Origin of the sequence: Paracoccus sp. R12_2 (assembly GCF_017744015.1) — a bacterium.
Lineage (GTDB): Bacteria > Pseudomonadota > Alphaproteobacteria > Rhodobacterales > Rhodobacteraceae > Paracoccus.
The window spans coordinates 1-182318 of record NZ_JAGHRA010000008.1 but is presented as its reverse complement, the minus strand read 5'-3'; the positions used below and the strand labels follow the sequence as shown (position 1 = coordinate 182318).

The following is a 182318-nucleotide window of genomic DNA, read 5'->3' as shown; positions in this document are numbered from 1 at the left end:
GGTGCAGATCGTCGCGGCGTTCGTCCAGCTGTATCGCGAACATGCGAAATACCTGGACCGGGCCCATAAATGGGTCGCCAAGGTCGGGCTTGATTGGGTCATCGCCCAGGTTGTGGACGATCTGGATAACCGCAGGGCGCTGGTCGAACGGTTCGAGATCAGCCAGTCGGTCTATCGCCGCGATCCATGGGCCGATCATTCCACCCCATCCGAAACTCCGAAATGGTCGCCCCTGGCCGATCTGACCCTGGAGGCCGCCGAATGAGCCTGTTCGTCGATATCGCCGCGCTTGAGGATATTCCGCAGCAGGGCGCCCGCGTCATCAAGACCCCCGAAGGCTGCGTCGCGCTGTTTCGCACCGCCGATGATCGCGTCTTCGCGCTGGACGACCGTTGCCCGCACAAGGGCGGCCCGCTGTCCGAGGGCATCGTCCATGGCAGTTTCGTCACCTGCCCGCTGCATAACTGGGTCTTCGACATGACGACCGGGCTGGCGCAGGGCGCCGATGACGGCGCGGTCCGCACATGGCCCGTCCGGGTCGAGGCCGGACGCATCCTGATCACCACCGACCTTATCGCCCGCAGCCGGGCCGCCTGAGAGGAGCCGACATGAACAAGATCACCATCGACGAAACAACCCGCGACGACGTGACCGCGATGATCCTGCGCGCCAAGAAACGCACCGGGTTGGGCTGGGCGCAGATGGCCGAGGAAATCGGCATGTCCCCCGTCTGGCTGCATTCCGCGGCGACCGGGATGAACGCGTTTCCCGAAGCCAAGGCCCGTGCCTTCGCCGATCTTCTGGGCCTGCCGGACAGCGCGGTCGAGGTCCTGACCGAAAGCCCGCTGAAGGTCTGGGAACAGGCCGTGCCGACCGATCCCTGCATCTATCGCCTCTACGAGATCGTCGGCGTCTATGGGCCGACCATCAAGGCGCTGATCAACGAGGAATTCGGCAACGGCATCATGTCGGCGATCGATTTTTCAATGGATGTCGAACGCGAACCCAGCCCGAAAGGCGACCGCGTCCGGCTGACCATGTCGGGCAAGTATCTGGCCTATTCCAACTGGTGAGAACCGGAAACGCCGCAAAAAGAACAGGAAGGTAGAAGAATGTCATACGTCAATCCCCCCGATTTCGCCAAGAAGATGATCGACGCAGGCGAGGCCAAGGTCTTCATGTCCACCAAGGACACGTTGATCCGCGCCTATATGGCCGGCGCGATCCTGGCCCTGGCCGCTGCGTTCGCGGTGACCGTCACCGTCAATACCGGCAACCCGCTGATCGGTGCGCTGCTTTTCCCGGTCGGGTTCTGCATGCTGTACCTGATGGGCTTCGACCTGCTGACCGGTGTCTTCACGCTGGTTCCGCTGGCCCTGATCGACAAACGGCGCGGCGTCACGATGAAGGGAATGCTGCGCAACTGGGGCCTTGTGTTCTGCGGCAATTTCGCGGGCGCCTTCACGGTCGCGATCTTCATGGCGATCATCGTCACATTCGGCTGGTCCGAGGCGCCAAACGCGGTGGGCGAGAAGATCGGCCATATCGGTGAAGGCAGGACCGTCGGCTATGCGGCACACGGCGCCGCTGGGATGCTGACTCTGTTCGTCCGTGCGGTGATGTGCAACTGGATGGTCTCGACCGGGGTGGTCGCGGCGATGATGTCGACCAGCGTCTCGGGCAAGGTCATGGCAATGTGGATGCCGATCCTTGTCTTCTTCTACATGGGGTTCGAACACTCGATCGTGAACATGTTCCTGTTCCCGGCCGGTCTGCTTCTGGGCGGCAATTTCACGATCATGGATTACCTGATCTGGAACGAGATCCCGACTGTTGTCGGCAATCTGGTCGGCGGGCTGACCTTTGTCGGCGCGATGATCTATTCGACGCATCATCGCACCTCGCCGGAACTGGAGCGTTTTCCTGCCGGATCAGCCGAACCGGCGCCGGTTCCGGCCGAGTAACGGCCCAGACGGCATTCAGGCGGCCAGCGGGCCGCATTTCCACGACAAGAATGATTCGCGCGGCGGGGAAATTTCTCCGCCGCGCGCGCATTCATATTGATCTTAATGACGGGTTTTCGGCCCCGAAGGCCTCCGATGATCGGCCCAGATTAACCGAAAAACAGAGCAACATTAGAATTCGCGAAGAAACCGGCCCCTTTCTGACAGTCACGTTGGCACATGCGGGCGCGGCTGCTTCGATGGTCAGGCAAGGCAGGCAAGCCTGCGCAACAACAAGGAGCAAGACCATGCGTGACCTTAACGAACTGGAACTGGAACAAGTCTACGGTGCAGGCGGCAAGGGCCGTCGTCGGCGCAAGCGGCGCAAGGCGGCGCGTCGTCGCAACGGCAGCGACAGCGGTGCATCGCGCAGCAACAGCCGCAGCAACAGCAACAGCTGATGTGACGCAACCATCCCCGAAGCCGCCTGCGGCTTCGGGGCTTTCGTCGCGAGGTTCCATGCCGTTCGAATGCGCCGATCCGATCTCCGCCACGGGCATTTCCGCAGCCACGCGCGATGAGCTGTGGCTGCTGGGACAGCCGCCGCTGAACGACTATCTGGATGTCGTCCTGCGCCAGACCGACGATGCGGACCGTCGTCGCGCGGACATCATTGCCGAATGGCGCCGTGCCAACGATCACCTGGCCGGGCTGGAACAGAAAGAGGCCGGGCTGGCGGACCGGATCCGCTGCCGCAAGCTGCCCAAGCCCATGCGCCCGCTGGCCGAGGAACTGCAGCAGCAGGATATCTATCGCGAAACCTTCGATCGGGTGCCAACGACCATCGAGATGGTCGAGCTTGACCGGATCGTGGTCAGCCAGCGTCATGTGACGCTGCCCTTCGTTCAGGGACTTGCCGACGGCCTTGATCCCGCCCCCAAACCCGAGGACCTGTTCCGCTTCTGTCAGCCGCTGGATCGCCGGGATGCGGCGGTCGAGTGCCGCCGGCTGGGACGCGACCGGTACGCGTTCCTGTCGGATTCCACCGATCTGCGGTACCATGAAACGACGCTTCTGCGCCCCGATCAGGTCAGCGGAATGCGCCGCTGCGGCCCGGTTTCCGGCATCGTCGGGATCGTCGTCGGTCACGGATCGAATTTTCTCAGCGGCATCCGCTGGGGCAAGCGCATCGTTCTGCACAACGGCTATCACCGGGCCACCGCGCTGCGCATGGCGGGGATCACGCACGCGCCCGTCATCATCCAGACGGTGTCGCGGCGGGACGAATTGGAAACCGTCGCCGCAGCCTCGGTCATCGATGATCCGGCCTTCTATTACCGCGCGAACCGGCCACCGCTTCTGAAGGATTTCTTCGACCCCAAGACCAGCGTCGTACTGCCCGTTCGCCGCAAGCGAAAGATGATCGAGGTCAGCTTTTCGGTCACCGAACTAGACGTGGACGACCTGTAGATGGCCGAGCCGTCCCCCTTGCCCCTGTTTCGCCCCGAGGCGATGGCCGAGCAGCGGGACAGATGGCTGGGCTCGGTCCTGCTGGTGCCGCGGCTGTCCTACAGCGTTCTGACCCTGTTCGCCGCAATCATCGTGATCGGCATTCTGGCGTTGATCGCGTTCGGCGAATACACGCGCAAGGTCCGGCTTTCGGGCTGGCTGACCCCGCAGCAGGGGCTGTTGCAGGTCGCCGCTTCGCAGCCCGGCCTGCTGGCCCAGTTGCCCGTGCAAGAAGGCCAGCAGGTCGAACGCGGCGACGTTCTGGCGGTTCTGTCCAGCGAACGACGAAGCGGCGCAGGCGAATCCCGGCAAGAGGTTCTGCGGGCGCTGCGCGCGCGTCGCGACAGCCTTGCGGCCGAACGAGACAGCCACCGCGCGCTTTACGCGCGTCAATCCGAATCGCATCAGGCCAGGCTGGCGGTGATCGAGGCCGAGGCCGCCAGCCTTGACGCCGAATTCGCGATGCAGCGTGACCGGGTGGATCTGGCCGACGCGTCAGCCGCGCGGCTGCGCGACTTGCGCGACCGTGGGCTGGCGACCCAGGACGACCTGCAGCGGGCCGAGGAATCCGCCTTCGATCAGGCGCTGTCCCTGCAGGCGCTGGAACGGACGCGCGCGACGGTCAACCGGACCCGCGTGGAACTGACCGCCGAGATCGCCGAACACCCGCTGCGCGAGGGCCTGCAACTGGCCGAAATCGACCGCGCCATCGCCCAGATCGAACAGGAGCTGGCCGAAGCCGAAGCCGCCCGCGAAACCGTTCTGACCGCGCCCCGATCCGGCACCGTCACCGCGCTGCGGGCGACGGCCGGGGAAACCGTGGACAGCGCGACACCGCTGATGACGCTGATCCCGTCGGACACGATCCTGCAGGCGCAGATCTATGGCCCCAGCCGCGATATCGGATTTGTCGAACCCGGTCAGCGCGTGCTGATCCGCTATGATGCCTATCCGCACCAGAAATTCGGCCAGTATGACGCCAAGGTCCGCAGCGTGTCCCGCGCGACGGTAGGGCCGGGCGAGTTGGCCGAGGCCGCAGGCGCAACAGGGCCGCTGGCGGACTTGGGGGCGTCCGGGCAACCTGTCTATCGCATCACCGTCGATCTGGACGCCCAAAGCGCCACCGCCTATGGCCGCGACGCGCCCCTGCAACCGGGCATGACATTGCAGGCCGATATCCAGATCGAGACGCGGCGGCTGTGGCAGTGGATCCTTGAACCGCTGCATTCGCTGAGGGGGCGCGAACCGGCATGAACATGACCCAGGGGCTGCAATTCGGCTGGCGGCGCAAGCTGCCGATGATCCTTCAGACCGAGGCCGCAGAATGCGGCCTTGCCGCGCTGGCGATGGTCGCCGGCTTTCACCGGCGCGCGACGGACCCGGCCGAACTGCGCCGTCGTTTCGGTTTTTCGCTGAAAGGGGCAACGCTGAAGGATGTGATCGGGGTTGCCGATCACATCGGTCTGGCCAGCCGACCGCTGCGGCTGGAACTGGAAGAACTGCATCTGCTGCGTCTGCCCGCGATCCTGCACTGGGATCTGAACCATTTCGTCGTGCTGAAATCCGTCGGTCGCGGCGGTATCGTGATCCACGACCCCGCCGACGGGGTGCGGCGCCTGTCGATGGCCGACGCCTCGCGGCATTTCAGCGGTGTCGCGCTGGAACTGACCCCGACCGGCGGGTTCGAGCCGTCCGAGGCCCCGCCGCGGGTCCGCATCCGCGCGTTGCTGGGCCAGATCACCGGCCTCAGGCGGGCGCTGGGACATCTGCTGCTGCTGGCGCTGGCGATCGAGATCTTCGCGCTGATCGCACCGCTGTTTCTCAGCCTGACGATCGACAACGCCATCGTCTCGGCGGATCGCAGCCTTCTTGTGACGCTGGCCACCGCCTTCCTGCTGTTGTTGCTGTTGCAGACCGGCGTCACCGCGCTGCGCGGCTGGATGCTGATCACGCTTGGCGCCTCGTTGAAGGTCCAGGCGCGGACAAACCTGTTCAGCCACCTGCTGAATCTTCCGGCCAGCTATTTCGAGACGCGCCATGTGGCGGACGTGATGTCGCGTTTCGAATCGCAGGACACGATCCTGCAGACCCTCAGCCGCGATCTGGTGGTGGCGATCCTTGACGGTCTGATGTGCGTGCTGACGTTGATCCTGATGTTCGTCCTAGCCCCCACGCTGGGGCTGGTCGCGCTGGCCGGGGCGGCGCTTTACGGGCTGCTGAGATGGGCGTCCTATGCGCCGCTGCGGCAGGCCTCGGCCGAGGCGATCATATGGGAGGCGCGGCGCGACAGCCATTTCCTTGAAAGCCTGCGCGGCATGAAGACCATCAAGCTGATGGGCGGTCAGCAGGACCGGCGCGCGCGCTGGCTGAACCTGCTGGTCGAGACGGTCAACCGTCAGCTTGTCACGCAACGTCTGGACCTGCTGTTCAAGACCGCGAACATGGTCTTGCTGGGAACATTGGGGATCGGCATCGTCTATCTGGCGGCGCGGATGATCCTGTCGAACGAATTCTCGGTCGGCCTGCTGGTCGCGTTTCTGGCCTACAAGGATCTGTTCCTGCGCCGCGTCAGCGGGCTGATCGACACGCTGGTCGAATTGCGGATGCTGGGTCTTCACGCCGAACGCCTTGCCGATATCGCCCTGACCCGGCCCGAACCTCGCAGCGATCCGCGCCCGGCGGGCCCGGTGACCCCGATTGCGATGGAACTGCAGGACGTTTCGTTCCGCTACAGCCCCAATGATCCGTTGGTGGTCCGGAATGTCAGCCTGCGCATCCAGCCGGGCGAATGGGTGTCGCTGGCCGGGCCATCTGGGTGCGGCAAGACCACGCTGCTGAAGCTGATGGCCGGGCTGCTGGAGCCGACCGAGGGCAAGATCCTGATCGACGGCGCGCCGATGGCGCGATTGGGCCCCGACCGCTGGCGCGCGATGATCGGCGTGGTGATGCAGGACGATACGCTGTTCGCGGGCTCGATCGCCGACAACATCGCCTTCTTCGCAGCAAACCCCGATCAGGACCGGATCGAGGAATGCGCCGAACTGGCGGCCGTGCATCAGGATATCATCGACATGCCGATGGGATACGGCACGCTGATCGGCGACATGGGCACGGTCCTGTCGGGCGGGCAGAAGCAACGCATCCTGCTGGCGCGGGCGATCTATCGTGCGCCGGGTCTGCTGCTGCTGGATGAGGCGACCAGCCACCTGGACGTCGCCCGCGAAACGGCCGTCAATGCGGCCCTTGCCCGTCTGGCACCGACCCGTATCGTGGTCGCACACCGGCCCGAGACCATCCGCGCATCGGGCCGCGTCATCAGCTTTGCCCACGCGCAGATCCAGTCCGATCGCCTGCAGGAGGACATCCAGACCCATGACGATCCGGTTGAAGATCATCAGCTTTCAGGTTCTCGTGACGACGATGCTGCTCAGCGTGGCGGCGGTCACGTGGTATTATGTCGATAGGATCGACTATTACTTCGACCGCAATCGACTGGCGGGGGCGCAGTTGGACAGCGTGATCCGCATGTCCGCCGCCATGAATCGCTATTCCGAGAATGTCGCCGAACTGCTGTTGCTGGGTCGGACCGAACTGGATGATTTCGACGAGGCACGCGACAGCCTTGAAGACAGCCTCGACCGGCTGGAACTGCTGATCCGTGACGAGATCGGCATCATCTCGGTCCCTGCGGATCGCGCCGAGGAAGAGGCCGAACTGACCCGTGTCGAACAGATGCGGTCGCTGTACGAAGATATCGACCTGCGGACACAGCGCCTGCTGTTGCTGCGCGACCAAGGGCGGCTGGACGAGGCGATCCAGATCTTTCGCGAAGAGATCGAGGACAGTCTGGATACCACGCTGGAGGATCATATCGGCGCGGCCATCGCCGACGAAGAGGCCGAACTGCGCCGTTATCAAAGCCAGACGAACCGGCTGGAACGCGAACTGGAATGGATCATCAGCATCGTGACGGCGGCCGCGTTCATCGTATCCGCCATCGGCGCGCTGCTGCTGGCCCGATCGCTGACCCGGCCCATCGCGGCACTGGAATCGGCAACCCGCGAGATCGGCGACGGCAATCTGGCCTACCGGATGGAATATCGGGGACGCGACGAATTCGCCAGCCTCGCCGCCCAGGTCGACAACGCCGCCTCGCGGCTCGAGGCGCAGCGCGCCGCCTTGCTGGAGGTGCAGGCCGGGCTGGAAAACGAGGTATCGCGCCGCACCGTGGAACTTGAGGATGCCAATACCCGCCTTCAGAAGCTGGATCATATGCGGATGCTGTTTCTTGCCGATATCGGTCATGAACTGCGCACCCCGCTGACCGTGCTGCGCGGCGAGGCTGAAATCGCGTTGCGGGGCGGCAGCCGCACGGTCGAGGAACATCGCGACACGCTGGAACGGATCGTGCAGCTTTGCCAGCAGATGACCCGGCTGGTCGAGGATCTGCTGTTTCTGGCGCGCGCCGAGGTGGACGCGATCCGCTTCGACATGCAGCCGCTGGACCTGCACGACGTCCTGGAAATCGCACTGGCCGATGCGCAGGTTCTGGCCGAGGAAAACGGGGTCAGGATCAATACCACCATGGCACCGGGCAGCTGCAGGGCCGAAGGCGATGCCGGGCGTCTGTCGCAGGCCATGCTGATCGCGCTGGACAATGCGATCAAATACGCCGATCCCGGCGCGACGATCCAGGTATCGCTGGCCTGCGCGGACGGCATGGCAGTCTTTCGGGTCCAGAACCCCGGCCCCGAAATTCCGCAGGCCGAACTGCCCTTCGTCTTCAGCCGCTTTTATCGGGCGCGGCAGCCCGCACGATCCGGACAGGCCGGCACCGGACTTGGCCTGTCGATCGCGAAATGGATCGTCGAGGGCCATCGCGGCCGTATCGAGATTTCAAGCGCCGATCACCTGACCGAACTGCGCATCCATCTTCCCCTGCTGCACTGAGGTGCCCGATGGCCAAGATCCTGCTTGTCGAAGACGACCCCCGTATCGCCAGCTTCGTCACCCGCGGCCTGAAGGCCGAGGGACATACGCTGGATATCGCGGGAGATGGTCAAAGCGCCATGTCGATGATGCGCAAGGCCGAATATCCGCTGGTCATTCTTGACCGGATGCTGCCCGATTTCGACGGCGTCACGATCTGCCGGCAGATGCGCAGCGAGGCGATCCCCTCGCGCGTGCTGATGCTGACCGCCAAGGATGCGCTTGGCGACAAGATCGAGGGGCTGAACGCGGGCGCAGATGACTATCTGACCAAGCCCTTTGCCTTCGACGAACTGGTCGCGCGGGTCGAGGCGCTGCTGCGACGCGCCCCCGATATCCGCTTCGATCCGGTCCTTCAGGTCGCCGATCTGATGCTGGACCCGACGACGCGCCAGGTGACGCGCGCGGGACGCGCGATCGAGTTGACGGCAAAGGAATTCGGCCTGCTGCGATATCTGATGGAACATCCGGGCGCGGTGCTCAGCCGCACGCAGATCCTGAACAACAACTGGGGCTATGGCTTCGACCCCGGATCGAAGGTGGTCGATGTCTATATCCGCTACCTGCGGACCAAGATCGACGGCCCGGACGAGGCCCCCCTGATTCACACGGTGCGCGGTGCCGGCTATCGTCTTGGGCAGTAATCTACCCCGCATGCGGGCACCGAAAAGGGGCGGGATATCATCCCGCCCCGCGCCGCCCCGTGCAGGCACTTCACCAGATGAAATCGTCGGAATCCATCTGCGACAGCCTGTAATCCTCGATGAACAGTCGATGATTTCCGACGGCGATCACCACATCCGAACCGGACTGGCTGGCAGCCGCGCGGACATCCGAGAAACTGCCGAAGCGGCCAAAGGCGGATACGTCGATCTCGTCCTCGTCATTCTCGAAATCGGTGATCCGATCACGGCCGTGATTGAAGATGAACCGGTCACTGCCCTCGCCGCCGGCCATAAGGTCGTTGCCCATACCCCCATGCAGCACGTCGTCGCCCTCGCCGCCGATCAGGCTGTCATTGCCCCACTGACCAGCAATGCGGTCATTCCCCTCGCCGCCGAAAACCTTGTCATGCCCTCCACCGGCGCGAACCGTATCGTTGCCGGAGGCGGCGGACACCCGGTCCGATCCGCCGCCTGCCGAGACGTAGTCATTTCCTTCGCCCGCCAGAATGCGGTCGTTGCCCCAACCAGACGCGATGCTGTCATTGCCCGATGCCGCAACGACAGTGTCATTGCCGGGGCCGGACCAGATACGATCATTGCCCTCGCCGCCATCTATGGTGTCGCGACCGATACCACCTTTCAGGGCATCATCCCCGGACCGGCCATAGATCAGATCGTCAAGCCGCGTGCCGATGATGCGATTGTCGTCGTCGTTCCCACGAAATACAGGCATGTTCCCAAATCCTTGTGTTGTGTCTTGGCTGATGACCCCATCGCGATGGCAGGGCGCCATCGCCCGAAGCCTCGGACGTCCATCGATGAGCCGGCTCGGCGGATTGTCGTCAGCACCGGCCGGTCTCTGCGTGGTTTACGCGTGGCCGCCGCATCTATTCCGGGGGCCGCAGTCTTTTTTGCGAAACGTCCGCGGTCAGCGGCATGTGGCCGGCGGCATGACCAGACCGGCACCGAAGATCGGGTCACGTCCCTTCGCACCCAGATCACGCGCCCCCTCGAGAAGACGTTTGCGAAGCCGGCCATTGCCGATCGTCGGATCGGCCTGCAACATCAGCGCGGCCGCCGCAGTCACAAAGGGCGCGGCATAGGATGTTCCCGTCTTGGTGCGCGCCCCGCTGATCGAGGCTGCCGTCCAGACATCGACGCCCGGCGCGGCCAGATCGATATGCTCGCCGCGCGCCGCCCGTCGATAGACCTGACCGCGCCGGTCGATGGCTGTCACCGCGACGACGCGGGGATATGCTGCGGGATAGGCGGGGGGCGCGGCCGGACCGGTATTGCCGGCCGCCGCAATCAGCAGGATGCCTGCATCTTCCATCTGCGCCACCTGCGCCTTCAGCGCGGCGTTTGCCGGTCCCGCAAGCGAAAGATTGACGATCCGTACCCCCTGTTCAGCCAGCCGGTCCAGCGCGCGGATCAGCGAATAGGCGTCGCTGCGCTGATCCTTGCCCGCGCGATGAAACGCGTCGACGGCGACAAGTTCCGCGCCGGGCACAAGGCCGGGGGCGCGGCTGTCGGCGGCCCCGACCAGCAGGGCCGCGACCGCGGTCCCGTGCAACAGATCGGATTTCTTGCGGCCGTCCCTGTTTCGAAGCTGCTTGATCCGCGCGCCGGCCAGCGCATCGTGTTCGGCGTTCAGCCCGGTATCGACCATGCCCAGCCGCGGCAGCGGGCCACATCCGGGCATCGCAACGGGCCAGTTGATCATCTGCCGTGCAGGACAGTCGATCCCGCGGCATTCGTCGGCCTGCTCGGATCGATAGAAATGGTTGAAGTCGGACCCTTCCGCCGAGGCGACGTCGCGCACAGCCTGCAGGGCCTGGTTCATCGTCAGCGCCGCAGGCTTGCGCAACCGCGCAAGCAACGCGCCGCTGGACAATGTGCTGACCTCGATCGCCTCGAAATCCTGCGCCAGCAGCGCCGACAGCCCGTCGTCGCTCAGGCCGCGGGCCAGCACCTCGTTCTGGGCGCGCTGGGGCAGCGGCGCGGGTGGAGGGGCCGCACGGACCCGGCGCCGGACGCGCGGCCCGTCATCGTCATCGTCGTCGTCATCCGCGTCGCGGTCGTCGTCATCGTCGTCATCGGCAAATGCGGTGGCGATCAGCGACAGGGAACCGTCCCGTGCCTGCGGCTGAAACGCCAGCATCATCGCGAAGAGCAATAGGAAGATGACAGGTCTACGCATCAGAGCATCTCTTTTCTTCGGGGTTCCGTCGAATACGCCCGGCCACCGGACCGTATTCCCCATGCCGCAGCATTTTTCCCCACGGCGGAGGTTGCCATGAACCCGGCCTTTGGCGAAGCCCTGATCGAACGCCTGCCAGCCCTCAGACGCTATGCGCTGTCGCTGGCCCGCAGGTCCGATCAGGCCGACGATCTGCTGCAGATCACCGTCGAGCGCGCACTGACGGCCGCCGACAGCTATGACCCGGCCGCGCGGCTGGACCCCTGGCTGTTCCGGATCATGCGAAACGCCTTCATCGACACCACCCGCCGTCAGCGCACGCGGGGCACCGAAGTCGATGTCTTCGACACGCCCGAAGCCTTGCCGACCGACACGCAACCCGCGATCGAGGCCCGGCTGATGCTGCGCACGACCGCAGCGGCGATGACGGACCTGCCGCCCGATCAGCAGGAAGTCCTTATCCTCGTCTGCGTTCAGGAACTCAGCTATGCCGAGGCGGCCGAGGTGCTGGACATCCCAAGGGGCACCGTCATGAGCAGACTTTCCCGCGCAAGGCTGGCGCTGGCCGCAAGGCTGGGAATAAAATGACCGGCGCGGCGTAGTTCCGTCAAGGAGTGGTGGATGGCCAAGGACCCGCAGATGCAGATTACAGACGAGACACTGATGGCGCTGGCCGACAAGCAGTTGCCCGCCGACCGGGCCGACCGTGTTCGCGCGGCAGTTAACGCCGATCCGGCGTTGCAGGAACGCCTGCATCTTTTCACCGAAACGCGCCGCGTGCTGCAGCAAGAGGCGACAGCATCTTCGACGCGGGCCACGGATGATGCGTTGATCGCGCGTATCAGGCAGGCGACGGGCGCACAGCACACCGCGCCCGTTCCGCCGGTGCCCGCGAACGAAAACCGCCGTCCGCTGACGGCATTGGCGGCAGGTCTGGCGGCAGCGGTGATCGGATTGGGATTGTGGTGGCAGGCAGGTGGCCCAGGCATGGATCTGCCATCGGATCATCTGGCTGCGCTGACAAGCCTGCCATCGGGCGAGACGGGCAATCTGGGGAACGGACAGGACCTGACCATGATCGCGTCCTATCGCACCCGCACGGGCGAGCTCTGCCGCGAATACGAAACCCGCGCGGGCACCGACATGTCGATCCGGATCGCCTGCCGCACCGAGTCTGGCTGGCAAGCCCGCTATGCCGAGACGATCACCGCCTCGGATGGATATGTCCCGGCCTCGGGCGAGATCGCGTCACTGGATGCGTTTCTGGCCGATGCCGGGCTGGGTGCTCCGCTGACCCCTGAAGAAGAACGGAAGGCCTTGGAATAATCTCATCACCCTCCGCGTAAACAGGACGCGGTCGACAAGGACCGCGAACCGAAAAACGGAGGCGAAGATGAAGACCATCAGGATCCTGACGATTGCGGCGCTGACCGCCGGTATCGCCCTGCCAACCGCCAGCCATGCCGGCGACGACAATCTGGACCGGGTGCTGTTCCGCATTCTGGAAGGCAATATCGGCCATTCGGTGCTGCGCGATGGCTATGGCGGGCATCGCCATGTCGTCCGCGCAGACCGCGACGATGATGACGACGACGGCTTTCGCCGGGGCGGGCGGGCATTCCATCGCGACGACGATGATGATGACGACGGTGGCCGCGACCGCAACGATGATGACGACTGAGACGTCGGTTGATGCCGTGACATGCCGGTGCCACGAATGTGGCACCGGCATCTTTCGTTCGGGCGCCGGCCTAGCGCAGCCGACCGCGACGCAGCGCCATCAGGGACAATCGACGCCCCGCCTTCAGAACCGGATAGGCCAGCGCAGCACGGCGCGGCGATCGCATGATCGCACGCAGGATGCCGCCCTTGCGTGACAGGACCGACAGAAGCTGCATCGCCTCGGCGCCATGCAGCAGCCGTCCGCCATGGTCCACCACGATTCCTTCGTCCAGATCGAACCCCGCCGCGACGATGCCGCGCAGGCGCGGATCGTCCGACCTGGCATCGATCAGGTCGACCGTTCCGACCGCGTCCCGCAAATTCAGCATGCGCATATAGGCACTGCAGAAAGGGCAGTCGCCGTCATAATAGATCCTCAGCCCCTCGGTCATTCCGGCTCCTTCAGGCGGGTCGGTGGAATAACGCACCAGCTTGCCGCGTAATTCCAGTCACGAATGCAGAACCAGAAGGACGCGCCCATGACCGTCACGCCGACCCGAGGGATGATCGCGCATCTTGGCCGTGCCCGGCCCGCCTATTCCCTGGCGGTGTTTCGCATCGCCTTCGGCGCGCTGATGATGTGGGATTGCTGGCGCTTCATCCGCGACGACCGGATCTGGCGCTATTGGATCGCGCCCGATTTCCATTTCCACTATCCGGGGTTTGCCTGGATCCGCCCGCTGCCCGAGGCATGGCTGGAACTGGCATGGCTGGTCATGGGAACCGCCGCGCTGTTCGTGATGCTGGGCCTGTTCTATCGGCTGGCGATCATCGTCTTCACGCTGGTCTTCGCCTATTTCTTCCTGCTGGATGCGGCCGAGTATCTGAACCATTTCTACCTGGTTCTTCTATACGCGATGATCCTGTGCTGCGTGCCCGCGGCACGGGTGTGGTCGCTGGATGCCTGGTCGGCACCGCGCCGGGACCGGCGGGTTCCCTATCTGTCGGTCTTCATGCTGCGCGCGCAGACCGAAATCGTGCTGATCTATGCGGGAGTGGTCAAGCTGACGCCGGACTGGTTGCAGGGTCAGCCGCTGGGTCTGTGGTTGCGGGCGCGCACCGAAGGGATGTGGCTGGCGCCGATGTTCCAGATGGACTGGATCATTCTTGCCGCAAGCTGGGGTGTCATCGCGCTGCATGTCCTTGGCGCGCCCCTACTGCTGTGGCGGCGAACCCGACTGCCGGTCTTCCTGATCTATTGCGCGTTTCACGGTGCGAATGCGTGGTTCTTCAATATCGGGATCTTCCCCTGGCTGACCATCGCCGCCAGCACGATCTTCTTTTCCCCCGACTGGCCCGCCGTCCTGCTGCGCCGCGTGACCGGCGGGCAGCCGGACGATGCCGCCTCCGACCGTTCGGATCGGACGATTTCCCTGCCGCACATCGCGCTGATGGCCGCGGCGCTTTGGCTGGTGGTCCAGATCGTGCTGCCGGTCCGCGGCGCGGCCTTCAATTCCGAAATCCGGTGGAGCGGCGACGGCCAACGTTTTTCCTGGCGGATGCGGATCTATGACCGGCAGGCCGTCGGCAGTTTCGTCGTCACCGACCGTGCCACCGGCGACAGTTGGCGCGTCGATCCCGAATATTTCCTGACCTGGCGCCAGGCCGACAAGATGCTGGTCCGACCTGACCTGATCGATCAATTCGCGGACCATCTGGCCGATCTGTGGCGTCAGCAGGGCCACGATGTTTCGGTCAATGCCGAGATCTGCAAATCCCTGAATGGCCGCCCGTGCCAGGTCTTCATCGACCCGGCGGCCGACCTTGCGCAAACCGACTGGGCCCTGTTCGGCACCGATCCCTGGGTTCTGCCGCTGAAGATCCCGGCCTGGGGGCTGCGGTCACAGACCGATCCCGAATTCCAGACATTTGACCCTGCCGGGACGCACCGCTGACCGACCGTCTCTGCGGCATAAAATCCGTGGTCAGGTCACGGGCGCCTTGGCCAGCCCCTTGCCGAAAATCGGCCCGGTGGGCAAGTTCGTCGGCGATCCGCCTGCAGGTTCCAGGGTGATTTCGTAAAGCTGCCGTGGCGACGGCGTCGGCAGACCCTCGATGGTCAGCGTATCCGAACGTCCCGTCGAAAGCAGCCCCAGCGACACCGGTGGACCGTCGTCATCAGGCTTGGTCCAGACCTGCATCACCTGATTGGACGGCATGTCAGGCCGCTCCAGCAGCGTGATCCGGGTGGTGTTGTCACGACCGCCTTCGACCAGCGCGATCGCCTCGCCCCGGTCGTCCAGCAGCACGGCGACAACGACCGGTCCGGGTTGCGACAGCACCGACCAGCCCAGAACCACGGCCAGAAGCATCGCGGCGGCCAGACCCCCAAGCGCGGCACGGCGCCAACGGCCAACGGATTGCCGCAACGTGTCGAGGTCGATCAGGTTGTCCGGCGCGGTTTTCGCTTCGGCAACATGCTGCTCCGGCGCGTCCAGCCGCGCCTCGACCCGCGCCCAAAGCCCGTCCGGCAAGGACAGGACATCGGCCGTGTCATCCAGCGCCCCGAACCGCTGCCGCGCCTGTTCAAGCCGGGCGGCAATATCGGGGTCCTGGCGCGCCAGTTCATCGAGGCGCGCGATATCGGCGTCCCCGGCCAGGCCAAGGACGACCTCATCAATCAGCAGGTCAAGAGATCGGTCCGTCATGACAGACACTCCCTCAGCTTCAACAGACCCCGTCGTACCCATGACTTTACCGAACCCAGCGGCGCACCCAGATGTCCCGCAATCTCTCCGTGGCTGTAACCCAACACGTAGGACGACAGGATGGCGCGGCGCGTTCCGGGCTCCAACGACTGAAGGCATTGCCGCAGGTCAGATGTCGTCCCCAGCCTTTCGAAGGCCTCGTCCAGAATGGTCTGGTGCGTCGTCTCGTCCAGAACCTCGCCCAGTGTGCCCGGCGATACCGGGACTTCGCGATCTTCGCGGCGCAGCATCGTCAGGCAACGATTGCGAAGGATCGCATAGACCCAGCCCTTCGCACTGCCGCGGGTTTCGTCGAACTGATGGGCCTTTCGCCAGATCAGCACCAGACTTTCCTGCAGCGCGTCTTCGGCAAGATCTGCGCGACGCAACATGCGCCTTGCCACGCCCAGCATTCGCCCGCCTTCGGCCAGCATCAACTGTTGCAGCGCGGATTTGTCGCCGTCAGCACAGGCCTTCAGCAAGGATGCATGATCGGTCACGAAATGGCCTGCCTTCCCCGCCATGCTGATTACGTTCGTGACACGGCTAAGGCGCATCGGGCGATCTGTCAAACCCGTCTGGTCCGGGTGCGACCGCGCGACGCGACCCGCCCGAGATAACATTACCGCGAGTGGCTGGCGCGCAGTACCGCGCCGCGCCAGCCGAACACTCTTGAACAGTTACATTGCGGTCATGAACGTGATGTCGCGCAGTTCCGCGCCGTCGGAGTCCTGGATATCCCAGCTTTCCTGCACGCTGCCGTCCTCAAGCGACACGGTGTGCAGCTTTCCGCCCGCGGCAAGCCACGCCGTGTTCGCGCCCTCGGCGTCGGTCGCGATGTCGAAGGCATAGCTTCCTGCACCGTCGATCCCCAGCTTGCCGATGGCGGCCAGTGTCCCATCGTTCGGCGAGGTCTGCTGGATCAGCGCGACAATGGTGCTGTCGATGTCATACATCGCGGTCGATTCCGGCTTGCCGTGGGAATTGATATAGGCAGCAGCAACGATGGCCGGGGCTTCGCCCGCATGCATGTCCTCGGCTTCGAATTCCAGCGAGCCGTCAACCGTGACAGCGCCGCTTTCGATGTCCACCCGATGATTTGTGGTGCCCGACATGAAGCGCAGCTTGTCAGCCATGGGATTGAAATCCACGATCACCGGCGCATCGCCCTCGATCGGCAGTTCGGTATCCATGGTCGAGATCACCGTGGCCGCGCCCGTTTCCGGATCGATTTCGACGATCTCGAAAGCGTCGGTAACGCCGATCAACTGCCCGGTCGCAGGACGCAGATCGACGCCCAGAAGCTTGTCCACACCCTCGACATCCATCGTGGCTTTGACAGTCGCGGTCGCCGCATCGATATGATGCAGGGTCTTGTCGCCGGAAAGGCCGATGGCCATCGTGCCGGCCTTCATTTCTGCCATTGCGCCGGTTGCGGATACGGCGACGATCGCCGTTGCGGTCAGCAAAGGAATATTCTTGAACATGATATGTCCTTTCGAGGGCTTGGCCGCGGTCTTTCCGCAGCCTTCATGTCCTGAAGACTCGAAGAGGCGCGCGTTTGGATGCAGGACAGGATTTTATTTTTTCGAAGCGCCTTCTCAGGCAGCGATCGCGACTGTGGCAAACAGGCCGGCGCCCGGCTAGTATCGGCCAAGCCCTGCGCTTGCGCAGCCCGGCTTCCGCCGGCGGCAAGCATCATGTTCGACAGGCCGAGATGACAGATCATTCAAGCGTCAGCGTTGTCCCGCAGCAACCGCTGCATATCCTTTTCGTCGAGGACGACGCACGTCTCAGCGCGTTCCTGCAACGATACTTCACCGATCAGGGATTCGTCGCGCGGACCGCCTCTGACGGGACCGGAATGCAGCTAGCACTGGCCGAAAGGCGGTTCGACGTCGTCGTTCTGGATATCGGACTGCCCGGACGTGACGACGGCTATGCGCTGGCCCGCAAGCTTGGCCGCAGCAAGGACATGGGGATCATCTTCCTGTCCGCCCGGCAAGAGGCGCTGGACCGCATCGTGGCGCTGGAGATCGGGGCGGATGATTTTCTGGTCAAACCCTTCGAGCCACGCGAATTGCTGGCCCGGGTCCGGGCGGTGCTGCGACGTCTGCCGGACGAGCGTGCCCCCGCCGATGATGCGGACCGGGCCGCGCCCCCCGGCCGCAGCGTCACGTTCGACGGCTATGTTCTGGACCTGGGCGCGCGCACCCTGCAGCGCCCGGATGGGATCCCGATGCCGCTGACCACCCATGAGTTCAATCTGCTCAGTGCGCTGGCGCAGCGTCCCGGTCGCGCGCTGAGCCGCGATCAGCTTCTGGATCTGACGGCGGGCAGGGCTTGGTCGCCCTATGATCGGTCGATTGACATGATGATCGCCAAGCTGCGCCGCAAGATCGGCGATACGGGGCCGAACCCGCGCCGCATCCGCACCATTCGCGGCACCGGCTACATGTTCTCGCCCGAGCCCTGACCAGGCTTCAGGCACGGCAACTCGAGAATTGCGCGCGCCCCGCCGCCAGCGGCGTTGACCAGACGAAAATCACCGCCACCCATCAGCGCCATCTGCTGGATCATCGGCAGACCAAGTCCCGTGCCGTCGGGCTTGGTGGTGAACATCGGCTCCAGCGCGTGTTCCAGTGCATCGGGGCCAAGCCCCCTGCCGTCATCCTGCACCGTCAGCCGGGCATAGTCGCTGCCGCGCCAGACATGTTCCAGCACGATGGTGGCGGACCCGGTACCGCCGGTCGCGTCACGCGCGTTGATCAGAAGATTGACCACCGCGGTCTCCATCTGGCCGGGATTGACCGGCGCCAGCAGCGGCTGATCGGGCAAACCGACCGTCAGCGTCATTTCCGCACACAGGCTGCGGCGCAGCATGTCGGCAGGTCCCGAAACCAGGGACCGCAGATCGACGGGCGGGCCCGACACCGGCCGGGCACGGGCAAATCCCAGCAGCCGCGCGACCAGCGTCTCGGCGGTCTGCACGGCCTCAAGCGCGTCCTGCGCATAGGGTTTCAGAGCGTCCGCCTTGTGCAGCCTTTCGTCAAGCGCCAACAGGTTCGCCTGAATGACGGCCAGCATGTTGCGGAAATCATGGGACAGGCCGGCGGCAAGGCGCGAGGTCGTCTCAAGCTGCCGGATCTGGACAAGCTCGCGTTCGGCGCGCGCCTTTCCGCGACGCAGATCGGCAAGCTGGAAACAGCGGTCCAGCGATTGCATCAGCTCATCCAGAAAGAAGGGCTTGCGGAGATAGTCATATGCCCCCGCCTTCAGCGCCGCGACGGCGCTGTCCACCGAGGCATATGCGGTCATCAGCACCAGGATCAGTCCGGGCGCGGCACCCCGCATCCTGGCGGCCAGTTCGGTTCCGTCCTCTGGGCCGATCCGGATGTCCAGCAGCACGATCTCGATCTGGCCATCGGCCAGCGCGGCCATCGCCGCAGCACCGTCATGGGCGATCCGGCAAACGATCCCTTCAAGGGCCAGCGCCCTGGAGGTCGCGGTCGCGAAATCGGGATCGTCATCCACGATCAGGATATGCCTTGGGGCGGCGACGGAATTCATGGCTGTTCGACGATGCTCAGTCTCATGGATGTTCCGCCCGGTCCGGTGCGTTCGATCCAGGCGTCGCCACCATGCATCTGCGCGACCCGCCTGACCAGCGGCAGACCAAGGCCGACCCCCGCCGCCTTGGTCGTCACCAGCGGGTCAAAGGCCCGTGCGCTGATTTCGGGCGGCAGTCCCGCGCCATTGTCTTCGACCTCGATGATCGCGCGCCCGGGCTCGCGAAAGGCGCGCAGCACGATGGCGGTGCCACGCGTCTGGCCGGCCTCGCCCTCGGCTGCCTGCCAGGCATTCTCGATGAGGTTGCGGATCGCGAATTGCAGACGCGCGGGATCGCAGCGCAGCATCATGCCGGGCTGCACCTCAAGCGTGATCACCGCACGTTCGGGATGTTCCGCCACCAGCGCAGCAAGCCAGCCCTGCATCTCGACCGAGACGGTTTCGTGCGCCCCCTGTCGGGCGAAATCCAGGAGGATGTCGATGATCCTGCTGCAACGCCCGATATTGCGCCGGATGCGGGCGACATCCTCTTCCGCCTCGGCGCCAAGTCCGGGGCTGCGCGACAGCACCTCGACCGAGCTGGTGATCGTGCCAAGGGGGTTGCGCAACTCGTGGCTGATCATCGCGGCGACCTCGCCCACGGCCGCAAGACGCTGGCGGATCGCCAGTTCGCGCTGGGTCGAACCCAGACGCCGCAAGGCATCCAGCAGGTTTTCTTCGGTCAGGCGGCGCCGCTCGTTCGCCAGCACCGCCCAGAAGGCCAGCAGCGCCATCAGCGGCGCCGCGGCCAGGAAGAAGGAAACCGTCTGTTCGGGGCTGCGCAGCCAGACCGACATGTATCGTGCCGCCAGATACAGGCACCCCGCCAGCGCCATCAGCAGCAGGAACATGGCGACCACCTGCCAGATCCGAGGCCAAAGTCGCGGCGACACGCGATGCAGGCGGACCGCGCCATCCTCGGATTGCGACATCTCGGTCCCGGCCGGACGCGACCTTTTGCAGAAATCCCGACAATGCGGTTCAAGACTGCAGCACAGCGAACAGATCGGCCGTTCATAGAACGTGCAATAGGCCATGTCCGGTGTCGCATAGCTGTGGCTACAGATCGCGCAGGCATGTTGCTGGCCCGTCCCCAGATCGCTTGGCGGGCGCGCGATATAGCCCTTGCCGCGTCGGAACACCCCGATCGCCGTCGCCACGACCAGCGCGACCAGCGATGCGATCGGCGCCGACCAGGCCTGCAGCAGCGGCCCCCCGCCGCCCAGATACAACGCCAGCCCGGCCAGACCGCCGACGGCCATTCCACCGCAACCGACCGGATTCAGATCGGGCAGATAGGCACGCCGGAATTCCAGATGAGAGGGGCTTAGCCGAAGCGGTTTCAGGATCGCCAGATCCGCAAACAGCGCCCCCAGCCATGCCAGCGCCAGGTTGGCATAGATGGCCAGCACCGCCTCGAGCGTCGAAAAGACCCCCATCATCATCAGAGTCAGGCTGATCGCGACATGCATCAGCAGCCATACCAGACGGCCGGGATGATAGCGCATGACCCGCAGCAGGAAATTCGACTGCGCCAACGATCCCGCATAGGCGTTGGTCACATTGATCTTGATCTGCGCGACCAGCACATAGGCCGTCGCCACCAACAATGCCGTCTGCGGCCCGAACAGATATTCATAGGCGTGCCAGAACATGCTGATCGGCTCGACCGCGGCTTCGTTCGCCACGCCGTTCCCGATGGCCAGCCATGCCAGGAAGCTGCCCATCAGGATCTTGGTGCCGCCAACCAGGATCCAGCCCGGCCCGGCCAGGATCAGCGCACCCCACCAGCGCAGGCGCGTCGTCGTCTCGCGAGGCGGCAGAAAACGCAGGTAATCGACCTGCTCGCCAATCTGCAGGGTCAGCGCGCACAGCACCCCGACCGCCGCGCCAAGCGACAGCAGGCTCAGTTCCGGGCCGGGCGCGGCCAGCCAGCGCGATGCGGCATCGGGATCGGCCCACGCGATCGCCGCGAAAGGCAGCAGCGCCAGCACGATCCACGGCAACTGGGTGGCCACCTGAAAGCGGGATATAGCGGTCATGCCCCTGGACGCGACCGGCAGGACCACCAGGGCCGACAACAGGTATCCGACAGGCAGCGGCAGGCCGAAACAGACCAGAAGCGCCTGCGCGATGATCACGCCTTCCAGCGCAAAGAAGATGATCGTGTAGGTGGCATAGATCAGCGAGGTGATGATCGACCCGATATAGCCGAAGCCCGCGCCACGGGTCAGCAGGTCCAGATCCACGTTGGCGCGCGCGACGTGATAGGCGATGGGCAGGCTGGTGACGAAGATGAAGACCGACACCAGCAACACCGCGATCACGGTGGTCTGAACGCCCCAGGATATCGTCAGCGCAGCCCCGATCGCCTCAAGCGCCAGGAACGAGATCCCGCCCAGGGCTGTATGGGTGATCGTCGCGGGCGTCCAGCGGCGGTGGCTGGCCGGGGCATAGCGCAGCGCATAATCCTCGATGGTTTCGTCGGCGACCCAGGATTGATAGCTGCGCGGCGCGGGCTCCAGGCCGGGAAACCCGCCGCTGGATCGCGGCCCGCCGCCATCACCGCCCGTCGCGTTCGTGATCGTCATCTCCTGCCCCCGGATCGCCGCGCGGTTGACCCGCCCATTGCAGCAGGACCGATCATCGCCGCATGAGCCATGCGCGGCTGACCGAAAGACTAGCCGTGTTGTCGCGTCCTGTGAATTGTCGAAACCGTCAGAATCCGTGCAATCGATTGTAATTTCTTGATTACACAAAATTACAAAACTGATCCGTTCGGCATGTATGACGATTACATGAAGCGGGCAGGCTGATCCCGAGGATCGGCCGGCCACGCATGGCACCGGCCGCCCGAAACAGGGAGGATGAGATGCCAAAGACCGTATTCGAGGTGGATCTGAGCAAGGCGCCCGAAGAGGCCGCCATCAAGACACATAACCGTTGGCACCCGGACATTCCGATGGTCGAGACCTTCAAGACCGGAGAGGTGCTGCGTGTCGAATGCTATGACTGGACCGGCGGGCAGGTCGGCAACAATGAAAGTGCCAACGACATCCGGGATGTCGATCTGACGCGCGTCCACTATCTTTCCGGCCCCTTCGCGTTCGAGGGCGCCGAGCCGGGCGATCTGCTGGTCGTGGACATCCTGGACATCGGCGCCAAGGACGATTCCCGCTGGGGCTTCAACGCGCTGTTCGCCAAGGAGAATGGCGGCGGCTTCCTGACCGAGCATTACCCCGAAGCGGTCAAGTCCTGCTGGGATTTCGAAGGGATCTATGCCCGCTCGCGCCATGTCCCCGGCGTGCGCTATCCCGGCCTGATCCATCCCGGCCTGATCGGCTGCCTGCCCGACCACAAGCTGCTGGCCGAAGCGAACCGGCGCGAGGCGGCACTGATCGCCACCGACCCCGACCGCGTTCCGCCGCTGGCCTGCCCGCCAGACCCGTCGACCGCGCTGATGGGTCAGATGTCGGGCAGCACGGCCGAGGCCGCCGCGAAAGAGGCGTGGCGCACCGTGCCGCCCCGCGAACATGGCGGCAATTGCGACATCAAGAACCTGTCGCGTGGATCCAAGGTCTATTTCCCCGTCTATGTGAAGGGCGGCGGGCTTTCGATGGGCGACATCCATTTCAGCCAGGGCGACGGTGAAATCACCTTCTGCGGCGCCATCGAGATGGCTGGATGGATCGACATCAAGGTGGACATCATCAAGGATGGAATGTCGAAATACGGCGTCACCAACCCGATCTTCCGCCCCTCGCCCATCGACCCGCATTTCGACGACTACCTGATCTTCGAAGGCATCTCGGTCGATGAACATACCGGCGAGCAGTATTATCTGGATGCGCATGTGGCCTATCGCCGGGCCTGCCTGAACGCGATCGAGTATCTCAAGAAGTTCGGCTATTCGGGCGAACAGGCCTACATGATCCTGGGCACCGCCCCGGTCGAGGGACGCATCGCCGGGATCGTCGATATTCCCAACGCCTGCGCGACGCTGGCGATACCGACCGCGATCTTCGACTTCGACATCCGACCCAACGCAGACGGGCCGAAACGATCCGTCCCCGAAGTCTCGGTCGCGCGAACAAGCTGACAGCCCCCTTCGCCCCGTCCCTTTGGGGGCGGGGCCCCAACACGGAGCCATGCGTCATGTTGCTTGGATTTCTTCTGTTTTATGTGGGTGCGGTGCTGTTTCTCAACGGGCTATGGCTCATGGATCGCATCCAGGACCGCGAGATCGTGGTCATCAACATCGTCTCGGGTCTGGTCGCGGTGGGTGTCGTCATCCAGGGCGCGTTCGGCACGGATGCCGAGATCCAAAGCGTGCGCGCGGCTGCGCTGACGCTGATGTTTGCCACCACCTATCTGTGGGTGGCCTATAATCGCCTGGTCGCCGTGGACGGGCGCGGGCTGGGCTGGTTCAGCCTGTTCGTCGCCATCACCACCGTCCCCGTGTTCCTGCGCGGCATATCCGGAGCCCAGTCGATGACCGAGGTCTGGCTTGCCGGCAACTGGCTGATCTGGGGCGTGCTGTGGTTCATGTATTTCCTGCTGCTGGCGTTGGGACGACCGATCCTGCGACAAACCGCCTGGGTCACTTTGCTTGCCGGTATCGTCACCGGCTGGCTGCCCGGCTTCCTGCTTCTCGACGGACTGATGTAAGGAGATCCGCCATGCCGGTCTATGACTTTCAATGCCCCGATCACGGCGTCTTCACAGGCCTTGTCAGCTATGCAAACAGCCTGTCGGGTCTGGAATGCCCCTGCTGCGGCGCCGCCAGCCCGGTGCTGCCGGCCCTGCCGCAGATCAGCACCCTGTCCAGCGCCTTGCGCCGGGCCGAGAACCGCGCCGAGGCGACGTCCTGCGAACCGAAGGTCGTCAAGCGGTCGCATCTGCCAAGCTGCGGATGCAATCTTTGCAAGAAGGCCGCACCGCCGACCTCGCGCCGCTGGATGCTGGGGCAGTGCTAGGCCCGCGTCCGGTCGCATGGAGAGGATCGCGTGGCCGTCGCCGAATGTGTGAATTCTGCCTGCCATGCGCGCGACCGAAAACGGTTTCCGCAGCGCTGCAACAGATCTGCGGCATGCGACGGACCGCGTGTCTTGGGCGCCGCCCCGACGGGGCGGCGCTTGCGCGTCCGGCAGCAGCAGCCGCCGTTCGGCGACAAGGTTCAGACCGCTGCTGCCTCGCGCGCGGCCTTTCGGCGGGTCACGCGGGCCCGGATCGCATCGAGATCGGTCACCGGCGTCGCCGCGAAAAGCTGTTGCGTATAGGGGTGCGTCGGATTGGAAAAAATCTGATCGCGCGACGTCTGTTCGACGGCCTCGCCCTTTGAAATCACCATCACCTCGTCGGCGATATAGCGCACGACCGACAGATCGTGGCTGACGAACACGTAGGTCAGGCCCATCTCGTCCTGCAGATCTGCCAGCAGGTTCAGGACCTGCGCCTGGACCGACAGGTCCAGCGCCGAGACGGGTTCATCCAGCACCAGCAGTGACGGATTCAGCATCAGCGCCCGCGCGATCGCGATCCGCTGCCGCTGCCCGCCCGAGAACATGTGCGGATAGCGGTTGTAGTGTTCGGGCATCAGCCCGACCTTCTGCAACATCGCCTTGGCGCGGTCGCGGCGCTCTGCGGCGGGGGTGTCGGTGTTGATGATCAGCGGCTCGGTCAGCACGTCGCCGATCTTCTGGCGCGGGTTCAGGCTGCCATAGGGGTTCTGAAACACCATCTGAACCTTGGACCGCATTTCCGGGCCTGGCCGTTTCGCGGCGATGTCCACGGGATGTCCGTCGATCAGCAATTCACCGCCCGAAGGCGCGTCGATCAGCGCAACGATCCGCGCCAGCGTCGATTTGCCGGATCCGGATTCACCGACAATGGCCAGCGTCTTGCCCTTCTGGACACTGAAATCGATCCCCTTGACCGCGCGAACGGTCTTGGCGCGGCGCATCATGCTGCCCGGAACGTGATAGTCCTGAACGATGGCGCGTCCTTCGACGACAGGGGTCATCGCACGGCCTCCTCTTGGAAAAAGTCCGCCACGGTGGGCAGACGGTCGCCGGTCGCATGCTCGGGCAGTGCCGACAGCAGCGCGCGGGTATAGGTGCTTTGCGGATTCTCGAACAGGCTGAGAACGTCAGCCTCTTCCATCTTGCGACCCTTGTATTGCACCACGACGCGGTCGGCGGTTTCGGCCACGACGCCCATATCATGGGTGATCAGGATCAGGCCCATGCCGTAATCCTCTTGCAGGCTCATCAGCAGATCCAGGATCTGCTTCTGGATGGTCACGTCCAGCGCCGTCGTCGGCTCGTCCGCGATCAGCAATCGGGGGTTGCTGGCGATGGCGATGGCGATCATCACCCGCTGACACTGCCCGCCCGACATCTGGTGCGGATAGGATTTCAGCTTTTCTTCGGGCTCTGGAATGCCGACGGACCGGAACAGGTCCAGCGCGCGTTCGCGGGCTGCCTTGCCCGACAGGCCCAGATTGATGCGCAGCACCTCTTCGATCTGGAAGCCGACCGTGAAGGACGGGTTCAGCGAGGCGACGGGTTCCTGGAAGATCATCGTGATCTCGCGCCCGATCAGGCGGCGCCGCTGCGCTGTGGTCATGGCCAGCATGTCCTGGCCGTCATAGGTCATCTCGTCGGCGGTGACGGTGGCGGTGTCGGGCAGCAGCCCCATCACCGCCAGCATCGACACCGACTTGCCCGACCCGGATTCGCCCACGATGGCCAGAACCTCGCTGCGGTCCACGGACACGTCGATGCCGTCCACGGCGGTGAAGCTGCCGGTGGCCGTCGCGAACTTGACGGTCAGGTTTCGGATGGTCAGCAATGCCATGGCTCAGCTCCGCTTCAGTTTCGGATCAAGCGCGTCGCGAAGACCGTCGCCCATCATGTTGATCGCCAGAACCGAGACAAGGATCGCCAGACCGGGGAATGTCACGACCCACCATGCGCGCAGGATGAATTCGCGCGCCTCGGCCAGCATCGTGCCCCATTCCGGCGCGGGCGGCTGCGCGCCCATGCCCAGAAAGCCCAAGGCCGCCGAATCCAGCACCGCCGCCGAAAACGACAGCGTGGCCTGCACGATCAGCGGTGCAAGACAGTTGGGCAGGATGGTCTTGAACATCAACCGGATGTTTCCGGCACCGGCCACGCGGGCGGCGGTGACATATTCACGCCGCATCTCGCCCATCACGGCGGCGCGGGTCAGGCGCGCGAAATGCGGCTGATAGACGATGGCGATGGCGATCATCGCGTTGGTCAGACCCGGCCCAAGGACCGCGACCAGCACAAGCGCCAGCAACAGCGATGGGAAAGCCAGGATCACGTCCATCACCCGCATGATCAGCGCATCGACCCAGCCACGGAAGAAGCCCGCGATCAGACCGATGAAGATGCCACCGAACAGGGCGATCGAGACGACGACGATACCGATGAACAGCGAATACTGCGCCCCGAAGATCAGGCGCGACAGCATGTCCCTGCCCACAGCATCGGTTCCCAGCAGGAACTCGGCCCGACCGCCTTCCTGCCAGACGGGCGGCAACAGCAGTGCGTCCCGGTATTGGGCGGTTGGATCATGCGGTGCCAGAACAGACGCGAAGACAGCGGTCAGCACCAGCAGGATGAAGACGAACAGACCGGCGACGGCACCGCGGTTCTGGCGGAAATAGAACCAGAACTCGGTCAGCATCTGGCGGCGGATCGCGGCAGTCGAAAGTTCTGCGGTATTGCTCATGACGCGCGGATCCTCGGGTTGATAAGGCCATAGGTCAGATCGACCAGCAGGTTGACGATCATGACCATGCCCGCGATCAGCAGCAGACCGGATTGCACCACCGGATAGTCACGCCGCGAGATCGAATCGATCATCCATTTGCCGATGCCCGGCCAGCTGAAGATCGTCTCGGTCAGGATCGCGCCTGCCATCAGCACGCCGATCTGCAGACCGATGGTGGTCACCACCGGGATCATCGCGTTGCGCAGCGCGTGGACACCGATCACCCGGCGCGAGGGCATGCCCTTGGCCCGCGCGGTGCGGACATAGTCCTCGCCCATCACCTCCAGCATGGCCGACCGTGTCTGGCGTGCGATCACGGCCAGCGGAATCGTCGCCAGCACGACCGAAGGCAGGATCAGGTGACTGACCGCCGACATGAAGGCGCCCTCCTGTCCCGACAGCAGGCTGTCGATCAGCATGAAGCCGGTCACCTGCGGAAAGAAATACATCAGGCTGATCCGGCCCGAGACCGGCGTCCAGCCAAGAAAGCCGGAAAAGAAGATGATCAGCAGCAGGCCCCACCAGAAGATCGGCATCGAAAACCCGACCAGCGCGGTGGTCATCGAGACCTGATCGAACCAGCTGCCGCGCTTGATCGCGGCCAGGACGCCGACCGGAACGCCGACCAGCGTGGCGATCAGAATTGCGCATAGCCCCAGTTCCAGGGTCGCCGGAAACAACGCCATGAACTCGGTCAGGACCGGTTTCTTGGTGACCAGCGAGTTGCCTAAATCCCCGTGCAGCAAGCGCCAGAGAAAATCGAGATACTGCATCACCACCGGCTTGTCGAAGCCAAGCTGTGCGCTGAGTTCGGCGTGACGTTCGGGCGAGACGCCGCGTTCGCCGGCCATCAGCAGCACCGGATCGCCCGGCAGGATGCGGACGAAGCCGAAGGCGATGATGGTGATCCCCAGGAAGGTCGGGATCAGATACAGCAGTTTTGAGAGGAGGAAACGGACCATGTGCCTCTTTCCTTTGAGAACGCGCGGGTGTGTGGCCCGCGCGTTCGTCTGTCGACCAATGTAACGCGGGCGGGCTTATTCAGCCAGATCCACGTCCTCGAAGGTGAAATCGCCAAGCGGGCTCATCTTGAAGCCCGACACCTTGGTCGACATCGGCACATACTGGGTCGAATGCGCGATGGTCAGCCACGGGGCCTGTTCCTTGAAGATGACCTGCGCCTGTTCATACAGGTCGGTCCGTTCTGCCTGATCTGCGGTCACCTTGGCCTGCTGCAGCAGATCGGAGAATTCCTCATTGCACCAGAACGCGCGGTTCGCGCCGCCTTCCTTGGCGGAATCGCAGGACAGCAGAACCGACAGGAAGTTGTCCGGGTCGCCGTTGTCGCCGGTCCAGCCCAGGATCACCGCGCCGTCACGACCGGCCTCCATCGACTTGGCCAGATACTCGCCCCATTCGTAAGAGACGATATTCGCGCTGACGCCGACCTTGGACAGGTCTTCCTGCATCAACTCGGCCGTGCGGCGGGCGTTGGGCATGTAGGGACGCTGAACGGGCATCGCCCAGATGTTCATCGACAGATCGGTGACGCCCTCTTCCTCCAGCATGGCCTTGGCCGCCTCGGGATCGTAGGGATCGTCCTCGATGCTGTCGTTATAGGACCACATGGTAGGCGGGATCGGGTTCTTGGCGGGTTCGGCTGCGCCCTGGAACACCGCGTCGATGATGGCCTCCTTGTTGATGGCCATGTTCAGCGCCTTGCGGACCTTCGGATTGTCGAAGGGTTCGACCGTGGTGTTGTAGGCCAGATAGCCCACGTTCAGGCCGGGCTGTTCGTCCAGTTTCAGGCTGTCATCCGAACGGATCGATTCCAGGTCGGCCGGCGAAGGATAGGGCATCAGGTGGCATTCACCGGCCTTCAGCTTCTGCAGACGAACCGAGGAATCGGGCGTGATCGCGAAGACCAGATCGTCGATCATCGGTGCGTCGCCCCAGTAATCGGCGTTCTTCTGGTAACGGATGACCGCGTCCTTCTGGTAGGCGACGAACTTGAACGGACCGGTGCCGATCGGCAGGTTGTTCAGGTCTTCCTTGGCGCCCGCCTCTTCCAGCGTGTCGGCATATTCCTTGCTGACGATGGACGCGAAGGGCATGGCGATGTTGGCCAGGAACGGTGCTTCGGGCTGGTTCAGCGTGATCTTGACGGTGTACTCGTCGATCTTCTCGACCGACTTCACCAGGTTCGGCATGTCCATCGAGGTATAGTATTCGTAGGTGATGCCGGGGATATACTGGTGCCACGGATGGTCGGGGTCGCCCTGACGCTCGAACGAGAAGACCACGTCATCGGCGTTGAAATCGCGGGTCGGGGTGAAGCGGTCATTCGACTGCCATTTCACGCCCTCGCGCAGATGGAACGTGTATTCCGTGCCATCCTCGGACACGTCCCAGCTTTCTGCCAGGCCGGGCTCGACCTCGGTCGTGCCCTTCTTGAACTCGGTCAGGCGGTTATAGATCGGGTGGGCCGAGGCGTCGAAGGTCGTGCCTGCGGTATAGGGCGAGGGATCGAACCCCTCGGGCGAGGCTTCCGAGCAATAGACAAAGGTCTTTGCTTCGGCCACGGCGGTTGTCAAAGCCAGCGCCGAAACGGCCAGCAGGCTGCGGGACAGATATTTCATGCGAATGATCCTTTTCGCTCTCTGTTGAACTGATGACCGCGTTGCCACCCAAGGGGGAGATTCGCGGTGCGTATTGTTTAGGCATATACCCGAACGGGCAGGTTGTTCCACTAGCAACGAGTTACAGGGGCGATTCCCTGCCTGATCCGCAAGCGGGATGCAAGGTCAATGTTACTTACCCAAATGGACGCTCCATCGCCTCGGCCGGCGGGCTGAACCAGCGCGGGCCGTCTGCGGTCATGTGAACGATATCCTCCAGCCGGATCCCGCATTCGCCATAGACACACAGCATCGGTTCGATCGAAAACACCATGCCTGGCTTCAGCAGGGTCCGGTTGCCTTTGACGATCCACGGCTCTTCATGGATATCCAGACCAAGGCCGTGTCCCGTCCGATGCGGCAGGCCGGGCACCGCATGGCCGGGACCGAACCCCGCCGCGACGATCACCTTGCGGGCTGCCGCATCCACCGCTTCGCAGGGCACGTCGTTCCGCGCGGCGGCAAAGGCGGCGGCATGGGCCGCATGTTCGACCTGCCACAGGTGCCTTTGCCGCGCGGTGGGCGTGCCGAAGACATAGCTGCGCGTGATGTCGGACTGATAGCCGTCCATCTTCCCGCCCAGATCGACCAGCACCATGTCCCCTTCGCACAGCGTCTGCGGGTCCGGTACGCCGTGCGGATAGGCCGTCGCCGCACCGAACTGGACCGCATGGAACAGCGGTTTCATGCCGGACGCCCGATGCGCCGCGTCGATGAACTGGCCCACCTCGGTCGTCGTGATCCCGGCGCGCAACCCTGCATGAACGGCGCGCTGGACGTTCCAGCTGACATCCATGGCGGTCTGGATGATGGCGATTTCCCGAGGGGACTTGATCTGCCGCAGGCCGGCAATGATCTCGGTCGCGGAACTGACCTGGCCGTGCATCGCCGTGATCATGCGCGAGGCGAACCGGAACGGCATCGCCGGGTCCAGTCCAAGGCCGCTGCCCGGCAGGCTTTCAAGATGCAATGCGATCAGTGCGAAGGGATCTTCATCCTCTTCCCACATCAGCATCCTGCCGGGGATCTGCAGCATCGCCTGCAGCTTCGGCGCCTCGAAGACCGGCGTCAGATAGGCGGGGGGACCGTCGGCAGAAATCAGCGCGCCGTGGATACGTTCGGACTGCCCCAGGCGCAGCCCGGTGAAATAGGTCAGCGAACTGGACCCGTCCAGCCAGATCGCCGCAAGGCCCGCCGCCCGGATCGCCGCCTGCAGATCGGCGAGGCGCGCCTGAAGATCGGCGACCGTGACCGGCGTCGCGCAGACCGGACGAAAGGACAGCAGGGCTTTGTCCAGATCGGAATTCGGGGCGGTGGCGGCGGTTCTGTTCATGCGTTCTCCTGTCTGGATGGGCTACCTATTCACGCCCAACCACGCGGAACAAGCCCGGCGCGGCACGGGATCGTCGGTGCCTGCCAAGATCGGCGACCTGCAATTTTCGGAACGACCGGCACGGTGCCGCTCGATACCCCTTGGGTTGATCGCAACTTTTGCCGGTTCGCACCCCCACACCGGATCCAGTGCGTCAAATCCAGCCTACGCACCGCGCAGGCGCAAGATCGCCCATCCGCCGATACGGGCAGGCCAGTTTTCGCCTGCCCGATTCTCACTTTTAAATAACATATTGTTTTATCATATCAATATTATTCAGATGTACAGAACCAAGACTCATGGACAGCTTGAGCAACCCGGATCACTATCGACTCAGGTGGAATACGGCAAAGGCACTACACGCCATGCGTGCAGCTTTTTCGTGGCGTCGACCGACGCAGGATTATCCACCCAAAGTTGTTGAACAGGGAGGTTCAGATCATGCCAAGCGCAACTCAGGTCAATGAAGAATGGTGGGTCAACGACCAGACGCCGGACAATCCTTACGGCAAAAGCGAAGACTATGACGCGTTCCTCGACTATGTCGGCGCGCTGAATCGCAGCCTGACGCCGGAAATCGCGGCCGAGCCGCTGCGGATCAACGTCACCGAACTGAACGATCACCCGGACTACAAGGCCGCCGCGATCGGCGCGCTGTCGATGTGGTCTTCTGTCACCCCCCTTGAATTCGAGATCGTCGATGACACGCCCTTCGATTCCGAAACCGACTGGATGGAGGTCGTCAGCCCCGAGTTGGGCGAACCAAGCGACGGGTCTGCGTTTTCCAGCAACCGCTATGTCAGCATCGGCCAGCGGTTCCACGATACCGAACCAAACAAGACCGATATCGGCGGCTATGTCTTCGATTCCTTCGTGCATGAATTCGGCCATGAATTCGGCCTGAACCACCCCGGTCTTTACAATTACAGCGGCCCCGGCGGCGTGCAGATCAACTATCTGAACAACGCCACCTGGATCTATGACCGCCAGCAATACAGCGTCATGTCGTATTTCGACGGCATCGACGTGGGCGAGGACAGCCGCTGGTCGGCCGTAACCCCGCTGATGGCGGATATCGAGGCGGTGACCCGGCGCTTCTTCTCGACCGTGGATGAGGACGGGCAGCGAACCTACCAGACCATCAACCTGAACACCGGCGACAATGTCTATGGGTTCAACAGCACCGAATATGGTTACGAGCTGACCGCGTCGGGCATGCAGCACGATATCGGCTTCGTCATTCACGACACCGGCGGCGACGATACCATCGACTTTTCAGGCTCGACCGCCGGAACGATCCTCGACCTGCGCGCAGGCCAGTTTTCCAGCGTCAATGGACACAGCAACAATGTCTCGATCTTCGCCGGCCATAACGCCGACGAAACGGAATATTACATCGAGAAGGGGATCGGCAGCCGCCACGACGACATCCTGATCGGCAATGACGGCGACAACGTGCTGGATGGACGGGGCGGCGCGGATCGCATGGCCGGCAATGGCGGCGATGACGTCTATTTCGTCGATTCACTGGATGACATCGTGCGAGAAGAGGTCGACGGCGGCAACGATACGATCGTCGTCGTGACCGAAGGGCTGGATATCGGCGATGTGGCGAATGTCGAAAACATCATCTACGCGGGCGGCAGCGCCGTCGATCCCGGCCCCGACGATGACGAAGATCCGGCCGGCGATGGCGGCCCGCCCCTTGCCAGCATCCTGTTCGGCGAACAGGGCAACGACACGCTGGACGGCGGCGCCGGCGGCAACACGATCTTCGGCCTGGGTGGCGACGACCTGATCATCGGCGGGCGCGATTCACTTGCCAGCCGCGACATCAACAACACGATCCCGGTCGCAGATCTGGATGACCAGACCGAAAGCGATGACGGTGATGACGCGCTGTATGGCGGTCGCGGCAATGACACCATCGTCGGTGGCGCGGGTGACGACACTCTGGACGGCGGCGAAGGCGACGACATGCTGCGCGGTCAGGCAGGCGTCGATGTCTTCCGCGGCGGCGCCGGCAGCGACACGGTCGATTTCAGCCAGGAAAGCCCGTTCCAGTTGCTGGTCAACCTTGAAACCAACGTCGCCAGCGGGGGCACGGCCTCGGGCGACACCTTCTACAGCATCGAGAACCTGATCGGATCGGATGACAGGATCGACCGCTTCATCGGCACATCAGCGGCGAACCATTTCATCGGCCAAGGCGGCGGCGATTACTTCAACGGCCGGGACGGCAACGACATTCTGGATGGCGGCAATGACGGCGACATCCTGTATGGCGAAGGCGGCGACGATACCATCATCGGGGGTGCCGGGCAGGATTACCTGGATGGCGGCGACGGAACCGACACCGTCGTCTATGATGCCAGTCCAGCCGGCGTCCGGATCGACCTGGCCCAGGGCACTGCCAGCGGCGGCGATGCGGACGGACCCGTGCAGATCGTCGGACGCGGCACCGTCATCCGCCACGACATCCTTGCCGGGTTCGAGAACGCCATCGGCTCTTTCCATGACGATTACATCATCGGCAACGATCAGGCCAACGAACTGTCGGGCGGCCGCGGCGACGACACGCTGGCGGGAGGCGCCGGACAGGACACGCTGAACGGCGGCGCGGGACGCGACACGGCGGATTATGCGGGGGCCGACGACGGCGTTCGCGTCAATCTGGCCAGCGGCGGATCGGCCGGGGACAGCTTTGTCTCGATCGAAAATGTCTCGGGGTCCGGGTTCGACGACCGGCTGCGGGGGGACGGCGCTGCCAACATGCTGATCGGTCAGGGTGGTGACGACAACCTGCGCGGGGGCCGCGGCGATGACAGTCTGATCGGTGACTTTGCAGATCAGGGCGATCCCGTTCCGCAGCCCGGCATGGGCAGCGGATACGCGACGCTGGGACCGGATGCCGCGAACAACTCGATCGAAACGGCGTTCGATATTTCCGACAACTTCTCGCTGGCCGAGGATCCCGACATCTTCGATTCGACCACCGTGCTTCACACCACGGTCAATGCCACCGGCAACGGCGAAGGCGGATATTACAGCATCGACCTGGCGGTCGGGACGGTGATCAGCATCGATATCGACGGCATCGCCGACCCTGACGTTCATGACAGCTGGGTCAGGCTGCTGGACGCCGATGGCAACATCGTCGCCCAGAACGACGATGGCGGCGGCGATCCGGGATCGACCAGCAATCGCGATTCCAGCACCGTCTTCACCGTCGAGGAAACCGGAACCTACTATATCCTCGAAGGAAGCTGGTCGCCCGACGCACCGGGCGATGGCTGGTCTGAATCCGTGCCCGAAGGATCGACATACAAGCTGAACGTGTCGGTCGAATTTCCGCCGGCCCCGGTCCAACCCGGCGAGGCGGGTCAGGACACGCTGCGCGGCGGCGCCGGTTCCGACCTGCTGGATGGCGGGCTGGGGGCGGATGTCCTGTTCGGCGGCACGGGCGAGGACAGCTTCCGCTTCTCGACGGCGCTTGGCGATGGCAATATCGACCGGGTCAGGGACTTCGAGGTGGGCGACGACCTGATCGTGCTGGACGCGGATGCCTTCGACGGGATCGGTGTACGCGGCGCGCTGAGCTTCGGCGCGTTCCACAGCAGTTCAAGCGGCACCGCACAGGACGCTGACGACCGCATCGTCTATGACAGCGGAAACGGTGTTCTGTCCTACGACGCGGACGGGTCGGGACAGGAGGACGCAATCAGGTTCGCGCGCCTGACCCCCGACCTGGACCTTTCGGCCAGCGATTTCTATATCGTCTGATGGACCCCATGAACGGGGCGCTGTCCGGCGCCCCGTTCTGCCGTGTGGGGCCGCGGCCCGACGCCCCGGCACATGACCGACGCAAGAGGCATGACATGAAACAGTTTGCGACCCGCCGCTCGGTCCTGTTGGCCTTCGGCACTGCGACCTTTGCGGCGGCCGCTGCCGCCCGCGCCAGCGCCGCACGCGCGGACGACCTTGGCATTACGGTCGAATTCGAGGGCGGCAAGACCGTTCCGAAAGGCCAGCTTGTCGTGTATCTGGACCCGCCTGCCGGTCAGGACGAGGCCCGATCCATGGCTGCAGGAACAAGGATCGAAAGCGACGGCAAATCGCGAAAGATCACCCTTTCCCTGCCAGATCCGACCGGCGCAAGAGCGTCGTCACCTCGGCAGTTGGTGGCCCGGCTGGAACGGGCGGATGGCTGGTTGCTGGCGCGCGGCAGCGCACAGATCAAGGACGACACCCACGCGGTCGTCACGCTTCATACCGTGATGTACTAGGGCGCAGACGCCGCGCTTGCGGCGTCTGCCCAGCGGTCTGTCACGCCACCTGCGTCACGAACCTCGTCACCATATAGGCGTCGATCGCCTCTGACCCGCCCTCGGTGCCATAGCCGGAATCGCGGACCCCGCCGAAGGGCACCTCGGGCAGCGCCAGTCCGATATGGTTGATCGTCATCATGCCCGCCTCGACCTCATGAGCCAGACGGTGCATGGCTTCGGGCGAACGGGCAAAACCATACGAAGCCAGCCCGAAGGGCAAGCGGTTCGCTTCGGCAATGGCATCGCTCAGGTCCTCGAAGCGGTTCACGACGGCGACCGGGCCGAAAGGCTCCTCGTTCATGATCCGGGCCGAGACGGGCACATCCGCAAGAACCGTCGGCGCAAAGAAATTGCCGGTATTGCCGATCCTTTCGCCGCCGGTCACAAGCCGCGCACCCTGCGCGATCGCGTCACCGACCAGATCCTGCAGCGCGGCCACGCGGCGATCATTGGCCAGCGGCCCCATGCGAACGCCGTCATCAAGCCCGTTGCCGACCGGCGTCGCCGACATCGCCGCGCTGAACGCATCCAGGAACGGCTCGAATGCCCGTTCCTGCACCAGAAATCGCGTGGGCGAGATGCAGACCTGCCCGGCATTGCGCAGCTTGCTGGCCGCGGTGATCTTGGCGGCCTGCGCGATATCGGCATCCTCGCAGACGATCACCGGCGCATGGCCGCCCAGTTCCATCGTCGCGCGCTTCATGTGCTGCCCGGCAAGCGCCGCCAGATGCTTGCCGACCGGGGTCGAACCGGTGAAGCTGATCTTGCGGATCACCGGATGCGGGATCAGATACTCTGAAATCTCTGCCGGAACACCATAGACAAGATTGATGACACCTGCCGGAACGCCGGCATCGGCGAAGGCACGGATCAGTTCGGCCGGCGCTGCCGGAGTTTCCTCGGGCGCCTTCACGATGATCGAACAGCCCGCGGCCAGTGCGCCCGACAGCTTGCGGACGACCTGATTGATGGGAAAGTTCCACGGCGTGAAAGCTGCCACCGGACCGACCGGCAGCTTCAGCGCCATCTGCGTGACGCCCGCGGCGCGCGCTGGGATGATCTGGCCATAGGTGCGGCGACCTTCTTCGGCGAACCAGTCGATCACGTCGGCGGCCGCCATCGTCTCGCCCTTCGCCTCGGCCAGCGGTTTGCCCTGTTCGCGGGTCATGATGGCGGCGATGTCGTCTGCGCGCTCACGCAGCAACTCGGCCGCGCGCCGCATGATTCGATAGCGGTCGAAGACTCCGGTCGCGCTCCAGATTCTGAAACCACGATCTGCAGCGGCCAGTGCTTCGTCCAGATCCTCGCGGTCGGCATGGGCCAACTGACCGATCACCTCTCCGCTGGAGGGGTCAGTGACCGGGATCGTCCGGCCGCTTTCTCCTGCACGCCAGGTTCCGTCGATGAACAGCTTGGTATCGGGATAGGCGGTCATCTGTCTTCCTTCTGTGTTGTCTTGCGATCTCAACCGCGCGGCGCATAGCCAAGGGCGGTCGAGATGGCGCGCGCCGCGTCCATGACCAGCGGCGCGATCTCCTTAAGCTGCTTGCGCTTGATCCGCAAATCCGGGCCGGACATGCCGATCGCGCCGGCAAGGTCACCGGTCCGGTTCAGGATCGCGCAGGCACAGGCGGCGATGCCCTCGCGCCATTCGCCTTCGGGAACCATCGCGTGACCCTGTTCGCGCGTCAGGCGGATATCCTCGCGCAATTCGGCAATCGAGGTGCGCGTGGTGTCGGTATAACGTTCCATCCGCCCTTCGAAGCGGTCGATATAGTCATCGGGCATCTGCGCCAGCATCGCCTTGCCCGTGGCGACGGTATATGCCGGGGCGCGGGATCCGACGCTGGTATGCGCGCGGATGTGATGCGCGCTTTCGATCTTGTCCAGATAAACGACGTCCGACCCATCCAGGACCGACAGGTGAACGGTCTCGCCGGTCTGCTCGGCCAGACGGATCATCGCCGGACGGGCGATCTGCGTCAGGTCCATGCGGCGAATGACATGGCTGCCCAATTCCCAGATCCGCGTGGTCAGGGCATAGTGGCTTTGCGGTGGCACCTGCCGCACATAGCCTTGCGAAATCAGCGTGGCCAGAAGGCGGTGCACGTTGCTTTTGGTCAGTTCAAGCGTGTTGGCAAGGTCGGTGATGCCGCGCGGTTGATCGCTGTGCGCCAGTTCCTCGATCAGCCGCAGCCCCTTGATGAATGCCTTGTCCATGGCCCGGTCTGGTCTTTCCCTGCTTGCACGGGCCGTGATGGCCCGCGCGGATGTTGTTGGCGGGCCGGGCGGGCATTTGTACGCCCGGCCGCCGGATCATTGCGCCAGAAGCGTGTTCAACTGCTCTTGGCCGTATTCCTCGTTCGTCATCGTGCCCTGTTCCGACTCGCCCCCCCAGTAATCTGGGCTCCATTCGATCGCCTTGGCAAGGTTGTCGGGGTTGTTGGCCCAATACTTGCTGATTTCGGGATCGGCCGCCTCGTAGACCAACGGCGACGGCAACGCCACGGGATAGACCGAGGTCAGCTCTGCGGCGCGCTGCGAATCCAGCCGCCATGACAGCAGCTTCAGCGCGTTGTCGTAGTTGGGCGCGTCCTTCGGGATCGAGAAGAAGTCATAATAAACGAAGCCCTGGTTCCATTCGACCTCAAGCGGCGCCCCCTCTAGCGCCAGGATCGAGGACGATCCGGTATAGGCCATGCACATGTCCGCCTCGCCATCCAGCAGAAGTTGCGGGGCCTGCGCAGAGGTCGTCCACCATTTCGACACATGCGGCTTGATTTCTTCGATCTTGTTCAGAGCGCGTTCCACGTCGACAGGATACAGGTCTTCCTTCGCGACCCCGTCAGCCATCAGCGCCGCTTCCATCACGAAACGCGGCCATGCGGGCAGGCAGCGATTGCCGGGAAACGTCTCGACATCCCAGAAATCAGCCCAGCTTTCGGGCTGCTGTTCGGAATAGACATCGGTGTTGTAAACCATGCCGACGCCGATCACCTGCAGCGCGACGCCCTTTGGCCGCTTGAGGTTTTCCGGCATGCTGTCCAGCGTCTTCTTCGCTTCGTCCGACATCTTGTCGTAGTCGATATCGGCCAGACAGCAATCGCCCAGAAGCTTGGTTTCCTGGTCGAAGATGAAGGTCAGATCCCATTCCGTCTTGCCGGCTTCGACCTGCGCCTTGATCCGCGGACCGGAACGCGCCTCTTGCACGGTCACGACATCGATGCCGGTCTCGTCCTCGAAGCTGTCATACATGACCTCTTGCAGCGCATCGCCGTAGGCGCCACCGGGGTCCTGCATCACGACTTCGCCTTCGGCCAGCGCGGGGCCGGCGATCAGCGCGGCCATCGCCAGTGCCGATACCGTTCCCATCGTCTTCTTCATTCCAACCATGTCATCCTCCTCCATTGGATTTCTTGTCTTCACGTCAGGCGGCACGGCCCCGCGCAAGGACGGGCCTTGCTAGGATGATGCCGCCCACGACCAACAGCACCTCGAGCGTCGAAACGACCGCCAGCACCGGGTTCAGTTGATAGTTGATGTCCGCCCACAGCATCAGCGGCAGGGTCTTCATGCGCGGGCTGGACAGGAACAGCGACAGCACAAGTTCATCGAACGAATGCAGGAACGCGAAGAAGATCGCCGCGCCAAGCCCCGGCGCGATGGCCGGCAAGGTGACGGTGCGAAAGACGGTCAGCGGCGAGGCGCCATGAACGGCTGCCCCCTGTTCAAGCCGCCGATCCACCGCCTGCAACGATGCCGCGACGATCACGACCACGATGGGGATGCCGCCGATCGCGTGCGCCGCCGCCAGCCCAAGATAGGTGCCGGTCAACCCGACATTCAGGAACAGGCTGTACAGCGACAGGCCCAGCACCACCGGCGGCACGATCATCGGGCTGACCAGCAGCAGCATCAGGGCGGATTTGTAGCGGATATCGCTGCGCACGATCCCCATCGCCGCCGTGGCACCCAGGCTGACCGAGATGACGGCCGACAGGCACGCGATGGCAAGCGAGTTCCAGAACGCCGACATCCAGTTGCTGTCCGAGAAGAATTTCTCGTACCAGCGCATCGACCAGTCTGGCGGCGGGAAGGTCAGGTAGCTGGCCTTGCTGAAGGAAATGATCATCACCACGATGATCGGGATGACCAGCGTCGCGACGACGAAGCCGCCCATTCCGCGCACCGTCCAGTGCCCCCAGCCAGCCGGCAGGCGCCCCATGATGCGCAGGATCGGCCAGCCCAGAAGATCGGCGATCACCATGCCGGGGCCGCGCCGGCGCGCGCGCGCAGCAGGTTTGGGTGCAGGCGCGCGGCTTCTGGCGCCTGCATCCATCTTGCCGCCGCCCCAGATGAATTCGAAGCCCATGATGCGGCCTGCGATACCGACCACGATCAGGGTGATCACCAGCAGAACCACCGCCAGCGCCTGCAGGAATCCCTCGCCAGTGATGGAATCGGCTTGTTGGGTGATGTGCATGGCGAACATCTGGTCGCCCGGTCCGCCCAGAAGGGTCGGCGTGATGAAGAAGCCGATCCCGGCCACGAAGACCAACAGGAACCCCGCGCCGATACCCGGCAATGTCAGGGGCAGCAGCACCCGCCAGAACACTGCCAACGGACCCGCGCCCGATGCCAGCGCGGCTCGTGTCAGCCCCTGATCAAGCCGCGAGACCGAAGCATAGATCGTCAGCACCATCAGCGGCAGAAGCACCGCCGTCATGCCCAGAAGGACAGAGCCCCGGTTGAACAGCAACCCGATCGGGGTGTCGATCAGTCCCAGCATCTGCAACAGCTTGTTGATCGGACCGTTTCGGCCCAGCAACACCATCCACGCATAGGTGCGGATCAGGATGGCGATGAAGTAGGGCAGGATCACCGCCGTCGCGATCAGGATCTGCGTCAGACCGCGGGTGCGATGGATCAGCAGGGCCGTCGGATATCCCAACAGTACGCAAAGACAGGCGACGGTGAATGCGATCTGCATCGTCCGCAGCAGCGATTCCCAGTAAAGCGGGACCGAGAAGACCCGTTCGAAATAGGTCGACCATGTCGGGCCGGACATGCTGACCCGGAACAGGTCGATCAGCGGAAAGACATAGATCAGCGCCAGGAACACCACGGCGGGCACAAGCAGCAGCGCGGGATCTTTCAAACGCTGTGCCAGGGCTGCGCGGGCGGGCAACGGGGCGGCAGTCGGCGTCGCGTCGGTCATGACAGAACCCAGCCGTCTGCCGCGCCCCACCCGATCTGCAACTTCTGCCCCACCTGCGGCAGCGTGATCTCGGACGTGTCGGAACAGCGGATCAGAAGGGTCTGGCCGTCATCAAGCCGCACCTCGATCCGCAGCACCTCGCCCAAAAACAGGGCTGAAATGACGGTCGCCGGCATGCTGTGCGACGTCGGCTGATCGTGGATCCTGATCCTTTCGGGCCGGACGAGGACGGTGGCACGCCTTTCGTGTACCCCATCGCGCGAGGCCGCCTCGAAGACATGGCCACCGGGCGTGCGCAGGGTCAGAACCTTTCCCTTCCTCTCGATCACCTCGGCGTCGATCAGATTGCTTTCGCCGACGAACGAGGCGACGAACCTGCTTTGCGGTCTGCGATAGATTTCCACCGGGCGGTCAACCTGCACGATGTGTCCGGCATCCATGACGGCGATGCGGTCGGACATGGTCAATGCTTCGGATTGATCATGCGTGACGAACAGGATGGTGCTGCCGATGGTCTGATGAAGCTCGCGCAGTTCGATCTGGATCGATTCCCGCAAGCGCCGGTCCAACGCGCTCAGCGGTTCATCCATCAGGACAACCTTGGGCCGCATGACGATTGCGCGGGCGATCGCGACCCGTTGCTGCTGTCCGCCGGACATCTGGGACGGCAGCTTCTGCGCATGTTCCGACAGGCGCATCATCTCCAGCGTTTCCGCGACCCGGCGATCTGTCGTGGCCCGGTCCATCCTGGCCATGCGCAGCGGAAAACCGACATTCTGGGCGACCGTCATGTTTGGAAACAGCGCATAGCTTTGAAAGACCATGCCAAAGCCGCGCCGATGCGTCGGAACGTGCTGGATGGGACGGCCATCCACCAGAATATCGCCACCGTCGATATTCTGGAAACCTGCCAGCAGGTTCAGAAGCGTTGTCTTGCCGCTGCCCGACGGACCCAGCAAGGTCACAAACTCACCCGGCTCGATTTCCAGGCTGACGCGGTCTGCCGCGACAAACGCGCCATATTTCTTGACGACACTGCGCACCGAGATGCTGGACCCGATCGCCTGTTGCGCGGGCGTCGTCGAGACCGGCTGAACATCCGGCGATTCGGACCGCATCGCTCGCCGCGCCTGTATCTGCATCATCTTTCCTCCCATCGTTCCATATTATAGAACGCTATTCTGTTTTATTGTGTCGCGCTGCTGCCGTTTGTCAAGAAAAACCGCTGGCGATGTAGTAAAAGCGGCTCCAGAGCGGTTGCAGACAGGCGATTGACTTGATCTTAAGTCTGCGCCTAGTATCAATTACAGAACGTTGTTCCATAATTTGGAACGATCAAAGGGAGGGCTGCATGGCTGAACATCTGCGGGCGCTTGCAAGCCTTGTCCGGCCAGGCATGTCACTGGCGCTGCCGGTGGATTATGCCGGGGTTTCCATGGCCATGACGCGCCCGCTGATCCGGCAAGGCGCGGGCGATCTGCACCTTGTCTGCGTGCCGACCGGGGGATTGCAGGTCGATCAGCTGATCGGTGCCGGGCTGGTGCGCTGTGTCGAGACCAGCGCGGTGTCCCTGGGCGAAGCCGGGGGCGCACCACGCTTCAACGACGCGGTAAAGAAGGGCAGCATCCGGGTCATGGACGCGACCTGCCCGGCGATACATGCGGGCCTGCTGGCCGCCCAGAAAGGCGTGCCCTTCATGCCCATGCGTGGCCTGATCGGATCGGACATTCTGGCGCAAAGGGCTGATTGGCAGGTCATCGACAACCCGTTGGAGACAGGCGATTCCATCGCGATCATCCCGGCCATACGCCCTGACTTCGCGATCTTTCACGCGCCGATGGCGGACCGCGACGGCAATGTCTGGATCGGTCGCCGCCGCGAACTGGCCGCGATGGCCTATGCCGCGACGCAGACTTTGGTCACGGTTGAACGGATCGTCGATCGCAGCCTGCTGGCCGATGAAACCACCGCCGCAGGCACCCTGCCGGCCCTGTATGTCGACGCGGTCGCCAAAGCGCCGCGCGGTGCCTGGCCTTACGGATTATGGGGCGAATACGCGACGGATACCGATGAAATGGTCCGCTATGCCACTGCTGCGCGAACCCCGGAAGGGTTTGCCGACTACATGGCGCAAGAGGTCTGTGCATGACCGCCCTGCCCCGCGAAATCCTGATCTGCGCGATTGCAGGCCTGCTGCACGATGTCCGCCATGTCGCGGTCGGCGCATCATCGCCAATGCCCGCGGCGGGCGCGATGCTGCGGCGCGCGCTGGTCGAAGACCGGCGCAAGGTTCGGCTGTCGATCCTGGGGTCGGTCGAACACAACTTCTTCACCAACGGATCGGCCGAGCTGTTCGACAGCGCCGGACAAGGACGGCTGGATGCGTTCTTTCTGGGTGGCGGCCAGATCGATGGCATGGCGAATGTGAATCTGGTCGGTGTCGGCGCCTATCCCCGGATGTCCGTCCGCTGGCCGGGTTCGTTCGGATCGGCGTATCTTTATTTCACGGTGCCGCGCGTCATCCTGTTTCGCGAAGAACACAGCCCTCGCGTCCTGGTCGAAAAGGTCGATTTCATCAGTGCACCCGGCATCAGCGCGCCCGAAACCCACCGTCCTGGCGGGCCGGTCGCCCTGCTGACCAGCAAGGCCCTGTTCAGCTTTGACAGCCAGCGTCCGGGCTTTCGCCTCGAAAGCGTGCATCCCGGACATTCCCTGCCAGAGATCATCGAGGCGACCGGCTTCACGTTCGACCACGACGATACCCCGCCATTGACCCCGGAACCGGACGCGGCGACCTTGTCGCTGCTGCGCGGCCGGGTACTGGACGAGCTTTCCGAAACCTACCCCGCCTTCGCAGCGCAATGGCGTCGCGATCTGGCAGAGACGATCCCTCACGGAGCATCCGCATGACCACTTTCGGCTCACTGGCCAATCTCAAGGTAATCGATGCCAGTCGCGTGCTGGGCGGCCCCTATGCCGGGCAGGTCCTGGCGGACCATGGTGCGGATGTGATCAAGCTGGAACCACCCGCGGGCGATGAAACGCGCGGCTGGGGGCCGCCCTTCCTGGGCGACGCGGCAAGCTATTTTCAGGGATTGAACCGCAACAAGCGCGGCATTGCCGTGGACCTGTCGCAGGACAAGGGACGCGAATTGCTGCTGGCGCTGCTGGACGACGCCGATGTCCTGCTGGAGAATTTCAAGACCGGCACGATGGAGCGGTGGGGCCTGGGACAGGACGAATTGTCACGGCGATTTCCCCGATTGATCCATTGCCGGGTGTCGGGATTCGGCTCGGACGGCCCGATGGGCGGCTTGCCGGGCTATGATGCGGCCATTCAGGCCCTGTGCGGGATCATGAGCGTGAACGGCGAAAAGGATGGCCAGCCCCTGCGCGTCGGCGTGCCTGTGGTCGACATGGTCACGGGACTGAACGCGACGATCGGCATCCTGATGGCCCTGAATGAACGCGCGATCAGCGGCAAGGGCCAGTTCATTGAAACCAGCCTTTATGATTGCGGGGTGTCGCTGCTGCATCCGCATCTGCCGAACTATTACCTGTCGGGCAAGGTGGCACAGCCTTCGGGCAACGCGCATCCCAATATCTGCCCCTACGATACGTTCGAGACCGGGTCCGAGCCGATCTTTCTGGCGGTCGGAAACAACAGGCAGTTCACCACGCTTTGCAAGATGATCGGCAGGCCCGACCTGCCCGATGACCCCCGCTTCGCATCGAACAGCCAGCGCAACCAGCATCGCGATACGCTGAAGACCTTGCTGGAAACCGCGCTGGCCGATTTCGACGCGATCGAGCTGTCGGATCGCCTGATCAAGGCCGGGGTTCCCTGCGGTGCCGTGCGCAGCATCGACCAGGTGATCGACGATCCGCATACCCGGCATCGCGAGATGGTGGTCGATATCGGCGGATATCGCGGAACCGGCAGCCCGATCAAGTTGTCGCGCACGCCAGCCAGCTATCGCCGTGCGCCGCCATCCTTTGCCCAGCACAGCGCCGAAGTCATGGAGGAACGTGCCCTTGATCCCAAGGAATACCGCACGGTCCTGCCGGGCCTCGAAGACCAGCCCAACGCAAAGAGAAAAGCATGACTGACGCACTGACAATCGGCATCATCGGCGACGGCTTCATGCAGCCTGAATTTTTCGAGACGGCCTTGCGCGACACCCTGACCGGCCGCGATCTGACGATCCGCAGCATGCAGATCGATTGGCCGCTGCGATTGAAATCGACCAAACACGACCCGACCCTGCCAGTCGGCGAGTTTGTCGGCAGACCCGAGGAATATTTCGATTTTCTGCACGATCTCGACATCCTGATCACGCATCTTGCGCCGATCACGGCAGACAGCCTTGATCACGCGCCGCACCTGAAGACCATCGCCGTATCCCGCGGCGGACCTGTCAACATCGAGATGGCCGCCGCGAGGGAGCGCGGGATCACCGTCGTCAACACGCCCGGACGAAACGCGTCTGCCGTCGCCGAGTTCACGGTCGCATCGCTGCTGGCCGAGACGCGCAACATCATCCGGGGGCACCAGATCGTCGCCAGCGGCAAGTTCGGGCGCGAATTCTATCACTATGACAATACCGGCCCCGAACTGTGCGAATTGACCGTCGGGATCGTCGGATATGGCGATATCGGCACCCGCGTTGCCCGGTTGCTGCAGCCCTTCGGCTGCAGGATCCTGATCTACGACCCGTTCAAGGAACTGACCCAGGCCGAAATCGACGCCGGGTTCGAAAAGGCCGATCTGGACGATCTTGTGGCGCGATCCGATGTCGTGACGCTGCATCCGCGCGTGACGGCCGAGACCAAGGGCATGATGTCGCGCGAGCGCATCGCGATGATGAAGCCCGGTGGCTATATCGTGAATACCACGCGGGGGCAGGTTCTGGACTACGACGCGCTTTACGATGCGCTGGTCTCGGGCCAACTGAAGGGTGCGGCGCTGGACACGTTCGAACCCGAGCCGCCCCCCGCGGACTGGCCGCTGCTGAAACTGTCCAATGTCACCCTGTCGCCGCATATCGCGGGGGCCTCGCGCTATTCGGCGACCAAGGCCGCGACCATGATCGCCGGTGACATCAAACTGATCCTTGACGGCAAGCCGCCGCGATTTCCCTGCAAATGAGGTTGTCCAATGACCGATGACGAACGCGCGCTGCGCAGCGAACTGATCGAATCCTGCCGCAACATGAATCGGCTTGGAATCAACAAGGGGACCTCGGGCAATATCAGCGTCCGGCACGGCGACGGGTTCCTGATTTCGCCGACCGGGATTCCCTATGACAAGCTGCAGCCCGAACACGTGGTCGCGATGAACTGGGATGCCACCTATGAAGGCGAGGTGCAGCCGTCGTCCGAATGGCGTTTTCATCGCGACATCCTGCAGGCGCGGCCCGACCTGAATGCGGTGGTCCATACCCATTCGACCCATGCCACGGCCCTGTCCATTCTGGGGCGCGACATTCCGGCGATCCACTATGTCATCGCGGCGGCCGGCGGCAGCACGATCCGCTGCGCACCCTATGAGCTGTTCGGCACGCAGGAGCTGGCCGACCGCGTCGTCAGCGCGCTGCAGGGGCGCCGCGCCTGCCTGATGGCGCATCACGGCGTCATCGCAGGCCACGCCACCATCGCGCGCGCGCTGGCCCTGGCCGTCACCGTCGAGGAACTGGCAACGCAATACCTGCTGTGCCTTCCGATGGGCGAGCCGCCGATCCTGTCCGACGACCAGATCGCCGAGGTGCTGGTCAAGTTCAAGACATACGGTCAACAAAGCAGCGCGGCGCTGGAAGGGCTGCGGCAGGCATCCTGAACCATGAACGCGACGATCCTGTGTCTTGATTCCGGAACCACCTCGGTCAAGGCGGCGGCCTTCGACGGACAGGCCAACCTGCTGGCCAGTGCGGAACGGCCGAACGGCGCGCTGCACCGGGACGGTGTGCGGGTGGAACAGGACATGCAGATCACCCGGACCGAGGCGATGACGGTGCTGCGCGATTGCGCCACGCAGATCACCGGCCCAGTCACCGGGCTGATCCTGACCGGACAGGGCGACGGGCTGTGGCCGGTGGATCGCGATGGTGTGCCGGTCGGGCGCGCGATGACATGGCTGGACGGGCGGGCCCGCGACCTGGCCAGCAGCCTGGCACCGCAACTGGATCAGGTGCAGGCCGCGACCGGTTCCCGCCCGACCGCGGCATCGGCAAGCCTGCAACTGCTGTGGCTGCAGCGACACGACCCCGATCGTCATGTTCGGATCGCCAAGGCCTTGCGGCTGAAGGAATGGCTGTTCTTCAGCCTGACGGGCCAGATGATCGCCGAACCTACCGCCCTGCTGCCGGTCTGGGGAAACTGGCGCGATGGCAAGCTTGCACTTCAGGTTCAGGAACATCTGGGCTTGACCAGCGGGCTGGACCTGCTGCCGGAACTGGCGGCGTTGGGCGCGGCGCGGGCGGAATTGTCGGACCAGACCGCGCGCCTTGCCGGACTGCCCGGGGGCCTGCCGGTCCTGCTGGGACCGGGGGACGTGCAATCGACGCTGATCGGGTTGGGGCTTGGCACAAGGCCTGACGTGACCCGCGCCTCGATCTTCGGCACCAGCGCGATCCATGCCTGCCTGCTGGACGATCCGGACGCGATGCCACGGATGCCGACCGGTGCGATGATCCAGCAGTTCGCCGCCGGACCGGGATATCTGTGCTTTCATCCCTGCTTCAACGGAGCCTCGCTGCTGCGCCACCTGTCGCAGAAATTCACCGACCTGCCGGTGCCCGCAGGCCCCGAATATTCATCAGTGATCCTGCATCCCTTCCTGGAACCGGGGGGCGAACGGGCGCCGTGGACCGACCCGAACGCATCCGGCGCGATTTTCGGACTGAGCGCGGCGACCACGCCCGGCCAGATCGCCTGGGCCGGGCGCGAGGCGCTGGCCTTTGTCACCCATGCCAGCCACCAGATGATGGGTGCGCCCGCCGGGGTGCTGTCGCTGGGTGGGGGGCTGGCCGGCGACGGCCATTTTGCGCGGTTCCTGGCGACCCTGACCGGGTGCGAGATCCAGCGCAGCCCCGGCGCCCATGCTGGCCTGCGCGGCCTGGCCCTGATCGCGGCGCGCAACTTGCTGGGGGCCACCGACGCATCGCCCTGGATCGGCGCGGCCACGCAACGCGCCACCCCGCAACAGGGGGCAGTGGCGGCCTATGCCCAAAGGAAATATCGTCTGTTCTCGGACCTGATAGACTTGAACGCGCCATTCTGGTCGCGGATCTCGGATCTGGGCAACGATGCTGAAACCCTGATGGAGACCCCATGAACGGCGCCGATCTTCTGTGCGAAACCCTTCTGGCAAACGGCATCGACACCTGCTTTGCCAATCCGGGCACGTCCGAAATGCATTTCGTCGCCGCGCTGGACCGGCAGCCGCGGATGCGCTGTATCCTGGGGCTGTTCGAAGGCGTGGTGACCGGGGCGGCCGATGGATACGCGAGAATGGCGGACAAGCCTGCCGCGACGCTGCTGCATCTGGGACCCGGTCTGGCGAACGGGCTGGCGAACCTGCACAATGCCAGACGGGCACATACGCCCATGGTCAACATCGTCGGCGATCATGCGACCGGGCACCTGCAATACGATGCCCCGCTGACCAGCGATATCGACAGCCTCGCCCGTCCGATGTCCAACTGGGTAGGACGCGCGGACAGCGCCGACAGCGTCGCAGACCGCACCCGTGAAGCGATCGAGGCAGCACGGTCAGGCGCAGGCGGCATTGCCACGCTGATCCTGCACGCGGACGCGGCGTGGACACAAACCGCTTCTGCCGTGCCCCCGCACAACGTCGCCCCTGCCCTGCCCGCCCCCGACACGGCAGCGATCGCGAAAGCGGCCACGGCGCTGCGCAGCGGCCCGGCCACCACCGTCCTTGTGTCAGGTCGCGCGCTGCGTGCGCCGCACACCGAAATGCTGGACCGCATCGCCGCCAAGACCGGCGCGCGACTGATGGCGCAGCAGGCCAATGGCCGGATGCAGCGGGGTGCGGGCCGGGTCGCGCTTGACCGGGTTCCCTATGTCATCGACCAGGCGCTTGAGACATTTGCCGACACGCAGCGGCTGATCCTGATCGGTGCAAGGGCGCCGGTGGGTTTTTTCGCCTATCCGGGCAAGCCCGGCAGCATGCTGCCCGAGGACTGCGAGGTGATCACGCTGGCGGGTCCGCACGACGATATCCCTGCAGCGATCGAGGCTTTGGCAGACGCGATCGGTCCCGTCCCAGCCGCCCGCCTTGCGACGCGGCACAGCCCCGCGATGCCAACCGGGGCGCTGAACCCCGATGCCATCGCCGTCGCACTGGCCCACCTCATGCCCCCGAACGCGATCGTCTGCGATGAATCGGTGACTTCGGGTCGCGATTTCTTTCGCACGACCCATGGCGCCGCGCCGCATGACTTCCTGCAATTGACCGGCGGCGCGATCGGCGACGGGATCCCGATGGCGACGGGCGCAGCCGTGGCCTGTCCCGACCGCAAGGTGATCGGGCTGCAAGCCGACGGCAGCGGCATGTACACGCTGCAGGGCCTGTGGACCCAGGCCCGCGAACGGCTGGACGTCGTGACCATCGTTTTCGCCAATCGGCTGTACAAGATCCTGCACGGTGAACTGAAGAATGTCGGTGCCGGGACGGCGGGCGAGAATGCCCGCAGGATGCTGGATCTTGACGATCCGGCGCTGGATTGGGTGAGGCTTGCAAACGGGATGGGTGTCGAGGCCGCCCGCGCCGACACATGCGAGGCATTCCACGATCTTCTGCGCGCGGCGATGTCGCGCAAGGGACCGTTCCTGATCGAAGCCGTGCTGTAGAGGGCCTGACAGATGATCCGCCGTGTTCCGCATTGCAGCCATTGGGGCACCTACACGATCCTGGTCGAGGATGGCCGGATCGTCGGCGTCGAACCCTTCGCCGACGACCCCGCCCCCTCGCCCATCATCCACTCGGTCGCGGAATGGGCGAAACCCGACCGGCGTGTCCTGAGGCCGATGATCCGCGAAGGCTGGCTGCGGTCGGGCGGAGCCGGCGATGGCGCGGAACGCGGAAACGAACGCTTTGTCGCCGTGCCCTGGGACGAGGCGCTGGAGATGGTCGCATCCGAGATCGGTCGCGTCGCGGCTGCCCACGGCAATGCCTCGATCTTCGCCGGCAGCTATGGCTGGACATCCTGCGGTCGCGTCCACCACGCCTCGACGCTGCTCAAGCGGATGCTGAATCTTGTGGGTGGCTATACCGGTCATGTCGACACCTATTCCATCGCCGCCGGTCCGGTGATCCTGCGCCATACGCTTGGCGATGACCGCGCCTGTGGCGGGCAGGCCAACACCCTGGACAACATTGCGGCGCATTCCGAAACGCTTGTGGTCTTCGGCGCCATGTCGCCGCGCACCGCACAAAGCGAGGCGGGGGGCATCGGCGCCCATCATCTGGAAGATTATCTGCGCCAGATCGCCGACAGGGGCGTGCGCGTCGTCCATGTCTCGCCCTTGCGCGACGATCTGCCCGAATGGCTGAACGCCGAATGGTGGTCGATCCGACCCAACACCGATGCCGCGCTGATGCTGGGGCTTGCCGGTGAGATCGTGGCGCAAGGCAGACATGATGCCGGGTTTCTGGCGCGCTGCACCAGCGGATCGGACGAATTCCTGGCCTATCTGCGCGGCGACAGGGATGGCCTGCGCAAGGATGCGGCCTGGGCCTCGGGCGTGACCGGGCTGCCCATCCATGCGATCGGGGCGCTGGCCGCGCGGCTGGTTCAGACCCGCAGCATGCTGACCGTCAGTTGGGCGCTGCAACGCGCACATCACGGCGAACAGCCCTTCTGGGCGGCGCTGGGACTGGCGGCGGTGATCGGACAGATCGGCCTGCCCGGCGGCGGGGTCGGCTATGGCTATGGGTCGCTTGGTGGTGTCGGATCGCCCTTTGCGGTGGGCAAATCGCCGGGCATGTCGCAGGGCGTCAAGGCAATCGACAGTTTCATTCCGGTGGCACGGATCAGCGACATGCTGCTGAATCCCGGCGCAAGTTTCACCTATCAGGGCGAGACCCGGACCTATCCCGATGTGCGGCTGGTCTATTGGGCGGGGGGCAATCCGTTCCACCACCACCAGGATCTCAATCGTCTTGCGCAGGCATGGCAACGGCCGGAAACCATCGTCGTTCAGGACCCGATGTGGACCGCGACGGCACGCCGGGCGGATATCGTGCTGCCGGCCTCGACCTCGATCGAGCGCAACGATCTGGCGGGCAACAAGCGCAGCGACGTGATCGCGGCGATGCACAAGGCAATCGAGCCCCTGGGCCAGTCGCGTTCGGATTTCGACATCTTCAACGCCCTGTCGGAACGGATGGGTGTCGGTGCCGCCTTCAACGAGGGTCGTGACGAGATGGGCTGGGTCCGCCATCTTTATGACGAAAGCCGCGCCTATGCCCTGCGCGCGCACGGTTTCCTGATGCCGACATTCGACAGTTTCTGGGAACGCGGACACGCCGCCGTTCCGGTGCAGCGCGACCATGTCTATCTGGCCGCCTTCCGCGACGACCCCGACCGCAACCGGCTGGAAACGGAAAGCGGCCGCATCGTGCTGGGCAGTCGGACGCTGGCGCAGCTTGGGCACGCCGATTGCCCGCCCCATCCCGCATGGCTGTCGCCGGCCGAATGGCTGGGTGATGCCGGGGCGGACGAACTGCACCTGATCTCTCACCAGCCACGCGGACGTCTGCACAGTCAGCTTGAAAGCGGCTCTGCCAGCCTTGCGGATCGACGCGGTGGGCGCGAACAATTGCGCCTGAATCCCGGCGATGCGCAGGCGCGCGGAATTCTGGACGGCGACACGGTCCGCCTGTGGAACGCGCGCGGTGCCTGCCTGGCGACGGCATTGATCAGCGCCGACACCGCGCCGGGCGTGGCCGTTCTGCCCACCGGGGCCTGGTTCACGCCGACCGATGACGGCACCGAGATTTCCGGCAATCCCAATGTGCTGACGCTGGATATTCCCAGCTCTGCATTCGGTCAGGGCTGTGCCGCGCATACCTGCCTGATCCGTGTCGCGCCCCATGCCAGGGACAACCGCGATCCGATGCGAACCTATCAAGACGAACTTGCAGAAATGCTTTCCGAAACCGAGGAGACATCATGACCAACGCCCCCGTCAGCCGCTTTGCGGTGCCGTCGCTTGCAGACATGCCCGAGGATATCCGGGCCCGGATCGAGGCCGTTCAGGAAAAATCGGGCTTCGTGCCGAATGTCTTCCTGACGCTGTCGCACCGGCCCGACGAATTTCGCGCGTTCTTCGCCTATCACGATGCGCTGATGGATCGCCCCGGCAACCTGACCAAGGCCGAACGCGAGATGATCGTGGTCGCAACGTCCAACGCGAACGAATGTCAGTATTGCGTCGTGGCGCATGGCGCCATCCTGCGCATTCGGGCGAAAAATCCGCTGATCGCCGATCAGGTGGCGGTGAATTACCGCAAGGCCGACATCACGCCCCGGCAAAAGGCGATGCTGGATTTCGGCATGAAGGTCTCGGCCCGTGCGCAAGAGGTCGGCGATCAGGATTTCGCGGCGTTGCACGACCACGGCTTCGACGACGATGATATCTGGGACATCGCCGCGATCGCGGCCTTCTTCGGCATGTCGAACCGGCTGGCCAACGTCACCAGCATGCGCCCGAACGACGAATTCTACGCGATGGGGCGTTAAGATGGCCGTCGGATACAGGCAGATGCTGGACGAAGCGGACAAGATCGTGCAATCCGTTTCCGTCGATGAGGCGGCCAGGCTTCAGGACGATCCGCAGGTGGTCATGGTCGATATCCGCGACCCGCGCGAACTCGAACGCGAAGGCATGATCGCGGATGCGTTCCATGCGCCGCGGGGGATGCTGGAATTCTGGATCGACCCGGAAAGCCCCTATCACAAACCGCGCTTTGCAGAGGACAAGACCTATGTGTTCTATTGCGCATCGGGCTGGCGATCCCTGTTGGCGGCAAGGCTGGCCCAAGAGATGGGGTTGGACGCACGTTCGATGCGGGGCGGGTTCGGTGATTGGCGCAAGGCGGGACATGCCGTTGCAACGCGTCCCGCAAAGGGCTGATATCCGCATCCGTGGCCGGCAAGCGAAGGGGGACCGAATGACGATATATGACGAAGGCCTGGACCGGACAGCGGCGAATTTCCAGCCGATGACGCCGATCAGCTATCTGCGGCGCGCTGCCCTGACCTATCCCGACCATCCGGCGGTGATCCACGGCAATCAGCGCCAGACCTATGCGCAGCTCTGGTCGGATTGCTGCAAGCTTGCCTCGGCCCTGACGCGGCGCGGCATCGGGCGCGGCGACACGGTGTCGGTACTGCTGTCCAATACGCCGCCGATGATCAACGCCCATTTCGGCGTCCCGATGGCCGATGGCGCGGTCTTGCATTCGATCAATACGCGGTCCGACCCGGCCTCGATCGCGTTTCAGCTGGATCACGCGGAATCGCGTGTCCTGATCGTGGATCGCGAGTTTTCGGACGCCGCGAAGACGGCGCTGGCCAGCGCGAAGACAGCGCCGCTGGTCATCGATTTCGACGATCCCGAATATCCCGAGGACGCCCCCTACCCCAAGGGCGACCCGATCGGCAGCATGGATTATGCCGCGTTTCTGGCCGAGGGCGACCCGGATTTCGTTCCCGGAAAGCCGCAGGATGAATGGGATGCGATCGCCCTGAACTACACGTCGGGAACCACCGGCAACCCCAAGGGCGTCGTCTGTCATCATCGCGGTGCGGCCCTGATGTCGATGAACAGCGCGATTCACGCAGGTCTGGGCAAGCATCCGGTCTATCTGTGGACGCTGCCGATGTTCCATTGCAACGGCTGGTGCTTTCCCTGGGCGGTTCCGGTTCAGGCCGGCACCCAGGTCTGCCTGCGGTGGGTTCGGGCGCATGCCATCTATGACGCGATCGCCGATCACGGCGTCACGCATCTGTCCGGCGCCCCCATCGTGATGTCCACGCTGCTGAACGCCCCCGACGATCAGAAGCGCAGCTTCGCAGGGTCCGTCGCGTTCAACACCGCCGCAGCCCCGCCGCCCGAAACGGTTCTGCATGCGATGGCGGATGCGGGTTTCGACGTCACCCATGTCTATGGGCTGACCGAAACCTACGGGCCCGCCGTGGTGAACGAATGGAACGATAGCTGGAACGAGCTGCCGCCCAATGAACGTGCAGCCCGCAAGGCGCGGCAGGGCGTCCGGTATCTGTCGCTGGACGATCTTGCGGTCTTGGACCCCAAGACGATGCAACCTGTTCCGGCCGACGGCCAGACCTTGGGTGAGGTGATGTTCCGGGGCAATGCGGTGATGAAGGGATACCTCAAGAACCCAGCGGCCACGGCCGATGCCTTTGCCGGCGGCTGGTTCCATTCGGGCGATCTGGCGGTGATGCATCCCGACGGCTACATCCAGTTGAAGGACCGGTCGAAGGACATCATCATCTCGGGCGGCGAGAACATCTCGTCGATCGAGGTCGAGGAGCAGCTTTACCGCCATCCGGACGTGTCGATGTGCGCCGTGGTCGCCATGCCAAGCGAAAAATGGGGCGAGACGCCATGTGCGTTCGTCGAATTGCGCGATGGCCGCGATCCGTCCGAGGCTGATCTGATCGCGCATTGCCGCACCGGGCTGGCAGGATACAAATGTCCGTCACGGGTGGTCTTTGGTCCGCTGCCGAAGACCTCGACGGGCAAGATCCAGAAATTTGCCCTGCGATCCCAAGCCTCCGAGATGGGTCAGCAGAAGGGATAGGCGGGACCGGCCTGCCGCCGGTCCCGCATCTTCGTTACTGCGCGACGTCGATCACGACACGGCCACGTATCTTGCCGGCGACGATATCGGCGGCAAGACGGGGCAGATCCGACATCGGTTCGACACGTGCGATGCTGGCCAGATGCTGTTTGTCCAGATGCGCCGTCAAGGTCGCCCATGCACGGTCGCGCTTGTCCTTCGGCGCCATGACGCTGTCGATGCCAAGCAAGGCCACGCCGCGCAGGATATGCGGCATCACGGTCGCGGGCAGATCGAACCCGCCCGCCAACCCGCAGGCCGCCACCGCCCCGCCATAGCGTGTCTGCGCCAGCACGTTCGCCAGGGTGGTCGAACCGACCGCATCCACCGCCCCTGACCAGCGTTCCTTCTGCAACGGCCCGCCCTTCTCGGCCAGTTCGGCGCGATCGACGAAAGCCGAAGCGCCAAGCGAGGACAGATAATCATGCGTCTCGGGCCGGCCTGTCGCCGCGGTCACCCGGCAGCCCATCGCGGCCAGAAGGCTGATCGCGGTCGATCCGACACCGCCGGCGGCACCAGTAACCAGAATCTCGGCCCCCTGATCCTGCATCAGGCCCCAATCCTGAAGCGCATTGACACACAGCCCTGCGGTATACCCCGCGGTACCCACGGCCATTGCGTCCTTCAGGCTGAAACCTTCGGGCAGACGGGTCAGCCATTCAGGTTTCAGGCGCTGAAAACGGCCATAGCCGCCCCATTCGGTTTCCGACAGGCCCCAGCCATTGACGATCACCTGATCGCCCGGCTTCCAAAGGTCGGACCGGCTTTCCGCGACCGTGCCCGCGATGTCGATCCCGGCGACCATCGGCAGGCGCCGGGCGATCCGGCCCTTTCCCGTGACCGCCAGCCCGTCCTTGTAGTTCAACGTCGAATAGGCGACCTCGACCAGAACGTCATGGTCGGGCAATTCACCGATTGTAAGGTCACGGAACGCGGCCTTTGGCTTGCCGTCCTGATCCTCGATCATCAGGGCGCGGAACGTGTCTGTCATATTGTCTCTCCTCCGGGTTTCTCGGGCCTGCGATGCGCCAGCGCCTGATCCAGCACCGCACGCATCCCCTCGACATGGTGCTGCATCAGGGCAGCGGCGGTGTCCTCGTCGCGCTCGGCGATCGCCGCGCGGATCTTCTGGTGCGCGCCGATCGTGCGGCGCCGTTCGTGATGCCGATAGATCAACATGTTGGTGATCGGGATGAAGCTTTCGATCATCGCATGCATGATGAACTGCAGCGGGCCGTTGCCGGTGGCCTGAACGACAGCGCGATGGAACCGGACATCCGAGGCGCAGAAATCCTCGTCGTTCAGCGTCTCGTCCTGCTGCAGCGAAAGTTCCTGCGCCATCGCGTCCAGATCTTCGTCGGTCCTGTTCCGCGCCGCCAGACGGCAACACAGTGCCTCGGTCTGACCGCGCGCCGCCACGATCTCGTCGATCTCGAATCGTCCCATCCCGACCAGCAGCGTCGCCGCATCGGTTATGGTCCGTGCCGCCGCGTCCAGATCGGGCCGTGTCACGAAGGTGCCGCCTGCGGGACCACGGCGCGAACGGATCAGATTCTGCGCCGCCAGCACCTTCAGCGCCTCGCGCACGGTGGGACGCGAAATCCCGAACCGCCTGGCCAGTTCCTCTTCGGTCGGTAGGCGTTCATCGACCTGCAGCCGCCCTTCAAGGATGGCCGCACGGATCAGATCCGCGACCTGCTTGGCCAGGCTGCCGCGAACGATCTCGTCATAGTGCAGGGCCATCGCGTTCCTTCCCTCGGCTGCCGATCAGCCCAGCATGGCAAAACGCAAAAGGTTTGACAAATATAAAAATAGAGACAACCTGTGACCGTCAGAGGGGGAACACGCCATGCCAGACGACATCATGCCCTGCGACGCGGACCTGATCGCCCGCCTTTCCAGCATGCTGCCGCCTGCCGCGCTGCTGACAGGCGCGGCGATAGACCCGCGATATCAGGAAGATCGGCGCGCCCGCTTTTCCGCCCCGCCCCGGTTCGTGATCCGGCCTTCCTCGACGGCCGAGCTTTCGGCGGCGCTTGCGGCCTGCAATGATGCCCGTCAACGGCTGGTCATCCAGGGTGGCCGCACCGGGCTGTCGGGCGCCCACAGGATCCAGCCCGAAGAAGCGGTGCTGTCGCTGGAACGCATGACGGGGCTGGATGCGCCGGATCCCCAAAGCAGGACGATTGTCGCCGGGTCCGGCGTGCCGTTGCAACGGGTGCAGGATGCAGCCGACGGGGCGAACCTGATGTTCGGCGTGGATATCGGGTCGCGCGGGACTGCAACGGTCGGCGGGATCATCGCCACCAATGCAGGGGGAAACCGGGTGATCCGATATGGCATGACGCGCGCTCAGGTCGCCGGGTTGGAGGTCGTATTGGCCGACGGATCTGTCCTGTCGTGCATGCGCGGGCTGGAAAAGGACAATAGCGGCTATGACCTGAAGCAGTTGTTCGTAGGCAGCGAGGGCACGTTGGGGGTGGTGACAAGGGCGCTGCTGACCCTGCACGCCAAGCCACAATTCGAAACGAACGCGCTTCTGGTCATGCCATCGGTCGAGGCCGCGATGATCCTGCTGCGAGGTTTGCGGTCGAAATTGGGTGAAACCCTGTCCGCATTCGAGTTCATGACCGAAGACATCTATCATGGCGCGGCGGCAGCGGCGGGTGTCTCGGATCCTCTGGCAACAGCGGGTTCGATCTACGTGCTGGCGGAAATCCAGTCGCAGCAGGGTCAGGAAGCTGCGGCTGACCCCTTCATGGAATGCCTGTCAGACGCGATCGAGGACGGGCTGGTTCTGGATGCGGTGATCGCGAATTCCATGCGTGAGTTCCTGTCGCTGTGGGAAATCCGCGACAGCTGCGCCGATTACGTCCGCAGGCAGGACAACGTGGCCAGTGGCGATATCAGCGTGCCGGTCAGACGAATTCCGGACTTCCTGGATGAAAGCCGGCGACGCCTGTTGCAGATCGATCCCGCCAGCCGATTCCTGACATTCGGCCATCTGGCCGACGGCAACCTTCACTATGTCTTCTGCACGACCCGAAAGGAAGAAACGGTCGCGTGCCTGATGAACCTGGTCAGCAATTTCGGGGGAACGATCTCGGCCGAACATGGGATCGGGCTGGACAAGAAACACTGGCTGCCGCTGGCTCGCAGCGCGGCCGAGATCGACACGATGAAGCGTCTGAAGATCGCGCTGGACCCCAACAACATCCTGAATTCTGGCCGGGTTCTCGATCCCCTGAGCCCTGCCGGATCACCCCGATCCACAGCCAGGTGAACGCCATCCAAGTGCGGCACGCTGCTGCCGGGCGCAACCCAGACATGAATCGTGAATCGGCGCCGTGATCACTGCCGTCCAACGCTCGGGCCGTCACAAGTGCCGTGTCTTACCCGGCGGCCCGTCCCGCGTCCCTGATGCACCGACCAGACCCAGCCGACTGCGGAAGATAGTGCTGTATTGCCCTGCCCGCCCCGCGCGCATAGTCCTGCGCCAGCCTGTTCCAATCGATCCGCGCCGCGTGCGCCCAATCGACTGCCGGCGATGGGCTGCCGGGTGCAACCGGGGCTGCTGTCGCGGCATCATAGCGAATTTCGCGACATCCCTCGCGGAAATCCGACAAGGTCTGCGTCCAGCGTTCTTCGGGCCACGCAAGGCAAAGCCTGCCTGCGCCCGGATCGTATTCGGCGGTGAACAGCGTCCCGAACCCCTCGGCGTATCGATTCTGCCGCAACGGCGGCAGCAGGAAATCATCCAGCATTTCCGACGGTCGGATCGAAAGGCCAGCCAGATGTTCGTGGCGCTGGTGCGACCTCGTGAACGCAGCACGATCCGCAGGCTGGGTGCCATGCTGGTGGTTCGTCGCGATCGCACCGGGCATCACCTTTGCGCCGCCACCGGGCGACAGCTCGACACTGGCCGTCCGACCGCCAGCGTCTGCCAGCACGACATTATAGGCCATGTGGGACGGCACGCGGGCCAATACCGCAAGGGCCTGGCCCACGGTCTCGCAGGTTTCCAGAACATAGCGCAGGATTGTGGTGATGCCGAATCCACTGCCGGTCTGGGATCGGCCACCATAGGCCAGCGCCACGCAAAGCCCCGCCGCGTTGATCCCGTCAGACAGGCCCCAGATGAATTCGACCATTCCCATGACGGGCCGCCCGGTCCATTCGCTGCGCAGCAAAAGCCCTTCGTTCAGGTCGGGCGACAGGTCATAGTTCCGGACCAGGCGCGTCTCGACCCCGTCGGAAAGTGCCGCCAGAGAACATCCGCCAAGATAGCGCGGCGGGTTCCACGTTGCCAGGAACCGCGCCGCCCGGTCAGATCCGCCGGCAATCAGGACAAGGCGATCATAGACCGGCAGCAATTCCGGCATATGATGTTTCAACGCCGCCCGGCACTCGGCGCGCGAAGGACCGTCATCGCCGCCGCGGGCGACGAACCAGGCCTCGTATGCGGGCCAGGACCTGTCCCAGCGGGCACGCCATTTCGGCCCTGGCAATGCCTCGTTCACGGCATCGAAAGTCAGTGACATAGCGGTCATCTCAGGCTCCGTTCTCGGGCTGCTGAAGGAAGAATCGAACCATTTCGGCGCTGGCGTCAGGGCCAGCCGGATCGGTATAAGAACCGCCGACCTGTCCGCCCGACCAAGCATGGCCCAGCCCGCCGATCGTCCAGGATTCCAGCAACGCCACGCCGTCTGCGGTCTCGGTGATGTCGCGGGTGAACCGACGCCCGTTGCGCTGGCCTTCTTCCGTCCTTGCCAGCGTCTGCCGCGGACCCGCGCTGACAACGTCATCCGCAATCCGCCTACCGTTGGACAGATGAACGGTGTGATCGGCGTCGCCGTGAAAGACGATGGTGCGCGGGACACGATCCGCCGTGTGGCGGGGACGCATCTCGGGCGCGTTTCCGGCCATGGCCGCAAAGGCCGAGGACACATCCTTCGCGGCGCCGAATGGAAGGCCCGAATGCACCCCGATGGCCGCGAAGACATCGTCATAGGTCTGGCCCAGAATGACCGCCATCGCCGCCCCCGCCGACAAGCCCGCCACGTATGTCCGCCCCGCCGGCACGGAATGCTGCGCGGCCACGTGCGCCGCCATCCCTGCCAGGATCGCAGGCTCGCCCCGTCCGCGCCGCTGATCCCCCGGGCTGAACCAGTTCCAGCAGGATTGCGCGTTGTCGCCACGCGATTGCTGCGGATAGACGACGATGAGCCCATGCGTTTCGGCCAAGGCGTTCATTCCGGTTCCAGTCGCGAAATCGCGATGTGTCTGCGTGCATCCATGCAGCATCATCACGACACCGCTGGCACCATTTGTTGCACTGGCAGGCACATAGATCAGGTATTCGCGGCTGCCCGCATCGCAGGTGAACCGTTCATCGGTGAAACTGGCCCCGGGTACCAACGGTGCCGCCGCGGGGGCTGCGCCCGCATGCCGCAGCATCGCGTCGGGTAGGCCGGACATCACCGACCCGCCGACATCCTGCATCAGACCGTGCTGCGACAGGGTGCGGCGCACAAGATCGTTCGCCGACGCAAGGCGCGCGGCATCGATCGCCCGGTGCGGAGCACCGGCGAGAAGTCTTTTCATGTCATGTTTCCTTGTGAAATTCGCCTAGCGGATGCGATCCGCCAGGGCCGTCCTGACCTCGGCGCTGGCCTGCAACGCCCCCAGCACGGTGATCGAGCCGATGGCCGCGCGTGCCAGTTCGGGCGTCACGTCGGACGCGATGCGCGCCAGACCGACGACCTTGACGTGCAGCACTTCGCCAGCGTCGCGCAGCGCCTCAAGCTCGACCCGGCCATAGTCGTGCAGCCCCAGTTCCATCGTGTGCCGTTCGATCGAACGGGCGACGACCTCTCCGTGGCTGTCCAGCTGGTTGCGGATCGCGGTGCGAATGAAATCGCTGCGGTTGGAATAGAAGCCTTCCTGCACCAGAAGATCGATCCGGCCCAGATCGACAAAGCCCAGATTAAGGGTGACCTTTTCGCTTTCCGGCGTCTTGTCGCGAAGCTGTCTGATGTTGCTCATTACAATTCTCCATCCACATGGATGGTATATGGAGTATATTCGCCAACTGACAAGGCCGCGCAGACAGGACCATCATTTCTTTATCAGTCGCGCGTCCGGGCGATCCTCGACTTTCCCGTGCCAAGGGTTTTCCCCGTTCCGCCTGACGGCAGGTCAGCCGAACCTGTTGAGATTGATCCCGGCATCACCCAGCGTCTGTCGCAGGCTGCTGGCGAATGCGACCGCATCCGGACCGTCGCCATGAATGCACACCGTATCGATCCGGCAGGGTATCCGCTTGCCGTTCACGCTGTGGATCGACTGGTCGCGCAGCATGGCGATGATCCGGTCCGCGGCAGCAGTCGGATCGTGCAACACCGCGCCGGGCTTGCTGCGATCGACCAGGAACCCGTCATCCTCGTAGGCGCGGTCGGCAAAGATCTCGGCGGCGACGGTCGCGCCCAGATCGCGAGCGGCGGCCTCCATCGCGGTGCCTGCCAATGCCACGATGATCAGGTCCGGATCGACGCGCAACGCGGCGGCAAAGCAGGCCCGCGCCATGTCTGCGTCGCCGGACGCCATGTTCGACAGCGCACCGTGCAGTTTCAGATGCCTGATCCGTGCGCCCGATTGCGCCGCGACACCCCGCGCGGCACCAAGCTGATAGGCGATCATGTTCCCAAGCTCATCGCCCGACAGGCTGATGCGGCGGCGTCCGAACCCCTGAAGGTCGTGGAAACCGGGATGCGCGCCGATCCCCACCCCCGCCGCGACCGCCATTCGCATCGTCCTTGCCATCACGTCAGGATCGCCCGCATGAAACCCGCAGGCGATATTCGCCGAGGTCACAAGATCCAGCAGCGCACGATCGTTTCCCATGGACCAAGCACCATAGCTTTCGCCCATGTCGGCATTCAGGTCGATCTGCATCAGTCGTCTTCCAGTTCGCGGCCCGCGGTCACACCGCCGACCAGTTGATAGGACAGCAGATCCGCGATCATCGCTGGATCGCGGATCAGGTTGCGGCACCGTCCGGCTGCCTCGCGCAGCATGTCGGTCTGGTCCCGATACGAGTACGCTGCCTGTTCCAGTGTCAATCGTCGAAACCGCAATCTCGCGCCCGGCGCGGTCTGCGCCATGCGCGGCAGATCGGCGGGGATGATCTGACCGATTCGGGGATAGCCGCCCATCGTCTGACATTCCGACATCAGCACAAAGGGCAGCCCGTCGCCCGTCATCTGCAGATCGCCCGGCCCGATCATGTCGGAGGCCAGCCCCGCCGCATGATCCGTCGTGAACCGGGCATCGGCGTCAAGCTGAATCCCCTGGCGATTGCCGCGACCGCCGCGGATGAATTCGGTCGCGTAGAACGCATCAAGCACCTCGTCATCGAACAGCGCGGTCTGCGGACCATCCATGACGCGCAGCGCGCCGCCGTGAAACCGTGCCTCTGCCTCGATGATCCGGGACGGGGCTTCGGGCGCGGGATCTTCGCCACAGGGCAGCGTCTGGCCTGCAGTCAGCGCGGCACCGATGCCTATGGTCAGATGGGCGGCCCGGCTGCCCAGCCACGCAGGCGTCTGCAGCCCACCAGCTGGGGTCAGATATCCATGCACGCCAGCCTGCAGGGCGCCGATCCGCAGATCCTGTTCGGGCAGAACAAGATGGCTTGCGTGCCAGCGCAGCGGCGCGCCATCCAGCGTCGCGATCATCGGCGCACCGGTCAGCGCGATGCGCGTCGGAGCAGAGACCGAGAACTGCCCCCCCCCGGCGCCAGCCATCTCGATCGCGGCCAGAGGGGACTTGGCCCCCAGCAGGGCCGCTGCCTCGATCAGCGCCAGCCGGTCCATCGCGCCGCCACGCGAAAGCCCCTGCGCCAGATGACCCGGACGCCCCATGTCCTGGACCGTCAGGATGCCATCCGCCTTCCTGATCGTCAGGGTGGTCATTCCAGCGTCTCCAGCACGGCACCGCCCAGCCCATCCGCAGCACTGGACAGCGACCGCATCTCGTCACCGGACACGGGCCGATAACGGATCGCGTCACCGGCGCGCAACGGCATCGGCGGATTGCGGTCGGGCACGAAAGTCCGAAATCCGCTGCACGCCACCTGACGCCAGCCGGTCGCCGATTCCGCCCCGAACATCACGATCTGCCGCACGGCCACGACCACAGCGCCGGCAGGGACGCGCGGGTTGAGGTCGGCCATGCGTGGCAGGTTCCATGCCTCGGGCAGCAGTCCGATATAGGGCTGGCCCGGCGCGAACCCGATGGTCAGGACATGCAGATCGGCGTTGCACAGCTGATCGATCGCCTGTTGTTGCGACAACCCCAATCTATCGGCCACGTCGGCCAGATCAGGGCCGTGTTCACCCCCGAACGCCGCCGGGATCGTCCAGCGGCGCAGGGCATCGGGCGCATCGGGCGCGCGATCGGCAATGGCGCGCGCGCGGGAAGCCAGCGACCTTGCCAGATCGTCGCGATCGACACGCGCCGGATCAAAGCGCAGCAGAACCGATACAAGCGCAGGCGCGACCTCGACCGCGCCAGCGGGTGTGTCCGTTTCAAGCTGCCGGGCCATGACCTGCGCCGCAGCCATCGCCTGCGGGTCGGGCCGCAGCGCGAAGCGGATCAGAAATCCATCAACGCCAGCGGGCAGAACCTGCGGTGTGGATGCGACGGTCATTCGACCTCGGGCAGAACTTGGGTCGCGTATTCGTGGACGATCTGCCGTTCCGTGACCGCATCGCGCATCCGCATCCGGAACCGTGTCGCGGCGCGCACGCCGCCGATCGCACCGAATGTGCCGCACATCATCGCCACCGGCGCGCCTTGCGCCAGCCGATCCAGCCCCGCGCCGTCGATCAGATCCTGCAATGGCCGGATCGATGCAAGCGTCCCGGACTGGTAGGCCACCCAATCGCCGCCCTCGTGGATCCAGCTTTCAAGGATCAGATCCTCCAGCCGGTCGGCCACACTGTCCCAGTCCCACAGATCGGTCGCACAGGGTTTGGCGCAGACCTGCTTCGACATGGCGACGGAATGCGCCTCAAGCGCGCGGTCGGTATGATCGGAGCCCAGCCCCAGCCAGCGGCGGTCGCCGTACTGGATGATCATCGGTTCGACTTCGCCCGATGAGGCCGGGCCGACCGCCTGGATTTCGTCCGCCGTGGTCAGCAGCGACGCTGCCACGCGATAGAACAGCGGCGTGGCCGAGGGCGGTTTGACACCCAGCGCGGCCAGTTCGTCGATATGATGCTGGATGGCCTCCTGGTTGCGGCCGGTCCAGCCCGCGATGATCAGATTGGCGGGGGTCAGGTCCAGCACATTGCCGCTGACGGTGAATTGCATGAACTCGGTCCTTTCCTACAGAATCGAAGGCAGCCAAAGCGCCAGTCCCGGCAGGGCGATCAGCGCCGCGATCATGCAGATCATCACCAGCACATAGGGAATGGCACCCATGATCACATCGTTGATCGACCCGGATTTGCGCGCGCCCTGCACGACGAACAGGTTGAGGCCCACGGGCGGCGTGATCAGCGCCATCTCGATCAGCACGATCATCAGCACGCCGAACCAGACCTTGTCATACCCCAGACCCGCCATGATCGGCACGACGATCGGAATGGTCGCGACCATCAGTGACAGGGTTTCGATGAAGAAGCCCAGCACCAGATACAGCGCGATGACCAGCAGCAGCGTGCCGAAGGGCGACAGGCCGGATCCCTCGATCATCTCGGTCAGCTGCCGCCCCAGCCCGGCCGACGTCATCGCGAAATTCAGGAAGGATGCACCGGCCACGACAAGCATGATCATGGCAGAGATGCGGATCGTGCCATGCAATGCCTGGCCAAGGGCGCGCGAACCCAGGCCGTCGCCCAACAGGATCGCGATCAGCGCGGCCATCACCACGCCGATTGCGGCGCTTTCGGTCGGCGTGGCCCAGCCCGCATAGATCGAACCGATGACCACGGCGAACAGCAGCACGATCGGCACAAGCTGGATCAGGCTGCGCATCCGCTGACCCCAGCTGAATCCGCGCGTCTGACCGCCAAGATGCGGCCGCAGGGCGCAGATCGCCGCAGTCACTGCGATAAAGGCCAACGCCATCAGCAGCCCCGGGATCAGCCCGGCCGAAAACAGTCGCGGGATCGAGGTTTCGGTCAGGAACCCATAGACGATCAGGTTGATCGACGGCGGGATCAGGATGCCAAGCGTGCCACCCGCCGCGATGGCGCCCGAAAACAGCCGCGGATCATAGTTCAGCTTTTCGGCCTGCGGCATGGCGACGGTCGCGACCGTCGCGGCCGTCGCCACCGACGATCCCGACGTGGCCGAAAACATCGTCGCGGTGGCGATGTTCGCGTGAACCAGCCCACCCGGCAGCCAGGACAGCCATTTGTCCAGCGCCGCATAGGTCCGCGACGCGACGCCCCCCCGCACCAGGATTTCGCCCAGAAGGACGAACAGCGGTATGGCGATCAGCGTCGAGGAGTTCGAGGCCGACCAGATCACCTGACCCAGTCCGCGCAACAGCGGGAAGGCGGAATAGAACTCACCCACGCCGATGCCCAGAATGAACAGGACGATGCCCACCGGAATCGACAGGGCCATCAGGCCCAGAAGGGAAATCGCAACGGTCCAGATCATTCGTCCAACTCCGATCCCATGCCGATTGCCGCGTCGAATTCCTGACGGCGGCGCGCGGCAAGATGGAACACTCCGATCAGGCTGAGGGCCGTCGCGGTCAGTGCGAACCACAGCCAGCCCGAGAACCAGATCCCCTGCGGAATCCACAAGGGTGTCTCCAAGGGCGTGTTCGCGCGCGAGCCCCGCTCCAGCGTCTTTTGCAGCACTGGCCAGCAATGCCACGCGATCAGCAGCACGACACCGTTGGTGACGATCATCGCGAACAGATCCATCGCCGCCTGCGCCGGCGGCGCAAGTCGCTGGCGCAGCACGTCGATACGGACATGCGCCCGTTCCACCAGCGCACAGGCCAGCCCCCAGCTGGCAACAGCCGCCATGACATAGCCCGACACCTCGTCCGACCCGCCAAGCGACCCCAGGCTGAACTTGCGCAGGATCACATCGGCCAGGATGAAGACGACGGTCAGCAGAAGCGCGACCCCAAGGATCAGCGCGACGATGCGGTTGGCGCGTCCCAGCGCGTCATGCAGTCGATCGGTCATGGCGGCTTGTCCTGACCTACTTGATCGACACGCCGACGGCCTGGCCGACGGAATCGTTCCAGCGCGCGGCCCATTCGTCGCCCGCACGTTCGGCCCAGTCCGGCAGCACGTCGTCGGTCAGGATCTGCCGCGCGGCGGCGACGTCGTCATCGGACGGCTCGACCAGCGTCATCGACGCCGCCTCGCCCGAGGCGCACTCGCCCTGCCCCGTCAGGCAGGCGATGTCGTTTTCCAGGCCGCCCTTGGCGGCGTCCCAGGCCGGACCTTCCAGCCCATCGGCAACGGCGGATTTCAGCATCTGCTGCTGGTCCTGGGACAACCCGTCAAAGCGATCCGCGTTCATGGCGATCACGACCGAATCCCAGCCGCCAAGCGGCAGCGTCATCAGCGTGTCCGACACTTCCCACCATCCGGCGGAATATCCCGACCCCGCACCGGTCACCGCGCAGTCGATCACCCCGCGTTCCAGCGAACCGGGCACCTCGGAGAAGGCGATATTGATGCCCTCGGCACCCAGCGCCTCGAGAAATTTCGTGGTCATGCGGCCCGATCCACGGACCTTCTTGCCCTCAAGATCGGCCAGCGCCCCGACCTCGCCCTTGCAGAAGACGACTTGCGGCGGATAGGGCGCGATGCCCAGCACCTCGGCGCCAAAGCGATCCCGCATGATGTCGTCTACCATCGGGCGGGCGGCCTCGACCATCGCGCGGGCTTCGGCGGGCGTGGTGGCGACCAGCGGCACGTCCAGACCCTCAAGTTCCGGCGCATCGCCCACGGTATAGTCAGCGACGGTCGAGCCGACATCGAAGACGCCGTCGCCCAACATCCGATAGACATCCGAACCGGCGATGCCCATCTGGTCAAAGCTGGTCAGTTGCGCCGTGAATTCCCCGCCGGTCATCTCGGGCAGTTTTTCGGTCCAGAACGGGGTCTCGAAATCCTGATACAACGGCAGGTTCGACCAGCTTCCGACGACAGCCAGTTCTTCGGCCATCGCAGGCACGGGCAGCAGTGCACAGCTGGTCAGCAAGGCAAGGGTGGTGCGTTTCATCGTTTCTCTCCTGTTGATTCTTTATTGGTTTACGCCGGTCAGCCGCGCCTCTGCGCGACTGGCCGGGATGTCGGTGACCAGCATGTGGCCGGGTGCGTGCGTGATCGCAAGCGCCGGACGGGCCGAGACCATCGCCGCCTGCGGAGTGACGCCGCAGGCCCAGAAGACGGGAATATCGCCGGGCCTGATATCCGGCGCGTCGCCGTAGTCGGGGGCCATGACGTCGGCGATGCCGATCTGCGCGGGATCGCCCAGATGGATCGGCGCGCCATGGGCCAATGGCATCCGGGCGCAGATCTGCACGGCCTCGATCGCGTCCGCCGCGGGCATCGGACGCAGGCTGACCACGACCGGCCCGCCGAAACGGCCTGCCGGACGTGTCGCAAGGCTGGTGCGATACATCGGCACGTTTCGCCCCGCATCCTGATGCCGGACGGGGATGCCCGCACGGGTCAGCGCATCCTCGAAGCTGAAGGAACATCCCAGCGCGAATGACACCATGTCATCCTGCCACAGATCGGCGATCTGCGAAGGCTCATCGGTCAGTTCGCCGTGCCGCCAGACGCGATAGCGTGGCACATCGTGACGCAGGTCGATCCCCTCACCCAGTGAAGGCAGCGCCGGATCGCCCGGCGCACCCACCGCAAGCAGCGGGCACGGCCGCGGGTTCGACTGGCAGAAACGCAGAAAGTCGGCGGCTTCGGCGCCGGGAAGGATGACGATATTGGCCTGCAGCGCATCCCCGCCCATGCCCGCCGTCGGCCCCGCAAAGCCACCGCTGCGGATCTGTTCGCGCAGATCGCGCGGTGAGGGCACGGCGTTCGGGGTGCAGGGCATCGCCAGATCTCCTTGTCGTTCATACAAGGAAACTGCAAAATGTCATATCTAATCAACAGTTCATTAATAGCCAGTATTGATCTGATTTCGGCATCAATTGGACCCCGCCTCGATGGCGGCGCGGGTCAGTTCCCGGCCAATTTCGTCATTCCGTTCCGGCATGTAGCAGATGGCGAAGTCCAGATCCGGCAAGCGCGCCTCGGGCCGGGTCCTGATCTCTTCGATGCCGGCATGCGGCCATGCCCGGACGATGTCATGCGGAATGGTCCCGATGCCGAATCCCTGGCCGACAAGGTGCAGGACCGTGGCAAGCGAGGCCGATCCGTGAACGGCGACCGCCTGCCTGCGGCCAGGGGACAGAAGATCAAGCACCCGCCTGTGCGGCAGCGTCGTCTTGGGAAAGGACACGATGGGTTGCGCCGCCAGATCGTCGATCCCAGCCGGGCTTGGCAGCGAAAAATGCACCGGGGACGCGAACCATCCAAGCGTCACGGGCGGCAACGGTGTCATATGGATGCCGCGCGGCGCCTGATCGCGCATCATGATCGCCACATCCAGATCGTCGCCGGACAGCATCTGCGCCATCTGTTCCGAGGTATCGACCGATATCTCGAAACGCAGCTGCGGGTGCCGCGCGCGCAGATCGGTCAGCAGGCGGGGCAGGATCGTGTGGGTCATCGTCTCGGCAACGCCCAGCCTGACGACCCCCGCCATCACGCCCTGGGTCAGTTCACCAAGGATCCTGTCGCGTTGCGCCATCAGGATCTCTGCCTCTTCAACCAGACGCCGTCCGGCGGCAGTCAGCCGCACACCGCGTCCGTCACGTTCGAAGATCGTGATCCCCATGCGGCTTTCCAGGTGCCTGACCCGACGCGAAATAGCCGATTGCGCCAGCCCCGTCGCATCCGAGGCGGCCCTGAACCCACCATGGCGCACAATCGCGCGGATGATGTCGATATCCCGAAAACCGAACATTCCATCGACGTTGCGCATCAGCTTGCAACGGCGTCAAGCACGCCATGCCAACGGCCTTCCGCAACCGGCTGCCGAAGTTGCGTCGCGCGCGATGATGGAAAACCCTAGCCGCATCAGGGGTCACGCGGCCGTCACACAAGCAAAAAATTGAAAAACATATTGCCAGTGTGCATCCAAACCGCATTCCCGAGGCGTATCCATCCCCGGAGGACGTTTCGTCCGCCGGGATTCAGATGGAGGAACTAACATGTCGACCTATGAAATCTTTCGGCTCAGCCCACGGCGCCTTTACGGCACCGCCGCGGTAATCGCATTGCTCGCCTCGGCCGGAACGGCACGGGCCGATGCCACCCCCGAATGCAATACCGGCGCGGGCATGAACTCGGCCGAGTGCGGCGTCAACACCACTGCTGACGGTGATTTCTCGGTCGCGATCGGTGATCAGTCGGTCACTGATACGACCGCGGTCGATGGTGTAGCGATCGGCTCGGAGGCTTCGGTCACGGGTCCCTCCACGACGGCTGTCGGCGGTGAAACCGTTGCAACCGGCCCCGGCGCCTCTGCCATTGGTTGGCAGTCCATGGCCACCGCCGAACGCGCACAGGCCTTCGGGCATCTGGCGACAGCGCAGGGCGTGCGTTCGCTGGCCGTCGGTGAAAACGCCGATGCGCAAAGCGACCTGTCTACCGCCATCGGCAACGAAAGCATTGCGAACGGCACCGACGCGCTGGCCGTCGGCGACACCGCGGCAGCCAATGGCCCCTCGACAACGGCCATGGGCGGCGAATCCGTTGCCACCGGCCCCGGCGCCTCTGCCATCGGCTGGCAGTCCATGGCCACCGCCGAACGCGCACAGGCCTTCGGGCATCTGGCGACCGCGCAGGGCGTGCGTTCGCTGGCCGTCGGTGAAAACGCCGACGCGCAAAGCGACCTGTCAACCGCCATCGGCAATGAAAGCATCGCGAACGGCACCGACGCGCTGGCGCTTGGCGATACGGCGATGGCCAACGGCACCTCGACCACGGCAATCGGCGGCGAATCCGTTGCCATGGGTCCGGGCGCGACGGCACTGGGCTGGCAATCGGCGGCAACGGCCGAACGGGCACAGGCCTTCGGGCATCTGGCGCAGGCGACGGGTGTGCGGTCCACCGCAGTTGGCGAGGCGGCGGCTGCCGCGGGTGCGCGATCCATCGCAGTGGGCGATCAGGCCTCGGCGACAGGTGACAACTCGGTCGCCATCGGCGCCGGCGCAGAGGCGACCGGCGACAACCAGTTCGTGCTGGGCAACACAAGCAACACCTATCGCGCAGCCGGCATCGCCTCCGAAGCCAGCCTTGCGGCGCAGTCAGGTGCGGTCGGCGTGGTCACCTCGGACGCGCAGGGCAACCTTGCCGTCGATCGTTCGCTTGGCACTGCGATGGGATCTCTCAGCAATTCGATCCGGTCGAATTCCAGGCAGATCGAGGACAACAAGGAAGGTATCGCCATGGCGATGGCGCTGGATGCGCCCTATGTCCCCGAGGACCGGACCTTTGCGGTGTCGGCCGGGCTGGGCAGCTTCGAGGGCAGTCAGGCCATTGCAGCCTCGATGGGCTATCGCTTCAACGCCAATACCCAGTTTGACGCGGGCATCACCTACGGTATGGATCGTGACCAGATCGGTGGTCGAATTGGTGTGACATACGCGTGGTAAGACATATCGCAACGATACTTCTGGGGGCGCTGCTGCTTGCGGCGTCCCCTTTCATGGCCGGAAACGTCAATGCGCAGTCGCAGGCCGATGCGCCTCTGGTCGAGGAAAGCTACGCGACCGCCGTGGTCCGCGACGTCCTGACGGCGGTCAATCATGGCAACTGGACAGGCAACTACACGGTCCTGCGCGACTATGCGTCGCCGGATTTCGCGCTGACCAACGACCCGACGCGCCTTGCCGGGCTGTTCACGCAGTTGCGCGCGCAACGGCTGGATCTGCTGCCTGTGCTTGTCACAGATCCCGTTCTGCTGCGAACGGACCTGGCCGAACAACAGTCCCAGATGCGTCTGACCGGTTATTTCCCGCTGCAGCCGCAACATGTCAGCTTTGATCTGACCTTCGAGCGCGAGGGATCGCGCTGGCTGCTGCTGGCGATCTCGGTCGGGGCGTTCGATCCGATCGAGCCTGGCGAAGCCGAATAGCCCGGCCCGACCCTTCGCAGCACCCGTTGTTCCGGCATGACGTCATGACACGATCATCCGGCGAGGATCGGCGATCAGCGCCGCATGATGGCAAAGAAAGCGCGCGGCCTCGGCCCCGTTGATCACCCGATGATCATAGCTGAGGTCCAGCGGAACCATCGGCACAGGTCTGGGAACCCCGTCATTCCAGACCGTGATCGTTTCCGTCCGCGTGATGCCAAGGATCGCCAGTTCTGGCGGATTCACGATGGGTGTGAACCCCGTGCCGCCGATCCCGCCCAGATTAGAGATGGTCATCGACGCGCCCGCCATTTCGTCCGGGCCAATCTTGCGTGCCTGCGCGCGGCCGGCAAGATCGGATATCTCTGCGGCAATCGCCCACAGGCCCTTGCGGTCCGCATCGCGAATGACAGGCACCATCAGTCCGTGTTCGGTATCGACCGCGATCGCGATATGAACATAGTCCTTGATGAAAAGGAACTGGCCGTCCGCCGACAGCGAGGCGTTGAACCGGGGATACGCGCGCAGACAGCGGGCCAGCGCCGCCACATGGAACGCCAGTGGCGTCAGCTTGATCCCACGGGCAGCCGCCTCGGCCTTCCACTGTCGGCGAAGCGACTCGATCGCGGTCACATCGGCGCGATCATGATGGGTGACCTGCGGAATCAGCGCATTGGACGCGGCAAGATTTGCTGCGGCAATTCTGGAAAACCGGCTGGTCGGCTGTTCGCTGACCGGGCCATGGGCGGCGTGATCAACATCCCAATAGGCAGAACCCGAAGGGCTGCCCATTGTGGTCTGCCCGGCATCAAGATCCTCGCGCGCGATACTGGTCCGGCCAAGGTCACGACCAAGCCGATCCAGATCGATTCCCTTCTCGCGTGCCAGCGCCCGAACCGAGGGCGGTGCGATTACATCCGTCATCCTGTCACCTACCAGCTTGCCGAGATATATTGCGTTTCCATGAATTCCTGCATGCCCTCGTGCCCGCCTTCACGCCCCAGCCCGGATTGCTTCACGCCTCCGAACGGCGCGGCGGGATCGCTGACAAGCCCACGGTTCAGTCCGACCATGCCATAATCCAGACGCTCGCAGACCTGCATGGCGCGCCTGAAATCGCGCGAGAAGACATAGGCCACAAGGCCGTATTCCGTGTCATTGGCGCGCCGGATCACGTCGTCCTGATCGGTAAAGGTCTGAATCGCGGCGACCGGGCCGAATATCTCGTCATGGACGCAATCGGCGGCTTCGGGGACACCCGACAGAACCGTGGGAGGGTAGAAGAAGCCCCGCCCCTCGGGAACCGATCCGCCGCATTCGATCCGTGCGCCCTTGGCAACTGCATCCCGGACGAGTTCAGCCACCTTGTCCCGCGTCGCCGCGTTGACCAGCGGCCCGACATCGACGGATGGATCGCTGCCGTCGCCCAGCCGCAGCGCGGACATGCGTTCGGTCAGACGGCGGGTAAATTCTGCCGCGATGGACGTGTGGACATAGATCCGGTTCGCTGCGGTGCAGGCCTCGCCCAGGTTGCGCATCTTCGCCTGCATCGTGCCGTCGATCGCCTCGTCCATGTCGGCATCGTCGAAGATGATGCAGGGTGCGTTTCCGCCCAGCTCCATCGCCGGTTTCAGCACTTGGTCCGCCGCCGATTTCAGCAGCTTGCGTCCCACGCCGGTCGACCCGGTGAAGCTGACCACCCGCACGCGCGGGTCGTGCAGCATGTGATCGACCAGCGCCCCCGTCCGGCGCGACGGCAGGACATTGACCAGACCGGGCGGAACGCCGGCCTCGGCCAGCAGCGGCATCAGTGCCAGCATGGTCAGAGGTGTCTCGGACGCCGGCTTGATGATGACGCCGCACCCAGCCGCCAGCGCCGGTGCGATCTTGCGCGTCCCCATCGCGGCAGGATAGTTCCAGGGCGTCACAAGGACCGCCAGACCCGCAGGCTTATGCTGGACGATGATCCGTGCGCCGGACGACGGGGCTCGGGTGATCATCCCATCGGCGCGAACCGCCTCTTCCGCGAACCACCGGAAGAATTCGGCGGCATAGGTGGCCTCGCCCATCGCGTCGGCGCGGGCCTTGCCATTTTCCAGGGTGATGAGGCGCGCGAAATCGTCAAGCCGGGCGGTCATCAGCTCCCACGCCTTGCGAAGCACTTCTGAACGCTGCCGCGGGGTCCGCGCGGTCCATTCCGCCATCGCACGCTCAGCGGCATCCAAAGCGGCATCGGCGTCCGCGATATCTGCCGAAGCAACCGAGGCCAGAACCTCTTCGGTTGCCGGGTTGATGACGTCGAACCGGTCGCTGGACTTCCGCCAGTCGCCATCGATGTAAAGGTCGGTATGTTTCATTTCGGCGTTTCCAGATGTCAAAGCAGGTGGCGAAGCGGCTGTTCCAGCCGACCTGCAAATTCGGTGAGAAGGTTGATCGCGTCGTCTGCGTCAAGCTGGGCAGAACTGCATTCCAGAGTGATCGACAGACCGCATCCGGCTGCCGTAATGGTCACCACGGGAACCTCTGCCGCGCCCATCTCGACATGCCGCAGGCGGCTGTCGCGCAGATCTCGAAGCAACAGCGCAGGGCGATCGTCGCTGCGCACGACTTGCGACAGATCAGGCCCTGCGGGCACGGAATAGCTGCGCTGCACGCCCAGTCGCTGGATGGCAACCACCGTCGTCCCGGACACGGGCAGGCAGGCACCGGCAAGACCGGCGAGGATCGCGTCGGGATCGGCCAGCCCCTGCAGGTCACGCGCCCATGAAACGAACTCGGTCAGGCCTTCTTCATCCAGCTCGGCTGTCAGGCGCTGAGCGGCGACCGCGGGCCCCGACGCCGCAGCGGGCAACGGCAAGGCCGCCAGCCTGTCCAGATCCGCTGCGTGATAGGGCTGCGGATGGCCCGCATCGACCAGCCGCGCAAGGTCCAGGCCGCGCTCGACCGCCAGTCGCCGCGCCTTCGGAGAGGCAAGGATACGGCCATCCTGCCTTGGTTGCGCGGATGCACGCGCGGTGACGGCCGCCGGCGAAGACGGTTTTTCTTCCGCGGCCTTCTTGGGCGCTGGGGCGCTTGGGGTTTCGTCGCCACCAACCTGAAAGCTGCGCGAGACGGGATTGTCCGGCCGGTCGGCGCTGATGATGGCGACCGCCGATCCGACGGGAACCGTCTCGCCCGCCTCGGCCAGCGTCGCGGCAAGATATCCGGCGGCGCCTGCCGGCACCTCCATCGTGCTCTTGTCGGTTTCGACCTCGAACAGGACATCGTCCTCGGCAACCTGATCGCCGGGGGCCTTCTGCCAGTTGACCAGCAGACCGCTGTCCTGCGCCATGCCAAGCTGCGGCATGGTGACTTCCCTACCCTTGGGCAACGCCGCTGTGGCCGATGCGCCCTGCGTGGCATCGGATTTCGGTTCGGTTTCACCCGCAGGCTCATCCGCGCTGTCGGTGATGCGCGCAATGATCTGACCGACGGGCACATCCTCGCCCGCCTCGGCCCTGACGCCTGTCAGAAACCCGTCCGCCTGCGCCTCGACCTCCATCGTGGCCTTGTCGGTTTCCACCTCGAACAGCGCATCGCCCCTGGACACGGCATCGCCCGGTTTCTTCAGCCACGAGACGATCTTGCCTGCATCCTGGGCCATGCCCAGTTGGGGCATGGTGACGTCATGCGGCATGGATCATCTCCCCGGCGCACAGCTTGCGCGCGTTCGCGGCGACAGCTTCGGGCGTCGGAACGGTCAGATCCTCAAGCGCAGGCGAGAACGGCACGGGCACGTCCATAGCCCCCATGCGCAGGACAGGCGCATCAAGATGATAGAACGCCTTCTCATTCAGCCTGCTGGCGATCTCTGCGGTGACGCCATAACTTTGGTGGCCTTCGTCGATGACGATGGCACGGCTGGTCTTTCGCACGCTGTCCAGCAATGTCTGCTCGTCCAGCGGCACGATCGTGCGCGGGTCGATGACTTCGGCCTCGATCCCCTCATTCGCCAGAATTTCGGCGGCCTTTTCCGCCACCTGAACCATCGACGATGTTGCGATCAGGGTGATGTCGCGCCCCTCGCGCTTGATGTTCGCCTGACCGAACGGGATCAGATATTCCTGTTCGGGGACCGGCGCCTTGTCCTGATACATCAGCTTGTCTTCGAAGATCACGACGGGGTTATTGTCGCGGATCGCGGTCTTCATCAGCCCCTTGGCCTCGTAGGCGGACGACGGCATCGCGACCTTCAGACCCGGAATATGCGCCACAAGCGCCTGCAGCGATTGCGAGTGCTGGGCCGCCGACCGGCGCGTTGCACCCAGATTTGTGCGCAGCACAAGGGGCACGTTCAGCTTGCCGCCCGACATGTAGTGGGTCTTGGCCGCCTGGTTGCACAGCTGATCCATGATCAGGAAGATGAAATCGCCGAACATCAGATCGACGATCGGACGGGCGCCGGTCATCGCCGCGCCGACGGCAATTCCCATGAAGCCCGGCTCGGCTATGGGCGTATCGATGACACGGTCCGTTCCGAATTCCTCGACCAGCCCGGACAGCACCTTGAAGGGCGTGCCCGCCTCGGCCACGTCCTCGCCGATGATGAAGGTCGTCGGGTCGCGGCGCATTTCCTCGGCCAGGGCCTCGTTGACGGCTTGCGACAGGGTGATCTCTCTCATCGTCTCTTCTCCTCAGGCCGCATAGACATGCATGTCGACTTCGGACGTGTCGGGATAGGATGCGGCCTCGGCATAGGCGACAGCATCGGCGGCATCCTTTTCGATCTCGGCATTGATGGCCTCGATCTCGTCCTCGCTAGCGACGCCCTGATCGACCAGCCAGGTGCGGAAGCGAACGATCGGATCGCGATTTTCGCGCCAGTCCTTCTCTTCCGCCTTGGAACGGTAATATTCCCGGTTGATGTCGCCGACATGGTGGCCGTGATATCGATAGGTTTCCAGTTCGACGAAGAACGGCCCTTCACCCTTGCGACAGCGGGCCACCAGCTTTTGCGCCAGTTCGTTCACCGCCAGGACATCCTGGCCATCGACCTTGAACGCCTCGATCCCGAATGCCTCGGCCCGCGCGGTGATCGAGCCTGCGGCGATTTCCTCGGTCCTGGTGTATTCGGAATAGCCGTTGTTCTCGCAGGCATAGATGACCGGCAGTTTCCACAGCGCGGCCATGTTCATCACCTCGTACATCAGGCCCTGAGCCGTCGCGCCATCACCGAAGAAACAGACCGTCACGTCGTCGGAACCCTGCAGCCTGGCACGCAGCGCGGATCCGGTCGCGATGCCCATCGACCCGCCGACGATGGCGTTTGCGCCAAGATTGCCGTGGCTTTGATCGGCGATATGCATCGAACCGCCCTTTCCCCGGCAATAGCCTTCGGCCTTGCCCAGCAATTCGCAGAACATCTTCTTGAAGTCGGCACCCTTCGCCACGCAGTGCCCGTGGCCGCGATGGGTCGATGTGATGCGATCATCATCGGTCAACGCTTCGCAGATACCGACGGCCACGGCCTCTTCGCCCGAATACATATGTGTCAGGCCCGGCATCTTCGCCGACAGGTAAAGCTGGTTTGCATTGTCCTCGAAGGTGCGGATGCGGACCATCTGGCGATACATCCGCAAGTAATCCTCGGTGTTTGTCTTGGCGCTGGCCATCTGGACCTCCCATGAGGGGCGAGGGCGTCGCGCCCCCGCACCCTCTGTTGAAAACACGTCCCGGCCGGAAACGGCCGGGCAACGACGGTCAATACCGGTTGGCGATCGGCAGTTCTTCGGCCGGAAACAGCGAGATCACCTCGACGCCGGTATCGGTCACAACCACCTCTTCCTCTATCCGGGCCGCGGAATACCCGTCGGCCGCGGGGCAATAGGTTTCCAGCGCGAAGACCATGCCGGTCTGGATTTCCATCGGGTGATCCAGAGACACGGCGCGGCTGATGATCGGCCGTTCATGCAGCGCAAGCCCAAGCCCGTGACCGAATTGCAGGCCGAATGCCGCGTCCTCGTTCGGAAAGCCGAATTCCTCGGCCTTGGGCCAGACGGCTGCAACCTTGTCGGTGGTGACACCCGGCTTGATCATCGCGATCGAGGCGTCGATCCATTCGCGCGCCTTCACATAGGCGTCGCGCTGCGCGGGCGTCGCACGGCCGATGTTGAAGGTCCGGTAATAGCAGGTCCGGTACCCCTGATAGGATTGAAGGATGTCGAAGAACGCCTGATCGCCGGGCCGGAAATAGCGATCGGTGAAGTTGTGGGGATGCGGATTGCATCGTTCGCCGGAAATCGCGTTGATCGCCTCGACATCGTCCGAGCCCATTTCATAGAGCATCTTGTTGGACAGCGCGACGATGTCATTCTCGCGCACGCCGGGCTTAAGTTCCTCGTAGATCATGTGATATACGCCATCGACCATGCTGGCCGCCTGGGTCAGCAACTGGATCTCGTCCCAGTTCTTGATCTCGCGCGCCGCCAGCATGATCTGCTGACCGTCGACCACGTTGATCCCCTCTTCCCGCAGCGCGTGGAACATCGCCGTTTCGGCGTAATCCACGCCCACCGGCATGTCGGCCATGCCTGCATCGCGGATCAGGCCCGCGATCTGCCTGGCATATTTGCGCATCAGCCCGAATTCCGGAGGGATCGTGCCGCGCATGCCCACGACTCCGGCAAGGCAGTGGTCAGGCTCCAGCCAGTCGGAATATTTCTTGTGATGCATGGCTGCAGAGCCGAAATCCCACACATATGGGCTGTCGTCCCCGGTCAGCAGGCAGAAGCGACACATCTTGTCGCGTTCCCATTCGCCGATCTTCGTCGCGCTGACATATCGGATATTGTTGACGTCGAACAGCAACAGCGTACCGGCGTTGGACGCTTTCAGGGCCTGACGCGTGCGGGCAAGGCGATAGCGGCGCAACCGGTCATGGTCGATCCGGCGTTCGAAATCGACCGAGGTGTGCCCCCAGGCGGGCAGACGACCTTCCCACCGCCAGTTCGGTTCAAGGTCTTGCGGCGTCAGAAGATTGGGCATCAGGGCGCGGGACATGAAAAATCCTTTCATCGGGCAGGCCGACGCCCGCCCCGGTTTAGGGTCTGTCTGTGGATGGATGGCCGGCGCGCAAGCCGGCCTGACGGGTCACTGGATGCACCAGCCCCCGTCGATATGGATCATCTGGCCGGTCATGTAGTCGCTTTCGGGGCTGACCAGGAACGCGGCGGTGCCCTTCACATCATCTGGATAGGAGACGCGCTTGATCTGCAGGGCATCGCGGACGATGTCTTCGTAGGCCTGCCCTTCCTTGTCCTTGAACCCGATATCGACCAGATCCTTGTCAAGCTGTTCCCACAGTGGCGTCACCACGACGCCCGGCGCATAGCCGTTGACGGTGATGTTGTGTTCCGACAGCGCCACCGCGCCGCAATGGGTCAGTGCAAGGCAGCCGTATTTCGAGGTGCAGTAGACGGTCACGTCGACCAGCGGCTTTCGCGAGGCGATCGAACCCACATTGATCAGCTTGTAGGGATAGTCCTGCTTGCCCTGCCGGATCATCTGGCGCGCGGTTTCCTGCATGCCCAGCCACATCGCCCTGGTGTTCACGTTCATGATGAGGTCCCAGTTGTCCTCATCGATGTCCATGAAGAACCGCGGCTTGTTCAGTCCGGCATTGAACAGCCCGACATTGATCAGCCCGAATTCCTCGACCGTCGCCGCGACGGCGGCGGCATTGTCCTCGCGCTTGGTGACGTCCATGCGGACCGCGATCGCCTTGCCGTTACCGGCCTGATTGATCTGCTGCGCGATCTCTTGCGCCGCATCCAGATCCAGATCCCCAAGGCAGACATTCGCGCCCTGCTCGGCGAAGTGCTGGGCATTGGCGGCACCCATGCCGCGGCCGGCGCCGGTGATCAGAATATTCTTGCCCTTCAGGCGATTGGGGTCCATCGGATCCTCCCTAGGTAAGCGGTTTTCTCAGGATTTCCTCGGCGCGGGCCTGCGCGCGCGCCAGGGAGTCTGCGGGCGGCGCGATGCCCCGCAGCATGTCGTGCAGTTCGTGACCGCAGATGCGGATGATGTCGGAAATCTGCGGGATGGGCGGACGCGGCCAGAACTGCAGCTCGTCGCGCCACGACATCTGATCCACGGTTTCGAAAATCGCCGACAGGCCGTGCACTTCCGGATCGGCGCCCACCGAATAGCGGGGGGCGGTGCGGCTGCCATTCTGCGCATACAGTTTCTGCGCGGCGGGCGAGGTAAAGGCGATCAGCGCCTCGACGGCACCCGCAACGCGATCCTCGGCAAGATTTGTCGGCACCGCCAGGACGTACCCGCCCACGGGGGCGATCGGCGCCCCCTCGGGCCCGTGCGGATGCGGCAGGTAGCCTGTGTTGCCGTGTGCCGGGCAGGTTTCGTCCAGTTCGAAATACGGCGCAAGCAGCGTATAGCCATAGGCCATCGCAACCTTTCCGGACGCGAAGGGGCGGACGCGTTCATACCACGACATGGACAGGATATCGGGGGGCGAATAGTCCATCAGGCGGACAAGATATTCCGCCGCCGCCAGCGCGCGTTCGGAATCCAGCCGCGGCCTGAACTCTTGCCCTTCCAGATGGTCGGCATCGAAACCGCCCGCCGTCCGGGGCAGATCGATGATCGGCTGCCCGAACGCGGCACAGGTCATCATGAAGGTGTGGCCAAGTGCCGTGCCCCGCGCGGCGTTCCACGCGACACCATATTGGCCATTGCGCGAATCGTGGAAATGACGCGCGGCGGCGATCACGTCGTCCGTCGTCCGCGGCGGTTCCAGTCCGGCCTTGGCGAACATGTCCTTGCGATAGAACATCAGTTCCGGCGTGGTCTGGCTGGGCACGGCATAGGGCACCCCATCCCAGTGCGCCGCACGCCAGCCAGCCGTATGGAAGTCGCTGGGGTCAAGCCGCGCGACATCCATGATGCGATGCAGCGGCTGGATCAGCCCCTTCTTCACGAATTCGCCGACCCAGGGCAGATCCAGCGCGATCAGGTCATAGCGGCTCTTGCCGCGTTCTGCATTGCGCAGCGCCTCTTCGCGCAGCCTGTCGATCGAGAAGGCGCGCTGATGAATATCGACGCCGATGATCTGTTCGAACTGCCGCTTGAGATGATCCATGACCATGAAGGTCGGATCGCCATGGACAAGGATGCGCAGCCCGCCGGGCATCTTCAACGGCGATTGCAGCACATGCGGCGGCGGGATCATTGCCTTGCCCGGAACATAGGTGCCACCGAAGTAATAGTCCTCGTGGGCGCGGTCGGGCTGGCCGCCGGCAAACGTCGTGCTGCCGATCCGGTCAATACGATCCGCCAACTGGTTGAAGCGTTCCAGCAGTGCGGGGCTGGGATGCAGCGAGAAGCTTTTTCCCGATTTCGTGCGCGGTCGCTGTTCGATCAAACCCGCGGCTTGGATATCGTGCAGCTTTCGCACGGCGGTCGCATAGGGCACGCCCGCCGACGCCACGATGGATGACGCAGACACCAGCCGTCCCTCGATATGACAGCGCAGCAGGTGCAGCACCATGTTCAGATGCGGGTTCGGCGTATTCGGCTCTAACGCGGCTTCGATCTCTCCGCCGAGTTCGGCCAGGAACGCCACGATCCGCGACAGCTCGGCACCGGCAGGCTTGGATGCGCGCCGCTCGGACGTGGCCGTCCGGGCTTGTCCATATCGGATATTCTGGGCGAGTTCCTGTTGCATGGCGTCTTGCGGCGAAGCCTTTCCCTTGCTGGTTGTGTGCTTTGTCATCGTCGTGCCTTCCGTTTTGATCCGGTTTGATATTCGGTCGATACGTGGTTTTGATCCATTCTGGACATCAGATTATCCAGAATGAACAAGAATGCGTGTGCTAGTTGACCCTGAATGGCGCTGGATTGGGGCAGGTCGCGGCGGATGATTCCCCAAACGGAGCGCCGGGCGAGAGAGAAAGAAAATTCAGGGAGGAGATGAGGAATGAACCGCACCATCAAGGCGATGCTGGCCTGCAGCGCAGCGATGCTGGGCACGGCGGCCGCAGCCGAAACCATGACGATCGGAATCACGCAGAACAATGTCGGCGTGGACAGCTATCAGACGACCTACGAGAAGGCGTTCATCGAGGCCGCCGAGGCCAATCCGGATGTCGAGGCCGTCGTCCTGGACGCAGGCGGCGATGTCGCTCGCCAGATCGCCCAGATCGAGGATCTGATCCAGCAAGAAGTTGATGCGATCATCATCTGGCCGACCAACGGAGAGGCCGTCATCCCCGCCGTGCGCAAGGCCGAGCAGGCCGGGATTCCGGTCGTCATCACCAATTCGAACATCGCCGAGCAGGGCTTCGATTTCGTCAGTTCGTTCTCGGGTCCCGACAACATCACCCAGGGCGCACGCGCGGCCGAAATCATGTGCGACAAGTTCAAGGAGATGGGCACCGACACCGAGGCGCAGATCGTCCAGATCAGCGGCCAGCCGGGCTATACCACCGCCATCGAACGCGCCAAGGGCTTCGAGGATCGGCTGCCCGAGGTCTGTCCCGACGTGACCCTGCTGGAATCCCAGCCCGGCGACTGGAACCGCGAGAAATCCCAGCAGGTCATGGAAGCGTTCCTGGTCAAGTATGACGACATCGACGGGGTCTATGCCGGCGATGACAACATGGGCGTCGGCGCCCTGAACGCCGCAAAGGCCGCAGGTCGCGCGGGCGATATCATCTTCGTCGGCGCGACCAATTTCTCGGTCGGATACGAGGCGATGGAGGCCGGCGAATACTGGGGTTCCATCTACCAGTCGCCCGTCGACGACGCCAAGGCCGCGCTGCAAACAGCCATCGATATCCTGGGCGGAAAAGAGCTGCCGTTCCTGAACTACTTCGACACTCCGAAGATTACCCAGGACAACATGGCCGAGTTCGACAAGCCCGTCTTCTGATGTTCCTCGGGCATGTGCGGTGCCATGATCCATGGCACCGCACATGTTTTGACCGTCGCTGCGACCCTGCAGCGCCGGACGGCCGGTTCGCGCACCTGACGCAATCCAGAGGCGGGTCAATCCTGTCTGGCAAGACCAAGGGGACCGGTGGAACATTGCTGCGGCAGGGATGCCGAGAGACGATAACGGGAGGAGATAATGTCAGCGATGACACGACAAGGCGTGGCCAAGTTGCTTGCGCGACAGGGCATTCTGGTGGCGTTCGTCCTGTTCATGGTCATATTCGCCATAGCCAATCAGCGATTTCTGGCCATCGACAACATTTCCGGGGTGATCCGCTCGTCCGCGATCCTCGGTGTGATGGCGCTTGGCGTGACCTTTGTCGTCATCGGCGGCAATCTGGATCTGTCGGTCGGGTCCATGATGTCCTTTTCGACGATCGTCGTTCTGGATCTGCACGACAAGCTGGGCCCGACACTGGCGATCCCCGCCATGTTCGGGCTGACACTGCTGCTTGGCGCCTTCATCGGCGTCCTGGTCGGATATCTGAAACTGAATTCCCTGATCGTCACGCTTGGGATGCTGTCGGCGATCCATGGCCTGACGCTGACATGGTCGGGCGGAAAGAACATGGACATCGCCGACAAGGAAGCCACCTGGTTCAGCGTCTTCGGACAGGGCGACATTGCCGGAATCCCCGTCCCGATCCTGATCTTCGCACTGCTGGCCGGGGCGCTCAGCCTTACGCTTGGGCGAACGCCCTTCGGCCGCAAGGTCTATGCCGTGGGCGGCAACGGCGTCGCGGCGACGTTCTCGGGTGTGCCTCGCGCCCGGGTCGTCTTCTTCACCTACCTGATTTCCGCTTTCTGCGTGGCAACGGCAGGGCTGATCCAGGCCAGCCGCTCGCTTGGCAGCCAGAACACCGTGGGTCAGGGGATGGAACTTGAAGTCCTGGCCGCTGTCATCCTGGGCGGCGCCTCGCTTCTGGGCGGATCGGGCACAGTGTTCAAGACGGTGATCGGCGTTCTGATCCTGGGGTTCATCCAGAACGGGCTGCTGCTGGTAGGGCTGGAATTCTACGCCCAGTACATCGTGACCTGGATCATCATCATCCTGGCCGTCTGGCTGGACATCGCCGCCAAACGCGGCCGGCTGTGGTCGTCGATCGCCTGAGGAGGGGAACCATGACTAAGGAAAACCTAATCAAGCAGGGCGCGATCTGGGCATTCATCGCGGTCGAGTTGATCTTCTTCACGATGATGGGTGAGATGCTGTCCGTCACCAGCAAGTCGTTCATGGATTTCGAGAACATGCTGTTGTTGCTGAAACAGTCGGCACCGATCGGGATCATCGCGCTTGGCATGACGATCATCATGGTCAACGGCAATATCGACCTGTCCGTCGGCGCGACATTCGCCCTGTCAGCAGTGGTCCTGCTGGACAGTTTCTCTTGGCCGTTCATGGCCGCGATCGGCGACTGGGCGATCCTCCTTGCGTGGTTCTTCGCGCTGGCGACCGGCCTGATTCTGGGCGCGATCAACGGGCTGATCGTCTGGAAAACCGGCGTTGATGCCTTCATCGTCACGCTGGGGTCGATGCTGGGCTATCGCGGTCTGGTCTTCATGTATAACGGCGAACAGCCAACCAGCCACCTGAACTGGACGCTGGTCGATTTCGCCGAGGCGCAGTTTCTGGGCCTGCACACCGCGACATGGTTCCTGCTTCTGACGGCTTTGGGGTTGTGGCTGCTGATGACCAGAACCGTGCATGGCCGAAACGCCTATGCGATCGGCAACAATCGCGAGGCGGCGGTGAATGCAGGCATCCGTGTCGGTCCGCACTTCCTGATCAACTTCATGCTGATCGGGTTTCTGGCGGCCCTGTCGGCGGTGGTGTTCTATTCGGAAAGCGGCTCGGTGAACCCCAATGACGGGACGCTTTACGAATTATGGGCGATTACCGCCGTCGTGCTGGGCGGCACCAAGCTGACCGGCGGCTACGGCTCGATCGTGTCGACGCTTGGCGGGGTCATCGCGATCCAATTGCTGCGCAAGGGCCTGGGCCATATCGGCGCGGACACCGAAACGGTCAATCTGGTGATCGGCCTCATCCTCATCACAGTGCTGTTCCTTGACCGGCAACTGAACCGTCAGGGCAAAGAGGAACTGAAGACATGAACAACGATATCCCGATCCTGCGACTGGAAGGCATCGTGAAGACGTTTCCGGGCGTCCGCGCCCTGGACGGTGTCAGCTTCAACGTGTTGCCTGGCGAGGTTCATGCCCTGATGGGCGAGAACGGCGCCGGAAAATCGACGCTGATGAAGGTGCTGGGCGGCATTCACCAGCCCGACGAGGGCCGCATCCTGATCGCGGAAGAGCCGGTGGTGATGACGTCGCCGATTCAGGCCAAGGCCAAGGGGGTGGTCTTCATCCATCAGGAACTGAGCCTTGCGGACGAATTGAGCGTGGCCGAGAACATCTTCCTTGGCGAACTGCCACGCAAGACTTTCGGGCGGGTCGACTGGACCCGGCTGTATGCCGAAACGGATGCGATCCTGAAGACGCTGAATGTCGGCTTCAATGCCCGCACCCGCGTCGGCGACCTGTCGATCGCAAACCAGCAGATGGTAGAGATCGCGCGCGCCCTGACCGTCGATCCACGCGCCGTCATCTTCGATGAACCCACGGCGTCGCTGACGGACGCGGAAAAGGTGGTGCTGTTCGACGTGATCGCCGATCTGAAAACCCGAGGAGTCGGGATCATCTATATCTCGCACCGCATGGAAGAGATCTTCAAGATCACCGACCGCATCAGCGTCCTGCGTGACGGCGAATATCGCGGCACGCTGGTCACCGCCGAAACCGACGAGGACGAGGTCACCCAGGCGATGATCGGCCGCAGCCTGGATCTGACGCGCAGCCCGTTGCAGCACGAAATGGGCGACATCGCGCTGGAAGTGCGCGGCCTCGGATGCGGAGCATTGTATCAGGATATCAGCTTTACGGTCCGCAAGGGCGAGGTCGTCGGTTTCTACGGGCTGGTCGGTGCGGGGCGCACCGAGATCGCCGAAACCATCTTCGGCCTTCGCGCACCGTCCGCGGGCAAGATCCTGATGAACGGTCAGGAAGTCCGGATCGGATCACCGATCGAAGCGATCCGACTGGGCATCTCGCTGGTCCCCGAGGATCGAAAGGGGCAAGGCCTCGTTCTGGGCATGAGCTGCCGCGACAACATGACCCTGCCACAGGTGGACGACATGACCGCGGGGCCGTTTCTGGCCAACGGCGCAGAGGTGGCGATCTTCGATCAGTATCGGGACAAGCTGGACATCCGCACGCCGGGTTGGCGGCAACAGGTCGGCAATCTGTCGGGTGGAAACCAGCAGAAGATCGTGATCGGCAAATGGCTGTCGATGCATCCCGAAGTCCTGATCGTGGACGAACCGACGCGCGGCATCGATGTCGGCAGCAAGTCCGAGATCCACAACCTGATCCGCGATCTGGCCGCGCAGGGCTATGCCGTCATCGTCATCAGTTCCGAGATGCCCGAGGTTCTGCATGTCTCGGACCGGATCGTGGCCATGCATCACGGCCGGATCACGCGGGAATTCACCTCGGACGAGGTGACCGAGGACAGCCTGATCCAGGCGATTTCCGGCATCGCATCCGACAAGGTGGCGTGATGCGGATAGGTTTCGCCGGTCTGGGACGGATGGGCGCCTGCATGGTCCGGAATCTGGCGCTTGCAGGGCATGATCTGACGCTGTGGAACCGCTCGGCCGGCAAGGCGCGCGACCTGGCCCAAGCACTGGGATGCAGGACGGCCGCGACGCCTGCGGCCCTGGCCGCGGAGACCCAGATCGTGGTCACCATGTTGGCGGACGATGCCTCGTCGCATAAGGTTCATGCTGGTCAGGCGGGGCTGTTTTCAGGTCGCGGCGCGCAGATCTTCATTGAAATGGGCACGATGAGCCCATCGCATATTGCGGAACTGGTCGAAACCGCCCCGTCCAGCACGCTGGTGGTCGACGCGCCGGTGTCGGGCGCCACGCAGGCGGCGGCGGATGCACAGCTGCTGATCATGGCCGGCTGCACCGACGATCAGGCCAGGCCGCTGATGCCGGTTCTTAACGCAATGGGTCGTCACACGATCTGCCTGGGCAGTTCCGGCGCAGGCGCGGTGATGAAGCTTGCCGTGAATTCGCTGATCCACGGCATCAATCAAACGCTGGCCGAAGCCATGACCTTGGCCGAAGCGGCGGGTATCGCGCCTGCGACCGCCTTCGACGTGATCGAGAACAGTGCCGCCGCCGCGCCGATGCTGTCCTACAGACGGCCGCTGTATCTGGACGAGACCGCGCATGACGTCACCTTCACCGTTGCGCTGGCGCGCAAGGACATGGAGGTGACGGCCGCGCTGGCAGCCAGTCTTGGCACGTCGATGCCGCAGGGACAGGTGACGCTGGACATGCTGCGACGCGCAGAAACCAAGGGCTATGGCGCGCGCGACATGGCCGCGATTCTGGATTTCATCAGGAAGGAGCCGACATGAAGGCCGCACTTTTCGTGGGCGGATGGGAAGGCCACGCACCAACCGATTTCGCAGACTGGTACAAGACACTTCTGGAAGCGAACGGGTTCGAGGTGGTCGTCTTCGACACGCTGGAACCGCTGGAGCGTCCAGATGATCTGGCGGATCTGGACCTGATCACTCCAATCTGGTCATCCGCGCGATCCGGGCATCGCGAGGAATTCGGCAATATGACGAAGTCTCAAGAGGACGGTCTGCTGAAGCTGATCGCAGCAGGCTGCGGACTGGCGGGATGGCACGGTCATATGGGAGACGCATTTCGCGACCGACCAACCTATCATTTCCTGATCGGCGGTCAGTTCGTCGCCCACCCGCCCGGCTGGCCCGACAACCTGCAACCGGCCGAGGATTACATCGACTACGACGTGACCATCTGCCAGCCCGACCATCCTGTGGTGCAGGGAATCCGCAGTTTCCGCATCCGGTCCGAACAATATTACATGCTGACAGACCCGTCGAACAACGTGCTGGCGACCACGACCTTCTCGGGCGATCACCTGTGGTGGATCGAGGGAACGGTGATCCCGATCACATGGACCCGCCGCTGGGATCGCGGCCGGGTGTTCTACTGTTCCATCGGTCACGAACTGAACGACCTGAAACTGCCGCAGGTGACCGAGATAATCCGCCGTGGTGCGATCTGGGCGGCAGAAGGGAAAGAAGCCGCCCGTTCGGCCCTGACACCTGAGCGCGAGCAACGAACGGCAAGTTTCGCCTGACAGATACGCGACCGCAGACCATGTCGCCGCGTCGGTCGAATTGCCTCGTCTTCCGCAGTTCATGCGACGGGAAACGAGGCTGTCATGCCCGGAACGGCTGGACAGTTCCGATGGTCAGGGCATCGGACTTGCCATCGTCTCGGATACCCTGGACGCGGGAGAAACGATGAACATGATCAATGCGCGGACAGGTCTGAAAGTCACGGTGTCGATCCCGCGCGCAGATTGATCTCGGTGCGGGGATATTCCTTGGGCGACCACACCCCGCGTTCCGGAATGCACAGCAGGCTGGGATGGTCCTTGCAAGCTGCGTTTATTCGGTTGGTCGGTCGAGCAGCGTTCGCGCCAGAGAACTTCTTCTCAGGCTTTTGCCTGCAACAATGCGGCCATCGCCCTTTCGGTCACATCTTCAAGCTGATCGCTCATATCCAGACAGATCGCGCGCTCGTGCGGCAAGGGTGGCTGCAACGTGCTGATCTGCGAATCCAGCAGCGCGGGCGGCATGAAATGCTGCCGTTCCGACATGCGTTTGCGGATCAGGTCTGGCGGTGCCTCCAGCATGATCAGCCGCAGCGGGCCGATCCTTTCGCGCAGGAAATCACGGTAGCTGCGCTTGAGCGCGGAACAGGTGAACACGGTCGGCCGGGCCGCGCAGGACGCCTTGACCGCGGTCGACAGGGCCGAAAGCCATGGCATCCGCATCTCGTCGGTCAGGGCGCGGCCCGCGCTCATCGCGGCCTGGTTTTCAGCCGGATGATAGTCGTCCCCTTCGATGAACACGGCCCCGATCCGATCGGCCAGCGCGCGGGCGAATGTCGACTTGCCGACTCCGCTTGGCCCCATGACCATCACGCACAGCCCGGCGGGGACGGTCCTGGGTTCAGCGGCGCCCATCCTTGGTTTCTCCTCTGGTCTCGTTCAGCGCCCGGTAATGCCCGGAAACGCGATCAGCAGCGATACTGCCAATATCTGAAGCGCGATGAAGGGCAACAGGGACCGGAAGATCATTCCCAGCGAAATATCGGGCGGGGCGACCGATTTCAGGTAGAAGGCTGCGGGGCCGAATGGCGGCGACAGGAAGCTGACCTGCATGTTCATGCAGAACAGAACGCCGAACCAGACCGGGTCCATGCCCAGATCGGTGATGATCGGCACAAAGATCGGCATTGTCAGAAGCGCGATCCCGACCCAGTCGAGAAAGGCGCCCAGGATGAACAGGATGCCCATCATCACCAGCACGATCACCGTCGGATTGTCCGAAATTCCGGTGATGAGGTTCGACACGAAATCGACGCCGCCCATGAGGTTGTAGACGCCGACGATTGCAGTCGCGCCGATGCCGATCCAGACGATCATGCCGACCGTCGCCAGTGTCTGAATGGCCGCGTCTCTCAGCAGTGCATAGGTGAATTCGCCGCGCAGGATCGTGGACAGCACCACCCCGCCGACACCGATGGCCGAGGCCTCGGTCACCGATGCGATGCCGCCATAGATCGACCCCAGCACCATCACGACCACAAGGATCGGCAGCGCCAGCCCCTTCAGCAGCCGCATCTTTTCCTCGCGCGGGACCGGCGTCGGATCAACGTCCGGCACCGCACCCGGCGTCAGATAGGCGCGCGCCAGGATATAGGCACAATAGAACATGGCCAGCATGAAGCCCGGCAGGAACGACGCCGTGAACAGGTCGCCGATCGAGACGTTGGCCGTCAGCCCATAAATGATCAGCACGATCGACGGCGGAATCATGGTGCCCAGAGAGCCGCCGGCACAGACGACGCCGATGGCAAGGCTGCGATCGTAGCCAAGCCGCAGCATCTGTGGCAGCGCCAGCAGGCCCAGCAGCACGATCTCGCCGCCGATGATGCCCGACATGGCTGCAAGGATGACCGACACGAAGACCGTCTGGATGGCGACACTGCCCCGGACCCGCCCGGCGAACAGCTTCATGGCGTCGAACAGGTCGCGTGCGATCCCGGATCGGTCCAGGATCGCTGCCATCAGCACGAACATCGGAACCGATACGAACACGAAGTTCATCACGAAGGAATAGACCCGGCTGGTGATCAGCGGGATCGACATCGGGCCGAACCACCCCAGCGCGAAGATCAGCGCGACCAGCAGCGTCACGAAGGCAAGCGGCATCCCGGTCAGAAGCAGCACGACCAGCATGCCGAACATGACCGCCGTGCCCCATTCGATGCCCAGGGACTGCAGATTGAATCCAAGCTCGATCATCGTTGGTTATCCTTTGGCCCGGCGGGCGTAGTTCACGGCAAGGATCAGGAACTGCACGACCAGCAGGATCATGATCACGAAGATGAAGATCTTGATCAGTGCGGGTGTCGGCGGGCTCCAGGCGCTGCCGGTCGTTTCCAGGCGAATGTCGCCCGACGGCGCCCAGACGGCGCGCGTGACCATGTGCCATGCGGCATAGGCGAAGAAGCCCGAGGCGACCGCAGAGATCACGGAAATCACGATGTCGAAGATCCTGCGCGCGCCCGCGGGCAGGACGTCATAGATCAGCACGACCCGGATATGGCTGTTGCGGCTGGTGCAGTACAGCCCGCCAAAGGTGAACGCCAGGCCGCACAGGAAGACCGTCGTCTCATGCGCCCAGATCGTCGGGCTGTTCAGCAGATAGCGCATGAACACCTCGTACAGAAGCACGGCGGCCGAGATGACGATACCGGCGGCAAAGACATAGGAGATGCGATCCACCATTCGCCCCATCAGCCCGGATTCAGGCGGGATGTGGCTGGTGGGCGTGCCGATCGCGGCAATGTCGATCTGTTGATGATCTTCGGTCATGGGCGTTCCCCGGAATGAAAAGGCCGCCCCGCGAAATCGGGGCGGCCCTGAACAGGCTTATTCCAACATGCCCTTGTCGTTCAGATAGGCGATCAGGGTGTCATAGACCTGCTGCGCCATCGGCGATTGACCGGCAATCTTCTGCCATTCCTCGGTGCCCAGCTTACGGAACTTGGCTCGCTCTTCGTCGGACCAGTTGTGAACCGTGATGTTGGGATCGGCCTCGGCCTCTGCCAGCGCCTTTTCGTCGGCGTCACGGTTGCCTTGCAGCTGGGTCTGCTGGAATTCCTTTACCGTATCTTCCAGCAGCGTCTTCATATCGTCGGGCAGCGCGTCCCACTTCGCCTTGTTCATCGACACTTCGACCAGCGGCAGCGAATGGAAGCCGGGATAGACCGGATGCGGCGCGGTCTCGTTCAGGCCCTGTTGCTGGTTCACCGAGAAGACCGAATAATCGGCCGCATCAACGACGCCCTTGTCCAGCGACGTATAGACCTCGGATGACGGCAGGTTCACCGGCGAGGCACCGGCCGCCGCGAACACGTTGGCGATCGGCCCTTCGGGCGTGCGGACCTTGACGCCCTTCAGGTCGTCAACGCCCTCAAGCGGCACGCGCGACACGAAAGCCTCAAGCCCGGGCGTCGAGACGCCGATGAAGTGCAGGCCATAGCTGCCAAGCAGTTCCTGCATGATCTCCTTGCCGCCGCCATTCTCGACGAAATCGATCATCTGTTCGGGATCGGACCAGGCCCCGACCGGGTTCGAGATCAGGCCGAAAGCCGGGTCCTTCCCGGCCCAGTAGGAACTGTCGCAGATCTGACCGTCCAGGATACCTGCGGCGACGGCGTCCAGCGTTTCGTTGTATTCGACGACCGAGCCCACGGGCAGCATCTCGATCTGGATCTTGCCGTCCGACCGCTCGGCAACCAGCTCGGTCCAGCCTTTCTGGAACTCGTAGTTCGGGTTGCCAGCCGGATCCGACGACTGGAACTTGAAGCTGTATTCCTGGGCAGCGACACCGCTGGCCGTCAGGATAAGGGCCATCGTGGCCGCATGGATCAGTTTCATCTTAGTCCTCCCTGTACTTCAGATGTTTCTGGATTTGTCTGGCGTGGCGGATGGCCGCTGCACCCCATTCGGGCTAGGACGCCCGTCCTCTCGGACCCTCGTCGAGACCGAAGCTTATATCCAGCAGCGCCGGATCGATATTGCGTTCCAGCCGATCCAGCATGACCAGTCCGAATTCGACCAGCCGGTCCGACATGGTCCGCGCCAGCGCCACGTCGCCCGCAAGCACGGCGCGCATGATTGCCAGATGGTTCTCGACCGTTTCCTCCAGCCCCTGCTGTCCGCTGACCTTGCTGATGTCCAGAAAGCCCGCGCGCCGCCCCAGCGCCTTCAATGGACGCAGGCTGCGTTCCAGAAAACGTTCGCGCGAAGCCTCGATCATCAGCCGGTCGAAGGCCTTGTCCAGAACGTTGAACTGGTCCAGCGTGATCGTCGGCTGCTGCTCTTCAAGCCGGCGCATGATGTGATAAAGACGGGCGCGTTCGTTCCCCTCCATCTCCGATATGACTGCCGCGACCACGAAACGGTCCATGTCCCGGCGCAGATCGGCAAGCCTGCGTTCGCGCGTCAGATCGATCGGCGATACGCGCAGGCCGTTTCGCGGCTGCACATCCAGCAAAGTCTCGGCCGCAAGTCGCCTGACCGCCTGATGGACAGGTGTCCGGCCCAGCCCCGTCAACCCCTGCAGATCCTGCGTCCGCAACGTCGACCCGGGGGCAAGTCGCAGGGATACGAACAACTCCTCGATCCGCTCATAGGCGGCGCTGGTCAGGTCTCCCGATGGCGGCATCAGCGCGGCATCGGCACTGTCAGGGGCTTCCTGCCCCTTCAGTCGTTCCGATGTTTTGCCTTGAAGCCCCATCAAGTCTCTCCTATTGATGTTTCCTGATATTTCACAGCATATCTATAAAGTCAACGCGATTCGTTGGCGATCCGAGCGGAGGACACAGGGTGAAGATCACGGCGATAGAGACGCTGCGCACCGAGGAATTCTCGAATGTGCTGTGGGTCAGACTGCATACTGACGAAGGCAGCATCGGCCTGGGCGAGACATTCTACGGTGCCGAGGCGGTCGAGGCGCATATCCACAATACCCTGGCCGTGCGGCTGCTGGGCAAGGACCCGACCCGGATCGAGGCCCTGAACCGCGCGATGGTCGACCTGCCGATGGCGCAAAGTTCGACCGGGGTGGAATACCGCGCGGCCTCGGCCATCGACATCGCGCTGTGGGACCTGTTCGGCAAGATCACCGGCCAGCCTGTCCACAACCTGCTGGGCGGGCTGAACTGCGACCGGCTGCGGATCTACAACACCTGTGCCGGCTATGGCTATGTCCGCAGCAACAATATCCGCCCGGTCGACACCTGGAACCTTGGCAGCGCCGAAGGCCCCTACGAGGATCTGAACGCCTTCATGACCGATGCCGGCGCGCTGGCCGAGAACCTGCTGGAAAGCGGCATCACTGCGATGAAGATCTGGCCCTTCGATCCGCCGGCGCAGGAAAACCGCGGCATGTTCATCACCGCCGAACAGATGCGCACCGCGCTGGAGCCGTTCGAGAAGATCCGCAAGCGCGTCGGCGACAAGATGGATATCATGGTCGAGTTCCATTCGCTGTGGAACCTGCCCGCCGCCAAGCAGATCGCCCGCGCGTTGGAGCCCTATCAGCCCTTCTGGTACGAAGACCCGATCCGCATGAACAGCCCGCAGGCGTTGGAGGAGTATGCCGCCTCGACCGATGTCTGGGTCTGCGCCAGCGAGACGCTGGGATCGCGCTTTCCCTACAAGGACATGCTGGACCGGGGCGCGCTGCATGTCGCGATGGTCGATCTGTGCTGGACCGGCGGACTGACCGAGGGTCGCAAGATCGCCGCGCTGGCCGACACATATCACCGCCCCTTCGCGCCGCATGACTGCACCGGACCTGTCGGGTTCGTGGCCGCCATCCACGCCTCGTTCAGCCAGCCCAACACGCTGATCCAGGAATCTGTGCGCGCCTTCTATGACGGCTGGTATCGCGAACTGGTCACCGAATTGCCGGTGATCCGCGACGGCCACGCCCTGCCGATGCAGGGGCCGGGCCTGGGGACCGACCTGCTGCCTGCCGTCTTTGAACGCAGCGACCTGACCGTCCGCAAATCGGAGTTGAAAGCATGACCACAAGAAATCTGTTCGACCTGACCGGCCGCACCGCCCTTGTCACCGGCTCGACCCGCGGGCTGGGCCGCGCCATTGCCGAAGGCTTTGCCGCCGCAGGCGCCGCACTGGTCATCAATGGCCGCGACCCGGAAAAGACCGAGGCCGCCGCCCAAGAGATGCGCGATGCGGGCATGACCGTGCGCGCCGCAGCCTTTGACGTCACCGACGAAAAGGCCGTCGAAGCCGTGTTCCGCGATCTGGACGCCGAAGGGATCGAGATCGACGTTCTGGTGAACAATGCCGGCATCCAGCATCGTCAGCCGATGGTCGAACTGTCGCTGGCCGACTGGCAACGGGTGATCGACACCAACCTGACCAGCGCCTTCCTGCTGGGTCGCGAGGCGGCGAAACGGATGATCCCGCGCGGCCGCGGCAAGGTCATCAATATCGGGTCGCTGACCAGCGAACTGGCCCGCGCGACGGTCATTCCCTACACCGTCGCCAAGGGCGGAATCCGGCTGCTGACCAAGGGCATGGCCGCCGAATGGACACCGCACGGCATTCAGGCCAATGCCATCGGGCCGGGCTACATGCTGACCGAGATGAATGAGGCGCTGACCTCGAACCCCGATTTCGATGCCTGGGTCAAGGGTCGCACCCCGGCTGGCCGCTGGGGCCGCCCGGATGAACTGATCGGCACGGCGATCTATCTGGCCTCGGATGCCTCGAACTATGTCAGCGGTCAGTTGATCTTCGTCGACGGCGGGATGATCTCGGTCCTCTAGACCGCGCGGGTTCGGATGCCCTGCCTTCAGCATCCGAACCGCCGCAGGCCCGCGCCTGGATGGATCAGGAATCCAGGCGCATGCCTGCCATCTCGCGGGCCAGCGCGTCGCACATCAGGCGTTTCGCGGGATCGATAGAGCTTGTGGCCGACACGAAGATCCCGACGCGGATGTTCGCAAGCATCTCCTGGATCAGGGGAATGAAGCGCAGCTGGCCACTTTCGATGTCGTCGTAGAACCCGATCTTGGTATAAAGACCGATGCCGTGCCCGCTGAGGATCATCAGCTTCGCAAGCGACAGTGTGTTCGTGAAGATGTGGGTCGACAAGGGCGTGACCAGCGTCGTGATCGCGTGATCGATGATCGAATTGCCGCCCCGCGCGTCGATCGTGCGGACAAGCCTGTAGGTCGCGATATCTTCGATCGTCACACTGGTCCGGCCAGCCAGCGGGTGGTCGGGACGCAGAATGACGCCGAAGGGTGCCGACTTCTCGGACAGCAGCCGGACGCCCGGCTGATCCGAAAAGGTGAAGGCGACACCGACCTCGGCGGTGCCGCTGGCCACCGCATGTACCGCGTCCTCGGGCTGCGAGGTGGTCACCGAGATCGAGATGTCCGGATAAACCTTTCCGAATTCGTTCATCGCGCGCGGCAGGCAGCCCATCGTCATGGAATCGATGGTGTGGATGTTGATATGGCCCGTCCGCAGGTCACGCATGTCGTCGATCAGGATTTTCGTCCGTTCGAAATCATGCAGCACGGTGCGACAGTGTTCCAGAAGGATGGTGCCCACGGCCGTCAGCTCGACCCCCTCTGGCGTGCGGTCGAATATGGAAACACCCAGCCTTTGTTCGACGCTGATGATCTTGCGGTTGACGGATGTGGAAGACACGTTGAGCAGCTGCGCCGCCTTGCGGATCGACCGCTGTCGGGCAACCTCGTCGAAATACCTGAGAAAACTCGAATGCATGCGGCTGCCTGCCCAGGGACAAAAGGGGGGTGGTGCGTTTTCCGCACCACCGTTGGCAGAACTTTCTCCTACCTGCACCGCCCGCGCAACGGTAAAGTCATTTCAACAAGGTCGAAACAAGGGCCGCTTTCCCACCGACAGGAGAGACGCGAATGACGCAAGAGAAGATGACGCTTGACCGCCGCGGTCTGTTGAAAGGCATGACGGCCTTTGGGGCCGCCCTCGCCGGGACCCATATCGGTATCGAAAAAGCTTGGGCCGCCGATACCCATACCGTGAAGCTGCAGCTTGGCTGGCTGGCCGGGAACGGTATCCTGGGTGAACTGGCCGCCGACGCGAATGGATATTTCGCGGAAGAAGGGCTGTCACTGGAGGTCGTGGCCGGCGGTCCGAACGTGGATGGCGTGGCCTCGGTCGCGTCGGGCCGGGCACAGATCGGTTCGATCAGTTCCAGCCCGTCGCTGATGCTGGCAAGATCGCAGGGATTGCCCATCAAGTGCATCGCCGCCGGATATCAGCAGCATCCGTTCACCTATTTCTCGCTTGAGAAGAACCCGGTGCGCGAGCCGAAAGACCTGATCGGCAAGACCGTTGCGACCAACGGGACCGCCAGGATCCTGTTGCAGGCATTGCTGGCGGCCAATGACATTCCCGAAGATCAGGTCGAGGTGCTGGTGATGGGGGCCGACATGTCGCCCCTGCTGACCGGACAGGCCGATGTCGTGACAGGCTGGAAAACCAATGTCGGCGCGCTGTCGGTCCTGGGACCGGATCGGGTCGACATGAGCCTGTGGGACGCCGGGATCAGGCTTTATGCCAATCCCTATTACGTCAACGACAGTGCGCTGACCGATCAGCCGGACCAGGTTCGCGGCATGCTGCGGGCCATCGCGCGCGGCTGGGGCTGGGTGCATGACAACCCCCAGGAAGCGGTCGATATCCTTGTCGCGCGCTATCCCAATCTGGACCGTGAATCCGAATTGGCAGCCGTGGACGCCGTCGTCAAATACAGCTTCGACGAGAACACACGCCAGAACGGCTGGGGCACCATGACGCGCGAGAACTGGCAGGACCAGATCGGCATCTATGACCGACTGGGCCAGTTCGAAGGCGGGGCGCCGCAGGTCGACGACATCATGACGCTGTCGGTGCTGGATGAAATCGCCGCATCGCGGCCGGTCTACGGGTGATGGGCATGATGGAATCGAAAGCCACGCTGACAGGGCAGCCGATCGACGCGCTGCCCGCCGAAATCCCGGCCGCCGCGCTGAAGGCCGCCACGGTCCGCTTTGGCACCTACACCGCCATCGAAGAGCTTGACCTGCAGATCGAGGCCGGTGCCTTCTACACCATTCTCGGACCCTCCGGCTGCGGCAAGTCGACGATGCTGCGGCTGGTCTCGGACCTGATCCCTGCGGCGGGCGGCGATGTGTCGATATTCGGGAAGACGACCGAACAGGCGCGTCTGGCCCGCGAATTCGCCTTCGTCTTCCAGGATGCGGCGCTGCTGCCCTGGCGATCGGCGCTGAAGAATGTCGAATTGCCGCTAGAGATCGGACGCAAGCGGAATGTCGAGATCCCTGTCGGTCCGCGCAGCCCGCGGGAATTGCTGGAACTGGTCGGCCTGAAGGGGCGCGAAAACGCGCTGCCCCATGAATTGTCGGGCGGCATGCGTCAGCGCGTCGCGATCGCAAGGGCGCTGCTGTGCCAGCCGAAACTGTTGCTGATGGATGAGCCTTTCGGCGCGCTGGACGAGATGACGCGCGACCGGCTGAACCTTCAGTTGCTGGATATATGGCGCGAGACCGGCACGACCATCCTGTTCGTCACGCATTCGATTTCCGAGGCCGTATTCCTTGGGCAGAAGGTCATCATGCTGCGCGCCAATCCCGGCCGCCTGCGCGAGATCGTCGATATCGACCTGCCCGAACCGCGCCAGATGAAGCTGCGCGACACCCCCGAATTCAACCGCTACTGCGGCTATCTTCGCGAACTTCTGGAGACCTGCTGATGGCTGTCGCCGAGACAATCGACATCGTCGATCCCGAAATCCAGGCTCGCAATGCCGCCCGGAAACAGAAGCTGATGTCAGCGGTCGTGCCGCTGGCGACGGCGGCGGGTCTTGTCGCCTTGTGGCAACTGGGCGTGAAAGGGTTCGGGGTTCCGACCTATATCGCGCCTGCCCCCTCGGACGTCGCCGCGACCTTCGTCGAGAAATTCCCGCTGCTGATGCAGAATTTCTGGCCCACCTTCATCGAAAGCGTGGCCGGCTTCGCGGTCGGCAACCTGGCCGCGATCCTGATCGCCGTTGCCTTCGTTCATTCCCGCAATGTCGAACGCGCGTTCTTTCCCATCGCGGTCTTCGTGAACACGATCCCGATCCTGGCGATCGCCCCGATCCTGGTGCTGATCTTCGGACCGGGCATGACCGCGAAGGTCGTGATCGCGGCCCTGATCTGCTTCTTCCCGACACTGGTCAACATGGTGCGGGGCCTGCAATCGGTCAGCCCGCAGACGCTGGAACTGGCGCGGATCCTGTCGGCATCGAAATCCGAGGTGTTCTGGAAGATGCGCCTGCCATCGTCGCTGCCATTCCTGTTCTCGGCGCTGAAGATTTCGGCGACGACCTCGGTCATCGGCGCCATCGTCGGCGAATGGGTCGGCGCGGATCTGGGACTGGGGGCGCTGATCATCGATGCGACCTTCAACTTCAATTCGCCGCTGCTTTACGCGACCGTTCTGATGTCTTCGGGCCTGTCGGTCCTGATGTTCACGCTGGTCTCGCTGGCCGAACGCCGGATCGTTCGCTGGTAGCCTAAAGGCCTTCAAGAAAAAGAGAAATCGACGTCGCAGGCATGGACCCGCCGCGGCGTGACAGGAGGAGTTTGTCCAATGACCGAACGCAACAAGGATTTCATCGACAGCCGCGCAGAACAGGTTCCCGTCGTGTCGGACACCGATGTGGTGGTGATCGGGGCGGGACCCGCGGGCCTGTCGGCCGCCGTTTCGGCCGCACGGAACGGCGCGCGGGTGACGCTGGTCGAACGCTATCACCATCTGGGCGGCATGGCCTCGGGCGGGATGGTTCTGGTGCTGGACGACATGGTCAATGACGGCACCGAGATCGTCACGACCGGCATCGTCAGCGAATTCGTGGACCGGATGCAGCGTCAGGACGGTGCCGTCTTTCCGCCCCCCGAAGACTGCCTGACGAACTGGGAAATGTGGCAGAAATGGTCGCGCTGGGGATGCATCGACTTTCACAAACAGGGCATGCCGCAACCGATCATCCATGCCGTCGCCTTCGATCCAGATGCGTGGAAGCGCGTCAGCCTGGATCTGGTCCAGGAAGCAAAGATCGAGCTGCGCACACATAGCTGGTTCTCGGAGGCGCTGGTCGAGGGCAGCCGGGTCACGGGCGTGATCGTGCAGACCAAGCTGGGCCGACAGGCGATCCGGGCGCGTATGGTCATCGACGCATCGGGTGATCTGGACGTCGCGTCCTCTGCCGGGGCCTCGTTCGTCACGGGACAGTTCATCGTCACCACCGTCTTCCGGCTGATGGATGTCGATACCGCCAAGGCCGAGGCCTTCGAATACCAGAACCCCGAGGCATACAAGGCGCTGGACCGGCAGGCCCGCCGCGTCATCGGCGGGGCCTGGGGCATGTGGTGGCTGAAAACCCCGCTGCCGGGTGTTGTATGGTGCAACTGCCCGCACATGCCGGGCTATGACGGGATGTCGCCCGAACACATGGTCGAGGCCGAATTCGAAGGCCGCCGCCGCATGATGGCGCTGCTGGACTTTGCCCGCGCCAATCTGCCGGGCTTCGAGAACGCCAGGATGCTGGGGGCGGCCGAGCAGATGGGCATTCGTCAGACGCGGCTGCTGCAGGGTGAATACATCGTCACCAAGGACGACGTGAAGAAACGCCGCCATTTCGCGGACTCGGTCTGCCGGGGTCGCGACTACTACACGCCCTATCGTGCGCTGCTGCCAAAAGGCATCGACAACCTGATCGTCGCGGGCCGTCACTATTCGGTCGAAAGCGAGGCGCAAAAGCAATCGCGCGAGATTCCCCCCTGCATGGCCCAGGGCGAGGCTGCGGGCGTCGCCGTTGCCAAGGCGCTGCAGGCCGATTGCGCGCTGCGGGACGTCGATGTGACGGCGATCCAGAAACAGATGCGCGCGCAGGGCGCCGATCCCGGCGACGTGCCATCGGCCAACGCCCTGATCGAAGAAACCGCCGCAGCGTAAGGAGAAGACATCATGACCAAACAGGCACTTCCCCTCGAGGGCGTTCGCGTCCTTGACTTCACCCAGGTGATGATGGGCCCCTGCGCCACGCAGATGCTGGCCGATTTCGGTGCGGACGTGATCAAGATCGAACGCCCCGGCGAAGGCGATCTGTCGCGCAACTTCTTCGGCGAGCCAAGCGAAGAGGCGATGAACAACGCCGTCTTCGCCTCGCTGAACCGCAACAAGCGATCCGTCGAGATCAACACCAAGTCCCAGACGGGGCGCCAGATGATCTACGATCTGGTCGCGCAATCCGACGTGGTCGTGGACAATTTCCGCGCCGGGGTGATGAAGCGCCTGGGCTTTGATCATGACACGCTGAAGAAGATCAATCCGCGCATCATCTGCGCCTCGGGCACCGGCTTCGGCGAAGTTGGTCCCTATGCGCACAAGGGCGGGCAGGACGTGCTGGCGCAGGCGATGACCGGGGTCATGGAAAAGACCCAGGACCCCGCGGTTCCCAAGTCCATCTATCCGACAACCTTGTGCGACTATACGGCCGGAATGCACCTTGTTCAGGGCATTCTCGCGGCACTGCTGGCGCGCGAGAAGACCGGGCGCGGCCAGAAAGTCGGGGTCTCGCTGTATGATTCCATGATCGCCATGCAGATGCAGGAGGCAGCGCAATGGTCCAAACATCGCGAGGTGCTGAACTGGGCCGCCATGCCGCTGACCGGCGTCTTCGACACGACCGACGGCGCGGTTGTCGTGGTCGGCGCGTTCAAGCCGCATCCGCTGCGCGACATCTGTGCCGCGCTGCAGATCGAGGATCTGTCGCCCGATTACCCCAACCTGGCGGCGCAGCGCGCCAACAAGCCGTATCTGCAAGGTCGCTTTCGCGACGCCTTTGCCACCAACACCACCGCCCACTGGATCGAGCGGCTGGAACAGCAGGATCTGTTGTGCGCACCGGTCCGGTCGCTGGGTGAGGCCCTGGCTGATGACCAGACCGCTGCGAACGGGATGCTTGTCGATATCGACCATCCCATCCTGGGCCAGATCACGCTTGTCGGATCGCCCGTCCATCTCAGCGAGGCGCCGGTGATGGTGCGCCACACGCCGCCACGGCTGGGACAGCACACCGACGAGGTGATCCGCGAATTCGGCCTCGACGCCGTCGCGCGGAAGGAGGCGGTATGAGCGTTCGCTTCGACGTCACGGATCACGTCGCGCGGGTTACGATCGACCGTCCCGACCGTATGAACGCGGTCGATGCGGCGACCGAGGCCGAACTGAGCCGCATCTGGGCGCTGGTCGAGGCCAGCGACGACATCCGCTGCGTGGTCCTGACCGGCGCGGGCGACCGCGCCTTCAGCGCTGGCGCCGACATGAAGGCCGGCAACGGTCTCAGCGGGCTGGAATACTGGGCCGCGGCAAATCCCGACGGGTTCGGGGGCATCGCGCTGCGGCAAAGCCTGACCGTGCCGGTCATCGCGCGGGTCAACGGCCTGGCCCTGGGCGGCGGGTTCGAAATGGTGCTTGGTGCCGACATCGTGATCGCCTCCAGCACCGCGCGTTTTGGATTGCCCGAGGCCAAGGTCGGCCGCCTGCCGCTGGATGGCGGCATGGTCGCGCTGCAGCGGCTGATCCCGCGGAACATCGCGGCAGGGCTGATGATGACGGGGCGGATGCTGCCCGCCGACGAGGCTGCGCGCCTGGGGCTGGTCAACGCGGTCGTCCCGCCCGACCAGCTTGACGCCGAGGTGGATGCCTGGGTCGCCGACATCCTGTCCTGCGCGCCCCTTTCCGTGGCTGCGATCAAGGACACGATCCGTGCGACCGCCCATCTGGACCCGCACGAGGCACGTGACCTGCGTCGCCCGGCACTGATCGCCGCGCTGCAATCCGAGGATTCTCTGGAAGGCGTCGCGGCCTTCCGCGAAAAGCGCGCGCCCGTCTGGCGCGGCAGATAGCGGGGATGCCATGACGCTTGTGATCCAGGGCCAATGCATCGACGTCAAGGACGGGATCTGCACGACCTCGTGCCCGGTGGACTGCATCTACGAGGGTGAGCGAATGTTCTACATCCACCCGACGGAATGCATCGAATGCGGCATGTGCGAAAGCATCTGCCCGGTCGACGCGATCCGCTACGAGGATGAGTTGGACGCTGAAAACGCCATCTTCGCCCGGATCAACCGCGAGGTTTTCCAGACACCCACGGGCGAGGTCGAGGAACCGGGTGGATGGTCGCGTGACATGGCACCGCGCCGTGACCACCCGGACCTGCCTCCGCGGCCCAGCCTGGCCACCCAAGACAACTGAAGGGAAACATCATGCACGGAATTATCGCGGCGGTGCCGACACCGGTCACCGCGCAGGGCCGGCCGTCAAAGGCCGCGTTTCTGGAACACGCCCGATGGGCGCTTGCCAATGGCTGCGACGGCGTGAACATCCTGGGATCGACGGGCGAGGCCAATTCCTTCGACAGCGCGACCCGACGCGAGATCATGGCCATGGCCGCGAACGGGCTGGATCGCAGCCGCCTCATGGTAGGGACGGGCACCCCTTCGCTTGCCGAAACGATCGCGCTGACGCGGCACGCTGACGATCTGGGCTATCCCGTCGCGCTGGTTCTGCCGCCCTACTACTACACTCCGCCTTCGGACGAGGGATTGATCGCCTGGTATCTGGCGCTTGATGCGGCGCTGGCCGACCGGCCGATCCGCGTCTGGTTCTACAATTTTCCGCAGATGACCGGGTTCGTCATTTCTGCATCGGTGATTGAACACCTTCACGCCCTTGCCCCGCACCGGTTCGACGGAATCAAGGACAGTTCGGGCGATCTTGACTATTGCCGGCGTCTGGCGACCAGCCTGCGGAACCTACGGGTTTTTCCCAGCTCTGAAACCAGTCTGGCCGAAGGCCGCGCGGCCGGATTTGCGGGCTACATTTCGGCCACCGCCAACCTGACGGCTCCGATCTGCGCGCGCGTCTGGGCGGGCGAAACGCATCTTGCCGGGCATCTGGCTGATCTGCGCTCGGCGGTTTCCGCCCATCCGCTGATTCCCGCGGTCAAGCATCTGGTTGCCCGGCGCACGGGCAATTCCGACTGGCAGAACGTCCTGCCGCCCTTCACCCGCCTCGGATCGGCCGAGGCAAGAATTCTGGACCGCCTGACATCCGAAGTCCTTGCGGCCTGAGCGAAAACGGAGATTTCCATGAAAGACATCAGCGACATCCACGGCCACCTGATCGCAGGCGAATGGCAGCGGGGCGATGACAACCGCCCGAATGTGAACCCTTCGGATACACGCGACATCATCGGCCTCTATGCCTGTGCCGGACGCGACGAAGTGGATCGCGCCGTCGGCGCCGCCCGCGCGGCCTTTCAGACCTGGGCCTTCTCTGGCCCGCAAGCGCGTCACGACCTTCTGGACGCAGTCGGCACCGAGTTGTTGGCCCGCAAGGACGAGATCGGTCGCCTTCTTGCGCGCGAAGAGGGGAAAACCCTGCCCGAAGCCATCGGAGAGACCGCGCGCGCAGGGCAGGTCTTCAAGTTCTTCGCCGGCGAGGCCTTGCGGGTGACCGGCGATGCGCAACAATCCGTCCGGCCCGCAATAGATGTCGAGGTCAGCAGGGAACCGGTGGGGGTGATCGCCCTGATCACACCCTGGAACTTCCCCATCGCGATCCCCGCCTGGAAGATCGCGCCCGCGCTGGCCTATGGCAACTGCGTCGTCCTGAAACCGGCCGAGCTGACGCCGGGCTGTGCCCATGTCATTGCGCAGCTGCTGCACAAGCACGGCTGCCCGCCCGGCGTTTTCAGCATGGTGATGGGGCCGGGATCGGTGGTCGGCGACGCGCTGGTGTCGCATCCGGACGTCGATGCGGTGTCCTTCACCGGCTCAGCCGCGACCGGATCGCGGATCGCGGCGACCTGTGGCGGCCTGCGTCGCAAGGTGCAGTTGGAAATGGGCGGCAAGAACCCGATGGTCGTCATGGACGACGCCGACCTGACGACAGCCGTGCAGGCCTGTCTGAACGGCTCGTTCTTCTCGACCGGGCAGCGCTGCACCGCGTCTTCGCGACTGATCGTGCAGGCGGGCATCCACGACGCGTTCGTTCAGGAACTTGCCCGGCAGATGCGCGCGCTGCGGGTGGGCGACGCGCTGCAGGGCGACACGCAGATCGGGCCCGTTGTGGACGAACGTCAGCTGGCCTCGAATCTCGACTATGTCGAACTGGCGCGCAGCGAGGCATCCGAGGTGATCGGTGGCGAACGACTGGACCTGTCCGCGCCCGGCTTCTATCAGGCCCCTGCCCTGTTCCTTGGCACGAAGAACGACGCCCGCATCAACCGCGAGGAAATCTTCGGACCCTGTGCGACGGTGATCCGCGTCGATGATTTCGACGAGGCATTGGCCGTCGCGAACGACACCGATTTCGGGCTTTCCGCCGGGATCTGCACGAGTAGCCTCAAGCATGCCACGCAATTCCGCCGCAAGGTCGAGGCGGGAATGGTCATGGTCAACCTGCCGACCGCAGGTGTCGATTACCATGTGCCGTTCGGCGGCCGCAAAGGGTCATCCTTCGGCCCGCGCGAACAGGGGCGCTATGCCGCCGAGTTCTACACGGTGACGAAGACCACCTATCAAAGCGCCTGAGAGGGGGCCTGACCGGAACGGCGCGCCGCGACGTCGCGCGCCATCGCGAGGAAGGCGGTGAACCCCGCCGAGGGGTTCCGCCTTCCGGGATAATAAAGGCTGAAGCCCGGACGCGGCGGCGTCCAATCCTCCAGCAGGCGGATCAGCCGACCGGCTGCGATCTCGTCGATTACGTCCTGCTCGATGAAAAAGCCGATGCCCGCGTCGTCAAGAACCGCGGCGCGGGCAATCGCGGCCTCGTCCAGCGTCAGTCGTCCCTTGGCATCGATCTGCACGGTTTCACCGTCACGTTCGAAAGGCCACCGGAACAATGCACCATTCGGCAGCCGCACGCGAATGCATTCCTGCAACGGCAGATCGGCCGGGGTATGCGGCAGATGATGCGCGTCGATCCAATCCGGCGAGGCCACGACGGCGTATCGCTGAAGCCGGCCCACCGACAGGGCGATCATGTCGCGCGGCACCAGGTCGGCGGGGCGAATACCCAGGTCGAATCCCTCGGCCACGATGTCGACCAGCCGACCCTCGGTGACCAGATCGACCTGCATCTGGGGAAAGCGGCGCAGGAAGGCCAGCACGAGTGGCGCGATTTCCCGTCCTGCCTGGACCGAGGCGTTGATCCGCAGCAGACCCGAAGGTGTCCGGCGCTGCGACCGCGCGCCATCCATCGCACCCCGGATTTCTGTCACCGCCGGACCGATGCGTTCGACGAATTCGCGCCCGGCATCGGTCAACGACACGCTGCGCGTGGTTCGGTTGAACAGCCGCACGCCAAGGGTGGTCTCGAGCCGTCTGACAGTATGCGAAAGCGCCGTTGTCGAGATGCCCAGGTCGATCGCCGCCGCCCGGAAAGACCCGCGCCGCGCGATGGCCAGAACCGACTCGAGTCCTTTCAGTCCGCTCTCCATTATCCCGATCCTGTCATCGCTTGATGCCATTCTATCCTGATTACCAATGCGACCGTCCAGCCCCATATCTTGGTTCAGAACCAGAATCGGAAGGATTGTCTCATGCAACTGCCCCGCCCCATCCAGACCTATTTCACCGCGCGTGCGCCACAGGACCGCGACGCCCTTGCCGCCGCATTCGCCCCCGATGCCATCGTCCATGACGAAGGTGCCGACCATCATGGTCCGCAGGCGATCCGCGACTGGTGGCTTGCCGCCAAGGCGAAGTATCGCCACCACGCCGAGCCGCTGAGCGCGACCGAGACCGGCGGAAAGACCGTGGTCAAGGCAAACGTGACCGGCGATTTTCCGGGCAGCCCGGCCGTTCTGACCTTTACCTTCGGCCTGAACGGTGACCGCATTTCTGATCTGGAGATCGGCTGATGCCTGATTTCGTGACACTGAAGGGCAAGCGCGCGATGATCACCGGCGGCACGCAGGGCGCGGGCGCGGCCACCGTCGCGCTGTTCCGTGATCTGGGCGCGCAGGTCATGACGACGGCCCGCAAGCAGCCGGGCGATCTGACCGACGACATGTTCGTTGCCGCGGATCTGACCACGCCCGAAGGATGCGACGCCGTGGCTGCGGCCGTGCGGGCCCGGATGGGCGGCGTCGATATCATCGTTCATATGCTGGGCGGATCATCGGCACCCGGTGGCGGTTTCGCGGCACTGGGCGAGACGGAATGGCAGGCCGAACTGGCCCTGAACCTGCTTCCTGCGGTGCGGCTGGATCGGGCACTGCTGCCCGGCATGGTCGCGCAAGGCGCGGGGGTGGTGGTTCACGTCACATCGATCCAGCGCCTTCTGCCGCTGCCCGAGGCGACGACCGCCTATGCTGCCGCCAAGGCTGCGCTGTCGGTGTACAGCAAGAGCCTGTCGAAAGAGGTCTCTCCGAAAGGCGTGCGCGTGGTCCGCGTGGCGCCGGGATGGATCGAGACCGAGGCATCGGTCCGGCTCAGCGAACGCGTGGCCGCCGAGGCCGGCACCGATCTTGACGGGGGACGGCGGATCATCATGGACAGTCTGGGCGGCATCCCGATCGGCCGCCCGTCAATGCCCGCCGAGATTGCCAACCTGATCGCCTTCCTCGCCTCGGACCGCGCCGCGACGATCACCGGCACGGAATACGTCATCGACGGGGGAACGGTGCCGACCGCCTGACGCGGGATGGTGGAGATAGGGAAGTTGTGCAGGCTGCTGCGTCCCGTGACCACGTGCAGGGGCCGGACCGTACGATCCAAGGCTGCCCTCAGGCAGCAGCAAGGCCGAAAGGACATGTTGTGACTAGGCGGCGCATTCGAATGGACCTTTTCCCCGACGGGTTCTTTCCATCCTGCGCCGTTTCCGTCAAATCCGGTCTTGACGGCCAAGACTCATGCCGAGCAGGAATGACAGATGACATCCGATGACGATCCCCGGATCCTGCTTCTGGGGGCAGGGCATGCGAACCTGCTGGCGGTGCGTCTCTTGCGCGCGAAATTGCCGCGGGCCCGCATCACCGTGATCGACGCAGCGGCGCAGGCAAATTATTCGGGGATGTTCCCCGGATATGTCGCCGGTCACTATTCAATCGACGAGATGCGTGTGGACCTCACGCGTTTTTCACGATCGCACGGGATTTCGTTCGTTCAGGGCCGTATCTGCGGGATCGACCCGATCGCCCGGAAGGCAACCCTGCAGGACGGTACGCGGATGTCCTATGACCTTGCGGCTCTGGACGTGGGCAACCATGGCGCCATGCCAGAGATACCGGGATTTTCCGACCACGCCATTCCCATCAAGCCGCTTGACGGGTTCGGCGCGCGGCTGCGGCAAACGCCCGCGACGATCCCCGCAGCCATCATCGGCGGCGGCGTCGCGGGTGCCGAAATAGCCCTTGCCCTGCGCCATCGCGGGGCAAGCCAGGTCACGGTGATCGAGGCGGGATCCGTCGTCGCGCAGGCATTGGGGCTGCGTGCGCGCAGATATCTGGCGGCGGCGCTGCATGGATCTGGTATCCGCGTCGTGACAGAAGCCCGGATTGCGTCGGTCCAGGGCGACGCGGTCGTCCTGTCGAACGGCACACGCATCGCCTCTGGCCTGACAATCGGCATCGCGGGTGCACGCGCGCATGGCTGGATGGGCCTGACCCTTCCCGTGGACCGCGCGGGATTTGTCCGCGTGACCCCGACATTGCAGGTCGAGGGGCACGAGGCGCTGTTTGCCGTCGGTGACTGTGCCGCGATGATGCATGCACCGCGCCCCAAGGCGGGCGTCTTTGCCGTTCGTCAGGCGCCGGTTCTTGCCGCGAACCTTGTCGCCGCGGCATCCGGAAAGCCCATGCGCCGATATGACCCGCAGCAAGATTATCTCAAGATCATCTCGCTGGGGGGCCGAAACGCTTTGGCCGAATGGCGCGGGCTGACCCTTCGTGGGGCGTGGCTGTGGCGATGGAAGGACAGGATCGACCGGCGCTTCATGTCCGAACTTCAGAACTGATCGCAACGCGCCGCATCGGGAAGGATCTGGGCCAGCACCGGATAGTGGTCCGATGGCCATTGCCCGTCTGGCCGCGACCGGACCGCGACAGGCCGATCAGTCAGCCGAGTGGCGCAGTCATGCAAGATATGGTCGATCGCGCCAAACAGGTTCAGGCCGCGGTTGAAGTGAAAGCTTGACCCGCGAGCGGGCGTCAGGACCAGTCCCGCGTCCGTCAGGATGCGGGCGGTCCGGCTGCCCGCCAAGGCGTTCAGATCACCGGCCAGGATGACATGCTCTTGCGCCTTCAGCCATGGTGCGATGCGCGCGGCCACCAGTCTGGCCGATCGCAGGCGATTTCGCGCACTGCGGAAGTCGAAATGGACATTCACGACGCGCAGCCGCTTTCCCGTGCTGCGATCCTGAAACCAGGCCCAGGATGCAAAGGCCGGATAGGATCCGTTGAAGGTCCGCGAATAGATCACGTCGGGTGTGTCCGAGAAGAAGAACCACCCCTGATCAAGCAATTGCAGACGGTCCGTTCGATAGAAGATCGGTTGCGTCGATGGAAATCGCCGCCAGTCACCGCTGGCAGCGACCGAGAAATCCGGCATCGCGGCCTGCAGGTCGTCGCGGGCCAGGTTGACGGCACCGTCATCACCCTGGCGAAAGCTCTCCATTTCCTGAAATGCGATCAGGTCGGCGTCCAGGTCTTGCAGCACCTGTGCCATGGCCGCGCGGCGCCGATGCCAGCCCTCGACCGACCAGGGGCTGTCATGCCGGGCATCAAGAAGAATGTAATGTGTGTTCATCGTCACGATCCGAAGGGCGCCTTCAACGGGCTTCGGAGGTTCCTCGCCTCGTGCGTTCCATGCCATCAGCGCGACGACCAGCAGCGCAAGAAAGGCCGGAAATGCAAGGTATAGGCGCGGGCGCATGGCCCATCAGGCGCAGGAATTCCGTTCATGTCAATTCCGGGCCGACGATCCGCTGTCGTCAGCCCGGCGCACGAATGCCGAACCCGACGGCTGTCAGAGTTGCAGGACGGGTCATCCTGTTGTCCAGCGCGTTGCCGTTTGAGGAATCGCCGCGACAGCTACATCGTCACGATACCGTGGCTGGTGCAGCAATGCCACGCGCCGATACGATGACGGCATCGACATGCCAAGCAGGAGAGCCAACATGCAGCGTCGTTCATTTCTGGCCACGGCAGCGGCCATGTGTGCAATCGGCGGCGCATCTGTCGCCGACGCCCAGCAGGCCACGCGCATCGCCTTTGACAACGCATGGCGTGCAGTCAATTTTCCACGCCTTTCGCCAACCCGGTACGGGCTGGGGGGCGGAACCCTTTCGATTGCGGGGGATGCCAGTTCTTCGCTGATCTACCGGGCGGTGCCAGATGCGGCACGCGGCGCACGGACGGCCCAGTGGGACTGGAGCGTGACGCAAACCGTGCCGCCCACCGATCTGGCTCGCAAGGGCGGCGATGACAGAAACATCTCGGTTTATTTCGTGTTCATGCCGCGACAGGCGGCGGGCCGATTGTCACCGGACACGTCTCCGCAGCGACTGCTGTCCAATCGTTCGGCGCGCACACTGATATATGTCTGGGGCGGCAGTCATCGCGAACGCGCGATGATTGCCAGCCCCTATCTGCGCGGCCGCGGTTTCACGATCGCGCTGCGGCCTGCAGGCACCGGCACGGGTCGGGCGCAGGTCGATCTGGCCAGCGATCATGCCGCGGCATTCGGCACCGAACCCGAACTTCTGGTCGGGCTGGCGGTTTCGGCCGACAGCGATGACACGGACAGTCAGCTGCGCGCCAGTGTGTCGAACCTGATCCTCGGCTAGGTCAGCGCGACCACCGGCCCGCCCGCAGCGTCTGCATCCTGCCGGTCGTGGGTCACCAGCAATGCCGGAATGCGGCTGCGGCGGATCGTCGCCAGCACAAATTCCCGGATGTCGTGGCGACGCCCTGGATCAAGCGCTGAAAACGGTTCGTCCAGCAGCACTGCCTTGGGATCTGCCAGCAGGGTGCGCATCAACGCCGCCCGCGCGCGCTGCCCGCCCGACAGCGTGGCCGGGTCGCGCGCGCCCATCCCGTCCAGCCCGGCCTGCGCCAGCGCTTCTGCCACCGCCATGCGCCGCGCAAGACGGCCCCGGATGGCCGGCGACAGGCCGAACGCAAGGTTGTCGGCCACCGACAGATGCGGGAACAGAACCGCCTGCTGGAACATGACGCCGATGCCGCGCGCCTCGGCCGGCAGGTCCGTCACGTCGCGGCCGTCCAGAAAAACCCTCCCTGTCACGTGAAAACCCGGCGACAGATGACCTCCGATCGCGTCCAGAAGCGTCGATTTTCCCGCTCCGGACGGGCCTGTGACCGTGGCCACCTCGCCCGCGACGACGGTCAGATCCAACCCCGCGAACAGCGTCGCACCATCCGGTGCCCGCACCGACAATCTGCTCAGCTTCAGGCTCAACTTGCCTCTCCTTTCAGGGCGCGCCGGTTGCGGTGGATCACAGCGGGCAATATCAGGGCCGCCAGATAAACCAACCACGGCAGGCCCGCCTGCAGGGTCGCGTGAACTGCGGCCACCCGCCTGTCGGACCCGGAGGACAGGGCAACGGCCTCGGTGGTCAGGGTGGCAACCCTGCCGCCGCCCAGAAACATGGTCGGCAGGTATTGTGCGATCGATACCGCGAATCCCAAGGCCGCAGCCAGCATCAGCGGCGCCAGCAGCACAGGCAGCTTGACCCTCAGCAGCCTGCGCCACGGCCCTGCGCCAAGGGCTGCGGCGGTGCGCTGCATGCGCGGGTCCAGCGCGGCCCATGGCCCTGCAAGCGCGATCATCACATAGGGAAACACGAACAGGACATGCCCCCAGACGACCGCGATCATCGGCGCCATTTCCAGGCGCAGCAACAGGCCTGACAGCCCGATCAGCACCGAAAGTTGAGGCAGCAGCAGGGGCAACGCCACCGCTGCGCGCATCCAGCCGCGCAGGCCATGCCGGCCAGCCCGGTCGCCGCCCTCAAGCCAGCCGATCGCCAGGATCAGCGCGATCCCGCTTGACGCCAGCGCGATGAAGAAAGCCGTCTGCGCCGCGGACAGCCATCCCGCTCGACCCTGCCAGGCGGCCATCGACAATCGCTGGGGCCACGGATCGGGCCAGCGCCATGTGAACGTGACCGACCAAAGCGCCAGTACCGCAAGCGACAGCACCACAAGAAACAGCAACCCCGCCAGCAAGAGAGCGGGCACCGCCAGCCAGGCGTCAAGCCCGCGCAGCCGCACCCCCCGGCGCATCGCAGCCCGCGCGAAGATGCCGGCAACCGAAGCCCCCGCCCATAGCAGGCCCATGGCCATCGCGGTCAGACCCAATTGCAGCAGGGCGCCGGACGAGGCGGGCAGCATCGCGCGCAAATCTGGGTCGGCGAACAGACGCGCCACCATGACCGACAGCGTCGGCGGGTTCGACGGCCCCAGGATCAGTGCCGTGTCCACGACCGACATCGAAAAGGCCAGCACGGCCATCACCGGCAACCGGATCAGCGGCCACAGTTGCGGCACCAGTACCCACAGCCAGACCGCCGCACGTCCATATCCAAGGGCTCGTCCCGCGGCCATCTGCTCGCGCATCGCGATCTGTGTCGAGGCACCAAGCAGGATGACGATCAGGAACGGAACCTCTTTCAGGACCAGGCCCAGGATCAGCGCCAGCCCCCACGGGTCCCCCACGGTCGCCAGTTCAGGCGGGCGATCCCAGCCCAGCCCCACGGCCAGCCCCCGCGCGATCCAGCCCGATGGCGCGATCACGAAAGCAAGCCCGATGGCCAGCGCAGCATGCGGGGCAGCCAGCAGCGGTGCCAAAACGCGCCGCAGCCATGACACCCGATCCTGCAACGCCGCCACCGCGCCGAACGCCAGCCCCATGGAAATCATCGTCGCGGCCACCCCCGTCCACAACGACACCGCAACCGCGCGCCAGAGGCCCGGTTGTCCCAGCAGCGTGCGCCAGGCGTCAAGATCCGGTCCCCGCGCACCCAGCAAAGCCATGTGCCCGAAGCCCGCCAGCGCGCTGTGGACCACACCGATCATCACCGGCAAGATTACCGCAATGGCGATCGCCGCGCCGCTGATCCCGCGCAGAGAGATCACCGCGTATAGCGGTCTTGCCATGCTGCGGTCAGCCGCGTCATCCAATCGGGGTGCGGTTCCGCCAGAACGGCCCCCAGATCCGACAGCGCAGGCAACGCGGGCGCGGTCGGAAGGGCCGCGAACGCGGCCTGACCCGTGGCATCCAGCTTCGCCGGATCCAGAACCGAGAACGACCCCAAGACTTCGATATTCTGCATTCGTGCCTGCGTGGCGGGCGCCAGCAGGGCATCAGCCACGACCTTTGCCCCGGCCTTGTGCGCGGCGTTGACGGGAATTGCGACGAAGCTGACATTACCGATGCTGCCCGCCTGGGGCACATGCACGCGCACCGTTTCGGGCAACAGTCCATCAGCGATTGCCGCTGCGGCAGAGGCCGGATCGAAGGACATGGTCATGTCTATCTCTCCGTCATTCAGCAGCTGCTGCTGGATGCTTTCGTTTTCCGGGAAGGACCGCCCATCGCGCCACAGGTTCGGGCGCAGCGCATCGTACCAGTGCCACAAGGGCACGGTCGCCTTTGCAAAGCTGTCATCGGTGGGCGGGACAGACAGATCGGTATCGTCGGGTGCCAGCTCGATCAGCGCTTGTTTCAGGAAGGTCGCGCCCATGAAGTTGGCTGGGTCGGGATGGGTGATGCGGCCGGGATGCGCCGCGGCCCAATCCAGCCAGCCCGCCATGTCCGCGGGCGGCGCGGCAATGCGGGCACTGTCATAGTTGAAGACGAACTTCGCCAGTCGCCACGGGCTTTCCAGCCCCTCGACCGGGACCGTGAAATCGACGGTGTTGGCCGAGCCCTCGGACAGGTCCAGCCACTGCGCGTTGGGCAGATTCGCCACGAACGGGCCGTGCAGCAATCCCTGATCCTTCATGGCCAGGAAATTCGGCCCGTTCAGCCAGATCAGATCGACCGATCCGCCGGTCTTCTCACGCCCCGCGGCCCGTTCGGCCAGAACGCGCGCCACGGCGTCGGCGGTATCGGCAATCCGGACATGCTGCAGCGTCACCCCGTGCCGCTCCAGAACCTCGTCGCCCACCGACGCAATGAAATCATTGGTGCGCTGGTCCCCGCCCCAGGCATGGAAGAAGACGGTCTGGCCCCGAGCCTCGTCCAGCGTCTCTTCCCATGTCTGCGACAGGACGGGGGTCACGCTCAGCATCAGCGCGGCGGCGGTCAGGATGGGGTTCATCAAAGTCTCCGGTCCTATTGAAGTCAGTGGAAGGCGGTCCAGCCCTGATGCCAGCGCAGGATGGTGGTCACACCGCAGGCTGCGGCAAAGATCCACGCCAGCGTCGGGAAGGATGCGGGAAACAGGCACATGGCCAGAAACAGCATGATCGTTTCGAATCCCTCGGTCAGCCCGCCAAGATAATAGATGCCTTTCGTGCGAAAGCCTGTTGCCTGATCGCCGCGCTTGGCGGCGATCGCGGCGAAGGCCAGAAAGGATGATCCGGTGCCGACAAAGGCCGCGATCAGCACCGCGGCGGGCAACCCGTTCTCGGTCGGGTCGTGCAGCGCGAAGCCCACGGGGACCAGTGCGTAGAAGACGAAATCCAGCGCGATGTCCAGAAATGCGCCGCGGTCGGTCGGTCCATGGATGCGCGCCACGGCCCCGTCCAGCCCGTCCATGATCCGGTTGGCGGCAATCAGGGCAAGCGCGGCCGACCACCAGCCAAAGGCCAGCGCCGGTATCGCCAGCAGGCCGATCGCAAAACCCGCGACGCTGAGTGTATCGGCCGTGACGCCGCGCGCCGCCAGCAATACCGCAGGTGGGCGCAGGACGGCGTGTTGCAGGGGTTGCAGTCGCGCGTCGATCATCCGCGCCTCCAATCGTGGAACCGTTCGACGATTGTCAGCAGGCGGGGGTTCACATGCGCCCGTCGCCAGTTGCCGGCGACGGCCTTGTTCGCTTCGGCCCAGGTCGGATAGATGTGGATGGTGCCCAGCAACTTGTTCAGCCCCAGCCCGTGTTTCATGGCAAGGACAAACTCGGCGATCAGATCACCGGCATGATCCCCGACGATGGTGACCCCCAGGATACGATCCTTGTCCGGAGCGGTCAGAACCTTGACAAAACCATGCGCCGCACCGTCGGTGATCGCACGATCCAGTTCAGCCAGATCATAGCGCGTGACCTCGACAGGGATTCCCTTGTCCTTCGCCTCGGTCTCGGACAGTCCGACACGCGCCACTTCGGGGTCTGTGAATGTCGCCCATGGGATCACCCGGTAGTCGGCCTTGAACTTCCGGAAGGCGCCGAACAGCGCGTTGACGCTGGCGAACCAGGCCTGGTGCGACGCGGTATGCGTGAACTGGAACGGTCCCGCGACATCGCCTGCGGCCAGGATGTTGGGAAACCGCGTTTCAAGATAGTCATTCGTTTCGACCGTCCGGTCACTGATGATGCCCAGTTCTTCAAGACCGAACCCTTCCAGGCGCGCGCTGCGACCCACCGCCACGATGATCTGGTCGAAGGCAATGCGGCGGGCGGTGCCGTCATGCTCGACCTCGATCCACTTCTCGCCGGTCTCGTCCACGCCGCATGCCATGGCCTTGTGCCCGGTCAGCACCGACACCCCGTCGGCTTGGGTCGAGGCGGTGACCAGTGCCGAGGCGTCGGGGTCTTCGCGCATCATCAGCCGGGGGGCCATTTCGACCTGGGTCACGCCCGAGCCGATCCGCGCGAAAGCCTGTGCCAGTTCGCATCCGATGGGCCCGCCCCCCAGGACCACCAGACGACGCGGTGCATGGTCGTGGCCCTGAAGCCTTGTCCAAAGATCGTCCGAGGTCAGCGGGTCGACAAGTTCAAGGCCCGGCAGCGGCGGGATGAACGGGCGCGCGCCGGTTGCGATGATGATCGCGCGCGTGGTCAGACGCTGGCGGTTACCTGCCGCATCGGAAATCTCGACCGTCCACGGATCGATCAGGCGGGCATGGCCCTTTCGGACATCGACGCCCAGCCCTGTATAGCGTTCGACGCTGTCATGCGGGGCGATGTCGGCGATGATGCGCTGGATGCGATCCATCACCGACCGGAACGGAATGTCGGGGGCCATGTCGGTCAAGCCGTATTGCCCTGCCTGGCGCATCTGGTGCGCCAAGGTCGCGCTGCGGATCAGCGCCTTGGACGGCACGCAGCCATAGTTGAGGCAGTCGCCCCCCATTTCGCTGGCCTCGATCAATGTCACCTTCGCCTTTGTTGCCGCGCCGATATAGGCCGCGACAAGTCCTGCGGAGCCTGCGCCGATCACCACCAGATTGCGGTCGAACCGCTTGGGCCGCGTCCAGCCGGCATAGACGCGCCTGCGCTTCCACAGGCCCAGAACGGCACGGGCGATCCACGGAAACCCCGCCAGCAGGGCAAACGACGCCAGCAGCGGGGGCGAGACGATGCCGGACAGGCTGTCCAGGGCCGCGAGTTGCGTCCCGGCGTTCACATAGACCGCCGTGCCGGCAAGCATGCCAACCTGGCTGACCCAGAAGAATGTCCATGCGCGGATCGGCGTCAGCCCCATCAGCAGGTTCACCGCAAAGAACGGCACCACCGGGATCAGCCGCAGCGAGAACAGATAGAAGGCACCGTCGCGCGCCAGTCCGGCCTCGATCCCCTCGGCCCGCGCGCCCAACCGCGCCCGAACCCAGTCTCGCAGCAGATAGCGCGATGCCAGAAACGCAAGCGTCGCGCCGATAGCCGAGGCAAACGACACGATCAGCAGACCGGTCCAGAACCCGAAAAGCGCCCCTGCCGACAGCGTCAGCCAGACGGCAATCGGCAGGGACAGCGCGGTCACCGCGACATAGACCGCCAGAAACAGGGCTGCGACGACGAATGGACGGCTCTGCTGGACCTCTCGGATCGCGGCCAGACGGTCGCGCAAGGACTGCAGGTCGATGTCCTGACCGGAAATCAGCCACAGCGCAGCGACGATCAGCCCCGCGAGGGCAATCAGCAAGACGGGTTTCTTCACATCGATTCCTTCATGTCGTTCCGGGCCGGACCTTGGGCAGCGCTACCTATAAGGTCTGCAAACAGATCATGTTTGTTACAAGGCGACGCCGGAATCGGGTTCACGACCGCGTGATTCGTTTCGCAGCGCCATCACGGCCGTCACCGCAGCCGCGCCGACAGGCGACAACATCTCCGGCTTCTGGCCGGACCGCGCGCGCAGGACGATGCCGCGTGCCACGGCTGCGACCAACGATGCCGCAACAGAGGCGGGGCAGTCCCCTTCTCTCGGCCATCCATCCGCCTCAAGCCGAATGGTGATGCGCGCCTCCAGTGCGTCAAAGCGGCGGTCACGCTCCTCCTGGAACGTGGCGGTCGTAACCGCCGCGTCGGCCAGAACAGAAGATATCAGGCACCCCGGCGTTGCACTGTCGCCGCTGGCCAGATGCACGACCTGATCGAAGAACGCCGACAGGTCGTCGGCAAGCGATCCCCTTGGCCCCAGCGCCTCGACAACGGGGCGAAGTCGGGTATCTGAGTAGTGCGAAATCGTGGCCAGAAACAGCCCTTCCTTGTCACCAAACAGATGATAGAGGCTGGTTCGCGGCATGTTCATCTTGCGACATAGCAGGTCGATCGGTGCTTGATCATATCCACGTGCCCAGAACACGCGCATTGCTGCTTCCAGCGCGGCAGCGTCGTCGAACCCGCGCGGACGGCCACGCGGGCGGGAGGTAGAAGGAGTTGAGGGCATCGGCTTCTCGCTTTTCGAAACGTCAGTTCTGAATATCGGAAAAACCGGGGAAAAGGAAAGCAAGCCTCAGGCATTGGCCCATCGCTTGGCGATTGCATGCGCAAGCGCACGAAGATCGGTAGCCACCACATCCGGCTGCGGTACATCCGGAAGGATCAGCGGCGCGTTCACTCCATGAGTGACCAACGCCCCCTTTCCACCCAGGGCCTGCATCCCGATCGTGTCCCAGACATGACACGCCACGAGGCACAGATCGCGCGGCGGGATGACAAGCGCATCAGCGACCAGCTGATAGGTTTGCGGCGCGGGCTTGAAACGACCTGTTGGTTGGACGCTGAAGCTTGCCTCGAAATATCCGGCCAATCCCGCCCGATGCAGCGGCGACTGCCGTTCGGACGGAGGTGAGTTGGTCAGCGTCACCATACGGAACCCCTGCTGCTGCAGATAATTCAGCGCATAGGCGGCGTCCGGATGCGCGGGCATCGTGCCGATCGCCTGCCGCAAGGCATCGGCATGGGCATCGGTTATGATCATGCCCCGAATGTCGCCGGTCATGCGCAGGACTGCCCCGGCCAATGTGCCGAAATCGCTGCGAAGGCCGGAAATCGTCAGGGTTTGCGAGTAGAGGATCAGTTGCGCGAACCAGTCCCGCATGACCGTCGGGTCGCCAAATATCTTGTCGAAAAATGGACGCAGGTGATCCAGATCAAGAAGAGTCTCATTGACGTCGAACACCAGAATGGGGCGTGCGGGCATGGTCGTGATCCTTGGCTCGGGTCTTTTTGAAACTATTCGTTCTTAAATTCGTTCCCTGCCGACCAGACCGGAAAACCCGGCTCGCAGAAAGGAACAGGTTTCACCATGACCCACACGACCCCGATGCCCGCCACCGCAGCCCCCGCCATTGATGCCAAATTGGCGGATGGCGCCGCCTTTACCCTTCCCTCCGCGCCGGACGGAGGCATGAGAGTGGTCTTTTTCTATCGCGGGGTTCACTGCCCCATCTGCAAGACCCAGATCGAGGAGCTGGCGAGCAGCGAGGATGAATTGCGCGCCGCTGGATTGACGGTCGCGGCTGTATCAATGGACGATCGTGACCGTTTTGCCCGGCAGGTCAAGGAATGGGATCTGGGCGGACTTACCGTCGGCCATGCCCTGACCGAGGCGTCGGCGCGCGACTGGGGCCTGTATCTTTCGGACAAGGCCAAGGACGCCGAGCCGGACCGCTTTGCCGAACCCGGTATCGCCGTCCTGAAAGCAGATGACAGCATTTATGCGATGTTCCTGCAGAATACTCCGGTCGGGCGGCCACGCTTGGACGATCTGCTGCAGGGATTGGGCTTCGTCATGAAGAACGACTATCCGGTCCGCGGTACGGCATGAACCGGCAGGGCCGTCGGTCCGATGCGATCAGCGGCCCAGCATCCACGTCCCGTCCGGGTGAAAAGCGTGAAAGGCGAAGGCGAAGGGGATGTCATGCACCACGTCGCGCCCGGCGGCGTCCTGCACGCGGACGTTGCCCACCTCGCGCCCGGACGAGATTTCACTTCTGTCCAGCGCCGATGCCTGCCCCGCCTGCCAAGTCAGGACCACGCCGCCTTCCTCGATCCGGCCGGCGCGGGCCAGCCGCGTCAGCGGCCACGCTCGATCGCCCACCCGCACGACCCGCTCCAGCGGGGGAATGCCATGAGGCGGGTCTTCGCCAGAGTAGAGCATCGGCCGACCCGTATCGTATCTTGCATAGGGATTGCTGCCATAGGCCCGGCGCCAGTTCGGCTGATCCATTACCAAACCATCCGGATGAGCCTGCCGGAACGCGCGCCAGCTTATCATTACCGCAGGAAGCTGTCGCAGCCTTCGACCTTCCAACCGACCGACGATTGCAAGCCCCAGTGCCTGCTGCCACCAGCTTTCCGTTGCGCGGTCAAACATGATCATGTCCGAATGGCGCAGCAGCCCCGACACACCGAACGAAAGCACCTGTCCCTCAACGCGCGGATCGAAGACCATACCTGTGTTGCACAGCGGACAGAAGGTCACCAACACCGGCTGATTGCCGATCTCATCATTCACGATCTCGTGCCACATCAGATAGCGGATCGGATACGCGCGCACGGGCTGACCCGCCAGATGCACCGCCATGACCGGTTCCCGATCCGACAACCGGGTTTCCGAGGCCGCCGAATGGAAAGCGGGACGCGACAGGGCGGGAATGCCGTCCTTTGCCGGTCCTCCCGACACCACCTCGGACAGGTCAATTCCACTGCGCGAGAAATCGGTCTGCGGCCAAGCCTGTCTCAACGCGGTATCCTGAGCGTAGGCCGGCAATCCGACTGCAAACGCCAAGAGGATCAGCAATCGCCATAAGAATAAGTTATCGGCCGAAATCATGTATAGACGCTGTCTCAGCATGTTGCTGTTCCCCGCTGGTCTGTGGCTTCGGAACTCAGAGGTGCATGTCTCGATCCGGCACGACCACGTTACGGCGATCGCGCATTCGTGAAGGTTCATCCCCCGGAAGATCTGCGTAGCAAGAACCTTTGCACGCCGATCCTATTGCACCGAGACATGGCCCTGGCGTCATCCACCTTCAAAGTATGGAGGTTCTGACCGTTTCTGTGGACTGACTTGAACCGGCATAGCTGCCACGAGATCAGCGATGCGAATGCCGGAAGGGATGGTTGCAGCGAGAAAGCCCGACAACTTGAACCGCATTTAATTTCGACGTATCATGAAGTATGGATAACATTCAAACACTGACCGCGCTGTCAGCGCTTGCCCAAGACACGCGGCTGGACGTGTTCCGCCTTCTTGTAAAAGCCGGTCCCGAGGGTCTGGCCGCAGGCGAGATCGCGACAACTTTGGACATTCGGCCGAACACCCTGTCGAACAACCTCAACATCCTGTCCGCGGCGGGTCTGGTGCGATCCGCGCGCGAGGGGCGCTCGATCCGCTACTTCGCCCGGATGGAGACGATGCGAGCACTGCTGGCCTTCCTGCTGGAAGACTGCTGCGGTGGGCGGTCCGAACTGTGCCAGCCGGTTCTGGACCAGATCGCCTGTGAATGCTGACCTCAGCCGGACCAAAACGACCGAAAGCCGAACCACGATGAGTGACATGACACGACACCCGGCCAGTCCGTTGGGCGCCTTCGAACGCTGGTTGACCCTGTGGGTTGGGCTGGCCATGATCGCGGGGCTTGCCCTGGGCGTTCTGGCGCCGGGGTTGGTTCAGGCCGTCGCGATGGCCGAAGTGGCTTCGATCAACCTTGTCGTCGCCGTGCTGATCTGGGCGATGGTCTATCCGATGATGGTCAATGTCGACTTCGGCGCCGTGGCCGGTGTTGCGCGACAGCCCAAGGGCCTGCTGATCACCTTGACCGTCAACTGGCTGATCAAGCCCTTCACCATGGCGCTGCTGGCGGTCCTTTTCTTCGACCATGTGTTCGCCCCGTGGATCGCGCCCCAGGATGCACAACAATACATTGCCGGCCTGATTTTGCTAGGCGCAGCGCCCTGCACGGCCATGGTCTTCGTCTGGTCGCAGCTGACCCGCGGTGACGCGACCTACACGCTGGTGCAGGTCTCGGTGAACGACATCATCATGGTGGTTGCCTTCGCGCCCATCGTGGCGCTGCTTCTGGGCGTGACCGAGGTCGTGGTGCCGTGGCAGACGCTGGTGCTGGCGACCGTCCTCTATGTCGTGCTGCCGCTGGCGGCGGGGTTGCTGACGCGCCGCGCGCTTGGAAGCCCCGCCCGGATCAAGGTATTTTCGGCGCAGGTGAAACCCTGGTCCATGATCGGGCTGATCGCCACGGTGGCGATCCTGTTCGGACTGCAGGGGCAGACGATCCTTGATCGACCAGTCATCATCGCTCTGATCGCGGTGCCGATCCTGATCCAAAGCTACCTGATCTTCGCCATCGGCTACGGCGCGGCCTGGCTGATGCGCGTGCCGCACCGGATCGCGGCGCCCTGCGCGATGATCGGCACGTCGAATTTCTTCGAACTGGCGGTCGCCGTCGCCATCAGCCTTTTCGGGCTGAACTCGGGTGCGGCGTTGGCGACGGTGGTCGGCGTGCTGGTCGAGGTGCCGGTCATGCTGTCCCTGGTCGCCTTTGCCAACCGCACCCGCGCCCGTTTCCCGACGGAGACCACAAGATGACCGACGACCTGCCCGCGCTGGACCGCGGCCTGATGCCCGGCGGCCTCGTTCTGCCCGAAACGACGGAACCCGGCCATCCGCCGCGCATCCTGATCCTCTATGGCTCGCTGCGCGAACGCAGCTTCTCGCGCCTCGCGGCCGAGGAGGCGGGGCGGATCCTGACCCATCTTGGGGCCGAGGTGCGGTTTTTTCATCCTTCGGGCCTGCCCTTGGTCGATGACGGCACCGATGCTGGCCACCCCAAGGTGCGCGAACTGCGCGAGCTGGTCGCCTGGTCCGAAGGGATGCTCTGGTCCAGCCCCGAGCGGCACGGAGCGATGACCGGGTTGATGAAAACCCAGATCGACTGGATCCCCTTGTCCGACGGCGCGGTGCGCCCGACGCAGGGCAAGACCCTGGCCGTGATGCAGGTCTCGGGCGGGTCGCAAAGCTTCAATGCCGTCAACCAGATGCGCGTGCTGGGCCGCTGGATGCGGATGCTGACCATCCCCAACCAATCCTCGGTTCCGAAGGCTTTCCAGGAATTCGACGAGGCCGGGCGGATGCGCCCCTCTCCCCTGTATGACCGAATCGTGGACGTGATGGAGGAACTGATCCGCTTCACCCTGCTGACTCGCGGCAAGGCGGGCTGGCTGGCCGACCGTTATTCCGAACGCAAGGAAAGCGCGGCAGATCTTATCGCGCGGGTGAACCTGTCACAGGCGACCTGAGCGCGGCGGGGCGGTCATCACCGCGTCATGAAAACTTCACTGGACTGCATCATGATTTCCTTTATTCCGGAATTATGGAAACGAATCGTGCCGCCGAATCCTTTGCAACCCTCGGCCATCCCGGCCGCCTTGCCGTCTTTCGGCTGCTGATGCGCTTTGCCCCGCGCGGGGTGCGTCCGACCGAGATCGCGCAGGCCCTGGGGCTGAAACCGAACACGCTGTCCCATCACCTGTCGGACCTGACGGGCTGCGGGCTGGCACGGGTGCGACGCGACGGTCGGTTCCTGCTTTACTCGGTCGATCTGGACCGGACCGAGGCATTGCTTGGCTATCTGGCGCTGGATCTGGGACGGGCGCGGCCCGACCTGCTTGCGCCCATCACAAAGGAAAGACCCATGTCAGAGATATTCAATGTCCTGTTCATCTGCTCGGGCAATTCCGCCCGCTCGATCTTTGCCGAGGCGCTTTTGCGCGATCTGGGCGGCGCGCATTTTGCCGCCTATTCAGCGGGCACCCGCCCCGGCACCCAACTGAATCCCTTTGCGCTGGAGGTGTTGGAACGCAACGGCCACGACGTCAGCCGCATGCGGTCCAAGCACCTGTCCGAATTCCAGTCCGAGGACGCGCCGCGCATGGATTTCGTCTTTACCGTCTGCGACACGGCGGCGGCCGAGGAATGCCCGCCATGGCCCGGCCAGCCAATCACCGGCCATTGGGGCCTGCCCGACCCGGTCAAGGCCCAGGGGACCGACGCCGAAAAGGCACTGGTCTTTGCCCAGACCTATGGTGCGTTGCGCCGCCGGATCGAGGCCTTCGTGGCCCTGCCGATGGCCAGCCTTGACCGTATCTCGCTGCAGAATCGCGTCGATGCCATCGACACTGACGCCAAGGACTGACCCATGACGCGCATCGCCATCAACGGCCTCGGCCGCATCGGCAAGCTGGCGCTGCGGCGCCTGATCGACGAAGGCATGGGCGCACAGATCGTCCTGCTGAACGACCTGGCGGGGGATGCCGAACAGCATGCCCTGCTGATGGAGTTCGACAGCGTCCATGGCCGCTGGCCCGTCCCCGTCAGCGCCGATGGCGATGCACTGATCCTGGACGGGCACCGCATCCCGTTGATGCGCGCGCGCACGATCGAGGCACTGCCGCTGGAGGGCGTCGATCTGGTCATCGACGCCACCGGCACCTTCAAGACCGAGGCGAAGATCGCCCCCTATTTCGCCGCCGGTGTCCGCAAGGTCGTGGTCAGCGCCCCGGTCAAGGACGGGGGCGCGCTGAACCTGGTCTATGGCGTCAACCACGACCTTTACGATGGCAGCCAGCGCATCGTGACTGCGGCCAGTTGCACGACAAATTGCCTGGCTCCGGTGGTCAAGGTCATCCACGAAGCCCTGGGAATCCGCCACGGCTCGATCACGACGATCCATGATGTGACCAACACCCAGACCATCGTGGACCGCCCGGCCAAGGATATGCGCCGCGCCAGATCGGCACTTGCGAACCTGATCCCCACGACCACGGGCAGCGCGACCGCGATCACGCTGATCTATCCCGAGCTGAAGGGCCGCCTGAACGGCCACGCTATCCGGGTCCCCTTGTTGAATGCCTCGCTGACCGATTGCGTCTTCGAGGTGGCGCGCGAGACCACCTCGGACGAGGTGAACGCGCTGCTGCAAGCTGCCGCCGAAGGGCCTTTGGCGGGAATCCTCGGCTATGAGACGCGGCCCCTCGTCTCGACCGATTATGTCAACGATCCGCGCAGTGGAATCGTGGATGCGGGATCGACCATGGTCGTGAATGGCACGCAGGTGAAGATCTACGCCTGGTACGACAATGAATGGGGCTACGCTTGCCGCCTGGTCGACATCGCCCGCATGGTCGCGGAGCGGATGGCATGAATGGACTTCGCGCCTATGCCGCCGTAACCGCAGCCTACTGGGCCTTCATGCTGTCGGACGGCGCACTGCGCATGCTTGTCTTGCTGCATTTCAACGGACTCGGCTTCTCGCCGGTGCAGCTGGCCTATCTGTTCCTGCTCTACGAGGTCGCGGGGATCGTGACCAACCTGACGGCGGGATGGCTGGCCGCGCGCTTCGGGCTTGCCTCGACGCTGTACGCGGGGCTGGGCATCCAGATCGTGGCGCTGGCGGCGCTGGCGCAGCTGGACCCGGGCTGGACGGTGGGCGCGTCGGTGATGTTCGTCATGGCGGTGCAGGGCGCGTCGGGGGTCGCCAAGGACCTGGCCAAGATGTCGTCGAAATCGGCGGTGAAGGTGCTGGCACCGGCCGATGGCGGCCTTTTCCGCTGGGTCGCGACGCTGACCGGGTCCAAGAACGCGATCAAGGGCCTTGGCTTCTTTCTTGGCGCGGCGCTTTTGGCACTTGCGGGGTTTCAGGCGGCGGTCTGGGCGATGGCAGCCGTCCTGGCCGTCATTCTGCTGGCGGTCGCGCTGTTCCTGCCGCCGGGCCTGCCCGGTCGGATGAAGGGGGCGGACAGCTGGTCCGGCTGGCGTTCGACGGACCAGCGGGTGAACCGGCTGTCGCTGGCGCGCATGTTCCTTTTCGGCGCACGGGACGTGTGGTTCGTCGTAGGCATCCCGATCTATTTCCAGGCGGTCCTGTCGGATGGCACCGCCGAGGGTCGGCGCGAGGCCTTTTTCCTGGTTGGCGGCTTCATGGCCGTCTGGATCATTCTCTACGGTGCGGTGCAGGCAGCGGCGCCCCGCATCGTCGGCGGGTCGAACCGCCCCGAGGACGCGGTGACTCGCGATGCAATCCGGTGGGCCGGACGCCTGGTGCCGATCCCCTTCGCGCTGGCCCTGGCGGTGCTGGTCGCCGGCGATCCCGCGCCCTGGCTGACGGGGCTGCTGGTTCTTGGGCTTCTGGGCTTCGGCTATGTCTTCGCGATAAATTCCTCGGTCCATTCCTACCTGATACTGGCATTCGGTCAGGCCGAGCGGATCACGCGCGATGTGGGCTTCTACTACATGGCCAACGCGGCGGGACGCCTGATCGGCACGCTGCTGTCGGGGATCAGCTATCAGCTTGGCGGACTGCCCCTGTGTCTGTCCACCGCCGGGATCATGGCCGCGGCCAGTTGGTGGGCGATGACGCGGGTGAGCCATTCATCGGCAGAGTAGACAGCAACCAAGACGGTAACGTCGCCGCATTTCGCCACTCTGATGGAATGCGGGGGCTAACCAGAATGGACCCAAACCAGGCCTGTCGCCCGACGCTTCAAGGGCTTGGAACATCGCGACCGGCGCAGCCGCGCATCGCAACGCCCGGCGAAACATCACGATTTACAGGGGCGGACCGCATCAGCCCCTGCAATCTCTGCCATCACCGGCAGACAGACTGCAACCGCCGGGACGCCAGCCCGGTCAGATGGGTTGACGGCAGGATTGCAGGTTTCGGTTCACGCTGCGGTCCAGGAAGCTGATCTGCCGGTAATGTCGCGGCGGGTCCGCCCTGACATAGCGTTGCAGATCGTCTGACGCTGCCTCCAGAACCGTTCCGGAACAGCGACAATAGGCACGCGTTTCGTTCATGATCATGCCATCATCCAGCGCGCGGATGCAGATATCGGCCATGCTTTGGGCCGCTGCCGGAATGTCTTTCGCCGGATCTCGGACATAAAGACGGATGTTCTCGAACATCGTGCGAAGTTCCGGCCCGGTGCAGTTCAGATCATTCAGCAGGATCTGCGCATCGCCATCGGCCATCAGCATGATTTCATCGCGCCGCATCGCCTCTGCAACCGCCGGGCCAGGATCCGCAAGCGTCTGCAGCCCCTGCAGAAGATTTTGCAGTCCCTGCGCAACCATCTGATCCCGACTGCCGGTCAGCGCGTCAAGATCGGTGAACTGCCCCGCGATCAGGCGCGGAAGGTCAGAGGGAAGCGCAGCGGGGCAATAGGTGTTGAAGGTCCCGGTCAACTGCTGAAGATAGATCATCGTCGTATCGCGATCGGCCCGATATGGCACCATTCGGTCGCCGTTCAGAAACGCTGTCAGCAATGCATTGTTGCGCAACCCGGCCGGGCCCCCTTCGGACAGGGCGGGGTCGGCTTGCGGCACGGTGTGTTCGGCGGGCAGGCCGGCGACGGCCGCGGCCAGCAGATCACCTGCCTTCCTGTCATAGAGAGGCCAGAGACCTTGCGCCTCCGACACCTCAAGGCCAGAGATTTCCTGAAAGACCGGGCGAAGCCCGGCGATCTCGGCGACCCCGTCAAGCCGATCCCGAAGCATTTGCAACGCGTCCTGTTTCCTGCGCGCGGCCTGTTCGGCAAGTGCGTCCAGCCGACTTGCGATGGCGGGATAGACACGCAGATCGGCCGCCCCGGCGGCGGCGGCATCGTCGATGGTGCCTGCCACCTCGGCCGCGCGGGGTTGCAGCCGGTCGCGCCATGCGTCCCGCGTTTGCGCGGGCGCTGTCGCAAGGATCTGCTCGGCCCGTGACAGGGCCGCAAGGCCTGAGGGTTCCCGACCCTCGGCCAGGGCCGTCAGCCAGGCCTCGTTTTCCGATTGTTGGGCCTCGTCCTGGCGGGCCGCGATGCGATCCGCGACACGCGCCCGATCGCCTGCGGTCAGGTTCGACAAGGTTTCGCTTTCGGCGCGAAGGGCCTTGAGGGCCGGGCTCATGCGGTCATCGACGGGCAAAGCCGCGATCCGATCCAGCAGCGGCGCAAGCGCGGCGCTGTCCCGTTGCGCCAGCGAGACGGCGGCGCGGAACCGCTGCGCGTCGCTTGCGAAAACATCGCTGTTCCGGTCAAGGCCGAACGCGGCATTGATCACCTTCGAAAAGAACGGGAAATCCTGTCGAAGGTCACGACATTCATCCCTCAGGGGTGCCAACAGCGCCTGGCCCACCTGAGGAGAGGCGCGCAGGCGGTCATAGGGCAGACCCATGAAGGGCGTGAACTTGTCATCCGCAAAAAGCGCCGGCCAACTGGCGAAATCCTTGTCGTGAGACATATTGGCTTCGTCGGGCTGCAACTGTGCCGCCCATCTCCGCATGGACGTGCAAAGGGCGGCGGGCGGTGCCGCGCGAAGCTGGTCTTCACCCATGGCGACGAAGGCAACGTCTTGTTGACCGTCACCCGGCGTGACGGTCAAGGGCAAGGGCGTTTCGGCCAATGCCAGCGTGACCGGCTGGCAAAGATCGCCTGCGAACCGGACATGCAAGCCATCGTCCTGCCTGACCAACTGCGCGGGAACACCGAATTCGTGACCCTGTCGACGCACCACATTTTCCAGCAGGCGGGCCGCCAGCGTTCCGTCGGCCGCAGCCTCGATCTGCAGTTTCTGCCACGCGCCGGGAATGAAGCCTGTCACCTCGGCATAGCGGAACTCGGCCGCGCCGTCGCCCATCGACAGATCGGCCAAGTCAAGCTGCATGATCTGATCTTCGCCGTGACATTGGCCGATGCCAGTCCAGGTGCCGGCCAGCCCGGTCAGCGCACCCGTGTCGATCAGCCCCGCCGTGACCGGCGTGTCGTCCGTCTGTTCCAGAGAGACCGGCCCACATCCCTCGATCTCACCGGCCATCTTGCGCCCGTCCGGTGCGATCCGCAGCGTGACGGGCAACGCGCGATGCCCACTTGGCTGCTTGACCCAGCCAAGGGGATACAGGCGCACCTCGCCCGGACCGGTCGCCTTGACCTGAAATTCGATCTCGCCGTCAAAGCCGGGGGTGGGTCCAGCCTCGCGATAGCGCCAGCGGGCAAGCGGGAACCCGGCGGCCGGATGGCGGGCAAAGCCCAGGTCCAGCGTCATCTGCGCCCCGCATTGATATTCCCCCCGCCATGTTCCGCCAAAGCCGGATTCGGCCAGCTGCGCAACCTCGGCCAGCGCGGTCTGTGGCTCGGGCAGCGGCGCGCGCGCCAAGTGAAAATCGCTGCAACCATGCCGCAGCAGCGCGCCATTCTCGATCCGCAACCCGTCCTGAGACAGCGTAGCGCCCGAGATCTGAGCCATGCCATAGCGTTCGACCGGCTCTGATTCCGGGCTGTCGGGCGTGATCGCAACCGTACGGGAACGTTCGGTGTAGTTGACGATCAGCGGCCAGCGCCCCGTTCCGCCGGCGTTGTCACCATCTACCAACGTCACATCCATCGCGCCAAGGTAACTGCCGCCAGGACCAAGCCAGAGCCGGGCCGACACCTCGGCGGCACCATCGGGGCAGACATAGCCGCCCTGCCATTCTCCGGCCAGGCCGTATCGTTGGGCAAAGGCGATTTCCCTTTGCAATCCGGGCGCCCGGTCTTCTTTCCCCTTCCCTTCCGCCGCAAGCGACGCACGGGCAAGCAGCGGATCGCCAGCACCCTTGAGATGCAGACGAAATTCCGTCGCAGCCGGCACGCGCTGAAAACTCAGCGCCGAATCCGTCTGGCCTGAAATGTACCGAAATTCGTCATATCCGCCCTCTGGCGTATCGGGCGGTACCAGCGTGACCCAATATGTCTGGGCCGGATCCAGATCCGACACCGTGACGCCGAGACTGGTGTCAGCGGCGTCGGCCTCGGTCTGGATGCTCGGTTCGGCAGCCGCGGCGCCGGGAACAAGAAGTGCAACAGCGACGAAAAGAAGCGTGCGGAACATGATGCTTCCCGTATTTGATCGGGGCAAGTCTAACACGCGCTGGCGCCATCCATCCAGCATATCGTCGTGCAGATGCAACGAATGGTAAGGACGATGCGCTGCGATGCAGCACTCGGGCCTATTGCTACATCCAGTGAGCGCCGGAGGTCACGATGTGCGGAAGGATGCGACCAGCTAAGAATCCGGCTTGATCGCAATCTGCGGCGACAACAGTATCAGTCCGGTCAGAGCGCCATTTCCGCGCGCATGATAGAAGGTCCCACCGACATCGTTCTGTTGGCAGAGTGATTCCGAAGCGGTGTCAAATGCAAAAGCCACCTCGGCGTGATCACATTTAAGGACCGATAAGGAATAAAACCTTTTGGACGATTGTTTTCAGAAATATTGTCTTTTGCATCTGGATTCTAGAAGCCTCTCAGCCAGATATTCTGAACGCGCAGAAAATGGCGCATGCTTGCCATCGCTGTCACGCTACGGGCGCATTTTCACTCGGGCCACCACAGACATGCCGGGCACCAGGCGATCGGTAAGTTGCTGATCCGGGTCGATGGCGATCCGTACCGGCAGACGCTGCGCGATCTTGATGAAGTTCCCGGTTGCGTTCGAGCTGCCGAGCACACTGAATTCAGAGCCGGTCGCTGGTGAAAAGCCCTCGACATGCCCGCTCATCTGCGCGCCACCCAGGGCGTCCACCTCGACGCTGACCGGCTGACCCATATACATTCCGGCAATCTGGGTTTCCTTGAAGTTGGCGATGATCCATTTGCGGTCGGGCACCAACGCGGCCAGACGCGTGCCCGGCGTCACATACTGGCCGGCCCGTGCCGAAATCTCACCCAGCTTGCCGCCTGCCGGAGCGGTGATGCGGGTATGATCCAGGTTGATCCGAGCCAGATTGACGGCTGCCTGAGCCTCGGCGACCTCAGCCACGCGCGACTGGCGTTCGGCGGCGACCGAGTCCACGCTCTGGCGGGCGGTCTCGGCCTGTGCCCGGGCCTGCCGAAGCGTTGCCTGTGCCTGGTCGAACTGCAGCTGTCGGTTCTGGATGTCGCGCTCGGTGATGGCACCGCTGCTGCGCAGTTCCGTGGCCCGATCCAGCTCGGCTCGGGCCACTTTCAGTGCGGCCTGCGCAGATTCGACCCCCGCGTCTGCGGATTCGACGTCCGCGGCGGCGGAGAGGCGCTTTTGCCTGGCGCTCGCGAGTTGGGCACGGGCGGCTTCCAGATGCGCGTTTGCCTGAGCCAGCTGCTGGTTATACGTGGAATCGTCCAACCGGATCAGCAGATCGCCCTTGTCGACCCGGTCGAAGTCGCCCACGACGACCTCTGCGACTTCCCCTGCCACCTGCGGAGCGAGAAACGTCACCTTGCCGCGAACATAGGCGTCTTCCGTGATTTGCGCGGTCGGCTGGAAAGGCGGCAGACCCCAGGCATAAAGGACGCCCACGGTGCCCAGAATGCCAGTGGCTGCGGCGAGCAGGGTTGCGACATGACGGGTGAATTTCGAAAACATCCAATAACCTCTTCTCAAGCCGCCCGAGCCGTTGGTGCCTCAGGCGCAGGTGTCCGCGCGCCAGCCTCAGAGTCGGCATGTTCTGAAGCGACCTCGCAGCGACGTTGCCGCCAGGTCCTGATCGCTGCGTGGCCCAGAAGCAGAGCCAAGGCCGCGGTCGAAGCCGCGGCGATCATCAGAAATGCGTCGTTATAGGCCATGACAGAGGCCTGAGACTGGACCTCTGCAGCCAGCCGTGCAGCTGATTGAGCGGATAGAACCGCCGGGTCCATGATCTGCGCCGACAACGCTTTGCTCGTGCTTGCAAGACGCTCGGCCACCAGCTGATCGGTCGCAGGCAACGCCGCCGACAATTCCTGAACGTGAAGCTGCTGACGAACCTTCACATAGCTGGAAAAGATCGCGCCCCCGAAAATGCCGCCCAGCTTCTGAGTCGTCAGGAAGACGATCACGAATGTCAGAATGTAGTTCGGTCCCTTCGCAAGGGCTGACATCAGACCCGACAGCATCGCCGGCGGCAGAAACAGTGCCGAAGCCAGTCCGACCATCGCCTGCGACAGATACATGTCGGAGGGCATCGTCTGCGCGGTGGAACGCGCATCCATCAGGGAGCCCGCGATCAGAAGGGACAGGGCCACGGTGTGGAACTGGAACTCGCGACCCGGCTTCAGCAGAACCGCGCAGATCGTACCGCCCAGAAGGGTGGCCCCCATGACGACCAGCCAAAGGCCCTGCATCTGGGCGTTGAGAAGTCCCATCGACCGGAACAGGCCGGCCATGCCAGAGGTCTGTTCGCTCAGCACCAGCCTGAACAGCAGGATGGCGGCCGTGAAGTGCAGTATGGCGGGGCTGGCAAGCCAACGGATATCCAGAAGCGGCTGCTTGCGGTTAAGTTCGATGCAGGCGGCGACGGCAAAGGCCGCGACTCCGACGGCGATCAGCGCGCCCAGCCAAGCTTGTTCCGTCCACCAATAGACCGGGCCGGTCACCGCCGCCACGGCCAGACACCCGAAACTGATGGCGATGAAGAGAAAGGAAACCACATCGCCCGCCTCGATCTTCATCGGCGTCGGAGGGGTTCGCAGCGGCAGAAGATAGATCAGCCCAAGCCCGATCGTGGCAAGCGCGACTTCCATGCTCGTCAGCGCGTGCCATAGCCCGATATCAAGAAGATGCGGCGAGATCAGTCGGGTGACAGGCGACCCGATGAAGATGAAGGTCAGGGCCGCCGACAGACCGACATTCATCTTCCGATGCGGCGGCAGCGGTTCCAGCATGTAGAGAAAGGCCAGAGACGTCATGGGCGCGGCGGCGACGCCGGACAGGAACCGCACCGCGATGTTGGCGCCGAACCCCTCGGCCGAAAAGTTGAGCAAGGCAGCGATCACGAAGCCGACGATCGAAATTTCGGCGAACCGGCGAATCCCGAACTGGCCACGGATCTTTATCAGCGCCAGCGTCAATGAGACGTTGGGCGCCATGTAGGCTGCGGTCAGCCAGGCGGTCTCGGCCTGGGTCGTGGCGAAGACGCCCTGCAACTGTTGCGCGTTGGCCGAGATCACCGATTGCCCGAACCCCTGCGCGAGCGCGAGGACAACAGAGGTCGCGAAGTAACCGCACGCGCAGTGGTGGCATCGTCAGGCCATGTGGTTGCGCCCCGGCTGATTGAGCCCGGGAATCGGACCCTTCCGATGCCGGTCCCTCCCCAGCCACGCGGGCCGTCGGCACCGCCGGTTGCTGCGGGGACCGTTCTGCCGCGGTCCCGGAAGAGAGGTGTTCGCGATCCGTCATCGGCCCGCTTCCGCCACATTGGCAAGCATGCGGCAGAGAACCCGGTTCGTGACCTCAAGATCCTTCTCGGGGATTCCGGACAAGACGTCCGCCCGCAACTGCTCTGTCAGCATCAGGACGGCTGCGCACTGGTCCTGTGCGGCCGCGGTCAGGACAATATGACGCTGGCGGCGGTCGCCGGGCACGATCTCGCGGCGCACCATCCCCTGGGCTTCCATGCCATCGATCAGCCGCGCCATGGTAGGCCGCTCCACCTCCATCGCCTCGGCAAGATCGGCCTGCGTCAGCGGACCGCTTCGCGACAGGTGAAGCAGCAGGCGCGCCCGCGCCTCGGTCAGGCCATGCTCGCCAGAGCGGGCATCGAAAAGCGTGCGGACCTTTCGTGTCAGCGAACTGAGTGTACGGAAAAGATTTGCTTCGGGGCGTTCGGGATGGGACATCTGACAAAATAGCATGCTAATAGATAGCCATGCATCTAGGTGGGACACCGGAAGATTGCAAGGGGCCGATAGATCGTCTGAGGTCACCACCCGCTGGACAGGCATTGCTGGCGGCCTGAGAAATCGCCGAGGGTTTTCGTCGTTGCGAAGGTGGTCCATGCCGCTGCCGTCTCGCAGATCTGCGCCGCGCTCTCGTGGTTCGCGAACCAGCGCCGGAACAGGTTCACCATCAGGCGCCAATCCGAAAACGCGGTCTTCTGATCTCGATGAACGGGCGCGGGAACTGCTACGATACCGCGATCGCCGGGATCTTCTTCAAGTCCGTCAAGTCGGAACCGGTCTGGCGGGACGCATGGCAGACCAGCGCCAAGGCCGAAGAACCCTCGCCAGATACTCGACGGGCTCTATAGCCTCGTCAGGCGGCATTCATCGTTTCCAGCCTCGCCGGCCAATCCTTGAAGGGACGTAGCTTATTTCTTCGACATGCCCGGATCCTAGACGACCCGCCAGGCGGGCGACTGGCAGGGATGGTCCAGCAGGGCGGCCAACTCATCGTCCAGAAGCATCGCGGTAATCGAAACGCCAGCCATGTCGAGCGACGTATAGTAGTGACCGATCAGCGTCCGATGCACCGTGACACCGCGTGCACGAAGACGCTGCCTGAGACGGCGGTTGATGATATAAAGTTCCAGTTGTGGCGTACTGCCGAGCGAATTGACCAACAGTGCCACCCGATCCCCTTCCGCCGGAGCCATCTCTGTCAATATCCGGTCGACGATCAAATCCGTTGCGGCGTCGGCGCTGACAAGCCTGTCGCTGGCTATGCCGCGCTCTCCGTGGACGCCCACACCGACTTCCATTTCATCAGGGCCGATGCGGAAGCTGGGGCGGCGGGTCTCAAGCGAAGTTCCGGGTTCAAGCGCGATGCCCATGGTGTAGCAACGCTGCGTGGCTCGGTTGGCAAGTTCGGCGCAGCGGTCCAGTGGCAGCATCCTGTCGCACGCGGCACCGGCGATCTTGAAGACGAAGACGTTTCCGGCGACACCGCGCCGAGCTGCGCGAGTCTCGACCGGGGCCGAGGCGATATCGTCTGTTGTGATGATCGAGCGCACGGGAATTCCCTTGGCGGCCGCCAGATCGGCGGCCATTTCAAAGTTCATCACATCGCCCGAGAAGTTCCCGAAGATATGCAGCACGCCTGCGCCGCCATCGGCGGCCAGCGTGGCTGCAAGGATCGGGTCGGGTGGCGGAGCCGCGAAGATATTTCCGATCGCGACGGCATCGGCAAGGCCCGGCCCCACATAGCCAAGAAAGCCCGGCTCATGGCCCGATCCGCCACCGATGACCAACCCGACCTTGCCAGGTCGCGGGCCGATTGCGGCCTTCAAGGCGCGTGGCGCGCCATCAATCGGTGACAGCAACCCCTCGTGCGCCAGCACGGCGCCCGCGATAGCCTCATTGACTGCATCCTGTGGACGGTTGAGGAACTTCTTGACCCGTAACCGCTCGGGCAAGGCAGAGCCGGCCTTGTTCGTGCGCTTGGGGGCGCCGATGTCGCGACCCTCGGATGCAAGGACTGCGCGCGCCGTGTCTGCATCGGTCACCATGACGTTGACCAATTTGCCACGCAACGCCGCCAGAATGGCCTGCACCTTGTCCATCCCACCCGCGACACCGATCCGGCACGGGATCGTGCGAAGGCTGTCCAGATCGATGCCGATGGTGCGCGGCTCCAAGGGGCCAGCGACGGCCTCGCCAGAGGCCGAAATCAACCGTCCGGCGATGCTGCCGACTGCCGCATTTCCGTAGTCCTGCATGTCCACGGCGTCGAAGAAGCCGCTGGTGTGTATTGTGCTTTCCGGCCGAAGCGAGGAGATGCCCAATATGATGCGGTTCGCCTCGGACAGCACGCCCATCTGCTCGGCAATCACCGGTTCGCGCAATAGCAACTCGCGCATTTCCGGCGAGGACACGATGGCGGGGGCCGATATTGGGATGCATCGTGCGCCAAGTGCATCGGAAAGGGTGGTTGCGCAGGCCTCGGGCGTCCATGGAATCTTGGCGGTGGTGCCGCCAGTCGCCTGAACGACCCTCAGATCCTGAAGCCCGCTGGTTCGGATACTGTCGGCCAGTGACAGCATCGTCCTGCCCCAGGTGATCGCGATCGTATCGCCCGATTGCGCGGTTCGCGCCAACACCTGCGCCCCCGCATCCCCCAGCCTGTCGATCAGTGGCTTGCCCCGGCCGTCCGAGGGGATGACCAGGCAGTCCATCAGATCGAAATGTTCCTGAAGGGTCTGCGCGATGCTGAGGGCGCGAAAACGGTCCGGGTCAATCTCGATCGAAACGATGCCGCGTTCTCGCGCATCCGCCAGATAGGCATTCACCGAAGCGCGCGAAATACCCATCTGCGTCGCGATGTCGCCCTGTGTCATGCCGTCTTCATAGTAAAGCCAGGCAGCCCAGAGCAGTGGATCCTCGCCAAAGCGCAAGGGGCCGCGCGCGCCGCCCGCTCCGCGCGTTGTCGGTCCATTTTTCATTGCACCGACCGCCCGGCTTTCGCGGCAACCCACTGCGCCATGCTGTCCAACAGCGCAGCGGCCGAGGCGGCGCCCGGATCCAGATGGCCAAGACTGCGCGGTCCAAGGCGGGCGGCGCGCCCCTTTGCCGCCATCATGGCGCGAGTTGCCTCTGCGCCCTCGGCCGCCGCCTGAGCGGCCTTGGTCATCGTATCCAAGACATCCTGTCCCGCCATCAGACCGGCACGGGCGACATGGGCCGCAGGGGCCCATGCATCGAGCATGGTCTTGTCACCCGGCTTGCCCAGTCCACGTGCGGCGACCCCCTCCGAGATCGCGACAACGACCTCGGGCAGGCGAGCAAGCGGAATTTCAGTTTCCTGCCCAAGCAACTTGGCGGCGTGCAACAGCGCGCTGGCATAAAGGGGCCCGGTCGTCGCGCCGATCTCGTTCAGCAGGGCGCGGGCAGCCAGGACCATGCCGTCGGCAAGTCTCGGCGCGTCGGCTTCACCCTCCGACAGCGCCTTGGCTGCTGCTGCGAAACCAACAGACATGGCGACCCCGTGGTCCGCGTCGCCGATCTCGCCATCCAGTTCGGCAAGATAATCCTGCTCTGCCCCCATGCGCTCGGCCAGGACGCGAAACAGCAAGGTCAGATCGTTTCGGGTAAACATCTGCATGCCGTCCGTTATCCTCGGGAAGATGCGTTGATGCAATGCTGTGTCGCTGTGCGTCACTCCTCTGAAAGGCGCGCGGCCACACTGTCCGCCAGAGCATTGAGGATAAGGCAGCAGGAGGTCGCACCGGCATCGAGAACGCCACGCGAACGTTCGCCAAGGCGACTTGCCCTGCCAAGCCGCGCCACCAGGTCGATGGTGCTGTCCCGGCCTTCCTCGGCCGCCTCTTTCATTGCCTTCAGCGCGGGCGCGAAGCCTTCCGGAACTGTGGTCTCGAATGCCGCGATTGCAGGCACGAGGCAATCGATCAGGGTCTTGTCACCGATCTCGGCTGCTCCGGTCATCCTGACGCCCCGCAGCCCGGCCTGCAACATGACCGCAAACCCGTCGGCGTCGATGGCCTGCCGTTCGTTGATGGTCAGGGACATGTTGCGGAACATGAAGCCATAAAGCGGACCCATCGAGCCTCCGATCTCGGTCATCAGCACGTCCGATAGGACCAGAAGCGCCTGATCCAGCGACAGGTTCTGTCCGGAAATACGCTCGGCCGCGCGCCCAAACCCCTTGGCCATGTTGATGCCGTGATCGCCATCTCCGATCAGGCCGTCAATCTCGGACAGATAAGCCTTGTTTGCCACGATGACGGCTGCAATTTCCTCGACGATGGCGGACGCCGATCTCAGGCCCAAGCGCGGCTGGCCAGCAGCATCGGGGGCGCGTTCGATCGCGACCGCTGACTCGGCGGACCGGGCTTTGCGCTGCCTGGGTGTCGAACTGGGCGCAGGCGACGGAACGGACGATCCAGGCGATGTCAGGCCCGGCGAGGCGCATTCGACATCCAGGAGTTCTTTCAACTCGCTGTCCAGAGCCATCACCGTCAAGGTTGCCCCCACCATTTCAAGCGAAGTGAAATAGTTGCCGACAAAGGCCCGATACACCCTGAGCCCTGCAGCCTCGAGACCGGTTTCGATGCGGTCGTAAAGCACGTAAAGTTCGTTGACCGGTGTCGCCCCCAGGCCGGAAACCAGAACTGCGACCTCGGTCCCCTCGGCCAGATTCTGGTCGCCAAGGACGATACGCAGCATGTCATCCGCAACATCGTCGGCGCGTTTCAATGGCTCGACGCGGGTGCCGGGTTCGCCGTGATGGCCGATTCCCACTTCCATGGTGCCGGGCGCGATCTGGAAATTCGGATGCCCGACCGCCGGAAGCGTGCAGGGACCAAGGCCCAGACCGACCGAGCGACAGGAATCGATGGCTTTCTGGGCCGCCGCCTGAACCTCGGCAAGGTTGCCGCCAGCCGCTGCCCGGGCCGCGCCGATCTTCCACATGAAGATCTCGCCCGCCACGCCGCGCCGTTTGGCACGTTCGGCCGGGGGGGCCGAGCATACGTCGTCATTCGCAACGACCAGACCGACCTCGATATCGTCTGCGGCCACCATCTCGCGGGCCATCTTCACGTTCATGTTGTCCCCGGCATAATTGCCGTAAAGGACCGCGACGCCGGCACCGCCGTCGGCCGCGCGGATCGCATCCGCGAAAGCCTGCGCCGTGGGCGACGAGAACAGCTCGCCCACCGCGACAGCATCCACCATGTTGCGTCCGGCATAGCCGATGAACGCGGGCTCATGCCCCGAACCGCCGCCGGTCACGATTCCGACCCTGCCGTCCTGCGGGGCAAAGCGCGACAGTACCACACGCGGGTTCATCGGGTCCTTTCGCACCAGATCACCATGCGCCTTGACGAAACCCGCAACCGTCTCGTCGACGATGTCGTCCGGGTCGTTGAAAAACCGCTGCATGGCAAGTTGAGACCGGTCGTACGTGTTATCGTTATCCATCACTTCACCGTATACCCGCCGTCCACCAGAAGATCGGCGCCGTTGATCATCGCCGAAGCGTCCGAGGCCAGGAAAACTGCCGCCGCGGCAATCTCGTCGGGTTCGGCGAAACGACCGACGGGAATCTGCGCCTTCATGGCCTCGCCTTTTGGGCCCGCCCATGCCTTTCGGCCAAGATCGGTCAGCACGACCGTCGGCGAGATCGAATTGACGGTGATCCCATGCTTGCCCCATTCCAGCGCCAGCGTCTTGGTGACGCCGATGATGCCGAATTTTGCCGCGCAATAGGCGACATGGCCCTCGATGGCGACCGATCCGGCCTGGCTGGCGAGGTTGACGATCCTGCCGCCTTTGCCGGCGGCGATCATGACACGTCCCACGGCCTGGGCCATCGCAAAGCTGCCGGTCAGGTTGATGTCGAGAGTGCGCGTCCATGCTTCGGACGACAATTCCTCCGCCGGCGCCAGATCGACGATGCCTGCCGAGTTTACCAGGATGTCGATGGAACCCATTGTCTCGGCGGCGCCCGTGACGGCCGATGAGATGCTGTCGGGATCGGTCACATCGCAAGAAAAGACGCGCGCTTCGCCGGGCAACGTGTCGGCAATCTGCCGCGCCTTCCCTGTATTCAGGTCGAATAACGCCACGTGCGCGCCCTTGGCAGCGAATGCCTGTGCGATAGCCGCGCCGATCCCCGATGCAGCGCCAGTGACGATCGCAACCTTGCCCGCCAAAGAAAAATCCAATGAAACTGCCATAGCGGCCCTCTTTCCAACGCAGGATCATCCCTGCGACGAGGTTGACCCCGATACGGCAGGTTCAGATCCGAAAGAACGATCCTGTTTGCCCCCGGCGCAAGACAGCGCCGGGGACGGATTCCGATGGCCTTACTGGCGCGAGGCCAGCAGGTCGTCGACATTTTCAGAGGTCACCGGTGTCCAGGGCACATTGTACTCGCTGTCGGCGCCATCGTTCCAAGGCATGTCGGGATACTGCTGCCAGATTTCGGACATCGGCTCGTAGTCCGGGCGGACAGCCTTGATCGCCACGTCGATGGCACCCAGGGCCTGCGCCTCGCCATCCTGCAGGATGGAATCCATGTTGCCTTCCTTGACCGCGTTCAGCGCATCGGTCACGCCGTCCACACCCGCGATGGCGAAATCGCTCACGTCCATGCCGGCGGCGCGGATCGCCTCGATGGCACCAAGGGCCATCTCGTCGTTCTGGCCGATCACGCCCTTGATGTCGTTGCCATGCGAGGTCAGCCAGTTTTCCATCAGGCTCTGCGCCTCGGCACGCGACCAGTTGGCGGTCTGGCGTTCCAGGATCTTGACGTCTGGGCATTCGGCCAGGGCCTTTTCGTTGCCTTCGCCGCGCTGGATCTCGCCCGACTGCCCGATTGGACCCTCGATGATGACGACGTCACCTTCGCAATTCATCTTGTCCAGGACGGCCTTGGCCTCCAGATAGCCCGCCTCGACATCGTTCGACCCCACATAGGATGTCAGCTGGTCGCTGTTCACCCGCGCGTTCGACCCAACGACCGGAATGCCCGCATCGACCGCCAGCTGGACCGCAGTGGCACCTGCCTCGACATCCATCGGCGCAAAGACGATCGCGTCGAACCCTTGGGTGATCATCGTCTCGAACTGGTCCTGCTGGACCAGCGCGTCGTAGCGACCGTCGAAAATCGTCAGTTCGACCATGCCCGACTGGACAGCGGGATGCTTCTCGCCGGCGGCCGACCACAACTGCATGAATTCGGCATTCAGGCCATAGGCGGCCATGCCGATCTTGATCGGCTCGTCCTGCGCCTGGACGGCACCCGCCCCCAGGGCCAAGGCGAACACGCTGGCCGTCATCATCATCTTCGGTGTCATGTGGTTTCCTCCCTTTATGACATTCTCATCGGAACATGACGCCGCAGCGGCGTCAGTCCTCGGACTTGCGCGAACGGTCCAGCAGCACGGCGGCAACGATCAGCCCGCCCTTGATGACCTGCTGGTAGTAGGATTCGACCCCCATCAGGTCGAGCCCGTTATTCATCACGCCGATCAGCAACGCCCCGATCACGGTGCCGCTGACACGACCGATGCCGCCTGCCAGGCTGGTGCCGCCGATGACCACGGCGGCGATGGCGTCCAGTTCATAGGCGACGCCGGCCTGCGGCAGGGCCGAACCGGTCCGGGCCGCCAGGATCATTCCGGCGATCCCCGCCAGCGCCCCCGAAATGGCATAGACGGCGAAACGGATGCGACGGACCGGCAGACCCGACACCTTGGCCGCATGCGGATTGCCACCCACGGCATAGACATGGCGTCCAAAGCGCGTCCGGGTCAGGATGAAATGCGCCAGGACGAAGATCAGCCCGAACAGGATGATCGGCACGGGAATGCCCGCGATGTCGCCCGTCCCGATCCAGCGATAGCCGTCGGTCAGCGCCGGGACGGGCCGACCGCCCGAATAGATCAGCGTCAAACCCCGTGCCGCGGACAACATGCCAAGCGTCGCGACGAAGGCCGGCACTGAAAACCGCGCGACCACGGTTCCCGAGACCGCACCGACAGCCGTCCCCGTGGCAAGGCCGACCACGACCGCGATCAGCGGCATGTAGGGCGAGCCGGCGACGCCGGCCGTGCTTGTCGTGGCGAAGCTGGCCGACACGACCCCGACAAGCGCCACGACAGACCCGACCGAAAGATCTATCCCGCGCGTCAGGATGACGAAGGTCATGCCGATCGCCAGGATCCCGTTGATCGAGGTCTGGCGCAGCACGTTGATGATGTTGCGCTGGCTGAGGAAGTTCTCATTGACCACCGCCAGCATGATGCACAGCAGGATCAGCGCGATCAGGATGCCGTAACGCTGTACCAACGGGCCGATCCGGGATGATATGGTCCGCGACTGCTCGGTTCCTGCCCCGGCCGGCGTGGCGGCCTCGATCTGCTTTTCCACCTTGATCCTCCCTTTCGTGCATCTTGCGCCGCAGGACAGCCCCGATGGGGCGCGCCGCGGTTCAGGCCGCCAGATGCAGCAATCTCTCTGCGGACAGGTCCGCCCGCTGCAATTCACCGGCAACGCGCCCGTCGCGCATGACGACCGCGCGATCGGCCATGCCCAGCACCTCGTCCGTCTCGGACGAGATCATGATGACGGCGCCGCCGGCCCGCGTGAAATCCGACATCACGCGATAGATCTCGCGCTTGGCGCCCACATCGACGCCGCGCGTCGGCTCGTCCAGCAGCAGGATGCGCGGTTCGGTCAGGAACCACTTGCCCAGGACGACCTTCTGCTGGTTGCCCCCAGATAGACTGGAAACCGACAATTGGTCCGAGGCGGTCTTGATATTCAGCGTGTCGATCATGCGCTGCGCCGCATCGCGTTCGGCGCCTGCGCGCATCAGGGGACCGGTCGAGACCCGGTCCAGCGTCGCCAGGCACAGATTGTCGCGAACGTCCCCCGTCAGCACCAGCCCCGACTGCTTGCGGTCTTCCGTGACATAGGCCAGCCCCGCGCCGATCGCCTGGTGGGGCGTGTCGATCCGCGTGGGCTTGCCCTCGATCGCGATCTCACCGCCCGCAACGTCGGACAGGCCGAACAGGCGGTCGAAGATCTCGGTCCGACCAGATCCCATCAGACCATAGAGCGCCAGGATCTCGCCGCGCCTGACGGCGAAGTTCACGTCGCGGACGCCGTGATCGGCGCTCAGGTTGCGCACCGACAGCATTTCCTCGTGTCCCGGCACGTTTTCCTTGACGAATTCCTCGGTCAGGGGGCGGCCCACGACCAGCTGGATCAGGCGATCCTTGTCGATATCGGCCATCGCCCCAGCCTCGACGAAGGCACCGTCGCGGAACACCGTGTAGCTGTCGCAGATCGAGAAGATTTCGGACAAACGGTGGCTGACATAGATGACGCCCTTGCCGCGGGCCTTCAGCGTCTTGATGGCCGCGAACAGCTGATCGGCCTCGGCCTCGCCCAGGGCCGAGGTCGGCTCGTCCATGATGATGATCTCTGCGTCATAGCTCAGCGCCTTGGCGATCTCGACCAGCTGGATCTGTGCGACGGTCAGGTCCATCATCAGGCTTTCGGCGCGGATGCCGAAATGAAACCCGTCAAGCAATTCCTGCGCCATGCGATTCAACTCGCGAAAGCGAACGCGACCGAAAAGCCCCACCGGCTCGCGGCCAAGATAGATATTTTCGGCCACCGTCATCGCCGGAACAGGACTAAGTTCCTGTTCGATGATCGAAATGCCATTCGCCAACGCCTGGGAAGGGCTGTCGAAGGTGACCGGCCTGTCATTTCGCAGAAGTGTGCCCCCGTCGCGGAGATGAATCCCCATGAGGATCTTGAGGAACGTGGACTTGCCAGCGCCGTTGCCGCCGCACAATGCATGAACCGAACCGGCGTGCAGCGTGAATCTGCCGTCGCTCAGCGCGGGCACGCCACCAAACGATTTCCGAAAGCCTGTCGCTTCCAGCAGCGGCCTGTTCATGATTTCCCCCGGCATCGTCACACCCCCCACACGACAACTGTCAAGGCAGACCTGAATAATGATAGGGTTAGGGGCGATTCCAACAAATGTCAATTGCCATCCGTCATTTGTTGAAAATGTCAGATCGTAGCCCTGCCGAGGGGCGGTGGTCAGTACCGCCGGGGCATCCGCGAGGAACCTCTGGCCTATGAACGGGTCGAGGTGATCCGCGGCGCCAACTCGACCCTGTTCGGCATTGCAGATCCCGGCGGCTCGATCAATTTCGTGACCAAGCGTCCGCGCGCTGAACGTTTCTCGGAGGTCTTCGCAACCGCGGGATCGGATGACCGCAAGGAAATCGGATTCGATTTCGGCGACACGCTTAGCCCCGATTCGACCTTGTCATACCGGTTCACCGGCAAGCTGCAGGACAGCGACCGCGAATACGACTTCTCTCAGGACGACGAGAAATTCCTGATGGGCGGGCTGACATGGCAACCCGGCGACGTGACCTCGATCAGCCTGATCGCCGATTACCTGGAACGCGAGGCGACCCCCAATAGCGGCGGCTATCCGCGCTATGGCGACTATGACCGCAGCTTGTTTCTGGGCGAACCGGATTTCAACTATCTGAATGTCGAACGCAAATCGCTGAGCCTGATTGCCGAACATGATTTCGGAGGCGGCCTGACCCTGCGTTCGAACCTGCGCTACAGCGACACCGCCGACGACTACGGCTATGTCTATATCGCGGGCGATGACGGCACATTCCCGGTGCCGCGCGGATATCTGGCCTCGGATTCGCAAACGGATGAGGTCGTGGGCGACGTGATCCTGCAATACGACCGCAACCTTGGGCGGATCGACAGCAGCACGCTGGCGGGCGTCGAATATCGCGATGTTTCCACGGACCAATCATCGTTCTACGCGGCCGCCACCGGGATCGACCCGCACGATCCGGTCTATACTGGCGCGCCTGCGGATCTGGTGCGATATCAGGATCTGAAGCGCGACAGCACCAACAAGGCGGTTTTCGTACAGCAGAACCTGTCTTTCGACGACAGGTTCATCGCCACCCTTGGCGCCCGGCACGACCGCCTTGAGATCCGCGAAGACGACCGCATGACCGGCGTCTCGTCAGAGGATGATTTTTCCGAGACGTCCCTGCGCGGCGCGTTGACCTGGAAGGTCACGCCCGAGATCTCGACCTATATCAGCTATGCGGAATCGGTCGCTCCACCCGTCATCGGGGTCGAGCCCGAACGCGGTGAACGATACGAAATCGGCGCGTCGCGCCTTAACTTCTGGAAGGGAATGGGCACGTTCTGTGCTGTTGTCCGAGGTTGCCGATCGAAGCTGTCTTTCCGGCGGACAAGGAAACGGCGGATATCATGACGATGCTCGATGGCGGAAAATGAAGTCCGACATTCGATCCAGCGCAACGAAAGGCCCCACTGTTCCGCAGCAGCAACATCGCCCGGACAGATTGCTGCGAAGATTAAGAAGGCCGGTTCAGATAGGCTGCACCGCGGCGCGGCGGCCGTGCTGAACAGCCTCAAATGCACCGAGGGCCGATGACAACAATGCCCCCTTTACAGTTATGGCGGAGGACCGCCCCACATGATCAAATTCATATCGCCGACACCACCTTCGATCGGCCGACCTGGCCGTTTGAACGATGCGAAGCGCTGCATCACCAAGTTCACCTACTTTGTCCGAAATCGGCCAGACCACCAGGACCCAGATCCGATTCGCATTTCTTCACTGATACAGTTGCTAGCAGCACGTGCTCACTAACGGCTTCTCGTTCTTGACGTGACGCTCCGCCATGTTCCGGGCTTCGCGGCCCTTGAGCAAAGGTCGGGCTGGTTCGAATTCCAACCCTTCTGAAATGTCCTGCAGTTGCGGAAACAGTTCATGGAGTTCATCCAGAGCGGCCGGGCCGATGGATTTGAGCGCCTCCGGCCCCGGATAAAGGCTTTCCGTCAGAGCGTCTTCCGAATAGACGATTTCGTGTCTCTCGCAAAGGAAATGCACATAGATTACGTCGGTGAGATCGTCAGCGTTCTCCACGCCGTCATGCACCAGCAGCTGCTTAGCTGCCACCAGCACCTCATCCGCCCCGAACATCCGCTGCGCTATTTTCGAGCGCACAAGCACCCGGTGTTGTGGAGAGACGATCAAGTCGCGTGCAGGCGATTCATCCCCCAGCGCGCCCGCTCGAATGCGGATCGGTCGCAGATGCGGAGACATCGCCAGTTGCAGCCCATCAAGGCTACGCGAGCAGCTCCAACGAACAGGCTGATAGCCATGATCCAGCGTCCGGACCAGATCCCCGGCACGCAGATCCAATGCTCTCATCAGCCCGCGATCGGTCTCGATCAATGTATCTGCCGTGAAACAGGGAAGCGCTTCGTCAAAATTACTGGGAAGCATCGCGGTATAGTCCGTTCCGTCGTATGTTCCAAGATTAAGACTTGTCGCATGATTGGGCAGGAAACCGACCGAATCATAGGCATCCTGCAGGCTGGTGTCGGTCATACGCATGATGATCGTGCCATCAGCCAGTTGGAAAACGCGCAGGGTGACACCCGTTATGGTCCCGGACGAACTGTCGGGAAGGGTGTAGTCGATGGTTGAATTACTATACAGGCCGATTTCATTCAAAGCCTGGAACGACGTTCCACCATCGACGGAAATCCGATCGCCAGCGGGTGGTGCGCCGCCGCCATCATCAGTATCCGTATCTTCTATATTGTTATCGCCGTTGCCATCATCGAACACAATCGTACCGCGTTCGACATAGCTTATATCACTGCCGTCGGGCGCATGGCTGGTATTGCTCAACCCGCCTTCGATATCGCTGCCGCCGGCAGTCGGGATACCCGTGCTTGCACCCGTACCGACCCAGCCCCATGCGTCATACGTTGCCATGCTTCACCTTCCCTGTGCTGAGATCGCGAATTTCAACCTAAACAAGAAACCGACAATGCAAAAGTACCCATCTCGGATCCGAACGGCGTTACGGGATGATGCCGGAAGCTGGCGCCTGCCCCGACGTCCGGATCGCTGGCGCCGTTCGGCCACGGGGCCGGTTTTCGGCGCTGCAGAGGGCCAAACTTCTGGGCCGACGTGCAAGCAGGGGGCAATATTGGGGTCTGCCAGATATTTGGTGCAGCTGATTCTTGGCGACACGACATTTCGCCAATCTTCGCAGAAGCATGCGGATGGCATTTAGAGTAGATTGACGGGCGATCCTGCCCGCAGTCAGCTGGCCGTAATGTGTGCCGGGCGCTTCGTCGCCTTAACGTATCTGATAACAGCATGGACCCGGTCGGATACACAGAATTTCAGACACTCTCAGCAGCAACGCCGGATGTCGCCAAGGTCACACCGACACATGCAAATTTTTGCGCGACGGCAGTGTTCTTATCTGGCCGAGAAAGGACCCGGCGCGCTGCTGCACGAAAGCTTCGGTTCGTTCATCCAGCACAATACGCTGGAAGCAGCTGAGCCTAGATATCTCTAGATCCCGCGCTCCCTCACCCCGCCCCTGACGCAACAGCTGGAGGACGTCGTAACGACAAGAAGATCGTCGCCAGTGCCTGTGGCCCGGAATGGAAGAACGACGTCAACTGAAGACGACCTGTGCCACCGTGTTCTCGGCCAGACCTTCTTTCGCGAACTGAACACCCATGCCAGACTGCTTGATCCCACCGAAAGGCGCGTTAGGTTGCACCGCCCCGTGTTTGTTGATCCAGACGGAGCCACACTCCATCCGGTTGGCCACCGCACGGGCGGCTGCGTGGTCCGCGCTCCAGACCGATCCGCCGAGGCCGTTGGGATTGTCGTTCGCCGCAGCGACCGCCTCGCCCACATCCTTGTAGCGGATGATCGGCAAGGCCGGACCGAACTGCTCCTCGTCCACCAGGGCGTCGCCGTTGCTCAGACCCGCGATGATCGTGGGGCGGAAGAACAGCCCTTCGCCCGGCTCGCCGCCCAGCAGCACCTGCCCACGGCCTGCAGCGTCCGAGACCAGCCGCAAGACCTTGTCGAACTGCATCCGGTTCTGGATCGGTCCCAGTATGGACGACTCGTCCAAGCCGTTGCCCACCGGGATGGTGCGTGCGAAATCAACCAGAGCCTCGCAAACCTCGTCGTGAATGCAGTCATGGACATAAAGACGCTTCAGAGCAGCGCAGGTCTGCCCGTTGTTGATGAATGCGCCCCAGAAAAGGCCCTCGGCAATGGCGGCAGGCTCGGCGTCGGGCAAGACGATACCCGCATCGTTTCCGCCAAGTTCCAATGTCAGCCGCTTGAGAGTGTCGGCGGCGGTCCGCATGACCTGACGGCCGGTGGCTGACGAGCCGGTGAAGACGATCTTGTCGATGCCGGGGTGTCTGGTCATCGCGGCGCCAAGCTGGAATTCGATGTCATCACCGGTCACGATGTTCAACACGCCTTTGGGCAGGACGGTCTGCGCCAGATCAACCATCCGCAGTGTCGCAAGCGGGGTCATCGGCGAGGGTTTCAGCACCACGGTATTTCCGGCGCGCAGGGCGGGAACGACGTGCCAGATCGCGATCATGACCGGGAAGTTCCAGGGCGTGACCGAGCCGATGACGCCGACGGGCTTGCGGTGCAGTTCTACGCGGCCCGCAGGGTCGTCCTGCAGGACCTCGAGGGGCAGCGACAGGCCGGCGTTGTAGCCCGCCCAGGCCGCAGCGCCGCCCAGTTCCCACCGGGAGCCGAGGCCGTTCAACGGTTTGCCCTGTTCCAGCGTCAGTAGACGCGCCAGTTCCTCGGCGTTCGCGTCCAGCAGACCGGCGATGGCCTGACAAGCGGCCGCACGCTGCGCGTCGGGCATGGCGGCCCAAGCGGGCTGTGCTGCGCGGGCCGCGGCAACCGCGCGATCCAGGTCCGCGGCGGTGGCGTTCGGCGCCTCGCCTACGACCTCTCCCGTGGCGGGATTGAGGACCGAGAAATGCGCCGATGTCGCAGCCCGCAGGCCGACGGTGTTGGAATGGCTCATCATGTCTCCTCCCAGAGATGGATCAGCCCTGACGGGCCGTTGTCATGGCGCCGAATGGCGCTTCGCGGTCACTGATGTAGTTCATTAGGATGAGCGTCGATCTCGACCACAGCCTCAGGTTCATCTCGTCGCTGAGGCCGTCATGCAGTCGGCCCGCACCACCCGAGGAGGACCTGACGCGACGCGTCTGCACAGTCCTGACCTACCGCCAGCGCGCCTGCCAGAAGCCGGGAATGAGCAAATCCAGCAAGCTTCTGACGGCGGTCACGCACTAACCCGTGTGGCCAAAGCCCCTGATCAGGTTACGGCCAGGTAGTTCTTGACGAAGCGATCGGTGGTCACGTCCCACAGGACCGGCGTGCCCTTTTTGACGAACCAGCTGTCGCCCACGCCGAAGGTGGTTGTGGTGCCGGTGCTCTCATCGGTCAGGGTCGCGCTGCCTTCGACCACGACGGAATGTTCGTCAAACAGGTAGGTCATGCGGAATTTGCCCTTGGTGATGCCGAAATAGGCGCAGGAAACGCGGTTGTTCGGCGCGCCGTGCAGCATTGCGCCCATGCACTGCACATCGCCCTCGAGGACCTCAGCGCCGAGATTGGTCACGCTGCCCCAGCTTTCGAGTTCTGGCAGGGGCGTGTTGATCTTGGTCAGCATTTGCTTCTTCCTTGGTTGGTTCAGCGTCGGCCGTTGAAGTAGCCGGACAGTTGGTGCCAGCATTTGCCAGCGGTGGTGATCGCGGGACGGGCATTATCCGCCCCGACGATCGAGACATGCGGGATCCGCGCCATCAGGTCATAGCGCGCCGAACCCTCGCTCATCCCCTCGGCCAAAACCTTGCAGACGATATGGCTGGGCGTTACGCCAAAGCCGGAATACCCTTGCACGAAGAAGGCGTTCGGCCTTCCTGGCAGGGTTCCGATCTGCGGGAACAGGTTCGCCGAACAGGCCATCGGGCCGCCCCAGGCCATGTCGATCTTCACGTCCTTCAGATAGGGAAAGATCTTCAGCATCAGGTTTTGGTTCCAGCCCGCCAGGTCCTTCGGGATGTAGTCCAGCGCCCGCGTTGCCGAGCCGAAGAGCAGCCGGTTCTCGCGCGTGACGCGGAAATAGTCGATGACCGGGCGGATGTCGGAATAGGCGCCGCGGATCGGACTTATCCGCTCGATAATGTCGTCAGACAGGGCCTCGGTTGCGACCTGGAAGGCGAAGGTGTTGACGGTCTTCGAGGCGATGGCAGGCTCCAACCGGTCCAGGAACCCGTCGCAGGCCCATAGCAGCTTGCTCGCGGTCACCGTGCCTCCGTTCGTGCGCACGGTGATACGCGGGCCATATTCGACCGAAGTGGCGGGAGAGTTCTCGAAAATCCGCGCGCCGTACCCGGCAAGCGCCTTGGCTTCTCCTAGCAGCAGGTTAAGCGAATGGACATGCCCGCCGCCCATGTGCTTGATCGCGCCGGCATAGACATCCGTGCCGATGATCGTCTGCACATCCCGGCCTTCCAACAGCGCGATCTCTTCCCCGGGGTCAGCCGCGCGGAACTCGTCGAACCAGCCACGCAGGGTCTTCAGCTGGCGCTGGTTGTAGGCCAGATAGCCGTAGCCGCGCGAAAAGTCCGCATCAATCCCGTATTTTGCCACGCGGTCGCGGATGATCCCGGCGCCCATGTTGGCGATCTTGAACAGGGTCTCGAGGCCTTGCGGGCCGACATGTTTCTTCACCGCATCCAGATCGTGGCCGATTCCGGCCATGACCTGCCCGCCATTGCGGCCGGTGCCGCCATAGCCGAGATGGCGCGCTTCCAGAACCACGACATTCGTGATGCCGGCCTCGGCCAGTTCAAGGGCGGTGTTGATGCCGGAGAAGCCGCCGCCGATCACGACCACGTCGCAGTCGATGTCATCGGTCAGCCTGGGAAAAGACAGGTCGTACTTCCTTGTGGCGGTGTAGTAGTTCAGCGCGTCGAGTCGGCGCATCTGCAGGGGGTTGAGCATGCTCATGGATCAAGCCTCGGTGAGGGCGCCAAGCGCGGCGTAGAGGGCGGGGCGATGCGTGCGCAGATAGGCGGCATAGGTCGCACCCAGCAGGCCGACGGCCAGGACAAGCCACGGAAAGCTCCATATGATCGGGCTGTCGGTGCCCGCCAGAAGCGGCAGGTTGAAGATGACCAGCGCCAGGCCGGTTCCGAGCCCCAAGACCGAAAGGACGGGCGCTGCGACACGGGTCCAGGCGCCCAGACCCGCCGGGTTTCGCCGGAACCATGCGATGATCGCGATGCTCACCAGGATCTGCACCGAGAGGATGCCGATCACGGCGATCGCCGAGGTCCACGAGAAGACGACGGCATAGGGGTCAAGCCCCGACACCACCGCGGCTGCCAGAAGCGCCGCCGCGATGAGACTCTGGGCGCGTCCAGCAAGATGGGGTGAACCGTGGCGGTCGTGGACCGAGCCGAGGCTGCGGGGCAACAGCCCTTCTCGGCCAAGGGCGAAGAAGTAGCGATTGATCGTGTTGTGGAAGCTAAGCGCCGAGGCGAAGAGGCTGACGATCAGCAGGATCTCGATGGTGGTGACCGACCAGGGGCCCAGAACATCGGCGGCGGCGACAAAGAAGAACGTCTCCAGACCTTCCAGCGCCGCTGCCTGCGCGGTCTCGGGCCCGTAGTATTGCGTGATCGACCAGGTCGAAAAAGCATAGAAGCCCGCGATAAGCGCCACCGCGATGAAGGTCGCGCGGGGGATGGTCCGCTCGGGGCGTTTGGCTTCTTCGCTGAAAATGGCGGTGGCCTCGAAGCCCATGAACGAGCCCACCACGAAAACCAGCGCGGCACCCAGCCCCGGCACGAATACCGTTTGCGGCGCAAAGGAGGTCAGGGTGATGCCCTCGGGGCCTCCTCCACGCATCAGGATGCCGACGTCAAGCGCAAAGAGAATGGCGATCTCGGCCAGCATGCAGATGCCCAGGAGCCGGCCCGAAAAGGCGATGTTGCGCGCGCCGCAAAGCCAGATCAGCCCAATAATGGCCAGCGTCGGCAGCCACCACGGCATGTTGATGCCAAGCCCCGCCAAAGCGCCGGATACGAAGATGCCGAACAGCGCATACACGGCCAGCTGAATCATCTTGTAGGTGAGCAGCGCGACCAGCGCGGCGGCCACCCCGGCGGGGCGGCCAAGGCCCTTGGCGATATAGGTATAAAATCCGCCGGCCGAGCCTGCGGACCGGCTCATCGCGGTGAAACCGACCGAGAAGACCAGATACAGAAGCCCGGCCATCAGATAGACGCCCGGCACGCCGGCGCCGTTGCCGAAGGCGAAGGCTGCGGGCGAGGCGCCGACTACCGATGCAAGCGGGGCCGCGGCGGCGACGACGAAGAAGACGATATGGGGGGTGCCGATGGAGTTGCGGGCGAGCGCGGCAGATGGGGCCGCACCTCGGGCCTGTGATGCTGACATGTTCTTCTCCCTGAGGCGATGTTGATGCCGCTTCGTGCGGCTTTCATTTCATCTGAAACGAAATTTAGATTATGCTGCGGGTGATCCGAATTGCGGGAAGCGACAATGATTCGATATTTTGCGCCAACGGATGCCCGAGCGCGCGGCAGCGGCCCGCGCAGTCCGATGATCCGCGCTTCCAGCCTGCGGCCGATCCTGGCGGTGCTGGATCAGCATCAACCCCGGGCGGACCGGCTGCTGTCGCGCAACATGCTCACCCGTACGATGGTCGCGGACCCGTATTCCAAGATTCCGCTGAAGCGCTACGTCGCGTTCCTCGAGGCATCCGCCGAAGCCTGCAGCGATCCCTTTCTTTGCGCACGCGTCGGAACCGGCTTCCGGGCAGCGGATCTCGGCCCCGTCGGCCTCGTCTTCGGCGCCTCCGCCACCCTGCGCCGGGGCTTGGGGCGACTTGCCGCAATGCTCAGCGCTTGGCAGGACGGCACGTCAATCCAGGTGGAGGAGTATGACGGCCACCTCGTCTGGACCTACCGGCTGGAAGATCCCGCCCTCTGGCCGCGGCGACAGGACAACGAATATACCATCGCTGCAACGATCGCCCTGTCGCGTGACGCCTTTGGTGCACATGGTCGTCCTTTCGAGGCGCATCTTGAACATGCCCCTCCCGAGAACGCCGCGACTCTTGAACGCCTGCTGGGCGTGCGGGTCTGTTTCGGGGAAACCGGGAATCGGCTGTTCTTTGACCTCGCGGCCGCCGAAACGATGCTGAGGGTGGAGGATGCCGACCTCCTGCTGATCCTGTCGCGCCATCTCAAGGATCTTTCGGGTCGGCCTCAGGCCGCCGACCTGATGCAGCGCGTTCGCAGCCTGGTGCGCCTGCATCTTGGCCAACGGCCTGTGAACCTGACGCTGGTGGCAGACGAACTGAGCCTGTCGCCGCGCACCCTCCAGCGGCAGCTTGCTGCGCAAGGCACGACGCTTCGGGCGCTTCTTCTGGAGGCGCGGCTCGAGCTGGGGCGGACGCAATTGCGCGAAGGCAGAACAACCAATGCAGAGATCGCGCGGCAACTTGGCTATGCGGACAGCACCGCCCTCTGGCGGGCGTTCAAGAAGGCCACCGGAGCGGCCCCGTCGAAGCATCGCGACGACTGACCCCCGGGCTGTTCCTTGGTCGCCGAGGTCCACAAACCGCATGGTCGGGCGCGAGGTCGATTTGGACTCCGCTATGTTCCGATGAATCCATCATGGCATACGATAAGCCGCTGGCTTGGGAGCATCCACCGCATCAGTTCAATGCGACAGCTAACTCCACGGCCTGACCTTTCTTGGAGGCCGGAAACGTCAATGTCCCGTTCATTCTGTTCGCGGCCGCGACGGCGATCGCGAGGCCGAGGCCGCTGCCTTGGAAAGATGTTGCGCGGCCGCGGAAAAAGCGGTCGGTCACGCGGGCCAGGTCGTCCGGATCGATGCCTGGCCCTTCATCGGTCACCCGAAAGACCACCCGGCCTGACTCTTGTTGCGCGGCAAGACGGACAGTTCCGCTCTGCGGCGATGCGAGAACGGCGTTCTCGGCGATATTGCGAAGGGCGGCGAACAGAAGAAAGCGGTTGGTGAAAAGCCCCAGTCCGGCGGGAATGTCGCAGGACAGCTGCACCGCACGGGCTTCTATGGGCTGCCGCAGGGCCGTCGAAATCTCGGCGCAGAGCTCCGTCAGAACGACCTGTTCGGTCGGCGTCTCCTCGCCCTCGACGGTTGCCAGGTCAAGAAGCTGGCGCACCATTCGGTCGGTCCGGTCCACCGACAATTCGATCGCGGCCAGCGCCTTGCCGCGGGTCGCATCGTCTTTTGCCTGGCGCGCGATCTGTGCCTGCGTGCGCAGCCCCGCCAATGGCGTCTTCAACTCATGGGCGGCGAACGCGGTAAAGTCGCGCTCGGTCCTGCGCACGCGCTCAAGTTGCGAAAACAGGCTGTTCAGCGCGCGGCGTACAGGCCGGATTTCGCGCGGTGCCGGCCCGGTGGGCAGAGGGCTGAGATCGGACGGGCTTCGCGACCGGAGCGCCGCCTCAAGACCTTCCAGCGGGGCAAGTCCACGCCCGACGCTGACCCAGATCAGCGCGGCCAGCAGCGGCAGGATCACCAGGGCAGGCCATAGAAGTCCTGCCACGACGTCATGAACAAGGTTGTCGCGCATCGTCATGCGGTCCCCGACCATGACCGTGACGCCCAAATCATCATTGCGAACCGAATAGACGCGCCAGCTTTCGCCGTCGATCACAGAGGTGCTGAAACCGTCTTTCGCACCCAGTCGTGATTTCGGAGCGCCCGACGAGGCGCCGACCAGATCGCCCCGCAGGGACCAGATCTGGCAGGATAGCTGCCGCGAATAATCGCCGCTGCCCAGCAATGGGACCGTGGCGGGCCGGCGGGTGGCATCGCCAACCTCGATCCGGTGATCCGAGATCAGCGAACTGACCATGTTGGCGGATTCCGAAAGCCGCGCGTCCAGCACCTGTTCGACCTGGGACCGCGTCGATCCCTCGATCCAAAGGACGGCCGACAGCCAGACAAGGCCAGTCGCCAGGGCAAGGATCAGGAAAAGGCGAACCTTGATCGACATCAGGCGCCTGCTTCGTCCGCCAGACGATAGCCCAGCCCGCGAACGGTGCGGATGAAATCGCGCCCCAGCTTTGCCCGAAGATGGTGGATATGGACCTCGACCGTGTTGCTTTCGACCTCTTCCTGCCAGCCGTAAAGGCGTTCCTCCAGCTGAGATTTCGACAGGATATGGCCGGGATGTTCGATCAGCGCGTGAAGAATGGCGAATTCTCGGCGCGAGAAATGCAGTTGCCGGTCTTCCAGGCGACCGGTCTGCGCTGCCGGGTCCAGGCTGAGTCCGTTCCAGGCGATCAGACCGGCGGCGCGGCCTTCGTGACGGCGCAACATGGCGCGCAGCCGTGCGGCCAGTTCGTCAAGATCGAAGGGCTTGCCCAGGTAATCGTCGGCGCCCGCATCCAACCCCGAGACCCTGTCCCGCACCCGGTCGCGCGCGGTCAGCAGCAACACCGGGATCCGGTCGCCGCGGCCGCGCAGTTCGGCCAGAAGTTCCAGCCCGGACCCGTCAGGCAGCATGATGTCCAGCACCACCCCACCGAAACCGCCGGTCTGCAGCGCAACGCGGGCATCGTCCAGTGTCGTAACCGGATCGGTCGTGAATCCGGCCATGCCAAGGCCGACGCACAGGCCGTCCGACAGGACGGGGTCATCTTCAACGATCAGCAATCGCATCTTATCGGGCTTTTCCTTTTCCAGTCACGCTCACGCTTTCGTCGGTCGAACTTAAGCCCGGCTTAAGGAGGCGTCTTTAGCGGTTGTTCCATGATGACGAGATTGTTTCCCATTTTTCGCGCGGGGCTGCTGGCCTGTCTCGCTCTGGTCGGGCTTCTTGCCGCCGCGCAAGCAGCATCGCAGCCCTTGCAGCCTGAAGACGCCTTTGCGCTGAATGTCACCCCGTCTGATGATGGGTCGCAAACCCTGTCCTGGCAGATCGCCGATGGGTATTACCTTTATCGGGGAAAGTTCGTCGCAGAAACAGCGGACGGCGCGGCGATCCCCCTGGATTTGCCCAGGGGTGAACGCCACGACGATCCGTATTTCGGCCCCGAAGAGATCTTTCGCGACGATGTCGCGGCGACCCTACCCGCGCAGAACGGGCCGGTGACGCTGACCTGGCAGGGCTGCCAGCAGGACGGCATCTGCTACGCGCCGCAGATGGCGCGGCTGGGCACTGACGGCACGGTGACGCGACTATCCGCAGGCGGCGAGCCGTCCCCCGAGGGTGCCGCGAACGCTTTCAGCCAGGCCGACGATGCGGCATGGTCACCCGGCGGCGAGACGCAGGACAGTGGCCCAGCGCGGGGCGATCTGACACTGGCCCAGGACGACGGTCTGATCGAAGGACTTGCCCTGCGCGGCGGGAATGCCCTCGTGATCCTTGGATTTCTGGGTTTCGGGTTGTTGCTGGCCTTCACGCCCTGCGTCCTGCCGATGGTACCGATCGTCGTGGGCATGCTGGCAGGTCAAGGCGAACCTCTGACGGCGCGGCGCGGGCTGGTGCTGACCGGCGCCTATGTTCTGGCGATGGCATCGGCCTTTGGTGCGCTTGGCGTCGTCGCGGCATGGTCGGGCGCCAATCTGCAGGTGGCTTTGCAATCGCCATGGGCGATCGGGGTGGTGGCGATCCTGTTCGTCGCGCTGGCCCTGTCGATGTTCGGCCTTTACGAACTGCAGATGCCTTCAACATTGCAGCGCAGGCTGGGGCAGGTCGCCGGCCGGCGCGGATCGGTGGCGGGCGCGGCCGGTCTGGGATTTACCTCGGCGCTGATCGTGGGGCCTTGCGTGACCGCACCGCTGGCGGGCGCGCTGATCTATATCGCGCAGACGGGCGATGTCCTTCTGGGTGCGGTCGCGTTGTTCGCCCTGGGTCTGGGGCAGGGCCTGCCGCTGCTGGCGGTGGGGGCATTCGGCCCGCGGATCCTGCCGCGAAGCGGCATCTGGATGCAGCGCGTCAAGCAGGCCTTCGGCGTCATCTTCCTGGGATTCGCGGTCTGGCTGGCCGGGCGCGTTCTGCCCGGTCCCGCGATGCTGGCCCTGTGGGCCGCGCTGCTGGTTGCCACCGGAGTGTTTCTGGGGGCGCTGGACCGGTTGGACAGCGGATCGCCCTTTCGTGTCAGGTTGTCAGCCGCGCTGGGGATGATGCTGGCCTTCACTGGCATGGTGCAGGGCGTCGGCGCTGCGCTGGGTGCGGATGATCCGCTGCGTCCGCTGGCGCCGCTGGCCAGCCGGAATGGCCCGGTCAGCGAAGCCGCCGACCTCAGCTTTGCCCGCGTCACGACCAGCGATGAACTGGATCAGGCGCTGGCATCGGCCGAAGGAAAACCGGCGCTGGTCTATGTCACCGCCGATTGGTGTGTCACCTGTCGCAGCATCGAACGCGGGCCGCTGTCCGATCCGACCGTCAATGCGGCACTGGAAGATCTGGCACCGATCAAGATCGATGTCAGCGATTTCAACGCCGAGGCGCAGGCCCTGATGGGGCGGCTTGCAGCCGCTGGTCCGCCGACGATGGTGTTCCTGAACGCCGCCCGGTCCGAGGCGTCTGGCAGCCGCCTGATCGGCGAGGTGGGGTCCGAAGACATGCTGGCCTCGATCGGGAAGGTGCGCCAATGAATACCGTCTCGATCGGGCCGCTGGTCTTTGACGGCGCACGCCTTGCCGCGATCGCCGCAATCATTGTGTTCCTGCTGACGGCCGAGATCACGGCGCGGGTGCAGCGACGGCCGGGAACGGATGCCGCGCGATGGGCGGGCTACGCGCTGCTGGCCTGGATCGTCGGTGCGCGGTTCGGCTTTGTGCTGGGAAACTGGGACGAGTTCGCGTCCCACCCGCAGGACGTGCTGAAACTGTGGCAGGGCGGCTTTTCGCCCCGCGCTGGCTGGGTCGCCGGCATGGCAGTTTTCGCCGCGGCGTTGCTGCGTCAGCGACGCGCCGCTGTGATGCCGCTGATCGTCGGCGCGGTGCTTGCCTTTCTGACGCAACAGGCGATCGGCATCGCAGTGCCGCGCCCGCAGGTCGAACTGCCCGCAATGGATCTGATCGGCCTAGATGCCGGGACCGAACAACTGGCGGGCCGCGGCAAGCCCGTGGTCCTGAACCTCTGGGCGACATGGTGCCCGCCCTGCCGTCGCGAGATGCCGATGATGTTGGATCTGGCCTCGGGCAGCCCCGGCGTGGATTTCGTCTTCGCCAATCAGGGCGAACGCGCAGATCAGGTGATGGACTTCCTGCAGGGCGAGAACCTGCCTTTCGACGGCATGGTGCTGGACCCGCGCCAGCGGCTGATGGGTCGGCTGGACGCGATCGGCCTGCCATCGACGCTTGTCTTTGATGCCGGTGGCAACCTGGTCGCGGCGCAAACGGGCGAAGTGTCCCGCGCCGCGCTGAGCGAGATGATCGAGAAGGCCATGAAGGAATGACGATGACACTAAGAACAGCCGCCCTGGCAATCGCCGCGATCCTGTCGCTGACGGCCTGTGAGACGAACCAGAACCCCCGGCCGGATGTGCCAGAGGCCCCACAGCAACCCGCCGTCAGTTCCGCGACGGCGGCCAAGTATGGCGCACTGAACGACAATGGCCATCAGATCGACGCCGTGCCCATGCAGTATCTGTCCGAGGACAAGGCCCGTCAGCAGGTGGAATACTGGACCGATCAGAAGCCCGGCACGATCATTGTCGATCCCTATGCGCGTTACCTCTATCATGTGCAGCCGAACGACAAGGCGATGCGCTATGCCGTCGCCGTAGGTGCGGCGGGATACGGCTTCACCGGCGAGGCGCATATCCCTTATCAGCGCGACTGGCCCAGATGGATGCCGACCGACAACATGCTGGCCGACAATCCCGACCTCTATGGCCCCGTGGCCGATGGGGTCGAAGGCGGGCTGGACAACCCGCTGGGTGCGCGGGCGCTGTATCTGCACAATAATCGGGGCGACACCTATTACCGCATCCACGGCACGATGGACCCGTCCTCGATCGGTCAGGCAACCTCGGCCGGCTGCATTCGGCTGTTCAATCAGGACATCATCCATTTGGCCGATCAGACCGACAGCATGACCAAGGTCATCGTGTTAACGAAGGCTGAATCGGGCAAGGGCACGGTACCGCCCGGACAACCGCTGCCGGCGGCGGGGACCGCTGCGCCGACGGCGGCCACTCCGACCAACGCTGGCGCGCCCGTGTCGATCTCGGGGCCTGCAGCCACTGCGACTGCAACGCCCTCTTCATCCTGGACAGAAGGAGACAACGCATGAACATTCATCGACGCATGATGCTGGGCGCAGGTGCCGGCCTGGGGCTGCTTGGCCTTGCCGGCGGCGCCATGAGCCTGCGCGCGCGCGCGGATGAACTGACCGTGGACGACGTGCTGCACGATCCCGACGGTCCGGTTCTGGGTAATGCCGAGGGCGACGTGACCATCGTGGAATATTTCGACTATCAATGTCCGTTCTGCAAAAGGAACCATCCCACGCTGACCGATGTGGTGGCCGAGGACGGCAATATCCGCCTGGTGATGAAGGACTGGCCGATCTTCGGCGCACCGTCGGTCCATGCCAGCCAACTTGTCCTGGGCGCGACCGGGATGGGCGAGTATCACAAGGCGAATTCCGCCCTGATGGCGACCGAGGCCAAGCTGAGCAACGAGCAGATCGACAAGGTTCTGGGTGATGCCGGGATCGACGTCGCGGCGGCGCAGGACGCATATCGCGCGGACCGGGACAAGTGGGACGGGTTTCTGGCGCGCAACGCGGCACAGGCCGCGCAGTTGGGCCTGCGCGGTACGCCCGCCTTCATCATCGGTCGCACGATCTATCCCGGCGCACTGGACGCGGCGACCCTGCGCGGCGCGATTTCCCAAGCGCGCGAGGCGTCTTAAGCCGGGCTTAAGCATGACGTCGCATTCAAGCGAAGCGGGGGCCAACTTCCCCGCATCATGAGAAAAGGAGCAGTGAAATGAGCGACATCAACCGTCGCCGCGCCCTGGGGTTGGGCATTCTCGCCGCGGGCGGGCTGGCGATGCCCGGTCTGGTGCGGGCACAGACGACACCGCGTCACAATATCAGCAGTTTCACGATGCAACGGTGGCAGGATCATTTCGAGTCGCTTGGCAAGGGCGCCATCGTCGCCGACACCACATCGCGTGCCTTGCATTTTTGGAACGCCGACGACACGATCCACCGCACCTATCCGACCTCGGTTCCCATATCCGACGAACTGACCAAGCGCGGCTACACGGAAATCGTGCGCAAGAAAGTCGGCCCAAGCTGGACGCCCACCGCGTCGCAGATGGAGCGCTATCCCGACTGGAAGCCGGTGGGTCCAGGGCCCGACAATCCGTTGGGTACCCACGCGATGTATCTGGGCTGGCCCGCCTATCTGATTCACGGCACCCATGACACGCGCAAGATCGGGCGATTGTCTTCAGATGGCTGCATCGGCCTTTACAATGAGAAGATAGAAGAGCTTTTCGGCCTCTGTCCGGTCGGCACGCAGGTGCGTGTGATCTGACGCCGAATCGAGACCGGCAGGGTGCGTCTCGTTGCCACCCCGCCGGTCAGACCTGGAACGACCTGCTGCATGACCCGGCTGACCTTGATCCGGTTGAATGGCAGCCAGGGCTTCCTTGAACCGCATCGCGAATTAGGGACGCGAGGGGGCCGACCCTGCGGAGGATGGCTGGGTTTGCAGGGAATGCTGAACCACCCCTTCTGGCGACCACTTGCCATCCTTTGACGGGATGACCCGCCACGCCTTGCCCCGACCCTCATCGTCGAAACCACCGGCTACCGAATCGAAGTCATCGGATGGGCCGAGCCCCTTCTCGGCAAGACCATGCCGACGAAATCTTCCAACGGCATTCGGCCTACGATGGGAAGGCGTTTTCGCCGCCTTACCCTGAACGCCAAGTTGGAGAATCCCCCCATGCGGAGGATCGAATTAACGTTCGTGCGTGATGGTGGCCCACTGGATCAAGACACCCCCTATCGCTGCGCCTTCATCACCATGCAGGGTGTGCTGACGCGTTACGGCAAGGATCGGTGTGAGGTTGGCGTCACCGCGATCAAGGCTTTGCGTAGGTGGTTTGCAGACCGTGACCGCCCGAAGCGTAAGATGCTGGGGCGATTGCGCGTCGTCTAAGAAAACTTGGTCGACTCGGGGGAACCTTAAGGTTGGTTTAAGGTTTGTGCATCTAAAGCACGCAAATATTCATATGTAATGATTCGTTCTCAAGAACGGGAGGTTGGCGATGCCCGTCACGCTGGGGCTGCTGCTGGCGCTTAGCTTTGTTGTCTCTCTTTTGGCGCTGGCCTTTCTGATCTGGGCGATCGCCAACCGGCAGATCACCATCGACCAGCACGACGCGGAAACCGTGTTTGAAGCCGGTGAAGTCCGCGGCGATGCTGGTGAGGAAGCCCACCCACACAGGTTCGACCCTGTGCAGGCCGGCATCGACCAGATCTCGGCGAGGCCGGTGCTGGTCCTGATCGCTGCGGCGACCTTTTGGCTTGTGGCGGGTTCGGTCTTTGGACTGATCGCGTCATTAAAGCTTCACTGGCCGGACTGGCTGGATTTCGCAGCGCCATTGACCTTCGGAAGGATGCGAACGCTGCATCTGAACCTGGTGATCTACGGCTGGCTGTCGCAGGCGGGCGTTGCTTCGGTCATGTGGATCATCCCGCGCATCTTCCATACGCCCTCGCGTCGTCCGCAGCTGATTATATGGGGCGCGTTGCTATGGAACATCGGCGTCACCCTGGGAGCGGTGGCCATCGCACGCGGTTGGACCGACGGTGAGGAATGGCTGGAGATCCCGTGGCAGGTCGACATTTTTCTGGCCGCCGGAGGGGCCTGTTTCATCGCGCCGCTGATCCAGACAACGCGGGCTCGGCAGGTCCATCACATCTATGTCTCGGGCTGGTATTTCCTGGCTGCGATCCTGTGGTTCCCGGTGCTGTTCGTGGTCGCCAACCTGCCGCTTTATGGGGGTGCGCAGGAGGCGACGATCAACTGGTGGTTCGCGCACAACGTGCTGGGCCTCTGGCTGACGCCGCTTGGCGTGGGCGCGGCCTATTACTTCATTCCGAAGATCATCGGAAAGCCCATCTACAGCTATGCCGTGTCGTTGCTGGGATTCTGGGGGCTGGCGCTGTTCTACAGCCAGGTCGGAATTCATCACCTGATCGGAGGTCCGGTGCCGACGTGGTTGGTGACATTGTCGGTCGTGCATTCGGTGATGATGTTCATCCCCGTGATCGCGGTTGCGATCAACCAGCACGTCACCGTCGCGATGAACCTCTGGGCGCTGAGGGAATCCATTCCGCTGCGCTTCATCTCGTTCGGTGCCGTCATGTACACGCTGGCGTCCTTCCAGGGCTCGATCGAGGCGTTGAGGTCAGTCAACACGATCACCCATTTCACCCAATATACTGTCGGCCACGCCCATCTGGGGGCCTATGCCTTCGTGTCGCTGGTGATGTTCGGCGCGATCTACCAGATCCTGCCGCGCGCGACGGGTCGGGTCTTTCCGTGGCCTGGGTTGCTGAAGCTGCACTTCTGGCTGGTCGTGATCGGCTTCGCGATCTACTTCCTTGCGCTGTCGATTGGCGGTGTGCTGCAGGGACTGGCGATGTTGGATGCCACGCGACCGTTCCGCGACAGCGTCGAGGTCGTGCTGCCCTATCTTCAGGCCCGAAGCGTCGGCGGGACATTGATGACGCTCGGTCATCTGGTCTTCGCGCTGAACTTGCTGGGACTGGCCTTCATGACGCGGGATGAATCTGCATCGACGGTGGCTGCGGAATGAACCGGTATCTTCCTCTCTCGATTCTCGCCTTGGCCATTCTGGCATTTGCGACGCTGATGCTGGTCATCGCACCAGGCATCCAGATCGACGCCCGCAACGTTCCGGAAGGGCTGCGCAATTATACCCAGGCCGAGCAGAACGGCCGCGACGTCTATGTCGCAATGGGATGCGTCTATTGCCATAGCCAGCAACCCAGATCACCCGATCAGGCCCCCGATGGCGAACGTGGCTGGGGACGTCCATCCGTGGCATCGGATTATGCCTTCGATGCTCCGCATCAGTTGGGCACGATGCGGACCGGACCGGACCTGCTGAACGTCGGCGCGCGCCTGCCGTCCGAGGGCTGGCACCTGACCCATCTGTATCAACCTCGCGCCATTTTCGATTGGTCGATCATGCCCGCCTATCCATTTCTGTTCGAACGAAAGGACCGCGCCGCGCCCAGCGATACCGTTGTCACCTTGCCGCCCGCCTATGCGCCCGAAAGCGGCGTGATCGTTGCCCGCCGAGACGCGCTGGATCTGGTCGCGTACCTCCGGGCGCTGGACCGGACATATCCGTCGCCAACCGATGCCCTGCGGGATGATGGCTACGCAAGCGGCCCGGCCGCCGAGGATCCAAACGCCAGTGAGGGGGACAGCTGATGTTCGGCAGGAAGAGCAAGTCCGACCATCCTCGCCCCGATGAGAATTTCGAGCCCTACGAGGAATTCTCGGGCATTCCGATGCCGGTCTACTGGATTGCCATCGCACTGGCCGCGTGGGGGGCGTTCATGCTGTACGATACCGGCAAGGACGTGACCCTCGCCCAAGACGAGCGGGTTGAGGAACGCGCCGTGCAAATCTCGGCCGATCAGGGCGAGGGGGGCAATCTGTTCGTTGCCAACTGCTCGACCTGCCATCAGCCGGACGGTGAGGGGCTTCGCGGCGCGGTACCGCCCTTGGCCGGGTCCGAGGTCCTCGCTGCCGGTCCCGAAATCGTCGCCCGCATCCTGCTGCGCGGCATCGACGGGCCGATCCGGGTCGGCGGTGATGATTTCGACGGGCATATGCCCAGCTTCGCCAGCGCGCTGAACGACGATGAGATATCGCGCATCGCCAGCTACGTCACGCTGACATTCGGCGAAACCGATGCGAAACTTGATCCGAAGCGTGTCGCGGATCTGCGCCATGAGGTCGGCGACGCGGGCAGCTTTGCCGGAGGCGCGGAATTGGCCACGATCGTGACCTCGATGCCCCCGCAACCTCCCCATCCCGCGCCGACGGCGGCGGATGCGATGACGGCCACTGTGCAGGATCTGGTTTTTGCAGGCCGTGACGATGTCTGGGCCTGTGCCAGTTGCCACGGCGACCTGGGCCAAGGGGGCGAAAACACGCCGCGCCTTGCCGGACAGCCCGCCAAGTATCTGACCAAGCAGCTGAATGATTTCCGCGATGGCACCCGCGACAACGAATCGATGCAGATTGTCGCAGCCGGTCTGAGCGATGCCGAGACCGCGGCCTTGGGCGCGTATTTTGCCACGTTGCGTGCGACCAGCAACGCCAGCCCGAACCTGTCTGCGGATCTGGCACGGGGTGAGCGGCTGGCGCTGCAAGGCGACTGGTCGTTGGGCGTCCCAGCCTGCTTTACCTGCCATGGCTCGTCCGGGTTCGGCGTCGCCCCGGATTTTCCGGCGCTGGCGGCCCAGCATGCGCCCTACACGGCCAGCCAGTTGGCAGCCTGGGCCGGCGGGGGCAGGCAGAATTCGCCCTTGGGGTTGATGAGCCAAATCTCTCAGGCACTGTCCAGCCAGGATCGCCGAGCAGTGGCCGATTATCTGGCCTCGCTGCCGCCCGTGCCCGCTGGGCGCACGGCCAGCGCACAGGAAGGAACCTCGAATGCCGAATGATCCGAAGTCCCGCGAGAGCGACAGCAGCGGTGGCAAACACACGGCCCGCAATATCATCTTTGCCGCCGGCGGAGGCCTTGCGCTTGTGGCCCTTGGCTCGTTGGTTGTGGAACTGGGCCTTGCGCCGGCTTGGCTGACGGGCGAACCGGTGCAGAAGACGGCGATGGCACAGAAGCCACGCGACGATCTGTTCCATCCTCCTGACACGGCCAGCATCCCCGATGACGAATTCGGCGCCGCCGTGCAGCGCGGCATGGCGATCTTCACCAATACCGGCACGAATGCCTCGGATCATGTCGGCAACGGTCTGTCCTGTTCGAACTGCCATCTGGATTCGGGTCGGCAGCCGCTGTCGGCGCCGATGTGGGCCGCGTGGGTCGCCTATCCGAAATACCGCGGCAAGAACAAGCAGATCAATACGATGGAAGACAGGGTGATGGGCTGCTTTACCTATTCGATGAACGCCCAAGGCTCGCCTTCGGGCGGGCCACCTCCGCATGGCGATGACATCTATCGCGATCTGGAAAGCTATTTCTATTGGCTTGCGACTGGCGCGCCCACCAACGAGAAGTTGGATGGCAGCGGCTTCGGCAAGGTCGAAAAGCCAGAGCAGGGCTATGATCTGGCGCGCGGCGAGGCGGTCTTCGCCGAAGACTGCGTCGTCTGTCATGGGCCAGACGGACAGGGGCAGAAGGATCTGAACGGTCGCTATGTCTTTCCCCCGCTTTGGGGTGCGGACAGCTATAATTGGGGCGCGGGCATGGCGCGGATCGACACGGCGGCGGCATTCGTCAAGCACAACATGCCGCTGTCGCAACCGGGCAAGCTGACGGATCAGCAGGCTTGGGACGTGGCTGCCTTTCTGGACAGCCACGAACGTCCCAAGGATCCGCGCCAGAAAGGCAGCGTGGAAGAGACGCGCAAGGCCCACCATGACGGTGATGAAACGTTCTATGGCAAGACCGTCGATGGCAGGCTGATCGGGGTGGGCATGCAGGCATCGGCGGCGGCGAAAGCTCCGGAAGAAGACTGACCGGATGCGACGATTATTCGCCATCGAGGGTCTGGCCTGCGCCGGTTGCGCACGTGGACTGGAACGTCGTCTGTCTGTCCAGCCCGGCATCCGTCTGGCCAAGGTGCATTATCTGACCGCCTCGGCCCTGTTGGACTGGGATGAAACCGCGACAGGCCAACCCAGGATTGCCGGCCAGGTTGCCCGTGCCGGCTATCGCCTGATCGACCGTCACCGCCCCGAGGAACTGGAGACGATGCTGGACCGGCATCTCGGCCGGCTTGGGATCCGCCTTGCGGTGGCGGTCCTGTCAGGAATGTGGACGATGGCCCTGGCGCTGGTGCTGTACACCACACAGCTTGCGCCAGACACGGCGTGGTGGATCGCCGTGGCTTCGGGGGGCTTCGCGCTGCCGGTCCTGTGGGCCGGGCGGGGCATCCTGTGGATGGGATGGAAGTCGCTGCAGTTGGGTGAACCGACGATGGATCTTCTGGTGTCCTTGGGCGTCACTGGCGCTTTCATCCTGTCCGCCGTCCAGCTTCTGCAAGGCGACGTCGCGGTCTGGTTCGATGCGGCCACGATGCTTTTGACCCTTCTGCTTCTGGCCCGGCTTGTCGACACGATGATCCGGCGTTCGGCGCTCCGCGCCTTGAAGGCGATGCAGGATGCGGCACCCGAAATCGCGACGGTCGAGACCCTGGGCCAGCGGCGGCGCATGGCCGCGGATCAGGTTCCCATCGGATCGCGGATCATCGTCGATGCCGGCGAGGCGGCAACAGTAGATGGGGTGATCGAGACCGGCGTCAGCCTTGTGAATCGCGCAGTTCTGACTGGCGAAAGCAAGTCGGTCGCCGTTCGTCCCGGCGACCGGATCGAAGCAGGCTGCGTCAATCTGGACAGGCGGCTTATCGTACGCAGTGATCGTGAACCCGGCGACCGCGAGATTGACCGGCTAGGCGGTGCGATCGCGCTGGAGATCGCGCGCAACGGCGCCGAGGGAGGCATGGCCGAACACTGGGCGGGGCTTCTTGCGCGCGCGATCCCGGCGTTGGCAATAACGGCGACGATCGTCGCGATGCTGCGCGGGCTTGGAACCGAGCAGGCATTGATGACCGGCCTGACTGTGCTGGCGGGTTTGTGTCCTTGTGCGCTGGCGCTTGCCGTGCCGCTGACGAGACTGCGCATTTCGCAGCTTGCCGCAGGTTCGGGCCATCGGATACGCGAGCCGGAGGCCTTCGAAAAGCTGGCCCATGCGCGAACCGTCTTCCTCGACAAGACCGGCACACTGACGGCGGGCCGGCCGCGTATGATCGCCGCCGAGCCCGCCAGCGGCATTTGCCGGGACGGCCTTGTGGCAGCGGCCGCCTTTGCTGAAACGGGCCTGACCCATCCGCTGGCACGCGCAATCGTTGCGGTGACCGGCGAACGGGGGGCGGGCGGGCGCCGCGCGGATCGGCATGCCGAGGGATTGGATGACGCGGGCCGAACCGTGCGGGTCACAGGATCGGATGCCGACGATCGTCGCGGAACACGACTGACCGTCACCCGCGATGGCGCCGTGCTGGGTCATCTGATCGTCGCCGACGACCTTCTGCCCGACGCCGCCGCCGCGATGACGTCACTTTCGCGCATGGGCCTGTCCATCAGGATCGCCTCGGGTGATGCGGCAACGCCGACGCGGCAAGTGGCTGCGGCACTGGGTGTGCCGGACGAGAGCGTATTCTGGCAGCAAACGCCGCGACAGAAGGCAGAGTTGATCCGCAACGAGGGTGCGGGAACGGTGTTCGTCGGAGACGGCGTGAACGACGCTCCCGCATTGGCGGCCGGAGATTGTGGGATCGCGGTTGCGGGCGCGCATGCGGCAGCCAGGCAAACCGCCGATGTGGTGATCGGTGACGGTGGACTTGCGGCGCTGCCCCAATTGATCCGGTTGTCGCGGCGCGCCGCCAGAACCAGCCGTCAGAACCTGATCCTGGCGGTGATCTACAACGCCGCCCTGCTGCCGCTGCTGCTGACGGGCCACCTGACGCCGGACCTCGCGGCGCTGGCGATGGCCGCCAGTTCGCTTTCCGTCATGGCGAATGCGCTTCGCGTTGGTGCTCAGCAGCCGCGCGCGGACTCGGGCATCGTCTCTTGCAGCGCCTGACGACCGGCGATGAGACCGCTGCAGCAGCCGATCGCCACCTCGTCGACAGCACCTCGGAACCCGGACAAAGCCAGTGCGCGTGTCGCTTCAAAAGTGCGCAGGTGCTTTGCCGAAGAGGTATTCCTCTCCGGCAAAGCGTTCATCCCAGTTCATGAGTCCGCATTCATCGCCTTGGGCGCACCCGTGGCCATATCGGTGCCGGTGTAGGGCAGACCGGCCTGCTTCCATGCGCCGAAGCCGCCCTCCATATGCGCGAGTGGCGACAGTCCGGCTTTCAGGGCAATCTCGGCCATCTTTCCGGACCGGGCGCCCGAGCCGCAGTGTAGAACGATACGCTTGCCGTCCTGCGTGGGCAGCGCCTCGGGGCGAAAGAATGCCATGGGCATCAACAACGCGCCGTCTATATGCTCCATGATGTATTCGGGCGGCGTGCGCACATCGATCAAAACGATCTTCTGCGCGTCGAGCGCCGCCATGACTTCTTTCGGAGTCCAGTTTTCCACTTGTGCCATGATCAGAACCTGTTCGCTGGTATCTTGAAGTAGCTGTTTCCATCAGCCTCCGGTCCCGGCAGACGGCCGCCTCGAAGGTTGAATTGCAGTGCGTGAAGCATCCTGTCGGGCAGGTTAAGCGTCGCGTCGCGTGCCTTTCGCACCTTGACGTATTCTTCCTTTTCGACGCCGCCGCCGACATGCTTGTTCGAGGCTTTCTGCTCGGCCACCGTGCTTTCCCAGGCCGGGTCGTCGCGGCCTTGTGCCCCATAGTCGTGGCCGATGAAAATGCGGTAGTCGTCGGGCAACGCCAGGATCGCCATCAACGAGTCATAGAGCATGGCCGCCGATCCGCCGGGGAAGTCTGCGCGCGCGGTGCCGCTGTCGGGCTGCATGAACGTGTCATGCGCGAAGATCGCGTCCCCGACGACATATGTGATCGAGCCGAGGGTATGGCCTGGCGACAGCATCACCCGCGCCTCGAGATCGCCGATCTGGAACGTGTCGCCGTCGGCAAGGAGTCGGTCAAAATCGGCCTCCGGGTCGAACGCGTCCGGCGTGTTGTAGAAATCGCGCCAGAGGCCCGCGATATCCAGAACCTTCTGGCCGATGGCGTTCGGCGCGCCGGTCTTCTGCTTGAGATACGCCGCGGCCATCAGGTGGTCGGCATGAGGGTGCGTGTCGAGGATCCATTCGAGCGTCAGACCGTCGCGCTCAATCCAGTCTAGCGCCCAGTCGGCAGACTGGGTCGAGGTGCGGGCGCGGGCCGGGTTGAAGTCGAGAACCACGTCGATCAGCGCGCATTTCTTCGTTGCCGGGTCGATGCAGAGATATTGGCAACTTCCTGAAGCTTCGTCATAGAAACCGACGACCTCCGGGCTGCCGGGCCCACTGGATGAACTTTTCGAATATGGGATTGTCATGCAGTCCTTTCCTTTCCGGTCACTCTGCAACTTTGGCCGGGTCGGCCGGTTTGGCAAGCGCCTTCCAGGCGTCATGCTGGGACAAAAAGACGCGTCCGTTGAGCTGGTCGATGAAGTGCGTGGTCTTGAGGCGGCCCATGACCGGACCTTTCATTTCCAAGAGGTGCAGTCCGACCCCAGATCCGTGAGCTGGATTGATCGCCTCGAGGCTTTCGAAGGCCGAATAGCCGGTTTCGTTCACCGCCGAGCACATGAGGATCACGTGGCGCAAAGCGTCGCCGTCGACCACGCGGTGCTGGATCAGACCCTCGAAAAACCGGGCATTGCCTTGCGCGGGCCATGGGACTGCACACTCGAGTTCAGCCAGAAACCCTGCTTCGGGGGCCACAGCCCGCGTCAAGCACCGGACCAGGCGCGACGGCGCCTCAAGGCTGGCGTGGTATCCTGTCACCACACGCGTCACGATGTCGATCGCCAAGGTCATCCCGGGGACGGCCGTTGGAGTTGCGCTCGAAACCATCGACAAGGATGGCATCCGCTGGCGCGTGGTCGATCTGCACAACGTCCGGCGGTCGTTCTGCCTTGTTCTGCCCCATCACTGGCGACAAGCGCCGCCGCGCTGCCTTTGCAACATTGCGTGCTTTCATGACTTAACGGGAATTCATCGCTTCAAGCCGCCGCTGCGCTGTCCTGCGCGTCGGCGGCTGCACACCCTGCTCAGTACACGCGCTGCGAATTTCCGTGACAACTCGCGCCAAGCTTGGGTGTTCTCGCCGCGGGCAATGTCGATGTCACCGAGAACTGACCCAGCAGCAGTCGGTCAAGCCGAAGCCGCCCGGCAAGGAAAAACCCAAAGGGATAATCGCAAGCCGGGCGAACATATCTTGGACGGACTTCAGGCCAGCCACTCCATATAAGCCTGTGTGCCGCCGTTCCGGGCGGCGGCTGCGGCGGCCTTGGCATCGACCCCCACCGCAGCGGCCCCGTCGGACAGCACCGCGATCAGGATGTCGCGGACCAATTCCGGCTGCCCGTCCATCATGTTGCAGGGGTCCAGTTGGAAATAGCCCTTCTCGACCTCGTGACCACGCACGATCAGGGGTGGATCCTGACGACCGAAGATCTCGGCGAACTGCGCGGCACTGGCCCCGGCCTGCGCCGGATCGATCCAGACCTGAAGCCGTTCCAGCGGATTGTCGGTCGGATCGGGAATGCGGATCGGCGTCACGCCGGGCAGATCAGCGATGGCTGCCTGCCACATCTGCAACACGCGGGTCTCTTCGGCCCGGATGGCATCATGGTCGCGTTCCAGCCATTGCTGCATGGCCTCGATGGCGCCGGCGATGCTTTCCTTGCCGATCTTCATTCCGCGGCCGATGCCGATATTCTGTAGATAAGCGGCCCGGATCAGATCCTTGCGCCCCGCCACGATCCCCGAGGTCGGCCCGCCCATGAACTTGTGACCCGAATAGATCGCGATATCCGCGCCCTTGGCCAGAAAGCCCGTCAGGTCGTATTCCGAGGCCGCGTCCACGATCACCGGCACGCCTTTGGCATGGCAGATGGCCGCAAATGTTTCCAGCGGGATCATCCCGTAATCGACGACATGGTGCGATACGACGTAAAGGGCCGCGGCGCAGTCTTCCAGCGCAGCGTCCAGCTGATAATCCTTGGCCAGCGTTGATTGCCCGACGATGCGCGTCTGCCCGCCCGCCAGCGCGATGGCCTGGCTGACTGGCGCACCGTATTCGCACAGATGCCCCATCTGCACCGCGACGCCGTTCTTCGGCCCCGGATCGGCGGGCAAGGCCTCGGCCCGCGCGGGGTCCAGCCCGGTCATGCAGCCCGCCACCGACAGGGTGATCCCAGCACTGGCCGAGGCAGTGAGAAACCCCGCCTCGGCGCCAGTCAATTGCCTGATCATGTCGGACGCACGGGCCTGCATCTCGTGGATGCGGGCGAAACGCGGCATTGCCGCTGCGGTCGCCTCGGCCACCCGGCGCGTGGCGATGGATCCACCCAGCGAGGTCATGGTGCCCGATGTGTTGATCATCCGGCCATAGCCCTGCGCGTCGTGCCATGACCAGTCGATCGGGTATTCGGTATTCCTAAGCATGAAGGGGCCTTTCTGCGCTTGTGCAAGTTTCCATAATTGCGTAACCTGTATCGAAACAGTGGAACACATGATGCGTGATCAGACGACGCGGCGCAGCCGGACCAGCGGCATCGACCGGTCGCTTCAGATCCTCGATATCCTGACCGAACGCCATCACCCGATGAGCGCGTATGACCTGGCCAAGGCCACGGGTGCGCCGCCCTCGACCATTTACAAGCTGATCGACGAATTGACCGAACGGAACATGCTGTCGCGCAGTGCCAATGGTCGCGCGTGGCTGGGTCCGCGCCTGATGCGATACGGACTTGCCTATCGCGCCCGCGTCAACGCCTTCAACGAGGCAGAGCGGGCCATGTTCGCGCTGAACGAACAGGTTCTGGAAATGGTCCAGATCTGCGCGCGCGACGAAGGCATGATGCAGGTCGTGGCGATGGCCGAGGGGTCCGGGCCGTTCCGCGTCACCTCGGATGTTGGCACGCGGGTGCCGCTGAACTGGACCGCCTCGGGGCGGCTGCTGGTCGGTCATCTGCCCGATGCGGAGCGGTTGGCGGTCTTTACAGAATGTGCGCGCCCGTCGAATACGGGCCTGGCCGAGACAGATCCCGCGATTCTGGCCGACCTGTCGCGGCGCGATTTCATCGACGGGCTGTCCGTCCAGATCGACACGTCCGAGGATCAGGTCGCCTGCATAGCGGCCCCGGTGCGCGGGCAGGACGGCACCTGTCAGTTGACCCTGTCGGTGGTGATGCCCAAGCATCGTGTCCCCGACAAGTTCGACCTTGTGGCTCAGTCGGTGCGAGATGCCGCGCGTTCGGTTGAAATGGCGCTTGGGTTGCATCACCGCTGATCGGCCATCTCGAAGATCGCCTCGATCTCGACCGGGATGCGGTTGGGCAGCGATCCGACGCCAAAGGCCGACCGGGCATGGATACCGGCTTCGCCAAACACCTTGGCCAGAAGGTCCGAGGCACCGTCGATCACGAAAGGATGCCGTTCGAAATCGGCATCGGCGTTCACCATGCCCAACAGCTTGACCACGCCGCCCACCCGGTCCAGCGATCCCAGGGCGTCGCGCAGGGCGGTCAGAATGTTGATCGCGACCAGCTGCGCATGATCGCGGGCATCCTCGGGGCTGATCTCGGTGCCGACCTTGCCACGGATCAGGGTTCCATCGGACCGGACCGGCCCCTGCCCCGAAACATAGATCATTCCGCCCGAAATCCGGACATTGCGGAACGATCCGATCGGGCTGGGCGCGGCATCCGGCAGGGTGATACCCAGGCTGGCCAGCCGCGTCTCAGGTGTGTGCTGCGGCGACGTCATGTCCATAGAGTTTCTCGGTTCTCTTGCAATAGCTTTGATGATCGGGACCGACCGGATGCGCACCGGGTGACCCGGCGGCGCAGATCGGAGCGGCGTGTGGACAGCGCGTGCGGAAAACGCAGCCCGATGGCGGGTTCAGTTGGCTGGGGATGTCTCCCTGCAACGGCGTCCGGTCCCGCGCCGCGCGCGGATCGGGCAGCGGAATGGCCGAATTCAGTGCGCGAGTGTAGGGATGCGCCGGGGTCTTGTGGATCGCACCCGCCGGCCCGATTTCCATCAATCGGCCCAGATACAGGACCGCGACCTGATCGCAGAGATAGTTCACCACCGACAGGTCATGGGCGATGAACAGCATCGTCAGGTTTCGCTTTTCGCGCAGGTCCAGCAGCAGGTTCAGCACCTGCGCCTGGATCGACACGTCCAGCGCCGAGACGCTTTCATCCGCGACGATGAATTCCGGTTCCAGCGCCAGGGCACGGGCGATGCCGATCCGCTGCCGCTGACCACCCGAGAAGGCATGGGGATAGCGATCCATGTGATCGGCGCTGAGGCCAACCTCGTCCAGCAGCGCGGCCACCCGGTCGCGCCGTTCGGCGCGGTTGCCGATGCCATAGGCGCGCAACCCTTCGGCAATCAGGTCGCCTACCTTCAGGCGCGGATTCAGCGAGGACATCGGATCCTGGAAGATGATCTGCATCCGCCGCCGCATGTCGCGCATCTTCGCATTGGGCAACGAGGTGATGTCGGTTCCGTCAAAGCGGATCTGCCCACCCGATGGTTCGACCAGCCGCAGCAACGTCCGGCCAAGCGTGGTCTTGCCCGAACCGCTTTCGCCGACCAGCCCGGTAATCGAGCCGCGCGGAATATCGAAGCTGACATCATCGACGGCGTGGACAGTTCCCGACGGGGTGTGGAACCGCTTGGAAAGGTTCCGTATCTGGATCAATGCATGGCTCACGCGGGCACCGCCATGTCCAGGACACAGGCCGCCAGATGGCCGGGGGCCTTTTCCTTCAGCGCGACCGGATCGCGGCATTCGGGCCGCGCATGGGGACAGCGCGGCGCGAAGGCACAACCGGGCGGCAAATGTGTCAGCGGCGGCACGGTGCCGGGGATCGGCACCAGCCTTTCGCCCAGGGCTAGCCCCTCGCGCGGGATCGAGTTCAGCAGGCCCTGCGTATAGGGATGACGGGTATCGTCGAACAGGTCCATCACGCCCGCCTGTTCGACCACCGCGCCCGCGTACATCACGGCCACGTCATCGGCCATCTCCGCGACCACACCCATGTCATGCGTGATGAACAGGATCGACATGCCCAGATCCCTTTGCAGCCGTCGCATCAGATCCAGGATCTGAGCCTGGATCGTCACGTCCAACGCGGTCGTGGGCTCATCCGCGATCAGCAGCGCAGGGTTGCAAATCATCCCCATCGCGATCATGACCCGCTGCCGCATGCCGCCCGACAATTCGTGCGGATAGGCGTCCACGCGGGCCGCCGCGCCGGGGATCTCCACCAACTCCAGCATTTCGATCACCCGCTTGCGGCGCTGTGCGGCTGGCATGTTTTCGTGCAGGAACAGCATCTCGCCAATCTGGTCTCCGATCGTGAACAGCGGGTTCAACGACGACATCGGTTCCTGGAAGATCATCGAGATACCGGGACCACGCAGTCGCCGGAACCCCGCGGCGTCGAGTCCCGCCAGATCGGCCAACGATCCGTCGCGGCCACGAAAGTCCAGCCGCCCCGACCGGACCCGACCCGAGGGCGGCAGCAGCCCCATCAGCGCCAGCGACGTGACCGACTTGCCCGAGCCGCTTTCGCCCACAAGCGCCAGCGTGCGGCCACGTTCAAGGTTGAAGCTGACGTCGCGCAAGGCGGTCACGGCCGCAGGCCCGCGTCCGAAACTGACGCTGAGGCCCTTAACCGACAGGATCGTGTCGCTGGCATCGCTCATGGTGCTTTACCCCTCTGGCGGCAGACGCCGTGCGGCGGGTTGCGCGTCGCAGCCCAGCACGGTCATCCGTGGCTCGAACATCCGTTCCATGACCATGTGGTTGCCCTGACTGTCGATGGCGTCGATCTGGCTGTCCTCCAGGTCGAACACGGTGAAATCGGCGCGCATCCCCGGCGTCAGTCCGTCGCGTCCCGACAGGCCCAGAAATCCGCGCGGCGCCTGGGTCACGCCGCGGATGCATTCGTCAAAGGGCAGCCCCACGGCCAGCAGCTTGGCAATGGTCGTGGCCATGTCATAGACGGGCTTCGCCATCGAATGGGCGTGCAGGTCGGTCGAGATTGAGAACGGTCGCAACCCGTCGGCCATGGAATCCCGCGCGGTCTTGAAGTTGAACGACGCGCCACCATGCCCGATATCCATCAGGATTCCGCGTTCGGCCAGATCCTGCGCCATCTTGAAAAGGGCATCCGTATCGCGGATCGATCCTGCCGGCTTGCCGTTGAAGCAATGGGTGACGATGTCGCCCGGCGTCAGGATCTCGAACACCTCGTCGATAAGGGGCGGCGGCTCGCCGACATGGACCATCAGCGGCAAGCTGGTCATCTCGGCCACGCGTTTGGCAATCTTGGCGGGGGTGATGCCCCAGCTGCCGACGATCACGCCCGAGGCGCGGACCTTGATCCCGCAGATGACATCGCGATTGGCCTCGATCACGGCTAGCGTCCGGTCGATGTCGATCGACCGCCAATCGATCAGCTCGGGCACCCGGTTGCAGGCGACGAGGCCGATCGAACCGATGTTCAGGAACGCCTTGATCGTCTCGCTGGCAGGTTCGATGACGTATTCGCGCAGCCCGTGAAAGCTGGCCTCGCCCGCCGAACCGGCATCGGCCATCGCGGTGACGCCGGTCGGCCGCCCGGCCTCGGACGCGCGGATCGAGATGTCGGTGCCGCCATGCCAGACATGGACATGCAGATCGCACCAGCCGGGCGACAGATACGCGCCCTTCAGGTCCAGCACCTCGGCACCGTCCAGCGGGCCGGGGGCGACAAGACCATCATCGCCAACATGGATCTCGTCCGGGCTGGCGTCAAAGCCGGTGGCGCGGAAATTGGTCAGTTTCAATGCCAAATCAGGTCTCCTTGGCAAGTCTTGGGTCCAGCGCATCGCGCAGCCCGTCGCCCACGATCTGCAGCGAAAGGACCGACAGCGCGATGGCCGCGCCCGGAAAAAGGATCAGGAAGAAGGCGGTGTCGATATACTGCCGGCCCTCGTTCACCATGATGCCCCAGGTGGGCGTCCTGGGATCGACGCCGACGCCCAGGAAGGACAGTCCCGCCTCGGCCAGCATCGCATAGGCGAAGATGAAGGTAGCCTGCACCAGGATCGGCGACATGATGTTGCGCAGCACATGCGTGACCATGATGGTCGGCGTTCGGGTGCCAAGGGCACGGGCGGCCTCGACATAGGGCAATTCGCGGATCACCAGGGTCGAGGCACGCACGATCCGGGCGATCCGGGGCGCATAGACGACCGACAGCGCCAGGATCACGTTCATCATCGTGCCGCCGAAGATCGCCACCAGTGACAGGGCCAGCAGGATGTCGGGAAAGGCCATCATCGCATCGATCACACGCGACAGCGGCGTGTCCAGACGGCGAAAGAAGCCCGCGACAAGCCCGATCAGGATCCCGACCGCCGACGAGATGACCGCGACGCCAAGCCCGATGCCCAGCGAGGTCTGCCCCGCGACCAGCAGCCGGCCCAGCACGTCACGCCCGAAGGCATCCGCGCCCAGCCAGTATTCCGCGCCCGGCGGCGTCAGCCGCTTGCGCACCGACATGCCACCGATCTCGGTCAGGCCCAGCATCGGCAGCAGGAAACAGGCCGCGACGATCAGCACGAAGACGACCAGCGCCACCACGGCTGCCGGCCGCTGGAACAGCAGATTGCGAAACGAGGGCGGGGCCATGGCGGTGGATGCGGCAGCCATCAGTATTTCACCCTTTTGTCGACGACCAGATACAGCAGGTCGGTCAGCAGATTCACCAGGACGTAAAGTCCCGCGACCACGATCAGCGTGCCCTGAATCACCGGGTAATCGCGCCGCAGCACCGCGTTCACGACAAGGTTGCCCATGCCCGGCAGGTTGAACACGCGCTCGGTCACCACCGCACCGCTGACCAGCAGCGCGAAGGTCAGGCCCACGACGGTGATGATCGGGATGCCCGCGTTCTTCAGCGCATGACGCAGCACAACGCGCCGTTCGGTCATGCCCTTGGCGCGGGCGGTGCGCACGTAATCCTCGCCCAGGATGTCCAGCATCGAGGCGCGCGTGAACCGCAGGATCAGCGCCGAATTGGTGATGCCCAACGTGATCGAGGGCAGAACCAGATGCCACATCCGATCCGCGAACGAGGCCCCTGCCCCGCCATAACCCGAGGCAGGGAACCAACCCAGATCGGTCGCCAGATAACGTTGGAAGATCAGCCCGGTCAGGAAACTGGGGACCGAGGCCGCCAGCATCGCCGTCGTGATCGACCCCTGATCCAGCACGGATCCGCGCCGATAGGCCGCCCAGATACCGATGGGCGTCGCGATGACCAGCGCCACCAGCAACGAAAACAGCGCCAGGAACATCGTCGGCTCGGCTCGGGCGGCCAGAACCTGGGTCACTGGCTGGTTGAAGAACAGGGACTGACCCAGATCACCTTGCAGCGCGTTTCCGATGAAGGTGCCGTATTGCACGAAGATCGGCTGATCCAGGCCCAGCCTGACGCGCAGTGCCACGACCTCTTCGGGCGTGGCGTCGGGGCCCAGAAGCAGCGATGCGGGATCGCCCGGCGCAAGGCGCACCAGAATGAAGGCAAGCGTCAGCACCAGAAAGATGACGACGACCATGCCGATCACGCGGCGAAGAAGATAGCGGCTCATGGGGCGATCTCGCTTGCGGGCAATGGTTCAGGGCCGGGCTGTGCGGATTGGGGGGATACGGGCCGCGACCGTGGACGACGCGGCCCGCTGTGGCCGCTATTCTGCCAGGCTGGCATTCCAGAAGGCCGGCCAAGGCGACGGGTTCACCCCCGACAGCGCCGTCGCCTTGCCTTGCAGGGCGTTGAAATTGCCGATCTTGATCAGTCCCACATCGTCATAGATGACCTGCTGCAACTGCGCGAAGATCTCTTTGCGCTTTTCAGGATCGGTCTCGCTGGTGAACTGGTCAAGGATCTTGTTCTTTTCCGGATTGTCCCAGCCCTCGCGCGCGGTTGCAAAGAAGGACGAGGTCAGCGCCGGTTCCGGCAGGAAGGGCGAGTGGGTGATATAGACGTCCCACAGATCCGGATTGTCGCGGTTCTGCGCCAGCGTCGCCCAGTCGACCACATCCATCTGGACGGTAAAGCCCGCCATTTCCAGCGCCATCCGTGCGACTTCCGCCATCTGGTAATGGAATTCGTACTGGCGCGAAGTCAGGATGCGGAAGGGCGTGCCATCATAGCCCGCTTCCTTTAGGTATTCCGCCGCCTTTTCCTGATCATTGATGTTGTACTGGTCCAAGCCGGCCTCGTTGCGCCACGCCCATCCTTCGGGATACAGCGCACCATCGGTCTGGAAGAACTTCTCATCCCCGAAGGCCGCGAACATCATGTCGTCGAAAGGCAGCGCGGCCTGCACCGCCTTGCGGATGTTCAGATCCGTCATCATTCCCTTCTTGTGGTTGACCGCGAAGATCGGCCAGCCGAACGGCTCCAGCAGGACCGGGTCGGCAACGTCCGACGCTTCGATCCGGTCGTAGGCTTCGGTCGACAGGCTGTCGGCGTAATCGAACTGGCCCGACAACAGCCCCTCGACACGTGTGTTGGTGTCGGGAACCGGAACGAAGCGGATCTCGTCGGCGATCTGCTGGCGTTCGCCCGCAGCCTCGCCCGGTTGGGAATAGCCGTCAAAGCGGACCAGTTGCGTGTACTGGTCCGGGGCATGGGCTTCCAACTTATAGGGGCCGGTACCGACAGGCGTGTCGATCGTGTCGGCGATGATTTCCTCGGGATAGATCACCGCGGCCGAGTTCGAGAAGGCCAGCAGCGACAGCAGCGGCGAATAGGGCTGGTTCAGCGTGATGGTGATCTCGTTCGGGCCGCTGGCCTCGATGCTGTCGATCTTGTCGGCGATGCCTTGCCCACGGCTGGCGACCTCTTCCCACCGCTGCAAGGATGCCAGCACATCGGCGCTGTCCATCGACGAGCCGTCATGGAAGGTCACGCCTTCGCGCAGCGGGATCGTATAGGTCAGCCCATCCTCGCTGATCCGGGGCATGGCGGCGGCCAGCAACGGCACCACCTTCCATTCCTGATCGAATGTGAAGAGGGTTTCCATGAAATGCTGGGTCACGATGCTGACCACATCCTTGGTCGAGGCCATCGGATCGAACGTGTCGGGGTCGCCGACAATGGCGACCTCGATCGTTCCGGCAGCATTGGCCCCTGTCGCGGCCGACATGGCAAGCGCAGCCGAGGTGGCCAGACAGAATGCACGAAATGTCATGTGAAGCTCCCTGAATTCCATTATTATGTTATGATGTCCGTAGCAATGAGTAGAGAATCGCCCCACATTAAAGTCAATGCACATACATAATTATGGATTGCGCGGCGCGCACCGGCGCTTTGACGTTGTCGCGCATCGCTGACGACAGAGGATTCACTTCCTGAATCCATGCGTTTCCCCGGCCTGCACGAGCAAGCCACCTTCCGCCCGCGATCGCAGGACGAACTGGTCCAGCGGCAACGCGTCACTGCGCAAGCGGGGGATGCTACCGATCTGGGTGGACACGCATATGACCGGGTGCGCGCCGCTTGACGGGCGCCCTGGGCGTCCGGCGGTGTCTTCTGACACGGCCATACAATTGTGCGGGTTCCCTATCGCCACGCTGCCTGGCAACTGAACCTGCTTGTGGACAGCACCGGGTTCAAGCTCCTCGGCGATGGCGAATAGCAGGCGCGCAAGCATGGTAAACAGCGACTGCGACAACCCGGTGCTCCACGATCTGCTTGCTCAGATCCGACGGGCGCAAGAAAGGGCGCCTCTGAAAGGATACCTGCCCGGCGGCACGTGCCCGAAATGAGCCGCACGCGATGTCGGAACACAGGCCGAAGGCACCACAAGGCGGCATCTTCGGCGCGCACCGATGTTCCTGGGTCAGGCCGAGCTGGCGCAAGGCCTCGGCAAAACCGGCGCGCAAGGATGTGCTTCAGCCCTGATACGATCCGACCACCCGCGCCCAGACTGTCACGACCATGGCGTCACGAGGTATTTCTCACCCGTCTTCATCGAACTGTAGTCGGTAACGGCGTCCTTGGTCAGCATCTCGTCAAGATTGACGCGCTTCTTGTAATGACTGGCAAAGGTGGTGGTTAGGTTGTCCAGCACGCGCTTGCGCATTCGGGCGACAGTCTCGGACCCGGCGGCCTGGAGAAACGGGAACAGCAACCAGCCCGAGAGGGTCCAGCCGAAACCGTAACTCGGCGACAGCATCGTCATGCCAGTGTCCAGCCGTCCATAGATGAACATTCGCTTCGGCTGGTTCGAGCCATAGCGCGAGTATTCCGCCATCCGGCTTACGGCAACTTGTTCCATGGCCTGGAAGGCATGGTCGACCGATCTGCCGCCGCCGATTGGATCGAATCCGTAGAAGGCGCCCGTGTCCTCGATCGCGGACCGAAGCTGGCTCATGAAATCGTCGCTCGAAGAGTTGACGACATGCGTGGATCCAAGCTTCGCAAGCAGCTCGGCTTGGCTTGCCTTTCGAACGATATTGATCAGGCCGATGCCGTCCTCGTTGCAGATACGCGTCAGCATCTGGCCCAGATTCGAGGCCCCGACCGTATGAAGGATCGCCTCCTGCCCGTCCATCCTGGCGTTCTCGACGAAGCCTAACGCAGTCATCGGATTGACGAAGGCGCTGGCGCCAGCCTCGGCCGAATGATCGCCCAATGGCAGGCACGACGCCGCGTCGGCAATACAGTACTGGCTGTAGGCATTGCCCGGGACACAGGCGATACGCTGTCCCATCAACGCCTTGGCCGCGTCACTGTCACCGGCAGCGACAACCGTACCGGCGCCCTCGTTTCCGGCCGGCAACTTCAATCCGTGGCGCGATTTCGATCCGGCATTGTATGGCTCGGGCACGGTGGCGACGAACTTCCCCGGCGCATAGTTGGCCTTTTCCAGGTCGGCCGCGCCGGCGAGGATTGCGAGATCAGACGGGTTGATCGGCGCCGCCTCCATCTTCACGAGGACCTGATCGCCGGTCGGATCGGGAAAGCTGACCTCCTCGATCGCTACGGTCAGCGTTCCATCTGCGTCGAGCGTTGTGAACAGTTGCTTGCCGGTGGTTGCCATGGCGGACTCTCCAGGTTTCGGTGACGCTAGGACAGGTTATGGGCAGGTGCGGGAAGCGAGACCTCGGCCCAAATCACCTTTCGGCGTCATGTGAAACCTACACTGCCTCAGACTTCTGGACAGTGCCAGCTACGCTTCTTTCGAAAATCCGGTCTTAGGTAGCAAACGCACCACGATACCGACTGGATCAGGATCATGACATTTGTTCCAATGTCGGCATATCCTAACCATTAGTGATCCAGACCTGGCGTGGTTGTCGCGGTGCCCCAACAGCCAGATGCGCGCGTTCAACCGCATCATGGCACTAGTCCTTGCTTTGTCGGTCACTTGGGTGCTGGTGTAAGCCGCACCCTAGCTGTCCGCTTTTCCGTAGAATTGCCGGTCAGCATTGGACAAGAACGTCGGCCAAAGCACCTAAGTGTGCACTTGACCGGCCAAGCCGGGCACCGGTCGTTTGCACGCACGCGAGCGGTGGGCCACGCCTATGCGCAGCAGCCTGAGGAATGTCGGGCACTCCATATGGGACGGGGCAGGGCAGTCGGCCACATGGCGCATCATGGTGGCCAATGCGATCATCCGGCGCGCCTCGCTGTCCAACGCATTGGCGCGCTGATGCAGGTCCTCGCGCGGGATCTCGGGTGTCGCATTAGGGCCGAACATGTCGGAAATTTCGCCAAGCGACAGCCCGGCAGACTGCCCCATGTTGATCAAGGCCAACCGCTGGAGGACGTCAGGTTCATACTGGCGCCGAAGGCCATGTCGGCCCACCGGGGCAATCAGACGCAGCGTTTCGTAATATCGCAGGGTCGAGGCGGGGGCGCCACTTGCCTCCACGACCTCGGAAATATCAAGTAATTTCATTCTTGACCTCAAGCTGACTTGAAGTCGTAGCGTGCCTGCCTTCGACGGATCAAGCAAGAGGACAAGGCCCATGCTCCCCCCGATTACCCCCACCGAACCATCGGTCTGGCGTGATCCGCGCGCCATCGCCCTGATGATCGCCGCCTCGCTGACGGTGATGACGGCCGCAACCATCAGCCCCGCCCTGCCGGGGCTGGAACAGCAATTCCCCATATCCGAGACGAATGCCTTCCTGGTGCGGATGCTGGTCCCCGCGCCTTCGCTGGCAGTCGTTCTTCTTGCGCCGTTCTGTGGCGCCATGGCGGACCGGTCGGGCCGGCGGCGAATGTTGCTGGGCGGACTGATTCTGTTCATCCTTGCCGGAAGCGCCGGACTGGTTCTGCCCACGTTACCCCTGATCCTTGTCAGCAGGCTGGGTCTGGGTGTGGCGCTTGCCATGATCATGACGACCCAATCCGCATTGCTTGGCGATTACTTCTCGGGCCGGGCGCTGCAAAAGGTCTCCAGCGGGCAAGTCTCGGCGCGCAATTTTGGGGGGCTGGTCTTTATCCTTCTGGCGGGGCTTCTGGCGACGCTCGGCCCACGGCTGCCCTTCGCGATCTATGCCCTGCCCTTGCTGATCCTGCCCTTCTTCTGGCGGGTGATCGTCGAACCGCAACGCCATGTTCCGGCCATGGGGACCGCCGCCCTGCCCGGCACCGGGACATCGCAGCGCCGGGTGATCCTGCTGGCCTGCGGTCAGATGGCCGTCACGATGCTGTTCTTTGTCATACCGACCCAGTTGCCGTTTTTTCTGGCCGCCAGGGGCTACACCTCTCCGGCGATGACCGGGGCGGCATTGGGGACGCTGATGCTGGCAGGCGGCGTGATGGCTCTGCTTTATCCCCGACTTCGTGATCGCATTGGCAATAGCGGCAACTGGGCCTTTGGTTTTGGCCTGATGGCAGCGGGTTTCGCCGTGCTTGTTGCAATCCGGGCAGAACTTGCGGTGTATCTGGGTACCGCCGCAATTGGCGCGGGATATGCGCTGGCCATTCCGGGCTTTGTCGTGCTGTCGCTGGCCGCCACCCCGCCCGATCGCCGGGGCAGGACCGGGGCGTTGCTGACGGGATCGGTGTTTCTGGGTCAGTTCCTGTCGCCTGTTCTCAGCAGCCCTGCGCTCGCGCATTGGGGATGGCACAGCAGTGGGCTGGGGCTGGCGGTGGTTTTGACGACCGCTGCGGCCATCGCTGGCATCACCGCCATGGTGCCGCCCTTGCGTGCCCGGGGCTAACTGCGTCCGGATAGCTGCCCCCCGGGTTGCGCCTGCGCGGACGACATCCGTGACGACAAAGGATATCTTCTTTGCCGATCCAGAACCGACCAGTGTGTTTTCAAGGGCTTGGAAAAGCTCAAAAGGACAAATTCGGTGACTTTCGACAGTTTTGTCGATAACCAAGGCATTTGTCCTTTCGGGGCACGAAATGCTCCTTGGGTGCCGCCGCGCCCTGGCTCGGTTTGCCCGCCGCTAGAGGGCAAACACCTTATCTGCATCCGCCGCGCGAGTGCGCCACTGCATGAAAACCTGAAGGTTGGTTTCGAGCCATTCCTAGAGCTTGCTAGCTACCTGAACTGCTTACACGATTGCATTGTCTCACACGGAGCGCTTGTATGCATGCGTATTGACACCGATCTTCTCGCAATGATCGTGCTTGCGATAGTACTCTTTACACTCGGTATCGTTTTAGCCTTGTCTCTGTCAAAACGGCATCGCTTTCCCGCGCGCATCCTGGCCCCAGGATGCGCAATTCTTTTTCGCAAACAGGCGCTTCGGGCGCCCCTACCGCATTGATCGCACCGGCTTTCGACCGGCAATGGGAGTTTTCCACATGAATCGCCCCGACCCGGAGATTTTCACGGCCCCGGCAACGGCAGCCCCGGCCCGCCTGCCCTATACTGATCGCCATAAGAACTGCGGACACATGTCCCATCACCAGCAACCCGCAATCACCGCCGGAGGACGCCTCCGCGCGGACCGGAGACGCACGTCAGTTGACCACGCGGCGCGACATCAGGGCAACGGAGACGGCCGCGGCAAACAGCCGCGCCGCCGGGCCCGCTGGTGCCGGGCCCGCTGGTGCCGGGCCTGCTGGTGTCGGTGCTGCGGGCTGCGCCCAGGATCGGGAAGCGCTCATCGCCCTGGTGCGGGCGCTGGCCCGCGACGCGGCTCGCGCCGATCATGCCGGCCGCGGCAGGCTGCAAGACTGATCCGGAGGATTTATCATGGCTGAGGCCACGCTGCGCGCCGTCATCTACGCTCGCTATTCCACTGATCTGCAAAGCGCCTCGTCCATCGACGACCAGATCCGCCTCTGCCGCGAGCGCGCCATCCGCGAGGGCTGGGAGATTGTCGGCACCTACGAAGACGCCGCGACCTCGGGCGCCTCACTCATGCGACCCGGCGTCCAGCGCCTGCAGCAGGATGGCCGCGCGCGGCGCTTCGAGATCGTCCTTGCCGAGGCGCTGGATCGGCTGTCGCGCAACCAGGCCGATATCGCCAGCCTCTATCAGAACCTCGCCTTCAACGGCATCGCGATCGAGACCCTGGCCGAAGGCCGGGTCGACGAGATGCATATCGGCCTGAAGGGCACGATGAATGCGCTGTTCCTGAAGGATCTCGCTGCCAAGACCCGCCGCGGCCTGCGCGGTCGCGTCGAGGCCGGCAAATCCGGCGGTGGCAACGCCTACGGCTATACAGTCCTGCGCCATATGGGCGAGAACGGCGAGATAAAGCGCGGCGATCGTGAGATCAACGAACAGGAAGCCACCATCGTCCAGCGGATCTTTCGCGCCTATGCCGACGGCCTGTCGCCCAATCGCATCGCCGCCGCCCTCAATGACGAGGGCATTCCCGGCCCGCGCGGGCGGGCCTGGGACAAGTCGACGATCCACGGCAACCCCAGGCGCGGCACCGGCATTCTCAACAACGAGATCTATATCGGCCGACTGATCTGGAACCGGCAGAGTTTCGTGAAGGATCCCCGGACCGGCAAGCGTCAGGCGCGGCCGAACCCGGAGAGCACCTGGATCATCACCGAGGTGCCGGATCTCCGTCTCATCGACCAGGAACTCTGGGAACGGGTGAAGGCCCGCCAGCAGGGTCGCAAGATCACGCACACGGAGACGCAGGCCTGGCAGACGCGGAAGCCCAAGTTCCTGCTGACCGGGCTGGTCAAGTGCGGCTGCTGCGGCGGCGGGTTTTCGATGATCGCTCAGGACAGGCTCGGCTGCTCGAACTCGCGCAACAAGGGCAAGGGCTACTGCACCAATCGCACCGGCATTGCCCGACGCGAACTGGAGCGGCGCATACTCGCGCTGCTGACGGATCGCCTCATGGACCCGGGGGTAATCCCCCCCGATCTTAACGGGATGCGGAAGTAGAATTTTCTCGGCAGGATGACTGAGGAGATTCCGATGAAGAAGACACGATACACAGAAGCCCAGATCATGGGTGTGCTGCGCCAGATGGAG

General features: G+C 63.8%; 170 protein-coding genes and 2 pseudogenes. 83 read left to right on the top strand and 89 right to left on the bottom strand.

Annotated elements, in window-relative coordinates; translation table 11 throughout:
- The 10 genes and pseudogenes from J7359_RS11730 to J7359_RS11685 all read left to right on the top strand — a co-directional run.
- A pseudogene (locus tag J7359_RS11730) lies at positions 1–265 on the top strand (nitrite reductase large subunit); the annotation flags it as partial.
- The gene (nirD, locus tag J7359_RS11725; protein ID WP_209056831.1) at positions 262–597 is read left to right on the top strand and encodes a nitrite reductase small subunit NirD; all 336 of its coding nucleotides are present in this window, start codon (positions 262–264) and stop codon (positions 595–597) included. The pseudogene J7359_RS11730 and the gene nirD, both read left to right, overlap by 4 nt.
- A gap of 11 nt (positions 598–608) precedes the next feature.
- On the top strand, positions 609–1073 hold the full coding sequence (gene cynS / locus J7359_RS11720) for a cyanase (protein ID WP_209056830.1): 465 nt from the start codon (positions 609–611) through the stop codon (positions 1071–1073).
- A 39-nt stretch (positions 1074–1112) separates the two neighbouring features.
- Positions 1113–1964: a formate/nitrite transporter family protein gene (locus tag J7359_RS11715; RefSeq protein WP_209056829.1), complete on the top strand. Its 852-nt coding sequence runs from the start codon at positions 1113–1115 to the stop codon at positions 1962–1964.
- 50 nt (positions 1965–2014) lie between these two features.
- Positions 2015–2404: a hypothetical protein gene (locus J7359_RS11710; RefSeq protein WP_209056828.1), complete on the top strand. Its 390-nt coding sequence runs from the start codon at positions 2015–2017 to the stop codon at positions 2402–2404.
- A 58-nt stretch (positions 2405–2462) separates the two neighbouring features.
- A complete protein-coding gene (locus tag J7359_RS11705) occupies positions 2463–3413 on the top strand; it encodes a hypothetical protein (RefSeq protein WP_209056827.1) in 951 nt (316 codons plus the stop codon).
- A complete protein-coding gene (locus J7359_RS11700; protein WP_209056826.1) occupies positions 3414–4706 on the top strand; it encodes an HlyD family efflux transporter periplasmic adaptor subunit in 1293 nt (430 codons plus the stop codon).
- Positions 4703–6916 (top strand): peptidase domain-containing ABC transporter, encoded by a 2214-nt coding sequence (locus J7359_RS11695; protein WP_209056825.1) that lies wholly within the window; start codon positions 4703–4705, stop codon positions 6914–6916. The genes J7359_RS11700 and J7359_RS11695 overlap by 4 nt, the downstream gene beginning before the upstream one ends.
- On the top strand, positions 6825–8402 hold the full coding sequence (locus J7359_RS11690) for an ATP-binding protein (protein ID WP_209056824.1): 1578 nt from the start codon (positions 6825–6827) through the stop codon (positions 8400–8402). The genes J7359_RS11695 and J7359_RS11690 overlap by 92 nt, the downstream gene beginning before the upstream one ends.
- 8 nt (positions 8403–8410) lie before the next feature.
- Positions 8411–9085: a response regulator transcription factor gene (locus J7359_RS11685; protein WP_209056823.1), complete on the top strand. Its 675-nt coding sequence runs from the start codon at positions 8411–8413 to the stop codon at positions 9083–9085.
- Between the two features lie 70 nt (positions 9086–9155).
- Here J7359_RS11685 and J7359_RS11680 read toward each other — a convergent pair whose 3' ends face one another.
- Together J7359_RS11680 and J7359_RS11675 are read right to left on the bottom strand one after the other, a co-directional pair.
- Positions 9156–9839: a calcium-binding protein gene (locus J7359_RS11680; protein WP_209056822.1), complete on the bottom strand. Its 684-nt coding sequence runs from the start codon at positions 9837–9839 to the stop codon at positions 9156–9158.
- 195 nt (positions 9840–10034) lie between these two features.
- Entirely contained in the window at positions 10035–11306 is a 1272-nt protein-coding gene (locus J7359_RS11675; RefSeq protein ID WP_209056821.1) for a S8 family serine peptidase, read from the bottom strand.
- A 96-nt stretch (positions 11307–11402) separates the two neighbouring features.
- Here J7359_RS11675 and J7359_RS11670 point away from each other — a divergent pair, with 96 nt between their 5' ends.
- From J7359_RS11670 to J7359_RS11660, 3 genes are all read left to right on the top strand, one after another.
- Positions 11403–11894 (top strand): RNA polymerase sigma factor, encoded by a 492-nt coding sequence (locus tag J7359_RS11670; RefSeq protein ID WP_209056820.1) that lies wholly within the window; start codon positions 11403–11405, stop codon positions 11892–11894.
- A 33-nt stretch (positions 11895–11927) separates the two neighbouring features.
- Entirely contained in the window at positions 11928–12632 is a 705-nt protein-coding gene (locus J7359_RS11665) for a hypothetical protein (RefSeq protein ID WP_209056819.1), read from the top strand.
- Between the two features lie 67 nt (positions 12633–12699).
- Positions 12700–12987 carry a hypothetical protein gene (locus J7359_RS11660; protein ID WP_209056818.1) on the top strand — a complete coding sequence of 96 codons (288 nt, stop codon included), beginning with the start codon at positions 12700–12702 and terminating at the stop codon, positions 12985–12987.
- 70 nt (positions 12988–13057) lie between these two features.
- Here J7359_RS11660 and J7359_RS11655 read toward each other — a convergent pair whose 3' ends face one another.
- Positions 13058–13420: a DCC1-like thiol-disulfide oxidoreductase family protein gene (locus J7359_RS11655; RefSeq protein ID WP_209056817.1), complete on the bottom strand. Its 363-nt coding sequence runs from the start codon at positions 13418–13420 to the stop codon at positions 13058–13060.
- A gap of 63 nt (positions 13421–13483) precedes the next feature.
- Between J7359_RS11655 and J7359_RS11650 the strand changes: the two genes are divergently transcribed.
- Positions 13484–14923 carry an HTTM domain-containing protein gene (locus J7359_RS11650; protein WP_209056816.1) on the top strand — a complete coding sequence of 480 codons (1440 nt, stop codon included), beginning with the start codon at positions 13484–13486 and terminating at the stop codon, positions 14921–14923.
- 30 nt (positions 14924–14953) lie between these two features.
- On the opposite strand, the gene J7359_RS11645 is transcribed toward J7359_RS11650, so the two are convergent.
- The 3 genes from J7359_RS11645 to J7359_RS11635 form a co-directional block, all read right to left on the bottom strand.
- A complete protein-coding gene (locus J7359_RS11645; protein WP_209056815.1) occupies positions 14954–15676 on the bottom strand; it encodes an anti-sigma factor in 723 nt (240 codons plus the stop codon).
- Positions 15673–16239, bottom strand: a complete 567-nt coding sequence (locus J7359_RS11640; RefSeq protein WP_247740348.1) for a sigma-70 family RNA polymerase sigma factor — start codon at positions 16237–16239, stop codon at positions 15673–15675. The genes J7359_RS11645 and J7359_RS11640 overlap by 4 nt, the downstream gene beginning before the upstream one ends.
- A 156-nt stretch (positions 16240–16395) precedes the next feature.
- Positions 16396–17202 (bottom strand): DUF4394 domain-containing protein, encoded by an 807-nt coding sequence (locus J7359_RS11635; RefSeq protein ID WP_209056814.1) that lies wholly within the window; start codon positions 17200–17202, stop codon positions 16396–16398.
- A 230-nt stretch (positions 17203–17432) separates the two neighbouring features.
- Between J7359_RS11635 and J7359_RS11630 the strand changes: the two genes are divergently transcribed.
- On the top strand, positions 17433–18191 hold the full coding sequence (locus tag J7359_RS11630) for a response regulator (RefSeq protein WP_209056813.1): 759 nt from the start codon (positions 17433–17435) through the stop codon (positions 18189–18191).
- On the opposite strand, the gene J7359_RS11625 is transcribed toward J7359_RS11630, so the two are convergent.
- A complete protein-coding gene (locus tag J7359_RS11625) occupies positions 18167–19285 on the bottom strand; it encodes a response regulator (protein ID WP_209056812.1) in 1119 nt (372 codons plus the stop codon). The two genes, J7359_RS11630 and J7359_RS11625, sit on opposite strands and share 25 nt — an antisense overlap.
- Positions 19282–21915, bottom strand: coding sequence for an ATP-binding protein (locus J7359_RS11620; protein ID WP_209056811.1), 2634 nt, complete (start codon positions 21913–21915; stop codon positions 19282–19284). Before J7359_RS11620 ends, J7359_RS11625 begins: the two co-directional genes overlap by 4 nt.
- A 281-nt stretch (positions 21916–22196) precedes the next feature.
- Between J7359_RS11620 and fmdA the strand changes: the two genes are divergently transcribed.
- The 3 genes from fmdA to J7359_RS11605 are packed head-to-tail and all read left to right on the top strand — an operon-like array spanning position 22197 to position 24300.
- Positions 22197–23423, top strand: coding sequence for a formamidase (fmdA, locus tag J7359_RS11615; protein ID WP_209056810.1), 1227 nt, complete (start codon positions 22197–22199; stop codon positions 23421–23423).
- A 56-nt stretch (positions 23424–23479) separates the two neighbouring features.
- Positions 23480–23992 carry an AmiS/UreI family transporter gene (locus tag J7359_RS11610; RefSeq protein ID WP_209056809.1) on the top strand — a complete coding sequence of 171 codons (513 nt, stop codon included), beginning with the start codon at positions 23480–23482 and terminating at the stop codon, positions 23990–23992.
- Positions 23993–24003: 11 nt separating this feature from the next.
- A complete protein-coding gene (locus J7359_RS11605; RefSeq protein ID WP_209056808.1) occupies positions 24004–24300 on the top strand; it encodes a hypothetical protein in 297 nt (98 codons plus the stop codon).
- A gap of 200 nt (positions 24301–24500) precedes the next feature.
- On the opposite strand, the gene J7359_RS11600 is transcribed toward J7359_RS11605, so the two are convergent.
- The 6 genes from J7359_RS11600 to J7359_RS11575 form a co-directional block, all read right to left on the bottom strand.
- Positions 24501–25346, bottom strand: a complete 846-nt coding sequence (locus J7359_RS11600) for an ATP-binding cassette domain-containing protein (RefSeq protein WP_209056807.1) — start codon at positions 25344–25346, stop codon at positions 24501–24503.
- Positions 25343–26182 (bottom strand): ABC transporter ATP-binding protein, encoded by an 840-nt coding sequence (locus J7359_RS11595; RefSeq protein ID WP_209056806.1) that lies wholly within the window; start codon positions 26180–26182, stop codon positions 25343–25345. Before J7359_RS11595 ends, J7359_RS11600 begins: the two co-directional genes overlap by 4 nt.
- A 3-nt stretch (positions 26183–26185) precedes the next feature.
- The gene (locus J7359_RS11590) at positions 26186–27085 is read right to left on the bottom strand and encodes an ABC transporter permease subunit (protein WP_209056805.1); all 900 of its coding nucleotides are present in this window, start codon (positions 27083–27085) and stop codon (positions 26186–26188) included.
- Positions 27082–28089: an ABC transporter permease subunit gene (locus J7359_RS11585; protein WP_209056804.1), complete on the bottom strand. Its 1008-nt coding sequence runs from the start codon at positions 28087–28089 to the stop codon at positions 27082–27084. The genes J7359_RS11590 and J7359_RS11585 overlap by 4 nt, the downstream gene beginning before the upstream one ends.
- A gap of 75 nt (positions 28090–28164) precedes the next feature.
- The gene (locus tag J7359_RS11580; protein WP_209056803.1) at positions 28165–29766 is read right to left on the bottom strand and encodes an ABC transporter substrate-binding protein; all 1602 of its coding nucleotides are present in this window, start codon (positions 29764–29766) and stop codon (positions 28165–28167) included.
- A gap of 175 nt (positions 29767–29941) precedes the next feature.
- Positions 29942–31138, bottom strand: coding sequence for a Xaa-Pro peptidase family protein (locus J7359_RS11575; protein WP_209056802.1), 1197 nt, complete (start codon positions 31136–31138; stop codon positions 29942–29944).
- Positions 31139–31154: 16 nt separating this feature from the next.
- Here J7359_RS11575 and J7359_RS11570 point away from each other — a divergent pair, with 16 nt between their 5' ends.
- The 3 genes from J7359_RS11570 to J7359_RS11560 all read left to right on the top strand — a co-directional run bounded on the left by J7359_RS11570 (position 31155) and on the right by J7359_RS11560 (position 35463).
- Positions 31155–31601 carry a hypothetical protein gene (locus J7359_RS11570; protein WP_209056801.1) on the top strand — a complete coding sequence of 149 codons (447 nt, stop codon included), beginning with the start codon at positions 31155–31157 and terminating at the stop codon, positions 31599–31601.
- Between the two features lie 17 nt (positions 31602–31618).
- A complete protein-coding gene (locus tag J7359_RS11565) occupies positions 31619–34960 on the top strand; it encodes a M10 family metallopeptidase C-terminal domain-containing protein (RefSeq protein ID WP_209056800.1) in 3342 nt (1113 codons plus the stop codon).
- A gap of 95 nt (positions 34961–35055) precedes the next feature.
- Complete coding sequence (locus tag J7359_RS11560; RefSeq protein ID WP_209056799.1) at positions 35056–35463, top strand: hypothetical protein; 408 nt, start codon at positions 35056–35058, stop codon at positions 35461–35463.
- A 40-nt stretch (positions 35464–35503) separates the two neighbouring features.
- Here the strand turns inward: J7359_RS11560 and J7359_RS11555 are convergent, their stop codons facing one another.
- From J7359_RS11555 to J7359_RS11535, 5 genes are all read right to left on the bottom strand, one after another.
- Positions 35504–36940 (bottom strand): NAD-dependent succinate-semialdehyde dehydrogenase, encoded by a 1437-nt coding sequence (locus J7359_RS11555; protein WP_209056798.1) that lies wholly within the window; start codon positions 36938–36940, stop codon positions 35504–35506.
- Positions 36941–36969: 29 nt separating this feature from the next.
- Entirely contained in the window at positions 36970–37725 is a 756-nt protein-coding gene (locus J7359_RS11550) for an IclR family transcriptional regulator (RefSeq protein WP_209056797.1), read from the bottom strand.
- A 96-nt stretch (positions 37726–37821) separates the two neighbouring features.
- Positions 37822–38898, bottom strand: a complete 1077-nt coding sequence (locus J7359_RS11545) for an extracellular solute-binding protein (RefSeq protein WP_209056796.1) — start codon at positions 38896–38898, stop codon at positions 37822–37824.
- 34 nt (positions 38899–38932) lie between these two features.
- Positions 38933–40723: an ABC transporter permease subunit gene (locus J7359_RS11540; protein ID WP_209056795.1), complete on the bottom strand. Its 1791-nt coding sequence runs from the start codon at positions 40721–40723 to the stop codon at positions 38933–38935.
- Positions 40720–41868, bottom strand: a complete 1149-nt coding sequence (locus J7359_RS11535; RefSeq protein WP_209056794.1) for an ABC transporter ATP-binding protein — start codon at positions 41866–41868, stop codon at positions 40720–40722. Before J7359_RS11535 ends, J7359_RS11540 begins: the two co-directional genes overlap by 4 nt.
- 206 nt (positions 41869–42074) lie before the next feature.
- Here J7359_RS11535 and J7359_RS11530 point away from each other — a divergent pair, with 206 nt between their 5' ends.
- Genes J7359_RS11530 through J7359_RS11480 form a run of 11 tightly spaced genes read left to right on the top strand, consistent with a single transcriptional unit; the run spans position 42075 to position 54578 of the window.
- On the top strand, positions 42075–42872 hold the full coding sequence (locus J7359_RS11530; protein WP_209056793.1) for a CoA transferase: 798 nt from the start codon (positions 42075–42077) through the stop codon (positions 42870–42872).
- Positions 42869–43633 (top strand): CoA transferase, encoded by a 765-nt coding sequence (locus J7359_RS11525; protein WP_209056792.1) that lies wholly within the window; start codon positions 42869–42871, stop codon positions 43631–43633. Before J7359_RS11530 ends, J7359_RS11525 begins: the two co-directional genes overlap by 4 nt.
- Complete coding sequence (locus tag J7359_RS11520) at positions 43630–44829, top strand: CoA transferase (protein WP_209056791.1); 1200 nt, start codon at positions 43630–43632, stop codon at positions 44827–44829. The genes J7359_RS11525 and J7359_RS11520 overlap by 4 nt, the downstream gene beginning before the upstream one ends.
- Complete coding sequence (locus J7359_RS11515; protein WP_209056790.1) at positions 44826–45872, top strand: 2-hydroxyacid dehydrogenase; 1047 nt, start codon at positions 44826–44828, stop codon at positions 45870–45872. Before J7359_RS11520 ends, J7359_RS11515 begins: the two co-directional genes overlap by 4 nt.
- Positions 45873–45881: 9 nt before the next feature.
- The gene (locus J7359_RS11510; RefSeq protein ID WP_209056789.1) at positions 45882–46559 is read left to right on the top strand and encodes a class II aldolase/adducin family protein; all 678 of its coding nucleotides are present in this window, start codon (positions 45882–45884) and stop codon (positions 46557–46559) included.
- Positions 46560–46562: 3 nt separating this feature from the next.
- On the top strand, positions 46563–48056 hold the full coding sequence (locus J7359_RS11505; RefSeq protein WP_209056788.1) for an FGGY family carbohydrate kinase: 1494 nt from the start codon (positions 46563–46565) through the stop codon (positions 48054–48056).
- The gene (locus tag J7359_RS11500; RefSeq protein WP_209056787.1) at positions 48053–49597 is read left to right on the top strand and encodes an acetolactate synthase large subunit; all 1545 of its coding nucleotides are present in this window, start codon (positions 48053–48055) and stop codon (positions 49595–49597) included. The genes J7359_RS11505 and J7359_RS11500 overlap by 4 nt, the downstream gene beginning before the upstream one ends.
- Before the next feature lie 12 nt (positions 49598–49609).
- Positions 49610–51925, top strand: a complete 2316-nt coding sequence (locus tag J7359_RS11495; RefSeq protein ID WP_209056786.1) for a molybdopterin-dependent oxidoreductase — start codon at positions 49610–49612, stop codon at positions 51923–51925.
- Positions 51922–52491, top strand: coding sequence for a peroxidase-related enzyme (locus J7359_RS11490; protein ID WP_209056785.1), 570 nt, complete (start codon positions 51922–51924; stop codon positions 52489–52491). The genes J7359_RS11495 and J7359_RS11490 overlap by 4 nt, the downstream gene beginning before the upstream one ends.
- A 1-nt stretch (position 52492) precedes the next feature.
- A complete protein-coding gene (locus J7359_RS11485; protein ID WP_209056784.1) occupies positions 52493–52885 on the top strand; it encodes a rhodanese-like domain-containing protein in 393 nt (130 codons plus the stop codon).
- Positions 52886–52922: 37 nt separating this feature from the next.
- Positions 52923–54578 (top strand): acyl-CoA synthetase, encoded by a 1656-nt coding sequence (locus J7359_RS11480; protein WP_209056783.1) that lies wholly within the window; start codon positions 52923–52925, stop codon positions 54576–54578.
- 34 nt (positions 54579–54612) lie between these two features.
- Here the strand turns inward: J7359_RS11480 and J7359_RS11475 are convergent, their stop codons facing one another.
- Together J7359_RS11475 and J7359_RS11470 are read right to left on the bottom strand one after the other, a co-directional pair.
- Complete coding sequence (locus tag J7359_RS11475; RefSeq protein WP_209056782.1) at positions 54613–55608, bottom strand: MDR family oxidoreductase; 996 nt, start codon at positions 55606–55608, stop codon at positions 54613–54615.
- On the bottom strand, positions 55605–56360 hold the full coding sequence (locus J7359_RS11470; RefSeq protein ID WP_209056781.1) for a FadR/GntR family transcriptional regulator: 756 nt from the start codon (positions 56358–56360) through the stop codon (positions 55605–55607). The genes J7359_RS11475 and J7359_RS11470 overlap by 4 nt, the downstream gene beginning before the upstream one ends.
- A gap of 106 nt (positions 56361–56466) precedes the next feature.
- On the opposite strand from J7359_RS11470, the gene J7359_RS11465 reads away from it, so the two are divergent.
- Positions 56467–57900: an FAD-binding oxidoreductase gene (locus J7359_RS11465; protein ID WP_247740347.1), complete on the top strand. Its 1434-nt coding sequence runs from the start codon at positions 56467–56469 to the stop codon at positions 57898–57900.
- A 109-nt stretch (positions 57901–58009) separates the two neighbouring features.
- Here the strand turns inward: J7359_RS11465 and J7359_RS11460 are convergent, their stop codons facing one another.
- From J7359_RS11460 to J7359_RS11405, 12 genes are all read right to left on the bottom strand, one after another.
- Positions 58010–59167: a C45 family peptidase gene (locus tag J7359_RS11460; RefSeq protein ID WP_209056780.1), complete on the bottom strand. Its 1158-nt coding sequence runs from the start codon at positions 59165–59167 to the stop codon at positions 58010–58012.
- Between the two features lies 1 nt (position 59168).
- The gene (locus J7359_RS11455; RefSeq protein ID WP_209056779.1) at positions 59169–60221 is read right to left on the bottom strand and encodes a PHB depolymerase family esterase; all 1053 of its coding nucleotides are present in this window, start codon (positions 60219–60221) and stop codon (positions 59169–59171) included.
- A 24-nt stretch (positions 60222–60245) separates the two neighbouring features.
- Positions 60246–60662 (bottom strand): CopG family transcriptional regulator, encoded by a 417-nt coding sequence (locus J7359_RS11450; protein ID WP_209056778.1) that lies wholly within the window; start codon positions 60660–60662, stop codon positions 60246–60248.
- Between the two features lie 153 nt (positions 60663–60815).
- Positions 60816–61571: a 5-oxoprolinase subunit PxpA gene (locus J7359_RS11445; protein WP_209056777.1), complete on the bottom strand. Its 756-nt coding sequence runs from the start codon at positions 61569–61571 to the stop codon at positions 60816–60818.
- Complete coding sequence (locus J7359_RS11440; protein WP_209056776.1) at positions 61571–62590, bottom strand: biotin-dependent carboxyltransferase family protein; 1020 nt, start codon at positions 62588–62590, stop codon at positions 61571–61573. The genes J7359_RS11445 and J7359_RS11440 overlap by 1 nt, the downstream gene beginning before the upstream one ends.
- Positions 62587–63327, bottom strand: coding sequence for a carboxyltransferase domain-containing protein (locus tag J7359_RS11435; protein ID WP_209056775.1), 741 nt, complete (start codon positions 63325–63327; stop codon positions 62587–62589). The genes J7359_RS11440 and J7359_RS11435 overlap by 4 nt, the downstream gene beginning before the upstream one ends.
- Positions 63324–63992, bottom strand: coding sequence for a DUF2848 domain-containing protein (locus J7359_RS11430; RefSeq protein WP_209056774.1), 669 nt, complete (start codon positions 63990–63992; stop codon positions 63324–63326). Before J7359_RS11430 ends, J7359_RS11435 begins: the two co-directional genes overlap by 4 nt.
- A gap of 15 nt (positions 63993–64007) precedes the next feature.
- Positions 64008–65291, bottom strand: a complete 1284-nt coding sequence (locus J7359_RS11425; protein WP_209056773.1) for a TRAP transporter large permease — start codon at positions 65289–65291, stop codon at positions 64008–64010.
- Positions 65288–65833: a TRAP transporter small permease gene (locus tag J7359_RS11420; RefSeq protein ID WP_209056772.1), complete on the bottom strand. Its 546-nt coding sequence runs from the start codon at positions 65831–65833 to the stop codon at positions 65288–65290. The genes J7359_RS11425 and J7359_RS11420 overlap by 4 nt, the downstream gene beginning before the upstream one ends.
- Before the next feature lie 16 nt (positions 65834–65849).
- Positions 65850–66884 (bottom strand): TRAP transporter substrate-binding protein, encoded by a 1035-nt coding sequence (locus J7359_RS11415; protein WP_209056771.1) that lies wholly within the window; start codon positions 66882–66884, stop codon positions 65850–65852.
- 21 nt (positions 66885–66905) lie between these two features.
- Complete coding sequence (locus tag J7359_RS11410) at positions 66906–67721, bottom strand: putative hydro-lyase (protein ID WP_209056770.1); 816 nt, start codon at positions 67719–67721, stop codon at positions 66906–66908.
- Between the two features lie 93 nt (positions 67722–67814).
- The gene (locus tag J7359_RS11405) at positions 67815–68714 is read right to left on the bottom strand and encodes a LysR family transcriptional regulator (protein ID WP_209056769.1); all 900 of its coding nucleotides are present in this window, start codon (positions 68712–68714) and stop codon (positions 67815–67817) included.
- Positions 68715–68943: 229 nt separating this feature from the next.
- On the opposite strand from J7359_RS11405, the gene J7359_RS11400 reads away from it, so the two are divergent.
- Together J7359_RS11400 and J7359_RS11395 are read left to right on the top strand one after the other, a co-directional pair.
- Positions 68944–70389, top strand: a complete 1446-nt coding sequence (locus J7359_RS11400; RefSeq protein ID WP_209056768.1) for a YadA-like family protein — start codon at positions 68944–68946, stop codon at positions 70387–70389.
- A 53-nt stretch (positions 70390–70442) separates the two neighbouring features.
- Positions 70443–70871 carry a hypothetical protein gene (locus J7359_RS11395; RefSeq protein WP_209056767.1) on the top strand — a complete coding sequence of 143 codons (429 nt, stop codon included), beginning with the start codon at positions 70443–70445 and terminating at the stop codon, positions 70869–70871.
- Positions 70872–70913: 42 nt separating this feature from the next.
- Here J7359_RS11395 and J7359_RS11390 read toward each other — a convergent pair whose 3' ends face one another.
- From J7359_RS11390 to J7359_RS11355, 8 genes are all read right to left on the bottom strand, one after another.
- Entirely contained in the window at positions 70914–71795 is an 882-nt protein-coding gene (locus J7359_RS11390; protein ID WP_209056766.1) for a 2-oxo acid dehydrogenase subunit E2, read from the bottom strand.
- A gap of 8 nt (positions 71796–71803) precedes the next feature.
- On the bottom strand, positions 71804–73228 hold the full coding sequence (locus J7359_RS11385; protein WP_209056765.1) for an NAD-dependent succinate-semialdehyde dehydrogenase: 1425 nt from the start codon (positions 73226–73228) through the stop codon (positions 71804–71806).
- Positions 73229–73245: 17 nt separating this feature from the next.
- Complete coding sequence (locus J7359_RS11380; protein WP_209056764.1) at positions 73246–74547, bottom strand: biotin/lipoyl-containing protein; 1302 nt, start codon at positions 74545–74547, stop codon at positions 73246–73248.
- Complete coding sequence (locus J7359_RS11375; protein ID WP_209056763.1) at positions 74537–75532, bottom strand: alpha-ketoacid dehydrogenase subunit beta; 996 nt, start codon at positions 75530–75532, stop codon at positions 74537–74539. The genes J7359_RS11380 and J7359_RS11375 overlap by 11 nt, the downstream gene beginning before the upstream one ends.
- 12 nt (positions 75533–75544) lie before the next feature.
- On the bottom strand, positions 75545–76522 hold the full coding sequence (locus tag J7359_RS11370; protein ID WP_209056762.1) for a thiamine pyrophosphate-dependent dehydrogenase E1 component subunit alpha: 978 nt from the start codon (positions 76520–76522) through the stop codon (positions 75545–75547).
- Positions 76523–76610: 88 nt separating this feature from the next.
- Positions 76611–77909 carry a Xaa-Pro peptidase family protein gene (locus J7359_RS11365; protein WP_209056761.1) on the bottom strand — a complete coding sequence of 433 codons (1299 nt, stop codon included), beginning with the start codon at positions 77907–77909 and terminating at the stop codon, positions 76611–76613.
- Positions 77910–77999: 90 nt separating this feature from the next.
- On the bottom strand, positions 78000–78806 hold the full coding sequence (locus tag J7359_RS11360; protein WP_209056760.1) for an SDR family oxidoreductase: 807 nt from the start codon (positions 78804–78806) through the stop codon (positions 78000–78002).
- Between the two features lie 10 nt (positions 78807–78816).
- Positions 78817–80595 (bottom strand): extracellular solute-binding protein, encoded by a 1779-nt coding sequence (locus tag J7359_RS11355; RefSeq protein WP_209056759.1) that lies wholly within the window; start codon positions 80593–80595, stop codon positions 78817–78819.
- Between the two features lie 252 nt (positions 80596–80847).
- Between J7359_RS11355 and J7359_RS11350 the strand changes: the two genes are divergently transcribed.
- The 7 genes from J7359_RS11350 to J7359_RS11320 all read left to right on the top strand — a co-directional run bounded on the left by J7359_RS11350 (position 80848) and on the right by J7359_RS11320 (position 87342).
- Positions 80848–81801, top strand: a complete 954-nt coding sequence (locus J7359_RS11350; protein ID WP_209056758.1) for a sugar ABC transporter substrate-binding protein — start codon at positions 80848–80850, stop codon at positions 81799–81801.
- Between the two features lie 198 nt (positions 81802–81999).
- Positions 82000–82974, top strand: coding sequence for an ABC transporter permease (locus J7359_RS11345; protein ID WP_209056757.1), 975 nt, complete (start codon positions 82000–82002; stop codon positions 82972–82974).
- Between the two features lie 11 nt (positions 82975–82985).
- Positions 82986–83978, top strand: a complete 993-nt coding sequence (locus J7359_RS11340) for an ABC transporter permease (protein ID WP_209056756.1) — start codon at positions 82986–82988, stop codon at positions 83976–83978.
- Positions 83975–85486 (top strand): sugar ABC transporter ATP-binding protein, encoded by a 1512-nt coding sequence (locus J7359_RS11335; protein ID WP_209056755.1) that lies wholly within the window; start codon positions 83975–83977, stop codon positions 85484–85486. The genes J7359_RS11340 and J7359_RS11335 overlap by 4 nt, the downstream gene beginning before the upstream one ends.
- On the top strand, positions 85486–86355 hold the full coding sequence (locus J7359_RS11330) for an NAD(P)-dependent oxidoreductase (protein WP_209056754.1): 870 nt from the start codon (positions 85486–85488) through the stop codon (positions 86353–86355). The genes J7359_RS11335 and J7359_RS11330 overlap by 1 nt, the downstream gene beginning before the upstream one ends.
- Entirely contained in the window at positions 86352–87113 is a 762-nt protein-coding gene (locus J7359_RS11325; RefSeq protein ID WP_209056753.1) for a ThuA domain-containing protein, read from the top strand. Before J7359_RS11330 ends, J7359_RS11325 begins: the two co-directional genes overlap by 4 nt.
- 61 nt (positions 87114–87174) lie before the next feature.
- The gene (locus J7359_RS11320) at positions 87175–87342 is read left to right on the top strand and encodes a hypothetical protein (RefSeq protein ID WP_209056752.1); all 168 of its coding nucleotides are present in this window, start codon (positions 87175–87177) and stop codon (positions 87340–87342) included.
- 131 nt (positions 87343–87473) lie between these two features.
- Here the strand turns inward: J7359_RS11320 and J7359_RS11315 are convergent, their stop codons facing one another.
- The 5 genes from J7359_RS11315 to J7359_RS11295 form a co-directional block, all read right to left on the bottom strand.
- Complete coding sequence (locus tag J7359_RS11315) at positions 87474–88007, bottom strand: gluconokinase (RefSeq protein WP_209056751.1); 534 nt, start codon at positions 88005–88007, stop codon at positions 87474–87476.
- Positions 88008–88031: 24 nt separating this feature from the next.
- Entirely contained in the window at positions 88032–89351 is a 1320-nt protein-coding gene (locus tag J7359_RS11310) for a TRAP transporter large permease subunit (protein WP_209056750.1), read from the bottom strand.
- A 6-nt stretch (positions 89352–89357) separates the two neighbouring features.
- On the bottom strand, positions 89358–89924 hold the full coding sequence (locus J7359_RS11305; RefSeq protein WP_209056749.1) for a TRAP transporter small permease: 567 nt from the start codon (positions 89922–89924) through the stop codon (positions 89358–89360).
- Between the two features lie 57 nt (positions 89925–89981).
- The gene (locus J7359_RS11300) at positions 89982–90992 is read right to left on the bottom strand and encodes a TRAP transporter substrate-binding protein (RefSeq protein WP_209056748.1); all 1011 of its coding nucleotides are present in this window, start codon (positions 90990–90992) and stop codon (positions 89982–89984) included.
- A 73-nt stretch (positions 90993–91065) separates the two neighbouring features.
- Entirely contained in the window at positions 91066–91854 is a 789-nt protein-coding gene (locus J7359_RS11295) for a GntR family transcriptional regulator (protein WP_247740346.1), read from the bottom strand.
- Between the two features lie 89 nt (positions 91855–91943).
- Here J7359_RS11295 and J7359_RS11290 point away from each other — a divergent pair, with 89 nt between their 5' ends.
- Positions 91944–93149: a mandelate racemase/muconate lactonizing enzyme family protein gene (locus J7359_RS11290; RefSeq protein WP_209056747.1), complete on the top strand. Its 1206-nt coding sequence runs from the start codon at positions 91944–91946 to the stop codon at positions 93147–93149.
- Positions 93146–93916, top strand: a complete 771-nt coding sequence (locus tag J7359_RS11285) for an SDR family oxidoreductase (protein WP_209056746.1) — start codon at positions 93146–93148, stop codon at positions 93914–93916. Before J7359_RS11290 ends, J7359_RS11285 begins: the two co-directional genes overlap by 4 nt.
- Positions 93917–93980: 64 nt before the next feature.
- On the opposite strand, the gene J7359_RS11280 is transcribed toward J7359_RS11285, so the two are convergent.
- The gene (locus J7359_RS11280; protein ID WP_209056745.1) at positions 93981–94886 is read right to left on the bottom strand and encodes a LysR family transcriptional regulator; all 906 of its coding nucleotides are present in this window, start codon (positions 94884–94886) and stop codon (positions 93981–93983) included.
- Positions 94887–95038: 152 nt separating this feature from the next.
- On the opposite strand from J7359_RS11280, the gene J7359_RS11275 reads away from it, so the two are divergent.
- The 9 genes from J7359_RS11275 to J7359_RS11235 all read left to right on the top strand — a co-directional run bounded on the left by J7359_RS11275 (position 95039) and on the right by J7359_RS11235 (position 103792).
- Positions 95039–96076: an ABC transporter substrate-binding protein gene (locus J7359_RS11275; RefSeq protein WP_209056744.1), complete on the top strand. Its 1038-nt coding sequence runs from the start codon at positions 95039–95041 to the stop codon at positions 96074–96076.
- Positions 96077–96081: 5 nt separating this feature from the next.
- Positions 96082–96897 carry an ABC transporter ATP-binding protein gene (locus J7359_RS11270; protein ID WP_247740345.1) on the top strand — a complete coding sequence of 272 codons (816 nt, stop codon included), beginning with the start codon at positions 96082–96084 and terminating at the stop codon, positions 96895–96897.
- Positions 96897–97700: an ABC transporter permease gene (locus J7359_RS11265; RefSeq protein WP_209056743.1), complete on the top strand. Its 804-nt coding sequence runs from the start codon at positions 96897–96899 to the stop codon at positions 97698–97700. Before J7359_RS11270 ends, J7359_RS11265 begins: the two co-directional genes overlap by 1 nt.
- A 78-nt stretch (positions 97701–97778) precedes the next feature.
- Positions 97779–99143 (top strand): FAD-dependent oxidoreductase, encoded by a 1365-nt coding sequence (locus J7359_RS11260; protein ID WP_209056742.1) that lies wholly within the window; start codon positions 97779–97781, stop codon positions 99141–99143.
- 12 nt (positions 99144–99155) lie between these two features.
- Positions 99156–100325, top strand: a complete 1170-nt coding sequence (locus J7359_RS11255; protein WP_209056741.1) for a CoA transferase — start codon at positions 99156–99158, stop codon at positions 100323–100325.
- The gene (locus J7359_RS11250) at positions 100322–101098 is read left to right on the top strand and encodes an enoyl-CoA hydratase-related protein (protein WP_209056740.1); all 777 of its coding nucleotides are present in this window, start codon (positions 100322–100324) and stop codon (positions 101096–101098) included. The genes J7359_RS11255 and J7359_RS11250 overlap by 4 nt, the downstream gene beginning before the upstream one ends.
- A gap of 10 nt (positions 101099–101108) precedes the next feature.
- The gene (locus tag J7359_RS11245) at positions 101109–101450 is read left to right on the top strand and encodes a ferredoxin family protein (protein WP_209056739.1); all 342 of its coding nucleotides are present in this window, start codon (positions 101109–101111) and stop codon (positions 101448–101450) included.
- Positions 101451–101461: 11 nt separating this feature from the next.
- Entirely contained in the window at positions 101462–102328 is an 867-nt protein-coding gene (locus J7359_RS11240; protein WP_209056738.1) for a dihydrodipicolinate synthase family protein, read from the top strand.
- 18 nt (positions 102329–102346) lie between these two features.
- Positions 102347–103792: an aldehyde dehydrogenase family protein gene (locus J7359_RS11235; protein ID WP_209056737.1), complete on the top strand. Its 1446-nt coding sequence runs from the start codon at positions 102347–102349 to the stop codon at positions 103790–103792.
- On the opposite strand, the gene J7359_RS11230 is transcribed toward J7359_RS11235, so the two are convergent.
- On the bottom strand, positions 103780–104700 hold the full coding sequence (locus J7359_RS11230; RefSeq protein ID WP_209056736.1) for a LysR family transcriptional regulator: 921 nt from the start codon (positions 104698–104700) through the stop codon (positions 103780–103782). The two genes, J7359_RS11235 and J7359_RS11230, sit on opposite strands and share 13 nt — an antisense overlap.
- Positions 104701–104802: 102 nt before the next feature.
- Here J7359_RS11230 and J7359_RS11225 point away from each other — a divergent pair, with 102 nt between their 5' ends.
- The 3 genes from J7359_RS11225 (at position 104803) to J7359_RS11215 (ending at position 107219) form a co-directional block, all read left to right on the top strand.
- Complete coding sequence (locus J7359_RS11225; protein ID WP_209056735.1) at positions 104803–105123, top strand: nuclear transport factor 2 family protein; 321 nt, start codon at positions 104803–104805, stop codon at positions 105121–105123.
- Complete coding sequence (locus J7359_RS11220; RefSeq protein WP_209056734.1) at positions 105123–105902, top strand: SDR family oxidoreductase; 780 nt, start codon at positions 105123–105125, stop codon at positions 105900–105902. Before J7359_RS11225 ends, J7359_RS11220 begins: the two co-directional genes overlap by 1 nt.
- 234 nt (positions 105903–106136) lie before the next feature.
- Positions 106137–107219, top strand: a complete 1083-nt coding sequence (locus tag J7359_RS11215) for an FAD-dependent oxidoreductase (protein WP_209056733.1) — start codon at positions 106137–106139, stop codon at positions 107217–107219.
- Here J7359_RS11215 and J7359_RS11210 read toward each other — a convergent pair.
- Positions 107210–108136, bottom strand: a complete 927-nt coding sequence (locus J7359_RS11210) for an endonuclease/exonuclease/phosphatase family protein (protein ID WP_209056732.1) — start codon at positions 108134–108136, stop codon at positions 107210–107212. The genes J7359_RS11215 and J7359_RS11210 overlap by 10 nt on opposite strands.
- A gap of 244 nt (positions 108137–108380) precedes the next feature.
- Here J7359_RS11210 and J7359_RS11205 point away from each other — a divergent pair, with 244 nt between their 5' ends.
- Positions 108381–109049 (top strand): DUF3047 domain-containing protein, encoded by a 669-nt coding sequence (locus tag J7359_RS11205; RefSeq protein ID WP_247740344.1) that lies wholly within the window; start codon positions 108381–108383, stop codon positions 109047–109049.
- Here J7359_RS11205 and J7359_RS19945 read toward each other — a convergent pair.
- The 7 genes from J7359_RS19945 to J7359_RS11175 form a co-directional block, all read right to left on the bottom strand.
- On the bottom strand, positions 109046–109675 hold the full coding sequence (locus J7359_RS19945) for an ATP-binding cassette domain-containing protein (protein WP_247740354.1): 630 nt from the start codon (positions 109673–109675) through the stop codon (positions 109046–109048). The genes J7359_RS11205 and J7359_RS19945 overlap by 4 nt on opposite strands.
- Before the next feature lie 2 nt (positions 109676–109677).
- Positions 109678–111381, bottom strand: a complete 1704-nt coding sequence (locus J7359_RS19940; RefSeq protein WP_247740343.1) for an ABC transporter permease — start codon at positions 111379–111381, stop codon at positions 109678–109680.
- Positions 111357–112547, bottom strand: coding sequence for an ABC transporter substrate-binding protein (locus J7359_RS11195; protein ID WP_247740342.1), 1191 nt, complete (start codon positions 112545–112547; stop codon positions 111357–111359). Before J7359_RS11195 ends, J7359_RS19940 begins: the two co-directional genes overlap by 25 nt.
- A gap of 23 nt (positions 112548–112570) precedes the next feature.
- Entirely contained in the window at positions 112571–113176 is a 606-nt protein-coding gene (locus J7359_RS11190; RefSeq protein ID WP_209056729.1) for a CDP-alcohol phosphatidyltransferase family protein, read from the bottom strand.
- Positions 113173–115326: a bifunctional TVP38/TMEM64 family protein/FAD-dependent oxidoreductase gene (locus J7359_RS11185; protein WP_209056728.1), complete on the bottom strand. Its 2154-nt coding sequence runs from the start codon at positions 115324–115326 to the stop codon at positions 113173–113175. Before J7359_RS11185 ends, J7359_RS11190 begins: the two co-directional genes overlap by 4 nt.
- Before the next feature lie 75 nt (positions 115327–115401).
- A complete protein-coding gene (locus tag J7359_RS11180) occupies positions 115402–115980 on the bottom strand; it encodes a TetR/AcrR family transcriptional regulator (protein ID WP_209056727.1) in 579 nt (192 codons plus the stop codon).
- Positions 115981–116124: 144 nt separating this feature from the next.
- Complete coding sequence (locus J7359_RS11175) at positions 116125–116814, bottom strand: haloacid dehalogenase type II (RefSeq protein WP_209056726.1); 690 nt, start codon at positions 116812–116814, stop codon at positions 116125–116127.
- A 105-nt stretch (positions 116815–116919) separates the two neighbouring features.
- Between J7359_RS11175 and J7359_RS11170 the strand changes: the two genes are divergently transcribed.
- Entirely contained in the window at positions 116920–117441 is a 522-nt protein-coding gene (locus tag J7359_RS11170; RefSeq protein ID WP_209056725.1) for a redoxin domain-containing protein, read from the top strand.
- 27 nt (positions 117442–117468) lie between these two features.
- Here the strand turns inward: J7359_RS11170 and J7359_RS11165 are convergent, their stop codons facing one another.
- Entirely contained in the window at positions 117469–118359 is an 891-nt protein-coding gene (locus J7359_RS11165; protein WP_247740341.1) for a DUF3179 domain-containing protein, read from the bottom strand.
- A 437-nt stretch (positions 118360–118796) separates the two neighbouring features.
- Between J7359_RS11165 and J7359_RS11160 the strand changes: the two genes are divergently transcribed.
- The 6 genes from J7359_RS11160 to arsJ all read left to right on the top strand — a co-directional run bounded on the left by J7359_RS11160 (position 118797) and on the right by arsJ (position 124077).
- Entirely contained in the window at positions 118797–119129 is a 333-nt protein-coding gene (locus J7359_RS11160; RefSeq protein ID WP_209056724.1) for a helix-turn-helix domain-containing protein, read from the top strand.
- A gap of 37 nt (positions 119130–119166) precedes the next feature.
- On the top strand, positions 119167–120222 hold the full coding sequence (gene arsB / locus J7359_RS11155) for an ACR3 family arsenite efflux transporter (protein WP_209056723.1): 1056 nt from the start codon (positions 119167–119169) through the stop codon (positions 120220–120222).
- A complete protein-coding gene (gene arsH / locus J7359_RS11150; protein WP_209056722.1) occupies positions 120219–120932 on the top strand; it encodes an arsenical resistance protein ArsH in 714 nt (237 codons plus the stop codon). Before arsB ends, arsH begins: the two co-directional genes overlap by 4 nt.
- A 74-nt stretch (positions 120933–121006) precedes the next feature.
- Complete coding sequence (locus tag J7359_RS11145) at positions 121007–121828, top strand: metalloregulator ArsR/SmtB family transcription factor (RefSeq protein ID WP_209056721.1); 822 nt, start codon at positions 121007–121009, stop codon at positions 121826–121828.
- 3 nt (positions 121829–121831) lie between these two features.
- The gene (locus J7359_RS11140; protein WP_209056720.1) at positions 121832–122836 is read left to right on the top strand and encodes an ArsJ-associated glyceraldehyde-3-phosphate dehydrogenase; all 1005 of its coding nucleotides are present in this window, start codon (positions 121832–121834) and stop codon (positions 122834–122836) included.
- Positions 122833–124077: an organoarsenical effux MFS transporter ArsJ gene (gene arsJ / locus J7359_RS11135; protein WP_209056719.1), complete on the top strand. Its 1245-nt coding sequence runs from the start codon at positions 122833–122835 to the stop codon at positions 124075–124077. Before J7359_RS11140 ends, arsJ begins: the two co-directional genes overlap by 4 nt.
- A gap of 243 nt (positions 124078–124320) precedes the next feature.
- Here the strand turns inward: arsJ and J7359_RS11130 are convergent, their stop codons facing one another.
- The 5 genes from J7359_RS11130 to J7359_RS11110 form a co-directional block, all read right to left on the bottom strand.
- Positions 124321–127539, bottom strand: coding sequence for a hypothetical protein (locus tag J7359_RS11130; protein ID WP_209056718.1), 3219 nt, complete (start codon positions 127537–127539; stop codon positions 124321–124323).
- Between the two features lie 471 nt (positions 127540–128010).
- Entirely contained in the window at positions 128011–129051 is a 1041-nt protein-coding gene (locus tag J7359_RS11125; RefSeq protein ID WP_209056717.1) for an HlyD family secretion protein, read from the bottom strand.
- Positions 129052–129065: 14 nt separating this feature from the next.
- Positions 129066–130613: an MFS transporter gene (locus J7359_RS11120; RefSeq protein WP_209056716.1), complete on the bottom strand. Its 1548-nt coding sequence runs from the start codon at positions 130611–130613 to the stop codon at positions 129066–129068.
- 225 nt (positions 130614–130838) lie between these two features.
- Positions 130839–131282 carry a MarR family transcriptional regulator gene (locus J7359_RS11115; RefSeq protein ID WP_209056715.1) on the bottom strand — a complete coding sequence of 148 codons (444 nt, stop codon included), beginning with the start codon at positions 131280–131282 and terminating at the stop codon, positions 130839–130841.
- Between the two features lie 83 nt (positions 131283–131365).
- On the bottom strand, positions 131366–131512 hold the full coding sequence (locus tag J7359_RS11110) for a hypothetical protein (protein WP_209056714.1): 147 nt from the start codon (positions 131510–131512) through the stop codon (positions 131366–131368).
- Positions 131513–131548: 36 nt separating this feature from the next.
- Between J7359_RS11110 and J7359_RS11105 the strand changes: the two genes are divergently transcribed.
- A complete protein-coding gene (locus J7359_RS11105; RefSeq protein WP_209056713.1) occupies positions 131549–131692 on the top strand; it encodes a hypothetical protein in 144 nt (47 codons plus the stop codon).
- 84 nt (positions 131693–131776) lie between these two features.
- Here the strand turns inward: J7359_RS11105 and J7359_RS11100 are convergent, their stop codons facing one another.
- The 7 genes from J7359_RS11100 to J7359_RS11070 form a co-directional block, all read right to left on the bottom strand.
- Positions 131777–133822, bottom strand: a complete 2046-nt coding sequence (locus J7359_RS11100) for a bifunctional sugar-binding transcriptional regulator/dihydroxyacetone kinase subunit DhaK (RefSeq protein WP_209056712.1) — start codon at positions 133820–133822, stop codon at positions 131777–131779.
- On the bottom strand, positions 133819–134481 hold the full coding sequence (dhaL, locus tag J7359_RS11095) for a dihydroxyacetone kinase subunit DhaL (RefSeq protein WP_209056711.1): 663 nt from the start codon (positions 134479–134481) through the stop codon (positions 133819–133821). The genes J7359_RS11100 and dhaL (J7359_RS11095) overlap by 4 nt, the downstream gene beginning before the upstream one ends.
- Positions 134482–134534: 53 nt before the next feature.
- Positions 134535–136319: a dihydroxyacetone kinase subunit DhaL gene (dhaL, locus tag J7359_RS11090; protein WP_209056710.1), complete on the bottom strand. Its 1785-nt coding sequence runs from the start codon at positions 136317–136319 to the stop codon at positions 134535–134537.
- Entirely contained in the window at positions 136319–137077 is a 759-nt protein-coding gene (locus J7359_RS11085; RefSeq protein WP_209056709.1) for a GolD/DthD family dehydrogenase, read from the bottom strand. The genes dhaL (J7359_RS11090) and J7359_RS11085 overlap by 1 nt, the downstream gene beginning before the upstream one ends.
- Positions 137078–137206: 129 nt before the next feature.
- Positions 137207–138199 (bottom strand): substrate-binding domain-containing protein, encoded by a 993-nt coding sequence (locus tag J7359_RS11080; protein ID WP_209056708.1) that lies wholly within the window; start codon positions 138197–138199, stop codon positions 137207–137209.
- Between the two features lie 52 nt (positions 138200–138251).
- Positions 138252–139274, bottom strand: coding sequence for an ABC transporter permease (locus J7359_RS11075; RefSeq protein WP_348524376.1), 1023 nt, complete (start codon positions 139272–139274; stop codon positions 138252–138254).
- 61 nt (positions 139275–139335) lie between these two features.
- Positions 139336–140817: a sugar ABC transporter ATP-binding protein gene (locus tag J7359_RS11070; RefSeq protein WP_209056707.1), complete on the bottom strand. Its 1482-nt coding sequence runs from the start codon at positions 140815–140817 to the stop codon at positions 139336–139338.
- Positions 140818–141018: 201 nt separating this feature from the next.
- On the opposite strand from J7359_RS11070, the gene J7359_RS11065 reads away from it, so the two are divergent.
- Positions 141019–142191 carry a TonB-dependent receptor gene (locus tag J7359_RS11065; protein WP_348524375.1) on the top strand — a complete coding sequence of 391 codons (1173 nt, stop codon included), beginning with the start codon at positions 141019–141021 and terminating at the stop codon, positions 142189–142191.
- Positions 142192–142572: 381 nt separating this feature from the next.
- Here the strand turns inward: J7359_RS11065 and J7359_RS11060 are convergent, their stop codons facing one another.
- From J7359_RS11060 to J7359_RS11040, 5 genes are all read right to left on the bottom strand, one after another.
- Positions 142573–143730, bottom strand: coding sequence for a Hint domain-containing protein (locus J7359_RS11060; protein WP_209056706.1), 1158 nt, complete (start codon positions 143728–143730; stop codon positions 142573–142575).
- Between the two features lie 697 nt (positions 143731–144427).
- A complete protein-coding gene (locus tag J7359_RS11055; protein ID WP_348524374.1) occupies positions 144428–145828 on the bottom strand; it encodes an aldehyde dehydrogenase family protein in 1401 nt (466 codons plus the stop codon).
- 297 nt (positions 145829–146125) lie between these two features.
- Complete coding sequence (locus J7359_RS11050; protein ID WP_209056704.1) at positions 146126–146482, bottom strand: cupin domain-containing protein; 357 nt, start codon at positions 146480–146482, stop codon at positions 146126–146128.
- Between the two features lie 20 nt (positions 146483–146502).
- Positions 146503–147825, bottom strand: coding sequence for an FAD-binding oxidoreductase (locus J7359_RS11045; RefSeq protein ID WP_209056703.1), 1323 nt, complete (start codon positions 147823–147825; stop codon positions 146503–146505).
- A 3-nt stretch (positions 147826–147828) separates the two neighbouring features.
- Positions 147829–149277, bottom strand: a complete 1449-nt coding sequence (locus J7359_RS11040; protein WP_209056702.1) for an APC family permease — start codon at positions 149275–149277, stop codon at positions 147829–147831.
- A gap of 165 nt (positions 149278–149442) precedes the next feature.
- Here J7359_RS11040 and J7359_RS11035 point away from each other — a divergent pair, with 165 nt between their 5' ends.
- Entirely contained in the window at positions 149443–150429 is a 987-nt protein-coding gene (locus J7359_RS11035; RefSeq protein WP_209056701.1) for an AraC family transcriptional regulator, read from the top strand.
- Positions 150430–150562: 133 nt separating this feature from the next.
- On the opposite strand, the gene J7359_RS11030 is transcribed toward J7359_RS11035, so the two are convergent.
- Both J7359_RS11030 and J7359_RS11025 read right to left on the bottom strand, forming a co-directional pair.
- Complete coding sequence (locus J7359_RS11030; protein WP_247740340.1) at positions 150563–151894, bottom strand: ATP-binding protein; 1332 nt, start codon at positions 151892–151894, stop codon at positions 150563–150565.
- Positions 151894–152562: a response regulator transcription factor gene (locus J7359_RS11025; RefSeq protein WP_209056700.1), complete on the bottom strand. Its 669-nt coding sequence runs from the start codon at positions 152560–152562 to the stop codon at positions 151894–151896. The genes J7359_RS11030 and J7359_RS11025 overlap by 1 nt, the downstream gene beginning before the upstream one ends.
- A 90-nt stretch (positions 152563–152652) precedes the next feature.
- On the opposite strand from J7359_RS11025, the gene dsbD reads away from it, so the two are divergent.
- From dsbD to J7359_RS10970, 11 genes are all read left to right on the top strand, one after another.
- A complete protein-coding gene (gene dsbD, locus J7359_RS11020) occupies positions 152653–154503 on the top strand; it encodes a protein-disulfide reductase DsbD (protein WP_247740339.1) in 1851 nt (616 codons plus the stop codon).
- The gene (locus tag J7359_RS11015) at positions 154500–155309 is read left to right on the top strand and encodes a TlpA disulfide reductase family protein (RefSeq protein ID WP_209056699.1); all 810 of its coding nucleotides are present in this window, start codon (positions 154500–154502) and stop codon (positions 155307–155309) included. Before dsbD ends, J7359_RS11015 begins: the two co-directional genes overlap by 4 nt.
- Positions 155310–155311: 2 nt before the next feature.
- Positions 155312–156148, top strand: coding sequence for a L,D-transpeptidase (locus J7359_RS11010; RefSeq protein ID WP_247740338.1), 837 nt, complete (start codon positions 155312–155314; stop codon positions 156146–156148).
- Complete coding sequence (locus J7359_RS11005; RefSeq protein ID WP_209056697.1) at positions 156145–156771, top strand: DsbA family protein; 627 nt, start codon at positions 156145–156147, stop codon at positions 156769–156771. Before J7359_RS11010 ends, J7359_RS11005 begins: the two co-directional genes overlap by 4 nt.
- A gap of 77 nt (positions 156772–156848) precedes the next feature.
- Entirely contained in the window at positions 156849–157403 is a 555-nt protein-coding gene (locus J7359_RS11000) for a L,D-transpeptidase (RefSeq protein WP_209056696.1), read from the top strand.
- 414 nt (positions 157404–157817) lie between these two features.
- Entirely contained in the window at positions 157818–158033 is a 216-nt protein-coding gene (locus tag J7359_RS10995; protein WP_209056695.1) for a hypothetical protein, read from the top strand.
- A gap of 109 nt (positions 158034–158142) precedes the next feature.
- Positions 158143–159699 carry a cbb3-type cytochrome c oxidase subunit I gene (locus J7359_RS10990; RefSeq protein ID WP_209056694.1) on the top strand — a complete coding sequence of 519 codons (1557 nt, stop codon included), beginning with the start codon at positions 158143–158145 and terminating at the stop codon, positions 159697–159699.
- The gene (locus tag J7359_RS10985) at positions 159696–160343 is read left to right on the top strand and encodes a cbb3-type cytochrome c oxidase subunit II (RefSeq protein ID WP_209056693.1); all 648 of its coding nucleotides are present in this window, start codon (positions 159696–159698) and stop codon (positions 160341–160343) included. The genes J7359_RS10990 and J7359_RS10985 overlap by 4 nt, the downstream gene beginning before the upstream one ends.
- On the top strand, positions 160343–161587 hold the full coding sequence (locus J7359_RS10980) for a c-type cytochrome (RefSeq protein ID WP_209056692.1): 1245 nt from the start codon (positions 160343–160345) through the stop codon (positions 161585–161587). Before J7359_RS10985 ends, J7359_RS10980 begins: the two co-directional genes overlap by 1 nt.
- The gene (locus tag J7359_RS10975) at positions 161577–162620 is read left to right on the top strand and encodes a c-type cytochrome (protein WP_209056691.1); all 1044 of its coding nucleotides are present in this window, start codon (positions 161577–161579) and stop codon (positions 162618–162620) included. Before J7359_RS10980 ends, J7359_RS10975 begins: the two co-directional genes overlap by 11 nt.
- A 4-nt stretch (positions 162621–162624) precedes the next feature.
- Positions 162625–164745 carry an HAD-IC family P-type ATPase gene (locus tag J7359_RS10970; protein WP_209056690.1) on the top strand — a complete coding sequence of 707 codons (2121 nt, stop codon included), beginning with the start codon at positions 162625–162627 and terminating at the stop codon, positions 164743–164745.
- Positions 164746–164894: 149 nt separating this feature from the next.
- Here J7359_RS10970 and J7359_RS10965 read toward each other — a convergent pair whose 3' ends face one another.
- From J7359_RS10965 to J7359_RS19935, 3 genes are read right to left on the bottom strand one after another with little or no spacing between them, the layout of a single operon-like run.
- Entirely contained in the window at positions 164895–165257 is a 363-nt protein-coding gene (locus J7359_RS10965) for a rhodanese-like domain-containing protein (RefSeq protein WP_209056689.1), read from the bottom strand.
- A gap of 2 nt (positions 165258–165259) precedes the next feature.
- Positions 165260–166159: an MBL fold metallo-hydrolase gene (locus J7359_RS10960; RefSeq protein WP_209056688.1), complete on the bottom strand. Its 900-nt coding sequence runs from the start codon at positions 166157–166159 to the stop codon at positions 165260–165262.
- 19 nt (positions 166160–166178) lie between these two features.
- Positions 166179–166637, bottom strand: a complete 459-nt coding sequence (locus J7359_RS19935; RefSeq protein WP_348524373.1) for a sodium-independent anion transporter — start codon at positions 166635–166637, stop codon at positions 166179–166181.
- On the opposite strand from J7359_RS19935, the gene J7359_RS10950 reads away from it, so the two are divergent.
- Positions 166624–167076: a hypothetical protein gene (locus J7359_RS10950; RefSeq protein WP_209056843.1), complete on the top strand. Its 453-nt coding sequence runs from the start codon at positions 166624–166626 to the stop codon at positions 167074–167076. The two genes, J7359_RS19935 and J7359_RS10950, sit on opposite strands and share 14 nt — an antisense overlap.
- On the opposite strand, the gene J7359_RS10945 is transcribed toward J7359_RS10950, so the two are convergent.
- A complete protein-coding gene (locus J7359_RS10945; protein WP_209056686.1) occupies positions 167055–168275 on the bottom strand; it encodes an aminotransferase class V-fold PLP-dependent enzyme in 1221 nt (406 codons plus the stop codon). The genes J7359_RS10950 and J7359_RS10945 overlap by 22 nt on opposite strands.
- 67 nt (positions 168276–168342) lie before the next feature.
- Here J7359_RS10945 and J7359_RS10940 point away from each other — a divergent pair, with 67 nt between their 5' ends.
- Positions 168343–169122: an IclR family transcriptional regulator gene (locus J7359_RS10940; protein WP_209056685.1), complete on the top strand. Its 780-nt coding sequence runs from the start codon at positions 168343–168345 to the stop codon at positions 169120–169122.
- On the opposite strand, the gene J7359_RS10935 is transcribed toward J7359_RS10940, so the two are convergent.
- The 7 genes from J7359_RS10935 to J7359_RS10905 form a co-directional block, all read right to left on the bottom strand.
- The gene (locus tag J7359_RS10935) at positions 169113–169598 is read right to left on the bottom strand and encodes a RidA family protein (RefSeq protein WP_247740337.1); all 486 of its coding nucleotides are present in this window, start codon (positions 169596–169598) and stop codon (positions 169113–169115) included. The two genes, J7359_RS10940 and J7359_RS10935, sit on opposite strands and share 10 nt — an antisense overlap.
- Positions 169573–170556 (bottom strand): ABC transporter ATP-binding protein, encoded by a 984-nt coding sequence (locus J7359_RS10930; RefSeq protein WP_348524372.1) that lies wholly within the window; start codon positions 170554–170556, stop codon positions 169573–169575. Before J7359_RS10930 ends, J7359_RS10935 begins: the two co-directional genes overlap by 26 nt.
- Positions 170553–171554, bottom strand: a complete 1002-nt coding sequence (locus J7359_RS10925; protein WP_209056682.1) for an ABC transporter ATP-binding protein — start codon at positions 171552–171554, stop codon at positions 170553–170555. Before J7359_RS10925 ends, J7359_RS10930 begins: the two co-directional genes overlap by 4 nt.
- A 6-nt stretch (positions 171555–171560) precedes the next feature.
- Positions 171561–172685 (bottom strand): amidohydrolase/deacetylase family metallohydrolase, encoded by a 1125-nt coding sequence (locus J7359_RS10920; RefSeq protein ID WP_209056681.1) that lies wholly within the window; start codon positions 172683–172685, stop codon positions 171561–171563.
- A 1-nt stretch (position 172686) separates the two neighbouring features.
- Positions 172687–173547, bottom strand: a complete 861-nt coding sequence (locus J7359_RS10915) for an ABC transporter permease (RefSeq protein WP_247740336.1) — start codon at positions 173545–173547, stop codon at positions 172687–172689.
- Complete coding sequence (locus tag J7359_RS10910) at positions 173547–174488, bottom strand: ABC transporter permease (protein WP_209056680.1); 942 nt, start codon at positions 174486–174488, stop codon at positions 173547–173549. Before J7359_RS10910 ends, J7359_RS10915 begins: the two co-directional genes overlap by 1 nt.
- Before the next feature lie 96 nt (positions 174489–174584).
- Positions 174585–176093, bottom strand: coding sequence for an ABC transporter substrate-binding protein (locus tag J7359_RS10905; RefSeq protein ID WP_247740335.1), 1509 nt, complete (start codon positions 176091–176093; stop codon positions 174585–174587).
- 160 nt (positions 176094–176253) lie between these two features.
- On the opposite strand from J7359_RS10905, the pseudogene J7359_RS19930 reads away from it, so the two are divergent.
- Positions 176254–176537 (top strand): annotated as a pseudogene (locus J7359_RS19930) (hypothetical protein); the annotation flags it as partial.
- A gap of 297 nt (positions 176538–176834) precedes the next feature.
- On the opposite strand, the gene J7359_RS10900 reads toward J7359_RS19930, so the two are convergent.
- Complete coding sequence (locus tag J7359_RS10900) at positions 176835–177947, bottom strand: zinc-binding dehydrogenase (protein WP_209056678.1); 1113 nt, start codon at positions 177945–177947, stop codon at positions 176835–176837.
- 414 nt (positions 177948–178361) lie between these two features.
- Positions 178362–178808, bottom strand: coding sequence for a helix-turn-helix domain-containing protein (locus J7359_RS10895; RefSeq protein ID WP_209056677.1), 447 nt, complete (start codon positions 178806–178808; stop codon positions 178362–178364).
- Between the two features lie 70 nt (positions 178809–178878).
- On the opposite strand from J7359_RS10895, the gene J7359_RS10890 reads away from it, so the two are divergent.
- Together J7359_RS10890 and J7359_RS10885 are read left to right on the top strand one after the other, a co-directional pair.
- Positions 178879–180081: an MFS transporter gene (locus J7359_RS10890; RefSeq protein ID WP_209056676.1), complete on the top strand. Its 1203-nt coding sequence runs from the start codon at positions 178879–178881 to the stop codon at positions 180079–180081.
- Positions 180082–181070: 989 nt separating this feature from the next.
- On the top strand, positions 181071–182228 hold the full coding sequence (locus tag J7359_RS10885) for a recombinase family protein (protein WP_247740334.1): 1158 nt from the start codon (positions 181071–181073) through the stop codon (positions 182226–182228).
- Positions 182229–182318 lie beyond the last annotated feature (90 nt).

Coding starts and splice junctions, on each gene's coding strand:
- nirD (WP_209056831.1), top strand. CDS start 262: ATGAGCCTGTTCGTCGATATCGCCGCGCTTGAGGATATTCCGCAGCAG.
- cynS (WP_209056830.1), top strand. CDS start 609: ATGAACAAGATCACCATCGACGAAACAACCCGCGACGACGTGACCGCG.
- J7359_RS11715 (WP_209056829.1), top strand. CDS start 1,113: ATGTCATACGTCAATCCCCCCGATTTCGCCAAGAAGATGATCGACGCA.
- J7359_RS11710 (WP_209056828.1), top strand. CDS start 2,015: ATGATTCGCGCGGCGGGGAAATTTCTCCGCCGCGCGCGCATTCATATT.
- J7359_RS11705 (WP_209056827.1), top strand. CDS start 2,463: ATGCCGTTCGAATGCGCCGATCCGATCTCCGCCACGGGCATTTCCGCA.
- J7359_RS11700 (WP_209056826.1), top strand. CDS start 3,414: ATGGCCGAGCCGTCCCCCTTGCCCCTGTTTCGCCCCGAGGCGATGGCC.
- J7359_RS11695 (WP_209056825.1), top strand. CDS start 4,703: ATGAACATGACCCAGGGGCTGCAATTCGGCTGGCGGCGCAAGCTGCCG.
- J7359_RS11690 (WP_209056824.1), top strand. CDS start 6,825: ATGACGATCCGGTTGAAGATCATCAGCTTTCAGGTTCTCGTGACGACG.
- J7359_RS11685 (WP_209056823.1), top strand. CDS start 8,411: ATGGCCAAGATCCTGCTTGTCGAAGACGACCCCCGTATCGCCAGCTTC.
- J7359_RS11680 (WP_209056822.1), bottom strand. CDS start 9,839: ATGCCTGTATTTCGTGGGAACGACGACGACAATCGCATCATCGGCACG.
- J7359_RS11675 (WP_209056821.1), bottom strand. CDS start 11,306: ATGCGTAGACCTGTCATCTTCCTATTGCTCTTCGCGATGATGCTGGCG.
- J7359_RS11670 (WP_209056820.1), top strand. CDS start 11,403: ATGAACCCGGCCTTTGGCGAAGCCCTGATCGAACGCCTGCCAGCCCTC.
- J7359_RS11665 (WP_209056819.1), top strand. CDS start 11,928: ATGGCCAAGGACCCGCAGATGCAGATTACAGACGAGACACTGATGGCG.
- J7359_RS11660 (WP_209056818.1), top strand. CDS start 12,700: ATGAAGACCATCAGGATCCTGACGATTGCGGCGCTGACCGCCGGTATC.
- J7359_RS11655 (WP_209056817.1), bottom strand. CDS start 13,420: ATGACCGAGGGGCTGAGGATCTATTATGACGGCGACTGCCCTTTCTGC.
- J7359_RS11650 (WP_209056816.1), top strand. CDS start 13,484: ATGCAGAACCAGAAGGACGCGCCCATGACCGTCACGCCGACCCGAGGG.
- J7359_RS11645 (WP_209056815.1), bottom strand. CDS start 15,676: ATGACGGACCGATCTCTTGACCTGCTGATTGATGAGGTCGTCCTTGGC.
- J7359_RS11640 (WP_247740348.1), bottom strand. CDS start 16,239: ATGGCGGGGAAGGCAGGCCATTTCGTGACCGATCATGCATCCTTGCTG.
- J7359_RS11635 (WP_209056814.1), bottom strand. CDS start 17,202: ATGTTCAAGAATATTCCTTTGCTGACCGCAACGGCGATCGTCGCCGTA.
- J7359_RS11630 (WP_209056813.1), top strand. CDS start 17,433: ATGACAGATCATTCAAGCGTCAGCGTTGTCCCGCAGCAACCGCTGCAT.
- J7359_RS11625 (WP_209056812.1), bottom strand. CDS start 19,285: ATGAATTCCGTCGCCGCCCCAAGGCATATCCTGATCGTGGATGACGAT.
- J7359_RS11620 (WP_209056811.1), bottom strand. CDS start 21,915: ATGACGATCACGAACGCGACGGGCGGTGATGGCGGCGGGCCGCGATCC.
- fmdA (WP_209056810.1), top strand. CDS start 22,197: ATGCCAAAGACCGTATTCGAGGTGGATCTGAGCAAGGCGCCCGAAGAG.
- J7359_RS11610 (WP_209056809.1), top strand. CDS start 23,480: ATGTTGCTTGGATTTCTTCTGTTTTATGTGGGTGCGGTGCTGTTTCTC.
- J7359_RS11605 (WP_209056808.1), top strand. CDS start 24,004: ATGCCGGTCTATGACTTTCAATGCCCCGATCACGGCGTCTTCACAGGC.
- J7359_RS11600 (WP_209056807.1), bottom strand. CDS start 25,346: ATGACCCCTGTCGTCGAAGGACGCGCCATCGTTCAGGACTATCACGTT.
- J7359_RS11595 (WP_209056806.1), bottom strand. CDS start 26,182: ATGGCATTGCTGACCATCCGAAACCTGACCGTCAAGTTCGCGACGGCC.
- J7359_RS11590 (WP_209056805.1), bottom strand. CDS start 27,085: ATGAGCAATACCGCAGAACTTTCGACTGCCGCGATCCGCCGCCAGATG.
- J7359_RS11585 (WP_209056804.1), bottom strand. CDS start 28,089: ATGGTCCGTTTCCTCCTCTCAAAACTGCTGTATCTGATCCCGACCTTC.
- J7359_RS11580 (WP_209056803.1), bottom strand. CDS start 29,766: ATGAAATATCTGTCCCGCAGCCTGCTGGCCGTTTCGGCGCTGGCTTTG.
- J7359_RS11575 (WP_209056802.1), bottom strand. CDS start 31,138: ATGAACAGAACCGCCGCCACCGCCCCGAATTCCGATCTGGACAAAGCC.
- J7359_RS11570 (WP_209056801.1), top strand. CDS start 31,155: ATGGGCTACCTATTCACGCCCAACCACGCGGAACAAGCCCGGCGCGGC.
- J7359_RS11565 (WP_209056800.1), top strand. CDS start 31,619: ATGCCAAGCGCAACTCAGGTCAATGAAGAATGGTGGGTCAACGACCAG.
- J7359_RS11560 (WP_209056799.1), top strand. CDS start 35,056: ATGAAACAGTTTGCGACCCGCCGCTCGGTCCTGTTGGCCTTCGGCACT.
- J7359_RS11555 (WP_209056798.1), bottom strand. CDS start 36,940: ATGACCGCCTATCCCGATACCAAGCTGTTCATCGACGGAACCTGGCGT.
- J7359_RS11550 (WP_209056797.1), bottom strand. CDS start 37,725: ATGGACAAGGCATTCATCAAGGGGCTGCGGCTGATCGAGGAACTGGCG.
- J7359_RS11545 (WP_209056796.1), bottom strand. CDS start 38,898: ATGGTTGGAATGAAGAAGACGATGGGAACGGTATCGGCACTGGCGATG.
- J7359_RS11540 (WP_209056795.1), bottom strand. CDS start 40,723: ATGACCGACGCGACGCCGACTGCCGCCCCGTTGCCCGCCCGCGCAGCC.
- J7359_RS11535 (WP_209056794.1), bottom strand. CDS start 41,868: ATGATGCAGATACAGGCGCGGCGAGCGATGCGGTCCGAATCGCCGGAT.
- J7359_RS11530 (WP_209056793.1), top strand. CDS start 42,075: ATGGCTGAACATCTGCGGGCGCTTGCAAGCCTTGTCCGGCCAGGCATG.
- J7359_RS11525 (WP_209056792.1), top strand. CDS start 42,869: ATGACCGCCCTGCCCCGCGAAATCCTGATCTGCGCGATTGCAGGCCTG.
- J7359_RS11520 (WP_209056791.1), top strand. CDS start 43,630: ATGACCACTTTCGGCTCACTGGCCAATCTCAAGGTAATCGATGCCAGT.
- J7359_RS11515 (WP_209056790.1), top strand. CDS start 44,826: ATGACTGACGCACTGACAATCGGCATCATCGGCGACGGCTTCATGCAG.
- J7359_RS11510 (WP_209056789.1), top strand. CDS start 45,882: ATGACCGATGACGAACGCGCGCTGCGCAGCGAACTGATCGAATCCTGC.
- J7359_RS11505 (WP_209056788.1), top strand. CDS start 46,563: ATGAACGCGACGATCCTGTGTCTTGATTCCGGAACCACCTCGGTCAAG.
- J7359_RS11500 (WP_209056787.1), top strand. CDS start 48,053: ATGAACGGCGCCGATCTTCTGTGCGAAACCCTTCTGGCAAACGGCATC.
- J7359_RS11495 (WP_209056786.1), top strand. CDS start 49,610: ATGATCCGCCGTGTTCCGCATTGCAGCCATTGGGGCACCTACACGATC.
- J7359_RS11490 (WP_209056785.1), top strand. CDS start 51,922: ATGACCAACGCCCCCGTCAGCCGCTTTGCGGTGCCGTCGCTTGCAGAC.
- J7359_RS11485 (WP_209056784.1), top strand. CDS start 52,493: ATGGCCGTCGGATACAGGCAGATGCTGGACGAAGCGGACAAGATCGTG.
- J7359_RS11480 (WP_209056783.1), top strand. CDS start 52,923: ATGACGATATATGACGAAGGCCTGGACCGGACAGCGGCGAATTTCCAG.
- J7359_RS11475 (WP_209056782.1), bottom strand. CDS start 55,608: ATGACAGACACGTTCCGCGCCCTGATGATCGAGGATCAGGACGGCAAG.
- J7359_RS11470 (WP_209056781.1), bottom strand. CDS start 56,360: ATGGCCCTGCACTATGACGAGATCGTTCGCGGCAGCCTGGCCAAGCAG.
- J7359_RS11465 (WP_247740347.1), top strand. CDS start 56,467: ATGCCAGACGACATCATGCCCTGCGACGCGGACCTGATCGCCCGCCTT.
- J7359_RS11460 (WP_209056780.1), bottom strand. CDS start 59,167: ATGACCGCTATGTCACTGACTTTCGATGCCGTGAACGAGGCATTGCCA.
- J7359_RS11455 (WP_209056779.1), bottom strand. CDS start 60,221: ATGAAAAGACTTCTCGCCGGTGCTCCGCACCGGGCGATCGATGCCGCG.
- J7359_RS11450 (WP_209056778.1), bottom strand. CDS start 60,662: ATGAGCAACATCAGACAGCTTCGCGACAAGACGCCGGAAAGCGAAAAG.
- J7359_RS11445 (WP_209056777.1), bottom strand. CDS start 61,571: ATGCAGATCGACCTGAATGCCGACATGGGCGAAAGCTATGGTGCTTGG.
- J7359_RS11440 (WP_209056776.1), bottom strand. CDS start 62,590: ATGACCACCCTGACGATCAGGAAGGCGGATGGCATCCTGACGGTCCAG.
- J7359_RS11435 (WP_209056775.1), bottom strand. CDS start 63,327: ATGACCGTCGCATCCACACCGCAGGTTCTGCCCGCTGGCGTTGATGGA.
- J7359_RS11430 (WP_209056774.1), bottom strand. CDS start 63,992: ATGCAATTCACCGTCAGCGGCAATGTGCTGGACCTGACCCCCGCCAAT.
- J7359_RS11425 (WP_209056773.1), bottom strand. CDS start 65,291: ATGATCTGGACCGTTGCGATTTCCCTTCTGGGCCTGATGGCCCTGTCG.
- J7359_RS11420 (WP_209056772.1), bottom strand. CDS start 65,833: ATGACCGATCGACTGCATGACGCGCTGGGACGCGCCAACCGCATCGTC.
- J7359_RS11415 (WP_209056771.1), bottom strand. CDS start 66,884: ATGAAACGCACCACCCTTGCCTTGCTGACCAGCTGTGCACTGCTGCCC.
- J7359_RS11410 (WP_209056770.1), bottom strand. CDS start 67,721: ATGCCCTGCACCCCGAACGCCGTGCCCTCACCGCGCGATCTGCGCGAA.
- J7359_RS11405 (WP_209056769.1), bottom strand. CDS start 68,714: ATGCGCAACGTCGATGGAATGTTCGGTTTTCGGGATATCGACATCATC.
- J7359_RS11400 (WP_209056768.1), top strand. CDS start 68,944: ATGTCGACCTATGAAATCTTTCGGCTCAGCCCACGGCGCCTTTACGGC.
- J7359_RS11395 (WP_209056767.1), top strand. CDS start 70,443: ATGGCCGGAAACGTCAATGCGCAGTCGCAGGCCGATGCGCCTCTGGTC.
- J7359_RS11390 (WP_209056766.1), bottom strand. CDS start 71,795: ATGACGGATGTAATCGCACCGCCCTCGGTTCGGGCGCTGGCACGCGAG.
- J7359_RS11385 (WP_209056765.1), bottom strand. CDS start 73,228: ATGAAACATACCGACCTTTACATCGATGGCGACTGGCGGAAGTCCAGC.
- J7359_RS11380 (WP_209056764.1), bottom strand. CDS start 74,547: ATGCCGCATGACGTCACCATGCCCCAACTGGGCATGGCCCAGGATGCA.
- J7359_RS11375 (WP_209056763.1), bottom strand. CDS start 75,532: ATGAGAGAGATCACCCTGTCGCAAGCCGTCAACGAGGCCCTGGCCGAG.
- J7359_RS11370 (WP_209056762.1), bottom strand. CDS start 76,522: ATGGCCAGCGCCAAGACAAACACCGAGGATTACTTGCGGATGTATCGC.
- J7359_RS11365 (WP_209056761.1), bottom strand. CDS start 77,909: ATGTCCCGCGCCCTGATGCCCAATCTTCTGACGCCGCAAGACCTTGAA.
- J7359_RS11360 (WP_209056760.1), bottom strand. CDS start 78,806: ATGGACCCCAATCGCCTGAAGGGCAAGAATATTCTGATCACCGGCGCC.
- J7359_RS11355 (WP_209056759.1), bottom strand. CDS start 80,595: ATGCAACAGGAACTCGCCCAGAATATCCGATATGGACAAGCCCGGACG.
- J7359_RS11350 (WP_209056758.1), top strand. CDS start 80,848: ATGAACCGCACCATCAAGGCGATGCTGGCCTGCAGCGCAGCGATGCTG.
- J7359_RS11345 (WP_209056757.1), top strand. CDS start 82,000: ATGTCAGCGATGACACGACAAGGCGTGGCCAAGTTGCTTGCGCGACAG.
- J7359_RS11340 (WP_209056756.1), top strand. CDS start 82,986: ATGACTAAGGAAAACCTAATCAAGCAGGGCGCGATCTGGGCATTCATC.
- J7359_RS11335 (WP_209056755.1), top strand. CDS start 83,975: ATGAACAACGATATCCCGATCCTGCGACTGGAAGGCATCGTGAAGACG.
- J7359_RS11330 (WP_209056754.1), top strand. CDS start 85,486: ATGCGGATAGGTTTCGCCGGTCTGGGACGGATGGGCGCCTGCATGGTC.
- J7359_RS11325 (WP_209056753.1), top strand. CDS start 86,352: ATGAAGGCCGCACTTTTCGTGGGCGGATGGGAAGGCCACGCACCAACC.
- J7359_RS11320 (WP_209056752.1), top strand. CDS start 87,175: ATGCGACGGGAAACGAGGCTGTCATGCCCGGAACGGCTGGACAGTTCC.
- J7359_RS11315 (WP_209056751.1), bottom strand. CDS start 88,007: ATGGGCGCCGCTGAACCCAGGACCGTCCCCGCCGGGCTGTGCGTGATG.
- J7359_RS11310 (WP_209056750.1), bottom strand. CDS start 89,351: ATGATCGAGCTTGGATTCAATCTGCAGTCCCTGGGCATCGAATGGGGC.
- J7359_RS11305 (WP_209056749.1), bottom strand. CDS start 89,924: ATGACCGAAGATCATCAACAGATCGACATTGCCGCGATCGGCACGCCC.
- J7359_RS11300 (WP_209056748.1), bottom strand. CDS start 90,992: ATGAAACTGATCCATGCGGCCACGATGGCCCTTATCCTGACGGCCAGC.
- J7359_RS11295 (WP_247740346.1), bottom strand. CDS start 91,854: ATGGGGCTTCAAGGCAAAACATCGGAACGACTGAAGGGGCAGGAAGCC.
- J7359_RS11285 (WP_209056746.1), top strand. CDS start 93,146: ATGACCACAAGAAATCTGTTCGACCTGACCGGCCGCACCGCCCTTGTC.
- J7359_RS11280 (WP_209056745.1), bottom strand. CDS start 94,886: ATGCATTCGAGTTTTCTCAGGTATTTCGACGAGGTTGCCCGACAGCGG.
- J7359_RS11275 (WP_209056744.1), top strand. CDS start 95,039: ATGACGCAAGAGAAGATGACGCTTGACCGCCGCGGTCTGTTGAAAGGC.
- J7359_RS11270 (WP_247740345.1), top strand. CDS start 96,082: ATGATGGAATCGAAAGCCACGCTGACAGGGCAGCCGATCGACGCGCTG.
- J7359_RS11265 (WP_209056743.1), top strand. CDS start 96,897: ATGGCTGTCGCCGAGACAATCGACATCGTCGATCCCGAAATCCAGGCT.
- J7359_RS11260 (WP_209056742.1), top strand. CDS start 97,779: ATGACCGAACGCAACAAGGATTTCATCGACAGCCGCGCAGAACAGGTT.
- J7359_RS11255 (WP_209056741.1), top strand. CDS start 99,156: ATGACCAAACAGGCACTTCCCCTCGAGGGCGTTCGCGTCCTTGACTTC.
- J7359_RS11250 (WP_209056740.1), top strand. CDS start 100,322: ATGAGCGTTCGCTTCGACGTCACGGATCACGTCGCGCGGGTTACGATC.
- J7359_RS11245 (WP_209056739.1), top strand. CDS start 101,109: ATGACGCTTGTGATCCAGGGCCAATGCATCGACGTCAAGGACGGGATC.
- J7359_RS11240 (WP_209056738.1), top strand. CDS start 101,462: ATGCACGGAATTATCGCGGCGGTGCCGACACCGGTCACCGCGCAGGGC.
- J7359_RS11235 (WP_209056737.1), top strand. CDS start 102,347: ATGAAAGACATCAGCGACATCCACGGCCACCTGATCGCAGGCGAATGG.
- J7359_RS11230 (WP_209056736.1), bottom strand. CDS start 104,700: ATGGAGAGCGGACTGAAAGGACTCGAGTCGGTTCTGGCCATCGCGCGG.
- J7359_RS11225 (WP_209056735.1), top strand. CDS start 104,803: ATGCAACTGCCCCGCCCCATCCAGACCTATTTCACCGCGCGTGCGCCA.
- J7359_RS11220 (WP_209056734.1), top strand. CDS start 105,123: ATGCCTGATTTCGTGACACTGAAGGGCAAGCGCGCGATGATCACCGGC.
- J7359_RS11215 (WP_209056733.1), top strand. CDS start 106,137: ATGACATCCGATGACGATCCCCGGATCCTGCTTCTGGGGGCAGGGCAT.
- J7359_RS11210 (WP_209056732.1), bottom strand. CDS start 108,136: ATGCGCCCGCGCCTATACCTTGCATTTCCGGCCTTTCTTGCGCTGCTG.
- J7359_RS11205 (WP_247740344.1), top strand. CDS start 108,381: ATGCAGCGTCGTTCATTTCTGGCCACGGCAGCGGCCATGTGTGCAATC.
- J7359_RS19940 (WP_247740343.1), bottom strand. CDS start 111,381: ATGGCAAGACCGCTATACGCGGTGATCTCTCTGCGCGGGATCAGCGGC.
- J7359_RS11195 (WP_247740342.1), bottom strand. CDS start 112,547: ATGAACCCCATCCTGACCGCCGCCGCGCTGATGCTGAGCGTGACCCCC.
- J7359_RS11190 (WP_209056729.1), bottom strand. CDS start 113,176: ATGATCGACGCGCGACTGCAACCCCTGCAACACGCCGTCCTGCGCCCA.
- J7359_RS11180 (WP_209056727.1), bottom strand. CDS start 115,980: ATGCGCGTGTTCTGGGCACGTGGATATGATCAAGCACCGATCGACCTG.
- J7359_RS11175 (WP_209056726.1), bottom strand. CDS start 116,814: ATGCCCGCACGCCCCATTCTGGTGTTCGACGTCAATGAGACTCTTCTT.
- J7359_RS11170 (WP_209056725.1), top strand. CDS start 116,920: ATGACCCACACGACCCCGATGCCCGCCACCGCAGCCCCCGCCATTGAT.
- J7359_RS11160 (WP_209056724.1), top strand. CDS start 118,797: ATGGATAACATTCAAACACTGACCGCGCTGTCAGCGCTTGCCCAAGAC.
- arsB (WP_209056723.1), top strand. CDS start 119,167: ATGAGTGACATGACACGACACCCGGCCAGTCCGTTGGGCGCCTTCGAA.
- arsH (WP_209056722.1), top strand. CDS start 120,219: ATGACCGACGACCTGCCCGCGCTGGACCGCGGCCTGATGCCCGGCGGC.
- J7359_RS11145 (WP_209056721.1), top strand. CDS start 121,007: ATGGAAACGAATCGTGCCGCCGAATCCTTTGCAACCCTCGGCCATCCC.
- J7359_RS11140 (WP_209056720.1), top strand. CDS start 121,832: ATGACGCGCATCGCCATCAACGGCCTCGGCCGCATCGGCAAGCTGGCG.
- arsJ (WP_209056719.1), top strand. CDS start 122,833: ATGAATGGACTTCGCGCCTATGCCGCCGTAACCGCAGCCTACTGGGCC.
- J7359_RS11130 (WP_209056718.1), bottom strand. CDS start 127,539: ATGTTCCGCACGCTTCTTTTCGTCGCTGTTGCACTTCTTGTTCCCGGC.
- J7359_RS11125 (WP_209056717.1), bottom strand. CDS start 129,051: ATGTTTTCGAAATTCACCCGTCATGTCGCAACCCTGCTCGCCGCAGCC.
- J7359_RS11115 (WP_209056715.1), bottom strand. CDS start 131,282: ATGTCCCATCCCGAACGCCCCGAAGCAAATCTTTTCCGTACACTCAGT.
- J7359_RS11110 (WP_209056714.1), bottom strand. CDS start 131,512: ATGGTGAACCTGTTCCGGCGCTGGTTCGCGAACCACGAGAGCGCGGCG.
- J7359_RS11105 (WP_209056713.1), top strand. CDS start 131,549: ATGAACGGGCGCGGGAACTGCTACGATACCGCGATCGCCGGGATCTTC.
- J7359_RS11100 (WP_209056712.1), bottom strand. CDS start 133,822: ATGAAAAATGGACCGACAACGCGCGGAGCGGGCGGCGCGCGCGGCCCC.
- dhaL (WP_209056711.1), bottom strand. CDS start 134,481: ATGCAGATGTTTACCCGAAACGATCTGACCTTGCTGTTTCGCGTCCTG.
- dhaL (WP_209056710.1), bottom strand. CDS start 136,319: ATGGATAACGATAACACGTACGACCGGTCTCAACTTGCCATGCAGCGG.
- J7359_RS11085 (WP_209056709.1), bottom strand. CDS start 137,077: ATGGCAGTTTCATTGGATTTTTCTTTGGCGGGCAAGGTTGCGATCGTC.
- J7359_RS11080 (WP_209056708.1), bottom strand. CDS start 138,199: ATGACACCGAAGATGATGATGACGGCCAGCGTGTTCGCCTTGGCCCTG.
- J7359_RS11070 (WP_209056707.1), bottom strand. CDS start 140,817: ATGAACAGGCCGCTGCTGGAAGCGACAGGCTTTCGGAAATCGTTTGGT.
- J7359_RS11060 (WP_209056706.1), bottom strand. CDS start 143,730: ATGGCAACGTATGACGCATGGGGCTGGGTCGGTACGGGTGCAAGCACG.
- J7359_RS11055 (WP_348524374.1), bottom strand. CDS start 145,828: ATGAGCCATTCCAACACCGTCGGCCTGCGGGCTGCGACATCGGCGCAT.
- J7359_RS11050 (WP_209056704.1), bottom strand. CDS start 146,482: ATGCTGACCAAGATCAACACGCCCCTGCCAGAACTCGAAAGCTGGGGC.
- J7359_RS11045 (WP_209056703.1), bottom strand. CDS start 147,825: ATGAGCATGCTCAACCCCCTGCAGATGCGCCGACTCGACGCGCTGAAC.
- J7359_RS11040 (WP_209056702.1), bottom strand. CDS start 149,277: ATGTCAGCATCACAGGCCCGAGGTGCGGCCCCATCTGCCGCGCTCGCC.
- J7359_RS11035 (WP_209056701.1), top strand. CDS start 149,443: ATGATCCGCGCTTCCAGCCTGCGGCCGATCCTGGCGGTGCTGGATCAG.
- J7359_RS11030 (WP_247740340.1), bottom strand. CDS start 151,894: ATGTCGATCAAGGTTCGCCTTTTCCTGATCCTTGCCCTGGCGACTGGC.
- J7359_RS11025 (WP_209056700.1), bottom strand. CDS start 152,562: ATGCGATTGCTGATCGTTGAAGATGACCCCGTCCTGTCGGACGGCCTG.
- dsbD (WP_247740339.1), top strand. CDS start 152,653: ATGATGACGAGATTGTTTCCCATTTTTCGCGCGGGGCTGCTGGCCTGT.
- J7359_RS11015 (WP_209056699.1), top strand. CDS start 154,500: ATGAATACCGTCTCGATCGGGCCGCTGGTCTTTGACGGCGCACGCCTT.
- J7359_RS11010 (WP_247740338.1), top strand. CDS start 155,312: ATGACACTAAGAACAGCCGCCCTGGCAATCGCCGCGATCCTGTCGCTG.
- J7359_RS11005 (WP_209056697.1), top strand. CDS start 156,145: ATGAACATTCATCGACGCATGATGCTGGGCGCAGGTGCCGGCCTGGGG.
- J7359_RS11000 (WP_209056696.1), top strand. CDS start 156,849: ATGAGCGACATCAACCGTCGCCGCGCCCTGGGGTTGGGCATTCTCGCC.
- J7359_RS10995 (WP_209056695.1), top strand. CDS start 157,818: ATGCGGAGGATCGAATTAACGTTCGTGCGTGATGGTGGCCCACTGGAT.
- J7359_RS10990 (WP_209056694.1), top strand. CDS start 158,143: ATGCCCGTCACGCTGGGGCTGCTGCTGGCGCTTAGCTTTGTTGTCTCT.
- J7359_RS10985 (WP_209056693.1), top strand. CDS start 159,696: ATGAACCGGTATCTTCCTCTCTCGATTCTCGCCTTGGCCATTCTGGCA.
- J7359_RS10980 (WP_209056692.1), top strand. CDS start 160,343: ATGTTCGGCAGGAAGAGCAAGTCCGACCATCCTCGCCCCGATGAGAAT.
- J7359_RS10975 (WP_209056691.1), top strand. CDS start 161,577: ATGCCGAATGATCCGAAGTCCCGCGAGAGCGACAGCAGCGGTGGCAAA.
- J7359_RS10970 (WP_209056690.1), top strand. CDS start 162,625: ATGCGACGATTATTCGCCATCGAGGGTCTGGCCTGCGCCGGTTGCGCA.
- J7359_RS10965 (WP_209056689.1), bottom strand. CDS start 165,257: ATGGCACAAGTGGAAAACTGGACTCCGAAAGAAGTCATGGCGGCGCTC.
- J7359_RS10960 (WP_209056688.1), bottom strand. CDS start 166,159: ATGACAATCCCATATTCGAAAAGTTCATCCAGTGGGCCCGGCAGCCCG.
- J7359_RS10950 (WP_209056843.1), top strand. CDS start 166,624: ATGTCGATCGCCAAGGTCATCCCGGGGACGGCCGTTGGAGTTGCGCTC.
- J7359_RS10945 (WP_209056686.1), bottom strand. CDS start 168,275: ATGCTTAGGAATACCGAATACCCGATCGACTGGTCATGGCACGACGCG.
- J7359_RS10940 (WP_209056685.1), top strand. CDS start 168,343: ATGATGCGTGATCAGACGACGCGGCGCAGCCGGACCAGCGGCATCGAC.
- J7359_RS10935 (WP_247740337.1), bottom strand. CDS start 169,598: ATGACGTCGCCGCAGCACACACCTGAGACGCGGCTGGCCAGCCTGGGT.
- J7359_RS10925 (WP_209056682.1), bottom strand. CDS start 171,554: ATGAGCGATGCCAGCGACACGATCCTGTCGGTTAAGGGCCTCAGCGTC.
- J7359_RS10915 (WP_247740336.1), bottom strand. CDS start 173,547: ATGGCTGCCGCATCCACCGCCATGGCCCCGCCCTCGTTTCGCAATCTG.
- J7359_RS10910 (WP_209056680.1), bottom strand. CDS start 174,488: ATGAGCCGCTATCTTCTTCGCCGCGTGATCGGCATGGTCGTCGTCATC.
- J7359_RS10905 (WP_247740335.1), bottom strand. CDS start 176,093: ATGACATTTCGTGCATTCTGTCTGGCCACCTCGGCTGCGCTTGCCATG.
- J7359_RS10900 (WP_209056678.1), bottom strand. CDS start 177,947: ATGGCAACCACCGGCAAGCAACTGTTCACAACGCTCGACGCAGATGGA.
- J7359_RS10895 (WP_209056677.1), bottom strand. CDS start 178,808: ATGAAATTACTTGATATTTCCGAGGTCGTGGAGGCAAGTGGCGCCCCC.
- J7359_RS10890 (WP_209056676.1), top strand. CDS start 178,879: ATGCTCCCCCCGATTACCCCCACCGAACCATCGGTCTGGCGTGATCCG.
- J7359_RS10885 (WP_247740334.1), top strand. CDS start 181,071: ATGGCTGAGGCCACGCTGCGCGCCGTCATCTACGCTCGCTATTCCACT.